A 201,071-nucleotide genomic window follows, 5' to 3' on the forward strand; every position below is an offset into this window, starting at 1 on the left:
ATGGACGCGATCCGCGAGCAGGCGGAGGCGGTGGCGGGCAACATCGTCAGCCTGTCGGAGAAGACCCAGACGATCGGCGACATCATCGAGACGGTCAACGACATCTCGGAGCGCACGCACCTGCTGGCACTGAACGCCGCCATCGAGGCGGCCGCGGCCGGCGAGAGCGGGCGCAGCTTCTCGGTGGTGGCCTCGGAGATGAAGCTCCTGGCCGACCAGGCCAAGGCAGCCACGGGGCAGGTGCGGGGGATCCTGGGCGAGATCCAGCGGGGCATCAACACGTCGGTGATGCTGACCGAGGAGGCGGTCAAGCGCGCGGCGGCGGGCAAGACGCGCTCGGACACGACGCAGCGCACGATCGAGGAGATCACCGCGCGGGTGGAGGAGAACGTGCAGACGTTCCAGCAGATCGTGGCCTCGACCAACCAGCAGCAGCTGGGCATCGAGCAGGTGATGGGGGCGCTGCAGAACATCCGCCAGGCCAGCCAGCAGACCGCGGCCGGCACGCGGCAGGTCGAGGCCGCCTCCGCCAACCTCACCGAGCTCGCCCAGGCCCTCATGGCCCTGGCCGAACGATACCGGAACTGATCCGCCGCTCCGACCGTCCTCCTACGGCTACGGCCCGATCGTTCGGACCGCGCTCTCCTTGTCCGGCTGGTCCGGATCGGCGGAGGCCGGAGACTTTCAGCCGCGATGCGCCGGCCGGTGCGGCGCCTGTCGCCGGGACGCGGTCGCGGCGCGCGCGCGGGCTGCCCGGACGCGCACGATGTCGGCCATCCCGACCGGCCGCGGCGGTGCCTCGCCGGTGAACGGCATCCGGCTGTGGACATCGCCGTAATAGTCCGACCCGCCCATCCCGAAGCCACCGGCGACGACGGGTCCCTCGAGGAGCGGCTCTCCGGCCGACGCTCCGGTGGCGATGAGGACGAGGAGTGGGACGGCGAGGAGGAGGCGCATGATCACATGCGTACACCGTCCTGCGTCAGCTTCGCGGCGGCGGCGGTCACGATGGCGTGCGCGCTGCCGGCCCGCGGCGCTGCCCTCAGGTCTCCGGGTCGACGCCGCGATAGCGCGTGGGATGCGTGCGCGCCTTCTGCCAGCCGGTCCGTCCCTGCGCGAAGCCGACCTCCAGGAAGTGAACGAGCGGGTTGACGCCGGCCACGCGAACATCCGGGTTCGCGTCGAGATACCCGTCGGTGCTGAAATGCCCGCTCGGGTCACGGCCCTCGCGCCAGCCGAGATCGAGGTAGTGTCGCGCCGGACCGTGGGGATACTGGCACGTGTCGGCGTACCAACTCCTGTAATACGCCTCATCGAAGCCCGGGAGCGGGCTCTCCAGATAATGATCGAGACCGTACCGGTCGCGGATCTGGCCGGCGACGCGCGCGGCGACGGCCGCGTAATCCCGCAGATGCGTCCCTTCCACGAAGGCCTCGTCCTCGGCGAGACCGAAGCGCGCTCCGCGCAGCGCCGCGAACGGGTCGAAGAACGAGACCCCCCGGCGTGCGCAGACGGCGCGGAGGAGATCGGAATAGACCTCGACTGCGGCGGGATCGCGTTCGGCGACCTTCGAGGCAGGCGTGGGCGGCAGCGCCGAGACCAGCGTGTCGAGGGCGAAGGCCTGGAAGCGGTCGACGATGCGATCCGCGTGGTCGGAGAAATCGGCCGTCGCCGATCGCCCGAGCGCCGACGGCGAGCGGATGTCGTTGGTCCCGACGAACAGGACCGCCAGGAAGGCCGGCAGGGGCGCACGCAGCAGGTCGAGGGCCCGGCGGTAGGAGCGTGCCGTCGCGCCCGCGAGCCCGGCATTCAGCACGGGACGGGAAACGACCGGCCGCGGCATGTGAGCCGCGTGCGAGTCGCCGGCGAGCACCACGCAGCCGCTCGGCGCAGCGTCGAAGACGGCCTGGATATGGCCGATCTTGTGACGGCGGAGGGCGCCGCTGCGGAGCGCCCTCACGGCCTCTGACAAACCCATACGAATCTTGAACACCGCCCCCGCGTCCCGCACCGTAGGAGGCTCAGTTTTCCCAAGTCCAGTCCCTCCCGAGCGCGAAACGGATTTTCGGCGCCGCCGGTGTTGCCGGGCGACAGTGCCGGGAATGCCGCCCGGATCATGAATGCTGGCCGGTGGCGGAACCAGATTCGCCGGTGCGCTGTTGTGGAGCCCTCCGCGATGGTGCAATGGAGCCGCCCCTGCGGGCGCCGTCGACCGCCACGAATCCCTCTCGTGCTCTCGTCCTCGATCGATCACATGGTCCGCGGCTACTTATCGTTCACGCCCTTCAAGTTGAGAGACCTTCATCCGGCACCGGTGGCGCGGCGACATGTCTTTTTCATTCACGGATTCGACGCCCGCAGCGGCATCCGCTTCCCCGCCTTCTTCAAGCGGGAGCTTCACCGTCACGCGACCCGGTTCGGGGCGATGCCGCGCGCGGTCTCGGAGATCCGGACCGATCCGAATGGTCTGACCCGGAGCTGGACGGTCGACGCACCCGCCGACGGCGACGGTGCGGCGGTCCGCTGCGAGACCCTGATCTGGAGCGATATCGTCCATGCGGATCTCGCGCGTCCCGTGTCGCGCAAGCTGGCTCTGCTGGCGCGGAGCGTCGCGGCGGGGCTCGCACAGGGATTGGTCTTCAAAACGTCCCGGTTCGGATGGCCCTACACGGTGCTGACCGCTTTCCCGTTCTTCGTCGCCTTCGTGGCCCCGGCGCTCCTGATCGCGCTCGGCACCGCGATCTACGCTGCCGTCAGCCCGGCGGCGCCGACGGAAACGGTCGGCGTGGCGCTGCTTCTCGCGGCCGCGGCGCTCGCGCTCCTGTACGGCGCCAAGAAGGCGCTCGGGCGCCTGTTCTTCTGGCACATCCTGAGCATCCGGATCTTCTTCTGGCAGCACGCGACCGGTCGGCGACCGGATTACGCGGACCGGGTCGCGGCCTTCCGGGACCGTGTCCTGGCCGAACTGGCCCACTGGCGCGCGAACCCCGCGGACGCGCCCGACGAGGTCATGATCGTCGGCCATTCCCTCGGCGCAGCCATGGCGGTCGAGGTCGCCGCGCAGGTCCTCGCGCGTCTCGGGACCGACGATCGAGGGCATCCGCGCCTGTCGCTCGTCACGCTCGGCTCGGGGCTGCCCTTCGTGGCGCTCCAGCACGAGGCCCGCGCGCTGCGCGACGACATCGCGACCCTCGTCTTCAGCGACCGCATCGTCTGGTGCGACTACCAGGCCCCCCAGGATTGGCTCAACTGCTACGGCTTCAATCCGATCTTCGATCTCGGATTCGGACGACCCGCCTTCCTGGCCTGCAACCCGCTCGTCCGTTCCGCCGGGGTCAAGGACAGGATACCCGAGGACGACTACAAGCGCCTGCGCCTCAAGCCTTTCCACATGCACTTCCAGTTCCTGAAAGCCAATTTCAGGCCGGGGGAGTACGATTTTTTCGAGATGATCCTCGGGCGGCAATCGCTGCTCGACCGCGCCCTGCGGCCGGTCTGCCGCCGCGCGGTCCCGCCCGCGCAGGGCGCGTGATCGCGTCCGCGGGAGACGCTTCGGGACAGGATCGGAGCCGCCGGTCCGAGCCGCCGGATATCAGACGGCCACATTCCGGTCGTCAGCACGCCGCCGGAATGTCTCGGCAACTCGGAGTCAGGAGCGGACCGGTGGGAGCGATGGGATTGAGGATGCTGCCGGCTCTCGTTGCGCGGAAGGGCGCTCGCGTCGGGATGCTCCTGGCGGTGCTCGCCGTCCCGGTCGCGGGCGAGGCCGGCTGGAGGGGGCCGGAGGCGCAACCGCTGTTCGTCAACGAGGCCAATCCGGCCGGCTACAACTACGCGCCGAGCGTCATCACCGAGAACGGGACCACCGACATCTGGTGGTGCGGTCAGGGCAAGACGGACGTCATCTTCCATCGCTCCTACACGCCGCAGACCGGCTTCTCGCCGGCGCGGATCGTGTTCCAGCCGACGCCCAACTCCTGGAACCGGCAGTACGTCTGTGATCCCAGCGTGATCCGGGGCCGCTTCGTCAACCCGGCGGACGGGCAGACCTACGCCTACGCGATGTACTATTCGGGCGCCGACAACCTGCCCGGGAACAACAACCAGACCGGCCTCGCCTTCTCGAACGACAAGGTGACGTGGGTCGACTACCCGGAACCGGTCATCAAGCCGATCAACCCGGTCGTCGCGCAGGGCAATTACGGCACCGGCCAGCCGGCGACCTTCTCGGACGGTCGGTCCGGCCTGTTCGTCTTCACCACGGATCTCACCGGGCCGCAGGGGGTGCCGGGCTTCGGGGACCTCTACGTCCGGCACACGGCCGACGGCGTGCATTTCGGGGCGCCGGCGCGAGTCCCCAACGCCACGACCGACGGCTCGACCATCAACCCGAACTCGGATTTCGCCTACGATCCCAAGACCGGCGAGGTCTACGTCATCACCGGGTTGCCGGGCCGCGTGTGCCAGCAGGTGGCCTGCAAGGATCCGGGGCGCAATCCCGACCGGGAAACCTACCAGATGGGGCTGTTCAGGATGCCACTGAAGGCGGTGCTGAGCGGGGCGCCGGCGGCGTGGACACCCCTGGGCTACCTGAACTCCGACGTCACGGGCTTCTACCTGAACCACAGTCCCGGCTTCCAGCGCGACGGGGCGGGGTTCCTGACGCCGTTCCTGCCGGACATCACGGTCTTCTTCTCAGGGGGTGACCCCTATCCCGGCACGTGGCGGATCGCCGAGGCGCGGCGGCCGAGGGGCGCCGACCGCCTTCCCCTGCGGCGCGCCTTCGGGCCCGGCGGCCACTGGGTGACGACCGGCTATATCGGGCCGGGCTACACGATCGAGCGCAGCCTCGGCACCGTGTTGACGCTCCCGGCGCCGGGGACCGCGATGCTGATGAGCTGCGCGGCAGGACAGGACCACTTCCTCAGCCGCGACCCGCGATGCGAGGGCCAGACACCGCTCGGGCAGACCGGCTACGTCTACGAGGCGAAGAGGCCGGGGAGCCATCCGATCTACCGTTGCATCGCCGGAGGCCGCGATCATTTCGTGTCGACAGTCCCGGACTGTGAGGGTCACGTGTCCGAAGGGATGCTCGGCTACGCGCTGGACTGAGAATGTGTCCCGCCGCGAGGCGGCAGCCGGATCGCCTGATCCGCTCGCGCCGGACGGGATGGACCCCCGCCGCTTCAAGTCTCCGATGACCTCCTGGTCGGGACGCCCCTGATCGATGCCGTCCGGGACTGGCTTGCGCGCGCGGGCCGTAAATTTTCCGGTAACGCTACCGGCGCGGCGAAAATACTCGCGCGCTTAATCCGGACTTAACCCTAACCGGTATTCTTAGTCATCCCCGAGAATCGGGTTGCTCCGGTTGGAAAGATAGCGATCCATGTCCTCCATCACCCTGTCGGCCGCGACGCGCCAGAACCTGCTCTCGCTGCAGGACACCGCCCAGCTGATGGCGACCACCCAGAACCGGCTCGCGACCGGCAAGACCGTCAACTCCGCCCTCGACAACCCGACCAACTTCTTCACCTCCCAGGCCCTCGACGGACGCTCCTCGAGCCTGAACTCCCTCCTCGACGGCATCTCCAACGGCATCCAGTCGATCCAGGCCGCCAACCAGGGCATCACCTCGATCCAGAAGCTCGTGGACCAAGCCAAGTCGATCGCCAACCAGGCGCTCTCGACCCAGCTCTCCACCACCGGCACCGCCGCCAACGCCTACAGCGCCAGCACCGCCTCCTCGACCGTGCTCCTGACCATCAACGGCAGCTCGGTCTCGGCCACGGTCGCCGCCTCCTCGAGCGTCAACGCCACGGTGGCCGCCCTCAACGCCGCGGTCAGCTCGGCCTCGACCTCGTCGAGCGGCGCCTTCGGCGCCGGCGCGATCTTCTCGGTCGACAGCACCGGCACCAAGATCGTCCTGAACGCCCAGGCGGACGTGGAATTCCAGAACTCCGGCAGCCAGACGGCGCTCGGCTTCACCGCCTCGGCCACCACCGCCTCGACCTACGGCACTGCCGCCAGCACCGTCGTCTCCAGCGACCTGTCGATCTCGGGCGTGACGCAGCGCGCCTCGCTGGCCAACCAGTACAACAACCTGCTTAACCAGATCACGCAGCTCGCCAGCGACGCCAGCTACAACGGCGTCAACCTCATTGCCGGCAAGGGCAATGACATGAACATCAAGTTCAACGACACCGGCAGCTCGAACCTGAACGTCGCCTCGGTCGACGCGACCTCGAGCGGCCTGGGCCTGTCGTCGATCACCAACTCGAACAGCTCGACCAGCCAGAACGGCCTCGGCAACTTCCTGCTGAACGCCGACGTCAACAAGACCCTGGCGGTCCTGACCACGGCCGGCGCGGCCCTGAACTCCGCGGCGAGCACGCTGGGCTCGAACCTGTCGGTGGTTCAGAACCGCCAGGACTTCTCCAAGCAGCTGATCAACGTGCTGCAGACGGGCTCGGCCAACCTGACGAACGCCGACCTGAACCAGGAGGCCGCCAACTCGCAGGCGCTGTCGACCCGCCAGTCGATGGGCATCTCGGCCCTGTCGCTTGCCAACTCCGCCCAGCAGGGCGTCCTCCAGCTCCTGCGGTAAGCGACACGCACCGCGTCGACCGAGCGGCCGGAGTCGAACTCCGGCCGTTCGCGTTCGCTGGGTCCCGAGGCCGGATCCGGCCGGAACGCGAGAGACCGGTCCCTGCGGCACGACCGACCGCAGCCCGCCGCTGTCCCCCGGATTCCCGTGGAGGCAGCGCCGGTCATCGCGGATCGGGAACTGGCGGACCCGCCCCCTTCCGGCATCGCAGGATCCGAACGCCCGGTGGCCGACGCCGGCACTGTCGGGACCAGAGGTCACACCCCCTTCTCGCATCCGCGTGCCGGTTGCGGTTGGACGCGGCGGCGGCTCCGGATAAGACCGGGCCATGAGCATCGAAGATCTTCGGGGGGAGGTCGAGCGGCTGCGTCGGCGCGAGCGCGCGCTGGTTGAGGAGAACGCGCGCCTGCGCGCGTCACAGGCCCCGGTCACCGCCCCGACAACCACTCTGGCCGGAGTCGGCACCGCCCGCTCCGATCTTCTGTTCACCGCCGCCGACAAGACCCGGATGGCGATGATCGTCACCGATCCGAACCTGCCCGACAACCCGATCGTGTTCGCCAACCGCGCCTTCCTGGAACTCTCCGGCTACTCGGCGGGGGAGCTGATCGGGCGCAATTGCCGCTTCCTGCAGGGGCCCGCGACGGATCCGGCCGATGTCGCCCGCATCCGCGATGCCATCGCCGCGCGGCGCGACGTGGTGGTCGAGCTGCTGAACTACCGGCGCGACGGCAGCACCTTCGTCAACGAACTCTACATCAGCCCCGTCTTCGGACCGCTCGGCGAGTTGCTGTTCTTCTTCGGCAGTCAGCTCGACCTCACGCGCTTCCGGCAGCGCGAGGCGCAGGCCGTCGAGCGGACCATCGCGCCGCGGCATGCCCGGGCGGACGACGCGGTGGGCTTCTGCATCGTCGAGCTGCGCTTCGACGGGGATGGCAGGGCCGCGGATTACCGCGTCGTGGAGACCAACGCCGCCTTCGAGGATCAGTCCGGCCTCGGCGCCGCGGCGGGACGCTGGATGAGCGCGCTCGAGCCGGACCACGCCCGACGCTGGTTCGACACCCTCGGTGACGTGGCGCGATCCGGGCACAGCGCCCAGTTCAAGGGAGCCCTGTCGCGAACGGGACCCATCCTCGATGTCCGCGCGATGCGGACCGGTAGCGGGACGCAGAACCGCGTCGCGATCCTTCTCGAGGATCCGGCGGCCCGGCAGGCGGACGAGGAGCGGCGGGAGGCCCGGACGCGCGACCGGAAGATCGAGCATGACCTGGTCTGGCGGACGAGCCGCGACCTTCTCGTGGTCTGCGCCCTCGACGGAACTTGCCAGGCGGTTAACCCGGCCTGGACGGAGCTGCTCGGGTGGCCGGCCGGCAGCTTGGTCGGCATCCGCATCGATACCCTGATCCATCCGGACGACGGCGAGACCGCGGCCAGCGCGTTCGAGACGCTGCGGACCGGCCACACGCTGTCGGACCTCGACGTCCGGTTCCGGACCGCCGACGGCGCGTATCGCTGGATCGCCTGGAACGCCATCGCGCGCGGGGACCGGTTCCACGCGACAGGGCGCGACGTCACGGAGCGCCGCGCCCTCGAGGAGCAGCTGCGTCAGTCGCAAAAGATGGAGGCCGTCGGGCAGCTCACCGGCGGCGTGGCGCACGACTTCAACAACCTGCTGACCGTCATCAAGTCGTCGACCGATCTGTTGAAGCGACCGGGCCTCAGCGAGGATCGGCGGGGCCGCTACGTCGACGCCATCGCCGACACGGTCGACCGCGCCGCCAGATTGACCAGCCAGTTGCTGGCCTTCGCGCGCCGGCAGGCACTCCGACCGTCGATCTTCGACGTGGTGCAGTCGGTGGCCGCCATCGCCGACATGGTCGGCACGCTGACCGGCGCGCGCATCCACGTCGCGACCGACACGGATGCCGGCACGGACGCGGACGGCCGCAGGCTGCGCTGCCACGTCGATGCCGACCCCAGCCAGTTCGACACAGCCCTCGTCAACCTCGTGGTGAACGCCCGCGATGCCATGCAGGGCGAGGGCCGCCTCGTGATCAAGGTGCGGCGCGCGGACCGGATCCCGGCGCTGCGGGCGCATCCGGCCGTGCCCGGCGATTTCGTGGCCGTGTCGGTCTCGGATACCGGCTCGGGCATCGAAGCGGACCTCCTCGAACGCATCTTCGAGCCGTTCTTCACGACGAAGGGCGTCGGCCACGGCACCGGCCTCGGCCTCAGCCAGGTGTTCGGCTTCGCCAAGCAGTCGGGCGGTGACGTCGCGGTCGACAGCGTCGTCGGCGTCGGGACCACCTTCACGCTGTTCCTGCCGCGGTCCCAGCAGGCGGAGGTCCAGGAGGGCGTGCCGGACGAGCCGGAGCCGCTCGCCGAGGGTCACGGCACGCCCGTCCTCGTGGTGGAGGACAACGAGGAGGTCGGCGCCTTCGCCCGGCAAGCCCTCGTGGAACTCGGCTACAGGGCTGTCTGGGTGAAGGACGCGCAGGCGGCCATCGCCACGATCGAAGCGAACGGCCAGGAGATCGAGATCGTCTTCTCCGACGTGGTGATGCCGGGCATGAACGGTGTCGATCTGGCCCGGGAGATCAGGCGCCGTCGTCCCTACCTGCCCGTCGTCCTCACCTCCGGCTACAGCCACGTGCTGGCGTCGGAGGGCACCGACGGCTTCGAGCTCCTGCACAAGCCCTACTCGGTGGCCGACCTCAGCCGGGCCCTGCGCAGGGCGCTCCGGGAACGGTCGGCGCTGACCTTCGGCTGACGAGGCCGCATCCGACCGGACCGACGCGCGTTACGTCCCCGACCGCCCGAAGATTCGGACAGGACACCGCACCATGTCGTCGGATACGCCGCGTCCCGGAGACGACCCGCTGCCTCCCATCGACGATCCGCTGCCGGAGCCCGCACCGCCCGACGGGGACCCGCCGGCCGAGCCGCCGGCGCCGCGTCCTCCCGGTCCCATCGAAGCGGGGTGAGATCGGGCGCCGGACGGCCGCCCGTCCGCAGGCGGACGAGGACTGCATCGGGGCCGGAGGAGCTTCCGGCGGAACCGAAGTGTTCACCGGTTCGCGACGGGCCCCTGGCGATGCCGCGCCGCTTCTCAATGCAGCGGGTAGCGGCTCAGAAGGTCGGCCGTCCTCTGGACGGTCTTGTCGTAGAGGCAGGCGGGCAGCGCCGCGTTCGCGCCGCTCCCGTTGGCCCACTCGCTGTCGGTCAGGTCGCCGCAATCCGCGTCCCGGAAGGCGATCCAGGCACGCTGCGCCCGCTCGAGCCGCGTCTTCCAGAGTGCCCTCGCGTCGGGGTCCGGCGTGCGGTCGTCGTGATCGATCACCGACATCGCCTTCCTGTAGGCCGCGTTGAGCTTCGCGTCGGCCTCCTGCAGGGCGCGGGTCATGCACGCCGTCGTGCCCGGCGTGGAGGTCTCGGTCAGACACAGTTTCGCGGACGGCTGGTCGGCTCGGGCGGTCGTCGGCACGGCGAGGCAGGCGAGCAGCCCGGCAAGGACGGGGGCCGAGGCCTGCAGCAGGCGTGGGCGCTTGTGATTCATGGCTCTAAGATCCGGTTCGCGCGTCGCATCGACCCGGCTGCGGGGTCCTGCGCGCGGCGGGTGACGGCGAGTCGGAGCGGAATGCGGCTTGGGCCGCGACCTCAGCGTGCCTCGACGACCACGGCGGTGCCGTAGGCGACGACGCCCATCATCGACTGGTCGGTGTCCGCCGTATCGAAGCGCATCATGACGACGGCGTTGGCGCCGAGTTGCGCCGCGTTCTGCGCCATGCGGTCGATCGCCTGCGACCGCGCCTGCTCGATCAGCTGGCTGTACTCGCTGATCTCGCCGCCCATGATGCTGCGCAGTCCGGCGGTGAAATTGCCCACCGCACCGCGGCTGTGCACCACGGCGCCGAAGCATGGGCCGCGGACCTCGCGCACGTGGTAGTTCGGAATGTTCTCGGTCGTGACGATGATCATGGCAGCTCGCGCAGGCGGGTGGTCGGGAAAGACGGGAGGCAGTCAGGGCGAGCACGACAGGTCGCCGCCCGGACATTTGATCTGGGCTGCCAGGTCCTGGATCCGCTGGCGCGTCAGCGTGATCTTGCACGCGCCCAGAAGCATCGGGGCGATGCTTCCGTTGTTGTCGGGCGTCAGCGTGTTGAAGCCTGTCCGCAGGTTGCACTCGGAATCGCGGAAGGCGATCCAGGCGCGCTCGGCGGCGACCAGATTGCGTCGGCCGTTCTCGTCGAGCTTGCTGCGCAGGGTCGCGTAGCGGCGGTTCAGCTCCGCATCGGCCCGGTCGAATTCCTGGGCCGTGCAGGTGTTGGCGTCCATCTGGTTCGCGGAGGCGCCGCAATCGACCTCCGCCGCGTATCCGGCGGTCGGGACGAGGATCACGGCAGTGAGAAAGGCGTTGCGCAGCATGGCGGACTCGGTGCGGGAGAGGGCGGACGACACGGCGGCCGATGCGCAGATCACGGGTCGTCGGACGCCGACTGTGCGTCGCGGGCCCGGAAGCCGTAATAGCCGCGGTCGGCGTCGTAGAGGACGTCGAAGCCGTTCAGGACATGCAGCCCCGTGTTGACGAAAGGCTGCGGGCGCACCGTGTTGAGGACGATGCGTTCGGGAGCGAGCGGCGCGGCTCGGTCGCCGACATCGATCGCGTAGCCGGCCGCGTCGCCGAACTGGAAGCCGAGACGCGTTCCCGGGCGGAGCATGGCGTGATCGCCCGCATCGGCCCGGAGGCTGTCGGCGACCTGGGACGGCGGCAGCGTCAGGAACATGCCGGTGACACCGGTATCGAGGAGCCCCCGGCCGCAGGCGGCGGGCTCACGGCCGTCGACGGTGATGCAGACGGGAACGCCGAGCCAGTCGCCCGGCACGTGCGGGTGGGGGTCGAGCTTCACGAAGCGGTAGCGGCCGCGCGTGTTGGCGCGCGTCAAGCCGACATGCACGCCGCGTCGGGTCAGCACGTAGCCGCGGTGCACCGAACCGGGTCCCGGCGGCTCCGCGTTGAGGAGCGGATTGGTGTCCGGCGTGCTCTGCGTCTGGCTGTCGTCCTCGCGGCCGAAACCGATCCCCATCATCGCCACGTGGGCCGGCGCCACCTCGGGCGTGCAGCTGCGAGCGCGCGCGGTGCAGTCGATCCGGTCGACGGCGAGGACCCGGATGGGCTGCGTGACCACGCTCGCTCCATCGCGGCCGACGATGGAAACCAGGACGCGCACCCAGCGTCCGACCATGATCCGGCCGGAACTCGAGTAGGTCAGCCGTCCGGGCTCGCTCGGCAGGTTCTCGTTGTCGGGAATCCGAGCGGCTGAGACCACGATGCCGGTCGAACCGGTATCAACGAGCACCGGACGAGGCTCGCCGCCGAACGACAGGCCGAGGCGCGGGGACTTCGTGATGGCGTCGCCGGGTCGCGGCGCGTTGAGGAAGGGCAGGAAGATGCCGCGTCGGTCATCGCCGTAGCTCGGCCCATCGTCGGCCCGCGCCGACATCGCCGGGCCGAGCAAGGCCGCGCTCACGATCCCGACGCCGAGGAGAGCCGAGACCGATCGGGTGTGAGGGTCCCCAGGACGGACGGTCAGGCAAGCTGAGCGCGGAGGATGCTGAAACACCTGGCACATGTCGGCCCCGGGAGATGTCGTTTCCGAGTCGACACCGCGCGCGATCCGCACCGGCGTCGAGAACAGGTCTGCAGTCCGCGCACGGTTGCGCAGGCGTGGTGGACCGGATCCGGGCGGTCGGCGGCGAGAGCCTGTCCACCCTCAAGCGGCCGGGAGCACGATCCGGTCCGCCACGCGCGCAGCCGGAGCCACCACGAGAGATTTCATGAATACCTCTCAAATGAAGAGAAGCCCTTAACAGTATTCGCCGTCCATCGCATAGGCTCTCAACGATCAGCGGACGCTGTATTGACCCCTCTCCGATCCCGGGTCAACGAGTCGTGAGAAATAGTGTTACCGGTTCAGTAAGCCGGGATGGCTTGCGGCGGATGATGAGCATTCGACGCCGTCGCGTCGCGTGTTCTGGACCGAACGCAGCGCCCGCGTCGCTCTCGATCGGAGCGCGCCGACGGTCCTGAGGGTGAAGGCTGTTCGGGGTGACCCTGCCGTCGATGGCGACGGCCACCGCCGTCGTCGGGCGGTCGCCGGACGACCGACGCCATCTCGGCCGCGCCTGTCGGAAGAAATTTTTCGCGTCACACCGCGCCGGCCGCACGAAACCGCGTCTGGCCGACCCATGCCCCTGTCGAGGCGGACGATCCACCGCCCGACCAGGGAGACCCGAGATGACCAAGACCAAGATCCTCGTCCTCGCCGCCAGCCTTCTCTGCGCCGCGGGTCCCGCCCTCGCCCAAGAGGCCGCGCCGCAGCACGGGAACCAGGAGTTCCTCGGCGTCGATCTCGACAACGGCGGCGTCTACTACAACGGCCGCAACTCCGGCCGTTACTGCGTCTACCGCACGGTCGAGGTCTACAATCGCTACACCGGCTACTTCGAGGCGCGGCGCGCCCGCCGCTGCGGCCGCGGTCTCTACCTGCCGTGAGGAGCGAGACCATGCTGACCGCCCTCTCGCCGCTCCACCTCGCCGCCCTCAGCCTGATCGTCGCGTATCTCGGCTGGGGCTGAGATGCCCGCTCCCCGCACCGGCACCTGTGCCCCCGATGTCATCCGCATCGTCGCGGAGCCCGCCTCGACCGGCCGCGCTCACACCGTGAGATTGTTTCCCGATCCTCCAGCGGATAACCCTGTCGCGCGTGCCGACCGGGCGCGCCCCGCTCCGAGGACGATGAAACCGGGCCGCGACCCGGACAGGAGAACGCGCTTGCCGAGAGCCAACCCGGTATCCGCGCTGCGGCGGGCCGCCCGCACCGCGCTCATCCTACTCGGGATGACCTGCCTCGCCCCGCTCGCGCCGGCCAGGGCTGCCCCGGATCCGGCAGCCTTCGCCGACAATGCCGATGCCGTGGCGGTGGTGATCGGGAACCGCAGCTACAAGCAGACCGTGCCTGTCGACTACGCGCACAACGATGCCGAGGCGATCCGCGCCTACCTGATCGAGCGCCTGGGCTACCGCGAGAGCAACGTCTTCCTCCTGAAGGACGCGACCCTCAACGAGTTCAACCAGGTCTTCGGCACCGAGCGGAACCCGCAATCCGGCCGCCTCTGGCGCAGCGTGCGCGAGGGCCGCTCGAACGTCTTCGTGTACTATTCCGGCCACGGCGTCCCGGATCTCGCCACCAAGCAGCCGTTCCTGCTGCCCGAGGACGGCAACCCGAACCAGGGCGAGAGCGGGTACACGCTGGAGACCCTGTACCGCAACCTCGAGCTCGTGAAGCGCAAGATCGGCGCCGACCACCAGCTCGTCGTGATGGTCGATGCCTGCTTCACCGGCGAGACCGGCCGCAAGGGCGAGAGCCTGCTGGCGGTGTCCGCACCCGGCTTCGCGCCCGCCCGGCCGAAGACGGAGGGCGGCATCGTCCGGCTGGTGGCGACATCGGGCGCGACACCGGCCAACTGGGACGAGGTGAACAAGCTCGGCCTGCTGACCAGCCGGTTCCTGATGGGCGTGTCGGGCCTCGCCGACGCGCGGGACCATCAGGGTGACGGCGACGGGCTCGTGCAGTGGACGGAGCTGAAGCGCTACCTCCGCCGCGAGGTGGAGGACGCGGCCCGCCGCGCGTCGGGCCGCGAGCAGGTACCCGAGATCGACGAGGCCCCGATCGTCCTCAAGGCCTCCCTGCCGGTGGCGGCCGTCGCGAAGGGGGTCGAGGCCATCCGGGACGAGGCGGCCTGGCGGCGGGCCGAAGCGCTCGGCACCCGGGAGGGCTTCGAGGCCTATATCGGCGCCTGCGGCGAGACCTGCCTGTACCGGCCTCAGGCCATGGACAGGCTCCTGGCCGGGCGGCGCCGGGACGCGGCGGCGATCGACCAGGAGAACTGGGCCAAGTTCGGGACCCAGCGGCAATATCAGGCCTATCTCGATTCCTGTGGCGAGGTCTGCGCCTATCGCAGCCTCGCCGAGGGCTATCTCGGCGGCAAGAACCCGAGCGCCGATCCGCGCGTCAAGCGCTGCGACGAGCTCGCCGCCGGCACGGACGATCCCGACCGTCCGAGCGGGGTCGCGGGCGTGAAGCTCGGCCGGATCGAGCCCGCCGCCGCCATCGACGCCTGCCGCGGGGCCGCGGCCGCCTATCCGGACCTGCGCCGGCTCTCCTACCAGCTCGGCCGCGCCTACGACCGGACCGACCGCTACAAGGAGGCCTTCGCCGCCTACGACCGCGCCGCCAAAGCCGGGAGCATCTCGGCGCTGAACAACCTCGCCGCCCTCTACGAGAACGGCCAGGGCGTGAAGCGCCAGCAGGCCGAGGCGTTCCGCCTCTACCGGCAGGCGGGCGAGGGCGGGAACGTCGTGGCGCTGGCGAACGCCGCCCGGATGCTGGAGTACGGCAACGGCATCCCGAAGGACGAGGCGCAGGCGGTCGCCCTGTATCGCCGCGCCGTGGCCGGGGGCGACGTCGCGTCGATCAGCAAGCTCGTGCCGCACTACGCGACGGGCGCCTACGGCTTCCCGAAGGACCTGCGCCAGGGCTTCGACCTCTTCCGGCAAGCGGCGGACCGGGGCGACCCGGTGGCCATGGCCACGATGGCGACGCTGATCGACAACGGCTTCGGGCGGTATTTCCCCGGCGTGCGCTCGGCCGACATGGTCCTGCGCGCGCTGAAGCACGGGGAACTCGGCGCCGCCTCCGTCTCGGCGACCGACACCGCCGCCCAGAAGCTCAAGCCCGAGACGATCCGCTCGGTGCAGCGCGCGATCAAGGACGCGGATTACTACATCGGTGCCTTGGACGGGCGGTTCAATCCGGTCTTCGTCCGCGCCCTCGATCAGTACGCCCGGGCGAACGAGACCGAATGAGGCGCCTCCTCCTCGCCGCGCTGCTGCTCGCCCCGGCGACGGCGCGCGCCGACCCCGCGACGCAGGCGCTGGCACCGTTCCTCGACGCGGTGGCGGCCTGCGCCGGCCGGCCGGACCTGACGCTCGCGGTCGTCGGCGTCGAGCCCGGCCAGACGGCCCTGTCGCGCGAGCAGTCCGAGGAGGTGCGCCTCGCCGTCGAGACGCGGCTCCAGGCGACCGGCCGGGTCAGGCTGGCGGCGGCGGCCGACGTCGTGCGGATCAAGGCCCTGCGCGAGGGCACGACGGGCCTCTCGGGCGCGGAGGCCGAGGCGCAGATCCGGTCCGCCTTCGCGGGGGACGCGGCCGTGTTCCTGGTCGAGCCCCGCCGGGCCGGCGAGACCGCCTCCCTCCGGCTCCAGGCCGTGACGCAGAGCGCCGCCTGCAAGGCGACGAGCGACCCTCTGGTCGTACCGATCCATGTCGGCGCCGGCGTCGCCGACGTCGACGCGGTCATGGACGGTGCGGTGAAGGCGTTCGCGCAGGCCGCACCGAATGCCGGCGCCGTCGAGGTCTGCCCGTTCGTGGCGGAAGGCGGCCATTCCACCTGCGCCGGCGCCCTCACGGACCGCCTCGTCATCGCCCTCGACGCGGAGGCCCGCTCGGCCAATCGGGTGCTCCGCGGCGCGCGCCTCGACGTGCGCCGCCGGCCGCCCGGCAGCGCCTGCGCCGGCACCGTCACCGCGCGCGGCCGCTTCCGCACGGACCACGACCGGCAATCCTGGATGGAGGTCGAGTTCCAGCGCGACGGCGCTGTCCTGGCCCCGACGGGGCGACGCCGGATCGCGACGGAGGGGCTCGGCTGCGATCCCGTCCCGCGGCCGTTCCTGGACCACCTCGCCGCCACCGCGCGCACGGATGCCGGCCGCCTCTCGGTGGCGGCCGCCGCCACGCCGTTCGCGGCCGGTCAGCGCCTGGAGATGCGCATCGAGTCCCGCGTCGCGCAGAACCTGTACTGCTGGGTGGTCGCGGCCGACGAGACCGCCTTCGTCGCCCTGCCGGTGCGCGACAACCCGGCCTCGCAGCTGGCCCTCAAGCCGGGAGACTCGCGGCGCTATCCACGGGGCTACGGCCTCGACGAGATCGTCGCGGGGGAGCCCTTCGAGAACCTGTTCGCCTGCTTCGGTGTGCCGGGCGGCCTGCCGCCGGAGCTCGCCGCGCGGTGGCTGGCGGCGGCGCCGGGCGCCGACGGCGAGGCGCGTCTCCTGCAGCCCCCGGACGTGCTGGACCTCCTCGACCGGATCCGGGCGACGCCCGGGGTCACGGAGGCCGCCGCGCGCGTCGTGGTGCGCTGAGCCGGAGCGCGACGGGATCAGAACCGCGTCTGGACCGCCCAGAGCAGACGGGTGGCGCCCGGATGGCCGCCGGAGGTCGACGGATGGCCGGTCGCGAGGTAACCATAAGGCGAATCGAACGATCACAAGGGGTTGCGTGGCAGCCCGCGACCGGGAGGCGCATGACGGGCGGATACGATGAGCGCTGCGCGGCCGACCTCGCCAATATCGGCGACGGCCGCGATCTCTCCCGCGCCGACCGTGCCTGGCTCGCCCGCGTGGTCACGGGTGCCGTGCGCCCGAACCGCGACAAGCCCCTGTGGGACCTCGCCCACGCCCTCGCCGCGCTGGCCGAGGCGGCCGGGGCCCGCGACGGGCGCGATCTCATCACCCTCGCCCTGGACCCCGGCCTCGCGCGACCGGCCGCCCTCTCGGCGCGCTTCGGCGGCGGCCCGGCCGTCGACGACCGCGGCCCCGTGCTCGGCACCGCCTGGTCCACCGGCTGGGCCGGGCTCGCCCGGCTCCTCGCGCTGGCCGAGTTCGTGCTCACCGCGGAGGACCTGGTCCAGTTCGCGACCGTCGCGGGCTGGCTCGACGAACTCGCCGCCGCGCCCGACGCGGAAAGCGCGGCGATCCTGGCCAAGCGGCTGGCCCGGCATCTCGCCGCCTACCGGAACGCCCATCTGCCGCTGGCGCCGCTGGAGCGGCGCTTCCGGGCGCTCCTGACCTTCCTGGGCGGCCGCCGGTCCGTCGCGGACGACGACATCCTCGATTTCTGGCGCGCCGAGATGGCGACGGGCGAGCGGCCGGGCTTCCGCATCGTCGCGGAGCATTTCGTGACCTTCGAGGCGGCCGGCCGCCTCCTCGAAGGCCTCGACGCCCTCTCGGCCCCCGCCGCCCTCGACGCCCACGCGGGCTGGGAGGAGCGGCTGGACGCGGCCCTGGGCGATCTCGCGGCCGCCGAACCCGCCGCGGCGCTGGCGACCCTGCTGGCGGACTGGCCGGAGGGCCCGAAGATCCTCACCGGCGCCGAGCGCGATGACCTGGCCGACTTCCTGCGCCTCGAGCCCTACCACCGGACCCGCCCGCTGACGACGCTCCGGGCCGTGAGCTTCGGCCGGGTCCAGTCGGGCATCGCCAACCGCCTGCGCCGCGGCGGCGGCGGCGCCGCCATCGCCGAGCGGGCGACCTGCCTGGAGGCCGAGAGCTACGCCGAACTCCGGACGCGCGCGGGACTGCTCGCGGCCCATCTCGGCCGGATGCTGCGCATCGCGGCGGCCCTCCGGATCGCCGATCGCGACGCGCTGCCCGAGGCGGTGCGGGGTGCGCTGGAGGCCGCCGAGGCCGACCTGCGCCGCGTCCGCCGCGCCGGATTCGACGATCGGGAGGGGCTCTCGGCCGGGTTCGCGGCCGCCGAACCGGCGCTGCTGCGCCTCGCCGAGGCGGCGGCCGACCTGGAGCGGTCGCTCGAAGGCCTCGCCCGGCACCGGCCGCTGGACGCGCTGTTCCCGGCGGATCGGGACATCTTCGCGGTCGCGTTCGCGGCGGCCTATGCCGGGGAGGCTGCGGCGTGAGCGACGCGGCACGGCTCCTCGCCGAGATCCACGCGGCCCGCGCCCTCGTGCGCGATGCGGCGACGACCGCCCGGCCGGACCACGCGGGGCTCTGGGCCCACGCGACCCGGGCGCCCGACGGTCCGGTCGACCTCGCGACGGTGCGGGCGATCCGCGGCGACGCCGCGACGGCCCGGCGCTACCGGACGATGCTCGGCGCCCTGGCGCTCGCCCACGCGCCGCTCGCTGCGGCCGCCTCGGACGGCGCGATTCTCCGGCGCCGGGTCGGCGCCTACGCGCTGGAGATCCTCGAGGCCGCGGACGGCGCGCCTCCGCTCCTCGTCCTGCGCGGCGAGTCGGGGCAGATGCCGCGGGTGATCGAGGCGTGGCTCGGCGACGAGACGGTCCGGCTCGACCTCGGTCCGGCGATCGAAGGCGCGGCGGTGCTCGCCCTCGACCCGGCCGTGCCGGACGCGGCCCTCATGGGCCGGATGCTCCGCGACCCGGCCTGCGCGGTGTTCCTGCTTTGACGAGCCGTCGGACCAGCCGGCAGGCCGGTCTCGGCCCGTCCGGGAGACCGGCCCGCGCATGACACGTCCGGCCATCCTCGTCGTGGTGCCCACGACCCGCGGACCGCTGGTGCTGCGCGGACTCAGGCCGCGCCCCGGCCTTCCGGCCCCGGCCGCCTTCGCGGACGGCGATTATCGCCCGCTGCCGTGGTCGGCCGATTACGCCCGGCTCTGCGGGGCCGCCGGTCCGCTCGCCCGGTGGACGGGCCGGACGCCGGAGCCCCACGAACTGCGGCTGTCGGGCTCCTTCGATGCCGGACGCTCCTGGGAGGTTCCGGTCTGCCTGGCGCACGGCCTCGCCGAGGGCGGCCACCCGCTCGCCGCGGCACCGGAGGAGGCCGATCTCATCCTCTGGGCGACCGGCGCGGTCGATCTCGACCTCGCGGTGCTGCCCGGCGACTACGCGCTCCTCGACAAGATCGAGCGCTCCGCCGCGACGATCGCCGGAGCTCCGGACGCCGCGCTGGCGGTCCTCCTGCCGGACGGGCCGGAGCGCGCGCAGGCCGAAGCCGTCTTCCGCGGCATGGGCCGGAACGTGCGGATCCTGCCGTCGCACAGCGTGCCGGGAGCCCTGGCCGCATTGACCGCGCCGCGGCCTCCGGAGAGGGCCGAGACGCCGCCGGCGCGGCGATGGTGGCGTCTCGCATTGCCGGCCGGCGCCGTCGCGGCGGCCGGCCTCGCCGGTGTGCTCGCTCTCGGGGCCACGCGGCCCGATCCCGTCAGTGAGCCGCGCCCCGACGCGCCGGCCGGTCCCGCCAGCCCTCCCCCCAGCATCGAAGCCCGGATCGCGTCGCCGATCCACGTCTCCGAGCTGCGCGCCCCGGCGGGCTCCTCCTGCCGTCGCGTCGCCTTCGGAGCCGATCCGCCCGAGCGGCGCCCGGTACCGGCGGAGTCGGGCGATCACCTGGCCGCGAGCCGCCTCACGCCGGACCTGTGCGGGCTCGCCATCGGAGCGGAGCCGGGCCTGCGCGTGCAGGTCGGGCCGGAACTGCGCGACGCCGCCCTCCCGGCCGTCCGGCTGGCGGACGGCGCGCTCGGCTATTTCCTGCGCGAGGGCGCGCGGCAGAACCTCGTCTACACGGTCCAGGCCGTTCCGGAGGCCGGAACCGGCGCGGTTGCCGGCCGCCTGGTCCACACCCTGGCGCGCTGATGAGAATCCGGCGTGTTGCGAATGCTGTCGATCGACCCCGCGAGCGCTGGCCCGATCCGCGGACCGAGAGGAGGGAGAGGATGATCGCGATGCGCCGGAGAGGCCCACTCCTTCTGGGAACGGCCTGCGCGCTGATCGTGCTCGGCCGCGGCGATGCCGCGCGGGCGCAGAGCGTCGGCTTCGATCCCGCCGATTACGGCCGGGCGCAGCTGCCCCTGCGCCAGACGACCGGCGACGCGGCCGCCTATGTCGACCAGAACAAGGGCGCCTTCGAGCCCGTGAGCGAGCTCGACCCGAAGGACGGCCTCGCGGCCCTCGCCCGACCGATCGGCCGCGTCGACATCGTGCTCCAGAACGGCCGCACCGGGCAGCAGGTCGGTGCCTCCTGCACGGGGACGCTCCTGACCGGCGACTACGTGCTGACCAACCACCATTGCCTGCCGCAATCGGGCGACCTGCGCCCGGTCAAGGCGTCGATCCTGATGGATTACCTGACCCTCGACGGGAAAGGCTCCCGCCGGTTCGAGATCGACCCGAAGCCCGTCGAGTTCGACGCCCGCCTCGACTTCGCCCTCGCCCGCGTGGCGGGCAATCCGACCGCGACCTACGGCGCCGCGCGGCTCTCGGGCGAGCCGGTGACGGCCAACCGCTCGATGCTGGTCATCCACCATCCCCTCGGACGTCCGAAGGTGATGAGCCGCTTCCGCTGCTTCGCCGTGAAGGACCAGGCCGAAGGCCCTGACCTGCGCCACCGCTGCGACACGCTCGGCGGCTCGTCCGGGTCGCTCATGTTCGACGCCTCCGTGGCCGGCATCGCGCTCCACAAGGAGGGTGGCCTCGATCCGAAGGATCCGACGAGCTTCAACAGCGCGACCCGCCTCTCGGCGATCCTGGGCCGGAGCCCGACCCTGGCGCGGATCGCGGCAGCCCAGGGGCGCCCGGTCGCCGCCGCGGATCCGGGGACCGGGCCGGTCGGGCCCGGCCCGGCACCCCGACGCAGGCCGGCGACCGACGGCCCCCTCGATCCGGCCGGGATGAACGCCATCCTGCGGGGACGCTGAGCGCCGTCGCGAAGATCGCGAGGCCGCGCGACGAAAATCGCTCTGGGCCGCCCATGGACGGGGTGAGAGGGGCCGAAGCAAGGCCCGGGACACTGGAAGGGGAAGCGATGCGGACCCACGATCTGCCGCGCGCCGCGCGGGCGCGCCTCGGCCGCTCCGGACTGTTGCTCGCCGTCGGCCTCGCCCTCGCGCTGGCCGCGCCCGCGCGGGCGAACCCGCTCACCGAGGTGCCGGGTGCCCGGGCAGCGCAGCCGGACGAAGCGCCTCCGCCGCGGGACCCGGCCGCGGAGCGGGCGGAGGCCGAGGAGGCGCGGGCCGCGAACCCGGGTGCGACCGCGATCATCCGGTCGCTCGCGCCGTTCGCCGACGGCAATCCGGGAGCGCCCGCGCGGCCGCTGGCGGTCAGCCCCGACGACGGCGGCCCGGCGGTCCGCGTCGTTCCCGCCCGGTCGATCGATCTCACCGTGTTCTTCGCCTACGACAGCGCGCGCCTGACCCCCGAAGCGCGCATCCAGCTCGAACCGCTCGGCGAGGCCCTGCGCGCCGAGCCGCTCGCGGGCCACGGATTCCTGATCGCCGGCCACACCGACGCCGCCGGCGGCCGCGCCTACAACCGCCGCCTCTCCCTGGCCCGAGCCCGGGCCGTGAAGGCGCATCTCGTCGAGACCTACGGCATCGCGCCGGAGCGCCTGCGCGTCCACGGCTGGGGACCCGCGCGGCCGAAGGATCCCGACGCACCCCTGTCACGGGTGAACCGCAGGGTGGAGGTCAGCCTGATCGCGCCGGCCCGCAGCGGTGCCCTCCGCTTCGTCCTGCCGGTCGCGGATGGTCCGTGCAGCGACCTGGCCGACCCGCGCCTGCGGACGGATCTCGACCTGGACGATTTCCGCGCGGCTCCGACCCCGCGTCCCTGCGCCGAATGACGCCAACTCGCCTCACCGACGGTCCGAAGACGGAGAGACCCGCGATGTCCTGGAGGATCCCGATGCCCCACGTCCGCACCACCGCGTTCCGCACCACCGCGTTCCGCGCCGCCTGCCTCGCCGTCCTGGCGCTCGGATCCGCCTACGCGGCACCGGCCCGGGCGCAGACCAAGCCCAACGTCGTCGTGATGGGCGAGGACGCCGACGAGGACGCGGTGCCCCGCGGCAACCGCATCTTCCAGCGGGTGATCCACGAGCTGTCCGAGACCATGAATCTGCGCGGCTACAACGTCTACGACGAGACCGCCGTCGCGATGGGGTTCACCCAAGCCAACCGGGTGCGCCGGCGGGATGCCGAGTTGATCGAGGTCGCCCGCGCGGTCCAGAATCCGCCGCTCGACGTGGTGGCGGTGTTCCAGATCTACGCGTCGGCGTCGAAATCCGCCTACTCGGATATCGTCCGGCCGGAGATCCGTATCCCCGGCCGCCTCCTCAACGTCCGCACCGGTCAGTCGCTCGGCTCGTTCGAGGTGGCCGGGCTCCAGTTGCCGCCCCTGCCCCAGGGATGCGACCGCGAGTGCCTGCTCGAGCGGGTCGGCGCCGAGGCGAAGACGGTGGCCGCCGACCTCGCGGCCGCCCTCACCGCGAAGCTCGACGGCGTCATAGCGCCCCGCCGCGGTGCCGATGCCGGCGCCGCGCCCCCCGACGCCGCTCCGGTCGGCGGCGCCGTGGCGGCGGCGCCCGGCGGCGAGGGCTGCGGGGGTTTGCCCAGCGCCTACGTCGTCCGTCTGAGCGGCTTCTCGGCCCAGGAGGTCCAGGCGGCCGAGGAGTACATTGCGGCCTTCCGCTGCTACGAGCACCACCGTCCGGTGCGCGCGAGCGGGGCCAGCACCGAGTACTGGTACGAGACCCGCTCGGATTCCGCCCGGCTCGGCCGGAACCTCCGCCTGATGCTGGAGCACATGAGCGCGCCGGGTCAGGTCCAGTTCTCAGGCAACACCTTCGTCATCAGCCGCGTGGCGACGCGGTAGCCGAACCTCGCCTTCCCCGCCTCGTCGTCCCACCGTTCCCTGAAGGTTGACCATGTCGGTTCGCGAGCGCCTGCGCGGCGCCCTCTCCCATCTTGTCCCGCAACGCCCGGCGCGGCGCGTCATCCTGGCCGGACTGGTCTTCGCGCCCCTGGCGATCGCGGCCCGCGAGGCCCGGGCCGACCCGGTCTTTCCGGGCGCCGGTGCCCTCGGCCTGACGCCGCCGGCCGGGATGAGCGTGAGCCGGCGCTTCGCCGGTTTCGAGCATCCGGCCGGCGCGTCGATCATCCTGGTGGAGATGCCGCCGGAGGCCTGGGACCAGATCAATGGCCGGTTCACCCCCGAGGCGCTGGCCGCCACGGGCTTCCGGGTGAAGGGCGGGGCCGAGCCCCTGCCGGTCGCGGGCGGTGAGGGCTTCGTCCTGCGCGGCACCCAGCCGGCCAACGGCCTGACCTACGCGAAATGGGTCGCCGTCGTGCGCGGCGCCCCCGGGACCGGGCTCGTCACCGTGCAGGTGCCCGAGAAGGCGGCCCGGCAGGTGCCCGCCGCTTCCGTCGAGGCCGCCCTCCGCACGATCGCGTTCCGCGCGAAGGCGAGCCTGACCGATCAGGTCGCGGCGCTGCCCTACACGGTCGGCGACATGGCGGGCTACCGGCCGGCCGCGGTCTTCGCGGGCAACAGCCTCCTCCTCACCGAGGGACCCAAGGACGTCGATCCCGAGCGCGAGCAGCCGGTGATCGTCGTCGCGCCCTCGCTCGGTCAGGCGCCGGTCCCGGCGGGTGCGGAGGTCGCGGTCGCCCGCCGGCTGTTCGCGGCGCAGAAGGACTTCGCCGACGTGAACGTCACGGACGAGGCGCGGTCCAGTCGCGGCGAGGCGGTCGTCGTGCGGCTGCGCGGCACCGGGACCGACACCAAGAGCGGCCGTGCCCTCGGCGTGACGCAGACGATGGTCTTCGACGGCCAGCGCTACCTGCGGGTGCTGGGCTTCGCCGATGCCGGTCGCCCCGACGCCCTGGACAGGGCCGACCGTGTCGCCGCCTCGGTAGCGATGCGCTGACCGACCTCTGCACCCACAACGAGAGCCTTCCCGATGCGCCCGCCGCTCCTCGCCCCGCTGCTCCTGGTCTCCGCCCTCGCCCTGCTCGCTGGCCCGGCGCGCGCGGAGGAGAACGAGTGCCGGCGGTCCCCCTCGCTCGCGTCCGGCGCGCCCCCAACCTTCGGGCGCATCAGCGCGCCGGGGCGCACGGCCTTCGTCAAGGACGGGCTCGCCCGCGCCGGCTGCCCGGACCCGAGCGCCGCCTGCCGCGAGCGCGCCTACCTGGTGAGTGCCGATCCCGTCATCCTCGGCGAGCGTCGCGGCGCCTATGTCTGCGCCCACTATCGCGGCGCGGGCGACGAGATGGGCCGGACCGGCTGGCTCCCGGGCGAGGCCGTCGCCGTCGAGCCACCCGGTGCCGTCGCGCCTGCGGACTGGCTCGGCACCTGGACCCGTGCGGAGGCGCGCATCCGCATCACCCAGGCCGACAAGCCGGGGCTGCTCACCTTCGGGGGCGACGCCACCTGGGGCGCCGGGGATCCGGAGCGGGCGCGCCGCGGCGGCGTCCATATCGGCGAATTCGCCGGCACGGTCGCCCCGCAGGGCGCCGCGGCGAGCTTCGCCGTCGGCGAGAACGGGGCGCTGCCGGTCGAGGCCGGTGACGCGTCCGATTGCAAGGTCTGGCTGCGGCGGGTCGGCCCCTGGCTGGTCGTCGACGACAACCTCGCCTGCGGAGGCGTCAACGTCACCTTCCGCGGCCTCTATCGCCGCCAGCCATGAGCGGCGCGGCGAGACGCGGCCGCCCCGGCTCCGCGCGGGGCTTGTGACCGATGGCCATCCCCACGATGGCGCGGCCGAGCCCGTCCCGGCGACGCCTGCGCGTGATCCTCATCCTGCTGCTGATCACGTGGCTGCCGGTCGTACCCTTCTCGCTCGGCCTCGCGCTGACGAGCCTGACCGGCTGCACCGTCAACGAGGCGGGGACGCACCCCTGCCCGGTGGCCGGACACGATATCGGCGGCCTGCTCTACACGCTGACGATGACGGGCTGGCTGCTGATCCCGTTCCTGCCCTTCATGGCCCTGACACTGCTGCTCACCGTCGTGCAGGGCCTGCTGATGATCCTTCGAGCGTGGTTGCGGCGATGATGCGGTTCACCTTCCGGCGCGCGGCCGCGCTGCTCGGCCTCGGCGTGGCAGCCGTCCCGCTGTCGAGCCTGGCGATCCCGGTGACGGCGACCCCGGCACGGGCGCAGGCGACCGAGGTGGAGGGACCGGCCCTCCCCTACGACTCGACGCTCGACCTGCGGGCCGCCACGGTCGCGCGGGCGGTGCGCGACCAGCGCGCCACGAACCCGATCGCCGCGGCCGAGACGGCGCGAGAGCTGGCCCAGCACGATTACGACAGCGTCTTCCGCGGCTTCCTCGACGGGACGCCGCTGCGGCCGGACGATGCGGGCGACGTGCTCACCGCCTTCATCGCCCTGCAATGGATGGTCGCCAACGACGCGACGGTCGAGCCGAGCGCGGCGGCCCTGCGGGCGATCCGGACCCGGTTCGTGGCGCCGATGGCGGAACGGCCGCCCCTGTCCCAGCCGGCCACGCGGGCGGCCTTCGCCGAGCAGGTCAAGCTGCGCGCCGTTCTCCACCATGCCGGCTGGCAGGCGGCCAAGCGGCTCGGCGTGCTGCCGCGTTTCCTGGCGGGCCTGTCCAACGAGTTCATCCCGGTCGCCACGCTGCGGAATCTGGCGCTGACCGAGGACGGGCTGGTGCCGAAGGGCCGGGCCGGACGCGCGGCCCAGAAGCCGCCGCCGGTCGCGGAGAGCCCGCCCGTGCCGGACGCGCGGCCGGCTCCCTCCCCGGCTCCCTCCGCCCCGGACGCGGCCGGTCCCCCGCGCCACGCCGCCAACTGGGATTCGGTCGAGGGCGTGTACTTCCGTTCGACCACCGGATTCGGCGTCGGCGGTCTCATGACGATCGATTTCGAGCCGCTGATCTTCCTGCGCGACGGAACCTACTACGAGATCGCCGACACCGCGCTCGAAGACGTGGACCTCGCCGCCGAGCGGGCCGCACGGCCCAAGCGATTCGGGCGGTGGAGTGCCAAGGGCGCCGGCTTCGTCCTGACGGACGCGCGCGGCCGCGCGAACGACTACGCCCTCGGCGACGGCAGCTTCTTCCGGGCCTTCCCGGCCGGCTCTGGCGAGCGGGTGGCGCGGGCGTACCGAAGGCTGTCGGGCGGCGGCAACACAGCCCTGGGCGGCGACGTCGCGATCGCCGTCGAGAGCCGCTACGACTTCCACGCGGACGGGAGTTACGGCCGCGGCGGCTCGGTCGGCGCGACGAATTCGGGGGCGAGCACCGGCGTCGGCACGGCGATCGCCCGTCGGCGCGCGCCGGAGGGCGGGCGCTACGCCCTCGATCGCCACACACTGACGCTGACCACGGCGGATGGCCGGACCCGGCGCCTGTTCTTCGCCTACGGCTCGCAGAAGGATCCCCCCGAGATCGACCGCGAGATGATCTTCGTGGGCGACGACGTCTTCAGCCCGGCGGACTGATCGGGATGCCGAGGGCGGCCCCTCGATCGGCGCGGATCTCAGGACGCGGGGCATCGGCGGATTCCGGGCCGAGCAGACCGCCGCCGAACCGCGCCCAGTCCTCCAGCGAGCGTCCGGGGGCGGCCTGCGGGCCCTGCTTGACCGGTCGCGGCGTCCGCGGCGCGCCGAGGCGTCCGTAGCGCCGGTACCAGGATCGCGCCCTCTGCACCGGCCGTCCCAACGCCTTCCGCATGCCGTCCCCCTGTGCAGCGCGCGCGAATGTCCACGGCCAAGCTAGTCCAGCTCGGTCGCCCGGGCATGTCGGGCCGACCCTGACACGATTGCCGATCTCTCCGACTGCTGATCGGCGCCGGGCAACACAGATGAGCCTGCGGGACAGCGACCGGCGGTCTCCCGCCGTCCGCGCGTCCCGGGGAATGCGCGGTGGCCCCCGATGGCGGCCGGCATCGCCGTCCCGACAGACCGCGCCGCGCGGTCGGATCCGGCATCGGGTCCGATCCGTGCGGACGTCCTTCACCGTCTCTGGAGCTCAGCCCATGAAACGTCTCGCGATCGCCCTCACGGCGCTGTCGAGCCTCGTCCTGTTCGCCCCGTCGAGCGAGGCGCGACCCCACGGCCGCGGCTTCCATCATGGGCCCCACCATCTGGGCCACGGCGTCTGGAGGGGGCGGCGCCACGGTCTCCACCGGTACCGCCATCACCGTCTCCACCGGCACTACCGGCGGCACCGGGGCTACCGCGGATATCGCGGCGTCCACTTCCGCCCCGCCGGCTACGGCTTCCGGCCCCACGCGTATCGCTCGGGTGGCTGGGGCGGCTATCGCGGGGTCGGCTTCGCGACCGGCGCAGGCCTTGGCCTCGCGGCCGCTGCACGGCCCAATCTCTACGGCGCGGCCTACGGGCGGCCCTACGGGTACGGCTACGCGCCGGTCGGCTACGGCTGCGCCTACTAGGCGGCGCATCCGGACCGGGAGGCCGGGCCGTCACGGCCTCCCGGTCGACTTTCCACGCCACGCCCACGTCGGCGGGGCACGCGTGATCCTCGCGTCCGACGACACGAGGATCTCGTGTCTCTCCGCGCATCATTCGGACGGATCGGGGCGATCCCCGAAAGACCCGGTGCCGCTTTCGTGCAATGGTCAATCGATCATCGCACGCACGGCCTGTCGGGATATTCCCGACAGGCGTCGGTGTGAGCGGTATCCCGGCTCGAAACAGCTTGCTTGGCCGTTCGAACTCGGCGCTTCTGACCCGGCGGGACAGGCTCCCGAGCGGCCGGAGAGATCAGCGCCCATGCTCATGGACATCGTCAAACAGGGCGCCCGCGCGCGCGCCGTCGGTCGGCCCCGCGACGCCTGCCCCTATCCCGGCGAGTCGCGCGAGCGCCGGGCCTGGTACGAGGGCTACGACGGCTCCTCGTGGGCGGTCGCGACGCGGATGCCGCACCCCGCCCGGATGCTGCCCGGATCGGCCCTTTCCGACGCCGGTGCCGCGTCCGACCCCGCCTCCCCGGCCTGACGGCGGCCCGACTTTCCCGTAGGAGAGCTGTGAGCTTACGGGCCGATGCGGGGACACGGGAGGCGGGCGACGGTGCGCGCGGGACGGCGAGACAGGGGCGTCGGGCCGTCCGAGCGATGGGGGACGGGTCCGGGCCGGCGCGCAGCGTGTCCGCGCACGGCCGCATGAATGTTCGCGCCCGCGACACCGCGATCCGGAAGCCCGAGCTCCAGCTGAGCCGCGGCAGCCGCCGCACCTTCGTCGCCCTCGCCCTCGCGGCCGCGATCCCGGTCCTGCTGCTCAGCGGCTGGGTCGCGACGCTGATGGCACAGCAGCAGCGCGACCTCGCCCGGAGCGCCGCCGTCGCCAGCGCGACCCGGGTGGCCGAGCGCGTCGCCTCGGACATCGCCGCCCAGATCGCCGTCCTCGAGGCCGAGGCCGCCTCCGCGACCCTCGACCGGCCGGACCTCGCGGCCTTCTACGCCGAGGCCGTGCGCCTCCGGCAGGCGCACCCGCTCTGGGAGACGGTGGAGCTCGCGCGACCGGACGGCGCCCAGATCGTGAATCTTCTCCGGTCCCTCGAGGAGGAACTCGGACCGACCTCGGACCGGACGAGCTTCGACGCGGTGGTGCGCACGCGGCAGCCGGTGATCGGCGGCATCGGCCCGGCCGGCTCGATCTCGGGCAAGCGCCTCGTCGCGCTGCGCGTGCCGGTCATCCGGGACGGCACGCTGCGCTACGTCCTCTCGATCCGGCTCGCCACGAACGCGGTGAGCTCGATCCTGCGCGACGCCGGCGCCCCCGAGGGCTGGGTCGGCACCATCGTGGACGCGGAGGGCAACACGATCGCCCGGACCCGGGCCGAGGTGGAGGAGCTCGGCCACCCGGCGAACCCGGCGCTCCAGGCGGCGATCCGGAACGCCCCGAACGGCTTCTACACCGGACCGACGCTGGAAGGCGCCGATGTCGAGGTGGTCTACCGGACCCTGCAGCATACCGGCGGCTGGTCAGTGCATTTCGGGATGCCGGTCGCGACGCTCAACGCGCCGGTCTCGCGGTCCTACGCCGTCCTGGGTGGCGGCAGCTTCGTCAGCATCGGGCTCGCCCTGGCACTGGTCGGTCTCGTCGGCCGCGACATGGCGCAGCGCCGGGCGGGCGAGCAGGCCCGGTTCTCCCTCGCGCTCCGCTCCAGCGAGGAACAGGGCGCCGTCGCCGCCGAGGCCGCGGAACTCGGCACGCTGCGCTGGGACACCGTCGCGCACCGGGTCACCGGCTCACCCCGCGCGGCCGATCTCCTCGGCTGGCCGGCCGCCGCCGAGGGGCGCGACAGCGCCGTTGACGCCGACACGGTCCTGCAGGCGGTCGATCCCGAGGATCGCGGGCGCCTGAGCGAGGCCCTGCGCCGGAGCCTCGCGGAGGGCACGCCGCTCGACGTCGAGTTCCGCGTGACCCAGGAGAGTCGGGAGCCGCGCTGGGTCCGGGTCGCCGGCCGCGTGCCGCAGCTCCACGAGCATACCCCGGCCGGACTGATCTACGGCGTGGTGTCGGATATCGAGCCGCGCAAGCGCGCGGAGGCCGAGCGCTTCGCGCTGCTGCGCCGCCTCGGCGAGGCCCAGGAGAACGAGCAGCGCCGGATCGCCCGCGAACTCCACGACCAGGTCGGCCAGACGGTGACCGGTCTGTCGCTGGGCCTCAAGAGCATGGAGCGGCTCCTGGCACGCGGGGCCACGGCCGAGGCCGGCCGGCAGGTGGAGTGGCTGCAATCGCTCGCCGGGGAGATCGGCCGCGACATCCACCGGGCCGCCGTCGACCTCCGGCCGACCGCCCTCGACGATCTCGGCCTGCGCGAGGCCCTGGCCACCCTGCTGCGCGACTGGAGCCAGCGGCACGGGATCCGCGCCGACCTGGAGTTCCTGAGCGAGGCGACCCGGCTGCCGGCCGCGATCGAGACCGCCGTCTACCGGATCGTGCAGGAGGCCCTGACCAACGTCCTCAAGCACGCCCGGGCCGCGAGCGTCAGCGTCTCGGTGGAGAAGCGCGCGGGCGAGATGCGGGTCGTCATCGAGGACGACGGCACCGGCTTCAACGCCGACGAGCAGCGTGAGCGCGCCGGCGGCGAGGCGCCGGCCAAGCTGCGGCTCGGCCTGTCGGGCATCCGCGAGCGGCTGTCGCTCCTGAGCGGGACTCTCACGCTGGAATCGTCCCCGGGCATCGGTACGACGCTGTTCGTCACCATCCCGATTCCGGAACATCCCGAGACCTGAGGAGAAGCGCATGACGGACCGCATCCGCGTCGCCCTGGCCGACGACCATCCCATCGTCCTCGCGGGGATCCGGACGCTCCTGAACGCCGACCCGGAGATCGAGCTGGTCGGCGAGGCCACCAGCGGCAGCGAGGCGCTGCCGATGATCCACGCCGCCGACCCGGACGTCGCCGTCGTCGACGTCTCGATGCCGGGCCTCAACGGCCTGGAGCTGACCGAGCGCGTCGCCGGGTCGTGCCCGCGGACGCGGGTGCTGGTGCTGACGGTTCACGAGGACGCGGCCTACGTTCAGCCGCTGCTCAAGGCGGGCGCCCGGGGCTACCTCCTCAAGCGCTCGGCCGCGGAGGACCTGCTCCGCGCGGTCCGCGCCGTCGCGGCGGGCGGGATCTACCTCGACCCCTCGGTGGCGAGCCACGCCATGGCGCATCCCGGGGCCCCGGCGCAGGGCGCGGAGACCGAGCCGTCGGCCGAAGCGCTGAGCCCGCGCGAGACCGACGTGCTCCGGCTGATCGCGCAGGGCTTCAGCAACAAGGAGATCGCGCGGCGCTTCGATCTCAGCGTGAAGTCCATCGAGACCTACAAGGCGCGGGCCGCCGAGAAGCTGGGCCTGCGCACGCGCGCGGAGATCATCCGCTACGCCGCCGCGCACGGATGGCTCGACGCCCTGGCGCTGCGCTAGGCGCGAGGGAGCGCGGGCAGCCAGTCCCGGGCGACGGCCGGGTCCGCCGATTTTTCGCCGGTCAGGGATCAAATCCTGCCGCGGATCGTCTGTCTGGCGGACCGGTCAGGGACGAGGGGGGACGGGTGAGCGTCGGATTGATCGCCCTGTTGGACGATGTCGCCTTCATGGTGAGGGCCGCGGCGGCCTCGCTCGACGACGTGGCCGGCCAGGCGGCGCGCGCCGGCACCAAGGCCGCCGGCGTCGTCATCGACGACGCGGCCGTGACGCCGCGCTACGTCGTCGGCTTCGCCGCGGAGCGCGAATTGCCGATCGTCGGCAGGATCGCCCTCGGATCGCTGCGCAACAAGATCCTTTTCCTGCTGCCGGGTGCCCTGGCGCTGAGCGCCTTCGCCCCCTGGGCGATCACGCCGCTCCTCATGCTGGGCGGCGCGTACCTGTGCTTCGAGGGCGCCGAGAAGGTCTACGAAGCCGTGTTCGCCCATCACGGCCACGGCGACGAGGCGGACCAAGAGGGTGGAGCCGGCGGCGATCAGGCCCGGGAAGACCGGCGCGTGGCGAGCGCCATCAAGACGGACTTCATCCTGTCGGCCGAGATCATGGCCATCACGCTGGCGGCGCTGCCGGAGGGCAGCTTCTGGATGCGGGCGGCGGTGCTGGCCATCGTCGCGGTCGGCATCACCGCGGGCGTCTACGGCGTGGTCGCGCTGATCGTGAAGGCCGACGATGCCGGTCTGGCCCTCGCCCGCAGCACCGCGGGCCCACCGCTCGGAAGCCTGATCCGCGGGCTCGGCCGCGGTGTCGTCAAGGGCATGCCGATCCTGCTCAAGATCCTGGCCGTCATCGGGACGGCGGCGATGATCTGGGTCGGCGGCGGGATCCTGATGCACGGTCTCGAGACCTACGGGTTCTCGGCACCGGCGCACGCCGCCCACGCGATGGCGGAGGCCGCGGCGGCGCGCGTGCCGTTCGCCGCGGGCCTCGTCGAGTGGCTCGTTACCGCATTCGTGTCGGGCCTCATCGGGCTGGTCGTCGGCGGGGCGCTGATCCCGCTGACGAACGTCGTGCTGGCGCCGGCGTGGCGCGCCCTGTCAGGCCTGTGGCAGCGGCGCGGCTGACGGGATCCCGTGATCGGCCGGGGCGGAGCCCGGCACAGCTGCTGGCGCCGGGACCAGCGCTGCGGCGCCGTGATGCTTCAGGGGCCTGTTGCCGCTCAGGCGACGCAGCAGCACGTAGAAGACCGGGGTCAGGAACAGGCCGAAGGCGGTCACGCCGATCATGCCCGAGAACACCGCGACGCCCATCGCGCGGCGCATCTCCGATCCGGCGCCGGTCGCTGTCACCAGCGGCAGCACGCCCATGATGAACGCCATCGACGTCATCAGGATCGGCCGCAGCCGGAGGCGGCTCGCCTCGATCGCCGCCTGGAGCGGGGTCCGACCGGCGAATTCGAGCTCACGGGCGAATTCGACGATCAGGATGGCGTTCTTGGCCGAGAGCCCGACGAGCACGATCAGGCCGATCTGCGTGAAGACGTTGTTGTCGCCGGCCGACAGCCACACGCCGAACATCGCGGCGAGCAGCCCCATCGGCACGATCAGCAGGATCGCCAGCGGCAGGGCGAGGCTCTCGTACTGCGCGGCGAGCACGAGGAAGACCAGGAGCAGCGCGAGGGGAAAGACCCAGATCCCGGAATTGCCCGCGATGAATTCCTGGTACGTGAGGTCCGTCCACTCGAAGGCGAAGCCCCGCGGCAGCGTCTCCGCCGCGATCCGCGTGGCCGCCGCCTGGGCCTGCCCCGACGAGTAGCCGGGCGCCGCGCCGGCGTTGATGTCGGCCGACAGGAAGCCGTTGTAGCGCATGGCCCGCTCCGGTCCGGCGGTCTGGCGGACGCGCAGCAGGGCAGAGAGTGGGACCATCTCGCCGGAACCGGCCCGGACCTTCAGCAGACCGACATCGTCCGACCGCGCCCGGAACGGGGCGTCGGCCTGGACGCGCACCGAGTAGGTGCGGCCGAACTTGTTGAAGTCGTTGACGTAGAGCGAGCCGAGATAGATCTGCAGCGTGTCGAAGACGTCCGTCACCGGGATGTTGAGCTGACGGGCCTTCGTCCGGTCGATGTCCGCGAAGAGCTGCGGCACGTTCATCTGGAAGCTCGAGAACAGCCCGACGAGTTCCGGCGCCTGGGCGGCCTTCGCCATGAACGCCTTCGTGGCGTCGTTCAGCGCCTCGTAGCCGAGGCCGGCGCGATCCTCGATCTGCAGCTTGAAGCCGCCGATCGTCCCCAGCCCGTTCACCGGCGGCGGCGGGAACATCGCGATGAAGGCCTCGGGGATCGCGGCGTACTTCTTGTTCAGCGACTGCGCGATCGCCGCCCCGTTGAGGGACGGGTCCCTCCGCTCGTCGAACGGCTTGAGCGTCGAGAACACGATCCCCGAGTTGGAGCTGTTGGTGAAGCCGTTGATCGAGAGGCCCGGGAAGGCGACGGCGCTCTCGACGCCGGGCTCCCTGAGGGCGATCTCGCTCATGTGGCGGATGACCTCTTCCGTCCGGTCGAGGGTCGCGCCGTCGGGCAGCTGCGCGAAGCCCACGAGGTACTGCTTGTCCTGGCCCGGCACGAAGCCGCCCGGGATCTGGCGGAACAGGCCGACGGTCAGCCCGACGAGCAGGACGTAGAGGGTCATCATCGCGGCCTTGCGCGACACCGCGAAGCCGACGCCGCGGCCGTAGCCGTTCGAGGCCCGCCCGAAGGCGCGGTTGAAGCGGCGGAAGAACCAGCCGAGCAGCCGGTCGAGGATGCGGGTGAGACGATCCTTCGGCGCGTGGTGATCCTTCAGCAGCAGCGCCGAGAGGGCCGGCGAGAGGGTCAGCGAGTTGATCGCCGAGATCACCGTCGAGATCGCGATGGTGAGGGCGAACTGCTTGTAGAACTGGCCCGTCAGGCCGCTGATGAAGGCCAGGGGCACGAAGACCGCGACCAGCACGAGGGCGATGGCGATGATCGGGCCCGAGACCTCGCGCATGGCCTGGTAGCTGGCGTCGCGCGGGGACAGGCCGCTCTCGATGTTGCGCTCGACGTTCTCGACGACCACGATCGCGTCGTCGACGACGATGCCGATCGCCAGCACGAGGCCGAACAGGCTCAGCGCGTTGATCGAGAATCCGAAGACGTGCATCACCGCGAAGGTGCCGACGATGGAGACCGGCACGGCGAGCAGCGGGATGATCGAGGCCCGCCACGTCTGCAGGAACAGGATCACCACGAGCACGACGAGGGCGATCGCCTCCAGCAGCGTGTGGATCACGGCCTCGATGGAGGCGCGCACGAACTGCGTCGGGTCGTAGACGATCTGGTAGTCGACGCCCTCCGGCATGGTCCGCTTGATCTCCGCCATGGTGCGGCGGACCTCGTCGGAGATCTGGATCGCGTTCGAGCCCGGCGACTGCGAGATCGGGATCGCCACCGCCGACTTGTTGTCGAGGAGCGAGCGCAGGGCGTAGTCGGAAGCGCCGAGCTCGATGCGCGCGACGTCGCGCAGGCGCGTGATCGCGCCGTCGGCGCCGGTCTTGACCACGATGTCGCCGAACTGCTCCTCGCTGCTCAGGCGCCCCTCGGCGTTGAGCGAGAGCTGCAGGTCGAGGCCCGGAACGGCCGGCGACGCACCGATCACGCCGGCCGCGGCCTCGACGTTCTGGGCCTGGATCTCCCGCACGACGTCGCCCGCGGACAGGCCGTGCTCGGCCACCTTCTGCGGGTCGAGCCAGATCCGCATCGCGTAGTCGCCGGAGCCGAAGAGCTGGACCTGGCCGACGCCGTCGAGCCGCGCCAGGCGGTCCTTGATGTTCAGCACCGCGTAGTTGCGCAGGTAGGTCATGTCGTAGCGCCCGTTGGGCGAGACGAGATGCACGACCATCGTCAGGTCGGGGGAGCTCTTCACCGTGACGATGCCGAGCTGGCGCACCACGGCCGGCAGCCGCGGCTCGGCCTGCGAGACGCGGTTCTGGACGAGCTGCTGCGCCTTGTCGGGGTCGGTGCCCAGCCGGAAGGTGACGGTCAGCGTCATGATGCCGTCGGTCGTGGCCTGGCTCGACATGTAGAGCATGCCCTCGACGCCGTTGATCTGCTCCTCGATCGGCGTCGCCACGGTCTCGACGATGACCTTGGGGTTGGCGCCCGGGAAGGTCGCGCGGACGACGACGGAGGGCGGCACCACGTCCGGATACTCGGAGATCGGCATCGCGAAGAGCGACAGCAGACCGCCGATGAAGATGAGCATCGAGAGCACGCCCGCGAAGATCGGGCGGTCGATGAAGAACTTGGAGAGATTCATGCCGCCCTCCGAGGGCGTGAGGCAGGGGCGTCCGGGCGGCCGCGTGCGGCCGCCGTCTCGAAGGCGTCGGGGATCTGGATCGGGCGGACGGGCGCGGCGCGCCGGACGTCAGCGCTGCGCCAGCTTGCGCGGCCCGGAGGCGGCGTCCTGCGGGCGCGCGCCCATCGCGACCGGTTCGGGGCGCAGGAGGGTCCCGGGACGGACGCGCTGCAGGCCGTTGACCACGATGCGCTCGCCGCCCGACAGGCCGGAAGTCACGACGCGCAGACCGTCGACCGCCCGGCCGAGGGTGACGGCGCGGAACTCGGCCCGGTTGTCCGACCCCACGAGGAGCACGAACTTCTTGTCCTGATCGGTTCCGACGGCCCGCTCGTCGACGAGGACGAGACGTTCCGGCGCGGCCTGGCCGAGGCGCATCCGGGCGAACTGGCCCGGGATCAGGCGGCCGTCGCCGTTGGAGAAGGTCGCGCGCACCCGGACCGTGCCGCTGCGCGCGTCGACCTTGTTGTCGATGAACTGGAGATGCCCGGCCGCGCGGGCGCCGTCGGCGGTCGCCATCTCCACGGGGATGCGGTCGAGCTTGCCGCGCCGGCCGCCCGGCTCGGCGACCGAGGCCAGCGCCTTCAGGACCACGCCCTCGTCGGCATCGAAGCTGGCGTAGACCGGATCGACCGAGACGAGCGTGGTCAGCACGGCGGCCCCGGCGCCCGTGGCCACGAGGTTGCCCGGCGTGATCTCGCGGCGGCCGACGCGGCCGCCGACGGCCGCCCGGACCTGCGTGTAGCCGAGGTTCAGGCGCGCCGCCTCCAGGGCCGCCTTCGCCGCGTCGAGGCTCGCCTTGGCCTCCTTGAACGCGTTGGCGCGGACGTCGAGGTCGCGCGCCGTGACGATGCGCTGGTCCGACAGCTTCTGCCCGCGCTCGAGGTCGCTCGCCGTCATGCCGACCCGCGCCTCGGCGCCCGCGACCTGGGCTTCCAAACGCTGGACCTCGGCCGCGTAGGGCGCGGGATCGATGGTCACCAGCAGGTCGCCGGCCTTGACCACCTCGCCTTCCGCGAAATGCGTGGCCAGGATCGCGCCGCCCACCCGGGCACGGACGTCGATGCGCTCGACGGCCTCCAGACGACCCGAGAACTCGTCCCAGAGGATGACGTCGCGCGGCTCGACGGTCGCGACCGAGGCCGGCATCGCCACCTCGGTCGGCGGCGTCGCGGCGACGGCCACGGTTCCCCGGACCAGGGCGCCGGGTATGAAGGTGTAGGAGACGCCTGCGAGAAGGGCGACTGCGAGGCTTCCGGCCGCGAGGCGCCGGGCACGGAGAGGATTGCGCGAGGGATGACGCTGAGGTTCCACGAGCGACTCCAACATCTGTATAGGTCGCTACACATGTCGGCATGGACGCGGGGCGTCAAGTGACTTATCTACCACTCGATATAAAAGTTGGAGTCCGCAGGCAATGGTGATGGGGCGCCCCCGGTCCTTCGACACGGACAAGGCCCTCGACGAGGCGATGGAGGTGTTCTGGCGCCACGGCTACGACGGCGCGAGCCTCGCGATGCTCACGAAGGCGATGGGCATCAAGCCGCCGAGTCTCTACGCGGCCTTCGGCAGCAAGGAGGGGCTGCTCAAGGCCGCCCTCGACCGGTACGCGCAGCGGCGCTCCGAGCACATGCGCTTCGTCCTGGCGGGCGAGACCGCGCGCGACGTGGCCGAGCGCTTCCTGAGCAGCATCGCCGAGAGCCACACGGATCCGGCGAACCCGCCCGGCTGCCTCCTCGTTCAGGGCGGTCTCGCCTGCGGCGCGGGCTCGGAGAACATCCCGTTCGAGCTGGCGTCCCGGCGGGCGCAGGGCGAGATGGAGCTCCGCGAGCGCTTCATTCAGGCCCGACAGGACGGTGACCTGCCGGCGGATTCCGACCCGGTCGCGCTGGCGCGATTCCTGTCCACCGTCGCCTCCGGCATGGGCGTGCTGGCCTCCTCGGGCGCCGACCGGGAGGCGCTGCGGGAGGTCGCCCGGGTCTCGCTGCGGGCCTTCGCGAGGGAACACGACGCCTGAGCCGGGCTGACCGGGCGCGATCCCGCGCCTCGGTCCACCCGGACGCCGTTCGCTTCTCCGCGACCGGCGGTTCGCCGAGGTCCAGAAACGACAAAGGCCGCAGAGCTGCGGCCTTGTACGTCGTTCGTATGGTTGGGAAAACTGGAGCGGGCGAAGGGATTCGAACCCTCGACCCCAACCTTGGCAAGGTTGTGCTCTACCCCTGAGCTACACCCGCTCACTGTGCCGCGCCGCCCGGACTTTCGTGCCGGCGGCCCCCGGCGCGGCTCTCTAAACACCATTCCGCCGGGCGACGCAAGCGCCCTTTTCGCGAACCGTCACGATTTACCAGTTCGGCTCCGGCGGGAGGCCGTCGCGGATCTCCCGGAGCCGGGCGCGGGTCCCGCGCGTGGTCCCCTCGGGGAGCGCGTCCATCGGGAAGAAGGCGCACTCGGCGACCTCCCGGTCCGGCGCCTTCGGGCGCAGGACCGTGAAGGCCGGCAGGACGAACAGGGCCACGTGGTCGCGGGGCGCGGCGACCACGTTCCGATAGAGGCCGTGCAGGCGCGGCTCTCCCTCGGCGACGATCTCCGCCTCCTCGCGGAACTCCCGCACGATCGCGTCGCGCGCGGTCTCGCCGCGCTCGACGCCGCCGCCGGGGAGGTGCCAGCCACTCACGTAGGTGTGGCGCACCAGGGCGACGCACCCGGCCCCGTCGAGGGCGACGCCGCGCACGCCGAGGGTCATGCCCCGGGACGCGAGCGCCCCGAGGTGGAACAGGCGCCGCAGCAGCGGTCGATCGAGGAGCATGCGACCGCGCGACTCAGACGACGTCGAGGGTGATGGCGCCGAGACCGTCGATCGCCGCGACCATGCGCTGGCCGCGCTGGACCGGGCCGACGCCGGAGGGCGTGCCGGTGAAGATCAGGTCGCCGGGCTGCAGGGCGAAGTAGCCCGACAGGTAGGCGATCTGCTCGGCGACGGACCAGATCATGTCGCCGAGGTCGCCCTTCTGGCGGATCTCGCCGTCGACCGACAGGGTGATGGCGCCCTTGGCCGGGTGGCCGATGGCGGAGACCGGGTGGAGCGCGCCGATCGGCCCCGACCCGTCGGCCGCCTTGGCGGTGTCCCAGGGCCGCGACATCTTCTTGGCCTCGTCCTGGACGTCGCGCCGGGTCATGTCGAGGCCGATGGCGTAGCCGTAGACGTGCTCCAGGGCGGTCTCGGCCGGGATGTCGCTGCCGCCGCTCGCGAGGGCCGCGACCATCTCCACCTCGAAATGGTAGTTGGCGGTCTTCGGCGGGTAGGCGTGGGCCGTCGGCTCCGGCCCGACGATCTGCAGGGCGTCGGCGGGCTTCATGAAGAAGAACGGCGGCTCGCGGTCCGGGTCCGCGCCCATCTCGCGGGCGTGGGCGGCGTAGTTGCGCCCGACGCAGTAGACGCGGCGGACGGGATAGAAGTCGCTGCTGCCGACGATGGGGAGCGCGATGCGGGGCGGGTTCTGGATGACGGAGAGCATCTCTGCCTCTGCGGTGGATCGTCCGGGTGGACCGGCGCGACGGCGCCCGGGCCCTACATCATCGTTGTAAGGTCCGCATCGGCGCGCGCCATACCGGCGCTTGCCTCCGGCCTGCTCCGGCCTACAGAATCCGCGCGATGACGCCGACAGCCGCCCTCGACACCCTGCTGACCGCGCTCCGGGACGGGCTCGGCGCGCGGCACGTGCTGACGGATCCCGACGCCCTCGCGCCCTACCTGACGGAGAGCCGCCGCCTGTTCACCGGGTCGGCCCTGGCCGTACTTCGGCCGGGTAGCACCGAGGAGGTCGCCTTCGCGGTCCGCGCCTGCACGCAGGCCGGGATCGCCGTCGTGCCGCTCGGGGGCAATACCGGCCTCACCGGCGCCGGCGTGCCGCAGGGCGGCGTCGTCCTGTCCCTGGAACGCATGAACCGCCTGCGCGCGGTCGACCCGGTGGACGCCACCATCACGGTCGAGGCCGGGATGATCCTGCAGGAGGTGCAGGAGGCGGCCGAGGCCGCCGGCATGCTGTTCCCGCTCTCCTACGCGTCGCGCGGCTCCGCCCGGATCGGCGGCGGCGTCAGCACCAATGCCGGGGGGATCGCGGTCCTCGCCTACGGCAACGCCCGCGACCTCGTCCTCGGGCTGGAGGTCGTACTCGCCGACGGGCGCGTCTGGAACGGGCTCAGGGCCCTGCGCAAGGACAATGCCGGCTACGACCTGAAGCAGCTCTTCATCGGCTCGGAGGGCACGCTTGGCATCGTCACGGCGGCGGTGCTGAAGCTGTTCCCGCGGCCGCGCTCGACGAGCGTCGCCTTCGTCGGCCTCGACTCGGCGAAGGCGGCCCTGGACCTGTTCGTCTTCCTGCGGACGCGGATGGACCGCGACCTCACGGCGTTCGAGTACCTGCCGCCCTTCGCCCTGGAGATCGTGCTGCGCCACGTCCCGGGGACGGTGCGGCCGCTGGACGGCGCGCACGGCGCCTACGCGCTGATCGAGGTCGCGTCCGCGCGCCCGGACGCCGACACGGGGGCCGAACTGGAATCGGCCCTCGGGCAGGCCCTGGAGGACGGGCTGATCGCCGACGCCACCATCGCGACCAGCGGGGCCCAGAACGCCGCGCTCTGGCGCCTGCGCGAGGGCGTTCCCGAAGCGCAGACCCGCGAGGGCGCCTCGATCAAGCACGACGTGTCGGTGCCGCTCTCCCGCCTGCCCGAGTTCTTGGAGCGGGCGGGGGCGGCCTGCCTCGCCGAGATGCCGGGCCTGAGGCCCTGCGGCTTCGGCCATTTCGGCGACGGCAACATCCATTTCAACCTGTCACAGCCGCCCGGCATGGAGCCCGCGGCGTTCCTGTCCGCCTGGGGCCGGTTCAACCGGATCGTTCACGACCTCGTGCACGCCCTGGGCGGCTCCATCGCGGCCGAGCACGGCGTCGGCCTCATCAAGCGCGAGGAACTCGCGCGCTACGGCGACCCGGTCGGGCTCGACCTCATGCGGCGCCTGAAGGCCGCGCTCGATCCGGACGACCTGCTCAACCCCGGCAAGGTGCTCGTCCCGACCGATCGCGGCCCGCCGTCGGCCTGAGCGAATTTGTGCATCGCGCCATAATTCGGCGCGGAGACGGGTGCAGGACAGCCACGCCGCGCCGCGAACCGCCGGGGCGGCCCGTCGCGTTAAGCCGCTGCTAACGCTTCGGACACACGCTGAACACAGACGGCGGAGACGGATCCGTCGGCGCCAGGCATGGCAATTGCTCTGAGGCCTCCCTATCTCGCACGTGCGAGATCGAACGACGAACCGTCACCGACAGGCTGTTTTCACATCCATCTGGAGACCGACGGAATGCCCACCTCCCAGGCCCGCGTGCAGACCACCGAGGCGAGCCGCTACCTGCAGCAGCTCTGCCGGCACTGGAGCCACAAGTTCAAGGTCGAGGCGACCCCCGTTCACGGCACCGTGCCCTTCGGCGAGGACCGCGTCTGCACCTTCGATGCCGAGCCCGACGCCCTGGTCATGCGCATCGACAGCTCCGACCCGGTCAACCTGACCCGGCTGGAGAACGTCGTGGCCGACCATCTCGCCCGCTTCGCCTTCCGCGAGAGTCTCGGCGACATCCGCTGGTCGCGCGCCGCCTGAGGGCCCGCGCAGCGCGATCACGGGCGACCCGTCCGGCTCCCGGCCCGGGCGGGTTCTGAGATCCCGATCGAAGCGCGGCAGTGGCGCACCACTTGCACGCGAACCCGGCTTGCGGCCAGATCGGACGCCGCCGTGACCGGGATCGATTCATGAAGAGACGCACCCTGCTGACCGGCGCCGGAGCCCTGATGGCCGGGGCTCTCGCCCGGCCGGCCCTGGTCCGGGCGGCCTCCGCGACGACCCTGCGGTTCGTCCCCTACGCGGACCTCGCGCTCCTCGACCCGATCATCACCACCAATTACGTCACGCGCACCCACGCGCTGATGGTGTTCGACACGCTCTACAGCCTCGACACCGCCTACCGCGCTCAGCCGCAGATGGTGGCGGGCCACGAGGTCGCGTCCGACGGCCTCACGTGGCGCCTGACCCTGCGGGACGGCCTGCGCTTCCACGACGGGACGCCCGTCCTCGGCCGCGACGTGGTGGCGAGCCTGAAGCGCTGGGCGCAGCGCGATGCCTACGGCGGGGCCCTGTTCGCGACGGTGGACGAACTCTCGGCGCCCTCCGACACAATGGTGCAGTTCCGCCTGAAGCGGCCCTTCCCGCTCCTGCCGGACGCGCTGGCCAAGCCGACCTCCTACGTCCCGGTGATCATGCCTGAGCGCCTGAGCGCGACGCCCGCGACGCAGCCGGTGCCGGAGATCGTCGGCAGCGGTCCGTTCCGCTTCGCCGCCGACGAGCGTGTTCCGGGGTCGCTCAACGTCTACCGCCGGTTCGAGGCCTACCGACCGCGCCCCGACGGCACGCCGAGCTTCACGGCGGGACCGCGGATCGCGCATTTCGACCGCGTCGAGTGGCGCACGATCCCCGACGGCGCGACCGCGGCCGGCGCCCTGCGCTCGGGTGAGATCGACTGGTGGGAGCAGCCCCTCGTCGATCTCGTGCCGGACCTGAACCGCCAGCCCGCCGTGCGGGTGGATCTGGTGGAGACCGCCGGGCTGATCGGCCAGATCCGCCTCAACCACACCCTGCCGCCCTTCGACAATCCCGCGATCAGCCGGGCGCTGCTCGCGGCCGTCGACCAGACCGAGATGATGGACGCCGTCGCCGGCAGCGACCCGGCGATCCGGCGCGGGCCCGTCGGCATCTTCACGGCCGGCGGGCCGATGGCGTCCTCGGCCGGCATGGAGGCGCTGACTGCCCCCCGCGACCTCGCCGCCGCGAAGCGGGCGCTGGCGGCGGCGGGCTACAAGGGCGAGCGCGTCGTGCTGCTCTCCGGGACCGACGTGCCGCGGATCAACGCGATCTGCGAGGTGATGGCCGATGCCTGCCGCAAGATCGGGATGAACCTCGACGTCGTCGCCACCGACTGGGGGACGGTCAACCAGCGGATCCTGAACGCCAAGCCCCTGGACCAGGGTGGCTGGTCGATGTTCGGCATCTTCTCCGGCGGGCTCGACCACCTCTCGCCGGCCTACCATCTGGCCGCCCGCGGGAACGGCCGGGCCGGCGTGCCGAGCTGGCTGACCGACGCGCCCCTGGAGGAGCTGCGCGGCGCGTGGTTCGACGCGCCGGACCTCGACGCCCAGAAGGCGCTGGCGGCGCGGATCCAGGCGCGGGCGCTGGAGGTCGGCGCCTACCTGCCCTGCGGCCAGTATTTCCAGCCGACCGCCTACCGGCGGGACCTCGAAGGCATGCTGACCGGGCTGCCGCTGTTCTGGAACCTGCGCCGGTCGGCCTGACCGGGCAGTTCCGGGCTCACCCGACGCTCATCAGGCTGGCATTGCCGCCGGCCGCCGCGGTGTTGATCGTGGTGGTGACCTCCTCCACCAGGCCGGCCGGATCGTAGAGGTCGCCGGCCGCCAGCGCCTCCGGGCAGCGGGCCTGGATCGGCAGGATCGCGCCCTCGCGGGCCGCGACGGCCCTGTTCAGGGCCAGCAGGTCGTCGGCGTCGCCCGCGAACAGGACCCCGGCGATCGCGCCCGCGCGGTCGAGGTCCGGCGCCCGGGCAACCCGCGCCGCGCACGCTTCCGGCAGACCGTCCAGGACCGGATCGCGCCCGTCCGGCCCGATGACGACGGCCGCGTTGCCCGTGCCGAGGATCGCGCCGATCTGAAGCAGCAGCGCCGTCTCGGTGGCCGCGACGGCCGCGACGCGCCCACGGGGACGTAGCGCGTACAGGTTGTGCTCACCGACGGGACCGGCCAGCGCGATCGCGGCGCGGCCGGGATAGCGGACGGCTTCGAGCCTGTCCGCGAGGTCGTGCCGGTGCCGCGAGCGCAGCCACGCCGTGTAGGGACGCAGCGCCCCGTCGTCGGTGGGCAGCCCGTCGCGGGCGGCGGCGGGCGATCGCCGCAGCAGACGGCCGAGGATCAGCGGGCCGCCGGCCTTCGGGCCCGTCCCCGACAGCCCGGAGCCGCCGAAGGGCTGCACGCCGACCACCGCGCCGATGATGTTGCGGTTCACGTAGCGGTTGCCGGCCCGCACGCGGTCGAGGACGCGGTCGATGGTCTCGTCGATGCGGCTGTGCAGCCCGAAGGTGAGCCCGTAGCCGGTCGCGTCGATCGCCGCCAGGAGCGCGTCGAGGCCGTCGCGGCGGTAGCGCAGCACGTGGAGCACGGGACCGAACACCTCCTGCTCGACATCGGCGACGGCCCCGATCTCGATCAGGGTCGGCGGCACGAAGGTTCCGGCGCCGGCCTCGGACGGAAGGGGGAGCTGCTCCACCGGGAAGCCCTGCGCGCGCATCCGCGCCACGTGTCCGACGATCCGGTCGGCGGCCTCGGCGGTGATGACCGGCCCGACATCGACGGGCAGGCGCCGCGGGTCGCCCACCCGCAGCTCGCGCAGGGCGACCTTCAGCATGTGCAGCGTCCGGTCGGCGATCTCCTCCTGCAGGCACAGGATGCGGAGCGCCGAGCAGCGCTGCCCGGCGGAATCGAAGGCCGAGGCGATGACATCGGCCACCACCTGCTCGGCGAGCGCGGAGGAATCGACCACGAGGGCGTTATGGCCGCCGGTCTCGGCCACGAACGGCACCGGCTCGCCGAAACGGTTCAGCCGCTCCGCCAGAGCCCGCTGGATGCCCTTGGCCACCGCCGTCGATCCGGTGAACATCACGCCCTGCACGCGCGGATCCTCGACCAGGGCGGCGCCGACCCGGCCGTCGCCCAGCAGGAGGTGCAGCGCCTCGACGGGAATCCCGGCCGCGTGCAGCGCGCGGACGGCAGCGGCCGCGATCAGCGGGGTCTCCTCGGCGGGTTTCGCCAGGACCGTGTTGCCCGCCGCCAGGGCGGCCGCGACCTGACCGACGAAGATCGCCAGCGGGAAATTCCACGGCGCGATGCAGGCGACCGGACCGAGCGGCGCGTGCGTCTCCCCGAGGGTCCGCTCGGCCTCGGCGGCGGCGTAGCGGAGGGAGTCGACCGCCTCGCGGATCTCCGCGACGGCGCTCGCGCTGGTTTTGCCCGCCTCCCGCACGACGAGCCCGATCAGCGGCGGCATCTGCGCCTCGAGGGCGTCGGCGGCCCTCCGCAGGCAGGCGGCGCGCGCCGTCGCCGGCGTCGCCGCCCAGCCGGCCGCGCCCGCCTGCGCGCGCGCCACGGCGACCGCCACGGTCTCGGCCGTCGCCGCCCGGTAGAAGCCGACGATGTCCCGGCGGTCGGCGGGATTGTGGACGGGTTCGTCGGCCGCCGCGTCGTCCGCGCCCGCGGGTGCCGCCCGCCACGCGGTGCGGCCGCTCTCCGCCAACCCGTCCGACAGCCGGGCGAGCTCCGCCTCGTCGGCGAGGTCGAGCCCGGCCGCGTTGGCGCGGGGCGGGCCGTAGAGCGCCCGGGGGGCCGCGATCCGCGGGTGCGGCGCGCCGGGATCCGGCGCGGCCTCGACGGCGACGACGGGGTCGGCGATCAGGTCCGCCACCGGCACGGCCGCGTCGGCGACCCGGTTGACGAAGGACGTGTTGGCCCCGTTCTCCAGGAGGCGCCGCACCAGGTAGGCGAGCAGGGTCTCGTGCGTGCCCACGGGCGCGTAGATGCGGCAGGGCCGCTGCGGGACGGCGTCGGCCATCACGGCCTCGTAGAGCGGCTCGCCCATGCCGTGCAGGCACTGGAACTCGTACTGACCGAGCCGGAAATCCGGTCCCGCCATCGCGACGATGCTCGCCAGCGTCTGGGCGTTGTGGGTGGCGAATTGCGGAAAGACCGCGTCGGGCGCCGCGAGCAGCCGGCGCGCGCAGGCGAGGTACGAGACGTCGGTGTGGACCTTCCGGGTGAAGACGGGGAAGTCAGCGAGCCCGTCGACCTGCGCCCGCTTGATCTCGCTGTCCCAGTAGGCGCCCTTCACGAGGCGCACCATCAGCCGCCGGCGGCACCGCCGCGCGAGGTCGATCAGCACGTCGATGACGAACGGGCAGCGCTTGCCGTAGGCCTGGACCACGAAGCCGAGCCCGTCCCAGCCGGCGAGATCGGGCTCGGCGGCGAGCCGCTCCAGGATGTCGAGCGACAGGTCGAGGCGGTCGGCCTCCTCGGCGTCGATGTTGAGACCGATGCCGTGGCCCTCGGCGAGGCGGGCGAGGTCCCGCACGCGGGGATAGAGTTCGGACAGGACCCGGTCGCGCTGCGCGCGGGCGTAGCGGGGATGGAGCGCCGAGAGCTTGATCGAGATTCCGGGGCCGCGGAGCACGCCGCGCCCGGCCGAGGCCGCGCCGATCGCCGCGATCGCGTCCGCGTAGGCGCGCCGGTAGCGCTCGGCGTCCTCGGCGGTCACGGCGGCCTCGCCGAGCATGTCGTACGAGTAGGTGAAGCCCTTCGCCTCGAGCCGCGCCGCGTGCCGCAGCGCCTCGGCGATGGTCCGCCCCGCCACGAACTGCTCGCCCATCATCCGCATGGCGAGATCGACGCCGGTCCGGATCACGGGCTCGCCGCCGCGGGCGATCAACCGGGTGAGCGCGGCCGACAGGCCGGCCTCGTCCCGGGTCGCCGCGAGCCTGCCGGTCACGAGCAGGCCCCAGGTCGCCGCGTTGACGAAGGGCGACGGGCTGTGCCCCAGATGGGCGGCCCAGTCGCCGCCCGCGATCTTGTCGCGGATCAGCGCGTCCCGCGTCGCCGCGTCGGGGATGCGCAGAAGCGCCTCGGCGAGGCACATCAGCGCCACGCCCTCCTGGCTGGACAGCGCGTACTCGTGGATCAGCCCCTCGACGCCGCCGCGGGTGCCCTGGCGCCGCAGGGTCTCGACGAGGCGCCGCGCGTCCTCGGCGACGTGCCGAGCCGCCTCGGGCGGCAGGCGCGCTTCTTCGAGGAGCGGGAGCACGCAGTCCCGCTCGGGCCGCCGGCAGGCCGCGACCACCGCCCGCCGCAGGGGCGACAGGTCCGCCAGGCCGGCCGCGAACGCGCCGAAAGGCTCGCTCGCCGCCGCGGCCGCCTCGTCGACAACGCCGGATCCGGACATGGGCCGCCCCTCGGACACGGCGCGCTGGCATCGCGCCGTCGCGGACTCACGCTACACCGTCGGGGGCCCGCGTCGAGGCCGAAGACGCTGTGGCCGATCGCGTCACTTCGAGGCCTGCGCGTGGGCGGATTCCAGCGCGACGGCCAGGAGCGGCTGCGCGCCCTCCCGGCGCAGCGTCGCCACGGGAATCACCACCGGGTCGGCACAGGCTTGGACGACGTGCGCGAGGTCGAACTGCACCGCGAGGCCGCCGGCCTTGGCGTCGAGCCACGCCATCATGGCCGGCGGCTGCCCGTCATAGGTCTCGGCGACGGCCTCGCGGCAGTCCTTGTCGGCGTCGTCCGCCTTCGGATCGCCCGTCTTCGGGCGATAGCCCGCGAGGTAGAGGGCGTGCAGCCTCTTCGACGCGAGCGTCACCATCTTGGTCCCGCCCGGGCCCTCCGCCAGGGCGAGCTTGCCGGTCAGGGAGGGGGGCAGCAGGGTCGTCCAATCGACCGGGGCGCCGGTGGTGAGATCGTAGACGATCGACATCGTGCCGCTGTTCGGGTGCGCGCCGCCGCAGAACCCGCTGTCGAAGATGACGAAGCTCAGAAAGCGCGGGCCGCGCATCGGGGCCTGGACGGTGCGCTCCCAGGAGCTGTTCTTCCCGCCCTGATCCTTGCACGCCTGCTCGGCCTTGAGGGCCCGCGCGTCGAGGCGCTTCAGCGCCGCGTTGATCCGACGCTCGGCTTCGTCGGCCGGCGCGGCGATCTGCGGCATGGCGGCGATGCCGGGGCTCGCGTCGGACGGCGCCTTCAGGACCACCGGCCCGTCACCGGCCCGGGCGGGCACGGCCAGGCCCAGGAGGACAGCGCCAAGGCAGGCAATCCTGCGGCTGGCGCGGCGCGCGCGCGGCGGGAGGTTACGCTCGTACATCGTGCCTCGGCTCCTGTTCGGGCGGGGACGGAGGGTTTCAGATCCCCGCCGCGGGACGATCGGATCGGCGCAGCCCTAGCATCCGGGACGGCGACGCGGCGCGCGCTTTGACACCGGCGGAAGCGGTGTCAGAACGCCGGGATGACCGCGATCCTGATCTACGGCGCCACCGGCTATACCGGGCAGCTCTTGGCCGCTCACGCCGTCGGGCAGGGGTTGCGCCCGATCCTGGCCGGGCGCGATCCCAAGAAGCTGCGGCCGCTGGCAGCCCGGCTGAACCTCGAGATGCGGGCCGCGCGGCTCGACGATGCCGCGGGCCTGCAATCCGCCCTCGCGGGCGTGGCGGCGGTGATCCACGCGGCCGGCCCGTTCTCGCGGACGGCGCTGCCGATGGCCGAGGCCTGCCTCGCCGCCGGCGCGCACTACGTCGACATCACCGGCGAGATCGCGGTGCTGGAGGCCCTCGCGGCCAAGGATGCGGCGGCGAAGGCGGCCGGCATCGTCCTCCTGCCGGCGGCGGGCTTCGACGTGGTGCCGAGCGACTGCCTCGCCGCCCACGTGGCCGGCCGCGTTCCCGGCGCGACGCATCTGCGCATCTCCATCGGCGGGTTCGGCGGCTTCAGCCGCGGCACGGCCCGCACCATGGTGGAGGGCATCGCTTGGGGCACGCGGGTGCGCCGGGACGGGCGCATCGTCGAATTGCCGAGCCCGCCGCGCGCCACCGCGGATTTCGGAACGGGACCGCGCCGGACCGTCGGGCTCGGCTGGGGCGACGTGTCGAGCGCGTGGTACTCGACCGGCGTCCCGAACATCGACGTCTACTTCGAGGCCTTCCCCGCCATGGCTGCGGCGGCCGGCCTGCCCGCCGGCATCCGGCGGATCATCGCGGGCGGCACCGCCCAGCGCCTGATCAACCGCGGCATCGACCGGCTGCCGGAGGGCCCTTCGGCCGCCGCGCGCGAGAAGGCCCGCAGCACCTTCCTGGCGGAGGCCTGGGACGGCGCCGGCCGCCGCGCGGCGAGCCGGATGGAGACGCCTGAGGGCTACACGCTCACCGTCTGGACCGCCTTTGAGGCGGCCCGCCGCGTCGCCGCCGGCACCGTCGCGCCCGGCTTCCACACGCCGGTCACGGCATTCGGCGCCGACTTCATCCTGAGCTTCCCGCACGTGGTCCGGACCGACCTCTGAGACGAGGCCTGCACGGCGGTCGGAATGGCCGTCGCTGCGAGCGCAGCGAAGCAATCCAAGGCTGCGCCACGCTCACCGAAGTTTCGCCTCCCCGGATCGCCGCGCTGCGCCCGCGATGACGGCGGAGCGCGCGCCCCGCTCCCTCACACGGTCGCGCCGATCTGCCAGGGGGCGAATTCCGACGCGCCGAAATCGAACTGCTCGCTCTTCGTCCGCTCGCCGCCGGCGACCCGCAGGATGAGGTCGAAGATCCGGTGGCCGGCCTGCTCCACGCTCTCCGCGCCGTCGAGGATCGTGCCGCAATTGACGTCCATGTCCTCCTCGAGTCGACGGTACATGGCCGAGTTGGTGGCGATCTTGATCGAGGGCGACGGCTTGCAGCCGAACACGCTACCGCGGCCGGTGGTGAAGCAGACGAGGTTCGCGCCGCCCGCGACCTGCCCGGTCGCCGAGACCGGGTCGTAGCCGGGCGTGTCCATGAAGACGAAGCCCTTGGCGGTGACGGGGTCGGCGTAGCGCAGTACGTCGACCAAGTTGGTGCTGCCGGCCTTCGCCATGGCGCCGAGGGACTTCTCCAGGATCGTGGTCAGGCCGCCGGCCTTGTTGCCCGGCGACGGGTTCGCGTCGATCTCCGAGCCCTCCTTGCGGGTGTACGCCTCCCACCAGTGCATCAGGTCGACGAGCTTCTGGCCGACCTCCGGGCTGACGGCGCGGCGGGTGAACAGGTGCTCGGCGCCGTAGGTCTCGGTGGTCTCCGACAGGATCACCGTGCCGCCGTTCCGCACCACGAGGTCGCTGGCAATCCCCAGCGCCGGGTTGGCCGATACGCCCGAATACCCGTCCGAGCCGCCGCACTGCAGGGCGACGATCAGCTCGCTCGCCGGCACCGGCTCGCGGTGGACCACGTTCGCCTCGGCCAGGATGCCGGTCACGAACTCGATTCCGGCCTCGACGGTCTTCCGGGTGCCGCCGAGGCTCTGGATGTTCATGCTGCGGATCCGGTCGCCGAGCCCCTGCTCCTCCAGGAAGGCGCCGATCTGGTTCACCTCGCAGCCGAGCCCGATCATGACGATATGAGAGAAGTTGACGTGCCGCGCGTAGCCCGCGAGCGTCCGCCGCAGGAGCCGGAGCGGCTCGCCCATCGCCATGCCGCAGCCGGTCTTGTGGGTCAGCGCCACGACACCGTCGACGTTGGGATAGGGGGCGAGCGGGTCGAGGCCGAGGATCGGGTGCCGACGGAACGCGTCGGCGATCAGGTCGGCGACGTGCGCGCTGCAATTCACCGAGGTGAGGATGCCGACGTAGTTGCGCGTCGCCACGCGACCGTCGGGGCGGCGGATGCCCTGGAAGGTCGCGGGCGGCGTCACAAGCTGGGTCGGCCTCGCATCGACCCCGAACGCGTAGTCCCGGGCGAACTCGCCCATCCCGAGATTGTGGACGTGGACGTGGCGGCCGGCCGCGATGTCCTCCTTGGCGAAGCCGATGATCTGCCCGTACTTGGTCACCGGCTCGCCGCTCCGGTGGGCCCGGACCGCGACCTTGTGGCCGGCCGGGATCCGCTCCGCCGCCGCGACGTTGTCGGCGACCGGCGTTCCCGGCTCGATGGCGCCGCGGGCCACGGCCACGCCGTCGGCGGGGCGGAGGGTAATCACGGGATACGTGGACATCGGTCTCTCCTCGGATTCCGTCGCGCCAGTCGCCGTCACCGCGCCGTCACCGCGCCGCTTCGGGGCGCAGGGCCGGGTCGCGGGCGTCGCGGACCGGCAGCGGCGCGATCTCGCCGACCACGAACAAGTAGATGAAGGCGCCCAGCAGGCAGAACCCGCCGGCCACGATCAGGGGGATCACGAACGAGCCCTGGGTGACCGTCAGCATGACGCCCGTGAAGGTCGTCGTCACGATCCCGGCGACGTTCGACGCGAAGTTCTGGATGCCGCCGATCGAGGCCACGTGGGCCGGGGTCGGCGCCACGTCGCCGGGCAGCGCCCAGATCGAGGCCGCCGTGAAGGCGAGGCTGCCGTAGGCGACCGCGAAGCACAGCAGCGCCACGTAGATGTTGGGCGCGATGATCGACAGGGTGATCACCGATGACATCAGCATGCCGCCGACGAGGCAGGTCTTGCGGGCCGCGGTGAGGCTCCAGCCGCGGCGGTAGAGCGCGTCCGACGCGAAGCCGCCGAGCCAGCCCGCGGGGATCGACGCCAGGGCGGGCAGGCTGCCGAGCGTGCCGAGCTCCGCCAGGGAGAAGCCCCGCGCCTTGACCAGGTAGGTCGGGAACCACGTGATGAAGAAGTAGATCACGAAGTTGAGGCAGAAGAAGCCGGCCATCATCCCCCAGACCGTGCGGTAGCGGAACAGCGACAGCCACGGCACCTGGTTCTGGGCGTCCGCCGCGTCGACGGTCTTCGGCCGCTCCTGCGCGGCCCGGAGCCGGGCGAGCTCCTCCGGCGACACCTTCGGGTGGTTCTCGGGCTCGCGGTAGAGCCACATCCAGAACACCGCCCAGACGAAGCCCAGCACGCCGGTGACGACGAATGATTCCCGCCAGCCCAGCGTCGCGATGACCCAGGAGACCAGCGGGATCGCCAGGGCCGAGCCCACCCGGGAGCCGCTGTCGAAGATGCTGCTGGCGAAGCTGCGCTCGCTGCGCGGGAACCACGAGGCCGCGACCTTGGCGAAGGACGGGTAGGCCCCGGCCTCACCGATACCGAGCAGCATGCGCAGGCCGAGCAGGGACAGGAACCCCCGTCCGACCGCGGTCAGCGCCGTGCAGGCCGACCACCAGACCACCGCGACCACGAGGGAGAGCCGCGCGCCGACCCGGTCGGCCACGTAGCCGAAGGGCAGCTGCATGATCGCGTAGGTCCAGAAGAAGCCCGACAGGATCAGGCCCATGTCGGTGGCGTCGAGCCCGAGTTCCTTGGACATGGACGGCGCGGCGACCGCCAAGTTGGCGCGGTCGATGTAGTTGATGGCGTTGGCGGCCATGCAGAGGCCGATCATGAGCCAGCGCAAGCGAGGCATCGTGGGCTCCTCCCGTCTTCCGGGTATGGCGTCCCCGGTCCGTGCGGCGCCCCCGTTGAAGCCGGGGGTCGCCGCCGAGCGTGGTGTCGTGCCGGATCGTTCCCGGCTCAGGTGCGATAGGCGTTGCCGTCGAGGCCGTGCGGCCGGCCGGCGGCGAGCAGGGTCTCCCAGACGGGCTCGGGCAGCGGCACACCCTCGGCGAGGCGCTCGGCGCGCATCCGCCGCTCCGGCTCGCCGGGCAGCAGGACCTCGGCGCCCGGCATCGGCTTGGCGCTCTTGAAGAACTCGAGATAGGCCCGCGTCTCGGCCGCGAGGGCGTCCTCGGTGCCGAGGGCCGACGGTGTGACGTAGATCGACAGCATGCCGTTGCAGATCCGCCGCTGCCCGGGCCCGGCCGTGCCGGAGCCAGTGAGCGCGCCGGCCAATAGCTCGCACATCAGCGCGAGGCCGGAGCCCTTGTGCTCGCCGAAGGCCCGGATCGCACCCGCCCCGCGCTGGTTGTCGCGCTCGACGCCCTCCAGCGGACCGAACATGGTCGCCGGGTCGGCGCTGAGGCGGCCGTCGGGCTCGATCAGCGCCCCCTCGGGCAGCGGCTTGCCGCCCCTCGAGGCGACGAGCACCTTGCCCTCGGCGACCAGCGAGGTGGCGAAGTCGAGGATGATCGGGTCGCCTCCTGGGACCGGGAAGCCGGCCGCGAAGGGCGCCGTCGAGAAGCGGCGCTCCACGGAGCCGAACGGCGCCACGAGGAGGCTGCCCGCCACGTTGACGAAATGGACCGAGACGAGCCCCGCCGCCGCCGCCCGCTCGGCCCACTCGCCGATCCGGCCGATATGCCCGGCATGCCGCAGGGCGATGATCGCGACGCCGTTCGCCCGCGCCTTGGCGATCCCGAGATCGACGGCGACGGGGCCGGCCGTCTGCCCGAACCCGTAATGGGCGTCGACGAGGGCGAAGTTCGGCGCGTCGGTCACGATCTCGGGCGTGCGGCCGGCCTCGACCTCGCCGGCGCGCAGCCACTCGACGTAGCGGGTGACGCGGACGACGCCGTGGCTGTCGTGGCCGGTGAGGTTCGCCGCCACGAGGAAGCGGCCGATGCGCTCGGCCTCCGGCTCGGCGCAGCCCTCGCGCACGAAGATGTCCCGCACGTAGGCGGTCAGCCTGTCGGCCGGAATCCGCATCCCGTCTCTCCCTCGCCGCGCCTCACCGAGCGCGTGCGGGATGAACCTAGCGCCCTCGCACGTGCGGGGCGAGCACCGGCGGGTGACGGCGGCCGCCACCTGTCGTCCCCGCCGGACCGGTCACGGGTCGGACGGTACGGGCCCGGGCGGGTCGCCGTAGGGGAAGAAGTCGGCCGCCCGCATCTGCGCGTAGGCGAGGTGATCGAGGCGCACCGTGCCGAGGAACGGCTCCGGCGGCTCCACCAACAGGATCGTGCGGGCGTAGCCGCTGTCATCGAAGCCGCGCCGGAAATGCACCCGCGACTTGATCGCCACGACGTCGAAATCCGCCGGGTCCAGGCCGAGCCGCCACAGCTCGTCGGGCTCGACGATCTGCGCGAGCTGCGGGCTCAGCACGAGGACGTTGCCGGCCCCGAACGCGACGCAGATCCAGGTGCCGCCGCCGCCGCTGCCGGCGACGCCGGGCTCCGGCGCGGCGACGACGCGCAGCACGGTCCCGGTGATGCGCACCGGGTCGCCCGCGGACGGGTCGCCGCCACCGCCGACCGGCGCGTCGAACGGGTCGCCGGCCGCGAGGGACCCCGTCGCGATGTCGGGCGACGCCACGGTGGCGACCAGGGTGCGGGCGAGGCCCTGCCGGAGGATCTCGCCCAGCAGCCAGGTCGCCCGGCCCGACCGGTCGCTGTGGTCGGCGAGGACGACCGGGGCGGCCCCCTCCGCCACCGCCGCCCGGGCGAGGCGCACGCCGTCGGCGATCGTGTGGATCCGCGTCGCCTCGAGCAGCGCGCGCCGCTGCCGCCACGCGAAATCCGCGACGTCCCGCGCCACCCGCTCGGCCAGGGCCGGGTCGTCGTCGGTGATCGCCTGCACGGTCATCCCGCCGTCCGGCGCGTCGCCCCACGGGAAGCCGAAGAAGACGTTGACGTACACGTCCGGCTCGCGCGCCTCCCAGACGAGGGCCCTCTGCACGAGGTCGGACCAGGGCGCGGCGCCGGTCCACTGCACGACGGTGGGCGACAGGATCGGCACCTTGAGGGTCCGGTGCGCCGGCCGGAAGTCGCCGCGCACGGCGCGAACCAGCATCCGGGCGGCCCGCTGCCCCTGGAGATGGCCGTCGTAGTGGGGGAAGTACTTCACCGCGAAGGCCATGTCGGCGTGGTCGAGGAAGGCGGCGTCCTCGTTGCCGTGCAGGTCGAAGGTCCCGACCAGGATCGCCCCGTCGCCCACCGCGGCGCGCACCTGCCGGGCGATGTCGGCCTCCGGCCTGGGTACGCCGCGCACCGCCATCGCGCCGTGCAGGGCGAGATAGACCCCGTCGAACGGGCCCTGCATCCGCAGCTCCGCCACCATCTGCCCGAGGAAATGCGCGTAGGCGTCGGCGGTGATCCAGCCCGAGGCGGTGCCGGTGCGCGGCCAGAGCGGTGAGGTGATCCCCACGAGCTCGACGCCGTCGTACTCCCGCGCCACCTGCACGAAGCCGCCCATGTAGCCCTTGGGATCGGTGGCGAGCAGCGTGGCCCCGGCGGCCGGTGAGCCGGGATAGATGAAGTCGTCCCGGGTCGTGTCGTTCGGCAGGAACGTGACGGTCTCGTGTGTGAACTGGAGGACGGCAAGGCGCATCGATGGTCGGTCCTCTGGGATCCGGGTGACGGTCAGGAGATCTCGCGCACGAGCTTCGCGATGAGCGAGCGGCCGAAGGCCGCGAAGCTCTCGGCGGTCATCACGAAGGCGCCCTCCCCGCCGATCACGACGCTCCGGTAATACGCGGCCAGGCCGCCCGCCGGATTGGTATGCTCTTTCAGGAAGGCCGGCATCCCCTCGGGTTCGGTGAGGATGACGATGCCGTTGACCGTGATGCCGGCCGCGACGGCGGCGTCCCGGGCCTCGGCGATGGGCCGCCCGGCATTGCCGGTGCCGTCACCGGAGATGTCGATCACCCGGCGCTCGGCGCGAAACGGCGCCCGGGCCAGAAGGTCGGCGGCGAAACCGATCGCCGAGCCGATGGCGGTGCGTCCGTAGAACGGGCGCGGCACCGCGCGGAGGCGCGCCGCGAAGGCGGCCGCGTCCTGCGCCGAGGCGATCACCATCCAGTCGACCGCCACCTGCTGCTCGCCGGGACCAGCCCAGTCGAACAGGGCGACGCCGATGCGCCCGGTCGGGCCGTCGCCGATGGCGCGCAGCACGCGCGGGTCGCCGAAGGCCTCGGCGTAGCCGCGGCGCTCGAGGTCGAACCGGGCCTCGCTGATGCTGAGCGACACGTCCACCGCGAGGACGAGGAGGAGGTCGACGCCCGTATCCGCCGCGCGAGCGGGGCGTCCGGCCAGCGACAGGGCGGCGAACATCCCGGACAGGAACGGGCGTCGCCGCATGGCCGACCCTCGATCTCGGGCGCCCGCGCGGGACGGCGGGCGGCTCACCCATGCAACGAGCCTGCCGACCTGCCGGTTCGCGCGCTCCGGCCGCGCCGCGCGAAGGTTCCGCTCCCGCGGCGCGGACCCGCGCCGCTTTCGGCCGCATCACGGGCCGGGGCGGCCGCCCTACCTGGAGCGGATCGGGGCGCCGCCGGCGCCGCCCACACAGAGACAGTCGTCATGCAGCGTGTTCGCCGAATCGGTCGTGCCATCGAGAACGGGATCGTCGGAGCCGTGACCGGGACGGTCGCAGGCGTCAGCCGGATGATCGACGGGCTGATCGGGCTGGTGGGCCGCCTGTCCGAGCGCCTCGACGCTCGCCTGTCGTCGCTCGCCGACGCGTCACGGGCGCGCCACCGGCGCGAGGGCCGCCGGCAGATCGACCCGATCTCGCTGGAGTAGCAGCGCGCGACCCCGCGCCTAGAGCCCCGGTCCCTTGGCGGCCCCGAAGATGCGGCCCGGCTTGCCGTCGGCCGCCCCCTGGAGCAGGACGACCCAGCTGTCCGCGTCGGCGACGCGGGCCTGGGTGTCGGGCACCTCGAAGCGGGTCGGCTGGCCCGTCCAGGTACCGAGCCGCTGCATGCCGCGGACGACATTGACGTAGGTCGCCGTCCGGCCGCCGTTCTCCCCGGACTGGATCGCGATGGCGCGGCTGCGGAGCACGGGCACCAGCCAGACGTCGCCGCGGATCTCGGTCTTGGCCTCCGGGGCCGCGCCGACCTCCACCAGGATCCGGTCGCCGTTGGTCTCGCCGCGCACCGGCACCGGCAGCCCGCCGTGCTGGCAGGCATCGCGGATCAGGCGCTCCAGGGCCGGCCGGTCGGATCCGACGGCGAAGCCGTTGCCGTCGACCACGACCTGGGGCGTGAACACCTGTCGGGCCCCGCGGCCCCGCGCGTAGGCGCGCTGGCGCTCGGTCAGCGGCCGCAGCGCGAGCGTGTCCTTCCAGCCGAGATAGTCCCAGTAGGTCACCGGCAGGGTCAGGGCGATGACGCCGGGCTTGTGGGCGAGGTCGCGCAGCACAGGGTCGGCGGAGCGGCAGGCACCGCAGCCCTGGCTGGTGAAGAGCTCGACCACGGCGCGGACGGGCTCGGCCCGCGCCGGCATCGCGGCCAGCGTCGCGCAGGCAAGCAGCGCGGCGCGCAGCGCGCGGCGGTCGCGGGTCGGGGCGCGGTGCCGGGGCGTCATCGATCCATCAGACCTTCTGCGAGGCCGAAGGTGAAATCACGTTGGCTTGAGAGATCTCTACTGTCGGTTGAAGTGGCGCCGGCGCCACTCTCGGCTTGGACAGCATGTCGGGCCGCCAGCGGCGATGCATCCACAGCCACTGGCCGGGATTATCCCGCACCCAGCCCTCGACCACGGCCGTCATGGCCTGCATGGCGCCGGCGACGTCGATGGTCCCGTCGGCCGCCCTGGGCAGGTCCAGGGGCGGCGTCAGCTCGAGGCGGAAGCGGCCCTCCGGCAGGCGCACGACGCGCACGCCGTGCACCGGGCAGTCGTAGTGGCGGGCGAGCTTGGCCAAGAGGGGGTTGGCGAGGCACGGCCGGCCGAGGAACTCCACCACGACGCCGCGGGTGAAGTGCTGGTCGATCAGTTGACCCAGGTGGCCGCCGGTCTCGACCACGTCGCGCATGGCGAAGACGGCGCCCGGCGTGGAGGCGGCGAGCCCGCCCATCGTCCGGCGGCGGACCTCCTGGACGAGGCGCGCGGCGGCGGGGTTGTTCGGCGGCCGGAACACCGCGGTGGCCTCGAGGCCGAACTTGGCCGCGCAGATCGCCGGCAATTCCCAGTTCGCCAAGTGCGCCGAGAAGATCAGACCGGGCCGGCCGTCGTCGCGCAGGGCGTAGAAGTGCTCGATCCCGGCGACCTCCGTCCGCAAGTCGCCGGTGGCGGCGGGATCGTAATCGAACAGGCTGTCGAGATGGGCGTACTCGGCCCCCGTCCGGCCGAGATTGTCCCAGGCCTCCAGGGCGATCCGCTTCCGCTCCGCCTCCGACATGTCGGGGAAGGCCGCCCGGAGGTTCGCCATCGCCGTGCGGTGCGCCGGCAGGAGCGGTCCGAGGGTTCGCAGGAGCGCGGCGCCGAGTGCCGTGGACCGGACCGGCCCGAGGGCGCGCGCCAGCAGCACCAGGGCGCGGATCACCGGGATCATCGCGAAGCCCGCGAGGCGCGGGTACGACCGTTTGAGCAGGAGGGCGAGACGCAGCACAGTCGATTCCAGAGAACGGTACGGGCGGCCCCCCAGCGCACCCGTACAGCGACGTTTACGACAAGTCTCCCGCAGCGCGAAATGCGGATCGCCGCACCCGGTGACGGTGCGGCACCGGGCGGGTGCGCCGCTGCCGGCGCTACAGGCTGACGAGGATCTTGCCGAAGACCCGGCGCGATTCGAGGCGCTCCAGACCCTGCGCGAAATCCACCAGCGGGTACACGGTATCCACCACCGGTCGAATGCCCGCTTCCATCTTGGCGAGGGCCTGACCGATATTCGCGAGCGAGCAGCCGAACGAGCCGGTGATGCGGTACTGCTGCTGGAACAGCTGCATCAGGTTCATGGTCGCCGAGACTCCCGAGGTCGATCCGCAGGTCACGAGTCGGCCGCCGCGCTTCAGGCAGAGCAGGGAGCCGTTCCAGGTATCGGCGCCGACATGCTCGAACACCACGTCGACGCCCTTGCGCTTCGTGAGCCGGCGGACCTCGCCCTCGAAACGCTCGGTGCGGTAGTTGATGACGTGGTCGGCGCCGAGCTCGGCGGCCTTGCGGCCCTTCTCGTCGTCGCCGACCGTCGTGTAGACGGTGCAGCCGATCGCCTTGGCCATGCGGATCGCCGCGGTCCCGATCCCGGAGCCGCCGGCATGGACCAGCACGCTCTCGCCGGGCTCAAGGCGCGCGTTGTCGAACAGCATGTGCTGGACCGTGCCGAAGGCGATGCCCGCGCAGGCGGCGTCGGTGTCGCTGACGCCGTCCGGCACCTTCACGACGAGGCGGGCCGGCATGGTCACCAGCTCCCGGGCGAAGCCGTCGAGATGGAAGCCCATCACGCCGGACACGTCCTCGCAGAGGTTGTCGCGCCCCTCGCGGCAGGCCTTGCACTTGCCGCAGGTCATGGCGCCGTACGGCACGACCCGGTCGCCCGCGACGAGGCCGGTGACGCCCGCCCCGACCGACTCGACGGTCCCGGCCGCCTCCGCGCCGACGATCAGCGGCATCTTCCGCTTGGCGAAGGCCATGCCGCGGAAGCCCCAGACGTCGATGAAGTTGAGGCCGACCGCGCGGATGCGGATCCGGACTTCGTCAGCGCCAGGCGCGGGCGGCGGCTCGATCTCGGTGAGGCGCAGGTCGCGGTCACCGAACAGCTGGAGGGCTCGCATCGTGTCTCTCGTCACTCCGGCGCCAGGTAGCGCCGCCGCGCCCATCCGAGGGCGCGTCCGGCCTTCACCCGGCACCACGTGGTGCGGCTCGGCGTGTCGTTGGTGCAGCCGAAGACCAGGGCGCGGCTGCGGATCTCGCCGATCTGCTCGGCGGACGGGTCCGGCTCGGCGCGGATGCTGAGCGGCTCGCCCGGCGGCAGGCCGGAGATCCGGTAGACCTGCGGCTCCGCCCGGGCATGGCCCGGGGCCAGGAGAGCCGCGCTGCAGAGGGCGGCGGTGAGGGCGAGGCTGGCGCGCATCGGCAGAATCGTCCGGTTCGGCGGCGCCACCGTCAGGTCCGGTGGACACCCATCATGGCGGTCAGGCCGCCATCGACGGGCAGCACGGTCCCGGTGATGTAGGATGCCCCCTCGCCCATCAGGAAGGCCGCCAGCGCCGCGACATCCTCGGGCCGCCCGAAGCGGCCGGCGGGAATCTGGCGCTCCATCCCGTCGCGGTAGGCGGCGTAGCGCTCCATCATGGCGGTGTCGACGAAGCCCGGGGCGATCACATTGACGGTCACGCCGCGCTTGGCGGTCTCGATCGCCAGGGTGCGGCAATAGGCGATGAGCGCGCCCTTGGTCGCCGCGTAGGCGGCGTTGCCGGCATTCGCCCGCAGGGCGGCGACCGAGCCGACCGCCACGATGCGGCCCGCGCGCGCCTGGGTCATCTCCCGCACGAGCGCCTTGGCGAGGCGCGTCAGCGAGAAGAAGTTGACCTGCATGGCGGCCTCGGCGCGCTCCTGATCGAGCATCGCCGCGAGGGCGTCGCAGGACTGGCCGGCATTGTGGACGAGGCCGTAATAGCCCGCGGCCTCGGCGGTCTCGCAGAAGGTGTCCAGCGCGGCCCGGTCGGCGAGGTCGACGGGATGGGCCGCGAAGGACCGGTCCGGGTAGGTCGTCCGCAGCACGGCCAGCAGCGCCTGCGCGGCCTCGGCCGAGGCGCGGTAGGTGAAGTCGACGCCGAGGCCGGATCCCGCCAGCGCGCGGACGATCGCGGCGCCGATGCCGGACGCGCCGCCGGTCACGAGGACCCGGCGCGGGGTGTCGGCGGCGCTCACGCGGGCTCCGCGCCGAGGACCAGGCAGGTGTTCTGGCCGCCGAAGCCGAACGAGTTCGACAGCACGGTCCGCACCGGCAGGTCGCGGGCGGTCTCCACGATGTCGAGGGCGATGGTCGGGTCCGGCACACGGTGGTTGATGGTCGGCGGGATGCGGCCGTGACGGATGGTCAGCAGCGAGACCGCCGCCTCGATGGCGCCGGCCGCCGTGAGGGTGTGGCCGATCATCGATTTGTTGGAGGTGACCGGCAGGGCGGCCGCGCGGTCGCCGAACACGGCCGCGAGGCCCAGGGCCTCCATCTTGTCGTTCTCCGGCGTCGAGGTGCCGTGCGCGTTCACCGTGTCGATCGCCTCGGCCGCCACACTGGCATCGTCCAGGCTCGCCCGGATCGCCGCGATGATCGGCGCGCCGTCGGGGCTGGAGCGGGTGCGGTGGAAGCCGTCGCCCTTCTCGCCGCAGCCGAGGACGTAGCCGAGGATCGCGGCGCCGCGCGCGACGGCGACCTCGGCGTCCTCCAGCACCAGGGCGGCCGCGCCCTCGCCCATGACGAACCCGTCCCGGTCCTTCGAGAACGGCTTCGAGGCGGTCGCGGGCTCGTCGTTGCGGGTCGAGAGCGCCGAGAGCAGCGAGAAGCGGATCAGCGATTCCGGGTTCACCGAGCCGTCCGTGCCGATGCAGAGCGCCGCCGCGGTCTCGCCGCGCCGGATCGCCTCGACGCCGAGCTGGATCGCCGTGGCCCCCGACGAGCAGGCGGTCGAGAGCGAGATCGGCGAGCCCTTCGTGCCGAAGCGGTCAGCGATGCGATCGGCGACCGTGCCGAAGATGAACAGGTCGTGCCAGGGATCGAAGCGGCGCGTCGCCGCCGCCCGCAGGAGGCCGGCGTAGTCGACCGGGCCGTCGCCGCCCGCGGCCTCGGCCAGGGCCTGCCGCTGCGGCCACTCCATCTCGACCGGCGGGACCGCGATGAACAGGGCGCCCGGGAAATCGCCCCTGACGCCGATCCCGGCCTGCGCCACCGCCTCCTCGGCGGCGACGGCGGCGAACCGCTCGGACAGGAGCGGCGCGACGAGCGGATCGGTGTCGAGGAAGTCCACCGTCCCGGCGATGCGGGTGCGCAGCGTGTCGGTCGGGAACCGCGCGATCGCGTGGATGCCCGACCGGCCCTCGGTCATGGCCGCCCACGTGTCGGCCTGTCCCTGACCGAGGGAGGAGACGACGCCGATGCCGGTGACCGCGACGAGCGGCCGGCCCCTGGCGTCGCGGTAGGATCGCGCGCTCATGGAGCGGTCCTTACGGGATTTTCCGCCGCGGTACACCTCCGCGCGGGCGGTGCGGCGCGCCCGGCGCCGGGACGACGGGCGCCGTCCCGGCGGGAAGCCTCAGGCGCGCGGCGCGTTGGCGAGGCGGAGCACCGTCTGCAGCAGGACGTCGGCGCCGGCGGCACAGTCGGCCTGCGTGGCGGATTCCGACTCGTTGTGGCTGACGCCGTCCTTGCACGGCACGAAGATCATCGCCGCCGGGACCTTCGCGGCGAGGTTGCAGGCGTCGTGGCCGGCGCCCGAGATGATCCGGCGGCGCGGATGCCCCAGGCTCTCGGCGGACGCGTCGATCGCCGCCACGATCGCGGGGTCGAACGGCACCGGCTCCTTCCGCCAGATCCGGGTCAGCGCGATCTCCAGATGGCGCCGCGCCGCGATCTCGGCGGCCGCCTCGCCGAGCGCCGCCTCCATCGCGTCGAGGGTCTCGGAGCGCGGGTCGCGCACGTCCACCGTGAAGGCGACCCGGCCCGGCACGACGTTGCGGGAGGGTGCCAGGATCGCGGCCTCGCCGATCGTCGCCACCGCGGTGGGCGCGTGGCCCAGCGCGATCCGCTCGGCGGCCAGGGCGAATTCCGAGAGGGCGAGCAGCGCGTCGCGGCGGCGCGGCATCGGCGTCGTCCCGGCGTGGCTCTCGAAGCCGGTGATCACGCCGTCGAACCACATGATGCCCTGGCCGCCCTCGACCACACCGATGGTCTTGCCCTCGGCCTCCAGGATCGGCCCCTGCTCGATGTGCAGTTCGACGAATGCGCCGATCTCCCGTGTGCCAACGGCCTCCACCCCGCGGTAGCCGATGGCGTCGAGGGCCTCCGCCACCGTAGTGCCGGCGGCGTCGCGCTTCCCCAGGATCTCGTCCGTGGTGAAGTCGCCCGCGTAGGCCGCCGAGGCCATCATGGCGGGGGCGAAGCGCGAGCCCTCCTCGTTGGTCCAGTTGACCACGAGGAGCGGTGCCTCGGTCTCGATGCCGGCATCGTTCAGGCTGCGCATCACCTCGAGCCCCGCCAGCACGCCGAGGACCCCGTCGAACTTGCCGCCGGTCGGCTGGGTGTCGAGGTGCGAGCCGAAGGCGATCGGCTTGCGGCCCATGTCGCGGCCCGGCCGCAGGGCGTACTGCGTGCCGAGTGCGTCGACCGACACGGTGAGCCCGGCCGCCTCGCAGGCCTCCCGGAACCAGTCGCGGACCTGGCCGTCCTCGGTCGAGAGCGTCAGGCGGTTGATGCCGCCGGCCGGCGTGCCGCCGAATTCCGCGGTCTCCAGGATCGTCGCCCAGAGGCGCGCTCCGTCGGCGCGCAGGTTGTGGGTCTTGCTGAGGCTCATCTCGGCCATGCCGGTTCCTTTCACGGCGGGTCGCCGTGCGACGCTGACGTTATAGGCGGGCGCGGCCGACTTGGCAGCGCTCCCACCACGCGCACCCGAGAGCAACCGCGGTGCCAACCCGGCCGGTCAGGCCAGCGGGCGCCGCACCGGGTTGGCGCGCAGGAGCGCGATCGCGTCGACCCGGAGGGCGACGGCGATCTCGCCGAGGGCGCCCGCCTCGATGTTGCTGATCCCGTCCTGGTCGGCGACGTCCGCGGCGATCAGGAAGACGTTCTCGCGCTGGGCCGCGGGCCGCTCGGCGACCGCCGCGACGTGGCGCAGGTTCTCGGCCCGGCCGAGGCGGGTGCGGGCCCGGGCGATGCCCTCGTAGAGCTCCGTCTCCAGCATCAGCGCGTCGTAGCCCTTCATCAGGACCGGGTCGGCCTTCAGGCCGTGCAGGGCGGCGTCGAATTCGGGGCCCGCGACCTCGCCGTCGGCCACGATGACGTTGGCGGCGGCCGAGACCGCCGCGAGCATCAGGGCCTTGTCGCCGGCATAGGCCGTCATGGTACGGCCGACATGGCCGAAGAGGTCGCGCAGGAGGCTCATTCCGGAGGGTCGGCCGCGGAGTCGGGGTGGCTGCTGGAACGCGAGGGATAGCAGAGGACGGCACGGAGGGAACCCGTCGCCCCGCGACCGGCCATAAACGCGCGCGGTACCGGCGGCCAGACATCCTTCGGCAACATGGCCATGCGACTCATACGGCCGACCGCGTCCTCGAGCGCGGCCGACGGAACGCGGCCTCGACGATCCCCCCTCAGCCGGTTCCGCGCCCGTCGTCACGCCGCCGGAGCGATGTTCGGGTGCCCCCCAGGCCCGGACCTCGAGCCGGCGGCGGTCTCCGCCGCGAGATGATCGACCACCGCCGACAGAGCCGCGCGCTCCCGCGCGCCCGACCGGCGCGCCGCCGCGAACACGCCCATCTGCCGGTCGGCGCTCGTCCCCTCCGCCACGATCCGCGCCGCGTGCCCGCAGGCGGCGGCGCAGCCCAGCGCCTCGGCATCCTCGGCGATGTCGGCGAGGAGGGTCTCGACCAGCGCGGAGACCGGCACCGTCCGGACCTGCGCCTCGTCGATGAGCGTCGCGCGCACGCCGTCGCACTCGGCCCGCCAGAGATTCTCCATGACGAGACCGCGGGAGGCGGCGGTCAGGCCGGCATTGAGCCGCTTGTCCCGGACCACCCGGCGCACGAGGCACCGGAACAGCGCGGCGATGCACAGCGCGTCGTCGAGGCGCGTGCAGCTGTCGGCGACCCGCAGTTCGAGGGTCGGATATTTCAGCGACGCGCGCACGTGCCACCAGAGATAGCTGGCATCCGCGATGGCGCCCGAGCGGGTCATCACGTCGACGTAGCGGGCGTAGTCGTCGGCATCGGCGAACAGCTCGGGCACGCCCGTGCGCGGCAGCTCGGCGTAGGCACGCATCCGGTAGCCGGCGAGGCCGGTCAGCTGCTCCTGCCAGAACGGCGAGCCGGTGGAGAGCGCGAGCAGCACTGGCAGGTAGGGCAGCAGCCGGTTGATCAGCCCGACCCGCGCCTCGGGGTCCGGGACCTCCACGTGGACGTGAAGGCCGCAGACGAGGTTGCGCCGGCCGAGCATCCGGAGGTCGGCCATGATCCCGTGGTAGCGGGCCTTGTCGGTGGGGCGCTGGTCGCGCCACCGGGCGGTCGGATGCGTGCCCGCGGCGAAGGTCAGGATCCCGCGCTCGGCGCCGATCTCCGCGAGGCTGCTGCGCAGATCCGCGAGATGCCCCCGTGCCTCGGCGAGATCGGCGGTCGGCGGCGAGGCCACCTCAACCTGGCACTGGAGCTGCTCGCGCTCGGCGGCGTCGAGGCGGGCCCGCACCGCGGCGTGGAAGGCCCGGAGGCCGGCCCGCGGCGTGCCGCGCGTGCGCGCATCGGCCAGGAAGAACTCCTCCTCGATGCCGAACCTGTAGGCGTGGGCCATCCGCGCTCCCTGCCCCGGACGGGCCGATCCGCGTCCGGCGAACGCCGCCGCGCCGGCCGGGTTCCGACCGGGCCGGCGGCGGGAAAAGCCTCAGCGCCAGAAGGGCTTGACGTCGAGGAGCTCGGACCGTGCGTCCGCGGCCGCGTCGAGCAATTTCTGTGCCCCCGGATCGTCGGGACCCGGCATCGGCGGTCCCGACAGGCTCTCGGTCATCGTCCGGGCCGTCTCCAGGTCGTTGAGCGCGCCGAGATGGTCCTGCAGGTCGGAGAGCGCGGCGCCGAACTTCTCCTGCCGGCGGACCGCCTTCTTCTTCCGGTAGAGACCGGCGAAGAACTCCGCGCCGTAGCGGAGCTTCTTGGCGGCGATCCGCGCCCGGTGCCGCGTGTGCGGATCGAGGTGCCGGAGGCCGCGCCCGCGCTTCTTGAGGCGCGCACGCGCCTTGTCGAGCACCTGCGCGGCGAAGTGGCGCCCGTCGACGGCCGCGTCGGGGCCGGCGGCCCAGGAGCCCGCCTCGACCCAGCCGGCGAAGTCGATGACGAGCGCGCGCCATTGCGGGCTCTCGAGGGTCTCCGAGACCGCGTCGTACGCGGTGGCGCGCTCCGCCTCGGCGCGCGCGCGCAGGGCGTCCAGGCCGGGCTCGTCGGGGCGCTGTTCCGCGAGATCCGGCAGCGTGTCGCTCAGGAATACGTCGAGGTTGCGGGCGTGGCCGAAGGGCTCGGTGACGCGCTTGATCTCGTCGTTGAAGCCGGCCGCCCGGGGATCGCTCTCCAGCATGGGCCCGAACAGCGACAGCGCCGAGCGCAGGCGGCGCAGGGAGACGCGGATCTGGTGGAGCGCCTCGGGCGGGCGGCCGCCTTCCAGGAAGGCGGTCTCGTTGAGGCGCAAGTGGCGCAGGCAGGCGCGCGCCACCCGGCGGAAGACCTCCCCGGCGCTCGCGCCCTCGGGCAGTTCCACGGCCTCGGCCTTCACGACGCCGGGCTCGATCCCGTCGAGGAGCGCGTAGCCGACCGCGCTCTTGGCTTTCACGCCGAGGCGCAGCGGCACGGTCTCGGCCAGCTCCCGCGCCAGCGCGAACAGGTCGACCGGATCGCCGGACTGGAGTTCCAGCTCGACCTCGCAGAGCGGCGCGACGCCCGAGTCGGTCTCGACACGGCCCTCGTCGAGGGTCACGAGCACGCGGGACTCGCCCTGCGCGACCGGGACCTCCCGGCGCTGCACCACGGTGGCGAACAGCCGCTCCAGCGGCGCGTCGGCCTCGCGCAGGACCGGCCCGGCGGCCGTGTCGGCCCAGGCCGCGGGCTCCGGCGCCTGCCCGGCGATCTCGCTCTCCCACTCGGCCCGGTCGAACAGGCCGACGCCGCCGCTCCCGGCCTTCACGGTCTGGATATGGCGGTCGCCCTTGGCGCGGACGCGCAGGGTCAGGCCGTTCTTCCGGAGCGCGCGATCGGGCGTGTCGTAGTAGGTCGTCACCAGGGATTCGGGCTCGGTCGCCGACGCGTCCTTCAACCGGGGATGGGACGCGAGCGCCGTCAGATCCGGCCCGGCGCAGTCGAGCTTCAGCTCGACCTCGCGGGGCTCCGCCGCGGCGTGGCTATCGGTGTCGCTCATACGCTCCTCTTCGTCGCCTGCCCCGGCTAACGAGCCAGGGATGGGCTCCGGTTGCATCGCATCCTGCGTCGCATCTCGCGGAACCGGCATCGGGGCGTGACCGTCCGACGCACCCGCGGCAGCAAAGGCGGCGGCGCCGCCGTCGTCAAGCTGGGACGGGACCGGTCGCCCGCGGCGGATGGATGCTGCGCTGCGTTAAAATCGCGCTTTCCCAAAACGGCACGGCGTGGCAAGACAAATTGTCCACAATCCATCTGCCTCGCAGCCCCGGCCCCGACCGCCCGGAGGCGCACACGGCGCCGCGACGCGCCGGCGCGGCGGATTCCCCTTCGAGCGAGCGGTGCGCCCCTTGTGGACGGCGGCACCGCGGAGAAGATGCGGTCGGTGGCTGCTTTGAAGACACTCCTCGTCGGCGTGATCGGGCACGTCGATCACGGCAAGACGGCGCTCGTCCGCGCGCTCACCGGCGTCGAGACCGACCGGCTCAAGGAAGAGCGCGCCCGCGGCGTGTCCATCGTGCCGGGCTTCGCGCTGCTGACCGCCGCGCAGGGCGAGATCGACCTCGTCGACCTGCCGGGCCACGAGCGGTTCGTCCGCGCCATGATCTCCGGCGCCACCGGCATGCGGGCCGTTCTGCTGGCGGTCGACGCCCACGAGGGCATCAAGCCGCAGACGGTGGAGCATCTCGAGATCGCCGCCCTCATTGGCGTGCGCCGCGGTGTCCTGGCGCTGACCAAGGCGGACCTCGCGACGCCCGAGACCGTGGCCGCGCGCGCCGCCGAGATCGCCGCAGCGGCCGCCCGGGCCGGGATCGAGGCCGGCCCGGTCATCGCCACCTCGACCGTGACGGGCGACGGCCTGCCGGAGCTCGCCGCCGCCCTCTCGGCGCTGGTGGCGGAGACGGAACCGGTCCGCGACGACGGCTTCCCCTACCTTCCGGTCGACCGGGTCTTCTCCCGGCCGGGCTTCGGCACCGTCGTGACCGGGACGCTGCGACGCGGGCCGCTCGCGGTCGGCGACACCGTCGAGATCGCCCCCGGCGGCCGCACCGCCACGGTGCGCGGCCTGCAGATCCACGGGCGCGCAGTCGAGCGCGCCGAGCCGGGGCGCCGCACGGCGGTCGCCCTGCGCGGCATCGACCTCGACCAGATCGCCCGTGGGCAGGCGCTGTCGCTGCCGGGCCTGCTCGCGCAGAGCCCGTGGCTCGACGTGGCGATCACCGCGGCCGCGAGTCTGCCGGATGCTCTGGCGGGCGGCACGGCCTGCCGCCTGCTGTTCGGCACCACAGAGGTCGAGGCGCGGCTGCGGCTGCTCGACCGCGACGCCCTGGAGCCGGGCGCTAGTACCCAGGCGCAGCTCCACCTCGGCGAGCCGGTGGCGGTGCCGGCGCGGGAGCCCTTCGTGCTGCGGCTCGATTCGCCCTCCGTCACGGTGGCGGGCGGCCGGATCCTCGACCCGGCGAGCCGCCGCCGCCGGCGCCACGATCCCCGGGTCATGGCCGACCTCGCCGCCCTAGCGGCGGGCGGTCCCGCCGAGTCGATCACGGTCCGCCTCGGGCAGCTCGGCGCGGCCGGGGCACCGCTGAACGAGCTCGCCCGGATCGCCGGTATCGCGCCGGACCGCGCCCGGCAGGCGCTCTCCGAAGACGGTGCCCGCGCGATCGGCGACCGCTTCGTCGGGGCCGCGGCCTTCGAAGCGCTGCGCACCGGCACGCTGGCCGCCCTGGCACACCATCACCGCGACTACCCGATGGAGCACGGCATCGCCCTGGAGCGCCTGTCCCGCGCCCTGGCGCTGCCCGAGGCGGTGACCGGCGCGGTCCTGCGCGACCTCGCGGCGGCCGGCTGCGTCGCCCAGGCGGGCGCCCTGTGGCGACGGGCCGAGTTCGACCCCGCGCGGAACGAGAGCGAGGCCGCCCGCCGGCTAGAGCAGGTCTTCCGCCGCGCCGGCCTCAGCCCGCCCGACGAGGCCGAGGCCATCGGCCGGGACGTGCGCCGCCGCGAGGCGCTGACCTACCTCGTGGGAGCCGGCACGGTGATCCGCGCCGTCGACAGGGTGCAGCGCCGCGCCGTGCTGTTCCACCGGGAAGCGGTGGCCGCCGCCAAGAGCCGCCTGATCGACGCCTTCCCGACGGCGCGGACGGCGGAGACCGGATTTCTGGCCCGCGAGGCCGGTGCGACCCTGGGAATCTCGCGCAAGTTCTCGATCCCGCTGCTGGAGCACCTCGACGCCACGGGCTTCACCCGCCGGGCCGGGGATCGTCGGGTGATCGTCGCCCTCGAACCCGGTCGGGCGGTCCCGGACGCCGGCTGACGCGGCGCGCTCGCTCCGCCGGCGTCCCGCACTTCACCCCTCTTCCACGCTCGAGAAACGCGGCAGCGCGATCGGGAACGGTGCTAGTCGTCCACACCCAACCAGTCGCCGCGTCCGGGCTCGTAGCAGGTGTACCCGATCAGGCAGTTCGGGTTGTCGCGGGTCGGCCGAAAGGCGCGCCGCGCGATCTCGGTGGGCTCGCAGAACGAGCGGTCGCGGACGAACCGATCGTAGGTCATGCCGCCGGTCCCGAGGACGAGCGCTCCGCGGGCCTGGATGAGGCGGATCGTCTGCTGGCAGGTCATCGCCGTGGTGGACGGCCGCGTCTGCGCCGCCGCGGGCGACGCGGCCAGCACCAGCACTGCCGCAATCCGGGTCATCATCGCCTGGGCCTCCGCGCGCCGTGGGTCCTGCGGACAACCCGGCGCACTGCTCGTCCGCGCCGCGTCGCCTCGCCGCACGGCGATGCCGCGGGCCCTCATCAGTCCTCGAAGGCCTCGACGTGGACCGTCCCGGGCTCCTGGCGGCGGGCGCCCTCCTCGATCCGGGCGAGCTGCGCCTGCGCGCGGCCGCACGGGAACCCGTAGCGGGCGCGAACGCGCTCGCTGGCGATGCCCAGGGCCAGCCGGGTCAGCGCGACGAACTCGTCGAGCGGGTAGTCCTGCCCGACCGCGAGGTGGTCCTTGATCACCAGCGACGGCGAGTAGCAGGCCTCGCGCGTCCCGTCCGGCCACCGGATATGGAAGCGCATCTCAGGCATCGCGCGGGACCCGCAGCGTGTTCCAGGCCGCCGCCCCCGTGGCCGCGGCCATCAACGGCGCGTCCCCGGGCGCGAGTTCCGCGTAGGTCGGCAGGTGGCGCGCCGCGCAGGCGTCCCAGACATGGGCCCGGGCGACCTCCCGGCCGGCATTGCGCAGCCGCGCCCGCCGGCTCGGCTCCAGGCTCGCCCGCATGGCCGACGCGATGGCGTCGGTGTCGTCCGGGTTCACCGACAGGGCTTCGCCGGGGGCGATATACTCGGTGAAGGGCGGCCGGCCCGACACGATCACCGGCGTTCCGCTGGCCATCGCCTCCAGAACGCACAGGCCGTAGCTCTCCGCGAGCGAGGGAGAGACCAGGGTGTCGGCCAGCCGGTAGAGGCCCGGCATGTCCGCCTGCGCCAAGGCGCCGGTTCGGATCACCGGCCGGCCGGGCCCGACCTCGAGCCCCTCGCGCTCGAGCGTGGCGCAGCACCGGGCCTCGTAGCCGGCCTGATCGAGAGGCGGCGCGGCGCCGGCCACGACGAGCTGCGCGTCGGGGCAGGTCCGGCGCAGGGCCGCGAAGGCCTCGACGATCGCCAGCGTGTTCCTGCGCGCCTCGAAGCCGCCGACGCTGAGGAAGACCGGGCCGCCGCCGAGGCCGAGGCGGCGGCGGAGCGCGTCATCCTTCGGCCCGGGATCGGGCGTGAAGGCCGCCCCGTCGACGCCCGTGCCGACCACGTCGGCCCGGGCGCCGTACTCGGCCGCCAGCGTCGCCGCCCAGGTCCGGCTGACGCAGAGCAGGCGCCCGGCATCGAGGATCGCCCGCTCCTCCCACTGCGCGAGCCGCGGATCGGTGAACGTGTCGATCCGATGGACCGTGCGCACGAAGCCCGGGATCAGGCGGCGCCGGGTCAGGGTGGCGAGCGCGTTGCCGCTGATCCGGCACTGGGCGTGGAAGACGTCGAAGTCGCAGGCGGCGGGCGTCGAGAAATGCGCCAGGTAGTCGGCGATCCGGGCGCCGACCAGCGCGGCGGCCGGTCCCGCGACCGGCTTGGCCGCGACCGAGATCACCGGACACTGCGCCGCGCGGAAGAAGCCGCCGCCGGTCGGGTCGGGCGCGTGGACCACCGCCTCGTGGCCGAGCCTGCCCAGGGCCTCCCCGAGAGCCAGAGCGTGGACCACGCCGCCGCGCGGGTCGGTCGAGTGCGTGAGGATCGCGATGCGCAAGCGGTCGACCATGGGACGGCTCACGGAGCCCCGCGGCCGGTCGGGGGACGCGCCGCGGCCCCGACCGCGCGCTCCGCCGCCCTCTCGGAGACGCGTCGGGGTATGTTCTGCATGGTTCATGCCGACTCGGCGTCGGACGTGCGGGTGCCGCGACGCCAACGTCGCTGGGGTCGACCCGCCGCGCCGATGTTGCCGGGAATCCTCGGGCAAGGGCGCGCCTCCCCACTCATGCCTAATTTTGCGTTACGAATTCAGTGCGTTTTCAAACTCTGCCCGGAACCGCTCTTTTCAGGGCCCTGTGTCAGATTGTATCTACCGCTCACGAGAGCCGGAGCCGTCGGTCCCGTGTCCAAGACGCTGAACACTGTCTTCCCCGCCCGCAGGATGCTGCGCCGCCTGGGCTTGTTGGGCGCCCTCTTGGTCCTTCCGACGGCGGTCCTCGCTTACGCGGACCTGCTGCCCGAATCCCTGGACATGCTGGGGTTCGACCTGGGCGACAGCCCGGACCTGCCCCACGTCGCCCGCCAGATCGCCATCGGCGCCCCGCTCAAGATCGTCGCCTTCGGGTCGTCCTCGACGGAGGGCGTGGGCGCGTCGACCCCGGCCAACGCCTACCCGGCCCGCCTGCAGATCGACCTGCGCAAGAAGCTGCACGGGATGGACGTGGCGGTCATCAACCGCGGCATCGGCGGCGAGCACGTCGACGACATGCTGGCGCGCCTCGACCGCGACGTGATCGCGGCCGAGCCCCAGCTCGTCATCTGGCAGACGGGCAGCAACGACCCGCTGCGCGGCGTGTCGCTCGACCATTTCCGCGAGGCCACCGTGTCGGCGATCCGCCGGATCCGGGACGCCGGCATCGACGTGGTGCTGATGGAGCCGCAATGGTGCCCGAAGCTCGAATCCACGCCGGGCGCCTCGCGCTTCCGCGACGCGGTGCGCAGCATCGGCGACGAGCTCGACGTGCCGGTGATCCGCCGGGCCGACCTGATGCACGGCTGGGTGCGCGAGGGTAAACTGACGACCAAGCAGCTCTTCGCCGCCGACGGCCTGCACATGGCCGACCGCGGCTACGCGCTCCTGGCCGAGGCCGCCGCGCAGTCGATCCTGCAGGATGCCGGCCCGGTGCGCAGCCCCGAGGCGGTCGCCGAGTAGGCACGAAGCCCGGCGCCGGCTGGACTCGGCCGGCGAAGCTCCCCATCTCGGCGCGATCGAGAGCGGAGCCGAATCTTGAGCCAGGACGCATTCAGGTACGACGACCGGGGCGCCGTCCCCCAGATGCACGCGACCACGATCCTGATGGTCCGCAAGGGCGGCCGCGTCGTCATCGGCGGCGACGGTCAGGTCAGCCTCGGCCAGACCATCGTGAAGGGGAACGCCCGCAAGGTCCGGCGCCTCGCCAAGGGCGCGGTGATCGGCGGCTTCGCCGGCGCCACCGCGGACGCGTTCACGCTGTTCGAGCGCCTCGAAGCCAAGCTGGAGCAGTATCCCGGTCAGCTGACCCGGGCCTGCGTGGAACTCACCAAGGATTGGCGGACGGACCGCTACCTGCGCCGGCTCGAGGCGATGATGCTGGTCGCCGACCGCGAGGTCAGCCTGCTCCTGTCGGGCTCGGGCGACGTGCTGGAGCCCGAGAGCGGCGTCATGGCCATCGGGTCTGGCGGCAATTACGCCCTGGCGGCCGCCCGCGCGCTGGAGGACGGCGACCTCGACGCCGAGGCGATCGTGCGGCGGGCCATGACGATCGCCGCCGAGATCTGCGTCTACACCAACGGAAACCTCGTCATCGAGGCGCTGGATACCTGAGACCCGGCCGGGCGGAGCCGAGTTCGCCGGCTCCGCCGCCGTCGCCGTGCGCTCGATCGCACACGGTGTGCCCGCGTCGCCCGGATCCCGTCGCGGGCGCACGCGCATCGGCGCGGGGTCTGCCCGGCTGAACGCGGGTCATCACAGCTTCCGCGCGAAACGCGCCGCGGGCGAATACGCTACGGCGCCGGTCTTCGCATCCTGCAAACCTTCCTCGAAGCCGCGCACGAATCGTAGCGCCGCAACGAAATCCGGCCCGACGCCTCTTATCTCAGGTTGTACTCGCCGACGACAACAGTGCGCGGGACGATCACCGACGCTCGATTGCTGACAGCAGGTTTTCAACCGCCGTTCAACCGGATTCATCCGGGCGATACAGCCCGCTGTAAGACAAAATTTACAGCGTATAATTTATCACAACCGCCAGGGAACCAAATCCGAATTCCCGAATGGGGCCCTGGGGACTGAAAATGCGCTCGATCAACGATGTCCGGATCGTAACGAAGCTGACTGCCGCATTCGGCAGCCTGGCGGCGGTCACGGTGGGGATCAGCGCCATCGGATACAGTCACCTGTCTTCGATCGAGCGCGTCAATCATCTCACGGAGCACTCCTATCAGGTCATCTCCGCCCTCGACGGCCTCACGCAGGCGATGGTCAATCAGGAGACCGGCCTGCGCGGTTACCTGATCGCGGGCGATCCGAAATTCCTGGAGCCGCTCCGCGCCGGCCAGAAGTCCTTCAAGGTGTCCCTGGAGAGCGCCAAGTCGCTCACCGCCGACAACGCCGCCCAGCAGGCGCGCCTGGAGGCCGTGCGCGGCTCGGCGGAGACATGGTCGAACGATATCGCCGCCAGGGAGATGGCCCTCGTCGAGGCGGGGAACCTCGACAAGGCCCGGCAGATCGAGGCGAGCGGCGCCGGCAAGGCGTCCATGGATGCCCTGCGCGCCAAGATCGGCGAGGCCGAGAAAGCGGAGCGCGACCTCCTCGCCGCCCGAAGCGACGAGCAGGCGCGCTCCTTCGGCGCCGCCTACCTCGCGAGCCTGCTCGGCAGCGTCGCCAGCGTCGTCATCGCGGGGCTGCTGGCCTTCCTCGTCTTCGCCATGCTGACCCGCCCCCTCGGCCGCCTCGTGGCCGTGCTGCAGCGCATGGCCCGCGGCGAGATCGAGGCCGAGATCAAGGAGGCCGCCCGCGGCGACGAGATCGGCGCGGTCGGGCGTGCCGTGGACGGGATCAAGGCGATGGTCGCCAAGAAGGCCGCGGAGGAGGCCGAGATGAAGCGGATCGCCGACGCGGCCGCCGCGGCCGAGCGGCGCCGGACCATGATCGAACTCGCCGACAGCTTCGATCGCGCGGTCGGCGGCATCGTCGGCATGGTCTCGTCCTCGGCCACCGAGCTGCAGGCAACCGCCCGGACCATGTCGGCGACGGCGTCCCAGACCTCGAGCCAGTCGAACACGGTCGCGGCGGCCGCCGAGGAGGCCGCCTCCAACGTCAACACCGTCGCGGCCGCGGCCGAGGAACTCGGCTCGTCGGTGCAGGAGATCGGCCGGCAGGTGGACGGCTCGGCGCATCTGGCGCAGCGGGCCGTCTCCGACGCCGATCAGACCGGCGCGCTCGTCCAGGAACTAAGCAATTCCGTGTCGCGGATCGGCGACGTGGTCGGGTTGATCTCCAACATCGCCGGCCAGACCAATCTGCTTGCCCTCAACGCCACCATCGAGGCGGCCCGCGCCGGGGCCGCCGGCAAGGGCTTCGCGGTCGTCGCCTCCGAGGTGAAGGCCCTGGCCGAGCAGACTGCCAAGGCGACGCACGAGATCTCCGGCCAGATCGCGCAGATCCAGGCCTCGACCGGGCAGGCGGTCACGTCGATCGCCGGCATCACGGACCGGATCCGCGAGATCAGCGGCGTCGCCACCTCGATCGCCGCCGCGGTCGAGGAACAGGGTGCGGCGACCCAGGAGATCGTCCGCAACGTCGCGCAGGCGGCCGTCGGCGCCGGCGAGGTCACGAGCAACATCTCCGGCGTCGCCGGCGCGGCCGAGGAGACCGGCGTCGCCGCCGGCCAGGTTCTCGACGCGGCCTCGGAACTGTCCCGGCAATCCGAGCACCTGACTGCGGAGGTCAGCCGCTTCCTCGACACCGTTCGGGCGGCCTGATCGGGTCGGGCGCGGCGCCCGCCGCGCCCCTTCCTCATCAGGACCCTGCTCAGAGGCGTGACAAATAATTCCGGATCAGCTCAGTTTACGACGTCTTGACGAATAACCGGCATTTTGACGCCAATCGCGTCTCGACGGTCGGATAGCAATGAAAATCGGCGGAAAACTCCTGAGCTTCGTCGGCGCCTGCAGCCTGACGACGCTGGTCGTGGCAGGGGTCAGCGTCGCGACGCTGAAGAGCTTCGAGCGCTCGCTGACGAGCGTCGAGAGCGCGTCGATCCGGGCGCTCGACGCCGCGAACTTCAACCGCCTCGCCGCCGAAGTCACCATGGACTCGCGCGGCGTCTACGCCTCCGCCGACCGCGCGGAAGCTGCGAAGTACACCGCCGGGATCCGCAAGGGTCTCGCCGAGATGGACGCGCTGCGGGCCGACTGGGCACCGCGGGTGACCGAGGCCGAGCGGCCGCTCTTCGAGACGATGGTGCGCAACGCCGACGCGTTCCGCGCCCTCCGCAGCGCCCTCGCGGACGCGGGCGACACGACCGGCCCCAAGGCGGCCGCGGAGCTCGGGTTCAACGACGCCAACCGGGCAAACCGCAAGGCCTTCCAGGCCAGCATCGACGCCCTGGTGAAGCAGGGCCGGGGCGAGATGGCGGCGATCAAGGCCGACACCCAGGCCCTGTTCGAGACGCGCACCCTCCTCCTGCTCGGCCTCGCCCTGATCGGCACCGTGATCTGCTGCGCCCTCGGCCTGCTCATCGGTCAGCGGCAGATCGCCCGGCCGCTGCGGGCGGTCTCGGACTCGATCCAGCGCCTCTCGCGCGGCGACCACACCCTGCCCGCCGTCAAGCCGGGACGCGACGAGATCGGCGCGATCTGGACGAGCATGCAGGTCTTCAGCGACACGATGCGGGAGGCCGAGGGCCTGCGGCACGAGCACCAGCGGCTGGAGGCCGACACGGCGACGCGCAAGCGCGCCGAGATGGCCGGGCTCGCCGAGCGGTTCCAGGGCAGCATCGGCGGACTCGTCGAGCACCTCGCCGGGGCCGCCGCCGGGCTGGAGCGTGCCGCCGCGACCATGGCGGGCAACGCCGAGCACGCCGGCACACAGTCGCAGGCGGTCACCCGCGCCGCCGAGACGACGGCCCACAACGTCGAGGCCGTCGCCGCCGCCACCGAGGAACTCGCCGCCACCGCCAGCGAGATCGGCGTCCAGGTGACCCAGACCTCGACGGCCGCCGAGAGCGCCGTCGAGGCGACGCGGCGGACCCGGGCGAGCGTCCAGGCCCTCGCCCGCAGCGCCGACGGGATCGGGCAGGTCGTCTCCCTCATCTCCACCATCGCCGGGCAGACCAACCTGCTGGCGCTCAACGCCACGATCGAGGCGGCGCGGGCCGGCGAGGCCGGGCGCGGCTTCGCGGTCGTCGCCACCGAGGTGAAGGATCTCGCGACGCAGACCGCCAAGGCCACCGAGGAGATCGCCGGGCAGATCGCCGCGATGCGGACCGCGACCCACGACGCCGTCGCGGCGATCGAGGAGATCGGCGGCACGATCGAGCAGGTCCACGGGATCGCCCTCGGCGTGGCCGCCGCCGTCGAGGAGCAGCAACTGGCGACCCAGGAGATCGCCCGCAGCGTCTCCGAAGCCGCCAGCGGCACCCGCGCCGTCACAGACACGATGGCGCTGGTCCTGGGCGCGGCCCGCGAGACGGGCGCCAGCGCCGCGGAAGTCCTCGACGCCGCCGCCGACATCGCGCGCCGCTCGAACGGGCTCGGCGGCGAGGTCGCGGGCTTCGTGACCCAGGTCCGCGCGGCCTGAGGCGGCCGGACCGACGCGCCCGTCATTTCGGAACCGCAGAGCCGGACCCGCGATGACGGAAGCGTCGCCGAGCGTTTCCCGCCACGTTGTTGCATTGCAGCGCGCGCGCCCCTAGGGTCGGCGCATTCGCAAGGACCCGGTGAAAGCCCGGGTGGCTCTTCCGGCCGCCGATCCGCCGGACCACGCATTCGAGACGCGCTCTGACCCGCCAGCGACGCGGGCACGCCGCTCGTGCGGATTCATCGATGTCAACACACGCAGCCCGGAACGCCGGATATCTCCGGTCGTGGACCTCCAACCTGCGCGGCGACACCCTGTCGGGGATCGTCGTCGCCCTCGCGCTGATCCCAGAGGCCATCGGCTTCTCGGTCATCGCCGGAGTCGACCCGAAGGTCGGCCTCTACGCCTCGGTCGTCATCGCCTGCACCATCGCCTTCGCCGGCGGTCGCCCGGCCATGGTCTCGGCCGCCACCGCCGCCACCGCGGTGGTGATGGTCGACCTCGTGCGCGAGCACGGCGTCCAGTACCTCTTCGCCGCCACGATCCTGATGGGCGTCATCCAGATCCTGGCCGGGTTGCTCAGGCTGGGCCGGCTGATGCGGTTCGTCTCGCAATCGGTGATGACCGGTTTCGTCAACGCGCTGGCGATCCTGATCTTCCTGGCGCAGTTGCCCGAGCTCACCGGGGTCACGCCGGCGACCTACGGGCTGATCGCCCTCGGTCTGGCGATCATCTACGGATTCCCGCGGATCACCCGCGCGATCCCGTCGCCGCTCGTCGCCATCGCGGTGCTGACGGCGATCACCGCGATCTTCCACCTCGACGTGCGCACGGTCGCCCATCTCGGCGCCCTACCCTCGACGCTGCCGAGCTTCGCCCTGCCGGACGTGCCCCTCACCCTCGAGACCCTGCGGATCCTCCTGCCCTACGCGGCGACGCTCGCCGCGGTCGGCCTGCTGGAGAGCCTGCTCACGGCGCAGATCGTCGACGACATGACCGACACGGCCAGCGACAAGAATCGCGAGTGCATGGGCCAGGGTGTGGCCAACATGACCTCGGCCCTGTTCGGCGGCATGGGCGGCTGCGCGATGATCGGCCAGTCGGTGATCAACGTCTCGTCGGGCGCCCGCGGCCGCCTCTCGACGCTCGTGGCCGGCGCGTTCCTGCTGGTGCTCCTCGTGGCACTGCAGGACCTGCTGGCCGTCGTGCCGGTGGCGGCGCTGACGGCCGTGATGATCATGGTCTCGATCAACACCTTCTCGTGGCGCTCGCTGCTGCGGCTGCGCACCAACCCTCTGCCCTCCTCGGCGGTGATGCTGGCGACCGTCCTGGTCGTGGTCGCCACCAAGGATCTCGCGATCGGCGTGCTGGTCGGCGTGCTGCTGTCCGGCGTGTTCTTCGCCGGCAAGGTCGCCCGGCTCAACCGGATCACGTCCGCCCTCTCGGCCGACGGCCGCACCCGGACCTACACCGTCACCGGGCAGGTGTTCTTCGCCTCGGCGGGGACTTTCTCGGAGGCGATCGACGTGCTGGAGCCGGTCGAGCGCCTCGTCATCGACGTCCACGCGGCGCATTTCTGGGACATCTCGGCCATTGCGGCCCTCGACCGGGTGGTGCTCAAGGCCCGCGCCCGGGGCCGCGACGTGGCGGTCATCGGCCTCAACGAGGCCAGCGCGACCCTGCTGGAGCGGTTCGGCCGGCACGACAAGGGCGACGCCGCGGCGGTCCCGGCGGCGCACTGAGGCGGCGACCGGCCGACGCGTGGCCCCTTGCGCGGGGCCGCGCGCGACCCCATTCCCGGCGCGGGGCCGTTTTCGGGCCGGGAACAGGGATGGCAAAGCGGTGACGACGTTCTCTCCCCGCGAGATCGTGTCCGAGCTCGATCGGTTCATCGTCGGGCAACACGACGCCAAGCGAGCCGTGGCGATCGCGCTGCGCAATCGCTGGCGGCGCCAGCAGCTGACCGGTCCGCTCCGCGAGGAGGTCGCGCCCAAGAACATCCTGATGATCGGGCCGACCGGCTGCGGCAAGACCGAGATCGCCCGCCGCCTCGCCCGGCTCGCCAACGCGCCGTTCCTGAAGGTCGAGGCCACCAAGTTCACCGAGGTCGGCTACGTCGGCCGCGACGTCGAGCAGATCGTCCGCGACCTCGTCGAGGTGGCGATCGGCCTGACGCGGCAGGTCAAGCGCGAGGGCGTCAAGGCCAAGGCCGAGGCGGCAGCCGAGAACCGGATCCTCGACGCGCTGGTCGGCCCGACGGCGAGCCAGGCCACCCGCGACAGCTTCCGGCGCAAGCTCCGCAACAGCGAGCTCGACGACAAGGAAGTGGAGCTGGAACTGACCTCCGGCGCCCCCGCGGGCATGCCGATGTTCGAGATACCCGGCGTTCCGGGCGCCTCGATGGGCGCGATCAACATCGGCGACATGCTCGGCAAGGCGCTCGGCGGCCAGCGCGGCAAGCCGCGCCGTGTGCTGGTGCGGGACGCCTACGCGCCGCTGATGGCCGAGGAATCCGACAAGCTCGTCGACGACGAGGCGCTCGTCCGCGAGGCGATCCGCGAGGTCGAGAACAACGGCATCGTCTTCCTCGACGAGATCGACAAGATCTGCGCCCGCGAGGGCCGCTCGTCCGGCGACGTCTCGCGCGAGGGCGTGCAGCGCGACCTGCTGCCGCTGATCGAGGGCACGACCGTCGCCACCAAGCACGGGCCGGTGAAGACCGACCACGTGCTGTTCATCGCCTCGGGCGCCTTCCACGTCTCGAAGCCGGCGGACCTCCTCCCCGAGTTGCAGGGCCGCCTGCCGATCCGGGTGGAATTGCAGCCGCTGACGGTGGACGATTTCAAGCAGATCCTGACCGCCACCGAGGCGAGCCTTCTCAAGCAGACGGTCGCGCTGATGGAGACCGAGGGCGTCACCCTCACCTTCTCCGACGACGCCGTGGACGCGCTCGCGCGGGTCGCCGTGGAGGTGAACTCCTCGGTGGAGAATATCGGCGCGCGCCGGCTCCAGACGGTGCTGGAGCGGGTGATCGACGAGGTCTCCTTCACCGCCACCGATCGGTCCGGCGAGACGGTGCCGATCGACGCGGCCTACGTGCGCGACCGGGTGCAGGATCTGGCCTCGAACGCGGATCTGAGCCGCTTCATCCTGTAAGGGCCGGTCACGGACGACGCCGGGCCGGCGGACGCTCCGCTGGCCCCGGACGGCGAGCCGTGCGCGAGGATGGCGTGTGCCATGAGGCCGAGCGTGGGCCGCGGCGGCCCCGGCATCTGCTATGCCCGCGCCGGATCCCGGTCCTCAGGAATGTCGCCCCCGTGTCACGCAACAGGTTCGGCCTCGGCGATACGGTGCTGTCCGTGGCGGCGCTGGTCACCGGCATGGTGTCGCTCCAGTGCGGCGCGACCTTCGCCAAGAGCCTGTTCCCGGCGCTGGGCGCGGCGGGGACCTCGGCCCTCCGGGTCGGCTTCTCGGCGCTGATCCTGATTGCCGTCTGGCGGCCCTGGCGGCGCAGCCTCCCGGCACGCGAGGCCGGCTGGATCGCCCTCTACGGGACGGCCCTCGGGCTGATGAACCTCCTGTTCTACCTCGCGCTGGCACGGCTGCCGCTCGGACCGGCCGTGGCCATCGAGTTCGTCGGGCCGCTGGCGGTCGCGCTGATCGCATCGCGCCGCCGCTCGGATTTCCTGTGGATCGGCGTGGCGGTGGCGGGGCTCGCGCTGCTGCTGCCGATCGCCAGCGCGGACGGCCTCGACCCGGTCGGCGTCGTCCTCGATCTCGGCGCGGCCCTGTGCTGGGCGCTCTACATCCTGTTCGGGCAGCGCGCGGGGCGGATCGACGGCGGCCAGGCCGTGTCCCTGGGCATGCTGACGGCGGCCCTCGTCGTGGCGCCGTTCGGCGTGGCGGAGGCCGGACCGGCCCTGCTCGCGCCCGGACTCCTCATAGCCGGCTTCGCGGTGGCGCTGCTGTCGAGCGCCCTGCCCTACTCGCTGGAGATGGTCGCCCTGCGCCGCCTGGACCGGAAGAGCTTCGGCGTGCTGATGAGCCTGGAGCCCGCCGTGGCGGCCTGCGCGGGTCTGGTCCTGCTGGGAGAGCGAATCAGCGCCGTCCAGTGGCTGGCGATCGCGCTGGTGATCGCGGCATCGGTGGGAATCACCGTGAGCGCGCGGCGCGCGGCTCCGCCGGCGGCCGTCCTGGAAGCCTGATCCCGGAGAACTACTTGCCCGCCAGGACGCGCGAAGCGACGTTGATGTATTTGCGGCCGGCTTCCTGCGCGTGCAGCACGGCGTCGCCGAGCTTCTCCTCGTCGCGGACGCTGGCCAGCTTGATCAGCATCGGCAGGTTGATCCCCGCCACGACCTCCACCGATCCGCCGTTCATGCAGGACAGCGCGAGGTTCGACGGCGTGCCCCCGAACATGTCGGTCAGCACCACCACACCGTCCCCGGTATTCACGCGACAGACCGCGGACATGATGTCCCGGCGTCGCAGCTCCATATCGTCCTCCGGCCCGATCGTGATCGTTTCGATCTGATCCTGTGGACCGACCACGTGCTCCAGCGCGGCCTTGAACTCGGTCGCCAGGAGTCCGTGGGTGACGAGCACCATGCCAATCATCGACACGTGTTCCAACGTCCTGTGTGTGCCGCCATGTTGTGCATCGCACAGCCCCCCACAAGGCGATCGCGACTTTTTTGCCCGGACATTGGTGCGATCATGCCACGGCCGCCGCGTGTGCGCCATGGGGGATACCAGTCTTGGGCGAATCGAGGCGACTGTGCGGCTGCGAAGTCACGGCCGCGGCTTTCGCAGCGCCGCACGAACCAGGAGCGGTGCGAGGCCGGCCGCCCGCGCACCCCGATCGAGGACGAGGCGCGGAACGGCGAGGCCGAGGATGTCGGCGGGTTCCGGCGACTCGGGCAGGCGCGGTGCCGTCTCCACCAAGTCGACGGCGAGATGCAGCACCGCGTCCGGCCGCACCGCCAGGCCGAGATCGGCCGCCGACAGGATCCCCTGGCCGCGGACCTCGACACGTCCGGCGAGCGCGGGATGGGGACCGGCCGTGATTCGCCCGTCGCGAATCGCGCAGACGACCCGGTCGTCCGCCACGAAGGCCCCGTCCGGCGCGGCTGCGAGCAGGAGCGCGAGGCTCGACTTGCCCGCACCCGAGAGACCGCGAATCAGGATCCCGGCCCCGCACAGCGCGACGCAGGCGCCGTGCAGGGTGACCATCAGGCGTGGAGCTGCCGCGGCGCCGCCGGCAGGCGCACGATGAAGCGGGCGCCGCGCACCGTCGGCTCGCCGTCCTCGTCGGGGGCGCCGGGCCGGTTCTCGGCGCGGATCGTGCCGCGATGGGCCTGGACGATCTGGCGGGAGATCGACAGGCCGAGGCCGGAGTTCTGGCCGAAACCCTGCTCCGGCCGGTCGGTGTAGAAGCGCTCGAAGATCCGCTCCAGGGCGTGCTCCGGGATGCCAGGTCCCTCGTCCTCGCAGATCATCTCGACCTCGCCGCGCACGCGGCGCAGCACGACCCGGACCTTCGCGTCGGTCGGCGAGAACGAGCGGGCGTTGTCGAGGAGGTTGTTGACCACCTGCCCGAGCCGGCTGTCGTGGCCGATGATCGTGAACGGCGCGTCCTGCTCCGAGCCCGTCGCCTCGACGTCGAGCTGGATCAGGCAATCCTTCGGGCGCCGGCGCTCGTTGGCGACCGACACGACGGTGGTGAGCAGCCGCCGGAGATCGACGCGCCGGGCCTCGGCGCGGGCGAGCTCCGCGTCGAGGCGCGAGGCGTCGGCGATGTCGCTGATCAGACGGTCGAGGCGCTTCACGTCGTGCTGGATGATCGCCATCAGCCGGCCACGGGACTCGTCGGTCTTGGCGAGCGGCAGTGTCTCGACCGCGCTGCGGAGCGAGGTCAGCGGGTTCTTCAACTCGTGGCTGACATCCGCCGCAAAACTCTCGATCGCGTCGATCCGCCGGTAGAGGGCCTGAGTCATGTCGCGCAGGGCGCCCGACAGGTGGCCGATCTCGTCCGTGCGTTCGGTGAAGTCCGGGATCTCCTCGCGGGTCTTGATACCCATGCGGACCTTCTCGGCGGCCTCCGCGAGGCGGCGGACCGGTCCCGCGATCGCACCCGCCAGCAGGAACGAGAGCACCACCATCACCGCCGAGGCGACGAGGAAGACCTGCAGCAGACCGAACCGCTCCGAAGCGATGACCCGGTCGATGGCGTCGCCCTGAGTCGAGATCAGGAGGGCGCCGCGGACCGAGCCCGCCCGGTGGATCGGCACCGCCACCGAGACGGTGGTCTCACCGAGCTTGTTCCGGCGCACGAGGCTGCCGCGGTTGCCGCCGAGCGCCGCCTGGACCTCCCGGAGCGAGTGCCCGTTCACCGGTCCCGTCTCCTCGGTGGTCTCGGACCGGCTGCGGAACAGGCCGCCGAGCTTGGACTGGACCGCCTCGAAGGCGGATTCGAGGATGCCGGGCTTGTGGGGCTTCGGCTCGAGCGGGTCGGGCCGGTTGGCATCGCCGCGCTTGAACAGGGTGCGGGTGTCGAACAGGAGGCCGCCCTCCTGGTCGTAGACCCGGGCGCGGTTGCCCGTCGGCGTCACGAGGCGCGACAGCAGCGGCGCCACCTTCTCGGGGTTCAGCGAGAAGGCGAGCGGCTGCGATTCCTCCTCCGCCGCCTCGCCGGCCTGCTGCTGGAGCAGCTTGTCGGGATCGATTCGGATCGTGTCGGTGTCCACCGAGGCCGAGGCGGCGATCGCCCCCGCGATGATCTCGCCCTGGATGGCGAGGCTCTGGATCCGGGCCTGGATCAGGCCCTGGCGGAACTGGTTGAGGTAGAGGAACCCGACGAGGAGCGCGATCAGCCCGACGAGGTTGAGGACGACGATGCGGCGCGTCAGGCTCGACGAGGCGCGCTGGCCGACCGCCTCCCACACGGCGCGGGGCCAGCCGAGCGGTCGGGACAGGGTCTGGGCCAGGGAGGCGCGGGGCGGGGCATCCTCGGTCTGGGTCTGGGTACGTGCGGCCACGGGGCTGATCCTGGAGATCACGCCTCCTTGAAGCGGTAGCCGACGCCGTAGAGCGTCTCGATCATGTCGAAGCTCTGGTCGGTGACCTTGAACTTCTTCCGCAACCGCTTGATGTGGCTGTCGATGGTCCGGTCATCGACGTAGACTTGGTCGTCGTAGGCCGCGTCCATGAGCGCGTTGCGGCTCTTCACGACGCCGGGGCGCTGGGCGAGCGCCTGGAGGATCAGGAACTCCGTGACCGTCAGCGTCACCGGCTCGCCCTTCCACGTGCAGGTGTGCCGCTCGGGATCCATCATCAGCGCGCCGCGCTCGAGCGACCGGGCCGCGACCTCGGCCTCGCCGCGGGGCGTGCTGCCGGGGGCTTCCTTGGCGAAGCGCCGGAGCACCGCTTTCACCCGCTCCACCAGCAGGCGCTGCGAGAACGGCTTATGGATGAAGTCGTCCGCGCCCATCTTGAGGCCGAACAGCTCGTCGATCTCCTCGTCCTTCGACGTCAGAAAGATCACGGGAAGGTCAGATTTCTGCCGCAGGCGTCGGAGAAGCTCCATCCCGTCCATGCGCGGCATCTTGATGTCGAAGATCGCGAGATCGGGCGGGGAGTGGCGCAGACCGTCCAGCGCGGAGGCCCCGTCCGTGTAGGTCTGGATGCGGTAGCCTTCGGTCTCCAGCGCGATCGACACAGAGGTGAGGATGTTCCGGTCGTCGTCGACGAGGGCGATGGTCGGCATGCGCGGTCCCTGACTGAACGGGCTCAGGCGCGGTCCCGGCTCTTCGCACAGGCCGCGCCACGTCCCGGCCCCGAGGGGCAGACAAAAACGCGAACCGGGCAGTTTGGGCGCAGCCCGGCACACGCAAAGGGACAGGTGCTTTAGTACGGCCGATCGGAAAAAGCGAGCGGCGGTCATAGCTTGGCCGTAACACGGGAGCGCACCGGTCCTTCCGCGGCCCATCTGACGCGGTCGCGGTGCCTCGCGCCGCCGACGCTGCGCCGCTAACGTGGCGGCGAAACCGGGCGGCTGTCCGGAGGGGAGGAATCGCGCATGGGCGAGACGATCGACACGGGTCCCGGCGCGGGCGGACCGGCCCGTCCGCTGCCGGCCGAGGCGGCGCCGTTCGACGCGATCGGCCTGGCGCGCACGCTCCTGCGCAGCGTCCGGTCCGGGGCGCTCGCGACCCTGGAGCCGGACGGCACGCCCTTCGCCTCCCTCGTCACCATCGCCACCGACGCGGACGGCACGCCGCTGATGCTGTTGTCGCGGCTGTCGGCCCACACCCGCAACCTGCTGGCCGACCCGCGCTGCTCGCTGCTGTTCTCGCAGGGCGGCAAGGGCGATCCCCTCGCCCATCCCCGCCTGACGGTGGTCGGACGCGCTCTGCAGACCGCCGAGGCGCGGGCCCGGGAGCGGTTCCTGGCCCGGCACCCGAAGGCCAAGCTCTACGCCGATTTCCCGGATTTCGGCTTCTTCGCCCTGGCGCCGGAGGCCGGCCACCTCAATGGCGGCTTCGCCAAGGCCGCGACCCTGACCCGCGACCAGCTCCTCCTCGACCTCTCGGACGCGCAGGCGATCGTGGCGGGCGAGCGCGGCGCCGTCGAGCACATGAACGCCGACCACGCCGACGCCCTGGCGCTCTACGCCGCCGGCGCCGGCGGCGCGGCCGACCTGCCCTGGCGACTCACCGGCCTCGACCCCGAGGGCATGGACCTGATGGCGGCCGACCGCACGGTGCGCGTCCCCTATCCGGAGCGCGTCACCGACATGGGTGCGCTGCGCAAAAGCCTCGTTGCCATGGCCGCGCGGGCGCGCGCGACCGGTGCGGACGCGTAAACGCGCAAGGACTTGGCGATCAGGCATGGCGAAAGGTCGCTGACCGCCCCATATCGGCCCCATGAGCGATACCCAGACAGATACCTACCCCTTCAGCCTCGACGTGGAGCCGGTCGGCGAGAGCGGCTCCCTGTTCCAGTGGAGCATCCGCAAGCACGGCAAGCTGCACCAGCGCTCGGACCGGAAGCATCCGACCGAGGCCAAGGCGCGCTCCCACGGCGAGGCCGAGATCGAGCGACTGATCCGCGACCGCGGTCGCTGAGCCGGATCGCTCCTCGGCGCCAGACACGATCGTGACCCGGGGGCCGGCTCGTTCCGGCCCCCGTTCGCTTGCGTGCGATCACCGACCGGGCCCGCTCTGCCTTCCCGGCGCTCAGGCCGCGCTTGGCGCCTTCCCGCCGCGCTGCTATCTCGCGCGGGAGCCGCTCCATCCGAACACGTCCCGACGTCAGACGGTGCGCGCCGGCGCGCGCCCGAACGGAATGCCGATGACAGCCCCGATCGACACCATCCGCAACTTCTCGATCGTCGCGCATATCGACCACGGCAAATCGACCTTGGCCGACCGGCTGATCCAGGCCACCGGCACGGTCGCGCTCCGCGACATGAGCGAGCAGATGCTCGACTCGATGGACATCGAGAAGGAGCGCGGCATCACCATCAAGGCGCAGACCGTGCGCCTGGAGTACAAGGCCCAGGACGGCAAGGACTACGTCCTGAACCTGATGGACACGCCCGGCCACGTGGACTTCGCCTACGAGGTCTCGCGCTCGCTCGCCGCCTGCGAGGGCTCGCTCCTGGTGGTCGACGCCTCGCAGGGCGTCGAGGCGCAGACGCTCGCCAACGTCTACCAAGCGCTCGACGCCAACCACGAGATCGTCCCGGTCCTCAACAAGGTCGACCTGCCCGCCGCCGAGCCGGACCGGGTCAAGGAGCAGATCGAGGAGGTGATCGGCCTCGACGCCTCCGACGCCGTGCCGATCTCGGCCAAGACCGGCCTCAACATCGAGGCGGTGCTGGAGGCGATCGTCACCCGCCTGCCGCCGCCGAAGGGCAGGAGCGACGCGCCCCTGAAGGCGCTGCTCGTGGACAGCTGGTACGACGCCTATCTCGGCGTCGTCGTGCTGGTGCGGATCATCGACGGCACCCTCAAGAAGGGCATGACCATCCGCATGATGGGCGCCGACGCCGTCTACGGCGTCGACCGGATCGGCGTGTTCCGGCCGAAGATGGCCGACATCGACGCGCTGGGCCCGGGCGAGGTCGGCTTCTTCACCGGCTCGATCAAGGAGGTGGCTGACACCCGCGTCGGCGACACGATCACCGAGGACAAGCGCCAGACCACCGAGATGCTGCCGGGCTTCAAGGAGGTCCAGGCGGTGGTGTTCTGCGGCCTGTTCCCGGTGGACGCGGCCGAGTTCGAGAACCTGCGCTCCGCCATGGGCAAGCTCCGGCTCAACGACGCCTCGTTCTCCTACGAGATGGAGACGTCGGCGGCGCTGGGCTTCGGGTTCCGCTGCGGCTTCCTCGGGCTCCTGCACCTGGAGATCATCCAGGAGCGGCTGGAGCGCGAGTTCAACCTCGACCTGATCTCCACGGCGCCCTCGGTGGTCTACCACCTGAAGATGCGCGACGGCGAGACCAAGGAGCTCCACAACCCGGCCGACATGCCGGACATCATGAAGATCGAGACGATCGAGGAGCCGTGGATCCGCGCCACGATCCTGACGCCCGACGAGTATCTCGGTGGCGTGCTGAAGCTCTGCCAGGACCGCCGCGGCGTGCAGATCGACCTCAACTACGTCGGCAAGCGCGCCATGGTGGTCTACGACCTGCCGCTGAACGAGGTCGTGTTCGACTTCTACGACCGGCTGAAGTCGATCTCGAAGGGCTACGCCTCGTTCGACTACCACGTGTCGGATTACCGCGAGGGCGACCTCGTGAAGATGTCGATCCTGGTGAATGCCGAGCCGGTGGACGCCCTCTCGATGCTGGTCCACCGCACCCGCGCCGAGTCGCGCGGCCGGGCCATGTGCGAGAAGCTGAAGGACCTGATCCCCCGCCACCTGTTCCAGATCCCCGTCCAGGCGGCGATCGGCGGCAAGATCATCGCCCGCGAGACCATCCGGGCGCTGTCGAAGGACGTCACCGCCAAGTGCTACGGCGGCGACATCTCGCGCAAGCGCAAGCTTCTCGACAAGCAGAAGGAAGGCAAGAAGAAGATGCGCCAGTTCGGGCGCGTCGAGATCCCCCAGGAGGCGTTCATCGCCGCCCTGAAGATGGACGATTGATCCACCGCGTCATTGCGAGCGGAGCGAAGCAAACCAGGGTCGCGCGACATCGGTGAGCGTTGCGCAACTGGGTTGCTTCGCTCCGCTCGCAATGACGGCGGTGCCGCTTACCCCGGCGGCAGCACGTCGATCTGGATGCCCGCGTAGTACGCCGCCAGATTGGCGATGTCGGCGTCCGACAGTTCCTTCGCCACGACGTTCATGATCTCGTTCTGCCGCTTGCCGTCGCGGTACTCGGTGAGCGCCTTCACGAGGTAGGGCTCGACCTGCCCGGCGAGGTTCGGCGCCTCCGGCAGCTTCGAGAGCCCGTCCATGCCGTGGCAGGTCTGGCAGGCGGTCGCGCGCTTCTTGCCTGCGGCCGCGTCGCCGGCCTGCGCCGAGAGCGGGACGAGGGTGGCGGCGAGGACGAGAAGCGGGCGGATCATCGGGCGGGCTCGAACTCTGAGATCAGTGAAGACTTGCCCGCTCGCGTCGGAACGGGAGGCGCGCGCCCTCTCCTGCACGTCAGAGAGGGCGCGTTGCGGCTTTCCGCGACCTGGCGCCTCACGAGCGGAGAGGCGCCAGGTGACAAGAGACTACTTCTCGTAGGAGATCCGGTAGATCGCCCCGGCGGAATCGTCCGAGACCAGCAGCGAGCCGTCGAGCATCACCGCGACGTCCACCGGGCGGCCGAGATACTCGCCGTCGCCGGTGAGCCACCCTTCCGCGAACGGCTTGACCGACTCGACCTTGCCGTCGGCCCCGAGCTTGGCGAACATCACCCGGGCGCCCACCGGCTCAGTGCGGTTCCACGAGCCGTGCTCGGCGATGAAGATCCCGCCCTTGTAGGCGGCCGGGAACTGCTTGCCGTTGTAGAAGGTCATGCCGAGATCGGCCGCGTGCGGCGGCAGCTCGGCCTGCGGGGCGACGGCGTCGGCCGGCGGGGCCTGGTCCTTGTACTCGACCGTGCGGACCGAGCCGCCACCGAACCACGGGAAGCCGAAATTCTCGCCCGCCTTGGTGGAGCGGTTCAGTTCGCCCGGCGGCTTGTCGTCGCCCATGCCGTCGACCTGGTTGTCGGTGAACCACAGCGACTTGTCGGTATTGAAATCCATCCCGACCGAGTTGCGGATGCCGGTCGCGTAGACCTCGCGGTTCTTGCCGTCGGCGTCGATGCGGATGATGCCGCCGATGCCGGTCTTCTTGTAGAGGTCCGCCTTCTCGGCGGGCGGCACGTTGTAGGGCTGGCCGAGCGCGATGTAGGTCTTGCCGTCCGGCCCGACCCGGCAGACGCGGGCCGTGTGGTTGAAGCTCTCCTCGGAGGCCGGGATCAGCTGTCCCTGCTTGACCAGCACGCCGGCGGCGACGTCCGGGTTCTCGTAGAAGAACTCGGCGGCCGGGAAGGCCAGGACGCGGTTCTGCTCGACCACGGTGAGCACGCCGTCCTTCGAGAAGCAGACGCCGTTCGGGATCTTGAACGTGATGCCCGGCGCGAAGGGGCGGACCTCGTCGGCGACCCGGTCCTTGTCGCGGTCGGTGACCGTGTAGATCTTGCTCTTGCGCGTGCCGACGAACAGCACCCCGGCATTGGGACCGACCGCGATGGCGCGGGCATCCGGCACCACCGCGTACAGGTCGATCTTGAAGCCGTCCGGCAGCTTGACCTTCGACAGGTTCTTGCGGATCGCGTCGGCGCGGCGGCCGGTCTGCGGGATCTCGGCGGCGGCCTGGGTGTCCGTGCTGTGGAAGCCCTCGAGCTTCTCGAGGTCGTCGGTCTTGGCCTTGGTCTCGGCAGGGGCCGCACCCTGCGCCAGGGCGGGGAGCACCGCCGCCGGCATGGCCACGCCCGCGAAGAGCGCGGCGAGAAGCAGAGATCGCATCGATAGAATCCTCCCGGCGGCCCTTGGACCAGGGCATTACCGGGAAGGAACGATAGGGGCGCCGCAGAGACCGGCAAGCCGCGCCGGTGACGCGGCAGGAGCCCTGTCGCTGTCCGCGGGGTTTCCGGCCGTCACCTCAGGGGGTCGCACACTCCGTCATCGCGAGCGAAGCGAAGCGACCCAGGGCAGCGCGACTTCGAGGCACTCCGCGCCGCCATGGGTCGCTCCGCGCCGCTCAGAAGGACGGACAGGCCGACCGGAACCGGCCTCAGGCGACCTTGCGCGGCACGAGGCGCTCGCTGCCCAGGGCGACGTCGGCCCCCGACACACCGGACTCGGTGTACTCGGCGTCCTCGTTCACCCGCCAGACGTCGTGCCGGCGCCGGCCGCAGAGGATGTTCTCCACGGTCAGCATCGCGGTCATCATCGCGTGGTCCTGATTGTTGTACTTGTGCATGCCGTTGCGGCCCACGAGGTGCAGGCTCGGGAAATCCCGCTCCAGCTCCCGCCGCACGGTGACGACGTGGCCGGCATACTCCTCGTCATAGACCGGGTAGGCCTTCGGCTGGCGGACCACGCAGGCATCGACGACGTCGGCCGGGTCGATCAGGCCGATCTGACCGATCTCGCGCTTGGCGAGCTCCACCAGCTCCGAATCGTCGGCGTTCCAGAGGCCGTCGCCCTCGAAGCAGAAATACTCCAGGCCCAGGCAGGTGTGGTCCGCGTCCGGCACCATCTCGGGCGACCAGGAGCGGAAATTCTGCACCCGGCCGACCTTCACCGACGGGTCGTGGATGTAGATCCAGTTGTCCGGGAAGTTCTTGTCCGACTTGGCGATGAGCGCCACCGTCAGGAAGTCGCGGTACTTCAGCGCCCGGGCGTTGAAAGTGCTGAGCGGCCGCGGGCGGATGGCGTCGACGAGCTCGCGGACCGGCGCGGACGAGACGACGTTGCGGGCCGTGAAGGTCTCGCGGCTGCCGTCCGAGCGGCGGGCCGCCACCGTCCAGATGCCGGTGCCGGCATCGTAGCTGAGGGAGTCGACGCCGCGGTCGAGCTTCAGCTGCCCGCCCTGGGCGCGGATCTTGGCGGCTGCCGCCTCCCACATCATGCCGGGGCCGCGGCGGGGATAGCGGAACGACTCGATCAGAGTCTTGATGACCGGACCGCCGGCCTTCGGCGCCTTGCGCAGGCCCAGCGACCGCTTGATGCCGTCGCGGATCGCCGCGCCGAGGTCGAGCCCCTTGATGCGCTGCGCCGCCCAGTCGGCCGAGATCGCGTCGCACGACATGCCCCACACTTTCTCGGTGTAGGTCTTGAAGAAGATCGAGAACAGGCGCTCGCCGAACTGGTTGCGGACCCAGGCGTGGAAGGTCTTGGGCTCCGCCACCGGCCGCAGGCGGGCGTAGAGGTAGGAGGCGACGCAGGCCGCGCTGGTGAGGATCCCGAGGTTGCGCAGAGCCTCGAAGGCCTTCAGCGGGTAGGCGTAGTAGCGCCCGCGATAGTAGATCCGCGACAGGCGCGGGCGCTCGATGAAGTCGTCGGGCAGGATCTCGTCCCAGAGATCGACCACGGCCTGGGATTTCGAGAAGAACCGGTGGCCGCCGATGTCGAACAGGTAGCCGTTGTGCGAGACGGTGCGCGAGATCCCGCCGACCTGGGCCGGATCCCGCTCCAGGACGGTGACGGAGCGGCCCTTCTTCGACAGCAGGTAGGCGGCAGTCAGACCCGCGGGCCCGGCGCCGATCACCAGCGTCTCGGTGTGGTGGCTCATCCCATGCTCCGGCGATTGGTGCGGCGCGCGACGCGCAGGACGCCGACCGGTCGCCAGGATGCCCGGTCGTGGTTAAGGAATCGCTGGCGCCGCGGGGCCGGATCGACGGCCGGGCCGCGCATCCGGTGCCCTTTGACCGCGCGTTAAGCGGAACCGCGCGAGCATGCCGGCGAGGGCATCGACCGCCCGCCCGGGTGATCCACCAACCATGCCGGCTCCGGCGCTACCCCTCTCCCGACCGCGCGGGCGGATCGAGGCCCGCACGCTGCTGTGGATCCTCGCCGCCCTCTGCATCGCGACGATGAACGCGCCCCACGCGGTTTGGGAAACCGTCCAGCACCTGCGCGTCCCGGATACCGACGACGCGATGCGCCTCGTGGAAGTGCGCGACCTGCTGGCCGGCCAGGGCTGGTACGACAACGTCCAGTACCGATTCCTGCCCCCGGGCGGCGTGCCGAGCCACTGGTCGCGCCTCGTCGACGCGCCCATCGCCGGCCTGATCCTGGCGCTCACGCCCCTGACGGGACCCGCGCTCGCCGAGGGCCTGACGGCGGCACTCTGGCCCGTGCTGCTCTTCGGGGTTTACGGCTGGCTCCTGTATCGCGGGGTCCGGCACAGCTTCGGCAGCCGTGCCGCGCTCCTGGCCCTGATCGCGGCCACGCAGACCTTCGGTGTGACGATCCAGTTCCAGGCGGGGCGGGTGGACCACCACAATCTGCAGATTCTCTCGATCCTCGGTCTCGCCTTCTGCATGATCCGCGGCGGCCTGCGACCCGGCCTGATCGGCGGGATCCTGGCGGCCGTGTCGCTGGCGATCGGGCTCGAGGGCCTGCCCTTCGTCGCGCTGGCGGCCCTCTTCCTCACGGGCGACTGGTGCCTGCGCGGACGGCCCGCGCTGGCGTCGCTCGCGGGCTTCGGCCTGGGTCTCGGCCTCGCCGCCCCCGCGCTGTTCGCCGTCCAGACAGCCCCCTCGCTCTGGGGTGTCTCCCACTGCGACGCGCTCTCGCCACCCTGGCTCTGGCTCACCCTGGGCGGCCTCGCCCTCGCCGCGATCGCCGCCGCCGCGGGCGAGCGCCTCGCGACGGTCCCGGCGCGCCTCGCCCTCGCAGGCTTCCTAGGAAGCGTCCTGCTCGTCGGGTTCGCCGCCGCCTTCCCGTCCTGCCTCGGCGGCCCGTTCCCCGACATGCCGCCGCTGGTGCGGATCCACTGGCTGCTCACGGTCAACGAGATGGCGCCGCTCGCGAAGTTCGTGGCCCGCGGCCAGTGGGAGGCGCTGGTCTTCTACCCGGTCGTGATCCTCGCGAGCCTCACGGCCGCCGGGATGGCGTGGCGCGGCCCCGAACGCCGGGCCTGGTCGGTGGTCGCGCTGTTCCTGTGGCCCGGGCTGATCCTCGGCGTCGCGCAGTTCCGAGGCCTCTACATCGTCTCCGGCTTCGTGCCGCTGGTGGCGGGCGTGGTCCTCGACCGCGCGCTGGCACGGGCAGCCCTGCCGGCCGGGGCGCGGCGCTGGCCCGTCGCGCTCCTCGCCGCCGCGATGGTCAGCAGCCTCTGGATGATCCCGGCGCTCCTGGCGGAGACCCTCGCGCCCGGCCTGCGCACCGCGCCCGACGCGGCCGAGACCACTGCCTGCCTCGGCGATGCCGCGGTCCGCCCCTTGGCGCACCTGCCGGAAGGCACCGTGCTCGCCCCGATCTTCATGGGGCCGTCGATCCTCCTCCGCACCCCGCACAGCATCGTCGCCGCGCCCTATCACCGGGCCATTCCCGGCCTCAAAGCGGCGATCGAGGGGCTGGGCGGCACCGAGGCCGACCTCGACCGGGTGCTGACGGCGTTCGACGTCCGCTACCTCGTCGCCTGCCCGGCCCGGCCGGCCGAGAACCTTCAGGCGGAGACGGCGTTCGCCACGCGGCTCGCCGCAGGCGCGGCCGGGAGCGCGCGCCTCGTGCCGCTGGACGTGCCCGGTCCCCTCAAGGTCTGGCGCGTCGCGCCCTGACGATCAGAGCAGGCGCCGATCGAGGCGGATGATCCGGCAGGGATCGCCGGCGCGCGCGGCCGGCGCGTGCGGGGCGCGGATCAGCAGGGCTTCGGACCGTCCGAGGACGGCGAGCATCGACGAGTCCTGACGCCGCTCGGCGGTCGCGACCGGTAGACGGTCGGGCTCGAAGGCGAGGCTCGCCCGCAAGTAGTCGGCCCGGCCGTCATTCTCCGGCATGTCGCGGCCGAGCGTCGCCGGCTCGCTCCGGTCGGCACCGGCCCGCGGATCACCCTGGAGCGCGCGGATGGCGGGCACCACGAACAGGAGCCCGCACACGATGGACGAGACCGGGTTGCCCGGCAGCCCGATGACCAGCATGTCGCCGAGGCGGCCGTGCATCAGCGGCTTGCCCGGCCGGAGGGCGACCCGCCAGAAGCCGAGCTCCAACCCCTCCTTGGCGAGCGCGGCCTGAACCAGATCGTGGTCGCCGACGGAGGCGCCGCCGAGGGTGATCAGCAGGTCGGCCCGCGCCGCGCGGGCGCGGCGGAACGCGTCCGCCAGGGCGTCGTGGTCGTCCCCCGCGATGCCGAGATCGACGATGTCGGCGCCCGCCTCCGCGGCGAGGGCACCGAGCGCGAGGCTGTTGGAGGCGACGATCTGGTCCCAGCCGGGCGCCGCGCCCGCCTCCACCAGCTCGTCACCGGTGGCGAGGATCGCGACGCGCGGCCGGCGGCGGACCGTGAGGCGCGGATGGCCGGCCGCCGCGGCGAGCGCCAGCCGCCGCGCGTCCAGGCTCATGCCGGCCGGGAGCAGGGTCTCGCCGGCGGTGAAGTCGAGGCCGGCCCGGCGGATGAATCGCGCCGGCTCCACGGGCTCCAGGACGCGCACCGCGCCCGCCTCGGCGGCGGCGTTCTCCTGGATCAGGATCGCGTCCGCGCCCTCCGGCACCGGAGCCCCGGTGAAGATCCGGACCGCCTCGCCCGGGCCGATGCGGCCGGAGAAGCCGTGACCGGCCGCGCTGGCGCCGATCAGCCGCAGGATCGCCCCGACCTCCCCGGCGTCGGCGCCGCGCACGGCGTAGCCGTCCATGGCGGAGGCCGGGAACGGCGGCTGGGTTCGTGAGGCGACGACGTCCGCGGCGAGCGTCCGGCCGCAGGCCTGCGCCAGCGGGACGGTCTCCGGCTCGACCGGCGCGGCGACGCTCGCGAGCACCCGCGCCAGCGCCTCGGCGACCGGGATCAGGCCGCTCATTCCGCCGGGGCCCGGTAGGTGCCCGAGCGGCCCCCGTCCTTGGCGGTCAGCCGGATCCCCTCGATCCGCATGCCGCGATCGACCGCCTTCACCATGTCGTAGACCGTCAGGCAGGCCACCGAAACGGCGGTCAGCGCCTCCATCTCGACGCCGGTCGGGCCCTGGACCCGGACCTCGGCGGCGATGCGCAGGCCCGGGAGCGCGTCGTCGGGCTCGCACTCGACCCGCACCTTCGACAGCAGCAGCGGGTGACAGAGCGGGATCAGCTCGTGGGTGCGCTTGGCCGCCATGATGCCGGCGAGCCGGGCCGTGCCGATCACGTCGCCCTTCTTGGCGTCGCCCTCGCGGATCAGGGCCAGGGTCTCCGGCTTCATCACGATCTGGCCTTCCGCCCGGGCGGTCCGGTCGGTGGCGGGCTTGTCGGTGACGTCGACCATGTTGGCCGCGCCGCTGGTGTCGAGATGGGTCAGCGTCGAGCCCGGCCGCATGCCTTACGCCTTCTTCCGCGGCTTGCCGCCCTTGGCCTCCGCGGCGCCGAACAGCAGGGCGCGGGCCGCCTCCGCGACGTCCGGCTGCCGCATCAGGCTCTCGCCGACCAGCACCACGCCGAGGCCGTTGTCGCGCAGCCGGACCACGTCGGCGTGGTCGCCGATCCCGCTCTCGGCCACGGCGATCCGGTCCGCCGGGATCCCCGGCGCCAGCCGGATCGCGGTCTCGAACGAGACCTCGAAGGTCTTGAGGTTGCGGTTGTTGATGCCGATCAGCGCCGTGCCGAGGGGGATGGCCCGCGCCAGCTCGGCCTCGTCGTGCACCTCGACCAGGACGTCCATCCCGAGGAGGTGTGCCGTCTCGACCAGGGCGACGGCCTCGTCGTCGTCGAGGCAGGCCATGATGACCAGGATGCAGTCGGCGCCCCAGGCCCGGGCCTCGTAAACTTGATAGGGCTCGAACAGGAAATCCTTGCGCAGGACGGGCAACGCGCAGGCGGCGCGCGCCGCCGTCAGGTACTCCGGCCGCCCCTGGAACGAGGGCTCGTCGGTCAGCACCGACAGGCAAGTGGCGCCGCCGGCCTCGTAGGCGGCGGCGAGGCTTGCCGGGTCGAAATCGGCGCGGATCAGGCCCTTCGAGGGCGAGGCCTTCTTCACCTCGGCGATGAGCGCCGGGCGGTCCGCGGCGAGGTGGCTCCGGATCGCCGCCGCGAAGCCGCGCACCGGCTCCGCCTGCGCGACCTTCCGCTCCAGCTTGGCGAGCGGCACGCGCAGCTTCGCCTCGGCGATCTCGCGGCGCTTGTAGGCCTCGATGCGGGCGAGGACGTTCGGCCGCTCGGTCGGCGTCCCGGTGCCGGTCTCCGGGGTCGCCTCGTGCGTCAGCGAGCTCATCGGCCCTCCTGCCCGTTGGAGTGGTCGTTCGAGGCCCGGACGAGGCGGGCGAGCGTCGCCCGGGCGGCCCCGGAATCGACGGCATCCTGCGCCTGCGCGACGCCGTCCGCCAGGGCCTGCGCGGCCCCCGCGACCACGAGCGCCGCCCCCGCGTTGAGGACCGCGATGTCCCGGTAGGCGTTCCGCGCACCCGCCAGGACGGCCTCCAGGGACCGCGCGTTGTCGGCCGGGTCGCCGCCGCGCAGCTCCTCGGGCGCGCGCAGCGCCAGACCGAGGTCGCGCGGGTCGATGGTGAAGTGGGACAGCCGCCCCTCGTCGAGGGCGACAACCCGCGTCGGGCCCGTGACGGTGATCTCGTCGAGCCCGTCGGACCCGTGGACGGTCCAGACCCGGCGGCTGCCGAGCTCGGCCAGGACCCGCGTCAGCGGCTCCGCGAGGGCCTCCTGGGCGACGCCGAAGAGCTGGTAGCCGACGCCGGCCGGGTTGCTCAGCGGCCCCAGCAGGTTGAAGATCGTCCGCACGGGCAGTTCGGACCGGACCGCCGCCACGTGGCGCATGGCCGGGTGGTGGGCCTGCGCGAACAGGAAGCAGAGTCCGGCCTCGTCGAGGCAGCGGGCCTGCGCGTCGGGGTCGAGCCCGAGCCGCACGCCCAGGGCCGCGAGCACGTCGGCGGCGCCGGAGCGCGAGGTCGCCGCCCGGTTCCCGTGCTTGGCCACCGGCACGCCGCAGGCGGCCACGACGATCGCCGCCAGAGTGGAGACGTTGACGCTGCCGGAATGGTCGCCGCCGGTGCCGACGACGTCGACGGCGTTCGCGGGCGCGGCGACGCGGGTCATGCGCGCCCGCATGGCCTCGGCTGCTCCGACGATCTCCTCGACGGTCTCGCCGCGCACCTTGAGGGCGGTCAGGAAGGCGCCGGCCTGGACCGGCGTGACCTCGCCCGACAGCAGGTCGTCGAAGGCGGCGCGGGCCTCGGCGCGGTCGAGGGCGAGGCCCCCGGCGACCTTCGCGAGATGGGGTCTGAAGCTGTCCATGGGTTCTTACGGAGGGCCGCCCCGGCCCCCGGCGTCAATGCACGTCGGCACGCGTCCTGTCACGCGCCGTGTTCCAGGCGGCGGCGAGATCGAGGAAGTTCTTCACGATCTCCGTGCCGTGCTGCGACCGGATGCTCTCGGGATGGAACTGGACGCCGTGGAGCGGCCGGTCGGCGTGCTCCAGGCCCATGATCAGGCCGTCGGCCTCGGCGGTGACCCTCAGGGCCGTCGGACAGGTCGCGCGGTCGACCACCAGGGAGTGGTAGCGCGTCGCCTCGAAACTGTCGTTCAGGCCGCGGAACAGGCCGCGCGCGCCGTGCCGGATGGTCGAAACCTTGCCGTGGAGCGGTAGCGGCGCGCGCACGACGTCGCCGCCGAAGGCCTGGCCGATCGCCTGGAGGCCGAGGCACACGCCGAAGATCGGGATCTCGTCGGACAGGTCGCGGACCACGTCGAGGCAGATCCCCGCCTCCGTGGGCGTGCACGGCCCCGGCGACAGCACGATCGCGTCGGGCGCCTTGGCGCGGATGTCGGCGATCGTGAGCGCGTCGTTGCGCGCGACCTCGACCGCGCCGCAGAGCGGCCCGATCAGGTGCACGAGATTCCACGTGAAGGAATCGTAGTTGTCGATGACGAGGACGTTGGGCATCGCGGCGGCACGCTCGGGCATGCAGGCGATGTGACCGCTCGCACCCGCGCGGTCAACCGTCGGCGTCGGACGGCGGCGCAGCCGCGCGTCCGCCCTACGGCCCGCGCTACTGCCCGCGCTTCGCCTGCGCGGCGAAGCGCACCGCCTCCTCGGCGGCCCGGAACAGCGCCTTGGCCTTGTTGACGCATTCCTGCTGCTCGGAGGCGGGATCGGAATCGTAGACGATCCCGGCCCCGGCCTGGACGTGCATGGTCCCGTCCTTCACCACCGCGGTGCGTAGGACGATGCAGGTGTCCATCTCGCCCCGCGCGCCGAAATAGCCGATGCAGCCCGCGTACGGCCCGCGCTTCTCGCGCTCCAGCTCGTCGATGATCTCCATGGCCCGCACCTTCGGGGCGCCCGAAACCGTGCCGGCCGGGAATCCCGCAGCCAGGGCGTCCAGGGGATCGTGGCGCGGGTCGAGGTCGCCCTCGACGTTCGACACGATGTGCATGACCTGGCTGTAGCGCTCGATGAAGAACGAGTCGGTCACGCGGACGCTGCCGATCCGCGAGACCCGGCCGGCGTCGTTGCGGCCGAGGTCGAGCAGCATCAGGTGCTCGGCCCGCTCCTTCGGGTCGGCGAGCAGCTCGTCGGCGAGGGCGGAATCCTCGGCCGGGGTCGCGCCGCGGCGACGCGTGCCCGCGATCGGGCGGACCGTGACCACGCCGTCGCGCACCCGCACCAGGATCTCCGGCGAGGAGCAGACGATCTGGAAGCCCTCGAAATCGAGGTAGCACAGGAACGGCGCCGGGTTGGTCCGCCGGAGCGAGCGGTACAGGCTGAAGGCCGGCAGCGTGAACGGCGCCGAGAACCGCTGGGACAGCACCACCTGGAAGACGTCGCCCGCGACGATGTACTCCTTGGCGCGCGCCACCATGGCGAAGAAATCGTCCGGCGGCGTGTTCGAGACCGGCTCGGGCGGGGCGACCGCCGACAGGTCCACTCGCGCCTCGATCGGCAGCGGGCCCTCGAGGGCGGCGGCGACCCGGTCGACGCGCTGCAGCGCGTCCTCGTAGGCGGCCCGGGCCGCGGTGCCAGGAGCGGGCCGGATCGGCGAGACGACCGTGATGACGTCGCGGATCGAATCGAACACCACCATCACCCGGGGGCGCACCAGGATCGCGTCCGGCACGCCCAGCGGATCCGGGTTCGGCTCCGGCAGCCGCTCCATGGCGCGGACCATGTCGTAGCCGAGATAGCCGAACAGGCCGGCGGCCATCGGCGGCAGGTCCTGGCCGTCCGACTCGCCGATGGCGCTCTCGGCGATCAGGGCCCGCAGGCTCGCCAGCGGCGCCCGCGAATCCGGCTCGAACCGCGTGAGATCGGCCCCGCGCGCGATCGCGGGCGCGCCCGCCCGGCAGCGCCAGATCAGGTCCGGATCGAGGCCGATCATCGAGTACCGGCCGCGGACGGCGCCGCCCTCGACCGATTCGAGCAGGAAGGCCGGCCCGGCATGGCCGGCGCGCAGCTTGAGGAACGCCGCCACCGGCGTCTCGAGATCGGCGACGAGGCTCACCGCCACGAGGCTCGGCTGCCCGGCCTCGTAGCGCGCCGCGAAGGCCGCGTAATCGGGCGCGTCGGCCATGCCTCAGTACTCGCCGCCGATGGCGCGCCGCAGGGCGGCCGGATCGACCTTCACGCCGGCGTTCTTCTGGACCTCGCTGATGTACTCGGACAGCACGTCGTCGGCGAGCGCCGCCTGGAAGCTCTGCGTGATCTGCTTGTCGCTCGGGCTGTCGGCCACGAAGGCCGGCACCGTCGCCGCCGTGACCTTGAAGACCGCCCGCGAATCGCCGGCAGCCGCCGTGCCGGCCTTGCCCACCGGGGTCGCGAAGATCAGGTTCACGACGTCGGCCGTGAGCATGTCCTTGGCCTGGTTGCGGGCGAGATCCTGCGCCTCCTGCAGGTTGACGCCGACCTCCTGGGCGGCGGCCTCCATGGTCTCGCCCTTGTTGATCTTCTCGACGAGCTCGCGGCCCTTGGCCTGGAGACGCTTGGCGATCTCGGTCGCGGTCCAGCCGGCCTTCACGCCGTCCTTGACCTCGTCGAGGGGCTTGTCGTGGGCGGCGTCGATCCCGGTGACGTCGTACCAGACGTAGCCGCCGGTCTTGGTCCGCAGGGGCTCGTTGTCGCCGCCGATCTCGGCGCGGAACAGGGCCGGCAGGGTGGTCTCGGGGTCCGGGATGTCGGTGATCCGCTGCCCGTCCGGTCCCTTGCCGTTCACGTCCACCGCCTTCACGGCGACGACCTTGAGGCCGCGCTCGGCCGCGATGTCGGCCAGCGGCTTGGCGCCGGCCCGCTGGTCCTCGATCGCGTCGCGGGTGGTCTCCATGGCGTCGCGGGCGCGGGCCAGGGCGAGGGCCTTGCGGATCTCGCCGTCCACCGCCTCGAACGGCTTCACCGTCCCGGCCTCGATCTTGGTCACGCGCAGCAGCACGGTGCCGAACCGGCCCTGGACCGGCTGGCTCACGCCGCCCTCGGGCAGCGCGAAGGCGGCGTCGGCGACGGCTTTGTCGAACAGCTCGCTCTTGGTCAGCGTGCCGAGGGTCAGGTCCTTCTCGTCGGTGCCGCGCTCGGCCGCCACTGCGTCGAAGGTCTTGGAGCCGTCCGTGATCGCCTTGCGGGCCGCCTCGGCGGCGGCCGCGTCGGGGAACACGATCTGCTGGATCGTGCGCTTCTCGGGCGTGCCGTAGCGGTCCTTGTTCAGCGCGTAGGCGGCGCGGGCGTCGGCCTCGGTGATCGCGTCGGGCTTCGCCATCGCTTCGGGCTCGACCACGAGGAGGTTGGCCGCCCGGAACTCCGGCGCCCGGAAGCCGGACTTGTTGGCCTCGTACCAGGTCTTCAACTCGTCGTCCGTCGGCTCGGGGATCTGGCCGGCCACCGAGGGCGTCAGCATCAGGTAGGCGGCCGCGCGGCGCTCGGTGGTGTAGCGATGGACGGCCTCCCGCATGGCGAGCGGCACGTGCAGGTCCGACGACACCGCCTCGGCCAGCTGGAGGCGGGCGATCACCGAGCGCTGCTCGCGCACGAACAGACCCTCGTTGAGGCCGGCGCGCTGCAGGGTCTGGTAGAAGAGCTGCGGCTCGAACTGACCCTGCTGGTTCTGGAAGCTCTTCTCCTCGTGGATCGCCTTGATCACCGAGGAATCCGGCACCGTGAGGCCGAGATCGTGGGTCTTCTGATCGAGGGCGGCCTCGGTGATCAGCTGGGACATCACCTGCCGGTCCAGGCCGAGCATCCGCGCCTGGTCGGGCGTCAGCGGACGCTTCAGCTGGGTCTGATAGCGCTGCAGCTGGTTCTGGTAGGCTTGGCGCACCTGCTCGGCCGTGATCGGCGTGCTGCCGACCGTGGCCACCTTGTTGCTCGCGCCGCCGCGGAAGAACTCCTCCACCCCGAAGATGCCGACACCGGCGATCAGCAGCGTGAAGATGATCGTCAAGACGATCTTGCCGAGCCAGTGCTGGCTGGCGTTGCGGATGCCCTGAAGCATGGTCTGTGATCGAGTACCTTCGGCAGCCGCCCCGTCACCGGGCCGGCGCTGTCCCTGAGAGCCGACCGCGATAGACCATTCGCGTCCACAGGCAAAGGCTCGGGCGGTCCCGGCCGTTTGCACGCTCAAGCTCGCTCTGGTAGGCCCCGGCGACTTCGAGAAAGCCGCGGCGGAGCGAGGGCAGGAATGACGCAGTCTGGGCGCAAGCCGCTTGTCGCCGGCAACTGGAAGATGAACGGGACCCGGGCATCCATCCAGGTTGTCGAGGCGATTCGCGACGGGCTCTCGCCGGACCTCGCGTCGCGCATCGACGTGCTGATCTGCCCGCCTGCGACGCTGATCGGATCCTGCGTGGCGGCGGCGGCCGGATCGCCGATCGCGATCGGCGGCCAGAACCTGCACGCCCGGCCGAGCGGCGCCTTCACGGGCTCGATCTCGGCCGAGATGCTCGCCGATCTCGGCGCCAAGTACGTGATCGTCGGCCATTCCGAGCGCCGGGCCTACCATCACGAGACCGACGACGGGGTCCACGCCAAGGCGCTGGGCGCCCGCCGCGCCGGCCTGTGCGGCATCGTCTGCGTCGGCGAGACCATCGAGGAGCGCGAGCAGGGCCGCGCCCTCGACATCGTCCGCGCCCAGCTCGCCATCGGCCTGCCGAAGGGCGCGACGGCGGCCGACACGGTGATCGCCTACGAGCCGGTCTGGGCGATCGGCTCCGGGCGGACGCCGACGCCGCGCGACATCGCCGAGGTCCACGCCTCCCTGCGGGAGATGCTCGACAAGCTCGTCGGCGACGAGGCGCAGAAGATCCGCATCCTCTACGGCGGCTCGGTGAAGCCCGGGAACGCCAAGGAACTCCTGTCGGTGGACAACGTCGACGGCGCGCTCGTGGGCGGCGCGAGCCTTGTGGCCGAGGACTTCCTAGGGATCTGCGCCGCCTACGCCTGAGCGCGGGCCCGCGAAGCCTGGCTGGGCGCGGCGCGACAGACGCGCCGCGCGACCGTCAGATCTTGAAGGCCTGCCGGGCGAGCAGCCGCCAGCGGCCGCCGTCGCTGTGCCAGACCTGCATCACGCCGATATGGACCGGCGACGTCTTGCCGCCCGAGACCACCTCGCCGGTGAAGAAGTGGCGCGCGATGGCGTCGTCGCCGACCACCGAGGCGGAGCGGTCCGACAGGGTGATGCTCGGGAAGGTCGAGCGCTTGCTGGTCAGCGTCTCGATGAAGGCCGCCTTGTCCTGCACCTGACCGCTGGAATGGCCGTAGCTCAGCCCGTCGAGGGTCAGGGCGTCGAGGGCCGGACCGTCGGCGGCAAGGAGAGCCTTGGTGAGGGCGTCGACCGCCAGCTCGACCGTGGCGCCCCGGGCGGAGGGATCGGTTCCGGCCGCGGAGCCGAAGCCCGGGCGGATCAGGACGGGTGCGGCGATGGCGGCGGCGAGCGCCGCACGGCGTGACACGGACATGGCTTGCCTCCCGGACCGGGCGGCGCGTTCGGTCGGCCGCCCTGCCCCGGCAGAGAGCACGGTGCGCCGACGAAGGCGAGGGTCGGAGCGGACAGTCGGCCGCGCGCGTCAGGTTGGCGGCGGGCGACCGGTGGTGTATGCCGTCGCCGAATTCCGGCCGGTCCGCCCGAAGCGTCCCCCGAAGCCCCCGCCGCACGCCCGTGCGTCGGGGCGGTTCGTGGACGATCGCGGGCCCCGGCCCTCGTGCGTTCGTCTTCCGGTGCCCGCTGCCGGCGCGCGGCGCTGAAGAAGATCCCGGAACACCGATGCAGACCGTCCTGATCGTCGTCCACCTCATCATCGTGCTCGCGCTGATCGGCGTCGTGCTGCTCCAGCGCTCCGAGGGCGGACTCGGGCTCGGCGGCGGTGGCGGCGGTGGCGGCGTCGGCGGGTTCATGACCGGCCGCGGCCAAGCCAACGCCCTGACGCGGGCCACCGCGATCCTGGCGGCCCTGTTCTTCGCCACCAGCCTGACCCTCGCGATCCTGTCGCACCGCTCGGCGGCGCCGAAGTCGATCCTCGACACCGGCGCGCCGCAGACCTCCGGCCAGCCGGCCAAGCAGCCGACCGGTGCCGACAACCTGCTCGACACGCTGCGCCAGCAGCAGGACCGGGCGCCCGCGAACGCCCCGGCCCAGCCGGCTCCCGCGCAGCCGGCCCCCGCCCAGCCGGCGGTTCCGGACGCGCCGCAGTCGCGCTGACGGCGCGCGCCGCGAGCGGCGCAGCGTCCGACCCTTGTCCCGACGGACCGGCGCTCGGCCGGTCCACGCCATGCGTTCCGCGATCCCCAGCCCATGCGCGGGCCGGGGCCCGCTTCGTTTGGCAAATGCCAGCAGCTTCTTTATGGACCGAGGCCCATGACGCGGTACGTTTTCATCACCGGCGGCGTGGTCTCCTCCCTCGGCAAGGGCCTCGCCTCGGCGGCCCTGGCGGCGGTCCTCCAGGCCCGCGGCTACCGGGTCCGGATGCGCAAGCTCGACCCCTACCTGAACGTCGATCCGGGCACGATGAGCCCGACGCAGCACGGCGAGGTGTTCGTCACCGACGACGGTGCCGAGACCGACCTCGACCTCGGGCATTACGAGCGCTTCACCGGCGTTCCGGCGAGCCGGGCCGACAACATCACGACGGGCCGGATCTACCAGGACATCATCGCCAAGGAGCGCCGCGGCGACTACCTCGGCGCCACGATCCAGGTGATCCCGCACGTCACCAACGCGATCAAGGACTTCGTCCTCGACGGCAACGACAGCTTCGACTTCGTGCTGGTGGAGATCGGCGGCACGGTCGGCGACATCGAGGGCCTGCCGTTCTTCGAGGCGATCCGGCAGCTCGGGCAGGAGCTGCCGCGGGGCACCTGCTGCTACGTCCACCTGACGCTGCTGCCCTACATCCCGTCCGCCGGCGAGCTGAAGACCAAGCCGACCCAGCACTCCGTGAAGGAGCTGCGCTCGATCGGCATCCAGCCCGACATCCTGCTCTGCCGCTGCGACCGGCCGATCCCGATGGACGAGCGGCGCAAGCTCGCGCTGTTCTGCAACGTCCGCCAGACCGCGGTCATCGAGGCCCTCGACGTGGCCTCGATCTACGAGGTGCCGCTCTCCTATCGGACCGCGGGCCTCGACCGGGAGGTGCTCGGCCATTTCGGCCTGGAGCACGGCGAGGAGCCGGATCTCGGCCGCTGGCAGACCATCGCCGAGCGCGTGCGCAATCCCGAGGGCGAGGTCTCGATCGCCATCGTGGGTAAGTACACGGGGCTCAAGGACGCCTACAAGTCGCTGACCGAGGCGCTGACCCACGGGGGCATCAGCCACCGGGTGAAGGTCAATCTCGAGTGGATCGAGGCCGAGGTGTTCGAGCGCGAGGATCCGGCGCCCTTCCTCGAGGGTCTCAACGGGATCCTCGTGCCGGGCGGCTTCGGCCAGCGCGGGGCCGAGGGCAAGATCCGCGCGGCCCGCTACGCCCGCGAGAAGCGCATCCCCTATCTCGGCATCTGCTTCGGCATGCAGATGGCGGTGATCGAGGCGGCCCGCTCGCTGGCCGGGATGCCGGAGGCCAACTCCACGGAGTTCGGCGACACCGCCGAGCCGGTGGTCGGCCTGCTCACCGAGTGGCTGCGCGGCAACGAGCTGGAGCGGCGCGCGGCGGCCGGCGATCTCGGCGGCACGATGCGGCTCGGCGCCTACGAGGCGAAGCTCGACCCCGAGTCCAAGATCGCCCAGATCTACGGGTCCGATCAGATCTCGGAGCGCCACCGCCACCGCTACGAGGTCAACATGGCCTATCGCGAGCGGCTGGAGGCCAAGGGCCTGCGCTTCTCGGGCGTGTCCCCCGACGGCCTGTTGCCCGAGACGGTGGAGCATGTCGGGCACCCGTGGTTCATCGGCGTGCAGTTCCACCCGGAGCTGAAGTCGCGTCCGTTCGAGCCGCACCCGCTGTTCAAGGGCTTCGTCGGCGCCGCGATCGAGCAGAGCCGCCTGGTCTGAGGCCGCGGCGGCGCGCCGCTGCTCGCGCGGCGGCCCGCGGCCCTATATCCTCGGTGCCGTGACCGAGATCCTCTTCTACCATATGCAGCGGCAGCCCCTGGAGAAGGTGCTGCCGAACCTCGTCGAGCGCTCGCTGGACCGCGGCTGGCAGGCCGCGATCCAGGCGGCGAGCGAGGAGCGCCTTCAGGCGCTCGACGACCACCTCTGGACCTATTCCGACGAGAGCTTCCTGCCGCACGGCACCGACCGCGAGCCCGACGCCGCGAGCCAGCCGGTGGTGCTCACGCTCCGGGACGTGAATCCCAACACCGCCTCGATCCGCTTCCTGGTGGAGGGCGCCGACCTGCCGCCCGACGCCGGGCGGTACGAGCGGATCTGCATCCTGTTCGACGGGACCGACCAGGACGCGCTGCTGCGCGCCCGCGAGCAGTGGAAGCAGGCCAAGGACGCCGGTCACGCGGTGGCCTACTGGCAGCAGGACGAGTCCGGACGCTGGAACAAGAAGGCTTGATGGTGGCCCCCCACGCACGTCTCGCGCGCGCCGCGCTCGCCCTCGCCCTGGCTCTGGCCGCGCCCCCGGTCACCCTCGCCCAGGACGCGCCGCACGGCCATCCCGCGGAGAGCAAACCGGCGCAGCGCGGACCGGAGGGGCGCCGCCTGCCGCCCGATTCGACGACCAAGCAGAGCGTGACGCTGCCGGACGGCCGGACCCTCGACTTCACCGCCACCGCCGGCAGCCTGCCCCTCGTCGACGAGGCGGGCAAGCTGCAGGCCGAGATCGCCTACGTCGCCTACACGATGGCGCCGCAGGCCGGCCGGGAGCGTCCAGTCACTTTCGCGGTCAATGGCGGCCCGGGCGCCGCCTCGGCCTATCTCAATATCGGAGCGATCGGGCCCTGGCGGCTGCCGGTCGGCGGCGACAGCATCAGCCCGTCGCAGCCGGTGACGCTGACGCCCAACGACGGGACGTGGCTCGGCTTTACCGACCTCGTCTTCCTCGATCCCGTGGGGACCGGGTACAGCCGGGCCGCGGACGGGAACGGCAAGGCCTACTGGTCGATCGATTCCGATGCCTCGACCCTGGCGGCGACCATCGCGCGCTACCTGCGCGTCAACGACCGCATGGCGAGCCCGAAATTCTTCGTCGGCGAGAGCTACGGCGGCTTCCGCGGCCCGCTGATCGCCGAGAAGCTCCAGGAGGAGATCGGCGTCGGCCTGTCCGGCATGGTGCTGCTCTCGCCGGTGCTCGATTTCGCGTGGCTGGAGACGCCGCGGGCCAATCCGTGGGGCTACGTGCTGAAGCTGCCCTCGCTGGCGGCCGGCGCCCTTGAGCGGGCCGGCACGGTGCCGACCTCCACCCTGCTCGGCGACGCGGAGGCCTATGCCTCGGGCCCGTACCTGAGCGACCTGCTCAAGGGGCCGAGCGACACGGCCGCCGTCGCCCGGATGACCGAGAAGGTCGCGCCCCTCGTCGGTCTCGACCCCGCCCTGGTGCGTGCCCAGGCGGCGCGCCTCTCGACCCGGAGCGTCCAGCGCGAGATCGACCGCGCCGAGGGGCGCGTGACCAGCGCCTACGACACCGGCATCACCGGCTGGGACCCGAACCCGGACGCCGCCCAGTCGAGCTTCGAGGATCCCCAGCTCACCGCCCTCCAGGCACCGCTGACGAGCGCGATGCTCGACCTCTACGCGCGGACGCTGAAATGGCCGGTGACCAACATGCGCTACGAGCTCCTGAACAACGCCGTCAATCGCGGCTGGAGCTGGGGCTCGGGCCGGCAGGCACCCGAGGTCCTGTCGAACCTGAAGGGCGATCTGGCGCTCGACGGGCACCTGCGCGTCCTCGTGGCGCACGGCTTCACCGACCTAGTGACGCCCTACTTCGCCTCGAAGCTCCTGCTGGCGCAGGTCCCGGCCTACGCCGCCGGCCGCCTGAGCCTCGCGGTCTATCCGGGCGGGCACATGTTCTACACGCGTCCGGATTCGCGCGCCGCCTTCCGGGCGGACGTGGAGCGGATGTACACGGACGCCCTGAAGGTGCGCGACGCCGGCTCGACCCGTCCGGCCGGAGCCCCCGCCGAGCATCTCCGGACGGCGCCGTAGCGCCTCCGGCCCGCCGCGCCGGTCACGCGTCGTCGAAGGCGAGGGCCTCGGCCGGGTAATCCACCATCGTCCGGCGCTGCGCGTCGGTGTTCTGCCACTCGCCGACCTTCATGTAGCGGCCCTCGAGATCGCGGACCTCGACCACCTTCCCGATGGTGGGGATCGACTGGAAGCCCTGCGGCCAGTTCGACGCGAAGTAGAAGACCTGCTCGACGTGGTCGGAGAGGTGGCAGATCCCCGGCCCGAAGGTCCCCAGCCCGAAGACGAGGTAGCGGCCGTTCACCAGCGCCGCGACGTCGGAGATCAGCGACTCGCTCTGGATCTCCACCGGCAGTCCGCGCCGCTCGGCGTACGCCTCCACCTCGGCGATGACCGGGTTCAGCCTGTTCTCGAAGACGAGCTTGACCGAGCGGATGCGACCCTCGGCCAGAAGCCGGTCGATGACCATCCGGTAGAACGCGAAGGGCGGCTGCGGGTAGTGCGGATCCACCCAGGTGCTGAAGATGTCGCCCGACCGGATGTGGATCAGGAGCTGGTCGTCGGGCTTCACCGGGAAGCTCTTCGGCAGGCCGTTGAACAGCGGCCGGATCACGCTCTGCACGATCGCGCGCGAATCCGTCGGCCCCCGCAGCGCGGTCATGCGCTCGAACTGCGTCGGGTCGAAATACAGGCCCGACAGGAAGTAGCCGTCCGCCGGCAGCGGCTCGTCCGGCGGGATGAAGGTGAGGCCGTCGCAGGTCAGCCGCTCGGTCAGGAAGATCACCTTGCTGCGGTCGACCTTGGGCACCTTGATGTATTTCAGGTTGAGCGCCTTCGCGATCGTCACCGCGATGATGTACTGGACGAGGCAGTTGCCGAAGGCGCCGTTCTCGAACAGCGACAGGCCGACCAGGGCGTGGCTGGCGCGGTCGGGCGCCGACTGGAGCGCGTAGGTGACGTAGACGTTGGCGCCGGGCGTCTCGTTCAGGAGCATCACGTCGAGGCCGAGCATCGCCCGCAGCGCGATCAGGTCGACCGCGGCCTCGTCGGCGCGGATGCCGATGCCGGCGATCCGGGCCGGTTCGGGCGCGGCGATCCGGACCGCGCGCGCCCAGGCCCGCTCGTCGGGGACGATCGCGGCGACGAGGGCGTCCGGGGTCGCGGTCCAGCCAGCGAGGTCCGGCTCGGCCCACGTCACGCCGTCCTGCGAGACCGCCACCGCGACGTCGCCAGGCTCGGCGGGAACCGCCCCCTCCCCCGGCCGCAGGGCGACGGAATGGATCGGGAAGCGGCCGCCGAGGTCGACCTCGAGCCACGTCGTTCCCGTGCCCGCATCGGAGACGATCCGCGGCTCACGGCCGGCCGCGAGATCGACGAGGACCGGGGTCGGATCGTCTGTCGGGGCCATCGGGTCTCCGGGAGTTCAGCGCCCGCGCCGGGGCCGGGCGGGTATCGGGTGCGGCGGTGCCCGCTCCGGGGCGCGGCCGTCAAGCCCGCCCCGATCGCGGGGCGGGCGCGGGAAACGGCCGCGATCCGGCGCCGCTCCGTTGTGTCCTGGCGGTCATGCGTCTACAACGGCCGGGCGACGGTGCCCCGGAGACGGGGTGAAAAGGGAATGCGGTGAGGGGTTTGAAGCCCCGATTCCGCGGCTGCCCCCGCAACTGTGAGCGGCGAGCGCCCGCCAAGCGCCACCGGAGCGATCCGGGAAGGCGGTGGGCGCGCCGAGCCGCGAGCCAGGAGACCTGCCGTCGCGACAGGATCCCGCAATGCCGCCGGTGGGGCGGCTGGAGACGCTTCTGATGACGACGCAAACCCTCGCCCCCGTCGCCGCCGGCACCCGCGCGTCGGAGCGCCCGATCGCCGTCGCGCTCGCGGCCGTGCTGGGCCTCGGCCTGCTGTTCATGGCGGGCTTCTCGCCGGCGATCGCGCTCCACAACGCGGCGCACGACTTCCGCCACACCCAGAACTTCCCCTGTCACTGACGTCCCCGGACCAGGGATGATCATCCGGCTCCTGTCGGCGGCCCTCGCCGCCGGCTTCTTCGCGGCTGCCATCGTGACGGGCCTCGAACTCACGCTGACCTCGCCGCTGATCGTCGCGGCCGAGCGCTACGAGCAGCAGGAGGCGCCGAACCGGGCTGCCAAGGCGCTCCCGATCAAGGCGTTCCCGATCGTGCTGGCCCATGCCGGGCACGATCACGCCGCGCCCGACGCCGCGCCGGAATGGCAGCCCGCGCCCGGCCTGCCGCGGATGGCCTTCACCGGGCTCGCGACCCTCGTGGGTGGCGTCGGCTACGCGCTGCTGCTCGGCGCGGTGATGCTCGCCTGCGGCCGCGAACCCACGCCGCAGGTCGGCCTCGCCTTCGCGGTGGCCGCCTTCGCCAGCGTCGCGCTCGCGCCGGGCCTTGGCCTGCCCCCGGAATTGCCCGGCAGCGCGGCGGCCCCGCTCGCGACGCGGCAGGCGTGGTGGGTGATGACCGCCGCGGCGACCGGGATGGGGCTCTACCTGATCACGATTCGCCGCGCGCTGATCACGATCCTCGGGGGGCTCGTCCTGATCATCGCCCCGCACGTCGTCGGCGCCCCGCAGGCGCCCGAGGCCGCGTCCGAACTTCCGGCGGCGCTCGCCGCGCAATTCGCCGCTCGGTCGCTCGCCATCAGCTTCGTGTTCTGGATCCTGATCGGGCTGGGGCTCGGCTGGGCGTGGCAGGCCTTCGCCCGCGGCGCGGATCGGGGAGCGGCCCGTGCCTGAGACCGTTCTCTACGTCTGCATCACCTGCCGCCGGCCGGACGACGACCCCGACGGCCCCCGCGCCGGGGCCCGCCTGCTGGAGGCGCTCCGGGCGCGGAGCGGCGCCACGCCGGACCTGCGGGTCGAGGCGGTGGAGTGCCTGTCGGTCTGCAAGCGGCCCTGCACCGTGGCGGTCGCCGCGGCCGACCGCTGGACCTACGTCTACGGCGACATGGATCCGGCCGCGTCGGCCGAGATCATCCTCGGCGGGCTCGCGGCCTACGCGGCGACCCCGGACGGCATCGTGCCCTGGCGCGAGCGTCCGGAGGCGTTCCGCAAGGGCGTGATCGCCCGCATTCCCCCTTTCCCAGAACCCCGCCCGGTCCCCGCCGGCACCCTGGAGCCCGCGGAATGACCCTCGTGAACAAGATCCCCTGCACCATCGTCACCGGCTTCCTCGGGGCCGGCAAGACGACCCTCGTCCGCCACGTGGTCGAGAACGCCAAGGGGCGCCGCCTCGCGATCCTGGTGAACGAGTTCGGTGATATCGGCTTCGACAAGTCCTTCCTGGCGGCCTGCGGCGTCGAGGGCTGCACCGAGGACGCCATCGTCGAGCTGCCGAACGGCTGCATCTGCTGCACGGTCGCGGACGATTTCGTGCCGGCGCTGGAGACCCTTCTCGGCCGCGCCGAGCCGCCGGAGCACATCCTGATCGAGACATCCGGCCTCGCCCTGCCGAAGCCGCTGGTCCAGGCGTTCCAGTGGCCGGCGATCCGCTCGCGAGTGACCGTCGACGGCGTGGTCGCGGTGGTGGACGGCCCGGCGGTGGCCTCGGGCGCCTTCGCGGAGGATCCGGAGGCCCTGGCGGCCCAGCGCGCCGCCGACCAGTCGGTCGACCACGACAACCCCCTGGAGGAGGTGTTCGAGGACCAGCTCCTCTGCGCCGACCTCGTGGTCGTCAACAAGGCCGACCTGATCGACGCCGCGACGCGGGCGCGGGTCCGCGCCGAGGTCGAGGGGCACCTGCCCCGCGCCGTGAAGGTGGTCGAGACCGAGAACGGCGCCATCGACCCGCGGGTGCTGCTCGGCCTCGGCGCGGCCGCCGAGGACGATCTCGACGCCCGACCCTCGCATCACGGCGAGGGCGAGGACCATGACCACGACGATTTCGAGACCGTGGCGCTGCCGGTGCGCCCGGCGGTGACCGCGGGAGATCTCGCGGCCCGGGTCGAGGTGGCGGCCGAGGCCGCCGGCGTCCTGCGCATCAAGGGATTTGCCGAGGTCGAGGGCAAGCCGATGCGCCTCGTGGTGCAGGGTGTCGGCCGGCGCGTGACCCATCATTTCGACCGCCCCTGGCGGTCCGGGGAAGCCCGCGACGGGACGCTGGTGGTGATCGGCCTGAAGGGCTTCGACAAGGACGCCGTCGCGGCGGCCCTCGCGGGATGAGGCCGGTCGCGCACGCCCGCCCGGACTCGCTCTAGGGGCCGCCGCGGTGCATCTCGTGCGCATCGATGCCGTCTCCCTCGACGAGGGCGAGGCGGCCGTGGATCTCGGGCAGGAGCCCGGCGACCTCGTGGTGCTGTCCTTCACCGACAGCGACCTCGCGTCGGTCGGGCAGGCCCACGCCGCGGAGCCCGGCCTGCCGAGCCTGCGGCTCGCGAAGCTCGCCAGGCTGCGGCACCCGCTCTCGGTCGACCTCTACGTCGAGCGCGTCGTGGCGCGCGCCAAGGTCGTGGTGATCCGCTGCCTGGGCGGCCTCGATTACTGGCGCTACGGGATCGAGCGCTGCGCCGAGGCCGCGCGGGCGCACGGCGTCGTCCTCGCGGTCCTGCCGGGCGACGACCGGCCGGACCCGCGCCTCGCCGCCTTCTCCACCGATCCCGACCTCGCCGGGCAGCTCGACGCCTATTTCCGGGCTGGCGGCCCCGACAATTTGCGGCGGATGCTGCGGCGCCTGGCGATTCGCCTGGGCGCCGACGGACCGGTCGAGCCGCCCGTGCCGCTCCCGCGCGGCTTTCCCTGGTGCCCCGGCTGCGGAGCTCTTCCCCTCGAGGCAGCCCTCGCCGCGGCCGCAACCGCGATCCCACTCGCCGGAGCGCGCAGCGCGGCGGAGCCCGTCGCGCTCCTGCTGATCTACCGCTCCGCCGTGCTCGGAGGCGACACCGGCCCGTTCGTCGCCCTCGCCGCCGCCCTACGGGCGCGCGGGATCGGCGTGCTGCCGATGGCCGTGTCGAGCCTGAAGGAGCCGCAGGCCGCCGCCGCGGTCGCCGAGGCCGTGCGCGCGCGCAGGCCCGACCTCGTGATCGCCGCCACCGCCTTCTCGGCCCGCGAGGACGAGGCCGGCTTCGTCCTGGACGGCGCCGATTGCCCGGTGCTGCAGGCCTTCACGGTCGGTTCGCCGCGCGCGGCCTGGGAGGCCTCCGCCCGCGGCCTCGGCGCCGCCGACCTCGCCATGCAGGTCGCGCTGCCGGAATTCGACGGCCGGCTCTCGGGCTTCCCGATCTCGTTCAAGGAGGAGAGTGCCGAGATCGCCGGCTTCGCCGAGCGGCGCGCCATGCCCTACGAGGCCGGCATCGCCGCGCTGGCCGACCGGGCCGCGGGATGGCTGCGGCTGTCCGCCCTGCCCCGGGCGGCCCGGCGCGTCGCCCTGGTCCTGTCCGACTACCCTGCCCGCGGCGGCCGGGCCGGATTCGCGGTCGGCCTCGACACGCCCGCGAGCGCCCGCGCGATCGCCGCCGACCTCGCGGCCGCGGGCTACGCGGCCGGCGCGCTTCCGGAGCCCGGAGCGCTGATGGCGGCGCTCGCGGACGGCCCGGCCGCGTTCCGGGTGCCGCTCGCGGCCTACGCGGCGTGGTGGCGCACGCTCTCCGAGGACGTCCGCGCCGCCGTGACCGACAGCTGGGGTGAAGCCGAGGCGGACCCGGCCTGCGTCGACGGCGCCTTCCGGTTCCGGATTGTCCGGGACGGCGGCCTCGCGGTCTTCCTCCAGCCCGACCGCGGCCGCGACCCCGATCGCAAGACCGGCTACCACGACCTCGACCGCGCCCCGACCCACGCCTACCTGGCCTTCCATCTCGGCCTGCGGCAGCAATTCGACGCCCTGGTGCAGCTCGGCACGCACGGCACCGCGGAGTGGCTGCCGGGCAAGGCCGTGGCCCTGTCGCCCGACTGCTTCCCGGCGCTCTGCGTCGGCGGGCTGCCGGTGATCTACCCCTTCATCGTCGACGACCCGGGCGAGGCAGCGCCGCTCAAGCGCCGCCTCGGCGGCGTGGCGCTCGGGCACCTGACGCCCGACACCGCCGTCCACGCGCTGACACCCGAGGCGGCCCGGCTCCGCGAGCTGGTGGAGGAGTATTCGGCGGCCAGCGTGCTCGACCCCCGCCGCGCCGACCTCATCGCCCGCGCCATCCTGGAGGAGGCCGGGGCGGCCGGACTGCTGGACGGTGCCGGGATCGGCCCGGACACGCCGATGGACGAGGCGCTGACGCGGCTCGACGCGCATCTCTGCGATCTCGGCGAGACCGTCTTCCGCGACGGCCTGCACGTCTTTGCCCGCGCTCCGGACGAGGCCGCGGAGGCCGTCGCGGTGAGCGCGGACTCCGAGCGGGCCGGCCTGCTCGCGGCCCTCGACGGGCGGTTCGTCCGGCCCGGCCCCTCCGGCTCGCCGTCCCGTGGGCGGGCCGACGTGCTCCCGACCGGGCGCAACCTCGCGACCCTCGACCCGCGGGCCATCCCGAGCCGCGCCGCCGCGCTCCTCGGCGAGCGGGCGGCCGCCGCCGTGGTGACCCGTTATCTCCAGGACGAGGGCGCCTATCCGGCCCGGATCGTCATGGATCTCTGGGCCTCGCCGACCCTGCGCACCGGTGGCGAGGACGTGGCCCACGCCCTGGCCCTGATGGGCGTGCGGCCGGTCTGGGACCATGCCAGCACCCGCGTCACCGGCTTCGAGATCCTGCCCCTCGCCATGCTGGACCGGCCGCGAATCGACGTCACCGTCCGCGTCTCCGGCGCGTTCCGCGACACCTTCCCCGACACGCTGGCGTTGCTCGACCGCGCCGCCCGCGCCGTGGCGGACCGGGACGAGGCCGACGACGAGAATCCCCTCGCGGCGGCGCGCCGGCGGGGCGATGCGTCGGTGCGCGTCTACGGGGCCGCGCCCGGCCGCTACGGCGCCGGCACCGCCGCCACGGCCCTCGACGGCGCCTGGGACGGCCGCGCCGACCTCGGCCGCGCCTACCTGGCCGCGAGCGGCCACGCCTACGGCGACCGCGACGGGCCCGACGCCGATTTCGCCGCCCGCGTCGCGGCGGCCGACGCCTATCTCCACGCCTTCGACGTGGCCGAGCGCGACCTGTTCGACGGCGACGCCGCCGTCGACGCGATGGGCGGTTTCGCGGCGGCCGCGGCCCTGGAGGGGGCGAGCCCCGCCCTCTACAGCCTCGACGTGTCGGTCCCGGAACGGCCGAAGGCGCGGACGGCCCGGGAGGATTCCGCCCGCCTGATCCGCGGGCGCCTCGCCGATCCCCGCTGGATCGCGGCCCAGCTGCGCCACGGCTACCGGGGCGCGCAGGAGCTCGCCCAGGGGCTCGACGCGGTCTTCGTCCTGGCCGCCGCGAGCGACGCGGTGACAAATGCGGGCTTCGAGGCGCTCTACGCGGCCTGGATCGCCGACGCCGAGGTGTTCGAGCGCCTGCGCGCCGCCAACCCCGCCGCGGCCCGCGCGATCCTGGAGCGGTTCGACGCCGCCCGGGACCGCGGCCTCTGGCACAGCCGACGCAACGCCCTCCCGGCCGACGCCCTGCTGCGCGAGGCCGCCGAGTGAGCGCGGCCCCGCATCGGCGCGCCCTGCCCGAGGCGCCAGCCCGCCGGGGCTGGTGCCCCGGTCTGACGCGTCCCATGCCGACGGGCGACGGCCTGCTCGCGCGCGTCCACCCGCCGCTCGGGATCCTGACCCTCGATCAGGCCCGCGCCGTGGCGGAGGGTGCGCGGCGCTTCGGGAACGGGCACCTGGATCTCACCGCCCGGGCCAATCTCCAGATCCGCGGCGTCTCCGAGGCGACGCGCGCGCCGCTGGCCACTTGGCTCGCGGCCCGGGGCCTCGGCGACGTGCGCGCCGACGGCGGCCCCCAGCGCCTGACGCTCACGAGCCCCCTGGCCGGCCACGACCCGGACGAGACGATCGACGTGCCGGCCCTCGCCCGGGCGATCGAGACCGCGGGGCTCGCGATCCCGGGGTTGCCGGCCAAGACCCTGGTCGCCGTCGAGGGCCGCCCCGGCCGGGCGCTGCCGGAGGCGGATCTCTGCGTCGCCGCCGAGGGGCCGGGCCGCGTCGCGATCGCGGTCGCGCAGGGTGAGACCCCGCGGAAGCTCCTGACCTGCGCAGCCGACGCGGCGCCCGGCCACGTGGCGGCCCTGCTCGGCGCCTTCGCGCGGACTGGCCGGCGCCGGATGCGCGACCTATCGAACAGCGAACTGACCGCGCTGACCGAGGCGCTTCCGTCAGGAGATAACCGCGCCGGAACGGCGCAGGCGTACCAGGGCTTCGCTCCGGAACAGGAGCCGGTACGTCCGGCGGGCGGACGCGACCTTAGAAGCGTCGCCGTCGACGCGCCCTTCGGACGCTGCACTGCCGACGCCCTCGACCGGATCGCGGCTACGGCAGCGGCGATCGGCTCCGACGAGATCCGCCTCTCCCCCACGCGCGGCTTCGTGATGCTGGCGCCGGCCGCTGCCGAAGCGGCGGCCGCGATTGCGGCGCTCGCGGCGGAGTTCATCGTCGTCCCCGACGATCCGCGGCGCGCGATCGCGGCCTGCACGGGGGCGCCGGGCTGCGCCTCCGGATCGACCCCCACGCTCGCGGACGCGGCCCGCCTCGCGGAGGCGTTCGGCCCCCTGGCGGTCGCGGGGCATGCCGCGCACGTCTCGGGCTGCGCCAAGGGCTGCGCGCGGCCCGGCCCGGCCGACCTGACCCTCGTCGGCCGCGACGGCCTCTACGGCGTGGTGATCGGGGGTGCGCCCGGCGATGAGCCGGCGATGGATCTCCCTATCGAGGCCGTGCTGGAGCGGCTAGGAAGGGCCGAGATCGACGGGCTCTCCGCCGCCTTCGCGCCGGAGATCACCCCTTCGGAATGCGGGAGGACCAAGAGACCGGCATGAGCGCGAGCCAGAACGCCCTGCGCCAGACAGGATCGGAGCCGGCCGCGGCGCACGAGTCCCCGTCCCGCTACGACTACATCCGCGACGGCGGCGCGATCTACGCGCGCTCCTTCGCGATGATCCGCGCCGAGGCCGATCTCGGGCGCTGGTCGGGCGCCGCCGAGCGCGTCGTCGTCCGCATGATCCACGCCTGCGGCATGACCGACCTGCCGGCCGACGTGGAGATGGCACCGGACTTCGCCGCGGCCGGCGTCGCGGCCTTGCAGGCCGGCGCGCCGATCCTGTGCGACGTCCGCATGGTCGCCGACGGCGTCACCCGGGCGCGGCTGCCGGCCGGCAACGAGGTGATCTGCACCCTGGGCGACCCGCGCGTGCCGGATCTCGCCAAGAGCCTCGGCACGACCCGGTCCGCGGCCGCCATGGAGCTGTGGCGGGAGCACCTTCCGGGCAGCGTCGTGGCGGTGGGCAACGCCCCAACCGCCCTGTTCCGCCTCTTGGAACTGCTCGATGCCGGCGTGGCGCCCCCCGCCGCGGTGATCGGCATCCCGGTCGGCTTCGTCGGCGCGGCGGAGTCGAAGGAGGCCCTGGCGCGGGACGGCCGCGTGCCGTTCGTGGTCGTGCACGGTCGGCGCGGCGGCAGCGCCATGACGGCCGCGGCGGTCAACGCGCTCGCCAGCGAGGTCGAGTGATGGACGGTTTCGAGCGCCTCGACGGCCCGACCGAGGAGATCCCCGCGGCCGCGGTGACGGGCACGCTCTACGGCGTCGGGATGGGCCCGGGCGATCCGGAGCTCCTGACCGTGAAGGCGCAGCGCATCCTGATGCGCGCGCCCGTGCTGGTGCACTTCTGCAAGCGTGGCCGGCGGGGCAACGCCCGCACCATCGCGGACGCGATCCTGCGCGACCCGGCCCGCGAGATGGCCCTCGCCTATCCCTACACGACCGAGATCCATCCCGAGCACCCGGACTACGTCGCGGCGCTGGCCGGATTCTACGACGACGCGGCCGGGCAGCTCGCCGATCACCTGGGCGCCGGGCGCGACGTCGCGATCCTGTCGGAGGGCGATCCGTTCTTCTACGGCTCGTTCATGCACCTGTGGCGGCGCCTGAAGGACCGCTTCCCCGTGGAGGTGGTTCCGGGCGTCACCGGCATGTCGGGCTGCTGGACTCGGGCCGGCACGCCGATCACCTGGGGCGACGACGTCCTCACCGTCCTGCCGGCGACCCTGTCGCTCGACGCGCTGACCGAGCGCCTGCGCGGCACCGACGCGGCCGTGGTGATGAAGCTCGGGCGCCACCTGCCGAAGGTGCGGGCCGCCCTCTCGGCCGCCGGGCTGCTGGCGCGCGCCGTCTACGTGGAGCGCGGCACGATGGCGGGCGAGCGGGTCGTGATGCTGGCCGACAAGGCCGACGACGAGGCGCCCTACTTCTCGATGGTGCTCCTGCCCGGAGAGGGCCGCCGACCGTGAGCGGAAGCCTCACCGTCGTCGGCCTCGGGCCGGGCGACGCGGCCCTGCTGACCGAGTCGGCCCGCCGGGCGCTGGACGCGGCGGAGGACGTCGTCGGCTACTTCCCCTACGTGGCCCGCGTGCCCGAGCGTCCCGGCCTCGTCCGGCACGCCAGCGACAACCGGGTGGAGGTCGACCGGGCGCGCCACGCGCTGCAGCTCGCCGCCTCTGGGCGCCGGGTCGCGGTCGTCTCCGGCGGCGATCCCGGCGTCTTCGCCATGGCGGCGGCGGTGTTCGAGGCGGTCGAGTACGGCGAGCCCGGCTGGCGCGACCTCGCCATCACGGTGGAGCCGGGCATCACCGCGATGCTCGCGGCCGCGGCCCGGCTCGGGGCCCCGCTCGGCGGCGACTTCTGCGCGCTCTCGCTCTCGGACAACCTGAAACCCTGGCCGGTCGTGACCGCGCGGCTGGAGGCGGTGCTGCGCGCGGATTTCGTGGTGGCGCTCTACAACCCGATCTCTACCGCCCGGCCCTGGCAGCTCGGGGCGGCGCTGGAGATCGCGGCCGGGATCCGCGCGCCCGAGACGCCGGTGATGTTCGCCCGCGCCGTCAGCCGGCCGGACGAGGCGATCCGCGTCGCGACCCTCGCCGAGGCGCCCGCGGTGCCGGCCGACATGGCCACGATGGTGATCCTGGGCGCCTCGACGACGCGGCTGATCCCGCGCGCGGGCCGGGCGCCCTTCGTCTACACCGCCCGCAAGGTCGAGGGACCGGCGTGATCGCCCGCGTCCAGCCAGCGGCGCGCGCCCGCGGCGTCCGCGACGCTCGGCACGTCGGGCTTGCCCGGCCGCCTTACCATCACGACCGGGATGCCGAGGCCGCGCGCCGCCGCGATCTTGCCGTAGGTCGCCGCGCCGCCCGCGTTCTTGCTGACCACGATCTCGATCCGGCTGGCCCGCATCAGGGCCGTCTCGGACGCGGCGTCGAACGGTCCGCGCGCCTCCAGGGCGGTCAGATGCGGCACCGGCAGGATCCCGCCCAGCGGCTCGACCGTCCGCGCCAGGTAGCTGTGCTGCGGCGCCGCCGCGAAGGCCCCGGCCTCCTGCCGGCCGATCGTCAGGAACACGCGCCGGGGCTCCGCGCCGAGGGCGGCGACCGCCTCCTCCATCCCGTCGACCTCGACCCAGTCGTCGCCGGGTTCGCGGTTCCAGGCCGGCCTGCGGATCGCGAGGAGCGGCACGCCCGTCAGGGCCGCCGCGCGCGCGGCGTTGGCCGACATCCGCGCGGCGAACGGGTGGGTCGCGTCGATCAGGCGGGTGATCGCCTCGGCCTCCAGGTAGCGGGCGAGGCCCTCGGCGCCGCCGAAGCCGCCGATCCGGGTCGGGACCGGCTCGGGCTTCGGCGCCGCCGTCCGGCCCGCCAGCGAGAGGGTCACGGCGCGATCCGCCTGCCCCGCGAGCGACCGCACCAGGGCGCTCGCCTCGCCGGTCCCGCCGAGGATCAGGATCCGCATCGTGCCGGTGATCGGGGGCGGCGTGTTCATGGGCGCCTTGTCCATGAGCGCTGACTCGCTGTCGAGCGCCCCGTGGCTGTCGATCGTCGGGATCGGCGAGGACGGTCGGGCCGGGCTGACGCCGTCCGCCGCCGCCGCGGTCGACGCCGCCCGCGTGGTCTACGGCGGCCGGCGCCACCTCGCCCTCGCCGGGCCGCTCGACGCGGAGACGCGGCCCTGGCCGAGCCCGATCCACGAGGCCTATCCGGAAATCCTGGCGCGGCGCGGCCAGCCGACCTGCATCCTCGCCACGGGCGACCCGTTCCACTACGGCATCGGCGCCGAGATCGCCCGGCTGGTGCCCGCGGGCGACATCCGCGCCTTCCCGCAGCCCTCGGCCTTCAGCCTCGCCTGTGCCCGGCTCGGCTGGCCGCTCGCCGAGTGCGCCCTGGTCACGCTCCACGGTCGCGCGCTGACCCGGATCGTCCCGCATCTCCAGCCGGGTGCGCGGCTCCTCGTCCTGTCGTGGGACGGCACGACGCCCGGCGCCCTCGCCGCCCTGCTGCGCGACCGAGGCTTCGGTGCGTCGACGCTGACGGTGCTGGAGGCGATGGGCGGGCCGCGCGAGCGCGTCCGCACCCTCCGCGCCGACGCGTTCGACGGCGCCGACTTCGATCCGCTGAACACGGTGGCGGTCGCGGTGGCGGGTGCCGGCCGCGCCCTGCCCCTCGCGCCAGGCCTCGACGACGACCTGTTCGAGAATGACGGGCAGCTGACCAAGTCCGAGATCCGGGCCCTGACCCTGTCGGCGCTGCGCCCGCATCCGGGACAGCATCTCTGGGATGTCGGTGCGGGCGCCGGCTCGATCGCGATCGAGTGGATGCTGCGCCACGCGAGCCTGCGCGCCACCGCGATCGAGGGGAGGCCGGACCGCGTCGAGCGGATCCGCCGCAACGCCGTCGCGCTCGGCGCCCCGGACCTCGCCGTCGTCGCCGGCACGGCGCCGGGCGCGCTCGCCGGCCTGCCCGCGCCGGACGCGGTTTTCATCGGCGGCGGCGTCTCGGAGCCGGGGGTCCTCGCGACCGTGCTGGCGGCGCTGCGGGGCGGCGGTCGCTGCGTCGCCAACGCCGTGACCCTCGAGGGCGAGGCCGCGCTGCTCGCGGCCTTCGCGGCGCATGGCGGGAGCCTGCGCCGCTACGGCGTGGAGCGGGCGAGCCCGGTCGGGGGAATGCACGGCTGGCGCCCGGCCATGACGGTGATCCAGTGGGCCTGGACCAAGCCGTGACCGGAGCGCTGGTCGCCGGCATCGGGTTCCGCCGGGGCACCGAGGCCGAGGAGATCGCGGAGCTGATCGAGCGCGCCCTCACCCTGGTCGGCGCCGCGCGGTCGAGCCTCGCGGCTGTGGCCACGGCGGACGACCGGGCGTCGGACCCGGCGATCCGCGCGGCGACGGCCCGGTTCGGCCTGGCACCGCATTCCATCGCCGCAGCCGCGCTGGAGGCCCGCGACGCCGAGGTCGTCACCCGCTCGGCGCGGATCGAGCGCCTGCGCGGCGTCGGCTCGCTGGCCGAGGCGGCGGCCCTCGCCGGCGCCGGGCCCCGGAGCCGCCTCGCCCTACCCCGGATCGCGAGCGGCGGCGCCACTTGCGCCCTGGCTGTCCGATACGACACGACACGGGAATCATGACCGTCCACTTCATCGGCGCCGGCCCCGGCGCGGCCGACCTGATCACGGTGCGCGGGCGCGACCGCATCGCGGCCTGCCCCGTCTGCCTCTACGCCGGGTCGCTCGTCGCCCCCGAGATCCTGGGCTGGTGCCCGCCCGGCGCGCGGATCGTCGACACGGCGCCCCTCGACCTCGACGCCATCCTGGCGGAGATCCGGACGGCGCACGCGGCCGGCCAGGACGTGGCGCGCCTGCATTCCGGCGACCTGTCGATCTGGAGCGCCCTAGCCGAGCAGATGCGCCGGCTCGACGCGCTGGCCATTCCCTACACGGTGACGCCGGGTGTCCCCGCCTTCGCGGCCGCGGCCGCGCTGCTGCGCCGGGAGCTGACGGTCCCGGGCGTTGCCCAGACCGTGGTCCTGACCCGCACCTCCGGGCGGGCGAGCGCCATGCCCGAGCGGGAGACGCTCGCGGCCTACGCGGCCACCGGCGCGACCCTGGCGATTCACCTGTCGATCCACGTCGTCGAGGCCGTCGCCGCCGAGCTGATCCCCTTCTACGGCCCGTCCTGCCCGGCGGCGGCGGTGTTCCGAGCCTCCTGGCCGGACGAGCGGGCGCTCGTGGGCGATCTCGCCGCGCTGCCCGGGCTCGTCGCGGAGGCCGGTCTGGAGCGCACCGCCCTGATCCTGGTCGGACCGGCGCTGGGCGCCGCGGAGTTCCGCGAGAGCGCCCTCTACGCGCCCGACTACGACCGGCGCTACCGTCCCGGCGGCACGGTGGGGTCGCGGTCGTGAGCGCCCCCGGCCTCCTCGTCGCGGCGCCGCGCTCCAGCTCCGGCAAGACGACCGTCGCCCTCGCGCTCATGCGCGCCCTCACCCGGCGCGGCCTGCGGGTGCGCGGCGCGAAGTGCGGCCCGGACTACATCGATCCGGCCTTCCACCACGCCGCGACCGGCCATCCGAGCTTCAACCTCGACAGCTTCGCCATGGCGCCGCCGCTCCTCGACGCGCTGGCGGGCGCGACGGCGGCGGCGGCCGATCTGCTGATCGCCGAGGGGTCCATGGGCCTGTTCGACGGCGTCCGGGCGGCCGAGAACCGCACCGGGGCGAATGCCGACATCGCCGTGCGCTACGGCTGGCCGGTGGTGCTCGTGGTGGACGTGTCGGGCGCGGCGCAATCGGCGGCCGCCGTGGCGCTCGGCTGCAAGCTCTACGATCCCCGCATCCGGATCGCCGGCGTGATCCTCAACAAGGTGGCGAGCGCCCGTCACCGGCGCCTCGTCGAAGCCGGCATGGAGCGCGCAGGGCTGCTGGTGCTCGGCGCGCTGATGCGCGACGCGCAGCTCGTCCTGCCCGAGCGCCACCTGGGGCTCGTCCAGGCCGGCGAGACCGCGGATCTCGCAGCGCGCCTCGACAGGCTCGCCGACCTCGCGGAGGCGGGCATCGACCTCGACGCCGTGGCGGCCTGCGCGAGCGGCACCGTACCGCCCTCCGGTGGCCGCCTGCCCCGGCCGCCCGGACAGCGCGTGGCGGTCGCCCGGGACGCGGCGTTCAGCTTCCTCTATCCGCATCTCGAGACCGGGTGGCGGATGGCCGGCGCCGAGCTCGTGCCGTTCTCGCCCTTGGCCGACGAGGGACCGCCCGAGGATTGCGACGTCTGCTGGCTGCCGGGCGGCTATCCGGAACTGCACGCGCGCCCGATCGCCGGCGCGACCCGCTTCCTGGACGGGCTGCGCCGCTTCGCGCGGACCCGGCCGGTCCACGGGGAGTGCGGCGGCTACATGGTCCTGGGCGAGACGTTGCAGGATGCCGACGGAGCGACCCATGCCATGGCCGGACTGCTACCGGTCGCGACCTCGTATCACCGGCGCAAGCTGCATCTCGGCTATCGCGTCGCGCAACTCGCCGAATCCGGCCTGCTCGGCGCCGCGGGCACGCGCCTCGTCGGCCACGAATTCCACTACGCCAGCGAGCTCTCGCCGATCGCGCCGGAGGAAACGGCGCTCGCCCGCGTGACGGATGCCGAAGGTGTCGATCTGGGACTGGCCGGCCACCGGGTCGGACCCGTCACCGGCAGCTTCTTTCACCTGATCGCGACCGATCCGCCGTGACGCAGGGCTCGGCGCAGCCGCTTCGAAGGTCCCCGAGGTGAAGCCTGTTTCGCGCGCCGGTCAGGCCGGATCCGTCGTCGGCGCGGTTGCGCCGCGGTTCTGCGCGAGTCGCGCGGCGCTGCGGACCAGCGCGAGCACGTCGCGGCGCATCTGCTCGTCCTCGATCTGGGCGTAGGCGCGCAGCAGCTCGATGGCGCCGTGGGCGCTGAGGAAGCCGAACACGTCCTCCTGCGCGTTCTCGCGCGGCTCGTTCTCCTCGAAGAACGCGGAGACCGGAACCTCGAGGAGGCGCGCGATCTCGCGCAGCCGGCCGGCCCCGACCCGGTTCTGGCCCTTCTCGTATTTCTGAACCTGCTGGAAGGTCACGCCGACCGCGTTGCCCAGCGCGGTCTGGCTCATGCCGCGAGCCTTGCGCAGCGCTGTGATCCGGATGCCGACGAGGCGATCGACGTCCGTCGTCTGCTTCGGCATCGTCTGGCCGGAGGAATCCTTGTCCATGGCGTGGGCTGCATCCTCCTGCGGACGGGGTGTCTTCGCCTCGCTGTCGCGCCGCTTCACCGTCCGCCCCTTAGTCGCATGTCCTGCACGCCAGGTTGCCGGTACTCCGTGCCGATGTCCGGCTATAGCCCTGATCCCGACACAGGTGAACCGCGGCGCAGTAGGACACCAAGTTGTCAAGCTTCGCAAGTCGAAGGTTACATCTTCTAGTTTAAGCCCACACATCTTTGCAACATTGTTGCTCAAATGTCGACGTGGAGGTCAGGGCTGCTTTCGAGGTGCGCCTTGTCGCCGCGCGGCGGTACCCCTTAGGACCACAGGGGCATGTAGGTTCGGTACCGCGCAGGAGGCACGCATGTTCATCGCGATGAATCGCTTCAAGGTTGTTAAGGACGCGACGGCGGATTTCGAGGCCGTCTGGCTCGGGCGCGACAGCCACCTCGGCGAGATGCCGGGCTTCGTCGAGTTTCACCTGCTGCGCGGCCCCGAGCACGAGGACCACGTGCTCTACGCCTCGCACACGATCTGGCGATCGCGTGCCGATTTCGAGGCCTGGACCCGGTCCGAGCAGTTCCGCAAGGCGCATGGCCGCGTGCCCTCGACCAAGCCCCTGTATCTCGGCCACCCCCAATTCGAGGGTTTCGAGACGATCCAGACGGTCGGCGGGACGGCCGATGCGCGCCAGGACGCCGACGCCGTCTGAACGCGGCGGACCCCGGCCGCCCTTCGGCCGGGGTCATTCGAGGCGCCGATCCGGTTGAAACCGCGATGAAAGAAACCCGCGTGAATTGAAATAGCTCCGGCGAAAACGGCCCCCGGTCAAACCTCGCGACGGCCGGCTGCGCCGAACAGTCACTCAGCATTAACTATGTATTGCCTCCTCCGGAAGCAGGCCCTAAGTCGCAGCGCTCATCCGCGACTGCGATCGTGAACCCGCCGGGCCCGCGGCTTGCTCCGTGATCGTCACCAGGCGGCGCTGAAACCTTTCGTGTCTCAGACTGGTACAGAGTCCGACTAAGACGGGACGTTGCGGGTCAGATGTTTCACGATCGGCTTCCGGATACGTTTCAGGCGCTGCCGACCTCGGCGGAGCGCCGCCGCAATGTGTGGTCGGCCCTGCTGCCGCGCCGCGGCCGTGCGCTGGCACGCATCGCCCTGTCCATGACTCTCGCCGCCACCGACATCGCGGCGATCGTGGCGGTCACGCTGGGCCTCGAATGCGCCTACCAAGTCCTCGCGCAGGACGGCACGGTGTGGGCGGGTCTCGTCCGCGGCTCGCGGCTGTCGGCGCTGCTGGCGCTGGTGATCGTCGCCACGAACGTCCTGCGCGAGGAGTACAGCCTCGAGAACGTGATGGCGCAGAAGCCGGGCGTCCAGCGGGTGGCCTCGCTCTGGCTGATCGCCTGGGCCGCCGTGCTCGTCGTCAGCTTCATGACGAAGACGACCAACGATTACTCGCGGCTCGTCTCGCTCGGGATCTTCGCCGCCGGCCTGCCGGTGCTCATCGCGGCGCGGGCCGCGGTGCGCCGGCTCGTGCGCGAGCGGCTGAGCGCCGGATCGGCCACCGCCAGCCGGATCCACCTCGTGGGCTACGAGGAGGACATCGCGCGCTTCTACGCCGGCAAGGAGGTCGACCAGCTCGGCTCGCGGATCATCGGGACGAGCTACCTGCGGCGGGTCGATCCCGGCGCCGACGCGGCCACGCGCCACGACCAGTTGCAGGAGGATCTCGACCTCGCCGTCTCCGTCGTCCGCTTCCTGCGGCCGGACGACGTCTTCGTGCTGGTGCCCTGGGCCGACACCGCGGAGGTCGAGCGCTGCATCGACGCCTTCCTGCGGGTGCCCTCGGCCCTCCACCTGCGTCCCGGCGCGGTCCTCGACCGGTTCCCGGACCTGCAGGTCGCCCGGGTCGGCGGCGTCTCGGGGATCAACATCGGCCGCCGTCCGCTCAACGTCGGCGAGGTCATGCTGAAGCGCGCCCTCGACCTGACGGTGGCGACCATCGCCCTCGTGTCGCTGTCGCCGCTGCTCGCCGCGATCGCGGTGGCGATCAAGCTCGACAGCCCCGGCCCGGTCTTCTTCCGGCAGAAGCGCTACGGCTTCAACCAGCAGCCGTTCGGCGTCTTCAAGTTCCGGTCGATGCGGGCGGATCCTAACGCCGCCTTCCGGCAGGCGACCCGCAACGACAGCCGCATCACCCGGATCGGCGCGATCCTGCGCCGGACGAACCTCGACGAACTGCCCCAGCTGATCAACGTCCTGCGCGGAGAGATGTCGCTGGTCGGACCCCGTCCGCACGCGCTGGCGCACGATCGGAGCTTCGAGCGCCGGATCGCCCTCTACGCCCGCCGGCACAACGTGAAGCCCGGGATCACCGGCTGGGCCCAGGTCAACGGCTACCGCGGCGAGACGCAGACCGACCTCGCCATGGAGCGGCGCGTCGCCTGCGACCTGCACTACATCGACAACTGGTCGATCTGGTTCGACATCCAGATCATGATCCAGACGGTCGTTTCGCGCCGCGCCTACCAGAACGCCTTCTGACCGACACCCGGCGCCCGTCCGCCCTGGAAGTGGCGCCTCAGGGGGTCTGCTTCCGCTCCCGGCAGGCGCCGCAATCGCCCTCGACCTCCAGGATGCTGTGGGTCGGGGTGAAGCCGGCCCGCTCCAGCGTGCGCCCCAGGCTGCCCTCGACTTCCTCCGACGAGGCCTCGTCGACGCCGCCGCAGGTGCGGCAGATCAGGAAGATGACCCCCTCCCCGGGGGCGTGGCCGTGCGCGCAGGGGATGAAGGCGTTGCGGCTCGCGATCCGGTGGACCAGACCCTGCTCCATGAGGAAGTCGAGGGCGCGGTAGACAGAGACCGGGGCCACGCGCTTGCCCGGCGCGCTCAGCCGCTCGGCGATGTCGTAGGCGCCCTGAGCCTTGGCGGACTCGGCTACGGCCTCGAGCACCTCCCGGCGCAGGGGCGTGAACTGAAGACCGCGCTCGCGACACAGGGCCTCGGCCCGCGCGAGCATGTCACCGGTGCCGGCGTGGCACGCGTCGTGACCCTCGTGACGGTGCATGATCGCTCCAGACGTGATCCGCAGGTTGTCCCACGGGTTTGTTACAGTGTATCACCGCCGCCCAGCAGCGCACCAGTAGCCCCGCGCGGTGCCCGCGCCGGCGTGAGCGCGCGACGAGGACCCCGTGCCGACCATTCCCAGCCCGAGACACGCGGCGCGGCGATCGCTGTTCCAGAGCGGGATCGGCCTGCGGCTGGCGCTCGCCGCGCTGCTATCGGCGCTGGTCTGGCTGACCATCGCCTGGGCGCTGGCGACATGAGCGGCGCGCGCCCGGATCCGATCCGCCTCGTCGGTCTCACCCTCGGTTACGACCGGCATCCGGCGGTCCACCACCTCGACGGGTCCGTGCGGGCCGGCGACCTGCTCGCCCTCGTCGGCCCGAACGGGGCCGGCAAGTCGACGCTCCTCAAGGGCATGGCCGGGGAAATCCGCTGCCTGGACGGGCGCATCGAGCGCGCCGGCGCCCTCGCCTACATGCCGCAGGTCGACGAGATCGACCGGAGCTTCCCGCTCACCGTCATGGATCTCGCCGGCATGGGCCTCTGGCGGCGCGCGGGGGCGTGGCGCAGCCTCACCCGGCGGCGCCCGGCGATCGAGGCGGCGCTGGCCACGGTCGGCCTCGACGGCTTCGCGGCGCGGCCGATCGGTACCCTGTCGGGCGGACAGTTCCGGCGCGCCCTGTTCGCCCGTCTGATCCTGCAGGACTGTCCGGTCGTGCTCCTCGACGAGCCGTTCACCGGCATCGATGCGCGGACGGTGGACGATCTCCTGGCGCTGATTCGCACGTGGCACGGCGAGGGGCGGACCGTGGTCGCGGCTCTCCACGACCTCCAGCAGGTCCGGGCGCATTTCCCGACGACGCTGCTGCTCGCCCGGGAGCCCGTGGCCTGGGGTCCGACCGCGCGGGTCCTGACGGCCGAGAACCTCGCGCGCGCCCGCAACCTGTCCGAGGCCTGGGACGAGGGCGCGGCGATCTGCGCCGGGCCGCGATCCGTCGCGGCAGCGCACGACCACGGCGGCGCGGACCATCATCACCACGAGGACGCCGCGTGACCGATCCGCTCGGATCCCTGTTCGCGCCGTTCGTGGAGTTCGGCTTCATGCGCCGGGCCCTGGCGGGCTGCCTCGCCCTGTCGGTCTCGGCGCCGCCCATCGGCGTGTTCCTGACGCTGCGTCGCATGAGCCTGATGAGCGACGCGATGAGCCACGCGATCCTGCCCGGCGCCGCGGTCGGCTTCCTCGTCGCCGGCCTGTCGCTGCCGGCGATGACGCTGGGCGGCCTCGTCGCCGGCCTCGCGGTCGCCCTCCTGGCCGGCGCCGTCACCCGCGCGACGGTCGTCCGGGAGGACGCGAACCTCGCGGCCTTCTACCTCATCTCGCTCGCGGCCGGCGTGCTGCTGGTCTCCCTGCGCGGCTCGCAGATCGACCTCATGCATTTCCTATTCGGCTCGGTCCTGGCGCTCGATGACGCCGCGCTGTGGCTGCTCGGCGGCATCAGCACGCTGACCCTGCTGGCCCTGGCCCTGATCTACCGGCCGCTCGTGATGGAATGCGTCGATCCCCTGTTCCTGCGGAGCGTGAGCCGCAGCGGTGGCCCGGTCCACCTCGCCTTCCTGGCGCTGGTGGTGGTGAACCTCGTCGGCGGGTTCCAGGCCCTCGGCACGCTGCTGGCGGTGGGGCTGATGCTGCTGCCGGCGGTGGCGGCCCGGTTCTGGGCCCGCGACCTGGCCGGCCTGATCCCGGTCTCGATGCTGATCGCGGCCCTGGCGAGCGTGTCGGGGCTCAGCCTGTCGTACCGGTACGACGTGCCGAGCGGGCCGGCCATCGTGCTGGCGGCCGGTGCCCTCTACGTCGCCTCGATGATGGTCGGCCCCCGCGACGGCCTGCTCCGCCGCCTCGTCCGGCCGCGCCACCTCGAGGCCTGATCAGGGCTGGTCCTTGAGGGCCGCGAGCCCCTCACGGTAGGTCGGATAGGCGAGCGCGACGCCGAGTTCGTCGCGGATCAGCCGGTTCCGGACGCGCTTGTTCTCGCCGTAGAAGCTGCGCGCCATCGGCGACAGGTCGGCGGTCTCGAAATCGATCTCGGGCGGCAGCGGCAGGCCTGTGAGGGCCGCGGCGTGCTCGGTCACGGTCTGGGGCGCGGTCGGCTCGTCGTCGGTGACGTTGTAGATCGCCCCCGGCCGCGGCCGGTCGATGGAGGCGAGCAGCGTCGTGGCGATGTCGTCGACGTGGATGCGGTTGAAGACCTGCCCGGCCTTCACGATGCGCTGCGAGCGGCCCTCCCGCAGCTTCACGATCGGGTTGCGCCCGGGTCCGTAGATGCCCGAGAGCCGGAAGACCTGAACGGCCTTGCCGGTCGCGGCGCCGAGCGCCAGCCACGCCGCCTCGGCGTCGACGCGCACCTTGGACCGGGCGCTGCGCGGGGTCGCCGGCGCAGTCTCGTCGATCCAGGCGCCGCCCTGGTCGCCGTAGACGCCGATGGTGGACAGGTAGCCGATCCACCGGATCCGGCTCGCCGCGACGGCGTCGGCGTAGCGGGCCAGCACCGGGTCGCCGGCCTCGCCGGGGGGCGCCGAGACCAGGAGCACGTCCGTGTCGGCGAGGTCCGCCGCGATCCGGGGATCGTCGGCCTCCGGCCCGAAGGCGCGCATGGCGAAGCCCGTCTCCGCGGCGACGCGGTCGGCGGCCGCGGGGTCGGTCACCGTGGCGCGGACGGTCCCGAAACGCGGCCGCGCCCGCTCGGCGAAGTGGCGGCCCGTGAAGCCGAGCCCGAAGACGAAGAGGTTCATGCCGCGGATGTCTCGTCCGTCCGCGGTTCCGTCAAGCCGGTGGCGGCCCGCCACTCGTCCCGCACGTGGGCGTCGGTCTCGGAATCGCCGTGCTGCCGCCCGAGCGCGCGCACGGCCTCGGGCGCCAGCAGCCGGCCGCAGGCCCAGACCGCCATGCCGCGCACCAGCGGGGACGGGTCGCGCAGGCGCGCGACGGCCGCCTCCGCGAGCGACGGGTCATCGGAATTCCCGATCGCGATCATGACGTTGCGGAGGAAGCGGTCGCGCCCGGTGCGCTTCACCGGCGTGCCGGCGAAGAAGGTGCGGAACGCCGCGTCGTCGAGGCCCGCGAGATCCGAGAGCGCCGGGGCCGCCAGGTCCGCCCGCGCGGCGAGCCGGCTCTCCGCCGCGGTGCGGGCGAACTTGTTCCAGGGGCAGACGGCCAGGCAATCGTCGCAGCCGAACACCCGGTTGCCGATCGCCGCCCGGAACGCCGCCGAGATCGGCCCGGCATGCTCGATCGTCAGGTACGAGATGCAGCGGCGGGCATCGAGCCGGTAAGGCGCCGGGAACGCGTCGGTGGGGCAGACGTCCAGGCAGGCGCGGCACGAGCCGCAACGGTCGGGCTCCGGCGGGTCGGGCTCGAACTCCGCGCTCGTGTAGATCGCGCCGAGGAGCAGCCAGTTGCCGTGCCCGCGGGAGATCAGCACCGTGTGCTTGCCCTGCCAGCCGAGGCCGGCCGCCTCCGCCAGGGTCTTCTCCATGACGGGGGCGGTGTCGCAGAAGACCTTCACCCGCACGTCGCCCTTGGCCGACAGATACCCACCCAATTCTTTCAGGCGGCCCTTCAAAACCTCGTGATAATCCCGCCGCTGCGCGTAGGCGGCCACGGCACCGCGGTCGCGACGCGCCACGAGGTCGAGAGGATCGTGCTCCGGCCGGTAGCTCATCGCCAGGACCAGGATGCTGCGCAGACCGGGCCACAGCGCGATCGGGCTGGCGCGCTGGTCGGCCCGCTCCGCCATCCAGTCCATGGTGCCCTGCGCGCCCTCGGCGAGCCAGGCGGACAGGCGGCCGGGCAGGTCGGGCAGCCGGTCGGGTCGGGTCACGCGCAGGCCGCAGAACCCGAGCGTCCGCGCCCGGGTCTCGACGAGGCGGCGCAGGTCGGCGCCGTGGTAGGTCCGTCGGGCGTTCAGAAATCCAGATCCGCGTAGTGGGCGGCCGGTGCCATCCCGGCCACCCGGTCGGCGAGCAGGGCCCGGAACGAGGGCCGCGACTTGACGCGGGCGTACCAGTTCCGCGCCATCTCGTCCTCGTCCCAGGGCACGTCGCCCAGGTAGTCGACGCAGGAGAGATGGGCGGCCGCCGCGAGATCGGCATAGGTCAGGTTGTCGCCGGCGATCCAGCGCCGCCGCGCGATGAGGTAGCCGATGTATTTGAGGTGGTAGCGCACGTTGGACCGCGCCGCGCGGATCGCGTTCATGTCGGGCGGGCCGCCGCCCTCGTTGGCCGACATGAAGCGCTTCGAGATCTTCTCGTTGACGAGGTAGGCGGTCACCTCGGATTCGAACTTGACCAGGAACCAGTCGAGCAGGCGCCGCACCTCCACGCGCTCGACGGTGTCCTCCGGCAGCATGCGCCGCCCCGAGAGCCCCAGGCCGCGGGTCTCGTCGAGGTACTCGGCGATGACGCCGGCGCCGGGAACCACGAGGCCGTTCTGCTCCAGCAGCACGGGCGTGACGCCCGCCGGATTGATCAGCAGGAAGTCGTCGCGCCGTTCCCAGGGCCGTTCTTCGAACAGCGTCGGCTCCATGCCCATCTCGGCGAGCACGAGACGGATGAAACGGGAATTCGCGCAGAAGGGGAAATGGTAGAGGGTTGCCATCGAGGCCGTGCGGGACGTTCGGTCTGCCAGCGCGGCCGGTCCCGCGCTCGTCGTGGGTCCTGAAGCGCGGGTCTTCGGCGCAGAGGACTTCGGACCGAGCGTTATTGCTCGACCGTTGCCGAGCCCTTAACACGCGCGGCCCGGCCCGGTAACTGCCCGTCAACCCTGATCGGCGAAGCCTCGGGTACAACCATTTCGCGTGGCAGGCGGTGGCCCGACGGGGGCCTCCGCGCGCGCGGCACAGGGCGTCGCGATGGATCCGGCAAGCATCGGCAAGGCAGTGCTGCTCGCCCTGGTGGAGGGGGCGACCGAGTTCATCCCGGTCTCCTCCACCGGCCACCAGCTGCTGGTGGGGCACTTCATCGGCTTCCACTCGCCCAACAACACCTTCGAGGTGCTGATCCAGCTCGGCGCGATCCTGGCGATCCTGCTGGTGTATTTCCGCCGCCTCCTGGGGATCGCCACCGCGTTGCCGTCCGATCCGAAGGCGCGCCGCTTCGTCCTCGGCATCCTGGTGGCGTTCCTGCCGGCGGCGATCATCGGCGGCCTCTTCTCGAAGCTGATCAAGGCCTACCTGTTCAACCCGTGGATCGTCTGCGCGACCCTGGTGGCCGGCGGCCTCGTGCTCCTCGTCATCGACGACACCGACCTCGAGGTGAAGAAGATCGACGTCTACGACTTCTCGCTGCCGATGGACCTGAAGATCGGCATCTTCCAGTGCCTGGCGATGATCCCCGGCGTCTCGCGCTCGGGCGCCACGATCGTGGGCGCGATGCTGATGGGCGCCGACAAGCGCTCGGCCACCGAGTTCTCGTTCTACCTCGCGATGCCGACCATGGCGGGCGCCTTCGCCAAGGACCTGCTCGACAACTACAAATACCTCTCGAGCAACGATGTCGGGCTGATCGCGATCGGCTTCATCGTGTCGTTCGTCTCGGCGCTGTTCGTGGTGCGGTTTCTCCTCGACTACGTCTCCCGCCACGGTTTCTGGCTGTTCGCGTGGTGGCGGATCATCGTCGGCGCCCTCGGCTTCGCCGGCCTGATCATCCTCGGCTGACGCGGGGGGAGCGCGCCCCGTTCGGTCGGTCCGGGCTCGCCGGCAGCGGCTCGGACTCGCGATCCGGACCGACGGGTGCCCCTCACCGCACCTGCGCCGCATCACTCAAAAATCGGTGATCCGCGGCTTGAGCTTTCCTCAACCATCGGGCGATTGCCAGCGGCGGAGCGGCGTGCGAGGCAAACGCATGAAAGCGGTGCAGAAGACGCCGCGCCCTGGGACGTACCGATGGAAGACAGACCGCTCGCCGACCTCTTCGAGCCCGCAGACCGGGCGCGCTGGCTCGGCCTCGTCGAAGGCGTCCTGAAGGGCGCCGATTTCGAGAAGCGGCTGGTGTCGCGGACGGCCGACGGACTGCGGATCGAACCCCTCTACGGACCGGCCGAGCCGGCGGCGCAGCCGGTGCGCGAGCCGGGACCCTGGCGGATCGCCCAGCGGGTCGACCATCCCGACCTCGAAACCGCGAACACGCAGGCGCTCACCGACCTCGAGGGCGGGGCCGATGCCCTCGTGCTCGCCTTCGCGGGTGCGCCGGGCGCCCGCGCCTACGGTCTCACCGCGGCGAGCGTCGAGGAGCTCGACGCCGCCCTGAAGGGCGTGATGCTGCCGCTGATCGCCCTGCGGATCGATGCCGGCGGCCGCGGCCTGGAGGTGGCCCGGCTGGTCAAGGCGCTGGCGGAGCGCCGCGGCGAGGATCTCTCGACCTATGACGTCGATCTGGGGCTCGATCCCGTCGGCGTCCTGGCGGCCACCGGCAGCCTCGGAGCCGTCTGGACCGACATCGCGCCCCGCCTCGCCGAGGCCGTGGCCGAGCTGGAGGCGGCGGGTTTCCGCGGCCGGGCCTTCCTGGCCGACGGCCGGCCCTACCACGAGGCCGGCGCCGGCGAGGCGGCGGAACTCGGCGCGGTGCTCGCCACCGCCGTCGCCTACCTGCGCGCCCTGGAAGCGGCCGGTCACGATCTCGCGAGCGCGCGCGACCGCGTCGCCGTGCTGCTCGCGGCCGATGCCGACGAGTTCGTCACCGTCGCGAAGTTCCGCGCGATGCGGCGCCTCTGGGCGCGCGTCGAGCAGGCCTGCGGCCTCGACCCGAAGCCGCTGCGCCTCCACGCCGAGACCGCGTGGCGGATGATGACCAAGCGCGACCCGTTCGTGAACATCCTCCGGACCGGCATGGCGGCGGCCTCGGCCGGCATGGGCGGCGCCGACAGCGTCGCGGTCCTGCCGTACACGCAGGCCCTCGGCCTGCCCGACGCCTTCGCCCGGCGCGTGGCGCGCAACAGCCTAATCGTGCTCATCGAGGAATCGCACCTCGCGCGGGTCAGCGATCCCGCGGCCGGCGCCGGCGGTTTCGAGACCCTGACGGCCGAGCTCGCCGAGGCGGGCTGGGCGGCGTTCCAGGCGATCGAGGCCGAGGGCGGGATCGTCGCCTCGCTCAGCGTCGGCAAGCTCCAGCGGCGGATCGAGCTGACCCGCGAGGCCCGCGCCAAGGCGGTGGCGACCCGCCGCCAACCGCTCACGGGTGCGAGCGAGTTTCCGAACCTCCCCGAGAAGCCGGTCACGGTTCTCGACGTGCCGCCCGTGGCGGCGGTGCGCGGATCCAACTTCGGCGCGGGCTCGGCGGTCGCCTGCGACGCGCTGCCGTCCCAGCGCCTCGCGGAGCCCTACGAGGCCCTGCGGGACGCCTCGGACGCCTTCCTCGCCAAGACCGGTCGAAGGCCGGTCGTGTTCCTGGCCAATCTCGGCCCGGTGGCGGCCTTCAACGCCCGGGCGACCTTCGCGGCCAACGCCTTCGCGGCCGGCGGGCTCGAGGCTCTGTCGAACGAGGGCTTCCCCGATGCCGAGGCGGCGGCGGCGGCGTTCCGGGAGTCCGGCGCGAGCCTCGCCTGCATCTGCTCCACCGACGGGATCTACGCCGAGCGCGCGGTCGCGACCGCGGAGGCGCTGACCGGGGCCGGCGCCGGACCGGTCTACCTCGCCGGGAAGCCGACGGACCTGGCCGAGCCGCTGAAGCAGGCGGGCGTGGCCGCCTTCCTGCATGTCGGTTGCGACCTCCTCGCTCTCCTCAACGCGGCACTCCGTGCGGCCATGCGGACGCCCGCGCCGCAGGCGCCGCGCTGACGGGGCGCCGGTCTCCCCGAAGCCCACGGCACTCCGGATCCGCATGACGCCCCGCATCGCCGTCGCCCTGCTCCTCGCCGGCACGCTGCCCGCCGCGTCCGCCCCCCGCGCCGCCCTGCCCGATCGGTTCGACGGCACCTGGAGCGTCGAGATCATCACCGAGACGGGGAACTGCGACCGTGCCTACCGCTACCCGGTGCGGATCGAGCGCGGGCGGGCGCGCTTCATCGGGACTGCCTTCGTGGTCGAGGGTTGCGTCGCGCGGAACGGGGCGATCCGCGGCTCGATCTCCAACGGCGCCGCCACCGCCGACGTGCGGGGACGCCTGGGCTCGGACGGCTTCGGTGCCGGAACCTGGGTCTCGACCGGGGCCCTCGCCTGCCAGGGACACTGGAACGCGGAGCGGCGCGGCTGAGCGCGGCTGTGGCCGTCGCGATACAGCCCGGATCTTGCCCGGAATCGGGCACCCGGACCGAACCGCCAGCCCCGATCCCGACGCAATCATGAGCGAGAGCTGAACACGGTTCGGACACCCGACGAGGCCGCCCGTATGAAGACTTCGATCCTCGCCACCTTCGCCGTCCTCGCGCTCGTCTCGGCCGCCGAGGCGCGGCCTCACCGGCACCCGGCCGCCCCGAAGGTGAACGCGGCGGAGGCCGAGAAGGTGTTGGCGCCGCTGCGGCAGGCCGCCACCGCGTGCTTCGCCGAGACGGTGCTGTCGAACCCGAAGGCGACGGCAGAGGCGCGCGCCGGCCGCTGGTACGAGGCCGTCGGCATCACGGGCTTCCTGTGCCGCCCGGAGGTCGCCGCGATGATCCGGACCCACGACAACCTCTACGGCGCGAAGACCGGTGAGCGCTACTTCAAGGGCGCGTACGTCAAGCATCTGGACCAGCAGCTCGCCGAGCGCCTTCAGCCGATGTTCGCCCGCAAGGCCGTCGCCAGCGCCGAGCCGCCACTCGAGAAGGCCTCGGCGGAGGAGCCGGCCGAGAACAACTGAGCGGGAACCGTCCGGGGTCGCCGCGCCTTCCCCGACCCGGAGGCGGCGATGCCCTACGAGCTCCATTACTGGCCGATGATCCAGGGGCGCGGCGAGTTCGTCCGCCTCGCCCTCGAGGAGGCCGGCGCCGACTACGTCGACGTGGCCCGCCAGGACGACGATTCCGGCGGCATCGGACCGATGCTCGACCGACTGTCCGACCCCTCCGATCCGCGACCGCCCCTGGCACCGCCCTTCCTGCGCGACGGCGACGTCGTCGTCGGGCAGAGCGCCGCGATCCTACTCTATCTCGGACCGCGCCTCGGGCTCGTGGGCCCGTCGGAGCGCGACCGGATCTGGACCCACCAGCTCCAGCTCACCGTCGCCGACGCGGTCGACGAGGCGCACGACACCCACCATCCCGTCGGCGTCGGCCTGTACTACGCGGATCAGAAGGCCGAGGCGCTGCGCCGGGCGGCCGAATTCCGGGGCGAGCGCATCCCGAAATATCTCGGCTACTTCGAGCGGGTGCTGGCGGCCAACGGCGGCCGCCGCCTCGTCGGCGCGGATCTCTGCTACGCCGACCTGTCGCTGTTCCAGCTCGTCGACGGCCTGCTCTACGCCTTCCCCAAGGCGACCGCCGCGGCCCTCCGGAGGACCCCGCAGGTGGCGCGGCTCCACGAGACCGTGGCGCGGCGCCCGCGGCTCGCCGCCTACCTTGCCAGCGCGCGCCGGATCCCGTTCAACGAGGACGGCATCTTCCGCCACTACCCGGAGCTGGATCCCTGAGACGCGAGCCGGGGCTCACCGACGCGGGCCGGCGATCAGGATCGCCGCGAGCACCAACGCGACGAGCCCGAGCACCAGCGACAGCAGGCGCCAGAACAGCAGCGGGTCGCGCTCCAGGAGCGACGCCCGCCGGCCATCCGTGAAGGCCGGGTTGGGGTGGCGCAGGTCGTGGACGAAGGCCGACACGGTCGCGTAACGCCGCTGCGGATCGGGATGGACGGCCCTGCGCAGCGCTCCGTCGACCCAGACCGGCAGCAGCGGGCGCACGGTCAGCGCCGACGCGTAGCGCAGCCGCCGCTGCGCCGCGCGCGTCCGGGCCCGGGGCACCGCGTCGCCGTAGGGCAGCCGCCCCGTGAGCATCTGGTAGGTCATCACGCCGACCGCGAAGACGTCCGACTGGGCGGTCCCCGGGGCGCCGAGGAAGCACTCCGGCGCCGTGTACTGCACCGTGCCCAGGATCTCCGCCGGGTCGATCCGCGGGTCGCCCTCGACGACGCCGGCGACCTGGGTCGCGCCGAAATCGATGATCTGGACGGTGCCGGCCGCGTCGATCAGGACGTTGTCGGGCCGCAGGTCCTGGTGGACCATCTCCCGCCGATGGAAGGCCTGCACGCCCCGGGCGAGCTGCTCGACGAGCCCCCGCACCGCCTCCAGCTCGGGCGCCGCGTGGTCGCGCATCCACTGGGTCAGGGTCTGGCCCTCGACGTAGCGCATCACCGTGTAGAGTTGGCTGCGGCGGCCGGCCTGGGGATGGGCCTTCAGCACGTGCGGATTGTCGATCCGCCGCGCGATCCACTCCTCCATGACGAAACGCTTCCGCTGGGCGGGATCGTCCCGCAGGTCCAGGGACAGCACCTTCAGGGCGACCTGGGCGCCGGTCTCCGCCTCGACCGCCAGGTAGACGCGGCTCCGGGGACCGGAGTGGAGGATCCGCAGCAGGCGGAAGCCGTCGAGCTCCGCAGGCGGGTCGAGGAGCGGCGCCGGGTCCAGCCCCTCGGCCTCGCCGAGGAGGTCGGCCGGCTCGCCCTCCGGCACGGTCTCGACCCGCACGATCTGGATCGTCAGGTTGTCCGGGCTGCCGGCCGCCAGGGCCATCTCGACGATCGCCCGCGCGGCCGCGTCCAGGGTCTCGGCCGCAGCGATCTCCGCGACCATGTCGCGGGGCCGGACATGCTCGTGGATGCCGTCCGTCGTCAGCACGAAGGTGTCGCCGGCCTCGACGCCCACGGCGTGGTAGTCGATCTCGACGCGGCCCTGCGCTCCGAGGGCGCGGCCGAGATACGATTCCGCCGCGGAGACGACGACCCGGTGGTCCTCGGTGAGTTGCTCGAGCGACCGGCCGGACACCCGCCAGATCCGGGCATCGCCCACGTGGAAGAGGTGGGCCACGCGGGATTTCAGCACGAGGGCGTCGAAGGTCGTGACGTGGCCCCGGTCGGCATCGTTCGGATCGGCGCCGCGCCGCGTCTCGGCGTAGAGCCAGGAATTCGTGGCCGCGATCACACGCTGCGCCGAGGTCTTCACCGACCATGTGTCCGGCGTGGCGTAGTAGTCGCTGAGGAAGCTCTTGACCGCGGTCTCGCTCGCCGCCGCGCCCGCCGCGCTGCTGCTGATCCCGTCGGCGAGGGCGACCGCGATCCCCTTCAGGCCCAGCGCCGGCTGGACGGGAACCAGCGCGCCGTTGAAATCCTGGTTGGCGGCCTTGCGGCCGGCGCTGCTGTGCTGGCCGATCGTGACCGTCAGGTCGGCCGGGCCGCGCGGTCCGGCGCTCAAGCGGCGGCCGCCGCGCTGTCGCCCCGGCCGCGGTACGACAGCGCCTCGGCGAGGTGGAGCCGGCGGACCTGCGCCTCGCCGTCGAGGTCGGCCAGGGTCCTGGCGACGCGCAGCGTCCGGTGGAAGCCGCGGGCGGAGAGGCGCATGCTCTCGGCCGCCTGGCGGATCAGCGCCGTCCCGTCGGCGTCGGGGCTCGCGACGTCCGAGATCAGCGTCGCGGGACAGGTCGCGTTGGTGGTGGATTCCGGCAGGCCGCGCGCGGCGTAGCGCGAGCCCTGGAGCGCGCGGGCCGCCGACACCCGGGCGGCCGCCTCGCGGGAGCCCTCGGCCGGCGCGGGCAGGATCAGGTCGGCGGCCGTCACCGCCGCCACCTCGACGCGCAGGTCGATGCGGTCGAGCATCGGGCCGGAGATCCGCGCCTGATACTGCGCCATGCAGCGCGCGTTCGGCCCGCGCCGGCAGGCGTAGCCCGGTTCGAGACCCTGGCCGCAGCGGCACGGGTTCATCGCCGCGACCAGCTGGAACCGCGCCGGGTAGGTGATTCGGTGGTTGGCCCGGGCAATCATCACCGCCCCGGATTCCATCGGCTGGCGCAGGCTGTCGAGCACCTGCGGGGAGAATTCGGGGAGCTCGTCCAGGAACAGCACGCCGCCATGGGCCAGGGAGACCTCACCGGGCCGCGCCCCGAGGCCGCCCCCCACCAGGGCCGCCATCGAGGCGGAATGGTGCGGCTGCCGGAACGGCCGGCGGTTCGAGAGCGCCCCGTCCTTCAGCGCGCCCGCCACCGACTGGATCATGGAGATGTCGAGCAGCTCGCGCGGGGTGAGCGGCGGCAGGATCGAGGGAAGACGCGCCGCCAGCATCGACTTGCCCGAGCCTGGCGGCCCGTTCATCAGCAGGTTGTGGCCCCCGGCGGCCGCGATCTCCAGGGCGCGCTTGGCGCCCTCCTGCCCCTTGATGTCGGCGAGGTCCGGCAGCGGCCCGGCCGGCGCGGCGACGGCGGGCTCCGGCCGCGCCATCACCTGGCTGCCCTTGAAGTGGTTGGCGAGCTGGATCAGCGAGCGCGGCGCGAGCACGTCGAGGTCGCCCCCGGCCCAGGCCGCCTCCGGCCCGGTGGGCGCCGGGCAGATGAGCCCGAGTCCCCGATCGGCCGCCGCCATCGCGGCCGGCAGCACGCCGCTCACCGCCGTGATGCTGCCGTCGAGGGCGAGCTCGCCCAGGACGCAGTAGCCGGCGAGCGCGTCCGCCGGGATCGCGCCGATGGCCGCCATGACGCCCAGCGCGATCGGCAGGTCGAAATGCGAGCCTTCCTTGGGAAGATCCGCCGGGGCGAGGTTCACCGTGATGCGCTTGGCCGGCAGCGCCAGCCCCGAGGCGATCAGCGATCCGCGGACCCGCTCGCGCGATTCCGCCACCGCCTTGTCGGGCAGACCGACGACGGTGAACACCACCGAGCCCGGCACGATCTGGACCTGCACGTCCACCGCCCGCGCCTCGATGCCCTCGAAGGCCACGGTGGCGACGCGGGTGACCATTCGTGCAGTGTCCTCGCCGCCGCGTTCCGGTACGGCCAAGATGTGCGGCAGATTCGGGGGCGGCTCAAGGGGATCGTCGCCATGGAACTCCGCCGCGGCACGCCTGTTCACAGCCGGAAACAATTGCCGGATCGGAGACAGCCATGCGCCTGACCACGTCCCTTCTCGCCCTGACCTTGATCGCGGGCACCGGCCTCGCCGCCCGCGCCGACGAGAAGCTTCCGCCCGATCAGCAGGCTAAGGTCGAGGCCATGCTCAAGCAGGAGGGCTTCACCAAGTGGAAGGAGATCGAGCTCGACGACGGCATGATCGAGGTCGACGACGCGATCGACGCGAGCGGCAAGCAGTTCGACCTGAAGCTCGATCCGAAGACCCTGGCCATCGTGAAGCGCAAGGCCGAGTGAGGCAGCGCTTCGGCTGCGCTTCGACTCGGCTTCAGCAGCGCTTGCGTTCGGGCCGAGGCCCGGCCATATAGCCGGCGGGGGGTTGGCGAGGGACGTTTCACTCGCCAACCGGGTCAGGTCCGGAAGGAAGCAGCCCTAACGAGACCGAGCGGGTCTTCGTCCAGCCTCCCACCTCATTCCACGGCGCGCGGCAGCCGGACCCAGACACGGCATGGACGCTACGACCGGCACGCCTGACGACGAGCCGGGCCTGCCCGGGTTTCCAGCGCCCCCCGCCGCGGCGACGCCCTACCGGGTGCTCGCGCGCAAGTACCGCCCCACCAATTTCGGCGACCTGATCGGCCAGGACGCGATGGTGCGGACCCTCGCCAACGGGTTCGCGGCCAACCGCATCCCGCAGGCCTGGATGCTCACCGGCGTCCGTGGAGTCGGCAAGACCACGACGGCCCGCATCCTGGCGCGCGGCCTCAATTACGCCCGCGCCGGACAGCCCGACACCGGCCCGACCGTGTCGATGCCGGAACTCGGCCTCCACTGCGCGGCGATCATGGAATCCCGGCACATGGACGTGCTGGAGATGGACGCCGCCTCGCATACCGGCATCGACGACGTCCGGGCGATCATCGACGGCATCCGCTACGGGCCGGTCTCTGCGCGCTACAAGGTCTACATCGTGGACGAGGTCCACATGCTCTCCGAGAAGGCGTTCAACGCCTTCCTGAAGACGCTGGAGGAGCCGCCGCCGCACGCGAAATTCGTGTTCGCCACCACGGAGATCCGCAAGGTCCCGGTGACGATCCTGTCCCGCTGCCAGCGATTCGACCTGCGCCGGGTCGAGGCGCCGACCCTGCACGCGCATCTCGCGAAGGTCTGCGCGGCCGAGGGCGTATCGGTCGAGGACGAGGCTCTGGGCGCCATCGTGCGCGCCGCGGAAGGGTCGGTGCGCGACGCGCTCTCGCTGCTCGACCAGGCGATCGCCCACGGCGCCGGCACGATCACGGCGCAGAGCGTGCGCGACATGCTGGGCCTCGCCGACCGCGCCCGGATCCTCGACCTGTTCGAGGCGGTGATGCGCGGCGCGGTGCCGGCCGCCTTCGCGGAGCTGCGGGCGCAGTACGATTCCGGCGCGGACCCGTCGGTCGTGCTCTCGGATCTCGCGGCCTTCACGCACCTCGTCACCCGGCTCAAGGTGGTGCCGGAAGCCGCCGCCGACCCGACGCTCAGCGAGACCGAGCGCGTCCGCGGTGCCGCGTTCGCCGAGAAGCTCTCAATCCGCGCCCTGTCGCGGGCGTGGCAGATCCTGCTGAAGGCGATTCCCGAGGTCCAGGCGGCGCCCCGGCCCCTCGCGGCCGCCGAGATGGCGATCGTGCGCCTCGCCTACGCGGCCGACCTGCCCACACCCGACGAGGCCCTGCGCCAGCTCCGGGCCGAGGCCGCCGCCGCGCCCGCGGACGAGGCCCCGGTCGCGTCGGTCCGGCCGCCCCTCCCGCCGATTCCCGACCTGCGCGGCGGCGGTTCCGCGGCGCTCGCCGCGGCACCCCGCACGGTCGCTCCGGAGCCCGCCCCGGTCGCGGCGCCCCTGGCCGCGCCCGTCGCGGTGAACGCGCCGGCGAGCGTCCCAATCAGCGCGCCCGCAAGTGCGCCCGTCGGTGCGGCGGCGCCGAGGCCGGCGCCCGCGGCACCGCCGACGCCGCGTCTCGGTCGGTTCGAGGACCTGATCGCGCTGGCCGACGCCAACCGGGACATCCTGCTGCGGACCGCGCTGGAGCGCGACGTCCACCTGGTGCGCTTCGAGGAGGGCCGGATCGAGTTCCGCCTCGCCTCCGGCGGCCGGTCGAGCCTCGCCAACGACATCGCCGCCGCCATCGAGCGCTGGACCGGGCGGCGCTGGGTGGTGGCCCTGTCGAAGGACGAGGGCGCCCCGACCCTCGACGCGGCCGCCCGTGCCGCGACCGAGACACGCCGGGAGAACGCCGCCGCCGACCCATTCGTGCGCGAGGTTCTGACGCGCTTCCCCGGGGCCGAGATCGTCGACGTGCGCGAGACAATCTCCGAGGCCCTCCCCTCCGCCGAGCAGGAGATCCTCGGGGAAGGTGACGCCGCGCGGGTCGGCGAGGTCGAGGACGACGACGCCTGACGCATGGTGGCGCCCGGGCCGCGCCATACCCAGATCAGACGAGGAAACGGAAAGAGAGCCGCATGCGCGACCTGATGGGCATCATGAAGCAGGCTCAGGCCATGCAGGAGAAGATGGCCAACCTGCAGTCCGAGATGGACGAGATCGAGGTGACCGGCGCCTCCGGCGGCGGCTCCGTCCGGGTCACCATGAGCGCCAAGGGTCAGATGAAGGGGGTCAGCATCGACCCCTCGCTGATGGTCGCGGACGAGCGCGAGATCCTTGAGGACCTGATCGTCGCGGCCTGCAACGACGCCCGCGGGAAGGCCGAGGCGACCATGCAGGAGCGCATGGCCGAGCTGACCAAGGGCCTGCCCCTACCCCCGGGCATGAAGCTGCCGTTCTAGGAACAAGTCTGGACGAGACGTCCGAACCGTCTTCGCGAGCGGAGCGAGGCAACCCAGGGCAGCGCCACGTCAGCAAGCGGAGCGTGACTGGGTTGGTTCGCTCCGCTAGCAGAGATGAACGGGGCGGGCGGCCCCGCGGGCCGCCCGCTCTCGGTTTACGCCGCGATCGCCTGCGCGGTCGGCCCGGCGGCGCGCACGTCGGCGTCGACATGGGCCTCGAACCGCTTGAAGTTGTCGTCGAACATCTTCACGAGCCGCGCCGCCGTCTCCACGAAGGCGCCCTTGTTGGCCCAGGTCTTCACCGGGGTCAGGATGTGCGGCTCGACGCCCGGAACCGAGACCGGCACCGCGAAGCCGAAATACGGGTCGCGGCGGAACTCGGCCTGCGCCAGCGAGCCGTCGAGGGCGGCGCTCAGCAGGCGGCGCGTCACGCGGATCGGCATCCGCCGGCCGGTGCCGACGCCGCCGCCGGTCCAGCCCGTGTTGACCAGCCAGCAATCGACGCTGTGCTTGGCGATGAGGTCGCGCAGCAGGTTGCCGTAGGTGCTCGGGTGCCGCGGCATGAACGGCGCGCCGAAGCAGGTCGAGAAGGTCGCCTCGGGCCCGGTCAGGCCGCGCTCGGTGCCGGCCACCTTGGCGGTGTAGCCCGAGAGGAAGTGGTACATCGCCTCGGCGCCGGTGAGCTTGGCGATCGGCGGCATCACCCCGAAGGCGTCGCAGGTCAGCATGACGATGTTCTTCGGATGCCCGGCCCGGCCGGAGGCGCTGGCGTTGGCGATGAAGTCCAGCGGGTAGGCGCAGCGGGTGTTCTCGGTGAGAGACGCGTCGTCGAAATCCGGTGCGCGGGTGACCGGATCGATGATCACGTTCTCCATCACCGTGCCGAAGCGCTCGGTGGTGGCGTAGATCTCCGGCTCGGCGTTGCGCGAGAGGCGGATGGTCTTGGCGTAGCAGCCGCCCTCGAAGTTGAAGATGCCCTCGTTCGACCAGCCGTGCTCGTCGTCGCCCAGCAGCTGGCGCGAGGAATCGTTCGACAGGGTGGTCTTGCCGGTTCCCGAGAGGCCGAAGAAGATCGCGGAACCGCCCTCGGCGTCGAGCGCCGCGTTAGCCGAGCAGTGCATCGGCATCACGCCCTGGCCGGGCAGGATGTAGTTCAGGTAGGTGAAGACCGACTTCTTCATCTCGCCCGCGTAGGCGGAGCCGCCGATCAGCACGAGCTTCTTCGAGAAGTCGATGGCGATCACGGTCTTCGACCGGCAGCCGTGTCGGGCGGGATCCGCCTGGAAGCTCGGCAGGTCGATGATCGTCATGTCCGGCACGTAGGACCCGATCTCGGAGCGGTCCGGGCGGATCAGCAGGTTGCGGATGAACAGCGAGTGCCACGCGAACTCGGTGAAGACCCGGGCCTTGACCCGGTAGGCCGGATCGGCGCCGCCGTAGAGGTCCTGGGCGAACAGCTCCTTGCCCTCGGCGTGCTTCAGGAAGTCCTGCCGCAGGGTCTCGAACTGCTCGGGCGTGATGGCGCCGTTGTTGTCCCACCAGACCTCGTTCTCGGTGCCGGCGTCGCGCACCACGAACTTGTCCTTGGGCGAGCGGCCGGTATGGCTGCCGGTGGTGGCGACGAGGGCGCCGCCGCGGGCGAGCTGCGCCTCCTTGCGGGACAGGGCCTCCTCGTAGAGGCGCGGGGCCTCGAAATTCCAGTGGACGGCCTTGAGGTCGCGGAAGCCCGCCGCCTCGGCGCCGTGGGCCGCGTTGTGATCACCGATGTTGGTCATGATCGTATCTCCCGGGCCCCTGTTCGACCGTCGACGCGACTGAACCGGGCGGCACCGCCGTCCGGGTTTGCCCGGGAGACGTCCGTGCGGTCGTACAGGACCGCCGCACGCAGGTTCTCCGTTCCCGGCCGCTCGCCATCCCACGCTCGCGTAGGCGGCGAAGCTTCGCTGTCATAATGGGCTCCGCCGCGAGCCCGCAACGTGTACAAACAGGTTAGACCACAGTCGTGGACTCAGGAACCCAGGTCTGTAAGCAGTTCCGTTCGTCGTGCAGCATAATGCCACCGGCGAAGCGGCGTCGGAATACCCATATACCACATACGATGGACCGCATCGGCCCGCGGACCCTTGCGCGGCGCCCGGCGCCGTCTATGCCCGTCCCGATCCGCAGCCCCTTCCTCGCCCCAGAGGCACGATGCCCCAAGCCGTCGCCGGCCCCGAGATCGAGCGCCTGATCCAGCTCCTCGCCCGCATGCCGGGCCTCGGACCGCGCTCGGCGCGGCGGGCCGCCCTCCAGCTCATCAAGAAGCGCGACACGCTGCTCGGCCCCCTCGCCGACGCGATGCGGGTGGCGGCCGACCGCATCATCGTCTGCACCAGCTGCGGAAACGTCGACACCTCAGACCCGTGCACGATCTGCCGGGACGCCGAGCGCGATCCGACGACGCTCGTGGTCGTGGAGGACGTGTCCGACCTCTGGGCGCTGGAGCGGTCCGGGGCCGTGAAGGCGCGCTACCACGTGCTCGGCGGCGTCCTCTCGGCGCTGGACGGCGTCCGTCCGGAGCACCTGAACCTCGCGAGCCTCGTGGAGCGCGTGGCCCGGCCCGAGGTGACCGAGGTCATCCTGGCGCTCAACGCCACCGTCGACGGCCAGACCACCGCCCACTACGTCACGGAGTCGATCCGGCACTGCGACGTGAAGGTCACGCGCCTCGCCCACGGCGTGCCGGTCGGCGGCGAGCTCGACTACCTCGACGAGGGCACGCTCTCGGCGGCGATCCGCAGCCGGACGGTGTTCTGAGGGTCGGCGACAGGTCGCGAACCGGTATTTGACCGGTCCTCGGCCGCATCCTATTCGACGGTGAGCCCGGACCCGTCCCGGCGCCTTCCCTGCCGGTTCCCGCCATGACCATCCGCCCGCTCGTCATCCTTCCCGATCCCGTCCTGCGCCTGGGCTCCGAACCGGTCGGGCCGATCACCGCCGAGATCCGGACCCTCGTCGCCGACATGTTCGAGACGATGTACGACGCTCCTGGCGTCGGGCTGGCGGCGATCCAGATTGGCGTGGCGAAGCGCGTCGTGACGATCGACACGTCGAAGGAGGAAGGCGTCCGCGACGCGCGGGTCTTCATCGATCCCGAGATCGTCTGGTCGTCCGAGGAGAAGCGGGTCTACGACGAGGGCTGCCTGTCGATCCCGGACTACTACGCCGAGGTCGAGCGCCCGGACCGGGTGCGCGTGAAGTTCCGAGACCTCGACGGCAAGGAGCAGGAGATCGAGGCCGACGGCCTGCTCTCTACCTGCATCCAGCACGAGATCGATCATCTCAACGGCGTGCTGTTCATCGATCACCTGTCGAAGCTGAAGCGCGACCGGGTGATCAAGAAGTTCACCAAGGCGGCCAAGCGCGACGCGGCCTGAGCCGGCCATGCGCGTCGTCTTCATGGGCACGCCGGACTTCGCGGTGCCGACGCTCGCGCGGCTCGCGCAGGACGGGCACGACATCGCGGCGGTCTACACCCGCGCGCCCGCCAGGGCCGGCCGCGGCATGAGCCTGCGCCCCTCCCCGGTCCACGCGCTCGCCGACACGCTCGGCGCGCCGGTCCTGACGCCCGCGACGCTCCGCACGCCCGAAGCCGCCGAGACCTTCGCGGCGCACCGGGCGGACGTCGCGGTGGTCGTGGCCTACGGGATGCTGCTGCCGCAGGCGATCCTCGACGCGCCGCGGCACGGCTGCCTCAACCTGCACGGATCCCTGCTGCCGCGCTGGCGCGGCGCGGCGCCGATCCAGCGCGCCGTGATGGCGGGTGATGCCGAGAGCGGCGTCGGCGTGATGCGGATGGAAGCCGGCCTCGACACCGGCCCGGTCGCCCTCGAGGCGCGTCTGCCGATCACCCCGGGCATGACGGCGGGGGCCCTGCACGACGCGCTCATGCCCCTCGGCGCCGACCTGATGGCGCGGGCCCTCGCGGCGCTCGACGCGGGCACGCTGACCTTCGCGCCGCAGCCGGAGGACGGAATCGTCTACGCCCACAAGATCACCAACGACGAGGCGCGGATCGACTGGTCCCGCCCGGCGGCCGAGGTCGCCAACCGGATCAACGGGCTGTCGCCGTTCCCCGGTGCCTTCTTCGAGGTCGATCTCGGCAAGGGCTCCGAGCGCGTGAAGGTGCTCCGCGCCGCCCCGGCGGAGGGCTCGGGCGCGCCGGGCACGCTGCGCGATTCCGAAGGCACCGTCGCCTGCGGGGACGGCGCCGTCCGGCTCCTGGAGCTGCGCCGCGCCGGGAAGGGCGGCAGCGCCAGCGGGGCCGAGTTCGTCCGCGGCGCCCGCCTGACGCCCGGCGCCCGCCTCGGCTGATGCGCGTCGCCCGTTCACGGCATTCGGCGCGCGGCCCGACCCGTCATCGCGAGCGCAGAGAAGCGACCCAGGGCAGCGCACCCTGGCGAGGCTCGGCGCGACGCCGGATCGCTTCGGCACGCTCGCAGAGACGATCGCGCGCGCAGCTTTCCGAAGCTCTGTGCCGTATCTCGAGATCGAACATCGGAGCGCTATCGAGAGACCTTGAGGGGGCCGGCTGATGCCCCGCTACAAGCTCGTCATCGAGTACGAAGGCGGTCCGTTCTGCGGCTGGCAGCGGCAGGCGGACGATCCCACGGTCCAGGGCGCGATCGAGGCGGCGGTCACGCGCTTCTCCGGCGAGGAGGCCCGGCTCACCTGCGCGGGCCGGACCGATGCCGGCGTGCACGCGATCCATCAGGTCGCCCATCTCGACCTCGCCAAGGACTGGCGGACCGACACGGTGCGGGACGCCCTGAACGCCCATCTGCGGCCGCAGCCGGTGGCGATCCTGTCCGCCGAGACCGTGCCGGAGAGCTTCGACGCCCGCCACTCGGCGATCCGCCGGCACTACCGCTACCGCATCCTCAACCGGCGCAGCCCCGCGGCGCTGACGCGTGCCCATGTCTGGCACGTGCCGTGGCCCCTCGACGCGGAGCTGATGCACGAAGCCGCCCAGCGCCTCGTCGGCCGCCACGACTTCTCCGCCTTCCGGGCCGCCGAGTGCCAGGCGAACAGCCCGATCCGCACGCTGGAGCAGCTCGACGTCGCCCGCGCGCCGATGGCGCTCCACGACGAGATCGTCGTGGCGACTTCGGCGCGCTCCTTCCTGCACCATCAGGTCCGGGCGATGGTGGGCACGCTGATGCTCGCCGGTTGCCGCCGCCTCTCGGCGGACGACGTGGCCGAGATCCTCGCCTCGAGCGACAAGCGCCGCTGCGGCCCGCTGGCCCCGGCCGCGGGGCTGACCTTCGTGGGCGTCGACTACGAACCGGGGAAGTAGGCGTCGAGCACGCGCCCGTAGATCGCCGTCAGCCGCTCCAGGTCGGCGACCGCCACGCACTCGTCGACCTGGTGCATGGTCTCGCCGACGAGGCCGAACTCGATCACCGGGCAGGCATCCTTGATGAAGCGGGCATCCGACGTGCCGCCCGTCGTGGAGAGCGTCGGGGTAAGGCCGGTCTCGGCCCGGATCGCCTCCGCGACCAGCGTCACGAAGGCGTCCGGCCGCGTTAGGAAGGCCGGCGCGTTCGAGGGCTGCAGATCCAGGCTGAAGCGCACCGCGTTCCCGGCCGCCTGTTCCAGGCGCCGGCGGATCTCTTCGCCCAGGCTCTCGGCCGTCCAGTCGTCGTTGAAGCGGATATTGAAGGTCGCCCGGGCGGTCGCCGGGATCACGTTGGTGGCCGGGTTGCCGACGTCGATCGTGGTGAATTCGAGGTTCGAGGCGTCGAAATGCGCCGTCCCGCGATCCAGCGGCTCGGCGACGAGCGCCGAGGCGAGGCGCAGCAGGCCCGGGATCGGGTTCTCGGCCTTGTGCGGGTAGGCGACGTGGCCCTGCCGGCCGAGAACGGTGAGCTTGCCGGTCAGCGACCCGCGCCGGCCGATCTTGATCATCTCGCCGAGCCGACCCGGATTGGTCGGCTCCCCGAGGACACAGTGGTCGAACCGCTCGCCCCGGCGCCGCGCCCAGTCGAGGAGCTTCACGGTGCCGTTGACCGCCGGTCCCTCCTCGTCGCCGGTGATCAGGAACGCGATGGAGCCGCCGAAATCGGCGCCGCGCCGGTCGAGGAAGGCGAGGGTCGCCGCGAGCATGCAGGCGACGCCGCCCTTCATGTCGGCCGCTCCCCGCCCGTACAGCATCCCGTCGGCCACGGCACCCGCGAAGGGATCGTGGCGCCACGCGCCCTCGCCCTCCGGCACGACGTCGGTGTGGCCGGCAAAGACGAGGCACGGACCGTCCCGCCCGACGCGGGCGTAGAGGTTCGGCGTGTCGGGATAGCCCGGCTCCGAGAAGACCGGCCGCTCGACCGCGAAGCCGGCCGGCCGGAGCGCGTCGGCGACGACGTCGAGGGCGCCCCGATCCTCCGGCGTCACGGACCGGCACCGGATCAGGTCCTGCGCGAGGCGCAGGGCCGCGTCGGGGGCGTGATGATCTGCCGGCATGAACCCGTCCTCGGCGGCGCGACGTGCCGCGCGGCCCGCTTAACCCGAAGCGGGCCGCCCCGGAACTCCCGTCCCGGGCCCTACTTGGTCACCACGACCTGCACGTCGCCGTGGCGGCGCTGCACCGACACGGTGACGTCGTCGTCGTAGCGCTGGAACCGGATGTCCAGGCGCGAGCCGCCGAGCTTGACGTTGTAGAGCGTCACCCCGTCGAGGAAGCCGGGCAGAATCGGGTTCTTGAGCCGGACACGGTTGCGCTCGTGGTCCAGTTCGAGGCCGAGGCAGGCCGCCAGGAACGCGAACGGCGCCGCCGCCGCCCAGGCCTGCGGGCTGCAGGCGACCGGGTACGAGACGGGGCCGCGCTGCTTGCGGCGCATGAAGCCGCAGAACAGCTCCGGCAGCCGCTTCTGGTCCTGGTAGAGCGAGGTGTCGAACATCCCCTGGAAGATGCGCGCGGCCTCGTGCTTGCGGTCGTAGCGCGCCAGACCCATCGCGATCAGCGCGTTGTCGTGCGGCCAGATCGAGCCGTTGTGGTAGGACATCGGGTTGTAGCGCGCCTCGCCCTTGGCGATCGTGCGCACGCCCCAGCCGTTGAAGCCGTCCTTGCACAGCAGCGTCTCGGCGACCCGCGCCGCCCGCTCCGGCTTGGCGATGCCGGTGAACAGGGCGTGGCCGGCATTGGAGGAGCGCACCGCGCACTGCTTCTTGGCGCCGTCGAGCGCCAGCGCGTAGGTGCCGATCTCCTCGTTCCAGAACGCCGCGTCGAACCGCTCGCGCAGGCGCGCCGCCTCCTGGGTGAGGCGCTCCGCCATCGGGTCGTGGCCGAGGAGCGCCGCGAGCTTCGCCATGCCGTTCTTGGCGGCGTAGACGTAGCCCTGCACCTCGCAGAGGGCGATCGGGCCCTTGGCCAGGTGACCGTCGGTGTGGAAGATCGAGTCGTGGCTGTCCTTCCAGCCCTGGTTCTCCAGACCCTTGTCGGTGTCGCGGGCGTACTCGACGAAGCCGTCGCCGTCGCGGTCGCCGTAGCGGTCCATCCATTCGAGCGCGAGTTCGAGGGCCGGCCAGATCGCCCGCACGGTCTCGAGGTCGCCCGTGACCGCGTAGTACTCCCAGGCCAGCATCACGAAGAGCGGCGTGCCGTCGATGGTGCCGTAATAGTGCCGGAACGGCACCTCGCCGAGCATCGCCATCTCACCGCGCCGGGTCTCGTGGAGGACCTTGCCGGGCTGCGCGTCGGCGGCCGGATCGACCGCCTTGGCCTGGGTCGAGGCGAGGTAGCGCAGCACGCCCCGGGCGAATTTCGGGTCGATCCAGAGCGCCATCATCGCGGTGATGATGCCGTCGCGCCCGAACACCGTGGAGTACCAGGGGATGCCGGCGAAGGGGTAGATGCCCTCCGGGGTTCGGCTCGCGAGCATGTAGAGGTCGGCGGTCGCCCGGCACAGCCCCTCGTTGAACTGGTCGTTCGACGAGATGATCGTGGTGATGCCCGCCGTCAGCGCCCGCAGGTCGCGCCGCGAATCGCGGTAGGCGCGGGCGAAGATCGTCCCCTCGCCGAGATCCTTCGGCTCGCGCCGGGCACCGCCGGCATTGGCGGCGAGCGTCAGCTTGGCGGCCGCGTCCTCGCCGACCATCGTGTCGGTCGGGGGCTTGGTGAAGGCCCGGTGCGCCTCGAAGGTGACGCGGATGAACAGTGAGGTCCGGCCCTCCGGCGGGAGCGACACGTCGAACACGACCTTGCCGGGCTCGATCGAATCGGGCTTCGGGCCGAAATGCAGGGAGGTCGTCCGGACGATCTCGTCCAGGCCGACGTAGCGGAACTGCACCTCGCGGTCGCTCGCCACGAGCACGCCGCGCTTGCCGCGCTCCTGTCGATCTGTCCCGCGAACCTCGAAGAGGTCGCGGAAATCCGCGTCGAAGGTGACGGCGATGCGCAGGCGCCGGTGCTTCGAATCGTAGGAGCGGAGGCCGATCCGGTCGTAGCAGGCGCCGCGGAACAGGAACTTGGTGCGCTCGATCGCGATCGTCTCGCGGGGGATCGAGGTCTCGTCGTGGGCGTCGATGCGGATGTCGGGCGTCGTCATGTCGACGCTGAGGGCGCCGTTATCGTCCTGCATCACCGAGGAGAGCATCAGCGGGCGCTGGCCCTCGACCGTCACCTCCAGGCGCGAGAGGTAGCGCGTGTCCTGGAAATAGAGGCCTTCCGGCCCGGGCTGGACGCCGATGTCGCCGTAGGAATCGAGGACGCCGAAGGCCTCGCCGAACTTCAGCGAGCGCAGCGGCCGCTCGACCAGGGAGGTCTGCGCCTCGATGTGATAGGTCGGGAGGACGTCGTCCGCGTCCTGGAATCCGTGCGCCACGCTTCCGGCGCTCGCCGCGGTCCGGGCCTTCGCATCGTGGGCCGCTGCCGTGTTGTCCGCCGCCATGCAGGGCATCTCCGGGTGCAAGTGAGGGGTGCGAATCGAGAGGGCTGCTGCATCCCTTCGATGCAGCAGCCCTTGTTCACCCTACGGATGAGTCGCCTTTAAGACGCTAGGCCGAGCCGGCCCCGCCTCGCAAGCCCGGTGCCGGCTTTCAGGCCGGCATGGCGGCGACCGGGATCGCCGGACGCGCGGAGCCGTTGACCTCGCCGTACTGCGGCATGAAGCCGGACTTCGGCAGCTTGATCACGTCGGCGCCGCGGGCGAGCAGGTCCTCGTAGGCGGCGACGTACTTCTTCACCATGCACTCGGCGGTGAAGGCGCTGTCGAAGTGGCGGCGCACGCCGGCGCGGCTCATGGTCTTCACCTTGGCGACCGCGGCCACGGCGTCGTCCATGTTCTCGCAGAGAACGCCGCCCACGCCGTCCTTGATGACCTCCGGCACGGAGCCGTTCCGGAACGCGATCACCGGGGTGCCGGCCGACATCGCCTCGATCATCACGAGGCCGAAGGGCTCCGGCCAATCGATCGGGAAGGCGAGCGCCAGGGCGTTGCCGAGGAACTCCTTCTTCTGCTCCTCATTGATCTCGCCGATGTACTCGATCAGCGGGTGATGGATCATCGGCTCGATGACCTCGTCCCAGTAATCCTGGTCGGCCTTGTCGACCTTGGCGGCGATCTTGAGGGACGTGCCGGAACGGATCGCCATCTCGATCGCGCGGTCGGGCCGCTTCTCGGGCGAGATCCGGCCGAGGAAGGCCAGGTAACCGCCCTTGGCGTCCGGGTAGTACGGGCAGTTCTCGGCCGGCAGGCCGTGATGGATCGTCGCCAGCCAGTTCGAGGTCGGCGGCATGGGCAGGCGCTGGTTGTCGGAGATCGAGACCAGCGGCATGCCCGTGAAGGTGCGGTAGACCGGCATGAAGTCCGGCACGTCCAGGCGACCGTGCATCGTGGTGATGCACTTATGGTTCAGATCCTCGAACATCGGGTACTGAAGCAGGTCGATGTGGAAGTGCAGGATGTCGAACTCGTGCGCGCGGCGGTGCACCTGATGCAGCATCGCCAAGTGGCTGGCCGTGTGATCCCGGTAGCCGAGCAGGCGCAGGCCTTCGGGCGTGCAGGCCGCGAGCTTGGCAGTCGTCTCGGAGTCACCGCTCGCGAACAGCGTGACTTCGTGGCCCTGGCGAACCAGTTCCTCTGTAATCCAGCTGACGACGCGCTCGGTGCCGCCGTAGAACTTCGGAGGGACGGCCTCCGACAACGGAGCGATCTGGGCAATGCGCACGAAGTGTCTCCTGGTTGGCCAATTTGACGGGGGGTCTAACCCTGCCGGCCTGAGCGGGACATGAATGAAACCGACGGCTAAGGTTATGGTTCCTGGCGCACCCGCTGTCCCTCGCCGTTTTGTGCGGCGCGCAAGCCGTCCCCGAATTCCTCCGAATCAGCACGGGCGAAACGGCCGCTGCCCCGCCGTTGCCGGCTCGCCGGCGCGGGTGTGTGCAGAGAAGCCCGGTCCCAGGGCTCGTTACGCCGGAGCCCGGCGACGCGTTCCCACGGATCTCGATCTCGTGCTCCGATCCGCGGGCGTTGCCGCCGCGTCAGCTTTCTGTCATAAGCCGCCCCGCGTCGAACCGCCCGGCCGATAGGGCTGCCGTGGCGGCTCGTGCTGCTCCACCAGAAGCATCAGCGCGCGAACCCCATCCGATCCTCCCGGGTCGGTCCGGGATCATTTCGCGCAACGGAGAGCCAAATGCCCAAGTTGAAGACGAAATCGGGCGCGAAGAAGCGCTTCAAGATCACCGGCACCGGCAAGGTGATGTACGCCCAGGCCGGCAAGCGCCACGGGATGATCAAGCGGACGACCAAGCAGATCCGCAACCTGCGCGGCACCACGACCCTGTTCGAGGGCGATGCCGCCAACGTGAAGAAGTACTTCCTGCCGAACGCGCGGTAAGTCCTTCAACACCCGTTGCCACTGTCTTTCGTCGAATCCAGGAGATAACCGATGGCCCGCGTCAAGCGCGGCGTGACCAGTCACGCGAAGCACAAGAAAGTTCTGAAGGCCGCCAAGGGCTATTACGGCCGGCGCAAGAATACGATCCGCATCGCCAAGCAGGCGGTCGAGAAGGGCATGCAGTATGCCTACCGCGACCGCAAGAACAAGAAGCGCACGTTCCGCGCCCTCTGGATCCAGCGCCTCAACGCGGCGGTCCGCGAGCACGGCCTGACCTACTCGCGCTTCATCGACGGCTTGGCGAAGTCCGGCATCGTCGTCGACCGCAAGGCCCTGTCGGAGCTGGCGATCCACGAGCCGGCGAGCTTCGCCGCCGTCGTCGAGAAGGCGAAGGCCGCGCTGCCGCAGAACACCGCCAAGGCCGCCTGATCCAGGCCTGAGGCGAGACGGACGGAAGGCGCGGTTCCCCAGGGAGCCGCGCCTTCGTCGTTTACGAGGTCCCGCGCCCCGCGCTTGCGCCGGCGCCCGCAACGCGCGAGAGCACGGCCCGACGGCCGACTCCGCCAACCCTGCTCGAAGACAGCGATGACCGATCTCGACACCCTGGAACGCGACCTCCTGGCCCAGGTGAGCGCGGCCTCCGACGAGGCCACCCTCGACGCGGTCCGCGTCGCCGCGCTCGGCAAGAAGGGCAGCGTCTCGGATCTGCTGAAGACGCTCGGGTCGATGACGCCGGACGAGCGCAAGGAGCGCGGGCCCCTGATCAACGGGCTGCGCGACCGGGTCCAGGGCGCCGTCACCGCCCGCAAGACCGAACTCGCCGAAGCCTCCCTGGAGGCCCGGCTCGCCTCCGAGCGGGTCGACGTGACCCTGCCGGTCCGCGAGGCCCCGGAGGTGCGCGGCCGGATCCACCCGATCTCCCAGGTGATCGACGAGATCACCGAGATCTTCGCCGACATGGGCTTCGCGGTCGCCGAGGGTCCGGACATCGAGACGGACGAGCTGAACTTCACGGCGCTCAACTTCCCGCCCGGCCACCCGGCCCGCGAGATGCACGACACCTTCTTCCTGGCGCCCGACCGCGACGGGCAGCGCAAGGTGCTGCGCACCCACACCTCGCCTGTACAGGTCCGGACCATGCGGGCGCAGACGCCACCGATCCGCGTGATCATCCCGGGGCGGACCTACCGGCACGATTCCGACCAGACCCACACGCCGATGTTTCACCAAGTCGAGGGGCTGGTGATCGACAAGGCGGCCAACATCGCCAACCTGAAATGGGTGCTGGAGGAGTTCTGCAAGGCGTTCTTCGAGGTCGACGGCGTGAAGATGCGCTTCCGCCCGTCCTTCTTCCCCTTCACCGAGCCCTCCGCCGAGGTCGACATCCAGTGCTCGCGCAAGGGCGGCGAGATCCGCTTCGGCGAGGGGGACGACTGGCTGGAGATCCTGGGCTGCGGGATGGTCCACCCGAACGTGCTGCGCAATTGCGGGCTCGACCCGGACGCCGTGCAGGGCTTCGCCTTCGGTGTCGGCATCGACCGCATCGCCATGCTGAAATACGGCATGCCGGACCTGCGCCCGTTCTTCGAGGCCGACGTCCGCTGGCTCGACCATTACGGCTTCCGCCCGCTCGACGTGCCGAGCCTCGTGGGCGGCCTCACGAGCTGAGACGCCCCGGCCCCGCGATCCTGTTCCTCCGACGGTCGAGCCGATACCGGGCTCTCGAAGGTCCATCATGAAATTCACCCTCTCCTGGCTCAAGGACCACCTCGACACCGAGGCCTCCCTCGACACCGTCGCCGAGACGCTCACGCGGATCGGCCTTGAGGTGGAGGGCGTCGAGGACAAGGCCGCCGCGCTCAGGCCCTACGTGATCGCCCGGATCCTGACGGCCGAGCAGCACCCGAACGCAGACCGGCTCCGGGTCTGCACGGTCGACACCGGCGCGGGCGCCCCCGTGCAGGTGGTGTGCGGCGCCCCGAACGCCCGGGCCGACCTCGTCTCGGTCTTCGCGCCGCCCGGCACCTACGTCCCGGGCAAGAACATCACCCTGTCGGTGGGCACGATCCGCGGCGTCGAGAGCCACGGCATGCTGTGCTCGGGCGCCGAGCTCGGCCTCGGCGACGACCACGACGGCATCCTGGAACTCCCGACCGACGCGCCGGTCGGCCAGGCCTACGCGCTCTACGCCGGGCTCGACGATCCGGTCATCGAGATCAACCTGACGCCGAACCGGCCGGACTGCACCTCCGTGCACGGCATCGCCCGCGACCTCGCGGCGGCCGGCCTCGGCACGCTCAAGGGCGAGATGCTGCCGGGCCTGCGCGGCGAGGGTCCCTGCCCGGTCGCGGTCGAGCTGGCCCTCGATCCGGCCGACCGGCACCTCGCCCCGATGTTCGCCCTGCGGCTCGTGCGCGGCGTCCGGAACGGCCCGTCGCCGGCCTGGATGCAGGCCCGGCTGCGCGCCATCGGCCTGCGGCCGATCAACAGTCTCGTCGACATCACCAACTACGTCACCTTCGACCGCGGGCGGCCACTGCACGTCTTCGACGCCGCCAAGGTCGCCGGCACGCTGACCGTGCGGCGGGCGCGGGCGGGCGAGAGCCTGCGCGCCCTCGACGGCCGGACCCACACGCTGACCGACGACACCGTGGTGATCGCCGACGCGAACGGCGTCGAATCCATCGCCGGCATCATGGGCGGCGAGGCGTCGGGCTGCGACGCCGGCACCGTGGACGTGCTGATCGAGTCGGCCCTGTGGGACCCGACCAACATCGCCCAGTCGGGCCGACGGCTCGGCATCATCACCGACGCGCGCTACCGCTTCGAGCGGGGCGTCGACCCGGCCTTCACGGTTCCCGGCCTCGACCTCGCGACGCGGCTGGTGGTCGATCTCTGCGGCGGAACGCCGACCGAGGCGCACGTCGCCGGCGCGCCGCCCGAATCCCGGCGCAGCATCGACTTCCCCTGGACCGAAGTCCGCCGCCTCGCCGGACTGGACGTGCCGCGCACCGAGATGCAGCAGATCCTCGAGACGCTGGGCTTCCACGTCTCCGGCACCGGGGACCGGGTGACGGTGCTGCCCCCGTCCTGGCGGCCCGACGTCGAGGGCAAGGCCGACCTCGTCGAGGAGGTCGTCCGCATCGCCGGGCTCGACCGGATCGTGGCCGAGCCCCTGCCGCCGCTCGCCGGGATCGGCCGCCCGCTGCTCACCGTGATGCAGAAGCGGACCCGCCTCGCCAAGCGCGCCCTGGCGAGCCGCGGCCTCATGGAGGCGGTCACGTGGTCGTTCGTGCCGCACGACGACGCCGTCCTGTTCGGCGGCGGCGGAGCCGACCTGGTGCTGGCCAACCCGATCGCCTCGGAGCTGTCCGACATGCGGCCGAGCCTGGTGCCGGGCCTCCTGCGCGCGGCGCAACGCAATGCCGACCGCGGCTACCCGGACGCCGCCCTGTTCGAGGTCGGCCAGTGCTTCGCCTCGGACGTACCGGAAGGCCAGACCGTCCGCGCGGCGGCGGTCCGACGGGGCGGCGCGACCCTGGCCGGCGCCGGGCGGCACTGGGACGGCACGGCGGCGACCGTCGACGCGTTCGACGCCAAGGCGGACGCCATCGCGTTGCTCGGCAGCCTGGGCGTGCCGACCGGCGGCCTCCAGATCACGCCCGGCGGCCCGTCCTGGCTGCATCCCGGCCGCTCCGGCACGCTGCGCTTCGGTCCGAAGACGGAGATCGGCTGGTTCGGGGAGGTGCATCCGCGAACGCTGCAGGCCCTCGACCTGAAGGGAACGCTCGTGGCCTTCGAGATCGTCCTCGACGCCCTGCCCCTGCCCAAGCTCAAGCCGACCAAGGCCAAGGCCGCCCTGGCACTGTCGGAATTCCAGCCGCTGTCGCGGGACTTCGCCTTCGTGGTCGGCCGCGACGTGCCGGCGGGTGACATCGTCAAGGCCGCCCAGAACGCCGAGCGCAAGCTGGTGACGGGTGTCGACGTGTTCGACCTCTACGAGGGGCCGGGCGTGCCGGACGGCGCGAAGTCGGTGGCGATCGCGGTGCGTCTCCAGCCCGTCGAGCGGACCCTGACCGACGCGGAGATCGAGGCGGTGAGCGCCAGGATCGTCGCCGAGGTCACCCGCAAGACGGGCGCGACGCTCCGGGCCTGAGGCGCCGCCATGGACCGGATCGCCCTGCTCATCGACGACCTCGCGGCGTCCGAGTACCGGCCGAAGGCGGCGTTGCGGGAGGCCCTGAACCACCCCGCCGCCGTCGCGGAGGCGACGCTGCCGCTGCTGGAGGCGGCCGCCGACGGGCGCGAGCTGGCAGCGGAGGAGACGAACCTCCTGTTCTGGGGCCTGCACGTCATGGCCCATGCCCGGGACACGCGCGCCCTCGCGCCGCTCCTCAGGCTGCTCCGGCACGACGAGGAGACCCTCGACGCGGTGCTGGGGGACGCCGTCACGGCGACGCTGGCCAAGGTCGTGGCGAGCCTGTTCGACGGCGATCCGCAGCCGCTGTTCCGCCTGATCCTGGACAGCACAGTCGACGATCACGCGCGCATGGCGCTGATGTGCGCCTGCACCTTCCTGACCCTGGAGGGACGGATCGACCGGGCCGCGATGCACGACCTGCTGGTCCGTTTCGACGACGCGCAGGCCGCCGTGGAGGACGGGCCGGCCTGGGTCGGCTGGGAGGAGACGATCGCGCATCTCGGCTTCCGGGACCTCGCGCCCCGCGCGGCCGCGGCCCGCGCCGACGGACGGCTCACCGACGAGATCAGCGACGCCGACTGGTTCAAGGAGGCCCTGCGCAAGGCCGAGACCAAGCCGGACGACCGGGACCGGCTCGGGCCCTACCAGTACGGCTACCTCGACGATCCGGTCGAGGCTCTCGACTGGGCCGAGGAGGGCGCGGGCGAGCCGCAGCGCAACCCGTTCAAGGATGTCGGCCGCAACGATCCCTGCCCCTGCGGCTCGGGCAAGAAGTTCAAGAAGTGCTGCCTCGGCAAGGCGGAGGCGGAGGGGCCTTGGATGCCGCCGGAACCCCTAGGCCGCTGAGGCGCCGCTGCCGCTGAGCGGGTTCTCGGGATCCCAGCCGTAGCTCAGGGTCTCGAACCGCATAGCGCGGGCGTCGACCATGAGGAGGCGCCCGACGAGGGGCTCGCCGAAGCCCGCCACGGCCCGGATCACCTCCATGGCCATCAGCGAGCCCATGACGCCGGCGAGCGCGCCGAGGACGCCGGCCTCCGCGCAGGCGGGCACGCTGCCCGGCGGCGGCGGATTCGGGAAGAGGCAGCGATAGGTCGGGTTCGGGGTCCCGTCGGGCCCCGTCTCGTGGGCCCGGATCGTGGTCAGCGTGCCGTCGAAGCGGCCCAGAGCCGCCGTGACCAGCGGCCGACGCGCCCGGAAGCAGGCGTCCGACACCGCGTAGCGCGTGGCGAAATTGTCGGACCCATCCGCCACGAGGTCGTAGCCGGCGATCAGGTCGACGGCGTTGTCCGCGTCGATCCGGAACGGGTGCGGGACCACCGCCACGTGCGGGTTGAGGCGCGCCACCGCGTCGGCCGCGCTCTCGACCTTCGGCCGACCGAGATCCGGCGTCCCGTGGATCACCTGCCGCTGCAGGTTCGACAGGGAGACCGTGTCGTCGTCGACGAGGCCGATCGTGCCGATCCCCGCGGCGGCGAGGTACTGAATCAGCGGCGCGCCGAGGCCGCCCGCCCCGACGACGAGGATCCGGGCGGCCTTGAGCCGGGCCTGACCGGGACCGCCGACCTCGGCGAGGACGAGGTGGCGGGCGTAGCGTTCGATCTCATCGGGAGCGAGGGCCATCGCCTGCCCATAATCCGCGGCGCCGCCGATCGGAAGCGCTGAAAAAGACAACGCCGCCCCGGTGAGGAGGCGGCGCGGGTCTCGCGTCTCTGGATCCGGGCCGCTTAGCGCGGCGCGAGGATCATGATCATCTGCCGGCCTTCGAGCATCGGCTCGCTCTCGACCTTGGCGATCTCGGCGGTCTCGCTCTTCACGCGCTCCAGGAGGCGCAGACCGATATCCTGGTGAGCCATCTCACGACCGCGGAAGCGCAGGGTCACCTTGACCTTGTCGCCCTCCTCGAAGAAGCGGTGCACCGACTTCATCTTGGTGTCGTAGTCGTGCTTGTCGATGCCGGGGCGGAGCTTGATCTCCTTCACCTCGACGGTCTTCTGCCGCTTGCGGGCCTCGTTCTGCTTCTTCTGCTCGTTGAAGCGGAAGCGCCCGTAATCGAGCAGCTTGCAGACGGGCGGCACGGAGTTCGGCGCGATCTCCACGAGATCGAGACCGGCCTCCTCGGCCAGATTGAGGGCGTCGAAGAAGGGAACGACGCCGCGGTTCTGCCCGGTGTCGTCGATCAGCTGCACTTCCCGCACACCGCGAATGTCGCGGTTGGCGCGCGGCCCGTCCTTCTGCGGGGCCGGCATGGCTCTCATCGGTCTACGAATGGCTTAGGTCTCCTGCTGCAACGGCGAAACGGCGGATCTTCAGGAAGATCTCCTGACCGCCAGCCGCTCCGGTCTCATCCGGACATACAACGTTGGTGGAACCGCGGCCAGAGTCAACCGGCTACCATCGCGACGCCGGAAATAATCGGCCGCCGCGTCGCGATTCGAGTCCGATGCCCTCAGGTCGAACGGCCGAGCAGCTCGGCGTAGACCGCCAGCGTGTCGCCGACCATCCGCTCCAGGGAGAAGTGCGCCTCGACATGCGCGCGGCTGCGCCGACCGAGGGCGTCGCGGGCGCTCGCGCCGAGGGAGAGGGCCTCGGTCAGAGCGGCGGCGAGCGCGGCCGGGTCGCCGGGCGGCACGCGCCATCCGGTGCGCTGGCCGGCGGGGGTCTCGGGCGGTGCCAGCACCGTCTCCGGTACCGCGCCGAGATCCGAGACGACCACGGGTGCGCCGAGCGCCTGCGCCTCGACGGCCGAGCGGCCGAAAGCCTCGGGCTCCACGGACGGCACCGCCACCACCGAGGCGGCGCGGAAGGCCGCCGGCATGTCGGCGCAGTGCCCGACCCGGCGGACGATGCCCTCGAGCCCGCGCGCGGCGATCAGCGCGTCGAGCTCGCGCTCGTAGGCGGCGCGGCCCTGCGGATCCCCCGCGAGGACCACGGCCAGGTCCGGGACGCCGCGATCGCGCATCCGCGCGGCGGCCTCGATCAGCACGCGGTGGCCCTTCCAGGCCGTTAGGCGGGCGGCCAGCAGGATCACCCGCTCGTGCGGCGCGACGTTCCAGCTCCGGCGCAGCGCCTCGACCCGGGCGGCCCCGACCGCCACCGGGTTGAACACGGCGAGGTCGGTGCCGCGGTGGATGACCCGCACGCGGTCGCCGGCCTGCTCGGCGTGCAGCCGGTGGATCAGGTCCGCGGTGTAGTGCGAGTTCGCGATCACCACGTCGCCGCGGGCCATGATCGAGTTGTAGAGGACCTTCACGCCGGTCCGGCCGGAATAGCTGCCGTGATAGGTGGTCACGAAAGGGAGCCCGAGCCGGCGCGCCGCCCCGAGGGCGACCCAGGCGGGCGCGCGGGAGCGGGCGTGGATGATCTGCACCTTCTCGCGGCGGCAGAGCGCCATCAGCCGCAGGACGTTCACCGCCATCGACGCCGGGTTCTTCGACGCGGCCGGGAATCGGAGCCAGTGCCCGCCCTTGGCCTGCAACTCGCCGACGAGCCGTCCGCCCTCGGTCGCCACCAGGGCGCGGGCGCCCACGGCCGCGAGGCCGCCCGCGACGTCGACGGTGGTGCGCTCGGCGCCGCCCGCGTCGAGTTCGGGGATGATCTGCAGGATGCGGGCGCCGGCCAGTGCCCCGACCTCCGCCGGGAAACCCGACAGGGCGTGGGGTCCGTCGCCCGTTCGCGGGCCCTCGGCGAGGACGCGCAGGCCCCCGGCCGGTATCTGCCAAATGCTCGCTGCCATTGATCCAGCATCGCCGCCGGGCTTTACGGTCCGGTAAACGAGAGTTGAAGCCGAACCGTTCAGGACCGGACTTCTTCCACGTCGAGACAGGGATACCGGAGATAACGATGACGGATACGGCCCCCGAGTTCCTCACCGTCGGTACGGGCGACGCGGCCCGCCGCATCGCCGTGCGGGTGCGCGCGGGCGGCGGGCCGCCGGTGGTCTGGCTCGGCGGCTTTCGCTCCGACATGACCGCGACCAAGGCGACGGCGCTCGATGCCTGGGCCGAACGGACGGGCCGGGCGCTCGTGCGGTTCGACTACGCCGCGCACGGCGCCTCGGGCGGCACCTTCACGGACTGCACCATCTCGTCGTGGCTCGAGGACGCGCAGGCGGTCCTGGCGGCCTACGCGACGGAGGCGGCGGTGCTCGTCGGCTCGTCGATGGGCGGCTGGATCGCCTGCCTGGCGGCCCGCGACCGGGCCGCGCGCGGGGAGGCCACGGCGGGGCTGGTGCTCATCGCGCCGGCCCTCGACTTCACCGAGGAGCTGATCTGGAACCGCCTCAGCGAGGCGGCGCGCGCCATGCTGATCCGCGACGGCGTCCTCAGGAAGCCCAGCGACTACGCGCCGGAGCCGGACCCGATCACGCGGGCCCTGATCGACGACGGCCGCCAGCACTGCATGCTGGGCGGCCAAGTCGATCCGGGCTGCCCGGTGCACATCCTCCAGGGCATGCGGGACACCGACGTCCCTTACACGCACGCCCTGCGAATCCTCGACCGCCTGCCGGCCGAAGGAACGGTGCTGACGCTGATCGCCGACGGTGACCACCGCCTGTCGCGGCCGCAGGACATCGCGCGGCTCGTGGCGGCGGTGGCCGAGATCGCCTGACCGGTCTCCCGGCCGGGCCGCTCAGCGGGTCGCGTGCGGGTTCAGTGCAGGCTGACGGGCTGCAGGTCGTGCGCGGCGGCGTTGGCCAGCACGACGTCCCGCGAATCGGCGAGCATGATCGGCGCGCCGCTCGCCGAGAGCAGGGCGAACAGGTCGAGGCCGGGCGACAGCTCGGGGGCCTGCGGGAAGAAGCGGCGGACCTCGTCGGACCGGATCGGTCGGACGTAGGCGATGTGCCCCTCGCCCAGCGCCGCGAGATCGGCCGGCTGGAAATCGGCCGGATCGAGATCGGCGGGGGTCAGGGGAGACGGATTCAGATCGGTCATAAAGCCCTCCTGGGGTGGCAGAGCGTCGACCGCCGATCCTGAAGGCACCGGCGGCTCCACCCTGATGTGGGGATCCGCGCCGGCCAATCAATCGGTGGGCGTCAGCCGCGGGCGCCGATATCGATCTTGCGCACGATGCGGTCCGGCTCCGGCCGGACCAGATCGATCGACAGGAGGCCGTTGGCGAGGTCGGCGCCGAGGACCTCCATGCCGTCCGCGAGCAGGAAGGCCCGCTGGAACTGCCGCGCCGCGATGCCGCGGTGGAGGAAGTGGCGCTCGCGCTCGTCGACCTGCCGGCCGCGCACGACGAGCTGGCTCTCCTCCAGCATCACGTCCAGCTGATCGCGGGTGAAGCCGGCCACCGCCAGCGTGATCCGCAGCCGCTCGGGCTCGCTCTCGGTCCGGGGCAGGCGCTCGATGTTGTAGGGCGGGTAGCCGTCGTTGGCGGCCTTGGAGACCCGGTCGAGGGCCTGCTCAATCTCGTCGAAGCCGAGCAGGAACGGGTGCCCGAAGGGCGAGGATCGAGTCATCGCGGCCATCATCCAGAAAGCGAAGCCTCCGACCCCGGGATCTGCCGCAATCCCGGGATGCCCGAGCACCTCGTCGACAGGAGCCCGCCCGGGGCAGCGCTCCGCCGGACGTGACGACGCCGGCAACTCGGAGATATGGCCAAGGCCTTCCGGGCCATCAAGGGAGGGGACCGGAATCGACGGCGACCCGTGGTCGCGCATTTTCGGGAAGTTTCGGCAAATTTATGCGGGATCGATAGGCAAATCCTGCAACGGCCACGCTTTCCTCTAACAGTTTGGAACTGCTCTGATTTTCTCGCCGGGCCTTGATCCGGGCGGCGGGCCTGGATACTGCCGCGGCAGGCGACGATCCGGCTCCCGAGCTCGATTGCCGCGATCCTTTTCCGCGAGGCGCCGGAGCCGTGAGCACGCCCATGACCCCGTCGGACCACGCGGCGATGCGGCGCGTCGCGGACGTGTGCGGCGACGAGGCCGACATCCTGGCCCTGTCGGTGGCCCGCTTCGTGGCGGCCGGCTACATGACCAGCGACGTCGCCTGCTGGAACGCGGCCTTCGACGGGGCCGAGCAGCTGCTCGGGCCGACGGAGGGGTGCCGCTTCGTCGCCTGCGTGGTCGCGATCATCCGGGCGCTCCGCGCGGAACGCGACGGCGACTGGTCGTTCATGCCGGCGAGCTGCTGCCGCGTGACCGGCCACGAATGCGCGCTGGTGAAGCTGATCAACCGGGGCCGGCAGCGCCTCTGGGCGGATCTCGAGGCCGCCGCGGCCGAGATCACCGGCCAGGACGCGGCGCCGCGCCTCGTGGCGGCGGTCCGCGCCGCGGTCGGGCCGCTCGACGCGGCGGCCGAGCGCCTCGCCCCGGCCCCCTGCCCCGCCGGAACGGTGCTGCACTGATCCGGCTCCCCGTCACCCCGGACCGCGCGGCCCGAGCCGCCGGCCGGCGCGAACTCGAAGAGGACTTTGTCACGGTGCTTGCCCTGCGCGCTCCCCTGTACCGCCGTCGGATCGGGCGTGTCGCCCTCGACACGGCGGCCTGCTTCGCGCTCTCGGCGCTGCTCGTCGTGTCGGCCCTGGCGCAGGACGCGTCCGAGAAGGCGCCGATCAAGTTGCAGCTCAACAAGGTCGAGACCGCGGGCGAGGCCTGCCGGATCACCATGGTGATCGACAACAAGGGTTCGGGCCTCAAGTCCTACAAGGTGGATCTCTTCGCCTTCGACCCCGAGGGCGTCGCGCAGAAGCGCGTGGCGGTCGAACTCGGGCCGCTGCCGCCGAAGAAGACCACCGTGAAGATCTTCGATTTCCCCGGCATCGCCTGCAACAAGGTCGGTCGCGTCCTCCTGAACGACGTCCTGACCTGCGACGGCGGCGATCCGGGCCGCGAGGCCTGCCTCGAGCGGACCGAGACCGACAGCAAGGCCGGCCTGCCGTTCGACCGCTGATGCGGATGGTGTGACGGCTGACGAGACCAAACCGCCCGGCGGCGAGAGCCGCCGGGCGGCCTGCGGCTTTCGCCGCACCCCGAGACGATGGCGGCGCGACGCCGCGTGAGACCAGGACGCCAGGAGCCCGCGATGGACCCGACACAAGCCCCGATCGAGGCGGCCCACGACTTCTCGTTCCTCGGCCTGTTCCTGCAGGCGGACCCGATCGTGAAGGGCGTGATGATCCTGCTGGTGATCGCCTCGATCGCCTGCTGGACGGTGGTGTTCGAGAAGGTTATCCGGCTCGCCGCCGCGCGGCGCCAGGCCAAGGCCTTCGCGAATCTGGTCCGCTCCGGGGGCAGCCTCGACGGCGAGCATCGCGGCATCGCCGGCCACGTGGTGAAGGCGGCGATCGACGCGTGGCGCGATCAGGATTCCTCCGAGACCCGGGCCGAGCGCCGCGACCGCATCGAGCGGGCGATGAAGGGCGCCCTCGCCATCGAGGTGAAGCGCCTGCGCACCGGCCTGTCGCTGCTGGCGACCTCCGGCTCCACGGCCCCGTTCGTCGGCCTGTTCGGCACCGTCTGGGGCATCATGAACTCGTTCTCGTCCATCGCCCGGAGCCAGGACACCTCCCTCGCCGTCGTGGCGCCGGGCATCGCGGAGGCGCTGTTCGCCACGGCGATCGGTCTCGTCGTCGCGATCCCGGCGGTGATGGCCTACAACAAGCTCTCGAGCGACGTGAGCGGCATCCAGAGCACCTTCTCGTCCTATATCTCGGTCCTGGGCAACCGCCTCGCGCGCGACCGCGCCGGCGCCCACCGCGCGGCCGCCGAGTAGCGCGGCCGGCGCCAGCCCCCAGAGAGCCGAACGTAAAGGTACCGGAGACGCCCCATGGCGATGGGATCCATTCGCGCGAACGACGACGACGACCTCGACGATGTGCCGATGTCCGACATCAACGTCACCCCGATGGTCGACGTGATGCTCGTGCTGCTGATCATCTTCATGGTCGCCGCGCCGCTGATGACCACCGGCGTGCCGGTCCAGCTGCCGAAGACCGCGGCGCCCAAGGTCGCGCAGTCGAAGAAGCCCGCCGAGGTGACGGTCGACAAGGACGGCAACCCGTCCATCGCCAAGGAGGTGTTCACGATGGAGAGCATCGTGCCGCGCCTGCGCGAGATGGCGGCGGCCGACAAGGATCAGGTGATCCTCGTGCGCGGCGACCGCGACGTGCCCTACGGCAAGGTCATGGAGGTCATGGGCCTCGTCGGGCAGGCCGGCTTCACCAAGGTGTCGCTGATCGCGCAGTCGCCCGGCGGCGCCGCTCCGGCCTCGCCAAGCGCCGCCCCGGCCGCCCCCGCCGCCCCCGCAGGGACCGCGCGCTGAGCCGATGAGCACCTACACGTCGACGGATATGCCGGCCGGTCTCGGCGAGCGCCGCCCGTCCGGGCTGCTCGCCGCTTTCCTGGTCGCCCTCGGGCTGCACGCCTGCGTGCTCGCCGCCGTGATGTTCCTGCGTCTCTCCCCGCCTGCACCGCCCGGCGAGCAGCAGATCACCGTCGACCTCGCGCCGCTCATGACCGACGCGGCCACCGAGGCCCCGGCGGAGCAGCAGATGAGCCAGGAAGCCCCGCCGGAGGCGAAGCCGGTGGACACGCCGCCCGACGAGGCCGTCCAGCCGCCGCCGCCGACCGAGATGACCGAGGTGAAGCCGGAGGACACCCAGGCAATCGAGATGCCGCAAGAGGCTCAACCCGTGGAGGCGCAGAGCCAGGTGATCACCTCCGCGTCCGAGGCCGCCGAGCCGCTGGCGCCGCCGCCCACCGAGGTTGCCAAATCCGAGGAGCCGCCCAAGCCGACGCCCGATCCGGCGAAGCTGAAGGCGGAGCGCGAAGCCAAGCTGCGCAAGATCCGGGAGGAGAAACTCCGCGAGCAGAAGCGCGAGGAGGCGCGGCAGGAGCGCCTGGAGGAGATCCGCGAGGCGAAGGCCAAGGCTGCGCGCGAGGCGAAGGCGCGCGAGGCCAAGGCGCGGGCTGGCGCCGAGCGGAGTTCGGCGTCGGCCTCGCGGGCTAACGCGGCCGGCCGGGCCGCCGCGGGCAACGATCCGAGCGCCATGCGCCAATGGCAGGGCGCCATCAGCGCGGCGATCCACAGCCGGATGAACGTGAACGCGGCCGTGGGCACCGGCGGCGGGACCGCGGTGGTGCGCTTCACCGTGATGCGCTCGGGTCAGGTGACAGGCGCCGGCGTGGCCCGGTCCAGCGGCGTCGGCCAGATCGACAGCGCCGCCCTCGCGGCGGTGCGCGGATCGATGCCGGCGGCGCCCCCCGGCGTGACGCAGTCCAGCCTGTCGGTCTCCATTCCGCTCAACTTCCGCGTGCGCTGATCGGAGGACGATCCGGGCCGGATCCCGCCCGGCCGACCGCGAGCCCGATCCGGATCGTCCGGCGGACGCGTACGAATGGTGTGCGCCGTCAGTCCCACCCGGCGATCCGGATTCGCCATCGGCCGCGCGGGCATGCTAAAGCCTTCGTGAACCTGCCTTCCCCGCGCGCCTGACGGCGATGCGGGAGGGCGCCGATCCGGCCTTGCCCCCCGCCCCTCGAACAGGCCGGACCCGCTCAGACCCCGTCCCGCGCAGGCTGCGCCGGGTCGGACCCGTCGAGCCGGGGTGAAAGGGACAGGATGAACGACGACACTGAGTACGACCTCGACGAGGTGAATGCCACCCGCGACGCGGAGGCGGAAGCCAAGACCCGGGCGGAGAACCGCGCCGAGCGCGCGGAACGGGCGGAGCGCATGGCTCGCGAGGGCGCCCAGGCGATGGCGGAGCACCACGCGGCCATCAAGGCGATGGACGAGCGGACGGTGCGGCTGCGCTCGCTCCGGCTCGCCAAGGAGGCCGCGGACGCGCAGGCCAAGGCGGCCGAGAAGGAAGCCAAGGCGGCCGCCAAGGGCAGCGCGAAGAAGGCCGCGCCGAAGAAGACGACCGCGAAGGGCTAGGGGTCGATGGCCGAAGACCGCAACCGCCGCCGCTTCACCGACCCGCGCGCGGCAGCCGAGGCGGCCTTCCGGGCCGCGACGAGCCCGAAGACGGCCGCTCCGCCGCCGCAGGCCGCGCCGCGGCCGGCAACGGTCCCAGGATCTCGGGAAGTGGTGAGCCTGCGCCTCGACAGCGCCGTGCTCGCGCATTTCCAGAAAGACGGCCCGGGCTGGCAGGACCGCATCAACGAGGCGCTCAAGGCCCTCGTCCCGGCGGCCGAGGCCTGAGACCTCCCGCGCGGGGAACGCCGTCGCGCCTGGGACCGGTGCTCAGACCGGCTTCGGCCGCTCGCGCAGGATCCGGTTCACCGCCCGGTCGAGGGCGGACAGGAAGGCCGACCGGTCGGCGCGCGAGAACGGTTTCGGCCCGCCCGTGATGGTCCCGGCCTCGCGCAACGATTGCATCAAGTCGCGCGTCGCGAGGGCGAGACCGATCCCGGCCTCGCTGAACGGCTTCCCAGTGAACGCCAGGACCGTGGCGCCGGCCTTCACGCAGCGCGCGGCCAGCGGAACGTCGGCGGTGAGGACGATGCTCCCGGGTCCGGCCCGCGCGGCGATCCAGTCGTCGGCGGCGTCGAGTTCCGAGCCGACGACCACGCGCTCGATCCAGGGCTCGCGCGGCAGGTTCAGCACGCTGTTGGCGACGACGTGGACGGTCAGGCCGTAGCGCTCGGCGACCCGGTAGGTCTCGTCTTTGACCGGGCAGGCATCGGCGTCGAGGTAGATCGGCGGGCGCGCCGGCGCGTCGCTCATGGCCGGGGCACCAGCTTCGAGGTGAAACCCGCCAGGATCAGGAGCACGCCCAGGGCGAACTGGCCGTGCTCGATATCGCCGCCCACCGACAGAACGACGGCGCGGCCGAAGACCGCGAGCCCGATCAGCGGCAGCCCGAAGCGCAGCGCCATCTTCACGGCGATCAGGGTGTTCGCCCGCGCGGTGCTCGCCCCGGCCATCAGCGGGCGACCGCGGCGCGGCGCGGCGCCAGATCCGCCACGGGCGCGGTCTCGGCGGGTCCGCGCTCGAGCGTCGCCACCGACAGCGGCGCGCCGCGGCCGCGGAGCGCGTGGGCGCCGAGGGACCGTGCCCGGACGCCGGCCGGAAGGCGCGGGAGGCGGTTGAGCAGATCCTGCGAGATCAGGATGCCGACGCCCAGCGGGCGGCACAGGGCCTCGATCCGCGACGTCACGTTCACGGCGTCGCCGAAATACGCGATCTTGTGGCGGTCGACCCCGACTTCGGCCGTGACCACCGAGCCGCCGTGCAGCGCCGCCCGGAGCCGCGGGACCGTCCCGAACCGGGCGGTCCAGGCCGCGGCGTCGGCCTCGATCCGGTCAAGCACCTCGAACACGCAGGTGACGCAGCGCGCGTCCTTCAGGCCGCGGGCCATCGGCCACGTCACCATGGCGAGATCGCCGATATAGTCGTCCACTGAGCCGCCGTTGCGCCGCACCGGCTCGGCGAGCGTCGCGAACACGGCGCTGAGATATTCCTGCGCGCGCAGGTCGCCGTGGGTCTCCGCGAAGGCCGTGGAGCCGACCACGTCGAGGAACAGGAAGACCCGCTCCTCCGCCACCGGCTTGTGGTAGCGGCCGATCATGAAGTTCACGAACACCTCGCCGCCGATCAGGTCGCGCATCCGTATGACGAAGACCAGCAGGCCCGACACGGCGAGGGCGTAGGCGAGAACCCGCGCGGTCATGCGGGTCGCGGTCGTGAGGTCGTCCGGTGTCAGGGCGAACGCCCAGACGAGCAGGCCGCCCAGGGCGTTGCCCGCCATGATCATCAGGACGTAGGCGAGTTCCGCGGCCAGCACGTAGAGCCAGGCCGGCAGCCGCCGGATCTTCGCCTGCAGGCCGGCCAGGATCAGCCCGCGGTCGAAGGCCAGCACCGTGGCGCCCATGCAGAGGCCGTACGTGAAGCCGGCGAGGGGCGAGGCGCCGGCCGCGAAGATGATGTTGTAGAGCAACCCCGCGCCGGCCGCCGCCAGCAGGATCAGACCCCAGAATATCCGGTGGGCCGGCAGCATCGAGGCATCTCCAGCATGGCCAGCCGACGGACCGTGCGCGGGTCCGGGCGTCGCGTGGCCCTGCGCGGCGGCACTGCGCGGGGCGGCGCAGACTCGGCGAGCCCGCGCCGCCGGACTTCGGGCATGGGCCTAAAGTTTAGCGCCGCGGGAGGCCGCATGCCATTGCTCAACGCCCCAAGATGGCGCGAGTAAGGCGTGCCGGGTTGTTGCGCGGCCGAGCCGTGATACGCCGGCGGCCCGGGACTCGACCGGACCGCCGCCAGCAACCCCCTGTGACAGCGAAGAGGGAGCGCTGCCATGTACGCCAGGAGCTTCGGCGCGACGCGCGTCTCTGTGCCGGTGATCGGCCAGGGCACGTGGCACATCGACAGTTCGGACCGGACGGACGCGGTCCAGGCGCTGCGGGCCGGGATCGACGCCGGCATGACCCATATCGACACCGCGGAGATGTACGGGGACGCGGAGGCGATCGTCGCCGCCGCCGTCGCGGATTGCCGCGAGGAGGTGTTCCTCGTCTCCAAGGTGGTGCCCGGTAACGCGACGCGCCGGGGCGTCGCGCGGGCCTGTGAGGCGTCGCTCCAGCGTCTGCGGACGGACCGGCTGGACTGCTACCTACTGCACTGGCCGGGTCAGCACCCGCTCGAGGAGACGATCGCGGGCTTCGAGGATCTGCGCCGGGCCGGCAAGATCCTGTCCTGGGGCGTCAGCAACTTCGACGTCGAGGATCTCGATCGCGTCCGGGCCATCGCGGGGCCGGACCGGATCGCCTGCAATCAGGTCCTCTACCACCTGAACGAGCGGGCCATCGAGCACGCCGTGCTGCCCTGGTGCGAGAAGCACGGCGTCGCCATGGTGGGCTACTCGCCCTTCGGCAGCGGCGACTTCCCCGATCCGGCCAGCGCGGGCGGCCGCGTCCTGGCGGGCATCGCGCAGAACCACGGCACGACGCCCTACGCGGTGGCCCTCGCCTACCTGACCCGGCTGCCGGGCACGTTCACGATCCCCAAGACCGGTCGCCCGGACCGGGCCGTCGAGAATGCCGGCGCGGCGGACCTGCACCTCGGTGCGGCCGAGATCGCCCTGATCGACGCGCATTTCCCCCGCGGACCGCGGCCCCGGATGCTGCCGATGCTGTGAGCCGCGGGGCCGCTCAGGCCCGCAGCGCCAGGGCCACGGGATCCGCCGGCGCGGCGGCGCGGACGCGGTTGCGCCCGGCCTTCTTGGCCGCGTAGAGGGCCGCGTCGGCCGCCGTGAACAGCCCTTCGGGCGGATCGCCGCCGGCCGGATCGGCACAGGCGACGCCGATGCTCACCGTCGCGATGCCACCGACCTCCGGGGCGTGGGGGATGCGGAGGTTCACCACGGCCCGGCGGACGCGCTCCGCCGCGACGCTGGCGGCCGTCGCGTCGACGCCCGGCAACAGGGCGACGAACTCCTCGCCGCCGATCCGGAAGCTCAGCCCGGCGGTATCGAGGGAACGTTGCAGGCACTCCGCCACCGCCTTCAGCGCCTCGTCGCCGCGCTGGTGACCGAAGCGGTCGTTGAACTGCTTGAAGTGGTCGGCATCGACGATCAACAGCGCCAGGGGCGTCCGCAGCTGTGCGGCCCGCTTCCACTCCACGGCGAAGTGCTCGTCGTAGCTGCGCCGGTTCGGCAGGCCCGTCAGGCCGTCGGTCCGCGCGAGCACGGCGAGCGCGGCGTTGGCCTCGCGGCTGGAGGCTTCCGCGGCCACGTGGCGCCCGACCTCCCGGTGCAGCAGGATCGTCAGGCCGAAGGCGAGGAGGCAGAGGCACAGGATCAGGACGGCGACGATCGCCGCCTTGTAGATCCAGACGCTGCGGATGCTGTCGACGTCCGTCGCCACGGTCACGATCAGCGGCAGGTCGTCGAGGTCGGCGAAGCTGTAGACCCGCTCGACGCCGTCGAGGAACGAGCGTCCCTGGAACTCGCCGCGCGGCTTGGCCCGGTACATCTTGTAGCCGGGGCTCGCGCTGATGTTCTGGCCGAGCGCCTCCGGCCGTGCCGGCGCCCGGATCAGCAGCGTCCCGTCCCGGTGGAAGACGTTCAGAGCGATGCCGTCGTCGAAGTGCAGGCGCTCGAACAGCGCCTGAAAATGCGCGAGCCTGATCGATCCCGACACGATCCCGGCGAATGAGCCGTCGGGCGTCCGGATCCGCCGGGTCATGCGGATGATGGGCTCACCGGTCATGAGAGATACGGTCGGCCCGGACAGGATCAGGCCGCCTTCGGGATTCGACCGATGGAATTCGAATTCCGGCAGCGTGCGCATGTTGGGCCGGGTCCGCACGCCGGGATCGCTGGTCAGCCGGACGTCGCCGGCCGCGTCCGTGACGGCGATCGGACCGAGGCCGGAGCCCGCCACAGCCGTGTCGAACAGCGCCAGGCGCCGAATATCCGGGTCCAGGGCCGCGATGTCGGCGCGGCTCGCGAGCCGTGCGGAGTTCCGCAGCGAGAGGTCGTAGACCCGCAGGCTGTGGCCGACGCCCTCCTCGATCACCGCCAGGAGATTCCCGGCGTTGCGGCGGGCGTTGTGCCAAGCGACGTCCCGCAGATCCAGGCAGAGATAGACGCCGAGCAGCGCGAGGCAGAGCAGCAGGCATGTGCCGGCCGCCGCGATCAGGCGCGAGGCGCGATCGTCCAGGTGAGCTCTGATCGCTGTAGCGGTCGCGCGCAGGAGCATGGGCTCGATCGGGCTGCCACGAACCGCGCCATTGCGGTTGACGGGCTTACTGTTCACCCGATCTTACGTCCACGAAGATTGAAAAAGCGGTTATTGGCGGCACTAAGAAGCGCTGAATCGCCGCTAATACAAATACAGGCCGCCGCGGCTGTCAGTCCCGCCTCGACGCGGTCGCCTTAAGCCGGAGCCCAGGCGTAGTCGCGCGGATGCGCGACGGCGCGCGCCGCGGGCCGCCTCTCGCCCGCGACGCGCGCCGCCGCCTGGTCCCGACGAACGCGGAGACCGCGGAGCGTCAGTCACCGATGCCGAACAGCTTCTCGATGAAGTTGCGGTCGTCCTTCGGGGCGCGCCGCGACGGCGCGGCCTGACGCGGCGCCGGGGCGTCCGACTCGCCGAGGATCTGGCCCAGGAGCCCGCCCGGGCCCGCCGGGGCGGCACTCGCCACCGAGGCGGTCGTCTCCGGCTGGCGGCGCCAGCGGTTGAGGCCCGGGAGCGGGACCGGCGTCTGCCCCTTCAGGGCCTGGGTCATATAGGTCTTCCAGATCTCCGCCGGCAGGTTGCCGCCGGTGACCTTCTTGGTGAGCTCGCCGTCGTCGTTGCCGAGCCAGACGCCGGTCACGAGACTGCCCGAGAAGCCCATGAACCACGCGTCGCGATAATCCTGGGTGGTGCCGCTCTTGCCCGCGAGGTCCCAGCCGGGGATGTCGGCCTTCTTGCCGGTGCCGCTGACGAAGGTCTCGTGCATCATGGCGTTCATCATGCCGTCGGCGTTGGCGTCGATGACCCGGCCCAGACCGTTGTCGGAGCGCTTGTAGAGGACCTTCCCGTCCTGGCTCTTCACGGCGGTGACCACGTAGGGGATCACGCCGATGCCGCCGTTGGCGAAGGCCCCGTAGGCGCCGACCATCTCCAAGAGCGTGACCTCGGACGTGCCGAGGGCGATGGAGCCGTTGGCCTGGAGCGGCGAGGTGATGCCGAGCCGCTGGGCGGTCTGGACCACGGTCTTCGGCCCGACCTCCTGGCCGAGGCGCACCGCGACGGTGTTGAGCGACTGGGCGAGCGCTGTCCGCAGGGTGACGGGCCCCTCGTAGCGGTGGGAGTAGTTCTCCGGCGCCCAGTTGCCGATCCGGATCGGCGCGTCCTCCCGGACCGTGTCGGGCGTGGCGCCGTGCTCCACGGCCGCGAGGTACACGAAGGGCTTGAACGAGGAGCCGGGCTGACGCTTGGCGGTCGTGGCCCGGTTGAACTGGCTCTGCGCGTAGTCGCGGCCGCCGATCAGGGCTCGGATGGCGCCGTCCGGCCGCATCGAGACCAGCGCCCCCTGGCTGACGTTGTAGCGCGTGCCCTTGGCGTTGAGCTCGTCGGTGAGCGCCTTCTCGGCCGCCGCCTGGAGGCTCGGATCGACCGTGGTCTGGACCGTGATGTCGGTGTCGAACTTGCCGACGTAATCGTCGAGCACGTCCATCACGAGGTCGGCGACGTAGTTGGCCGACCCGCCGCCGCGGGCGTTGGCGGGCTTCGCCGGCTGGGCGAGCGCCACCTTGACGTCCTGCGCCGACGCGAAGCCCAGCTCCTGCATGGCGGCGAGCACCTGCGCGGCGCGGGCCTGGGCGGCCGGGAGGTTGCGATTCGGGGCGAGGCGCGAGGGCGCCTGCACGAGGCCGCCGAGCATCGCGGCCTGCGCGAGGCTCACCTCTTTGGCGGGCTTGCCGAAATAGCGCTGCGCCGCCGCCTCGACGCCGTAGGCGCCGGCGCCGAAATAGACGCGGTTCAGGTAGAGTTCGAGGATCTCGTCCTTCGTGTACTTGTGCTCGAGCCAGAGCGCGAGGATCGCCTCCTGGATCTTGCGCGAGGCCGAGCGCTCCGGGGTCAGGAACAGGTTCTTGGCGAGCTGCTGGGTGAGGGTCGAGCCGCCCTGCGCCACGCCGCGCCGGGTCAGGTTCTGGCCGATGGCACGCATGATGCCAACCGGGTCGACGCCGAAATGCTGGTAGAAGCGCCGATCCTCGATCGCCACGAAGGCGCGCGGCAGGTAGGGCGGCAGCTCCTTGATCGACACGACGCGGCCGCCGGTCTCGCCGCGGTTGGCGAGCAGGGAGCCGTCGCTCGCCAGGATCGCGATGTTGGGCGGACGCTTCGGCACCGCGAGCTGGTCGATCGGCGGCAGCTGCGAGGCGTGGTAAGCGATGAGCCCCGCGAGCCCGATCACCCCCCAGAGGCCGAGGACGACGCAGCCGTAGACGATGCGGCCGAGCCAGGAACGCCGGCGTCGGCCGCGACCCGAGGCCTTCGCCCGCCCCGTTGTCCGCGCCGGCGCCTTGTTCGGCTGCCGCGCTCCGCCGCCCGATCGCTTCGCCACGCCGTCTCCTGCCCCGGGGCGGTCCTCACGGGTCAGGCGCAGGTCGAGTTCGCCGCGATCCCGCGCGCGCCCTTCGGGCACGTCGAAGTTCGGCTCAATCCTGCCCCGACCCTTGGCCATGCATCCCGTTCTCGAATGTTCCGCCGCGATGCGCGACCGTCAGGCACGCCGCAGGACGGTTTCCGCACGCCAAATGCGGCGGTTTCGCGCCCCGTCCGGCAACGACACCGGGGCCGGCACCGCCGGCGATCCTTGTCGAAACCGTTTGTGACCGCTTCGCGGTACGGTGCGGAAAAAGGCTGGCCAATCCGTTAAGGACCGCGCCGGACGGTCGGGATCGAGCCCGGCCACCGCGTGCCGGGAGGACGCCGCCCTAGCGCGCGGCGCCCTGAAGCTCGCCGGTGCTCGCCAGGATCGTCTCCTGCAGCGCGGTCGCCGCCGCGTGGTGGCGACCCGGGCCGAGCACGACGAACTCGACCGCGCCGAGCGGCGGCAGGCCGGCCGCCTCGGAGATCGCGGCGAGGCCCGGCGGCAGGATCTTGGCCGAGTGCGGCGCGATGCCCAGGCCCGCCTCGACGGCGGCCCGCAGCCCCATCAGGCTTCCGCTGGTGCAGGCCACCCGCCAGGACCGGCCCACCGCCTCGAGGGCGTCGAGCGCCAAGGTGCGGGTCATCGACGGTGGCGGGTAGAGCACAAGGGGCAAGGGCTTGGCTCGATCCGGCACGAGGCCGGGCCGGCCCGTCCAGATCAGATCCTCCGCCCAGGCCAAGGTCCCGCGCGGGTCGCCGCGCCGCCGCTTGCAGAAGATCACGTCGAGCTCGCCCGCATCGTAGCCCTGGTAGAGGGCGCGGCTCAGCCCGACCGTGATCTGCAGATCGACCGCGTCGTGCCGATCGGCGAAGCGGGCCAGGACCTGTGCCAGGGTCGACAGGGTGTAGTCCTCGGAGACGCCGAGCCGGATTCGGCCACGCAGGCCTTCCGGCGAGAAGAAGGCGCGCAGCCGGTCCTGCGCGTCCACCACGTCGCGGGCGAAGCCGATCATGGCCTGACCGTCCGGCGTGGGCGCGACCCGGTGGGTGTCCCGCGTCAGGAGCGCGCGACCGAGCGCCTGCTCGAGCCGGGCGATGTGCCCGCTCACCGTGGATTGCCGCAGACCGAGAGCCTGCGCCGCGGCGGTGAAGCTGCGGCTCTCGACGACGGCCAGGAACGAGCGCAGCAGCTCGATGTTCGGGTTGCCTATCATGAGTCACGATAACCGATATCGGTAACCTGCGGGCGCCGCGCGGCGTTAGGGTTCGGGACAGCCCCGTCCCAGAGCCGCGCCGCGAAGCCTTGCCCGATGTCCGCACCAGTTATCGTGACCACGCTGTTCGTCGGCGGCCTCATGGCGATCCCGACGCTCGGGAAATGGGCGACGCAGGTCACAGAGGTGCTCGCCTCCCTGCTGGCGATCGCCACCGTGCTGGTCGCGATCCTGTATCTCTGCGATCGCTGGCCCGACTACTTCGCCAATCCGCGGATGCCGGTCGGCCTGACGGCGACGCCCTTCGCCGACTGAGACGATGACCGGTCCCGCGCGAGCTCGGAGACCGGGGAGCGGTCTCTTCGCCGGCGCCGCCCTGGCGTTCGTCGCCGGCTTCGTCGACGCGGCGGCCTTCATCGCCCTGACCGGACTCTTCACCGCACACGTCACCGGCAACTTCGTCCTGATCGGCGCCGAGCTGGTCGCGAGCTCCAGCGGCGTGGTTGCCAAGCTCCTGGCGCTGCCCGTCTTCGTCGGAGCGGTGGCGGGGGCTCGAATCCTGGCCCTGGCGCTGGAGCGACGGGCTTTCGACCCCCTGCCCTGGCTCCTCGCCGTGGAGGTGACCCTGCTCGCGGGATTCGGGCTGTGTGGCACTGTGTGGTCGCCCCTCAGCGGAGCGGACAGTGCCGCTTCCATCGCCGTCGGCATGCTCGCGGTCGCGGCCATGGGGTTACAGAACGCCATCGGCCGCCTGTCTCTCGGCCATCTCGCCCCCACCACGGTTATGACGGTGAGCGTCAGCCAGGCCGTCATCGACGCGACCGACCTCGTCCTGGGACGCGGCCCACAGCGCGATCAGACCCGGGAGAGGTTCCTGCGCGTGCTCCCGGCGATCGCGGCCTTCGCCGCGGGCGCGCTGTTCGGCGCCTTCGGGATCGCCCATCTCGCCTTCGGTAGCATCGTCCTGCCGCTCGGCGTTCTGACGGCCCTGATCGTCCTGGCCGCGGCGCCAGGAGACGCCGGTGCCGGGCCGTGAGGAGCCGCGCCGCGCGGCGCTCGGGCGGCGACCGCCGTCACCGCTCGGCCGGCGGTTCGGGGGATGGCTTACCCAACACCCGTCGCGCCTCGGCGAGCAGCACGGGATGGCGGGCCGCCTGCGGACCGGAATCCGGCGTCTCGCGGCCGAGCTGTGCGATGCGCGCCCCGAACAGGCGCCGGCGCAGACCGAACCGGCGGACGCTCATCAGCAGCGCCTGAAGCACGAGGCGGACGGCCTCGGTCCGCTCGCGCTCCTCCACGATCGCCGCCGCGAGAGCGGCCTCGCGCCGGAGCGCGGCATCGAGCTCCTCCCGGACGGCGGCGCGGGCCGCCTCGTCCTTGCGCGCCGCGTCGAGCTGGATCCGGCATTCCTGGAGCGCGCTGAGCAGCAGAAGCTCCTGCGCGGACGCATCCCTCATCAAGGCCTCCCGGGGCGCCGTCTCCCGTCCGACGACGGGGCGTTCCGCCCGATCACCGTCGCGCCGGCCGCGGACCGGCCCGCGCGCATCCACGTGCGACGCCATAGCGAGCGCGGCCGCTGGCCGGAAGCCGCCGACCGGATTATTCGGCACCCGCACCGCGAACCACGGGGGAATCGGGGACGTGCAGATTCGGATCGCTCTGGCCTTCGGGGCCATCACGCTGGGAGGTGGCGCGCTGGCACCCGCCCCGGCCCAGGCCTACCAGCTCGACACGGTGAACCTGGTCGGCTGCGCGCAGGAGGGCGGCGTCTGCCGGATGCCCTATCCCACCAACGTCTATTATGGCGTGCCCGGCCGGACGAACGGCCGGCCGTTCCCGCAGGGCGGCGTCGTGCCCTGCAACACCCAGACCTTCGGCGATCCGGCGCCGGGCCAGGCGAAGAGCTGCTGGTACGCCCCGCGGATCAACGCGGGCGGCGGTGGGGGCTACGGCGGCGGAGGCTACGGCGGTGGCGGCGGGGGTGCCTACGGCGGCGGGGGCGGCTACCGGAATGACGGCTACGACGACCGGCGCGACGCCTACCGCGACCGCCGCGACTACGACCGCCCGCCGCCGCGCCGCTCCTACGACGACGATTACGGGCCAGGGCCACGCCGCTACCGGGGTGATCCCGACGAGTACTGATCTCGGTCGAGCAGGGCAGGCACGGGAACGTATTTGCCCTGTTAACCGCGATCCGGCATCGTCCGGCTCCGCGGAGCCACGAGACGGGACGGAGGAGCTGATGACGGAGAATCGCCGCGGCACCTTCCGGAAGAACGCCTTCACGTTCGGCGCCGTGCTGCTCGACGGCGGCGAGGTGAGCTGCCTGGTCTGGGACGCCACCGACGTCGGCGCGCAGATCGAGGTCGAGGACGATCAGGCCGTGCCGGACCGCTTCGCGCTTCGTGTCAGCACGGGCACCGAACCGCGCCCGGCCACCGTGGCGTGGCGGCGCAGCCGGCGGATCGGTATCGCCTTCGACGGCTGAGGTCCCTCAGGTCGCCTGCAGGGCCGGGCTCTGCTTAGGCCCGGACCCGGCCAGCCGGAACCGGCGCGGCCGGACGAACAGCAGGTCGAGCGCCGTCCCGCGGACCAGCCGCTCCAGCATGAGCGGCAGGATTACCGCCATCGCCATGACGGTCAGGCTCGCGAGGCCGATATCGGTGATCGCGCCGGTGCGCACGAGGATCTCCCGTGTCGCCGCCATCGGCAGCGAGAAGGCGAGGTAGATCACGATCGAGCGCTGGCCGCAGGTCCGGACCGCCTCGGCGACCGGACCGCCGGCGCGGCCGATGAGAGCCGCCGCCACCACGATCGCGAGGGCTCCGGCCGCGCCGAGGGCGAGGCTCACCAGCGGCAGGCTGGCGAGGGTCGGATGATCCGGCAGGCCCGACGGGGTCAGCGCGAGCCAGCCTTCCAGGACCGCCCAGGCGCCGAGGCCGCAGAGGGCGAGCGGGACGCGGCGGCGCGCCGCGTCGGCGAGCGCGAAGATCCGCCCGGCGAACAGGTAGCCCGCGACGAAGTAGACGTAGCGGGCGCAGAACTCCTCGATCAGGGTCGAGTCGCTGCGGATGTCGGCGATCTGCAGCAGGGCGGCGCCGGCGAGGAGCACGCCGCCGGGCACGCGGCGCAGGGCCTTGGTGACCACCGAGAACACCGCCAGCAGGTAGATGAACCAGAGGCTGGAATAGGGCTCGATCAGCGCGTGGGCGAGATGCGCCGCGAAGGCCGCAGGACCGGCATCGCCGACGATCTTGCCGTACTTGGCGGCCGACTGGATCACCAGCCAGAGCAGGTAGAAATAGGCGAAGTGGACGACCCGGCGGTCGAAGAACAGGCGCCAGTCGCGGTCGATCACCCGCCCGACGAACAGTCCGGAGAGCAGGAAGAAGTCCGGGATGCGGAACGGCTTCGCGAAGGCGACGACCGGGTGGAGGAAGCCCTCGCCGCCCATGGCCTCGCCGGTGCCGATGACCGAATGCATCATGACGACCAAGAGGATGCAGATCCCCTTGGCGATATCGACCCAGGCGAGTCGATCCCCCGTATCCCCGACCCCGGCCATCGTCCGAACCCTCGCGATCGGGGCGATCCTGGACCGGTTCGGGTTGACGGCAAGGAACGGGGCGGCGGCCACCTGCGGATGTGACGAACGCCCGGTAAACGCCGGCCGGGCAGGTGTCAGATCTTGCGGCGCGCCGACTTCCGCTCGCGGGTCATGCGCGTGGCGGCGTGGAAATCGTCGGGCTTGCCGCGGACCCAGACGAGGAAGCGCGCGATCTCCGGATCGGCGCGCAGCGCCTCGACGTCGGCGAGGCGCTTGGCGATCTCCGCCTCGCTGTAGCGGGCGTGGATCGCCGAGTGGCAGATCTGGTGCAGCCGGACCGTGCCGCGATGGGTCCCGCCCTTCAGCTTCGGCGTGAGGTGATGGAGGCTGGAGCGGGCGCAGCGAGGGATCGGGCGCTCGCAGAGGGGGCAGACCGGGTCCGGCGGGCCCGGGACGCCCGGCGCGTCCGGATCCTCGGCGCTCCAGCGCTGCGAGCGCCGTCCGACCACGCGAGCCTCCCTCTCCTACCCCTGCTGGTCCACCGGCTGCGGGCAGGCCGGACCGACGCCCTGTCCGAACAGCGCCTCGGCCTCGCGATCCCGGCTCCCCAGGATAGAGACGTGGTCCCCCGGGATCACGTCGATCCGCGCCCGCGGGCCGGCCGCCTGGGCGAGGTTCCGCGCCAGCTTGGCCGGCACCACCGTGTCGTCGCGGCCCTGCACGATCAGCACGGGCGCCGACCCGTCGCGGATGCGCAGGTCCGAGCGGTACGTGTCGCGCAGGAGCCAGATCGGGGCTAGCGGGACATGCAGCCGCACGGTGTGGGTCATCGAATCGAACGGCGCCTCCAGGTACAGGCCGATCGTCGGCACCCGTTCGGCGACGGCCACGGCCACGGCGGCCCCGAGGGAGTGTCCGTGGAGGAGGATCGGCGCGTCGGGCGCCCGCGCCCGCGCGGCCTCGACGGCCGCCAGCCCGTCGCGGATCAGCCCGTCCTCGCTGGGGCTGCCGGTGGAGCCGGGATAGCCGCGATAGGCCACAGTGAGCACGCCCCAGCCGCGCGCCCGCCAGGGCTCCGCGGCGAAGCGGGCCGCGTGCGGCTCGGGGCGGGAGCCGTTGCCGTGGAAGCTCACGACGACGCCGCAGCCCGGCCGCGGAGGCCGCCACAGGCCGTGCAGGGTCTCGCCGTCGGGGGTCGCGACCGTGATCGTCGCGAGGCCCGGCGGGATCGTCCACGGGTTCTGCGGCCCGAAGGCGCCCGGATAGAGGAACCGGCGCTGCCCGAGCGCGAGCGCGGCGCAGGCCAGCCCGCAGACGAGGAGCGCGGCGAGCAGGAGGCCGGCGATGAGGCGCATTGCGGTGCGATCGCGGTGTGATTGGGTGCGGGAGAACGCGTGCGTTCGGACGAACGGTTTCGGGGATGTGTTTTCTAGGGCGGCCGGTCAGCATTGACAAAGCCGTCCGTGGGCCCGAGTCTGGAACCGTTCCGAGGGGGGCCCTGAAGAGGGCTGAGATTGGGCACGCTGCCCTGACCCTTGAACCTGATCCGGCTCATACCGGCGGAGGGACGGGAACCTGCGGTCGCATCTCGCGCGACCTCATCTCATCTCGGCCATCGCGTGGACCGGACCGCTCCAGCACGAGGAGAGGCCCACGATGAACGCACCCGTTCTCCCGAAGGACGTGAAAGGCAGCCCCGAGACCGTGACCACGGGTCCGGTCACCGGATCGCGCAAGGCGTACGCGAACCCGGCCGGGCGGCCGGACATCCGCGTTCCCTATCGCGAGATCGTCCTCTCCGATCCGAAGGAGGAGCCGGTGCGGGTCTACGACCCGTCGGGCCCCTATACCGAGACCGATGCCCGTATCGATCTCAACGCCGGCCTTCCCGGCGTGCGCGAGCCCTGGGTCGCGGCCCGCGGTTACGCGGCCGTCGCGCCGCGCGCGGTGAAGCCCGAGGATAACGGATTCGCGGGCGACAAGCTCGTGGCCCCCTGCCCCGCCGAGCGGACCATCCGCAAGGCGGCCCCGGGCCAGATGGTGACCCAGTACGAGTTCGCCCGCGCGGGGATCATCACCGAGGAGATGATCTACGTCGCCCATCGCGAGAACGTCTGCCGCGAGGCCATGCTCGCGGGCGCCGAGGCCGCGCTCGCGGACGGCCAGAGCTTCGGGGCCTCGGTCCCGCCCTTCATCACCCCGGAATTCGTGCGCGACGAGATCGCCCGCGGCCGGGCGATCATCCCGGCCAACATCAACCACACCGAGCTGGAGCCGATGGCGATCGGCCGGAACTTCCTGGTCAAGATCAACGCCAACATCGGCAACTCCGCCGTGACCTCCTCGGCCGCCGACGAGGTCGAGAAGCTCGTCTGGTCGATCCGCTGGGGCGCCGACACGGTCATGGACCTGTCCACCGGCCGCAACATCCACAACATCCGCTCGTGGATCATCCGCAACAGCCCGGTCCCGATCGGCACGGTGCCGATCTACCAGGCGCTGGAGAAGGTCGGCGGCGACCCGCTCAAGCTCGACTGGGAGGTCTTCAAGGACACGCTGATCGAGCAGGCCGAGCAGGGCATCGACTACTTCACCATCCATGCCGGCGTGCGCCTCGCCCACGTGCCGCTGACCGCGCGGCGCGTCACCGGCATCGTCTCGCGCGGCGGCTCGATCATGGCCCGCTGGTGCCTCGCCGGGCACCGGGAATCGTTCCTCTACGAGCGGTTCGACGAGATCTGCGACATCATGCGGGCCTACGACGTGTCGTTCTCGCTGGGCGACGGCCTGCGCCCGGGCTCGATCGCCGACGCCAACGACGCCGCGCAGTTCGGCGAGCTGGAGACGCTGGGCGAGCTGACCAAGGTCGCCTGGGACAAGGGCTGCCAGGTGATGATCGAGGGCCCCGGCCATGTGCCGATGCACAAGATCAAGGTCAACATGGAGAAGCAGCTGAAGGAGTGCGGCGAGGCGCCGTTCTACACCCTCGGCCCGCTGACCACCGACATCGCCCCCGGCTACGATCACATCACCTCGGGCATCGGCGCCGCCATGATCGGCTGGTTCGGCACCGCGATGCTCTGCTACGTCACCCCGAAGGAGCATCTCGGCCTGCCGGACCGGGACGACGTGAAGACCGGCGTCATCACCTACAAGATCGCCGCCCACGCCGCAGACCTCGCCAAGGGGCATCCCGCCGCGCAGCTCCGGGACGACGCGCTCAGCCGCGCCCGGTTCGACTTCCGCTGGGAGGACCAGTTCAACCTGGGCCTCGATCCGGATACCGCCCGGCGCTTCCACGACGAGACCCTGCCGAAGGACGCCCACAAGGTCGCGCATTTCTGCTCGATGTGCGGGCCGAAATTCTGCTCGATGAAGATCACGCAGGACCTGCGCGCCGAGGTGCTGGCGATGGAGGAGGCCGGCGAGGTCGTGGGCGCGGCGCCCGCGATGTCGAAGGCCGAGGCCGAGGCCGGCATGCGGGCGAAGTCGCAGGAATTCCTGGCCGAGGGCGGCAAGCTCTACGTCGACGCCGCCGAGTGAGATGGCGGCACGCCCGGTCCGCTCAGGATTCGGGCGCGCCGCAGCCCCGCCCCGGCGTTCCGCCGTGCGGGGCCTCGATATCGAGAATGTCGCCCGGGCGGGCGCCGTAGGCATCGTGCAGCGCCGCGAGCATCAGATCCGCGGCGATGCCCGTGTCGGGCGGCGATCCCAGCTCCACTTGGCGCGCGAAGTTCTCCGCCGGGTCCGCCTGGACGTATCCGAGCGCCGCCAGAGCCTGCCGTGCCGTCGCATCCAGCCGCAGGCGCCTTCGGCCGGGTGGCCCGTAGGCGCCCGACGCGGCCTCGCAGAACATCCGCGTATCCCGATCCTGGAAGATGCACTGGACGTAGCGCTGCGCCTGTCCGTGCGGCGCGACGACGATGAAGCGGTCGCGCGAGACGTCGACCGGCCCGCGCCCGTGGATGGCGTCGAGCCGCTCCGCGACGGCGCAGCGGTGCTCGCGGATGAACAGCGCGCGCGTACCCGGATCGCGAGCCGCGGCCGGCGCGGCGAGCGCGGGACTGGTCGCCAAGACGAGCATCGCCGAGATCCTGTACATCGCGTACTCCACGCTGCGCGGGGCGGGCCGCGGCCCCGTCGCGGGAAGACGAACCGGCTGGGCGCCGAGTCGACCCAGGAGAAAATTCAGCACGGATTTGTGTCGCCTCGGTAACGCGATGTTCATCGCATCTCCGATCCCGCCGCATCATCCGGTGGACCGGCGGTCGCCATTAAGGAACGATTAGGCAGGACTGCGCCTCAATCCTTCGATCACAGGATCGCAGGAGACCGGCGATGGAGATCCGAACGCTGACATCCACGACGCCGGGGCCGCAGGGCCTCGACGCGCTCGGAGCGACGGCCGCCGCCGCCGTGACGCAGCAGGCGCCCGAGCCCGAGACCTCCGCCAAGCCGCTCGAGCCCGCGGTGAAGCTCGACATCGGCACGAACGGCGGCAAGGCGCGGTACATCCAGGATCCGGACACCAGCTCGATCGTGTTCCAGGTGGTCGATCCGTCGTCCGGCAACGTGATCGACCAGCTCCCGAGCGAGACCGCCCTGCGCAATCGCGCCTACGATTCCGCCCGCAGCACGCAGGGTTCGCAGAGCGGCAGCCTCTCCCGCGTCGCCTAAGCGGAGTCGCTCAGGCGCGCAGCCGGCGGACCGCGTCATCGACCGGCGGCGCGGCCAGGCCGAACTGCGCCAGCGGCAGGATCTCCACCGGCGCGTCCCGCCGCGCGACGAGCACGCTGTTCTCAGCGACCGTCGTCCAAGTGCCGTGATCCCGGTCGAGCGGCTCCGAGGCGACGACCACGCCGCCCTCCGAAGCGCGGTAGTAGAGCGAGTTCGCCCTGTCGTTCGCGGCGTAGCGGAACGCGTAGAGATCGCGCCCGTCGGCCAGCGCCGCGGTGAACCGGAACGGATGCGGCCCGGCGAGATCCGTGAGGCGCGCGAGCGCGCGCGCCGTCGCCTCGACAGGATCGCGGCGCGGCCCCTGTCCCATCAGGCCGCAGCCCAGCAGCCCGAGGAAGATCGCTTCGGAATCGGTGGTCCCCGCGCGCGACGGGTACAGCTCGTCCGGGATCAGCGCCTCGACCGGGCGCCGCAGGCGGCTCCAGTCGCCGATATAGCCGTTGTGCATGAACAGCCACGGACCGCAGGCGAAGGGATGGCAGTTCGGCCGGGTGATCGGCGTCCCGGTCGCGGCGCGCACGTGCGCGAAGAACAGGTGCGAGTGCAGGTGCCGGCACAGGTAGCGCAGGTTGTCGTCCGACCAGGCGGGCTGGACCTCGCGGTACCGGCCGGGCTCCGGGTGATCGCCGTACCAGCCGAGCCCGAACCCGTCGCCGTTGGTCGCCGCGGTCGATTCGAGCGCCGCGATGCTCTGCGAGACGAGGCTGTGGGACGGCTCGGTGACGTAGTGCTCCAGCGGGATGGTGCGTCCCGCATAGGCGATCCAGCGGCACATCGACGGGCTTCTCCGGGTGTCTGTCGACCGGCTGATCCGGGACGATCGTGGACAAAGCGCGGCACCTTGAGCGCGCGGTCGATCACGATCCGTCGCGAAAGGCGTGCCGCGGCCCGTCTCAGACGCCGTGCGTCTGGAGCCAGCTCTCCAGAAGGGCCACCTGCCAGAGCTTCGAGTTGCCCTTGGGCGTCAGCGTGCCGTCGGGATCGGCGAGCAGATGATCGACGTAGGCGCGGTTGAAGATGCCGCGCGCGCGCGCCTCGGGCCGGTCCAGCACGTCGCGGACGTAGTCGAGGAACGGGCCGCGGATGTGCTTCAGCGCCGGAACGGGGAAATACCCCTTCTCGCGGTCGATCACCTCGGCCGGGACGACCGCCCGCGCGGCCTCCTTGAGGATGTACTTGCCGCCGTCCCGGACCTTGAGCTCCGCCGGGATGCGGGCCGCCAGCTCGACGAGGTCGTGGTCGAGGAACGGCACCCGCGCCTCGAGGCCGCAGGCCATCGTCATGTTGTCGACCCGCTTGACCGGATCGTCGACCATCATGACCTCCTGGTCGAGTTGCAGAGTCTTGTCGATGGCGCTGTCGCTCCGCGAGTTCGCGAAGAAGGTCGCGATATAGTCGGTGCTGTGATCGCCGCCGACCATGTCGGGCGTCAGGGCCTCCCGCATCTCGGCATGGTCGCGGTCGAAATACGCCTTCGCGTAATCGGCGACCGGGTCCGTCGAGCCCATCAGCTTCGGATACCAGTGATAGCCGCCGAACACTTCGTCGGCGCCCTGCCCACTCTGGATCACCGTCACGTGCTTGGCGACCTCCTGCGAGAGCAGGAGGAAGGCCACCGCGTCGTGGCTCATCTGCGGCTCCGACATCGCCGCGATGGCCGCGGGCAGCGCCTCCAGTGTCCGGGTGCCGTCGACCGCGAGCTTCGTGTGGTCGGTGGCGAAGGTCTCGGCGATGATGTCCGAGTACTTGAACTCGTCGCCTTCGACGCCGTTCACCGCGTCGAAGCCCACCGAGAAGGTCTTGAGGCCGCGCTGGCCACCGCGCGCCAGCAGGGCCACCAGCAGCGAGCTGTCCAGGCCGCCCGAGAGGAGAACCCCCGTCGGGACGTCGGCGACCTGCCGGCGCTCGACCGCGGTGCCGAGGGCGTCGAGGACGGCCTCGCGCCAGTCCGCCTCGGTCCGGCCACGGTCGGCCGCGCGGGGGCCGATCGCCAGGGTCCAGTAGGTCGACGCGTGCCGCGTCCCGTCCCGCTCGATCGTCAGGATCGTCGCCGGTGGCAGCTTGCGCACGCCCTTGAGGATGGTGAGCGGGGCCGGGACGCCCGCGTGCCAGCTCATGTAGTGGTGGAGCGCGACCGGATCGACCGCGGTATCGACGTCGCCGGCGGCGAGCAGGGCCGGGAGCGACGAGGCGAAGCGGAAGCGGCCCTTCGTCTCGCTGTAATAGAGCGGCTTCACGCCGAGCCGGTCGCGCGCCAGCACGACCCGCCCGGAATCCCGCTCCAGGATCGCGAAGGCGAACATGCCGGCGAAGCGCTCGACGCAGGCAGGTCCCCAGGCGTGGAAGGCCTTGAGCACCACTTCGGTGTCGCTCGTCGAGAAGAACGCGTAGCCCTTCGCCTCGAGTTCGGCGCGCAGCGCGCGGAAATTGTAGATGCAGCCGTTGAACACGAGCGCGAGCCCGAGGGCGGGATCGATCATGGGCTGCTGCCCGGCCTCGGACAGGTCGATGATCTTGAGCCTGCGATGGCCGAAAACGACCCGGCCGGAACCGAAGAGCCCCGCTGCGTCGGGCCCGCGCGGCCGCAGAGATCCCATCATCGCGTCGACGGCGGCGGGGTCCGCCGGCCGGTCGAAGCAGATCTCGCCGCAGATTCCGCACATGGTGTCAGCAGGGTCTCGGTCCGGCGCCACGCGCGCTTCTTCGAGCCAAAACGGCTCGCGCGCCGCGGCGTTCCGCCGACCCGGCCGGGACGCCGCGCCGGGCTCACGCGGGGTCGCCCGGGGATCACGACCGGGAGATGCCGGACCCGTTTGACGCCATCGCCGTCGAACTGCTAGACCATGGCCGTACATGAGCGCACGGCGCCGTTCGGAGTTCGCGCTCCGCGACAGACCTTATCCGTGCCGACCATGTTGGCGGGCGTAGTTCAGTGGTAGAACGTCAGCTTCCCAAGCTGAATGTCGTCGGTTCGATCCCGATCGCCCGCTCCAACTAACTCCTTGTAGATATTGAGATTTCTTGTGCCCTGAGCGGTCGAGGTGTTCCCTGTCGTTCCCCAGGTTGCCGAGAAGCTGCTTCGGCTCGGCCGCAGCCTGCTTGCGGGATCCAGCTTGGCGGTATGAGTGCCGTTTTCATGACGGCTGACACGTCGGACGAGAAGCCAGACTGAACCAGAAGGTTTGCCCAAACGAACTGCCCGGCGAGAGGAGGGTTTCGACTGCCGCGCTCGAGTCGATCAAAGCGAGTGTTCGGCCTTGCGCCATGAGCGGACATCAGCTGAACGCCCGGTAGCGACAATCAGTTTCGGATGACCGACCGTCTGGTGTCGACCCTTTGCAGAAGGTGAAACGTCCGTTTACGGGTTGATAGGTTGGCGCCCTAAGACCGCGACGGGTGGTTTTGCGACGTTCCGCTTAGCAGCGACCACGCGCGGAAGCGGACGCTGCTGATCAGACAGATGCGATCGCTGCCTGACCAGCGAAACCAGCATGATCTTTAAGCGTTGAGGCCGGCCTGCTGGAGATCATCATGTTTGCCAGGGTCTTCGTTGCTGCCGTTATCGGCGCCGTCGGGTCGGGCCTTGCGCATGCAGAGACAGGCGCACCCAACGCGGCAGGCACGGCAACCACGACAACCCGCCAAACCCTTGACACCGGGGCTGGAGCCTCCGACGGAAGCATACCGGCCTCCTCGGTGGGTGGGGGTATCATCGGCAGCGAGGCCGTACACGGCACGGGCGCTCACGAGGCGAAAGGCCTGTCACCTGAGTCGTCACGCCCCCCGTCCGGGAAGAAGTGACGGACGCCTGCTCAGGCGGATGTCGGCACGCGCGTCCCGCGGGAGTTGAGCGTGCCGATGCTCTCGGCCAGCGTTTCGGCTGCGGCCCGGATTGCCTCGGCGGCATCAGGCTCACCCCTGCCCGCTAAGCTTCGCCGGCAGCGGCTCAGCTCCTCTTCGAGATCTCGTGTCAGCACGTGGTCTCCGAGGCTCGATAGCAGCCGCTGCACCGTGTCGGTCAACGCCGGCAGCCGTGCGGCCGGCACGTCATCGATTAACGTCGCGAGGGTCCGCCAGACTTCGGCGGCCAGCGTGTTCTGCATGCTCTCGGAAGCGACGACGCCGATCGCCGCGATAGCCAGGATCGCATCATCCACCCCCCGATCGGCATATACGATCCGGGACGCGCTGTTTTCCGGGATCGCATCGGCGCTACTCCAGCGCGCGATGATGTCCCGCAGGCAATGGCACACCAGGATCGCCGGTTGCGGGTTTTGCTTCGATGTCGAGGCGGTCGTCCAGGCAATCGAGTAAAGCTGCTCGATCCCGAAGCCGGCATCGCTGTCGATCGTCCGGCGGGGTTCGATCTTGATAGCGGCAGTGATCGACCGATCGAGTGCCAGCAGCGCGTCGCCCAGCAGGGATCGGGCAGCGTGAATGCAAAAAAGCGGGTCGCGGAAGGCGAGGTTGGTGCCGACGCGGGCGATGATCTCGATCTCGGCGTCATGCTCCGCTGCGGACCGCTCGATCGTCGCGAGGTCGATACCGCACACCACGCCGTAAGCGTCCGTTCGGACGGTCTGCGACCACGACAGACCGGCGCGCGGTGTACGCCGGGTGCCCGCGATCATGCCCCCGTCCACGGCGCGGGCCTTGATCGTATGATCGTGGATCGCGGTGATGACGGAATGCGGCCGCATTTGATCGATGGTGCTGTAGATCAGGATCACCACCATGCACAGCGCCGCGCCCGTCATCAGGAGCGACAGTAGTGCCCCGATGATCGGTTTATGGTCGGGATTGGCGCTGCCAAGCGTCAACAGCACGAAGACGCTGAGACCTACGAAGAAGCCGAAACTCAGCTTGTTCGAGCGTCGCTGGATGAATTGGTCGTAGACGTGCGTGGAGAGGGTCGAGGCGGTTTGCTGTACGGCAATCAGCAGGAGGGAAAACGTGATCGACGTGACCGTGATCATACCCGACGCGACGGTACCGAGCAGGCTTGCGATTGCGCCCGTGTCCCCAAGCAGATGGGCGAGCCAGGGGAGCGGTGTAGGGCCAGGGCGACCCCACAGCGCGTCATCGAGCAGATAGCTCAGCGCGAACAGGCTCAGGAACGCCGCAACGACGATCAGTGGAAGGCCGATGAACTCCCGTAAAGACCGCCGAATAAGCGCCAGAATTTGGTCGCGGGCCCGATTTACGATTTTCATTCGGTTTTATTGAGCATACTTCTAGATCGTCTCGTTGGGTCGAATTCTGGACTTGGATCGATTTTAGATCAGCGGAAAACCATCATCCGCTGACCGTTGATTGCACAGCTCGTCTGATCGATCAGCGCTTCATGTTCTCGGGCAGATGCTCGATAGGGTCGACTCTTCCGCTGCTTCCGCTCCCCTGGACCGGTCCCCCCTTCATCACATCAGTGGACGAGCTGATGGCGCTCGGCGCAGAGACGCGGCCGGTCGGCTGATTGGCCGGCGCGGTGGAGCTGTCCGCATTGTGTGTCCCGGAAGGCAGGGTTCCTGGAGTTGGCTGATCAATCCTGCTGCCAACCGACTGCGCTTGTGCCGCGAAACCGACACCCGCAAGCGTGAGACCCGCTGCCATACCCAGGAACCGAACTGCCATACCGCCATCCCCCAGGTTTGCAGAAACAACACAGAAACACTGCGCCAACACAAACTCACGAGCTTGGTTCCTCAGGGCGTTAGGCCGTTCGGGCCAATAGCAGTTTGGGTCAGCCTCGCTTCAGATGTTTCGAGATCCGATGATACAGGCGGGCACAGCCCGTCGGGTTGGCGACCGTCGGTCTTGGATTTGTATCTATCGCTCATGCAGCGCAGGTGACGGGCGTCTGCTTTCGAGAAGCGCCGCGGCACGCTCGAAAGGCTCATATGGGTCGAAGGCGGGCCGTCTGTTTCAGTGCAATGGGTCAGGGCTCGCTTCCCATCCCGAGCCGAAATTGCCGGAGGGCTTACGAATAGCCGCTCTCGGAAACAGCCAAGGGCCGACTTTATGGCATCCTTGGGCGTACAGCAGCCCATTCAATGGAAGCGGTCGGTCGGTTCAGACGAGCTCATGCTCCGCGCCAGCAGAATGCCCGCCACCACGAGTGCCTGTCTCAGCACAGGGAGCATTTCCTTGGCGCTGTCCTGCTCAATGAGCCCGTGCGCGATCAGCAGGTAGTCAGCTACGGCTTCCAGGGCTGAGCCGGGTGGCGTCGTCGGGCTCGTAGGCGGAGGGACAAAGCGCGCGAGGGTGCCGTAGGCACTCAGCGGCTCCGAGCCGCTGGGGATGATCTCGGTTAGTGAGCCTAGGTAGCCCAGGAAGGTCTGCCCCGGTGGACCATAGGATGGCACGGCGCCGATCATCACCCAGGCGTGGCTGCCATCGGCCCGACGTAGGCGAGTGCGGAGGCTGTACTCGCTCTGCTGATCACGGACGCTGCGCAGGAAAGTGACGGCAGTCTCGTAGTCGTCAGGATGCATGCAGGTGAGCCATCCGTGTCCCACGGCTTCAGCAGCTGCCTGGCCGGTGAATGCGGCCCACTCGGGGCTGACGTAGGTCACGCGGCCGTCCGCCTGTGTGACGAAGATCATTTCGATATATCCGAGAGCCGAATGGTCGGTTGTCGGACCGTAACCTGTATAAAAAATTAGCTTCGTCCAGAAGTTGACAGGCGCTTTCTGAGACACTTTCTCCGCGAGGGGCCTCGGCACCACCATGAACGGGGGGCGATCCCGCAGGCAGGCGGCGTTTCGGAAAACCGCTTAGGCGTACGGCGTACCCCTCGGACAGTTCTTAGCGGGTGTGCCCTCGGCAGTATCGATGGCAAGGGAGGACGAGTGCGAATGACCGCTTCCGGGACGCACCGACGGCGGCCCAAGCGGCTGGTATGGGTCGGAAGACACCTTTCGAATGCCCAAGCTGGTGAGTTCAAACCCTTAGGGTGGCCCGACCGTGTCGGCGGCAAATGCCTTTCGAGATCCCAACGGCCTCGGTTGGCCAATGGTGCTATCCCGCGCCGTCTGCCGTTCCATCTCGGAGTTCAGTTCAGCACCAAGAAGGACGATGACTATCGAGATCCAGATCCAGGACATAAAGCCAATGCCAGCTCCGAGAGAGCCATAAATACGGTTATAGCTATCGAAGGTTACGACATACCAAGAGAATGCGGCCGAGGCGCCTACCCATCCAATCGCGGCAACGGCACTACCCCAACTGACCCATCTCCACTTTGCCTCACGGCGGCTTGGGCCGTATCGATAAACAAGCGAAAGGCCGAGGCTAACAAGGAAGATCAGAGCTGGCCAACGCATGATCCGGATCACTGTGTCCGTTCGTGCACCAAAGCCGATCTCGTTCAGCAGAATGGGAACGCCCACCACGATGCCGATAGCGGCCACTGTGACGATGGCTCCGGTCGTCGTGAACAGGAAGGTGGTCGCGTAGACACGCAATAAGGCTCGCTTCTCGCGCTCCCGATAGATGACGTTCAGTGCGTCGAAGAGGGCGACAACCCCTGAGTTGGCGCTCCAAAAGGCGATGAGGAAGCTGAGCAGTGAGGCCGTGCTGAGGGTCCCTGTGCCCTGTTGGGCAACGTGCTGAAGCTGAGCCGAAATCAGATCGAGAACGCCGTCGGGTAGGACCCCTATGAGCACGCTCAAGTGCTGGCCAATGACAGCAGGATCTGCGAACAAGCTGTAGAGTGATACGATCGTCGCGATGCCTGGGAACGTGGATAGAAGGGCGAAGAAGGCAACGCCACCAGCCGTTGACAGAACACGGTCGCGAGGGACCGCCCAGAAGACCCTCTTGAGAATGTCCCGCCATCCAGCGGGAGGTATTTCAGACGGCTGAGCCGCAGAGCGGCCATGGCCAAGCTCACGAGCCCGCTCTTTCGCTATCCTGATTGTTTCCTCATCGGGAGCGCGCGTGCTGACCGAACGCCAATCGTCACCGTCTGCCTCTTCTCGATTCATGAGATGGCTCACAGTGCGAAAGCGGGCTCTATGTCGAGCTTAGCCACCTTCCCCTCAATGGGCCAATAGGCCCATAGCTCGAGGTTCCCGTGTGCCTATGGCTGATGGATCTTACCTGGGAGCGCGGACCGCTCAAGAACGCTTGAGGCGGAAGGCTTCTCCACCAACGGGCGTGATGACGTCGTTCAAGCAGCAACACCGTGACTGAACGGCATGCCCATCTTGGCACCTAGCTGATTGGATGGACGGCATTTCATATTCGAGACAAGTCCGCTCCCGACCCTCTGCCGACCGCGCAGATGTCCGCATCCCGGCCGCATGTCCGACGGTGGGTTATGACTGCAGCGGGTGGTTTCCTGCGCGTCGGCTCTGGGCGCTTGCCGCCCCATAATCGGACATGGTCGTCAGCGAAACCAAGCGATGCTGCCACCGGTCGCTTGTCGTCCGCCCGTCGACCCTGTCTTTGACGTTTGGGTGGCGTCGAGGACTGGGGATTCGATCACGCGATGGTGCCGCCGCCGTCGACACGGACGTTCGACCCCGTCGCGAACGGAGTGGTTGCGAGGAACATCACCGCGTTGGCGATGTCCTCGGACTGGCCCACACGCCGCGCAGGCAGCCTCTCGGCCGCGCCGGCATACATGGCCGCCCGGTCCTTCTCCGGCATGCGCGACCAGAGCGGCGTCTCGATCAGGCCGGGCGAGACGGTGTTGACCCGGGTGGGCGCGAGTTCGAGCGCCAGCCCGCGGGCGAGGCTCTCCAGCGCCGCGTTGATCGCGCCCTGGAGCGGAGCGGCGGCCTGGGGCCGCTCGCTCATGAAGCCCGAGATGAAGGTCAGCGTGCCACCCTCCCTGATCCGCATGAACCGGGCGATCCGGTAGGCTCCCCAGAACTTGCTCTCCACGGCCGCCTTCGCGGCATCGAGGTCTAACTGCCGGACGGGGCCCCGCGCCGTCTCGGCCGCCGAGACCGCGATGTGGTCCCAGGGCGCCTGATCGGCGAAGAAGCGCTCGCTACCCTCGGCCTCGCCGGTGTCCAGCACGGCGGCGCTGGCGCCGGTCCCGAGCGTGCCGATGGCGTCGTCCAGCTTTTCCCTGGAGCGGGAGGCGACCGTGACCTCGGCGCCGGCCGCGAGGGCCGCCGCCGCGATGGCCAGGCCGATCCCGGAACTCCCGCCGACGACGAGGAAGCGTTGGCCTTTCAGCGTCTGCGTCGTCATCGGCGTCCCCCCGTTCCGTGGATCGGTTTGCGTGTCGTCGGTCACCCTGAAGTGGCTCAGCTCTTCGGGGTGTACAGGGCCTCGACTTCCCAGGCGCCCTTCGGCTGGCTGTGGAGCTGCCAGAAGTGCTCGGCGACCGCGTTGGCGTCTTCGGCGGTGGTGACGAAGCCCGCGACCGTCACGGTGGCGACGTGTACGCCCTTCTCCTTGAACGGCTCGAAGATGCCCTGAGCCAGGGCGCGGATGCCGGCCTTGCCGATGCTGAGCGAGAGGTACTCGGGATGCGGCTGCAACCCGAAGCCGCCGCCCGTGAACAGGACCGAGCCCGATCCGCGCTGGAGCATCTTCGGCGCTGCGGCCTGGGCGGCGACGGCGGCACCGCCGATGTTGACGGCGAGGTCGGTGTTGAAGCTGTCGCGCGGCTGGTCGGCCAGCGTCTGGTTGCGCATCGAGGCGGCGTTGAAGTGCAGCACATCGATGCCGCCGAAGTCGCGCTCGACGCCCTCGACGAGCTTCGCGACGCTGGCGGGGTCAGCGGCATCCACGGTGCGGACGTCAACCTTGTGGCCCTTGGCCTTGAGCTGCTCGGCGAGGTCCCTCACCTTGCCCTCGTCGCGGGCGCTCAGGACGACCTGGAAGCCCTCGCGGGCGAAGCGCTCCGCGGTCGCGAGACCCATGCCTGGGCCGGAACCGATGCTGAGGAAGGTGCTCATCGTTTGTGTCTCCTCGACGTTTCGATGCACCCGATGTACGCCTTGCACCTGGTCGGATTAATCCGGCCTCCTCGCATTTCACTCGTGCAGGTCATGCAGGAATTGCCGGATCAAATCAGCTTGGACGAGCTGGCTGCCTTCGTAGCGGTCGCTGAGGCGGGCAGCTTCGCCAAGGCCGCGGAGGCGCTCGGCCGGGACGCCTCAGTGCTGTCGCGGCGCGTTAGCCAAGTCGAGCAACGCCTCGGGGTCCGCCTGCTGTCGCGCACCACGCGGCGCGTGGCGCTCACGGAGGTCGGCGCGACCTACTGTAGGCGCGTCCAGGCGCTGCTTGAGGAGCTGGCGAGCGCGAGCCGGGAGGCCAGCGACCATGCTGCCAGCCCGCAGGGACTCGTACGGGTCTCCCTGCCGCTGACCTTCGGACGCCAGTGGGTCTCGCCACTGCTGCCCGGCTTCCTCGCACGTCACCCGCTGATCCGGCTGGACCTGCGGTTCACCGACCGCTTCGTCGACCTCGTCGCCGAAGGCATCGACGTCTCGATCCGGGTCGCGGCGGGTAAGCCGCGCGACAGCAGCCTGACCACTCGCAAGATCGCGATCTACCGGAACGTGCTGGTGGCCTCGCCGGGCTACCTGGCCAAGCGGGGCAACCCGGCTACGCCCGCCGACCTCGCCGGCCATGCCTGCCTGGGCTTCACCGGCTACGCCGCCTGGCCCGACTGGCCGCTGACGAAGGGCGGCCGGCGACAGACGGTGCGCCCCGACTGCACGCTCGTCGCGGACCACTCGGAGGTTCTGCTCGCCGCGGCGGTCGAGGGTGCCGGCATCACCTTCACGGCCGACTGGCTGGCTGGACCGGCCCTGCGCGATGGCAGTCTGGTCGAGGTGCTGCCGGGTTGGGGCGGACGCGAGGACGGCGGCGTCTACGCCGTGATGCCACCGGGCCGCTTGGTGCCTGCGAAGACGCGCCTGTTCGTCGATGAAGTCGCCTCAGCCATCAAGGCGGGGTGGGTGCGCTGAGTTGCCCTCGCTGTGCATCCTGCACGTCCGCTTCGGAGAAGAGCACAGAGCCCGTTCTGCGTCTGGGTTGGGTCGGGTGCGGTACAGCCGCTTGGGGAAGGCTTCCGCCGGTCCGCTTCCGAGCAGCAACGGACAGAAGCGGACCTTGTATCTTCTGCCGCCTCCGACCGTCGACCGGCGCAGATCTAGCTCATTCAGTCGAACGACGCTCGATCCATTTGCTCACGGGCTATCAGCGCGCTCACGATCCCTCATGGTTGGTCGTAGCCCCACCCGTGGCCTGTTGGATGGCCAAGGCAATCTCCTCCTCACTGCGTCCCCCGCTAACGGCGAAGCGGCCTCCGAAGACAAAGTGAGGGACCGACCTGACCCCGGCGGCTGCCGACCGGGCCGCCTCCTGCTCGACGCGTCGGTGCTGCGCGGGATCGAGCGCCAGCGCGCGGGCTTCCTGACGCTCGAACCCGTAGGCCACGGCGATATCGGCGAGGATATCGGCGTCCGAGATGTTCTTGGCTTCGAGGAAATGGGCACCGGTAATCGCGACTGCGAGCCGGTGCTGCGTACCGCGTTCCCGCGCCGCGAGGATCAGCCCGTGCGCCGCCTGCGTCCTGTAGGTCCAGGCTTGGCGGCTCAGGTCTAGGTCGAGGCCGGACGCCCGCGCCTCCGCCTCGGGCCGGGCGAACGACACCTTCGGGTCGGTCACGCCATAGCGCGAGCGGAGAAGGTCGGGAATGTGCAGGCCCTCCGCGGGCGCATCGGGAAGCAGGAGGACCGGATGCTGACGGATGTCCACGTCGAGCTCGGGGAAACGCTCCGCCAGGATCTTGTCGAGACGATGGTGTCCGATGATGCACCAGGGACAAGTAACCTCGGTGTAAAGTTCGATTGGCAGCGTCATGGCATCACCCTGATCGGGCCGACGGGACTGGGGACCACTCAGATCACGCATGCAGCGTTTCCAGGACCGAGCGGACCCGGCCTGCGGTGACGTCGATGGCGGCCCGGGCCGCCTCCGGCCCGAAGACGGTGCCTTCCACCCGGACGAGTTCGACGTCGGTCAGTCCGATGAAGCCCAGCAGGTGGTGCAGATATCCGGTCTGGAAATCGAAGGGGGCCCATTCGCCTTCGGAGAAGACGCCGCCTGCGGCGGCAACGAGATAGACCTTCTTGCCGGTCAGGAAGCCTCGCGGCCTGCCGCCTTCGCCGTAACCGAAGGTCACGCCCGGCCAAGTGATGTGATCGAACCAGGCCTTGAGCTGCGACGGCGGGCCGAAATTGATCATGCCAGAGCCCAGGACGATCGAGTCGGCGGCCTTCACCTCATCGACAAGCTCCTGGGCAAGGCGGACCGCCTCGGCCTGCTCGGGCGTTCGCTCCTCGGGGGGCGCGACACGGCCTTGGATATAGGCCTGTCCGATATGCGGCAGCGGGGCGGCCGCGAGATCGCGGATCGAGAGGGTGCCGCCTGTGCGAACCATCAAGCCTTCGGCGATCTCGGTCGCGAAGCGGGTGGAGAGGCTATCGGCGCCACGGGGGCTCGACGTGACAAGGAGTATGGAGGCCATCGTTGCTCCGACACGACTAGGACGGTAATTTATTGTTACCGACCCTATTAAAGTGCCTGCTCCGACCCTCGCAAGAAGGCATTCCTATGACACTTGGTGACATCGATTTTCCTACCCCCGGCGAAGGTGACGATTGCCGGGTGGTGCGCGAAATCCTCGATCTCGTCGCCGACAAATGGAGCCTGTATGTCATCGCCACGCTCAAGGATGGACCGGTTCGGTTCAATGAGCTGCGGCGTCGGATCGACGGGATCTCGCAACGGATGCTGACGATCACCTTGCGCGGACTGGAACGCGACGGTTTGGTCAAACGGACACTATTCGCGACTATTCCGCCGCGCGTGGATTATGAGTTGACGGATATGGGGCGGACCCTGTTCGCTCCAGTTATGGCCCTCGTAACTTGGGCGAACACCAACCAGGGCAGCATCCAACGCGCCCGGGTCCGATATGATGAAAGCCAGGGCGCGCGCGCGGGACAGCCCGCGCAGTAGCCTGACGCTGACGGCGGCTTCGTCTTTGTTCTTGGGCGAGCCACGCCATCAAGCTGCGCCCTACACCACCAAGAAGTGGCTGCTTTTGGGTTGCACGGACGGCGACCTGGATGTCTGTGTTGGGTCGATTGCGGATCGACCGCTTCCGGCTCAAGGGCCGAGGTCCCTTCGCCATCCTCCGCGGTCACTTACGCAAGTGCACCTCTCGAATATAAAACAATCCTTGTATTTTTCATGATTTCGAGCTGGCGTGATTGCGAAAATAATATTGCAATATCTTATCTTTGTTCGAATATCGGCCAGATTTGCCTCGTGATATAATTGCGCGATCTTATCTGTTAATTTGGAAAAGGTGCGTTTTTGCTGTAGGAAAGGCAATCTGTAGCTAAGGAAGCCCCTGTGTCCCATCCCGATCTGAGGCTTGTCGAGGCTGTTGATAGTCCGGGAGATGAGGTGCTCCTACGACATGCAAACACGTCGATTTCTGTTCGGGACAAGGCCGTAGCTTCGCATGCGGAGCTCGGCAATAATGCCAGCATCGCCTTCCCAAGCATGGTCGCGACTGAACAAAGTCGTCTGTTCGAAGCCGCTTTGCAGAACATGATCCAGGGCTTGTGCATGTTCGATGCGCAGGGCCGCCTCGTCGTGTCGAACAGGCGCTATCGCGACATCTTCGGCATCCCGCAGGACATGATCCTCACGGGCATGACCCAGCACGATATCTGTGCCTCTTTGGTTGCGCGGGGCCTCTACTCGCCGGGACTCAGTCTCGAGGAGATCGAGCGCAGCACCCAGGACGCGCTGCAATCGATCGAGCCCGCGCCGATCACGCGCGAACTCACCAACGGACGCACGCTGGCGATCAACTATCGCGTCATGAACGGCGGCGGCTGGGTCTCGACCTTCGAGGATATCACCGAGCAGCGGCGGAGCGCGGAGCGCATCGCCTACTTGGCCCACCACGACGCCCTGACCGACCTTGCCAACATCCGGTCGATGCGCCAGGGCTACCGCGACCTAGTCGAGGCGCGGGACGACGAACAGCCGCTGCTAGCGATGTTCTACATCGACCTCGACCGCTTCAAATTCGTCAACGACACCTACGGGCACGCGGCCGGCGACGAGCTCCTGCAGGAGGTCGCCGCGCGGCTGCGGAGGAACACGCGGCGGGGCGACGTCGTGGGCCGCCTCGGCGGCGACGAGTTCGCGCTCGTGCAGCGCGTGAGTGTCGGTGCCGCTGCGACATCGACCGCCCAGCGCCTCGTCAACGTCCTGTCGGAGCCGTTCGATCTCGCGTGCGGCCGCGTCCATACCGGCGCCAGCATCGGCCTCGCGATCCGCGCGGTCCAGGACCTGGACATGGACCCGCTGCTGCACGATGCCGACCTCGCCCTGCGCCATTCGAAGACCGAGGGGCGCGGCATCGTCAGCGTCTTCGAAGCCAGCATGTCGGAGGCCTTCGAGGCGCGTCGGCAGATCGAAGCCGACCTCCAGGCCGCGCTGACGGCGGAGCAGTTCGAGTTGCACTACCAGACCCTCGTCGATGCCCGAGACGGACACGTCGCCTGCGTCGAGGCGCTGGTGCGCTGGTGCCATCCCACACGCGGCCTGCTCCCACCGCTGTCCTTCATTCCCCTGGCGGAGGAATCCGGCCTCATCCTGCCCCTCGGCCGCTGGATCCTGAAGCGGGCCTGCCTGGATGCCTTGGCGTGGCCCGAGACCGTCGATGTCGCCGTCAACGTCTCCAGCGTCCAGATGCGTCAGAAGGGTTTCGGCGCGGAGGTGCTTGCGGTATAGGCGGAGACCGGCCTGGCCCCCGCGCGGTTGGAGATCGAGATCACCGAGACCGCGCTGCTGGAGGAGAGCGAGGCGACCCGGGACAATCTCGCCGCGCTCAACGGCGCCGGCATCCGGATCGCCATGGACGATTTCGGCACCGGCTACTCGTCTCTGAGCTACCTGCGCCGGTTCCCGATCGACAAGATCAAGATCGACCGCTCGTTCATGAGCGAGGCCGAGACAAGCCCCGACGCGCGCGCCATCATCCGGGCCGTGGCCGGCCTGGGCGTCAGCCTGGGCATCACCACGGTGGTCGAGGGCATCGAGACGGCGCAGCAGCTGGAACTCGCCCGGGCCGAGGGCGTCGGGCAGGTCCAGGGCTACCTCCTGAGCCGGCCGCAGCCGCACGCGGCGCTGTCGAGAACAGGTCTTCCGAAGCACGTCTGGTGAGCCGTGCGGTCATCATCGAGACCGCAAAGGCCTAAATGGGCGGGAACGGCGCGGCCCCCGCTGAGAAGGTCAATACCGAAGCCGCCGTGCTAGGCGCCGTCCGGATCGAAGGCAATTATCACCGGCCGGAACGCGTTGACGAGATCGGCGTCTAACCGGCCGGTCATCGATTGCACGATGCTGTAAGCCTCTCGACCCGTCATCGCCGGCCGGTACGGGCGCCGCTCGATGAGCGCACCGTAGATGTCGCAGATCGTCACCAGCCGCACCAGGTCGGGGATCTCCGGTGCCCTCAGGCCGTCCGGGTAGCCTGAGCCGTCGAGCATCTCGTGATGCGACCGCACGACCTGCAACACCTCCTGCGAGAAGCCGCTGTCCACCAACATCTCGTAGCCGATGGCCGCGTGCATGCGCATCACCGTCATCTCCGGCTCGGTCAGTCGACCCGGCTTGTTGAGGATCGACAGGGGAATCTTCGTCTTCCCGACATCGTGCACCAGAGCCGCCTTTGTCAGCCTGGAGCTGTCAAAATCATGGAGCCCCAACTCGATCGCAAACGCGGCAGAGAGGCCGGCGACGATCAGGCAGTGCTGCTGCGTTGCCTCGTCGAAGCGCCGTACGGCGCTGATCCAATCGCGGATGCCGCATTGCTGTACCGCGCGCATGACCAGTTCGGCGCCGGTGCTCGCTAGCTCCGGCGTGACCGCCCGGCCGGAGAAGAAGGTCTGAACGAAGAAGAGCCGTGCTGCGGCCGCCAGCTCCGTCGCGATAGCAGAGCCACCCTGATCCTGAAGCTGCTCGATCGTCTCTCGCATCAGCTCGATCGCCGATGTGGCTGAGAGAGTATCGTCGGCACCGAGCAGCCGCGCCTGTGCCTCGGCACGAGCGGCGTTGCCGTGGATCAGGAACAGGAACGGCGCGCCCGCTGCGCGTACCGGCTTCAGAAGCCGTTTGAAGCGCACGGTCGCGTCCGAGGTGAGCTGTGCCACGTCGCCTATGATCAGGTCGGGCACAACTGCCGATTCCACTTCGGCGTAGAGGTCGTGGATCGAGCAGTGTCGTGTCGAACCGAGGTCACGGGCGAGGCGCCCGGACCGGGACAAATCGTCGGAGATCAACAACACTGCGCCCATGTGCTTCCCCCTCGCAAACGCTGGGATTGTCAGGCGTTGGCCGGAAACCGCTGTGCCGTACCGGCGAGCCTCTCGACCGCACCGACGAGGCACCGCAGCGCTTCACACGTTGCCGGATCCAACAGGCCGACCTCGGTCAGCGATCGATCCAGCCCGTCGAGGGCACCCTGGAACGCACGGCTCAGCTCCAGGAGCCTCTCACTGCCTGCATGGATGTGCGGCACCCGCGAGCCGAGATGCTCCCCGCGCGCGTGTGCGGCTGCCAGATCGGCACTCAGGCGCCCAAACTGGCTCAAGCTGGAAGGCCGGATCGGAAGGAGGCAGACGTCAGTCATGGCGTTTATAGCCTAAAAGTGAGAGGGGGCGTTTGACTGTCGCGCCGGCTTGCCCACACCGGCTCGACGGCCTGAACGCGGCAGACGGGATGCGGTCGCCATTCGCTCCGATGATCGGTGGCGCTCTTGCGAGATCGTCGGGCGAAGCGAAGGTCTGGATCGTATGTGTCAGCCGACGCCGCGCGCGGCTTCCCGAACCTGGCGGGTGGCCGCGTCGACCTGCTCGTTGGCCCGCGCGATCGCCGCCATGCCGCCCGCAATGGTCCCGACCCCGCGGGAGGCCGTGTGCATGCTGCCGGAGATCTCCTGGGTCACCGCCGACTGCTCCTCCACGGCCGCCGCGATCGCCGCCGAGATCTCGTCGAGCGCCCGGATCGTGCCCTGGATCGAGCCGATCGCCGACACCGCCTCGCGCGTGGTGGCCTGCGTCGTGGTGATCTGGTCGCGGATCTGATCCGTGGCCCTGGCGGTCTGCTCGGCCAGCGCCTTCACCTCCGACGCCACGACCGCGAAGCCCTTGCCGGCGAGCCCCGCCCGGGCCGCCTCGATCGTGGCGTTGAGCGCGAGCAGGTTGGTCTGGGCCGCGATGCCCTGGATCATGGTCACGACGTCGCCGATCTGCGCCGCCTGCCCGCTCAAGCCCTCGACGATGGTGCTGGTGTGCCGGGCCTGCTCGACGGCCTCGCCGGCCATCCGCGCCGCGTGGCTGACCTGCTGGCTGATCTCCCCCACCGAGGCCGACAGTTCCTCGGCGCCCGAGGCCACGCTCTGGATATCGCCGGACACCCGCCCGGCGAGGTCGACGGCCTCCGCGGTCCGGCGGCTGGCGCCCTCGACGGCGGTGCCGATCGCGTCGAGGTCGACGCCGATCGCCCGCTGCGCCGCGACGCGCCGGTGGCGCTCCTGGACCTGCGCGGTGATGTCGGCGGCGAACTTGACGACCTTGAGGACGCAGCCGCTGGCGTCGAGGATCGGGTTGTAGGTCGCCTG

Annotated in this window: 185 protein-coding genes, 2 tRNA genes, 1 other RNA gene, 1 pseudogene, 2 riboswitches and 1 other annotated feature; of the genes and pseudogenes, 101 read left to right on the top strand and 88 right to left on the bottom strand. The window is 71.6% G+C overall.

The window, feature by feature from the left end:
• The coding region (locus tag BLW78_RS15605) for a methyl-accepting chemotaxis protein (protein WP_244526954.1) at positions 1-588 on the top strand (588 nt) is incomplete at its 5' end.
• 96 nt (positions 589-684) lie between these two features.
• Here BLW78_RS15605 and BLW78_RS15610 read toward each other — a convergent pair.
• Positions 685-957 carry a hypothetical protein gene (locus BLW78_RS15610; RefSeq protein ID WP_170855167.1) on the bottom strand — a complete coding sequence of 91 codons (273 nt, stop codon included), beginning with the start codon at positions 955-957 and terminating at the stop codon, positions 685-687.
• Between the two features lie 85 nt (positions 958-1,042).
• Positions 1,043-1,960: an SGNH/GDSL hydrolase family protein gene (locus BLW78_RS15615; RefSeq protein WP_091680661.1), complete on the bottom strand. Its 918-nt coding sequence runs from the start codon at positions 1,958-1,960 to the stop codon at positions 1,043-1,045.
• A 465-nt stretch (positions 1,961-2,425) separates the two neighbouring features.
• Here BLW78_RS15615 and BLW78_RS15620 point away from each other — a divergent pair, with 465 nt between their 5' ends.
• The 4 genes from BLW78_RS15620 (at position 2,426) to BLW78_RS15635 (ending at position 9,374) form a co-directional block, all read left to right on the top strand.
• Entirely contained in the window at positions 2,426-3,532 is a 1,107-nt protein-coding gene (locus tag BLW78_RS15620) for a lipase family protein (RefSeq protein ID WP_244526955.1), read from the top strand.
• 152 nt (positions 3,533-3,684) lie between these two features.
• Entirely contained in the window at positions 3,685-5,112 is a 1,428-nt protein-coding gene (locus BLW78_RS15625; RefSeq protein WP_091680663.1) for a hypothetical protein, read from the top strand.
• 274 nt (positions 5,113-5,386) lie between these two features.
• Entirely contained in the window at positions 5,387-6,604 is a 1,218-nt protein-coding gene (locus BLW78_RS15630; RefSeq protein WP_042672956.1) for a flagellin N-terminal helical domain-containing protein, read from the top strand.
• 328 nt (positions 6,605-6,932) lie between these two features.
• Complete coding sequence (locus BLW78_RS15635; protein ID WP_091680664.1) at positions 6,933-9,374, top strand: PAS domain S-box protein; 2,442 nt, start codon at positions 6,933-6,935, stop codon at positions 9,372-9,374.
• A 339-nt stretch (positions 9,375-9,713) separates the two neighbouring features.
• Here BLW78_RS15635 and BLW78_RS15640 read toward each other — a convergent pair whose 3' ends face one another.
• The 4 genes from BLW78_RS15640 to BLW78_RS15655 form a co-directional block, all read right to left on the bottom strand.
• On the bottom strand, positions 9,714-10,160 hold the full coding sequence (locus tag BLW78_RS15640; RefSeq protein WP_091680666.1) for a lysozyme inhibitor LprI family protein: 447 nt from the start codon (positions 10,158-10,160) through the stop codon (positions 9,714-9,716).
• 101 nt (positions 10,161-10,261) lie between these two features.
• Positions 10,262-10,582, bottom strand: a complete 321-nt coding sequence (locus BLW78_RS15645) for a YbjQ family protein (protein WP_020094546.1) — start codon at positions 10,580-10,582, stop codon at positions 10,262-10,264.
• Positions 10,583-10,624: 42 nt separating this feature from the next.
• Positions 10,625-11,029 (bottom strand): lysozyme inhibitor LprI family protein, encoded by a 405-nt coding sequence (locus tag BLW78_RS15650; protein WP_244526956.1) that lies wholly within the window; start codon positions 11,027-11,029, stop codon positions 10,625-10,627.
• 50 nt (positions 11,030-11,079) lie between these two features.
• Entirely contained in the window at positions 11,080-12,132 is a 1,053-nt protein-coding gene (locus BLW78_RS15655) for a hypothetical protein (protein ID WP_091680670.1), read from the bottom strand.
• Positions 12,133-12,899: 767 nt separating this feature from the next.
• Here BLW78_RS15655 and BLW78_RS15660 point away from each other — a divergent pair.
• From BLW78_RS15660 to BLW78_RS15720, 13 genes are all read left to right on the top strand, one after another.
• Positions 12,900-13,157: a hypothetical protein gene (locus BLW78_RS15660; RefSeq protein ID WP_020094549.1), complete on the top strand. Its 258-nt coding sequence runs from the start codon at positions 12,900-12,902 to the stop codon at positions 13,155-13,157.
• Positions 13,158-13,436: 279 nt separating this feature from the next.
• Positions 13,437-15,530, top strand: a complete 2,094-nt coding sequence (locus BLW78_RS15665; RefSeq protein WP_091680672.1) for a caspase family protein — start codon at positions 13,437-13,439, stop codon at positions 15,528-15,530.
• A complete protein-coding gene (locus tag BLW78_RS15670; protein ID WP_091680674.1) occupies positions 15,527-16,861 on the top strand; it encodes a hypothetical protein in 1,335 nt (444 codons plus the stop codon). Before BLW78_RS15665 ends, BLW78_RS15670 begins: the two co-directional genes overlap by 4 nt.
• 161 nt (positions 16,862-17,022) lie before the next feature.
• Positions 17,023-18,414, top strand: a complete 1,392-nt coding sequence (locus tag BLW78_RS15675; RefSeq protein ID WP_091680675.1) for a hypothetical protein — start codon at positions 17,023-17,025, stop codon at positions 18,412-18,414.
• Complete coding sequence (locus BLW78_RS15680) at positions 18,411-18,923, top strand: hypothetical protein (RefSeq protein WP_091680677.1); 513 nt, start codon at positions 18,411-18,413, stop codon at positions 18,921-18,923. The genes BLW78_RS15675 and BLW78_RS15680 overlap by 4 nt, the downstream gene beginning before the upstream one ends.
• 58 nt (positions 18,924-18,981) lie before the next feature.
• Positions 18,982-20,112 (top strand): hypothetical protein, encoded by a 1,131-nt coding sequence (locus tag BLW78_RS15685; RefSeq protein WP_091680679.1) that lies wholly within the window; start codon positions 18,982-18,984, stop codon positions 20,110-20,112.
• 80 nt (positions 20,113-20,192) lie between these two features.
• The gene (locus BLW78_RS15690) at positions 20,193-21,173 is read left to right on the top strand and encodes a trypsin-like serine peptidase (protein ID WP_091680681.1); all 981 of its coding nucleotides are present in this window, start codon (positions 20,193-20,195) and stop codon (positions 21,171-21,173) included.
• A gap of 107 nt (positions 21,174-21,280) precedes the next feature.
• The gene (locus BLW78_RS15695; RefSeq protein WP_091680683.1) at positions 21,281-22,096 is read left to right on the top strand and encodes an OmpA family protein; all 816 of its coding nucleotides are present in this window, start codon (positions 21,281-21,283) and stop codon (positions 22,094-22,096) included.
• A 44-nt stretch (positions 22,097-22,140) separates the two neighbouring features.
• A complete protein-coding gene (locus BLW78_RS15700) occupies positions 22,141-23,127 on the top strand; it encodes a hypothetical protein (RefSeq protein WP_244526957.1) in 987 nt (328 codons plus the stop codon).
• Between the two features lie 52 nt (positions 23,128-23,179).
• Positions 23,180-24,181 (top strand): hypothetical protein, encoded by a 1,002-nt coding sequence (locus BLW78_RS15705; RefSeq protein WP_091680687.1) that lies wholly within the window; start codon positions 23,180-23,182, stop codon positions 24,179-24,181.
• A gap of 33 nt (positions 24,182-24,214) precedes the next feature.
• Positions 24,215-24,940, top strand: a complete 726-nt coding sequence (locus BLW78_RS15710; RefSeq protein ID WP_091680689.1) for a hypothetical protein — start codon at positions 24,215-24,217, stop codon at positions 24,938-24,940.
• 50 nt (positions 24,941-24,990) lie between these two features.
• Positions 24,991-25,308 carry a hypothetical protein gene (locus BLW78_RS15715; protein WP_091680690.1) on the top strand — a complete coding sequence of 106 codons (318 nt, stop codon included), beginning with the start codon at positions 24,991-24,993 and terminating at the stop codon, positions 25,306-25,308.
• A complete protein-coding gene (locus BLW78_RS15720; protein WP_091680692.1) occupies positions 25,305-26,720 on the top strand; it encodes a hypothetical protein in 1,416 nt (471 codons plus the stop codon). The genes BLW78_RS15715 and BLW78_RS15720 overlap by 4 nt, the downstream gene beginning before the upstream one ends.
• Here BLW78_RS15720 and BLW78_RS15725 read toward each other — a convergent pair.
• A complete protein-coding gene (locus tag BLW78_RS15725) occupies positions 26,704-26,952 on the bottom strand; it encodes a hypothetical protein (RefSeq protein WP_091680694.1) in 249 nt (82 codons plus the stop codon). The two genes, BLW78_RS15720 and BLW78_RS15725, sit on opposite strands and share 17 nt — an antisense overlap.
• A gap of 304 nt (positions 26,953-27,256) precedes the next feature.
• Here BLW78_RS15725 and BLW78_RS15730 point away from each other — a divergent pair, with 304 nt between their 5' ends.
• From BLW78_RS15730 to BLW78_RS15750, 5 genes are all read left to right on the top strand, one after another.
• Positions 27,257-27,673 carry a hypothetical protein gene (locus tag BLW78_RS15730; RefSeq protein WP_091680696.1) on the top strand — a complete coding sequence of 139 codons (417 nt, stop codon included), beginning with the start codon at positions 27,257-27,259 and terminating at the stop codon, positions 27,671-27,673.
• 340 nt (positions 27,674-28,013) lie between these two features.
• Positions 28,014-28,238, top strand: coding sequence for a ribosome modulation factor (locus BLW78_RS15735; protein WP_020094563.1), 225 nt, complete (start codon positions 28,014-28,016; stop codon positions 28,236-28,238).
• A 164-nt stretch (positions 28,239-28,402) separates the two neighbouring features.
• Entirely contained in the window at positions 28,403-30,481 is a 2,079-nt protein-coding gene (locus BLW78_RS15740) for an ATP-binding protein (RefSeq protein ID WP_091680884.1), read from the top strand.
• Between the two features lie 10 nt (positions 30,482-30,491).
• Complete coding sequence (locus BLW78_RS15745; protein WP_091680698.1) at positions 30,492-31,160, top strand: response regulator transcription factor; 669 nt, start codon at positions 30,492-30,494, stop codon at positions 31,158-31,160.
• Positions 31,161-31,285: 125 nt separating this feature from the next.
• Entirely contained in the window at positions 31,286-32,278 is a 993-nt protein-coding gene (locus BLW78_RS15750) for a DUF808 domain-containing protein (RefSeq protein ID WP_091680699.1), read from the top strand.
• Here the strand turns inward: BLW78_RS15750 and BLW78_RS15755 are convergent.
• Both BLW78_RS15755 and BLW78_RS15760 read right to left on the bottom strand, forming a co-directional pair.
• Positions 32,252-35,491, bottom strand: a complete 3,240-nt coding sequence (locus BLW78_RS15755) for an efflux RND transporter permease subunit (RefSeq protein ID WP_091680701.1) — start codon at positions 35,489-35,491, stop codon at positions 32,252-32,254. The two genes, BLW78_RS15750 and BLW78_RS15755, sit on opposite strands and share 27 nt — an antisense overlap.
• 108 nt (positions 35,492-35,599) lie before the next feature.
• A complete protein-coding gene (locus BLW78_RS15760; RefSeq protein WP_091680886.1) occupies positions 35,600-36,844 on the bottom strand; it encodes an efflux RND transporter periplasmic adaptor subunit in 1,245 nt (414 codons plus the stop codon).
• A 103-nt stretch (positions 36,845-36,947) separates the two neighbouring features.
• Between BLW78_RS15760 and BLW78_RS15765 the strand changes: the two genes are divergently transcribed.
• On the top strand, positions 36,948-37,547 hold the full coding sequence (locus tag BLW78_RS15765; RefSeq protein WP_020094569.1) for a TetR/AcrR family transcriptional regulator: 600 nt from the start codon (positions 36,948-36,950) through the stop codon (positions 37,545-37,547).
• 142 nt (positions 37,548-37,689) lie between these two features.
• Here BLW78_RS15765 and BLW78_RS15770 read toward each other — a convergent pair.
• From BLW78_RS15770 to BLW78_RS15780, 3 genes are all read right to left on the bottom strand, one after another.
• Positions 37,690-37,764, bottom strand: a tRNA-Gly gene (locus tag BLW78_RS15770).
• 107 nt (positions 37,765-37,871) lie between these two features.
• Complete coding sequence (locus BLW78_RS15775) at positions 37,872-38,336, bottom strand: NUDIX domain-containing protein (protein ID WP_091680703.1); 465 nt, start codon at positions 38,334-38,336, stop codon at positions 37,872-37,874.
• 13 nt (positions 38,337-38,349) lie between these two features.
• A complete protein-coding gene (locus BLW78_RS15780; RefSeq protein ID WP_091680704.1) occupies positions 38,350-39,045 on the bottom strand; it encodes a fumarylacetoacetate hydrolase family protein in 696 nt (231 codons plus the stop codon).
• A 137-nt stretch (positions 39,046-39,182) separates the two neighbouring features.
• Between BLW78_RS15780 and BLW78_RS15785 the strand changes: the two genes are divergently transcribed.
• The 3 genes from BLW78_RS15785 (at position 39,183) to BLW78_RS15795 (ending at position 42,922) form a co-directional block, all read left to right on the top strand.
• Complete coding sequence (locus BLW78_RS15785) at positions 39,183-40,628, top strand: FAD-binding oxidoreductase (protein WP_091680706.1); 1,446 nt, start codon at positions 39,183-39,185, stop codon at positions 40,626-40,628.
• 258 nt (positions 40,629-40,886) lie between these two features.
• Complete coding sequence (locus BLW78_RS15790) at positions 40,887-41,180, top strand: DUF2218 domain-containing protein (protein ID WP_012320003.1); 294 nt, start codon at positions 40,887-40,889, stop codon at positions 41,178-41,180.
• A gap of 149 nt (positions 41,181-41,329) precedes the next feature.
• Positions 41,330-42,922: an ABC transporter substrate-binding protein gene (locus BLW78_RS15795; protein ID WP_091680708.1), complete on the top strand. Its 1,593-nt coding sequence runs from the start codon at positions 41,330-41,332 to the stop codon at positions 42,920-42,922.
• 16 nt (positions 42,923-42,938) lie between these two features.
• Here the strand turns inward: BLW78_RS15795 and putA are convergent, their stop codons facing one another.
• Both putA and BLW78_RS15805 read right to left on the bottom strand, forming a co-directional pair.
• On the bottom strand, positions 42,939-46,625 hold the full coding sequence (gene putA / locus BLW78_RS15800; RefSeq protein WP_091680710.1) for a trifunctional transcriptional regulator/proline dehydrogenase/L-glutamate gamma-semialdehyde dehydrogenase: 3,687 nt from the start codon (positions 46,623-46,625) through the stop codon (positions 42,939-42,941).
• Positions 46,626-46,727: 102 nt separating this feature from the next.
• Positions 46,728-47,540 carry a polysaccharide deacetylase family protein gene (locus tag BLW78_RS15805; RefSeq protein WP_091680712.1) on the bottom strand — a complete coding sequence of 271 codons (813 nt, stop codon included), beginning with the start codon at positions 47,538-47,540 and terminating at the stop codon, positions 46,728-46,730.
• Between the two features lie 141 nt (positions 47,541-47,681).
• On the opposite strand from BLW78_RS15805, the gene BLW78_RS32040 reads away from it, so the two are divergent.
• A complete protein-coding gene (locus BLW78_RS32040; protein WP_091680714.1) occupies positions 47,682-48,728 on the top strand; it encodes a saccharopine dehydrogenase family protein in 1,047 nt (348 codons plus the stop codon).
• Positions 48,729-48,871: 143 nt separating this feature from the next.
• Here the strand turns inward: BLW78_RS32040 and BLW78_RS15815 are convergent, their stop codons facing one another.
• The 5 genes from BLW78_RS15815 to BLW78_RS15835 all read right to left on the bottom strand — a co-directional run bounded on the left by BLW78_RS15815 (position 48,872) and on the right by BLW78_RS15835 (position 55,299).
• A complete protein-coding gene (locus BLW78_RS15815) occupies positions 48,872-50,395 on the bottom strand; it encodes a UxaA family hydrolase (RefSeq protein WP_091680715.1) in 1,524 nt (507 codons plus the stop codon).
• Between the two features lie 46 nt (positions 50,396-50,441).
• Complete coding sequence (locus BLW78_RS15820) at positions 50,442-51,752, bottom strand: MFS transporter (RefSeq protein WP_091680717.1); 1,311 nt, start codon at positions 51,750-51,752, stop codon at positions 50,442-50,444.
• Between the two features lie 107 nt (positions 51,753-51,859).
• Entirely contained in the window at positions 51,860-52,930 is a 1,071-nt protein-coding gene (locus tag BLW78_RS15825; RefSeq protein ID WP_091680718.1) for a malate/lactate/ureidoglycolate dehydrogenase, read from the bottom strand.
• Between the two features lie 120 nt (positions 52,931-53,050).
• Positions 53,051-54,550: a M81 family metallopeptidase gene (locus BLW78_RS15830; protein ID WP_091680720.1), complete on the bottom strand. Its 1,500-nt coding sequence runs from the start codon at positions 54,548-54,550 to the stop codon at positions 53,051-53,053.
• 32 nt (positions 54,551-54,582) lie between these two features.
• A complete protein-coding gene (locus BLW78_RS15835) occupies positions 54,583-55,299 on the bottom strand; it encodes a DUF1194 domain-containing protein (protein WP_091680721.1) in 717 nt (238 codons plus the stop codon).
• Positions 55,300-55,575: 276 nt separating this feature from the next.
• Here BLW78_RS15835 and BLW78_RS15840 point away from each other — a divergent pair, with 276 nt between their 5' ends.
• Positions 55,576-55,743 (top strand): hypothetical protein, encoded by a 168-nt coding sequence (locus tag BLW78_RS15840; RefSeq protein WP_244526958.1) that lies wholly within the window; start codon positions 55,576-55,578, stop codon positions 55,741-55,743.
• An 18-nt stretch (positions 55,744-55,761) separates the two neighbouring features.
• Here BLW78_RS15840 and BLW78_RS15845 read toward each other — a convergent pair whose 3' ends face one another.
• The 10 genes from BLW78_RS15845 to BLW78_RS15890 all read right to left on the bottom strand — a co-directional run bounded on the left by BLW78_RS15845 (position 55,762) and on the right by BLW78_RS15890 (position 66,043).
• Positions 55,762-56,529, bottom strand: coding sequence for a DUF1223 domain-containing protein (locus BLW78_RS15845; RefSeq protein WP_091680723.1), 768 nt, complete (start codon positions 56,527-56,529; stop codon positions 55,762-55,764).
• 7 nt (positions 56,530-56,536) lie between these two features.
• A complete protein-coding gene (locus BLW78_RS15850) occupies positions 56,537-57,553 on the bottom strand; it encodes a lipid A biosynthesis lauroyl acyltransferase (protein ID WP_091680724.1) in 1,017 nt (338 codons plus the stop codon).
• A gap of 139 nt (positions 57,554-57,692) precedes the next feature.
• Positions 57,693-58,715, bottom strand: coding sequence for a zinc-binding dehydrogenase (locus BLW78_RS15855; protein ID WP_091680726.1), 1,023 nt, complete (start codon positions 58,713-58,715; stop codon positions 57,693-57,695).
• An 11-nt stretch (positions 58,716-58,726) separates the two neighbouring features.
• Entirely contained in the window at positions 58,727-59,014 is a 288-nt protein-coding gene (locus BLW78_RS15860; RefSeq protein ID WP_170855169.1) for an SH3 domain-containing protein, read from the bottom strand.
• Between the two features lie 32 nt (positions 59,015-59,046).
• Complete coding sequence (locus BLW78_RS15865) at positions 59,047-59,814, bottom strand: SDR family oxidoreductase (protein ID WP_091680729.1); 768 nt, start codon at positions 59,812-59,814, stop codon at positions 59,047-59,049.
• Positions 59,811-61,094, bottom strand: coding sequence for a beta-ketoacyl-ACP synthase (locus BLW78_RS15870; protein ID WP_091680731.1), 1,284 nt, complete (start codon positions 61,092-61,094; stop codon positions 59,811-59,813). Before BLW78_RS15870 ends, BLW78_RS15865 begins: the two co-directional genes overlap by 4 nt.
• Before the next feature lie 99 nt (positions 61,095-61,193).
• The gene (locus BLW78_RS15875) at positions 61,194-62,450 is read right to left on the bottom strand and encodes a Zn-dependent hydrolase (protein ID WP_170855172.1); all 1,257 of its coding nucleotides are present in this window, start codon (positions 62,448-62,450) and stop codon (positions 61,194-61,196) included.
• A gap of 126 nt (positions 62,451-62,576) precedes the next feature.
• Positions 62,577-63,038, bottom strand: a complete 462-nt coding sequence (locus BLW78_RS15880; RefSeq protein ID WP_091680734.1) for a tellurite resistance TerB family protein — start codon at positions 63,036-63,038, stop codon at positions 62,577-62,579.
• A gap of 230 nt (positions 63,039-63,268) precedes the next feature.
• Positions 63,269-64,435 carry a carboxylate-amine ligase gene (locus BLW78_RS15885; RefSeq protein ID WP_091680736.1) on the bottom strand — a complete coding sequence of 389 codons (1,167 nt, stop codon included), beginning with the start codon at positions 64,433-64,435 and terminating at the stop codon, positions 63,269-63,271.
• A 90-nt stretch (positions 64,436-64,525) separates the two neighbouring features.
• Entirely contained in the window at positions 64,526-66,043 is a 1,518-nt protein-coding gene (locus BLW78_RS15890; RefSeq protein ID WP_091680737.1) for a CYTH and CHAD domain-containing protein, read from the bottom strand.
• Between the two features lie 375 nt (positions 66,044-66,418).
• Between BLW78_RS15890 and selB the strand changes: the two genes are divergently transcribed.
• The gene (gene selB / locus BLW78_RS15895) at positions 66,419-68,356 is read left to right on the top strand and encodes a selenocysteine-specific translation elongation factor (protein WP_244526959.1); all 1,938 of its coding nucleotides are present in this window, start codon (positions 66,419-66,421) and stop codon (positions 68,354-68,356) included.
• Between the two features lie 83 nt (positions 68,357-68,439).
• Here selB and BLW78_RS15900 read toward each other — a convergent pair whose 3' ends face one another.
• The 3 genes from BLW78_RS15900 to BLW78_RS15910 all read right to left on the bottom strand — a co-directional run bounded on the left by BLW78_RS15900 (position 68,440) and on the right by BLW78_RS15910 (position 70,335).
• Complete coding sequence (locus tag BLW78_RS15900) at positions 68,440-68,739, bottom strand: hypothetical protein (RefSeq protein WP_091680741.1); 300 nt, start codon at positions 68,737-68,739, stop codon at positions 68,440-68,442.
• 98 nt (positions 68,740-68,837) lie between these two features.
• Positions 68,838-69,116 (bottom strand): MSMEG_0570 family nitrogen starvation response protein, encoded by a 279-nt coding sequence (locus BLW78_RS15905; protein ID WP_026605168.1) that lies wholly within the window; start codon positions 69,114-69,116, stop codon positions 68,838-68,840.
• A complete protein-coding gene (locus BLW78_RS15910) occupies positions 69,109-70,335 on the bottom strand; it encodes an MSMEG_0565 family glycosyltransferase (protein WP_091680743.1) in 1,227 nt (408 codons plus the stop codon). Before BLW78_RS15910 ends, BLW78_RS15905 begins: the two co-directional genes overlap by 8 nt.
• Before the next feature lie 333 nt (positions 70,336-70,668).
• On the opposite strand from BLW78_RS15910, the gene BLW78_RS15915 reads away from it, so the two are divergent.
• The 7 genes from BLW78_RS15915 to BLW78_RS15945 all read left to right on the top strand — a co-directional run bounded on the left by BLW78_RS15915 (position 70,669) and on the right by BLW78_RS15945 (position 80,312).
• Positions 70,669-71,478, top strand: coding sequence for an SGNH/GDSL hydrolase family protein (locus tag BLW78_RS15915; RefSeq protein WP_042669649.1), 810 nt, complete (start codon positions 70,669-70,671; stop codon positions 71,476-71,478).
• A gap of 123 nt (positions 71,479-71,601) precedes the next feature.
• Positions 71,602-72,129, top strand: a complete 528-nt coding sequence (gene hslV, locus BLW78_RS15920; protein WP_020094598.1) for an ATP-dependent protease subunit HslV — start codon at positions 71,602-71,604, stop codon at positions 72,127-72,129.
• A 470-nt stretch (positions 72,130-72,599) separates the two neighbouring features.
• Positions 72,600-74,288 carry a methyl-accepting chemotaxis protein gene (locus BLW78_RS15925; protein WP_091680745.1) on the top strand — a complete coding sequence of 563 codons (1,689 nt, stop codon included), beginning with the start codon at positions 72,600-72,602 and terminating at the stop codon, positions 74,286-74,288.
• A 148-nt stretch (positions 74,289-74,436) separates the two neighbouring features.
• A complete protein-coding gene (locus BLW78_RS15930) occupies positions 74,437-76,107 on the top strand; it encodes a methyl-accepting chemotaxis protein (RefSeq protein ID WP_091680747.1) in 1,671 nt (556 codons plus the stop codon).
• A gap of 129 nt (positions 76,108-76,236) precedes the next feature.
• Positions 76,237-76,292: a sequence feature (sul1 is cis-regulatory element that is thought to sense ions involved in sulfur or methionine metabolism; They are found in Alphaproteobacteria), on the top strand.
• 60 nt (positions 76,293-76,352) lie between these two features.
• Positions 76,353-77,849, top strand: a complete 1,497-nt coding sequence (locus BLW78_RS15935; protein ID WP_091680749.1) for a SulP family inorganic anion transporter — start codon at positions 76,353-76,355, stop codon at positions 77,847-77,849.
• Between the two features lie 100 nt (positions 77,850-77,949).
• On the top strand, positions 77,950-79,263 hold the full coding sequence (gene hslU / locus BLW78_RS15940) for an ATP-dependent protease ATPase subunit HslU (RefSeq protein ID WP_091680751.1): 1,314 nt from the start codon (positions 77,950-77,952) through the stop codon (positions 79,261-79,263).
• Between the two features lie 161 nt (positions 79,264-79,424).
• Positions 79,425-80,312 carry an EamA family transporter gene (locus BLW78_RS15945; RefSeq protein ID WP_091680753.1) on the top strand — a complete coding sequence of 296 codons (888 nt, stop codon included), beginning with the start codon at positions 79,425-79,427 and terminating at the stop codon, positions 80,310-80,312.
• A 10-nt stretch (positions 80,313-80,322) separates the two neighbouring features.
• On the opposite strand, the gene BLW78_RS15950 is transcribed toward BLW78_RS15945, so the two are convergent.
• The 4 genes from BLW78_RS15950 to BLW78_RS15965 all read right to left on the bottom strand — a co-directional run bounded on the left by BLW78_RS15950 (position 80,323) and on the right by BLW78_RS15965 (position 83,872).
• On the bottom strand, positions 80,323-80,724 hold the full coding sequence (locus BLW78_RS15950; RefSeq protein ID WP_010682249.1) for a PTS sugar transporter subunit IIA: 402 nt from the start codon (positions 80,722-80,724) through the stop codon (positions 80,323-80,325).
• A gap of 174 nt (positions 80,725-80,898) precedes the next feature.
• A complete protein-coding gene (locus BLW78_RS15955; RefSeq protein ID WP_091680754.1) occupies positions 80,899-81,339 on the bottom strand; it encodes an HPr kinase/phosphorylase in 441 nt (146 codons plus the stop codon).
• Positions 81,339-83,144 (bottom strand): sensor histidine kinase, encoded by a 1,806-nt coding sequence (locus tag BLW78_RS15960; RefSeq protein WP_091680756.1) that lies wholly within the window; start codon positions 83,142-83,144, stop codon positions 81,339-81,341. The genes BLW78_RS15955 and BLW78_RS15960 overlap by 1 nt, the downstream gene beginning before the upstream one ends.
• A 17-nt stretch (positions 83,145-83,161) precedes the next feature.
• The gene (locus BLW78_RS15965; protein WP_020094607.1) at positions 83,162-83,872 is read right to left on the bottom strand and encodes a response regulator transcription factor; all 711 of its coding nucleotides are present in this window, start codon (positions 83,870-83,872) and stop codon (positions 83,162-83,164) included.
• 312 nt (positions 83,873-84,184) lie between these two features.
• Here BLW78_RS15965 and BLW78_RS15970 point away from each other — a divergent pair, with 312 nt between their 5' ends.
• The 3 genes from BLW78_RS15970 to lepA all read left to right on the top strand — a co-directional run bounded on the left by BLW78_RS15970 (position 84,185) and on the right by lepA (position 87,261).
• Positions 84,185-84,970, top strand: a complete 786-nt coding sequence (locus BLW78_RS15970) for a HugZ family pyridoxamine 5'-phosphate oxidase (protein WP_091680758.1) — start codon at positions 84,185-84,187, stop codon at positions 84,968-84,970.
• 61 nt (positions 84,971-85,031) lie between these two features.
• Positions 85,032-85,232: a hypothetical protein gene (locus BLW78_RS15975; protein ID WP_010682254.1), complete on the top strand. Its 201-nt coding sequence runs from the start codon at positions 85,032-85,034 to the stop codon at positions 85,230-85,232.
• Between the two features lie 226 nt (positions 85,233-85,458).
• Positions 85,459-87,261: a translation elongation factor 4 gene (gene lepA / locus BLW78_RS15980; protein ID WP_042669970.1), complete on the top strand. Its 1,803-nt coding sequence runs from the start codon at positions 85,459-85,461 to the stop codon at positions 87,259-87,261.
• 107 nt (positions 87,262-87,368) lie between these two features.
• Here the strand turns inward: lepA and BLW78_RS15985 are convergent, their stop codons facing one another.
• The 3 genes from BLW78_RS15985 to BLW78_RS15995 all read right to left on the bottom strand — a co-directional run bounded on the left by BLW78_RS15985 (position 87,369) and on the right by BLW78_RS15995 (position 90,891).
• Positions 87,369-87,686 (bottom strand): c-type cytochrome, encoded by a 318-nt coding sequence (locus tag BLW78_RS15985; protein WP_091680759.1) that lies wholly within the window; start codon positions 87,684-87,686, stop codon positions 87,369-87,371.
• Between the two features lie 150 nt (positions 87,687-87,836).
• A complete protein-coding gene (locus tag BLW78_RS15990) occupies positions 87,837-89,120 on the bottom strand; it encodes a PQQ-dependent sugar dehydrogenase (protein WP_091680761.1) in 1,284 nt (427 codons plus the stop codon).
• 268 nt (positions 89,121-89,388) lie between these two features.
• Entirely contained in the window at positions 89,389-90,891 is a 1,503-nt protein-coding gene (locus BLW78_RS15995) for an NAD(P)/FAD-dependent oxidoreductase (protein WP_020094612.1), read from the bottom strand.
• 208 nt (positions 90,892-91,099) lie between these two features.
• On the opposite strand from BLW78_RS15995, the gene BLW78_RS16000 reads away from it, so the two are divergent.
• The gene (locus BLW78_RS16000; protein WP_091680763.1) at positions 91,100-92,884 is read left to right on the top strand and encodes a hypothetical protein; all 1,785 of its coding nucleotides are present in this window, start codon (positions 91,100-91,102) and stop codon (positions 92,882-92,884) included.
• Positions 92,885-92,887: 3 nt separating this feature from the next.
• On the opposite strand, the gene glp is transcribed toward BLW78_RS16000, so the two are convergent.
• From glp to BLW78_RS16035, 7 genes are all read right to left on the bottom strand, one after another.
• Complete coding sequence (gene glp, locus BLW78_RS16005) at positions 92,888-94,117, bottom strand: molybdopterin molybdotransferase MoeA (RefSeq protein ID WP_091680765.1); 1,230 nt, start codon at positions 94,115-94,117, stop codon at positions 92,888-92,890.
• The gene (gene moaC / locus BLW78_RS16010) at positions 94,114-94,605 is read right to left on the bottom strand and encodes a cyclic pyranopterin monophosphate synthase MoaC (RefSeq protein WP_020094615.1); all 492 of its coding nucleotides are present in this window, start codon (positions 94,603-94,605) and stop codon (positions 94,114-94,116) included. Before moaC ends, glp begins: the two co-directional genes overlap by 4 nt.
• A 3-nt stretch (positions 94,606-94,608) precedes the next feature.
• Positions 94,609-95,496, bottom strand: a complete 888-nt coding sequence (gene trpC / locus BLW78_RS16015) for an indole-3-glycerol phosphate synthase TrpC (RefSeq protein ID WP_091680767.1) — start codon at positions 95,494-95,496, stop codon at positions 94,609-94,611.
• Positions 95,493-96,530, bottom strand: coding sequence for an anthranilate phosphoribosyltransferase (gene trpD / locus BLW78_RS16020; RefSeq protein ID WP_091680769.1), 1,038 nt, complete (start codon positions 96,528-96,530; stop codon positions 95,493-95,495). The genes trpC and trpD overlap by 4 nt, the downstream gene beginning before the upstream one ends.
• Before the next feature lie 34 nt (positions 96,531-96,564).
• On the bottom strand, positions 96,565-97,179 hold the full coding sequence (locus tag BLW78_RS16025) for an anthranilate synthase component II (RefSeq protein ID WP_091680888.1): 615 nt from the start codon (positions 97,177-97,179) through the stop codon (positions 96,565-96,567).
• A gap of 106 nt (positions 97,180-97,285) precedes the next feature.
• The gene (trpE, locus tag BLW78_RS16030) at positions 97,286-98,806 is read right to left on the bottom strand and encodes an anthranilate synthase component I (protein WP_091680770.1); all 1,521 of its coding nucleotides are present in this window, start codon (positions 98,804-98,806) and stop codon (positions 97,286-97,288) included.
• Between the two features lie 3 nt (positions 98,807-98,809).
• Complete coding sequence (locus BLW78_RS16035) at positions 98,810-100,711, bottom strand: peptidylprolyl isomerase (RefSeq protein ID WP_091680772.1); 1,902 nt, start codon at positions 100,709-100,711, stop codon at positions 98,810-98,812.
• Positions 100,712-100,897: 186 nt separating this feature from the next.
• Between BLW78_RS16035 and tpiA the strand changes: the two genes are divergently transcribed.
• On the top strand, positions 100,898-101,659 hold the full coding sequence (gene tpiA, locus BLW78_RS16040; RefSeq protein WP_020094621.1) for a triose-phosphate isomerase: 762 nt from the start codon (positions 100,898-100,900) through the stop codon (positions 101,657-101,659).
• A gap of 55 nt (positions 101,660-101,714) precedes the next feature.
• Here tpiA and BLW78_RS16045 read toward each other — a convergent pair whose 3' ends face one another.
• Complete coding sequence (locus tag BLW78_RS16045; RefSeq protein ID WP_091680774.1) at positions 101,715-102,173, bottom strand: nuclear transport factor 2 family protein; 459 nt, start codon at positions 102,171-102,173, stop codon at positions 101,715-101,717.
• A 305-nt stretch (positions 102,174-102,478) separates the two neighbouring features.
• Here BLW78_RS16045 and secG point away from each other — a divergent pair, with 305 nt between their 5' ends.
• From secG to BLW78_RS16065, 4 genes are all read left to right on the top strand, one after another.
• Positions 102,479-102,913 (top strand): preprotein translocase subunit SecG, encoded by a 435-nt coding sequence (gene secG, locus BLW78_RS16050; RefSeq protein WP_042672232.1) that lies wholly within the window; start codon positions 102,479-102,481, stop codon positions 102,911-102,913.
• Between the two features lie 156 nt (positions 102,914-103,069).
• Positions 103,070-104,698 (top strand): CTP synthase, encoded by a 1,629-nt coding sequence (locus tag BLW78_RS16055; protein ID WP_020094624.1) that lies wholly within the window; start codon positions 103,070-103,072, stop codon positions 104,696-104,698.
• 58 nt (positions 104,699-104,756) lie between these two features.
• Positions 104,757-105,209, top strand: coding sequence for a DNA polymerase III subunit chi (locus BLW78_RS16060; RefSeq protein ID WP_091680775.1), 453 nt, complete (start codon positions 104,757-104,759; stop codon positions 105,207-105,209).
• Complete coding sequence (locus BLW78_RS16065) at positions 105,209-106,801, top strand: S10 family peptidase (protein ID WP_091680777.1); 1,593 nt, start codon at positions 105,209-105,211, stop codon at positions 106,799-106,801. The genes BLW78_RS16060 and BLW78_RS16065 overlap by 1 nt, the downstream gene beginning before the upstream one ends.
• A 22-nt stretch (positions 106,802-106,823) precedes the next feature.
• Here the strand turns inward: BLW78_RS16065 and BLW78_RS16070 are convergent, their stop codons facing one another.
• Positions 106,824-108,188, bottom strand: coding sequence for a discoidin domain-containing protein (locus tag BLW78_RS16070; protein WP_091680779.1), 1,365 nt, complete (start codon positions 108,186-108,188; stop codon positions 106,824-106,826).
• Between the two features lie 161 nt (positions 108,189-108,349).
• Positions 108,350-108,545: riboswitch (cobalamin riboswitch) on the top strand.
• A gap of 34 nt (positions 108,546-108,579) precedes the next feature.
• Between BLW78_RS16070 and BLW78_RS16075 the strand changes: the two genes are divergently transcribed.
• Genes BLW78_RS16075 through cobJ form a run of 9 tightly spaced genes read left to right on the top strand, consistent with a single transcriptional unit; the run spans position 108,580 to position 117,892 of the window.
• A complete protein-coding gene (locus BLW78_RS16075; protein WP_024829520.1) occupies positions 108,580-108,762 on the top strand; it encodes a CbtB domain-containing protein in 183 nt (60 codons plus the stop codon).
• 16 nt (positions 108,763-108,778) lie between these two features.
• Complete coding sequence (locus tag BLW78_RS16080; RefSeq protein ID WP_091680780.1) at positions 108,779-109,531, top strand: CbtA family protein; 753 nt, start codon at positions 108,779-108,781, stop codon at positions 109,529-109,531.
• The gene (locus tag BLW78_RS16085) at positions 109,524-109,925 is read left to right on the top strand and encodes a DUF1636 domain-containing protein (RefSeq protein ID WP_091680782.1); all 402 of its coding nucleotides are present in this window, start codon (positions 109,524-109,526) and stop codon (positions 109,923-109,925) included. Before BLW78_RS16080 ends, BLW78_RS16085 begins: the two co-directional genes overlap by 8 nt.
• On the top strand, positions 109,922-110,956 hold the full coding sequence (gene cobW, locus BLW78_RS16090; protein WP_091680783.1) for a cobalamin biosynthesis protein CobW: 1,035 nt from the start codon (positions 109,922-109,924) through the stop codon (positions 110,954-110,956). The genes BLW78_RS16085 and cobW overlap by 4 nt, the downstream gene beginning before the upstream one ends.
• A gap of 46 nt (positions 110,957-111,002) precedes the next feature.
• The gene (gene cobN / locus BLW78_RS16095; protein WP_091680785.1) at positions 111,003-114,332 is read left to right on the top strand and encodes a cobaltochelatase subunit CobN; all 3,330 of its coding nucleotides are present in this window, start codon (positions 111,003-111,005) and stop codon (positions 114,330-114,332) included.
• Positions 114,329-115,666 carry a precorrin-3B synthase gene (gene cobG, locus BLW78_RS16100; protein WP_091680787.1) on the top strand — a complete coding sequence of 446 codons (1,338 nt, stop codon included), beginning with the start codon at positions 114,329-114,331 and terminating at the stop codon, positions 115,664-115,666. Before cobN ends, cobG begins: the two co-directional genes overlap by 4 nt.
• The gene (locus tag BLW78_RS16105; protein WP_280142467.1) at positions 115,663-116,355 is read left to right on the top strand and encodes a precorrin-8X methylmutase; all 693 of its coding nucleotides are present in this window, start codon (positions 115,663-115,665) and stop codon (positions 116,353-116,355) included. Before cobG ends, BLW78_RS16105 begins: the two co-directional genes overlap by 4 nt.
• Positions 116,355-117,134, top strand: coding sequence for a precorrin-2 C(20)-methyltransferase (locus tag BLW78_RS16110; RefSeq protein WP_091680789.1), 780 nt, complete (start codon positions 116,355-116,357; stop codon positions 117,132-117,134). Before BLW78_RS16105 ends, BLW78_RS16110 begins: the two co-directional genes overlap by 1 nt.
• Positions 117,131-117,892 (top strand): precorrin-3B C(17)-methyltransferase, encoded by a 762-nt coding sequence (cobJ, locus tag BLW78_RS16115; protein ID WP_091680790.1) that lies wholly within the window; start codon positions 117,131-117,133, stop codon positions 117,890-117,892. The genes BLW78_RS16110 and cobJ overlap by 4 nt, the downstream gene beginning before the upstream one ends.
• Here cobJ and BLW78_RS16120 read toward each other — a convergent pair.
• Positions 117,859-118,671 (bottom strand): cobalt-precorrin-6A reductase, encoded by an 813-nt coding sequence (locus tag BLW78_RS16120; protein ID WP_091680792.1) that lies wholly within the window; start codon positions 118,669-118,671, stop codon positions 117,859-117,861. The two genes, cobJ and BLW78_RS16120, sit on opposite strands and share 34 nt — an antisense overlap.
• On the opposite strand from BLW78_RS16120, the gene cbiE reads away from it, so the two are divergent.
• The 4 genes from cbiE to BLW78_RS16140 are packed head-to-tail and all read left to right on the top strand — an operon-like array spanning position 118,670 to position 122,380.
• Positions 118,670-119,890: a precorrin-6y C5,15-methyltransferase (decarboxylating) subunit CbiE gene (gene cbiE / locus BLW78_RS16125; RefSeq protein ID WP_091680794.1), complete on the top strand. Its 1,221-nt coding sequence runs from the start codon at positions 118,670-118,672 to the stop codon at positions 119,888-119,890. The genes BLW78_RS16120 and cbiE overlap by 2 nt on opposite strands.
• Positions 119,887-120,291 (top strand): cobalamin biosynthesis protein, encoded by a 405-nt coding sequence (locus tag BLW78_RS16130; RefSeq protein WP_244526961.1) that lies wholly within the window; start codon positions 119,887-119,889, stop codon positions 120,289-120,291. The genes cbiE and BLW78_RS16130 overlap by 4 nt, the downstream gene beginning before the upstream one ends.
• Positions 120,288-121,064: a precorrin-4 C(11)-methyltransferase gene (gene cobM / locus BLW78_RS16135; RefSeq protein ID WP_091680797.1), complete on the top strand. Its 777-nt coding sequence runs from the start codon at positions 120,288-120,290 to the stop codon at positions 121,062-121,064. Before BLW78_RS16130 ends, cobM begins: the two co-directional genes overlap by 4 nt.
• A complete protein-coding gene (locus BLW78_RS16140) occupies positions 121,061-122,380 on the top strand; it encodes a cobyrinic acid a,c-diamide synthase CobB (protein WP_091680798.1) in 1,320 nt (439 codons plus the stop codon). Before cobM ends, BLW78_RS16140 begins: the two co-directional genes overlap by 4 nt.
• Positions 122,381-122,440: 60 nt before the next feature.
• Here BLW78_RS16140 and BLW78_RS16145 read toward each other — a convergent pair whose 3' ends face one another.
• The gene (locus BLW78_RS16145) at positions 122,441-122,878 is read right to left on the bottom strand and encodes a helix-turn-helix domain-containing protein (RefSeq protein ID WP_020094642.1); all 438 of its coding nucleotides are present in this window, start codon (positions 122,876-122,878) and stop codon (positions 122,441-122,443) included.
• A 355-nt stretch (positions 122,879-123,233) separates the two neighbouring features.
• Here BLW78_RS16145 and BLW78_RS16150 point away from each other — a divergent pair, with 355 nt between their 5' ends.
• Positions 123,234-123,581 (top strand): heme-degrading protein HmuQ, encoded by a 348-nt coding sequence (locus BLW78_RS16150; protein WP_042672224.1) that lies wholly within the window; start codon positions 123,234-123,236, stop codon positions 123,579-123,581.
• A 335-nt stretch (positions 123,582-123,916) separates the two neighbouring features.
• On the top strand, positions 123,917-125,422 hold the full coding sequence (locus BLW78_RS16155; protein ID WP_091680800.1) for an undecaprenyl-phosphate glucose phosphotransferase: 1,506 nt from the start codon (positions 123,917-123,919) through the stop codon (positions 125,420-125,422).
• A 37-nt stretch (positions 125,423-125,459) separates the two neighbouring features.
• Here the strand turns inward: BLW78_RS16155 and BLW78_RS16160 are convergent, their stop codons facing one another.
• Entirely contained in the window at positions 125,460-125,945 is a 486-nt protein-coding gene (locus tag BLW78_RS16160; RefSeq protein ID WP_091680802.1) for a transcriptional repressor, read from the bottom strand.
• A gap of 124 nt (positions 125,946-126,069) precedes the next feature.
• Here BLW78_RS16160 and BLW78_RS32045 point away from each other — a divergent pair, with 124 nt between their 5' ends.
• From BLW78_RS32045 to BLW78_RS16170, 3 genes are read left to right on the top strand one after another with little or no spacing between them, the layout of a single operon-like run.
• Positions 126,070-126,204 (top strand): hypothetical protein, encoded by a 135-nt coding sequence (locus BLW78_RS32045; protein ID WP_020094646.1) that lies wholly within the window; start codon positions 126,070-126,072, stop codon positions 126,202-126,204.
• Positions 126,201-126,998 carry a metal ABC transporter ATP-binding protein gene (locus tag BLW78_RS16165; protein WP_091680804.1) on the top strand — a complete coding sequence of 266 codons (798 nt, stop codon included), beginning with the start codon at positions 126,201-126,203 and terminating at the stop codon, positions 126,996-126,998. Before BLW78_RS32045 ends, BLW78_RS16165 begins: the two co-directional genes overlap by 4 nt.
• Before the next feature lie 47 nt (positions 126,999-127,045).
• Positions 127,046-127,870: a metal ABC transporter permease gene (locus BLW78_RS16170; protein ID WP_051123769.1), complete on the top strand. Its 825-nt coding sequence runs from the start codon at positions 127,046-127,048 to the stop codon at positions 127,868-127,870.
• Here BLW78_RS16170 and BLW78_RS16175 read toward each other — a convergent pair whose 3' ends face one another.
• From BLW78_RS16175 to BLW78_RS16185, 3 genes are read right to left on the bottom strand one after another with little or no spacing between them, the layout of a single operon-like run.
• A complete protein-coding gene (locus tag BLW78_RS16175) occupies positions 127,871-128,734 on the bottom strand; it encodes an SDR family oxidoreductase (protein WP_091680806.1) in 864 nt (287 codons plus the stop codon). It lies immediately after the preceding gene.
• Positions 128,731-129,876, bottom strand: a complete 1,146-nt coding sequence (queG, locus tag BLW78_RS16180) for a tRNA epoxyqueuosine(34) reductase QueG (protein WP_091680891.1) — start codon at positions 129,874-129,876, stop codon at positions 128,731-128,733. The genes BLW78_RS16175 and queG overlap by 4 nt, the downstream gene beginning before the upstream one ends.
• Before the next feature lie 29 nt (positions 129,877-129,905).
• Complete coding sequence (locus BLW78_RS16185) at positions 129,906-130,598, bottom strand: glutathione S-transferase family protein (protein ID WP_020094651.1); 693 nt, start codon at positions 130,596-130,598, stop codon at positions 129,906-129,908.
• A gap of 253 nt (positions 130,599-130,851) precedes the next feature.
• Between BLW78_RS16185 and BLW78_RS16190 the strand changes: the two genes are divergently transcribed.
• The 5 genes from BLW78_RS16190 (at position 130,852) to BLW78_RS16210 (ending at position 135,541) form a co-directional block, all read left to right on the top strand.
• Complete coding sequence (locus BLW78_RS16190) at positions 130,852-131,655, top strand: undecaprenyl-diphosphate phosphatase (protein WP_091680807.1); 804 nt, start codon at positions 130,852-130,854, stop codon at positions 131,653-131,655.
• Positions 131,656-131,883: 228 nt separating this feature from the next.
• Positions 131,884-133,773, top strand: a complete 1,890-nt coding sequence (locus tag BLW78_RS16195; protein WP_091680809.1) for a methylmalonyl-CoA mutase subunit beta — start codon at positions 131,884-131,886, stop codon at positions 133,771-133,773.
• Between the two features lie 43 nt (positions 133,774-133,816).
• The gene (locus BLW78_RS16200) at positions 133,817-134,188 is read left to right on the top strand and encodes a hypothetical protein (protein ID WP_091680810.1); all 372 of its coding nucleotides are present in this window, start codon (positions 133,817-133,819) and stop codon (positions 134,186-134,188) included.
• 135 nt (positions 134,189-134,323) lie between these two features.
• The gene (locus tag BLW78_RS16205; protein ID WP_091680812.1) at positions 134,324-134,773 is read left to right on the top strand and encodes a hypothetical protein; all 450 of its coding nucleotides are present in this window, start codon (positions 134,324-134,326) and stop codon (positions 134,771-134,773) included.
• 48 nt (positions 134,774-134,821) lie between these two features.
• A complete protein-coding gene (locus BLW78_RS16210) occupies positions 134,822-135,541 on the top strand; it encodes a glutathione S-transferase (protein ID WP_091680813.1) in 720 nt (239 codons plus the stop codon).
• Positions 135,542-135,556: 15 nt separating this feature from the next.
• Here the strand turns inward: BLW78_RS16210 and BLW78_RS16215 are convergent, their stop codons facing one another.
• Together BLW78_RS16215 and BLW78_RS16220 are read right to left on the bottom strand one after the other, a co-directional pair.
• Positions 135,557-137,314: a bifunctional protein-serine/threonine kinase/phosphatase gene (locus tag BLW78_RS16215; protein WP_091680815.1), complete on the bottom strand. Its 1,758-nt coding sequence runs from the start codon at positions 137,312-137,314 to the stop codon at positions 135,557-135,559.
• Positions 137,311-138,849 carry a YifB family Mg chelatase-like AAA ATPase gene (locus tag BLW78_RS16220; protein WP_091680817.1) on the bottom strand — a complete coding sequence of 513 codons (1,539 nt, stop codon included), beginning with the start codon at positions 138,847-138,849 and terminating at the stop codon, positions 137,311-137,313. The genes BLW78_RS16215 and BLW78_RS16220 overlap by 4 nt, the downstream gene beginning before the upstream one ends.
• A 143-nt stretch (positions 138,850-138,992) precedes the next feature.
• Between BLW78_RS16220 and BLW78_RS16225 the strand changes: the two genes are divergently transcribed.
• The 4 genes from BLW78_RS16225 to BLW78_RS16240 all read left to right on the top strand — a co-directional run bounded on the left by BLW78_RS16225 (position 138,993) and on the right by BLW78_RS16240 (position 141,776).
• Positions 138,993-139,253, top strand: a complete 261-nt coding sequence (locus BLW78_RS16225; protein ID WP_020092787.1) for a PepSY domain-containing protein — start codon at positions 138,993-138,995, stop codon at positions 139,251-139,253.
• A gap of 75 nt (positions 139,254-139,328) precedes the next feature.
• An RNA gene (ffs, locus tag BLW78_RS16230) (signal recognition particle sRNA small type) lies at positions 139,329-139,427 on the top strand.
• 37 nt (positions 139,428-139,464) lie between these two features.
• Positions 139,465-141,390: a DNA polymerase III subunit gamma/tau gene (locus BLW78_RS16235; RefSeq protein ID WP_091680819.1), complete on the top strand. Its 1,926-nt coding sequence runs from the start codon at positions 139,465-139,467 to the stop codon at positions 141,388-141,390.
• A gap of 62 nt (positions 141,391-141,452) precedes the next feature.
• The gene (locus tag BLW78_RS16240) at positions 141,453-141,776 is read left to right on the top strand and encodes a YbaB/EbfC family nucleoid-associated protein (protein WP_020092789.1); all 324 of its coding nucleotides are present in this window, start codon (positions 141,453-141,455) and stop codon (positions 141,774-141,776) included.
• Positions 141,777-141,931: 155 nt separating this feature from the next.
• On the opposite strand, the gene BLW78_RS16245 is transcribed toward BLW78_RS16240, so the two are convergent.
• Entirely contained in the window at positions 141,932-143,551 is a 1,620-nt protein-coding gene (locus BLW78_RS16245) for a phosphoenolpyruvate carboxykinase (protein WP_091680821.1), read from the bottom strand.
• 415 nt (positions 143,552-143,966) lie between these two features.
• On the opposite strand from BLW78_RS16245, the gene recR reads away from it, so the two are divergent.
• The 4 genes from recR (at position 143,967) to truA (ending at position 147,111) form a co-directional block, all read left to right on the top strand.
• A complete protein-coding gene (gene recR, locus BLW78_RS16250) occupies positions 143,967-144,572 on the top strand; it encodes a recombination mediator RecR (RefSeq protein WP_020092791.1) in 606 nt (201 codons plus the stop codon).
• 104 nt (positions 144,573-144,676) lie between these two features.
• Complete coding sequence (gene def / locus BLW78_RS16255; protein ID WP_091680823.1) at positions 144,677-145,192, top strand: peptide deformylase; 516 nt, start codon at positions 144,677-144,679, stop codon at positions 145,190-145,192.
• Between the two features lie 7 nt (positions 145,193-145,199).
• The gene (gene fmt, locus BLW78_RS16260; RefSeq protein ID WP_091680824.1) at positions 145,200-146,129 is read left to right on the top strand and encodes a methionyl-tRNA formyltransferase; all 930 of its coding nucleotides are present in this window, start codon (positions 145,200-145,202) and stop codon (positions 146,127-146,129) included.
• A gap of 220 nt (positions 146,130-146,349) precedes the next feature.
• Positions 146,350-147,111: a tRNA pseudouridine(38-40) synthase TruA gene (gene truA, locus BLW78_RS16265; RefSeq protein WP_091680826.1), complete on the top strand. Its 762-nt coding sequence runs from the start codon at positions 146,350-146,352 to the stop codon at positions 147,109-147,111.
• Here the strand turns inward: truA and dapE are convergent.
• From dapE to BLW78_RS16280, 3 genes are all read right to left on the bottom strand, one after another.
• Positions 147,093-148,271, bottom strand: coding sequence for a succinyl-diaminopimelate desuccinylase (gene dapE, locus BLW78_RS16270; protein WP_091680827.1), 1,179 nt, complete (start codon positions 148,269-148,271; stop codon positions 147,093-147,095). The genes truA and dapE overlap by 19 nt on opposite strands.
• Before the next feature lie 80 nt (positions 148,272-148,351).
• Positions 148,352-150,697 (bottom strand): amylo-alpha-1,6-glucosidase, encoded by a 2,346-nt coding sequence (locus tag BLW78_RS16275; RefSeq protein ID WP_056528011.1) that lies wholly within the window; start codon positions 150,695-150,697, stop codon positions 148,352-148,354.
• 148 nt (positions 150,698-150,845) lie between these two features.
• Positions 150,846-151,976 (bottom strand): glycosyltransferase family 4 protein, encoded by a 1,131-nt coding sequence (locus BLW78_RS16280; RefSeq protein WP_091680829.1) that lies wholly within the window; start codon positions 151,974-151,976, stop codon positions 150,846-150,848.
• Positions 151,977-152,441: 465 nt separating this feature from the next.
• Between BLW78_RS16280 and rpmI the strand changes: the two genes are divergently transcribed.
• From rpmI to BLW78_RS16305, 5 genes are all read left to right on the top strand, one after another.
• Positions 152,442-152,645 (top strand): 50S ribosomal protein L35, encoded by a 204-nt coding sequence (gene rpmI / locus BLW78_RS16285; RefSeq protein ID WP_007561407.1) that lies wholly within the window; start codon positions 152,442-152,444, stop codon positions 152,643-152,645.
• A gap of 51 nt (positions 152,646-152,696) precedes the next feature.
• A complete protein-coding gene (rplT, locus tag BLW78_RS16290; protein ID WP_012320099.1) occupies positions 152,697-153,074 on the top strand; it encodes a 50S ribosomal protein L20 in 378 nt (125 codons plus the stop codon).
• A 156-nt stretch (positions 153,075-153,230) separates the two neighbouring features.
• Positions 153,231-154,313 carry a phenylalanine--tRNA ligase subunit alpha gene (gene pheS / locus BLW78_RS16295; protein ID WP_091680831.1) on the top strand — a complete coding sequence of 361 codons (1,083 nt, stop codon included), beginning with the start codon at positions 153,231-153,233 and terminating at the stop codon, positions 154,311-154,313.
• A gap of 67 nt (positions 154,314-154,380) precedes the next feature.
• Positions 154,381-156,801, top strand: coding sequence for a phenylalanine--tRNA ligase subunit beta (gene pheT / locus BLW78_RS16300; RefSeq protein WP_091680833.1), 2,421 nt, complete (start codon positions 154,381-154,383; stop codon positions 156,799-156,801).
• A 9-nt stretch (positions 156,802-156,810) separates the two neighbouring features.
• Positions 156,811-157,692 carry a DUF1186 domain-containing protein gene (locus tag BLW78_RS16305; protein WP_091680834.1) on the top strand — a complete coding sequence of 294 codons (882 nt, stop codon included), beginning with the start codon at positions 156,811-156,813 and terminating at the stop codon, positions 157,690-157,692.
• On the opposite strand, the gene moeB is transcribed toward BLW78_RS16305, so the two are convergent.
• The 3 genes from moeB to BLW78_RS16320 form a co-directional block, all read right to left on the bottom strand.
• The gene (gene moeB, locus BLW78_RS16310) at positions 157,681-158,466 is read right to left on the bottom strand and encodes a HesA/MoeB/ThiF family protein (protein WP_091680836.1); all 786 of its coding nucleotides are present in this window, start codon (positions 158,464-158,466) and stop codon (positions 157,681-157,683) included. The genes BLW78_RS16305 and moeB overlap by 12 nt on opposite strands.
• 104 nt (positions 158,467-158,570) lie before the next feature.
• Entirely contained in the window at positions 158,571-159,092 is a 522-nt protein-coding gene (gene infC, locus BLW78_RS16315) for a translation initiation factor IF-3 (protein WP_020092802.1), read from the bottom strand.
• A gap of 200 nt (positions 159,093-159,292) precedes the next feature.
• Positions 159,293-160,579 (bottom strand): glycosyltransferase family 4 protein, encoded by a 1,287-nt coding sequence (locus BLW78_RS16320; protein WP_244526963.1) that lies wholly within the window; start codon positions 160,577-160,579, stop codon positions 159,293-159,295.
• Between the two features lie 107 nt (positions 160,580-160,686).
• Between BLW78_RS16320 and BLW78_RS16325 the strand changes: the two genes are divergently transcribed.
• Complete coding sequence (locus BLW78_RS16325) at positions 160,687-161,454, top strand: alpha/beta hydrolase (RefSeq protein ID WP_091680837.1); 768 nt, start codon at positions 160,687-160,689, stop codon at positions 161,452-161,454.
• 41 nt (positions 161,455-161,495) lie between these two features.
• Here BLW78_RS16325 and BLW78_RS16330 read toward each other — a convergent pair whose 3' ends face one another.
• Positions 161,496-161,780: a BQ00720 family protein gene (locus tag BLW78_RS16330; protein WP_091680839.1), complete on the bottom strand. Its 285-nt coding sequence runs from the start codon at positions 161,778-161,780 to the stop codon at positions 161,496-161,498.
• 101 nt (positions 161,781-161,881) lie between these two features.
• On the bottom strand, positions 161,882-162,310 hold the full coding sequence (locus BLW78_RS16335) for an Hsp20 family protein (RefSeq protein WP_012320108.1): 429 nt from the start codon (positions 162,308-162,310) through the stop codon (positions 161,882-161,884).
• Between the two features lie 413 nt (positions 162,311-162,723).
• Between BLW78_RS16335 and BLW78_RS16340 the strand changes: the two genes are divergently transcribed.
• The 7 genes from BLW78_RS16340 (at position 162,724) to BLW78_RS16370 (ending at position 167,003) form a co-directional block, all read left to right on the top strand.
• Positions 162,724-163,203 carry a hypothetical protein gene (locus BLW78_RS16340; RefSeq protein WP_091680841.1) on the top strand — a complete coding sequence of 160 codons (480 nt, stop codon included), beginning with the start codon at positions 162,724-162,726 and terminating at the stop codon, positions 163,201-163,203.
• Positions 163,204-163,277: 74 nt separating this feature from the next.
• Complete coding sequence (locus BLW78_RS16345; protein WP_056527997.1) at positions 163,278-163,748, top strand: hypothetical protein; 471 nt, start codon at positions 163,278-163,280, stop codon at positions 163,746-163,748.
• A gap of 132 nt (positions 163,749-163,880) precedes the next feature.
• A complete protein-coding gene (locus BLW78_RS16350) occupies positions 163,881-164,570 on the top strand; it encodes a MotA/TolQ/ExbB proton channel family protein (protein WP_020092809.1) in 690 nt (229 codons plus the stop codon).
• Positions 164,571-164,624: 54 nt separating this feature from the next.
• Complete coding sequence (locus BLW78_RS16355) at positions 164,625-165,119, top strand: ExbD/TolR family protein (RefSeq protein ID WP_091680842.1); 495 nt, start codon at positions 164,625-164,627, stop codon at positions 165,117-165,119.
• A gap of 4 nt (positions 165,120-165,123) precedes the next feature.
• Positions 165,124-166,119: a cell envelope integrity protein TolA gene (tolA, locus tag BLW78_RS16360; RefSeq protein ID WP_091680844.1), complete on the top strand. Its 996-nt coding sequence runs from the start codon at positions 165,124-165,126 to the stop codon at positions 166,117-166,119.
• A 299-nt stretch (positions 166,120-166,418) separates the two neighbouring features.
• A complete protein-coding gene (locus BLW78_RS16365) occupies positions 166,419-166,736 on the top strand; it encodes a hypothetical protein (protein WP_020665400.1) in 318 nt (105 codons plus the stop codon).
• 6 nt (positions 166,737-166,742) lie between these two features.
• The gene (locus BLW78_RS16370) at positions 166,743-167,003 is read left to right on the top strand and encodes a BrnA antitoxin family protein (RefSeq protein ID WP_056527989.1); all 261 of its coding nucleotides are present in this window, start codon (positions 166,743-166,745) and stop codon (positions 167,001-167,003) included.
• Positions 167,004-167,045: 42 nt separating this feature from the next.
• Here BLW78_RS16370 and BLW78_RS16375 read toward each other — a convergent pair whose 3' ends face one another.
• From BLW78_RS16375 to BLW78_RS16385, 3 genes are read right to left on the bottom strand one after another with little or no spacing between them, the layout of a single operon-like run.
• Positions 167,046-167,528, bottom strand: a complete 483-nt coding sequence (locus BLW78_RS16375) for a YaiI/YqxD family protein (RefSeq protein WP_091680845.1) — start codon at positions 167,526-167,528, stop codon at positions 167,046-167,048.
• Positions 167,525-167,728 (bottom strand): hypothetical protein, encoded by a 204-nt coding sequence (locus tag BLW78_RS16380; protein WP_056527984.1) that lies wholly within the window; start codon positions 167,726-167,728, stop codon positions 167,525-167,527. Before BLW78_RS16380 ends, BLW78_RS16375 begins: the two co-directional genes overlap by 4 nt.
• On the bottom strand, positions 167,728-168,801 hold the full coding sequence (locus BLW78_RS16385; protein ID WP_056527981.1) for an adenylate/guanylate cyclase domain-containing protein: 1,074 nt from the start codon (positions 168,799-168,801) through the stop codon (positions 167,728-167,730). The genes BLW78_RS16380 and BLW78_RS16385 overlap by 1 nt, the downstream gene beginning before the upstream one ends.
• Before the next feature lie 297 nt (positions 168,802-169,098).
• Between BLW78_RS16385 and BLW78_RS16390 the strand changes: the two genes are divergently transcribed.
• Positions 169,099-169,938, top strand: coding sequence for an aldo/keto reductase (locus BLW78_RS16390; RefSeq protein WP_091680847.1), 840 nt, complete (start codon positions 169,099-169,101; stop codon positions 169,936-169,938).
• 13 nt (positions 169,939-169,951) lie between these two features.
• Here BLW78_RS16390 and BLW78_RS16395 read toward each other — a convergent pair whose 3' ends face one another.
• The 3 genes from BLW78_RS16395 to BLW78_RS16405 form a co-directional block, all read right to left on the bottom strand.
• A complete protein-coding gene (locus tag BLW78_RS16395) occupies positions 169,952-171,502 on the bottom strand; it encodes a GGDEF domain-containing protein (RefSeq protein WP_091680848.1) in 1,551 nt (516 codons plus the stop codon).
• A gap of 292 nt (positions 171,503-171,794) precedes the next feature.
• Positions 171,795-173,981, bottom strand: coding sequence for a transglycosylase domain-containing protein (locus tag BLW78_RS16400; RefSeq protein ID WP_091680850.1), 2,187 nt, complete (start codon positions 173,979-173,981; stop codon positions 171,795-171,797).
• A 253-nt stretch (positions 173,982-174,234) separates the two neighbouring features.
• Complete coding sequence (locus BLW78_RS16405) at positions 174,235-175,104, bottom strand: LysR family transcriptional regulator (protein ID WP_170855170.1); 870 nt, start codon at positions 175,102-175,104, stop codon at positions 174,235-174,237.
• Positions 175,105-175,200: 96 nt separating this feature from the next.
• On the opposite strand from BLW78_RS16405, the gene BLW78_RS16410 reads away from it, so the two are divergent.
• Positions 175,201-175,419, top strand: coding sequence for a hypothetical protein (locus BLW78_RS16410; protein WP_020092819.1), 219 nt, complete (start codon positions 175,201-175,203; stop codon positions 175,417-175,419).
• Positions 175,420-175,423: 4 nt separating this feature from the next.
• Positions 175,424-176,140, top strand: a complete 717-nt coding sequence (locus tag BLW78_RS16415; RefSeq protein ID WP_091680851.1) for a YoaK family protein — start codon at positions 175,424-175,426, stop codon at positions 176,138-176,140.
• Positions 176,141-176,177: 37 nt separating this feature from the next.
• Here the strand turns inward: BLW78_RS16415 and BLW78_RS16420 are convergent, their stop codons facing one another.
• Positions 176,178-176,561 (bottom strand): ATP-dependent helicase, encoded by a 384-nt coding sequence (locus BLW78_RS16420; protein WP_091680896.1) that lies wholly within the window; start codon positions 176,559-176,561, stop codon positions 176,178-176,180.
• Between the two features lie 184 nt (positions 176,562-176,745).
• On the opposite strand from BLW78_RS16420, the gene BLW78_RS16425 reads away from it, so the two are divergent.
• Both BLW78_RS16425 and BLW78_RS16430 read left to right on the top strand, forming a co-directional pair.
• Positions 176,746-177,249, top strand: a complete 504-nt coding sequence (locus BLW78_RS16425; protein ID WP_091680853.1) for a hypothetical protein — start codon at positions 176,746-176,748, stop codon at positions 177,247-177,249.
• Between the two features lie 100 nt (positions 177,250-177,349).
• Positions 177,350-177,595 (top strand): hypothetical protein, encoded by a 246-nt coding sequence (locus BLW78_RS16430; protein ID WP_020092823.1) that lies wholly within the window; start codon positions 177,350-177,352, stop codon positions 177,593-177,595.
• A gap of 6 nt (positions 177,596-177,601) precedes the next feature.
• On the opposite strand, the gene BLW78_RS16435 is transcribed toward BLW78_RS16430, so the two are convergent.
• From BLW78_RS16435 to BLW78_RS16445, 3 genes are all read right to left on the bottom strand, one after another.
• Entirely contained in the window at positions 177,602-178,672 is a 1,071-nt protein-coding gene (locus BLW78_RS16435) for an acyltransferase family protein (protein ID WP_091680855.1), read from the bottom strand.
• Between the two features lie 116 nt (positions 178,673-178,788).
• Positions 178,789-179,163, bottom strand: coding sequence for a restriction endonuclease (locus BLW78_RS16440; RefSeq protein ID WP_091680856.1), 375 nt, complete (start codon positions 179,161-179,163; stop codon positions 178,789-178,791).
• A 15-nt stretch (positions 179,164-179,178) separates the two neighbouring features.
• Positions 179,179-180,009: an alpha/beta hydrolase gene (locus tag BLW78_RS16445; RefSeq protein WP_091680858.1), complete on the bottom strand. Its 831-nt coding sequence runs from the start codon at positions 180,007-180,009 to the stop codon at positions 179,179-179,181.
• Between the two features lie 124 nt (positions 180,010-180,133).
• Positions 180,134-180,239: riboswitch (TPP riboswitch) on the top strand.
• A gap of 71 nt (positions 180,240-180,310) precedes the next feature.
• Between BLW78_RS16445 and thiC the strand changes: the two genes are divergently transcribed.
• Entirely contained in the window at positions 180,311-182,197 is a 1,887-nt protein-coding gene (gene thiC, locus BLW78_RS16450; protein ID WP_091680898.1) for a phosphomethylpyrimidine synthase ThiC, read from the top strand.
• A 22-nt stretch (positions 182,198-182,219) separates the two neighbouring features.
• Here the strand turns inward: thiC and BLW78_RS16455 are convergent, their stop codons facing one another.
• Positions 182,220-182,738: a TY-Chap domain-containing protein gene (locus tag BLW78_RS16455; protein ID WP_091680860.1), complete on the bottom strand. Its 519-nt coding sequence runs from the start codon at positions 182,736-182,738 to the stop codon at positions 182,220-182,222.
• A gap of 254 nt (positions 182,739-182,992) precedes the next feature.
• Here BLW78_RS16455 and BLW78_RS16460 point away from each other — a divergent pair, with 254 nt between their 5' ends.
• Entirely contained in the window at positions 182,993-183,331 is a 339-nt protein-coding gene (locus tag BLW78_RS16460) for a flagellar protein FlaG (protein ID WP_020092829.1), read from the top strand.
• 10 nt (positions 183,332-183,341) lie between these two features.
• On the opposite strand, the gene BLW78_RS16465 is transcribed toward BLW78_RS16460, so the two are convergent.
• Entirely contained in the window at positions 183,342-184,166 is an 825-nt protein-coding gene (locus BLW78_RS16465; RefSeq protein WP_091680862.1) for a class II glutamine amidotransferase, read from the bottom strand.
• A gap of 118 nt (positions 184,167-184,284) precedes the next feature.
• Complete coding sequence (locus BLW78_RS16470; protein ID WP_091680864.1) at positions 184,285-186,054, bottom strand: N-acetylglutaminylglutamine amidotransferase; 1,770 nt, start codon at positions 186,052-186,054, stop codon at positions 184,285-184,287.
• A gap of 255 nt (positions 186,055-186,309) precedes the next feature.
• Here BLW78_RS16470 and BLW78_RS16475 point away from each other — a divergent pair.
• A tRNA-Gly gene (locus BLW78_RS16475) sits at positions 186,310-186,384 on the top strand.
• Positions 186,385-187,203: 819 nt separating this feature from the next.
• On the opposite strand, the gene BLW78_RS16480 is transcribed toward BLW78_RS16475, so the two are convergent.
• From BLW78_RS16480 to BLW78_RS16505, 5 genes are all read right to left on the bottom strand, one after another.
• Positions 187,204-188,604 (bottom strand): DUF2254 family protein, encoded by a 1,401-nt coding sequence (locus BLW78_RS16480; RefSeq protein WP_091680866.1) that lies wholly within the window; start codon positions 188,602-188,604, stop codon positions 187,204-187,206.
• An 834-nt stretch (positions 188,605-189,438) separates the two neighbouring features.
• Positions 189,439-189,993, bottom strand: coding sequence for a PAS domain-containing protein (locus tag BLW78_RS16490; protein ID WP_091680868.1), 555 nt, complete (start codon positions 189,991-189,993; stop codon positions 189,439-189,441).
• Between the two features lie 345 nt (positions 189,994-190,338).
• The gene (locus BLW78_RS16495; protein WP_091680869.1) at positions 190,339-191,376 is read right to left on the bottom strand and encodes a YihY/virulence factor BrkB family protein; all 1,038 of its coding nucleotides are present in this window, start codon (positions 191,374-191,376) and stop codon (positions 190,339-190,341) included.
• Between the two features lie 499 nt (positions 191,377-191,875).
• On the bottom strand, positions 191,876-192,595 hold the full coding sequence (locus tag BLW78_RS16500) for an SDR family oxidoreductase (RefSeq protein ID WP_091680871.1): 720 nt from the start codon (positions 192,593-192,595) through the stop codon (positions 191,876-191,878).
• A 56-nt stretch (positions 192,596-192,651) separates the two neighbouring features.
• A complete protein-coding gene (locus tag BLW78_RS16505; protein ID WP_091680872.1) occupies positions 192,652-193,308 on the bottom strand; it encodes an SDR family NAD(P)-dependent oxidoreductase in 657 nt (218 codons plus the stop codon).
• Positions 193,309-193,341: 33 nt separating this feature from the next.
• Between BLW78_RS16505 and BLW78_RS16510 the strand changes: the two genes are divergently transcribed.
• Positions 193,342-194,325 (top strand): LysR family transcriptional regulator, encoded by a 984-nt coding sequence (locus BLW78_RS16510; protein ID WP_210186888.1) that lies wholly within the window; start codon positions 193,342-193,344, stop codon positions 194,323-194,325.
• 241 nt (positions 194,326-194,566) lie between these two features.
• On the opposite strand, the gene BLW78_RS16515 is transcribed toward BLW78_RS16510, so the two are convergent.
• Complete coding sequence (locus tag BLW78_RS16515) at positions 194,567-195,223, bottom strand: DsbA family oxidoreductase (protein ID WP_091680875.1); 657 nt, start codon at positions 195,221-195,223, stop codon at positions 194,567-194,569.
• A 43-nt stretch (positions 195,224-195,266) separates the two neighbouring features.
• The gene (locus tag BLW78_RS16520; RefSeq protein WP_091680877.1) at positions 195,267-195,890 is read right to left on the bottom strand and encodes an FMN-dependent NADH-azoreductase; all 624 of its coding nucleotides are present in this window, start codon (positions 195,888-195,890) and stop codon (positions 195,267-195,269) included.
• A gap of 86 nt (positions 195,891-195,976) precedes the next feature.
• Here BLW78_RS16520 and BLW78_RS16525 point away from each other — a divergent pair, with 86 nt between their 5' ends.
• Together BLW78_RS16525 and BLW78_RS16530 are read left to right on the top strand one after the other, a co-directional pair.
• Positions 195,977-196,384: a winged helix-turn-helix transcriptional regulator gene (locus tag BLW78_RS16525; protein WP_091680878.1), complete on the top strand. Its 408-nt coding sequence runs from the start codon at positions 195,977-195,979 to the stop codon at positions 196,382-196,384.
• A gap of 600 nt (positions 196,385-196,984) precedes the next feature.
• Positions 196,985-198,613: pseudogene (locus BLW78_RS16530) on the top strand (EAL domain-containing protein).
• 89 nt (positions 198,614-198,702) lie between these two features.
• Here the strand turns inward: BLW78_RS16530 and BLW78_RS16535 are convergent.
• The 3 genes from BLW78_RS16535 to BLW78_RS16545 form a co-directional block, all read right to left on the bottom strand.
• Entirely contained in the window at positions 198,703-199,746 is a 1,044-nt protein-coding gene (locus BLW78_RS16535; RefSeq protein WP_170855171.1) for an HD-GYP domain-containing protein, read from the bottom strand.
• A gap of 29 nt (positions 199,747-199,775) precedes the next feature.
• A complete protein-coding gene (locus tag BLW78_RS16540; protein WP_091680880.1) occupies positions 199,776-200,081 on the bottom strand; it encodes a hypothetical protein in 306 nt (101 codons plus the stop codon).
• Positions 200,082-200,249: 168 nt separating this feature from the next.
• A partial coding sequence (locus BLW78_RS16545; protein WP_244526964.1) for a methyl-accepting chemotaxis protein occupies positions 200,250-201,071 on the bottom strand: 822 nt, incomplete at its 5' end.

Origin of the sequence: Methylobacterium sp. 275MFSha3.1 (assembly GCF_900108435.1) — a bacterium.
Classification (GTDB): Bacteria; Pseudomonadota; Alphaproteobacteria; order Rhizobiales; family Beijerinckiaceae; genus Methylobacterium.

Coding starts and splice junctions, on each gene's coding strand:
- BLW78_RS15925 (WP_091680745.1), top strand. CDS start 72,600: ATGCGCTCGATCAACGATGTCCGGATCGTAACGAAGCTGACTGCCGCA.
- BLW78_RS15695 (WP_091680683.1), top strand. CDS start 21,281: ATGCGGACCCACGATCTGCCGCGCGCCGCGCGGGCGCGCCTCGGCCGC.
- trpE (WP_091680770.1), bottom strand. CDS start 98,806: ATGGCCGACGCGCCCGATTACGCGGCCTTCGCGGCGCGCTACGAGGCC.
- BLW78_RS16365 (WP_020665400.1), top strand. CDS start 166,419: ATGAACGACGACACTGAGTACGACCTCGACGAGGTGAATGCCACCCGC.
- BLW78_RS16330 (WP_091680839.1), bottom strand. CDS start 161,780: ATGACCGATCTGAATCCGTCTCCCCTGACCCCCGCCGATCTCGATCCG.
- BLW78_RS15790 (WP_012320003.1), top strand. CDS start 40,887: ATGCCCACCTCCCAGGCCCGCGTGCAGACCACCGAGGCGAGCCGCTAC.
- BLW78_RS15975 (WP_010682254.1), top strand. CDS start 85,032: ATGAGCGATACCCAGACAGATACCTACCCCTTCAGCCTCGACGTGGAG.
- BLW78_RS16195 (WP_091680809.1), top strand. CDS start 131,884: ATGGAAGACAGACCGCTCGCCGACCTCTTCGAGCCCGCAGACCGGGCG.
- BLW78_RS15645 (WP_020094546.1), bottom strand. CDS start 10,582: ATGATCATCGTCACGACCGAGAACATTCCGAACTACCACGTGCGCGAG.
- BLW78_RS16455 (WP_091680860.1), bottom strand. CDS start 182,738: ATGCTCGTCTTGGCGACCAGTCCCGCGCTCGCCGCGCCGGCCGCGGCT.
- glp (WP_091680765.1), bottom strand. CDS start 94,117: ATGAGCGGCCTGATCCCGGTCGCCGAGGCGCTGGCGCGGGTGCTCGCG.
- BLW78_RS16210 (WP_091680813.1), top strand. CDS start 134,822: ATGCCCTACGAGCTCCATTACTGGCCGATGATCCAGGGGCGCGGCGAG.
- BLW78_RS16325 (WP_091680837.1), top strand. CDS start 160,687: ATGACGGATACGGCCCCCGAGTTCCTCACCGTCGGTACGGGCGACGCG.
- BLW78_RS16480 (WP_091680866.1), bottom strand. CDS start 188,604: ATGAAAATCGTAAATCGGGCCCGCGACCAAATTCTGGCGCTTATTCGG.
- BLW78_RS15995 (WP_020094612.1), bottom strand. CDS start 90,891: ATGAGCCACCACACCGAGACGCTGGTGATCGGCGCCGGGCCCGCGGGT.
- BLW78_RS16120 (WP_091680792.1), bottom strand. CDS start 118,671: ATGGACAAGGCGCCCATGAACACGCCGCCCCCGATCACCGGCACGATG.
- pheT (WP_091680833.1), top strand. CDS start 154,381: ATGAAATTCACCCTCTCCTGGCTCAAGGACCACCTCGACACCGAGGCC.
- recR (WP_020092791.1), top strand. CDS start 143,967: ATGCCCCAAGCCGTCGCCGGCCCCGAGATCGAGCGCCTGATCCAGCTC.
- BLW78_RS16305 (WP_091680834.1), top strand. CDS start 156,811: ATGGACCGGATCGCCCTGCTCATCGACGACCTCGCGGCGTCCGAGTAC.
- BLW78_RS15845 (WP_091680723.1), bottom strand. CDS start 56,529: ATGACGCCCCGGCACCGCGCCCCGACCCGCGACCGCCGCGCGCTGCGC.
- BLW78_RS16320 (WP_244526963.1), bottom strand. CDS start 160,579: ATGGCAGCGAGCATTTGGCAGATACCGGCCGGGGGCCTGCGCGTCCTC.
- BLW78_RS15885 (WP_091680736.1), bottom strand. CDS start 64,435: ATGGCCCACGCCTACAGGTTCGGCATCGAGGAGGAGTTCTTCCTGGCC.
- BLW78_RS16350 (WP_020092809.1), top strand. CDS start 163,881: ATGGACCCGACACAAGCCCCGATCGAGGCGGCCCACGACTTCTCGTTC.
- BLW78_RS15610 (WP_170855167.1), bottom strand. CDS start 957: ATGCGCCTCCTCCTCGCCGTCCCACTCCTCGTCCTCATCGCCACCGGA.
- thiC (WP_091680898.1), top strand. CDS start 180,311: ATGAACGCACCCGTTCTCCCGAAGGACGTGAAAGGCAGCCCCGAGACC.
- BLW78_RS15890 (WP_091680737.1), bottom strand. CDS start 66,043: ATGAGCGACACCGATAGCCACGCCGCGGCGGAGCCCCGCGAGGTCGAG.
- BLW78_RS15630 (WP_042672956.1), top strand. CDS start 5,387: ATGTCCTCCATCACCCTGTCGGCCGCGACGCGCCAGAACCTGCTCTCG.
- pheS (WP_091680831.1), top strand. CDS start 153,231: ATGACCGATCTCGACACCCTGGAACGCGACCTCCTGGCCCAGGTGAGC.
- BLW78_RS16175 (WP_091680806.1), bottom strand. CDS start 128,734: ATGAACCTCTTCGTCTTCGGGCTCGGCTTCACGGGCCGCCACTTCGCC.
- BLW78_RS16275 (WP_056528011.1), bottom strand. CDS start 150,697: ATGGCGGCGGACAACACGGCAGCGGCCCACGATGCGAAGGCCCGGACC.
- BLW78_RS16535 (WP_170855171.1), bottom strand. CDS start 199,746: ATGGGCGCAGTGTTGTTGATCTCCGACGATTTGTCCCGGTCCGGGCGC.
- BLW78_RS15700 (WP_244526957.1), top strand. CDS start 22,141: ATGTCCTGGAGGATCCCGATGCCCCACGTCCGCACCACCGCGTTCCGC.
- BLW78_RS15855 (WP_091680726.1), bottom strand. CDS start 58,715: ATGCGAGCCCTCCAGCTGTTCGGTGACCGCGACCTGCGCCTCACCGAG.
- BLW78_RS15900 (WP_091680741.1), bottom strand. CDS start 68,739: ATGATGACCCGGATTGCGGCAGTGCTGGTGCTGGCCGCGTCGCCCGCG.
- secG (WP_042672232.1), top strand. CDS start 102,479: ATGCAGACCGTCCTGATCGTCGTCCACCTCATCATCGTGCTCGCGCTG.
- BLW78_RS16470 (WP_091680864.1), bottom strand. CDS start 186,054: ATGTGCGGAATCTGCGGCGAGATCTGCTTCGACCGGCCGGCGGACCCC.
- def (WP_091680823.1), top strand. CDS start 144,677: ATGACCATCCGCCCGCTCGTCATCCTTCCCGATCCCGTCCTGCGCCTG.
- BLW78_RS15725 (WP_091680694.1), bottom strand. CDS start 26,952: ATGCGGAAGGCGTTGGGACGGCCGGTGCAGAGGGCGCGATCCTGGTAC.
- moaC (WP_020094615.1), bottom strand. CDS start 94,605: ATGCGGCCGGGCTCGACGCTGACCCATCTCGACACCAGCGGCGCGGCC.
- BLW78_RS16355 (WP_091680842.1), top strand. CDS start 164,625: ATGGCGATGGGATCCATTCGCGCGAACGACGACGACGACCTCGACGAT.
- fmt (WP_091680824.1), top strand. CDS start 145,200: ATGCGCGTCGTCTTCATGGGCACGCCGGACTTCGCGGTGCCGACGCTC.
- moeB (WP_091680836.1), bottom strand. CDS start 158,466: ATGGCCCTCGCTCCCGATGAGATCGAACGCTACGCCCGCCACCTCGTC.
- BLW78_RS16160 (WP_091680802.1), bottom strand. CDS start 125,945: ATGCACCGTCACGAGGGTCACGACGCGTGCCACGCCGGCACCGGTGAC.
- BLW78_RS16245 (WP_091680821.1), bottom strand. CDS start 143,551: ATGACCAACATCGGTGATCACAACGCGGCCCACGGCGCCGAGGCGGCG.
- BLW78_RS15815 (WP_091680715.1), bottom strand. CDS start 50,395: ATGTCCACGTATCCCGTGATTACCCTCCGCCCCGCCGACGGCGTGGCC.
- BLW78_RS16375 (WP_091680845.1), bottom strand. CDS start 167,528: ATGAGCGACGCGCCGGCGCGCCCGCCGATCTACCTCGACGCCGATGCC.
- BLW78_RS16165 (WP_091680804.1), top strand. CDS start 126,201: ATGAGCGGCGCGCGCCCGGATCCGATCCGCCTCGTCGGTCTCACCCTC.
- BLW78_RS15970 (WP_091680758.1), top strand. CDS start 84,185: ATGGGCGAGACGATCGACACGGGTCCCGGCGCGGGCGGACCGGCCCGT.
- BLW78_RS15780 (WP_091680704.1), bottom strand. CDS start 39,045: ATGCTCTCCGTCATCCAGAACCCGCCCCGCATCGCGCTCCCCATCGTC.
- BLW78_RS16225 (WP_020092787.1), top strand. CDS start 138,993: ATGCGCCTGACCACGTCCCTTCTCGCCCTGACCTTGATCGCGGGCACC.
- BLW78_RS16035 (WP_091680772.1), bottom strand. CDS start 100,711: ATGCTTCAGGGCATCCGCAACGCCAGCCAGCACTGGCTCGGCAAGATC.
- BLW78_RS15625 (WP_091680663.1), top strand. CDS start 3,685: ATGCTGCCGGCTCTCGTTGCGCGGAAGGGCGCTCGCGTCGGGATGCTC.
- BLW78_RS15670 (WP_091680674.1), top strand. CDS start 15,527: ATGAGGCGCCTCCTCCTCGCCGCGCTGCTGCTCGCCCCGGCGACGGCG.
- BLW78_RS16220 (WP_091680817.1), bottom strand. CDS start 138,849: ATGGTCACCCGCGTCGCCACCGTGGCCTTCGAGGGCATCGAGGCGCGG.
- rplT (WP_012320099.1), top strand. CDS start 152,697: ATGGCCCGCGTCAAGCGCGGCGTGACCAGTCACGCGAAGCACAAGAAA.
- BLW78_RS15735 (WP_020094563.1), top strand. CDS start 28,014: ATGCTCATGGACATCGTCAAACAGGGCGCCCGCGCGCGCGCCGTCGGT.
- selB (WP_244526959.1), top strand. CDS start 66,419: ATGCGGTCGGTGGCTGCTTTGAAGACACTCCTCGTCGGCGTGATCGGG.
- BLW78_RS15965 (WP_020094607.1), bottom strand. CDS start 83,872: ATGCCGACCATCGCCCTCGTCGACGACGACCGGAACATCCTCACCTCT.
- BLW78_RS15820 (WP_091680717.1), bottom strand. CDS start 51,752: ATGCCTCGCTTGCGCTGGCTCATGATCGGCCTCTGCATGGCCGCCAAC.
- BLW78_RS16510 (WP_210186888.1), top strand. CDS start 193,342: ATGTACGCCTTGCACCTGGTCGGATTAATCCGGCCTCCTCGCATTTCA.
- cobM (WP_091680797.1), top strand. CDS start 120,288: ATGACCGTCCACTTCATCGGCGCCGGCCCCGGCGCGGCCGACCTGATC.
- BLW78_RS16055 (WP_020094624.1), top strand. CDS start 103,070: ATGACGCGGTACGTTTTCATCACCGGCGGCGTGGTCTCCTCCCTCGGC.
- BLW78_RS15755 (WP_091680701.1), bottom strand. CDS start 35,491: ATGAATCTCTCCAAGTTCTTCATCGACCGCCCGATCTTCGCGGGCGTG.
- BLW78_RS16460 (WP_020092829.1), top strand. CDS start 182,993: ATGGAGATCCGAACGCTGACATCCACGACGCCGGGGCCGCAGGGCCTC.
- truA (WP_091680826.1), top strand. CDS start 146,350: ATGCCCCGCTACAAGCTCGTCATCGAGTACGAAGGCGGTCCGTTCTGC.
- BLW78_RS16515 (WP_091680875.1), bottom strand. CDS start 195,223: ATGACGCTGCCAATCGAACTTTACACCGAGGTTACTTGTCCCTGGTGC.
- BLW78_RS15685 (WP_091680679.1), top strand. CDS start 18,982: ATGACACGTCCGGCCATCCTCGTCGTGGTGCCCACGACCCGCGGACCG.
- BLW78_RS15905 (WP_026605168.1), bottom strand. CDS start 69,116: ATGCCTGAGATGCGCTTCCATATCCGGTGGCCGGACGGGACGCGCGAG.
- BLW78_RS16465 (WP_091680862.1), bottom strand. CDS start 184,166: ATGTGCCGCTGGATCGCCTATGCGGGACGCACCATCCCGCTGGAGCAC.
- BLW78_RS16410 (WP_020092819.1), top strand. CDS start 175,201: ATGTCCGCACCAGTTATCGTGACCACGCTGTTCGTCGGCGGCCTCATG.
- BLW78_RS16065 (WP_091680777.1), top strand. CDS start 105,209: ATGGTGGCCCCCCACGCACGTCTCGCGCGCGCCGCGCTCGCCCTCGCC.
- rpmI (WP_007561407.1), top strand. CDS start 152,442: ATGCCCAAGTTGAAGACGAAATCGGGCGCGAAGAAGCGCTTCAAGATC.
- BLW78_RS15910 (WP_091680743.1), bottom strand. CDS start 70,335: ATGGTCGACCGCTTGCGCATCGCGATCCTCACGCACTCGACCGACCCG.
- BLW78_RS16385 (WP_056527981.1), bottom strand. CDS start 168,801: ATGCTGCCGGCCCACCGGATATTCTGGGGTCTGATCCTGCTGGCGGCG.
- BLW78_RS16435 (WP_091680855.1), bottom strand. CDS start 178,672: ATGGCCGGGGTCGGGGATACGGGGGATCGACTCGCCTGGGTCGATATC.
- BLW78_RS15650 (WP_244526956.1), bottom strand. CDS start 11,029: ATGCTGCGCAACGCCTTTCTCACTGCCGTGATCCTCGTCCCGACCGCC.
- trpC (WP_091680767.1), bottom strand. CDS start 95,496: ATGAGCTCGCTGACGCACGAGGCGACCCCGGAGACCGGCACCGGGACG.
- BLW78_RS15785 (WP_091680706.1), top strand. CDS start 39,183: ATGACGCCGACAGCCGCCCTCGACACCCTGCTGACCGCGCTCCGGGAC.
- BLW78_RS16075 (WP_024829520.1), top strand. CDS start 108,580: ATGACGACGCAAACCCTCGCCCCCGTCGCCGCCGGCACCCGCGCGTCG.
- BLW78_RS15875 (WP_170855172.1), bottom strand. CDS start 62,450: ATGAGCCTCAGCAAGACCCACAACCTGCGCGCCGACGGAGCGCGCCTC.
- BLW78_RS15775 (WP_091680703.1), bottom strand. CDS start 38,336: ATGCTCCTCGATCGACCGCTGCTGCGGCGCCTGTTCCACCTCGGGGCG.
- BLW78_RS15795 (WP_091680708.1), top strand. CDS start 41,330: ATGAAGAGACGCACCCTGCTGACCGGCGCCGGAGCCCTGATGGCCGGG.
- BLW78_RS16070 (WP_091680779.1), bottom strand. CDS start 108,188: ATGGCCCCGACAGACGATCCGACCCCGGTCCTCGTCGATCTCGCGGCC.
- BLW78_RS15660 (WP_020094549.1), top strand. CDS start 12,900: ATGACCAAGACCAAGATCCTCGTCCTCGCCGCCAGCCTTCTCTGCGCC.
- BLW78_RS16155 (WP_091680800.1), top strand. CDS start 123,917: ATGTTTCACGATCGGCTTCCGGATACGTTTCAGGCGCTGCCGACCTCG.
- BLW78_RS15740 (WP_091680884.1), top strand. CDS start 28,403: ATGAATGTTCGCGCCCGCGACACCGCGATCCGGAAGCCCGAGCTCCAG.
- BLW78_RS15635 (WP_091680664.1), top strand. CDS start 6,933: ATGAGCATCGAAGATCTTCGGGGGGAGGTCGAGCGGCTGCGTCGGCGC.
- BLW78_RS16205 (WP_091680812.1), top strand. CDS start 134,324: ATGAAGACTTCGATCCTCGCCACCTTCGCCGTCCTCGCGCTCGTCTCG.
- BLW78_RS15825 (WP_091680718.1), bottom strand. CDS start 52,930: ATGCGGATTCCGGCCGACAGGCTGACCGCCTACGTGCGGGACATCTTC.
- BLW78_RS15710 (WP_091680689.1), top strand. CDS start 24,215: ATGCGCCCGCCGCTCCTCGCCCCGCTGCTCCTGGTCTCCGCCCTCGCC.
- BLW78_RS15930 (WP_091680747.1), top strand. CDS start 74,437: ATGAAAATCGGCGGAAAACTCCTGAGCTTCGTCGGCGCCTGCAGCCTG.
- BLW78_RS16335 (WP_012320108.1), bottom strand. CDS start 162,310: ATGACTCGATCCTCGCCCTTCGGGCACCCGTTCCTGCTCGGCTTCGAC.
- BLW78_RS16340 (WP_091680841.1), top strand. CDS start 162,724: ATGACCCCGTCGGACCACGCGGCGATGCGGCGCGTCGCGGACGTGTGC.
- hslV (WP_020094598.1), top strand. CDS start 71,602: ATGCACGCGACCACGATCCTGATGGTCCGCAAGGGCGGCCGCGTCGTC.
- BLW78_RS15990 (WP_091680761.1), bottom strand. CDS start 89,120: ATGCGATCTCTGCTTCTCGCCGCGCTCTTCGCGGGCGTGGCCATGCCG.
- BLW78_RS16235 (WP_091680819.1), top strand. CDS start 139,465: ATGGACGCTACGACCGGCACGCCTGACGACGAGCCGGGCCTGCCCGGG.
- BLW78_RS15675 (WP_091680675.1), top strand. CDS start 17,023: ATGACGGGCGGATACGATGAGCGCTGCGCGGCCGACCTCGCCAATATC.
- BLW78_RS16495 (WP_091680869.1), bottom strand. CDS start 191,376: ATGAATCGAGAAGAGGCAGACGGTGACGATTGGCGTTCGGTCAGCACG.
- trpD (WP_091680769.1), bottom strand. CDS start 96,530: ATGGACAGCTTCAGACCCCATCTCGCGAAGGTCGCCGGGGGCCTCGCC.
- BLW78_RS15765 (WP_020094569.1), top strand. CDS start 36,948: ATGGTGATGGGGCGCCCCCGGTCCTTCGACACGGACAAGGCCCTCGAC.
- BLW78_RS16185 (WP_020094651.1), bottom strand. CDS start 130,598: ATGGCAACCCTCTACCATTTCCCCTTCTGCGCGAATTCCCGTTTCATC.
- BLW78_RS16145 (WP_020094642.1), bottom strand. CDS start 122,878: ATGGACAAGGATTCCTCCGGCCAGACGATGCCGAAGCAGACGACGGAC.
- tpiA (WP_020094621.1), top strand. CDS start 100,898: ATGACGCAGTCTGGGCGCAAGCCGCTTGTCGCCGGCAACTGGAAGATG.
- BLW78_RS15640 (WP_091680666.1), bottom strand. CDS start 10,160: ATGAATCACAAGCGCCCACGCCTGCTGCAGGCCTCGGCCCCCGTCCTT.
- cobW (WP_091680783.1), top strand. CDS start 109,922: ATGACCCTCGTGAACAAGATCCCCTGCACCATCGTCACCGGCTTCCTC.
- BLW78_RS16430 (WP_020092823.1), top strand. CDS start 177,350: ATGACGGAGAATCGCCGCGGCACCTTCCGGAAGAACGCCTTCACGTTC.
- BLW78_RS16000 (WP_091680763.1), top strand. CDS start 91,100: ATGCCGGCTCCGGCGCTACCCCTCTCCCGACCGCGCGGGCGGATCGAG.
- BLW78_RS15690 (WP_091680681.1), top strand. CDS start 20,193: ATGATCGCGATGCGCCGGAGAGGCCCACTCCTTCTGGGAACGGCCTGC.
- BLW78_RS16200 (WP_091680810.1), top strand. CDS start 133,817: ATGACGCCCCGCATCGCCGTCGCCCTGCTCCTCGCCGGCACGCTGCCC.
- BLW78_RS16395 (WP_091680848.1), bottom strand. CDS start 171,502: ATGCTCCTGCGCGCGACCGCTACAGCGATCAGAGCTCACCTGGACGAT.
- BLW78_RS15730 (WP_091680696.1), top strand. CDS start 27,257: ATGAAACGTCTCGCGATCGCCCTCACGGCGCTGTCGAGCCTCGTCCTG.
- BLW78_RS16370 (WP_056527989.1), top strand. CDS start 166,743: ATGGCCGAAGACCGCAACCGCCGCCGCTTCACCGACCCGCGCGCGGCA.
- BLW78_RS16525 (WP_091680878.1), top strand. CDS start 195,977: ATGACACTTGGTGACATCGATTTTCCTACCCCCGGCGAAGGTGACGAT.
- lepA (WP_042669970.1), top strand. CDS start 85,459: ATGACAGCCCCGATCGACACCATCCGCAACTTCTCGATCGTCGCGCAT.
- BLW78_RS16105 (WP_280142467.1), top strand. CDS start 115,663: ATGAGCGCGAGCCAGAACGCCCTGCGCCAGACAGGATCGGAGCCGGCC.
- BLW78_RS16540 (WP_091680880.1), bottom strand. CDS start 200,081: ATGACTGACGTCTGCCTCCTTCCGATCCGGCCTTCCAGCTTGAGCCAG.
- BLW78_RS16505 (WP_091680872.1), bottom strand. CDS start 193,308: ATGAGCACCTTCCTCAGCATCGGTTCCGGCCCAGGCATGGGTCTCGCG.
- BLW78_RS15705 (WP_091680687.1), top strand. CDS start 23,180: ATGTCGGTTCGCGAGCGCCTGCGCGGCGCCCTCTCCCATCTTGTCCCG.
- BLW78_RS16380 (WP_056527984.1), bottom strand. CDS start 167,728: ATGGCCGGGGCGAGCACCGCGCGGGCGAACACCCTGATCGCCGTGAAG.
- BLW78_RS16490 (WP_091680868.1), bottom strand. CDS start 189,993: ATGATCTTCGTCACACAGGCGGACGGCCGCGTGACCTACGTCAGCCCC.
- BLW78_RS15860 (WP_170855169.1), bottom strand. CDS start 59,014: ATGCGCGCCAGCCTCGCCCTCACCGCCGCCCTCTGCAGCGCGGCTCTC.
- BLW78_RS32040 (WP_091680714.1), top strand. CDS start 47,682: ATGACCGCGATCCTGATCTACGGCGCCACCGGCTATACCGGGCAGCTC.
- BLW78_RS15870 (WP_091680731.1), bottom strand. CDS start 61,094: ATGAGCGCGCGATCCTACCGCGACGCCAGGGGCCGGCCGCTCGTCGCG.
- BLW78_RS16045 (WP_091680774.1), bottom strand. CDS start 102,173: ATGTCCGTGTCACGCCGTGCGGCGCTCGCCGCCGCCATCGCCGCACCC.
- BLW78_RS15880 (WP_091680734.1), bottom strand. CDS start 63,038: ATGAGCCTCCTGCGCGACCTCTTCGGCCATGTCGGCCGTACCATGACG.
- BLW78_RS16420 (WP_091680896.1), bottom strand. CDS start 176,561: ATGAGGGATGCGTCCGCGCAGGAGCTTCTGCTGCTCAGCGCGCTCCAG.
- BLW78_RS16520 (WP_091680877.1), bottom strand. CDS start 195,890: ATGGCCTCCATACTCCTTGTCACGTCGAGCCCCCGTGGCGCCGATAGC.
- BLW78_RS16240 (WP_020092789.1), top strand. CDS start 141,453: ATGCGCGACCTGATGGGCATCATGAAGCAGGCTCAGGCCATGCAGGAG.
- BLW78_RS15745 (WP_091680698.1), top strand. CDS start 30,492: ATGACGGACCGCATCCGCGTCGCCCTGGCCGACGACCATCCCATCGTC.
- BLW78_RS15985 (WP_091680759.1), bottom strand. CDS start 87,686: ATGATCCGCCCGCTTCTCGTCCTCGCCGCCACCCTCGTCCCGCTCTCG.
- BLW78_RS16400 (WP_091680850.1), bottom strand. CDS start 173,981: ATGGCCAAGGGTCGGGGCAGGATTGAGCCGAACTTCGACGTGCCCGAA.
- BLW78_RS15835 (WP_091680721.1), bottom strand. CDS start 55,299: ATGCGGCGACGCCCGTTCCTGTCCGGGATGTTCGCCGCCCTGTCGCTG.
- BLW78_RS16170 (WP_051123769.1), top strand. CDS start 127,046: ATGCGCCGGGCCCTGGCGGGCTGCCTCGCCCTGTCGGTCTCGGCGCCG.
- infC (WP_020092802.1), bottom strand. CDS start 159,092: ATGCCGGCCCCGCAGAAGGACGGGCCGCGCGCCAACCGCGACATTCGC.
- BLW78_RS16405 (WP_170855170.1), bottom strand. CDS start 175,104: ATGATAGGCAACCCGAACATCGAGCTGCTGCGCTCGTTCCTGGCCGTC.
- BLW78_RS15805 (WP_091680712.1), bottom strand. CDS start 47,540: ATGTACGAGCGTAACCTCCCGCCGCGCGCGCGCCGCGCCAGCCGCAGG.
- BLW78_RS16390 (WP_091680847.1), top strand. CDS start 169,099: ATGTACGCCAGGAGCTTCGGCGCGACGCGCGTCTCTGTGCCGGTGATC.
- BLW78_RS16025 (WP_091680888.1), bottom strand. CDS start 97,179: ATGCCCAACGTCCTCGTCATCGACAACTACGATTCCTTCACGTGGAAT.
- BLW78_RS16110 (WP_091680789.1), top strand. CDS start 116,355: ATGGACGGTTTCGAGCGCCTCGACGGCCCGACCGAGGAGATCCCCGCG.
- putA (WP_091680710.1), bottom strand. CDS start 46,625: ATGTCCGGATCCGGCGTTGTCGACGAGGCGGCCGCGGCGGCGAGCGAG.
- BLW78_RS15935 (WP_091680749.1), top strand. CDS start 76,353: ATGTCAACACACGCAGCCCGGAACGCCGGATATCTCCGGTCGTGGACC.
- BLW78_RS15715 (WP_091680690.1), top strand. CDS start 24,991: ATGGCCATCCCCACGATGGCGCGGCCGAGCCCGTCCCGGCGACGCCTG.
- dapE (WP_091680827.1), bottom strand. CDS start 148,271: ATGCCGGCAGATCATCACGCCCCCGACGCGGCCCTGCGCCTCGCGCAG.
- BLW78_RS15955 (WP_091680754.1), bottom strand. CDS start 81,339: ATGGTCACCCTGCACGGCGCCTGCGTCGCGCTGTGCGGGGCCGGGATC.
- BLW78_RS15720 (WP_091680692.1), top strand. CDS start 25,305: ATGATGCGGTTCACCTTCCGGCGCGCGGCCGCGCTGCTCGGCCTCGGC.
- BLW78_RS16445 (WP_091680858.1), bottom strand. CDS start 180,009: ATGCGCCTCATCGCCGGCCTCCTGCTCGCCGCGCTCCTCGTCTGCGGG.
- BLW78_RS15620 (WP_244526955.1), top strand. CDS start 2,426: ATGCCGCGCGCGGTCTCGGAGATCCGGACCGATCCGAATGGTCTGACC.
- BLW78_RS15830 (WP_091680720.1), bottom strand. CDS start 54,550: ATGCGCCTTGCCGTCCTCCAGTTCACACACGAGACCGTCACGTTCCTG.
- tolA (WP_091680844.1), top strand. CDS start 165,124: ATGAGCACCTACACGTCGACGGATATGCCGGCCGGTCTCGGCGAGCGC.
- BLW78_RS16080 (WP_091680780.1), top strand. CDS start 108,779: ATGATCATCCGGCTCCTGTCGGCGGCCCTCGCCGCCGGCTTCTTCGCG.
- BLW78_RS16500 (WP_091680871.1), bottom strand. CDS start 192,595: ATGACGACGCAGACGCTGAAAGGCCAACGCTTCCTCGTCGTCGGCGGG.
- cbiE (WP_091680794.1), top strand. CDS start 118,670: ATGAGCGCTGACTCGCTGTCGAGCGCCCCGTGGCTGTCGATCGTCGGG.
- BLW78_RS16415 (WP_091680851.1), top strand. CDS start 175,424: ATGACCGGTCCCGCGCGAGCTCGGAGACCGGGGAGCGGTCTCTTCGCC.
- BLW78_RS15950 (WP_010682249.1), bottom strand. CDS start 80,724: ATGATTGGCATGGTGCTCGTCACCCACGGACTCCTGGCGACCGAGTTC.
- BLW78_RS16190 (WP_091680807.1), top strand. CDS start 130,852: ATGGATCCGGCAAGCATCGGCAAGGCAGTGCTGCTCGCCCTGGTGGAG.
- BLW78_RS16150 (WP_042672224.1), top strand. CDS start 123,234: ATGTTCATCGCGATGAATCGCTTCAAGGTTGTTAAGGACGCGACGGCG.